The sequence below is a fragment of the gamma proteobacterium symbiont of Lampromicra miyakona genome, assembly GCF_059730895.1.
Window position 1 is genome coordinate 741,489 of the sequence record NZ_AP035932.1, and the last position, 230,686, is coordinate 972,174.

Annotated in this window: 177 protein-coding genes, 3 tRNA genes, 1 other RNA gene, 1 pseudogene and 1 other annotated feature (1 of these 183 running past the window's edge); of the genes and pseudogenes, 117 read left to right on the forward strand and 65 right to left on the reverse strand. The window is 59.5% G+C overall.

Annotated features, from left to right (window positions below; genetic code table 11):
* Positions 1 to 25 precede the first annotated feature (25 nt).
* The 3 genes and pseudogenes from AC6I8P_RS03470 to AC6I8P_RS03480 form a co-directional block, all read left to right on the forward strand.
* A pseudogene (locus AC6I8P_RS03470) lies at positions 26 to 228 on the forward strand (RHS repeat-associated core domain-containing protein); the annotation flags it as partial.
* 9 nt (positions 229 to 237) lie between these two features.
* Complete coding sequence (locus AC6I8P_RS03475; protein ID WP_338670788.1) at positions 238 to 663, forward strand: hypothetical protein; 426 nt, start codon at positions 238 to 240, stop codon at positions 661 to 663.
* 4 nt (positions 664 to 667) lie between these two features.
* Complete coding sequence (locus AC6I8P_RS03480; RefSeq protein ID WP_338670789.1) at positions 668 to 988, forward strand: hypothetical protein; 321 nt, start codon at positions 668 to 670, stop codon at positions 986 to 988.
* A gap of 156 nt (positions 989 to 1,144) precedes the next feature.
* Here the strand turns inward: AC6I8P_RS03480 and AC6I8P_RS03485 are convergent, their stop codons facing one another.
* Positions 1,145 to 1,819, reverse strand: coding sequence for a YtjB family periplasmic protein (locus AC6I8P_RS03485; RefSeq protein ID WP_498030977.1), 675 nt, complete (start codon positions 1,817 to 1,819; stop codon positions 1,145 to 1,147).
* Positions 1,820 to 1,926: 107 nt separating this feature from the next.
* On the opposite strand from AC6I8P_RS03485, the gene serB reads away from it, so the two are divergent.
* The 3 genes from serB (at position 1,927) to nadR (ending at position 5,840) form a co-directional block, all read left to right on the forward strand.
* Positions 1,927 to 2,904, forward strand: coding sequence for a phosphoserine phosphatase (gene serB, locus AC6I8P_RS03490; RefSeq protein ID WP_021506809.1), 978 nt, complete (start codon positions 1,927 to 1,929; stop codon positions 2,902 to 2,904).
* A 13-nt stretch (positions 2,905 to 2,917) separates the two neighbouring features.
* Complete coding sequence (gene radA / locus AC6I8P_RS03495; RefSeq protein WP_021506810.1) at positions 2,918 to 4,300, forward strand: DNA repair protein RadA; 1,383 nt, start codon at positions 2,918 to 2,920, stop codon at positions 4,298 to 4,300.
* Positions 4,301 to 4,613: 313 nt separating this feature from the next.
* Positions 4,614 to 5,840, forward strand: coding sequence for a multifunctional transcriptional regulator/nicotinamide-nucleotide adenylyltransferase/ribosylnicotinamide kinase NadR (nadR, locus tag AC6I8P_RS03500; RefSeq protein WP_010618490.1), 1,227 nt, complete (start codon positions 4,614 to 4,616; stop codon positions 5,838 to 5,840).
* A 49-nt stretch (positions 5,841 to 5,889) separates the two neighbouring features.
* Here the strand turns inward: nadR and ettA are convergent, their stop codons facing one another.
* The 10 genes from ettA to atzF form a co-directional block, all read right to left on the reverse strand.
* Entirely contained in the window at positions 5,890 to 7,557 is a 1,668-nt protein-coding gene (ettA, locus tag AC6I8P_RS03505; RefSeq protein WP_071813584.1) for an energy-dependent translational throttle protein EttA, read from the reverse strand.
* Positions 7,558 to 7,673: 116 nt separating this feature from the next.
* Positions 7,674 to 8,438 (reverse strand): DNA-binding transcriptional repressor DeoR, encoded by a 765-nt coding sequence (deoR, locus tag AC6I8P_RS03510; RefSeq protein ID WP_058757230.1) that lies wholly within the window; start codon positions 8,436 to 8,438, stop codon positions 7,674 to 7,676.
* Between the two features lie 112 nt (positions 8,439 to 8,550).
* On the reverse strand, positions 8,551 to 9,249 hold the full coding sequence (gene urtE / locus AC6I8P_RS03515; protein WP_058776207.1) for an urea ABC transporter ATP-binding subunit UrtE: 699 nt from the start codon (positions 9,247 to 9,249) through the stop codon (positions 8,551 to 8,553).
* A gap of 1 nt (position 9,250) precedes the next feature.
* Entirely contained in the window at positions 9,251 to 10,042 is a 792-nt protein-coding gene (gene urtD / locus AC6I8P_RS03520; RefSeq protein WP_058757139.1) for an urea ABC transporter ATP-binding protein UrtD, read from the reverse strand.
* Positions 10,035 to 11,111 carry an urea ABC transporter permease subunit UrtC gene (urtC, locus tag AC6I8P_RS03525; protein WP_058757138.1) on the reverse strand — a complete coding sequence of 359 codons (1,077 nt, stop codon included), beginning with the start codon at positions 11,109 to 11,111 and terminating at the stop codon, positions 10,035 to 10,037. Before urtC ends, urtD begins: the two co-directional genes overlap by 8 nt.
* Positions 11,111 to 12,676 carry an urea ABC transporter permease subunit UrtB gene (urtB, locus tag AC6I8P_RS03530; protein ID WP_159377898.1) on the reverse strand — a complete coding sequence of 522 codons (1,566 nt, stop codon included), beginning with the start codon at positions 12,674 to 12,676 and terminating at the stop codon, positions 11,111 to 11,113. The genes urtC and urtB overlap by 1 nt, the downstream gene beginning before the upstream one ends.
* Before the next feature lie 281 nt (positions 12,677 to 12,957).
* Positions 12,958 to 14,226, reverse strand: a complete 1,269-nt coding sequence (gene urtA, locus AC6I8P_RS03535) for an urea ABC transporter substrate-binding protein (RefSeq protein WP_498031151.1) — start codon at positions 14,224 to 14,226, stop codon at positions 12,958 to 12,960.
* A gap of 30 nt (positions 14,227 to 14,256) precedes the next feature.
* Positions 14,257 to 14,958 carry a GntR family transcriptional regulator gene (locus AC6I8P_RS03540; RefSeq protein WP_021506818.1) on the reverse strand — a complete coding sequence of 234 codons (702 nt, stop codon included), beginning with the start codon at positions 14,956 to 14,958 and terminating at the stop codon, positions 14,257 to 14,259.
* Positions 14,959 to 14,967: 9 nt separating this feature from the next.
* Positions 14,968 to 18,585, reverse strand: coding sequence for an urea carboxylase (gene uca, locus AC6I8P_RS03545; RefSeq protein WP_498030978.1), 3,618 nt, complete (start codon positions 18,583 to 18,585; stop codon positions 14,968 to 14,970).
* 2 nt (positions 18,586 to 18,587) lie between these two features.
* Positions 18,588 to 20,384 (reverse strand): allophanate hydrolase, encoded by a 1,797-nt coding sequence (atzF, locus tag AC6I8P_RS03550; protein ID WP_275028126.1) that lies wholly within the window; start codon positions 20,382 to 20,384, stop codon positions 18,588 to 18,590.
* Between the two features lie 256 nt (positions 20,385 to 20,640).
* On the opposite strand from atzF, the gene sltY reads away from it, so the two are divergent.
* Positions 20,641 to 22,560 carry a murein transglycosylase gene (gene sltY / locus AC6I8P_RS03555; protein ID WP_058771515.1) on the forward strand — a complete coding sequence of 640 codons (1,920 nt, stop codon included), beginning with the start codon at positions 20,641 to 20,643 and terminating at the stop codon, positions 22,558 to 22,560.
* Positions 22,561 to 22,603: 43 nt separating this feature from the next.
* Complete coding sequence (gene trpR / locus AC6I8P_RS03560; protein WP_021508685.1) at positions 22,604 to 22,912, forward strand: trp operon repressor; 309 nt, start codon at positions 22,604 to 22,606, stop codon at positions 22,910 to 22,912.
* Here trpR and yjjX read toward each other — a convergent pair whose 3' ends face one another.
* The gene (gene yjjX, locus AC6I8P_RS03565; RefSeq protein WP_498030979.1) at positions 22,913 to 23,431 is read right to left on the reverse strand and encodes an inosine/xanthosine triphosphatase; all 519 of its coding nucleotides are present in this window, start codon (positions 23,429 to 23,431) and stop codon (positions 22,913 to 22,915) included.
* Positions 23,432 to 23,482: 51 nt separating this feature from the next.
* Here yjjX and gpmB point away from each other — a divergent pair, with 51 nt between their 5' ends.
* Positions 23,483 to 24,130, forward strand: coding sequence for a 2,3-diphosphoglycerate-dependent phosphoglycerate mutase GpmB (gene gpmB, locus AC6I8P_RS03570; protein WP_021508687.1), 648 nt, complete (start codon positions 23,483 to 23,485; stop codon positions 24,128 to 24,130).
* Between the two features lie 382 nt (positions 24,131 to 24,512).
* Here gpmB and robA read toward each other — a convergent pair whose 3' ends face one another.
* Positions 24,513 to 25,388, reverse strand: a complete 876-nt coding sequence (gene robA, locus AC6I8P_RS03575; RefSeq protein WP_021508651.1) for an MDR efflux pump AcrAB transcriptional activator RobA — start codon at positions 25,386 to 25,388, stop codon at positions 24,513 to 24,515.
* 193 nt (positions 25,389 to 25,581) lie between these two features.
* Here robA and creA point away from each other — a divergent pair, with 193 nt between their 5' ends.
* Positions 25,582 to 26,055: a protein CreA gene (creA, locus tag AC6I8P_RS03580; RefSeq protein WP_022548913.1), complete on the forward strand. Its 474-nt coding sequence runs from the start codon at positions 25,582 to 25,584 to the stop codon at positions 26,053 to 26,055.
* A gap of 50 nt (positions 26,056 to 26,105) precedes the next feature.
* Here the strand turns inward: creA and arcA are convergent, their stop codons facing one another.
* Positions 26,106 to 26,822 carry a two-component system response regulator ArcA gene (arcA, locus tag AC6I8P_RS03585; protein ID WP_021508652.1) on the reverse strand — a complete coding sequence of 239 codons (717 nt, stop codon included), beginning with the start codon at positions 26,820 to 26,822 and terminating at the stop codon, positions 26,106 to 26,108.
* A gap of 609 nt (positions 26,823 to 27,431) precedes the next feature.
* Here arcA and AC6I8P_RS03590 point away from each other — a divergent pair.
* The 5 genes from AC6I8P_RS03590 (at position 27,432) to thrC (ending at position 33,161) form a co-directional block, all read left to right on the forward strand.
* Positions 27,432 to 28,151 carry a tRNA/rRNA methyltransferase gene (locus AC6I8P_RS03590; RefSeq protein WP_031279901.1) on the forward strand — a complete coding sequence of 240 codons (720 nt, stop codon included), beginning with the start codon at positions 27,432 to 27,434 and terminating at the stop codon, positions 28,149 to 28,151.
* A gap of 171 nt (positions 28,152 to 28,322) precedes the next feature.
* Positions 28,323 to 28,394 (forward strand): thr operon leader peptide, encoded by a 72-nt coding sequence (gene thrL / locus AC6I8P_RS03595; RefSeq protein WP_128601299.1) that lies wholly within the window; start codon positions 28,323 to 28,325, stop codon positions 28,392 to 28,394.
* Positions 28,330 to 28,453: a sequence feature (Thr leader region), on the forward strand. (Overlaps the previous gene by 65 nt.)
* 26 nt (positions 28,454 to 28,479) lie before the next feature.
* Positions 28,480 to 30,942, forward strand: coding sequence for a bifunctional aspartate kinase/homoserine dehydrogenase I (thrA, locus tag AC6I8P_RS03600; protein WP_058781607.1), 2,463 nt, complete (start codon positions 28,480 to 28,482; stop codon positions 30,940 to 30,942).
* 2 nt (positions 30,943 to 30,944) lie between these two features.
* Positions 30,945 to 31,874: a homoserine kinase gene (gene thrB, locus AC6I8P_RS03605; RefSeq protein WP_141496455.1), complete on the forward strand. Its 930-nt coding sequence runs from the start codon at positions 30,945 to 30,947 to the stop codon at positions 31,872 to 31,874.
* Between the two features lie 3 nt (positions 31,875 to 31,877).
* Positions 31,878 to 33,161, forward strand: a complete 1,284-nt coding sequence (gene thrC / locus AC6I8P_RS03610) for a threonine synthase (protein WP_021508656.1) — start codon at positions 31,878 to 31,880, stop codon at positions 33,159 to 33,161.
* Positions 33,162 to 33,280: 119 nt separating this feature from the next.
* Here the strand turns inward: thrC and yaaA are convergent, their stop codons facing one another.
* Positions 33,281 to 34,054, reverse strand: coding sequence for a peroxide stress protein YaaA (gene yaaA / locus AC6I8P_RS03615; protein ID WP_058757132.1), 774 nt, complete (start codon positions 34,052 to 34,054; stop codon positions 33,281 to 33,283).
* 212 nt (positions 34,055 to 34,266) lie between these two features.
* Here yaaA and tal point away from each other — a divergent pair, with 212 nt between their 5' ends.
* From tal to AC6I8P_RS03630, 3 genes are all read left to right on the forward strand, one after another.
* Positions 34,267 to 35,220, forward strand: a complete 954-nt coding sequence (gene tal, locus AC6I8P_RS03620; RefSeq protein ID WP_058757131.1) for a transaldolase — start codon at positions 34,267 to 34,269, stop codon at positions 35,218 to 35,220.
* A 124-nt stretch (positions 35,221 to 35,344) separates the two neighbouring features.
* Positions 35,345 to 35,932 carry a molybdopterin adenylyltransferase gene (mog, locus tag AC6I8P_RS03625; RefSeq protein WP_498030980.1) on the forward strand — a complete coding sequence of 196 codons (588 nt, stop codon included), beginning with the start codon at positions 35,345 to 35,347 and terminating at the stop codon, positions 35,930 to 35,932.
* A 113-nt stretch (positions 35,933 to 36,045) separates the two neighbouring features.
* Positions 36,046 to 37,356 (forward strand): MFS transporter, encoded by a 1,311-nt coding sequence (locus AC6I8P_RS03630; protein WP_058757129.1) that lies wholly within the window; start codon positions 36,046 to 36,048, stop codon positions 37,354 to 37,356.
* A gap of 39 nt (positions 37,357 to 37,395) precedes the next feature.
* Here the strand turns inward: AC6I8P_RS03630 and satP are convergent, their stop codons facing one another.
* Complete coding sequence (gene satP / locus AC6I8P_RS03635; protein ID WP_059011785.1) at positions 37,396 to 37,956, reverse strand: acetate uptake transporter; 561 nt, start codon at positions 37,954 to 37,956, stop codon at positions 37,396 to 37,398.
* Between the two features lie 297 nt (positions 37,957 to 38,253).
* Between satP and dnaK the strand changes: the two genes are divergently transcribed.
* The 4 genes from dnaK (at position 38,254) to AC6I8P_RS03655 (ending at position 43,219) form a co-directional block, all read left to right on the forward strand.
* A complete protein-coding gene (dnaK, locus tag AC6I8P_RS03640) occupies positions 38,254 to 40,164 on the forward strand; it encodes a molecular chaperone DnaK (protein WP_021508662.1) in 1,911 nt (636 codons plus the stop codon).
* A gap of 103 nt (positions 40,165 to 40,267) precedes the next feature.
* Positions 40,268 to 41,404 carry a molecular chaperone DnaJ gene (dnaJ, locus tag AC6I8P_RS03645; protein ID WP_021508663.1) on the forward strand — a complete coding sequence of 379 codons (1,137 nt, stop codon included), beginning with the start codon at positions 40,268 to 40,270 and terminating at the stop codon, positions 41,402 to 41,404.
* A gap of 416 nt (positions 41,405 to 41,820) precedes the next feature.
* Complete coding sequence (locus AC6I8P_RS03650) at positions 41,821 to 42,594, forward strand: siderophore-interacting protein (RefSeq protein WP_264250687.1); 774 nt, start codon at positions 41,821 to 41,823, stop codon at positions 42,592 to 42,594.
* Between the two features lie 85 nt (positions 42,595 to 42,679).
* A complete protein-coding gene (locus AC6I8P_RS03655; protein ID WP_222986196.1) occupies positions 42,680 to 43,219 on the forward strand; it encodes a PadR family transcriptional regulator in 540 nt (179 codons plus the stop codon).
* A 5-nt stretch (positions 43,220 to 43,224) separates the two neighbouring features.
* On the opposite strand, the gene AC6I8P_RS03660 is transcribed toward AC6I8P_RS03655, so the two are convergent.
* Positions 43,225 to 43,512, reverse strand: a complete 288-nt coding sequence (locus AC6I8P_RS03660) for an Rdx family protein (RefSeq protein ID WP_021506610.1) — start codon at positions 43,510 to 43,512, stop codon at positions 43,225 to 43,227.
* 342 nt (positions 43,513 to 43,854) lie between these two features.
* On the opposite strand from AC6I8P_RS03660, the gene AC6I8P_RS03665 reads away from it, so the two are divergent.
* Genes AC6I8P_RS03665 through AC6I8P_RS03685 form a run of 5 tightly spaced genes read left to right on the forward strand, consistent with a single transcriptional unit; the run spans position 43,855 to position 49,890 of the window.
* Positions 43,855 to 46,221 (forward strand): TonB-dependent receptor domain-containing protein, encoded by a 2,367-nt coding sequence (locus tag AC6I8P_RS03665; protein WP_498030981.1) that lies wholly within the window; start codon positions 43,855 to 43,857, stop codon positions 46,219 to 46,221.
* Between the two features lie 50 nt (positions 46,222 to 46,271).
* Positions 46,272 to 47,303 carry a hemin-degrading factor gene (locus AC6I8P_RS03670; protein ID WP_132464503.1) on the forward strand — a complete coding sequence of 344 codons (1,032 nt, stop codon included), beginning with the start codon at positions 46,272 to 46,274 and terminating at the stop codon, positions 47,301 to 47,303.
* Positions 47,300 to 48,124, forward strand: a complete 825-nt coding sequence (locus AC6I8P_RS03675) for a heme/hemin ABC transporter substrate-binding protein (RefSeq protein WP_498030982.1) — start codon at positions 47,300 to 47,302, stop codon at positions 48,122 to 48,124. The genes AC6I8P_RS03670 and AC6I8P_RS03675 overlap by 4 nt, the downstream gene beginning before the upstream one ends.
* The gene (locus tag AC6I8P_RS03680) at positions 48,117 to 49,118 is read left to right on the forward strand and encodes a FecCD family ABC transporter permease (protein WP_498030983.1); all 1,002 of its coding nucleotides are present in this window, start codon (positions 48,117 to 48,119) and stop codon (positions 49,116 to 49,118) included. Before AC6I8P_RS03675 ends, AC6I8P_RS03680 begins: the two co-directional genes overlap by 8 nt.
* Positions 49,111 to 49,890 (forward strand): heme ABC transporter ATP-binding protein, encoded by a 780-nt coding sequence (locus AC6I8P_RS03685; RefSeq protein ID WP_349844216.1) that lies wholly within the window; start codon positions 49,111 to 49,113, stop codon positions 49,888 to 49,890. The genes AC6I8P_RS03680 and AC6I8P_RS03685 overlap by 8 nt, the downstream gene beginning before the upstream one ends.
* 17 nt (positions 49,891 to 49,907) lie before the next feature.
* On the opposite strand, the gene acuI is transcribed toward AC6I8P_RS03685, so the two are convergent.
* Entirely contained in the window at positions 49,908 to 50,900 is a 993-nt protein-coding gene (gene acuI / locus AC6I8P_RS03690) for an acrylyl-CoA reductase (NADPH) (RefSeq protein WP_238561553.1), read from the reverse strand.
* A gap of 560 nt (positions 50,901 to 51,460) precedes the next feature.
* Here acuI and AC6I8P_RS03695 point away from each other — a divergent pair.
* On the forward strand, positions 51,461 to 53,608 hold the full coding sequence (locus AC6I8P_RS03695) for an ornithine decarboxylase (RefSeq protein ID WP_498030984.1): 2,148 nt from the start codon (positions 51,461 to 51,463) through the stop codon (positions 53,606 to 53,608).
* A gap of 67 nt (positions 53,609 to 53,675) precedes the next feature.
* Here AC6I8P_RS03695 and mltC read toward each other — a convergent pair whose 3' ends face one another.
* From mltC to mutY, 3 genes are read right to left on the reverse strand one after another with little or no spacing between them, the layout of a single operon-like run.
* Positions 53,676 to 54,755 (reverse strand): membrane-bound lytic murein transglycosylase MltC, encoded by a 1,080-nt coding sequence (gene mltC / locus AC6I8P_RS03700; RefSeq protein ID WP_021506619.1) that lies wholly within the window; start codon positions 54,753 to 54,755, stop codon positions 53,676 to 53,678.
* A 54-nt stretch (positions 54,756 to 54,809) separates the two neighbouring features.
* Positions 54,810 to 55,082 (reverse strand): oxidative damage protection protein, encoded by a 273-nt coding sequence (locus AC6I8P_RS03705; RefSeq protein WP_010617014.1) that lies wholly within the window; start codon positions 55,080 to 55,082, stop codon positions 54,810 to 54,812.
* Entirely contained in the window at positions 55,082 to 56,167 is a 1,086-nt protein-coding gene (gene mutY, locus AC6I8P_RS03710; RefSeq protein ID WP_159377883.1) for an A/G-specific adenine glycosylase, read from the reverse strand. The genes AC6I8P_RS03705 and mutY overlap by 1 nt, the downstream gene beginning before the upstream one ends.
* A 154-nt stretch (positions 56,168 to 56,321) precedes the next feature.
* On the opposite strand from mutY, the gene trmB reads away from it, so the two are divergent.
* From trmB to AC6I8P_RS03730, 4 genes are all read left to right on the forward strand, one after another.
* The gene (gene trmB / locus AC6I8P_RS03715; protein WP_021506621.1) at positions 56,322 to 57,041 is read left to right on the forward strand and encodes a tRNA (guanosine(46)-N7)-methyltransferase TrmB; all 720 of its coding nucleotides are present in this window, start codon (positions 56,322 to 56,324) and stop codon (positions 57,039 to 57,041) included.
* Positions 57,041 to 57,367, forward strand: a complete 327-nt coding sequence (locus tag AC6I8P_RS03720) for a YggL family protein (protein ID WP_021313105.1) — start codon at positions 57,041 to 57,043, stop codon at positions 57,365 to 57,367. Before trmB ends, AC6I8P_RS03720 begins: the two co-directional genes overlap by 1 nt.
* A 172-nt stretch (positions 57,368 to 57,539) precedes the next feature.
* Positions 57,540 to 58,256: a YggN family protein gene (locus AC6I8P_RS03725; RefSeq protein ID WP_264250721.1), complete on the forward strand. Its 717-nt coding sequence runs from the start codon at positions 57,540 to 57,542 to the stop codon at positions 58,254 to 58,256.
* 210 nt (positions 58,257 to 58,466) lie between these two features.
* On the forward strand, positions 58,467 to 60,722 hold the full coding sequence (locus AC6I8P_RS03730; RefSeq protein WP_498030985.1) for an Ig-like domain-containing protein: 2,256 nt from the start codon (positions 58,467 to 58,469) through the stop codon (positions 60,720 to 60,722).
* Between the two features lie 70 nt (positions 60,723 to 60,792).
* Here the strand turns inward: AC6I8P_RS03730 and hemW are convergent, their stop codons facing one another.
* The 4 genes from hemW to AC6I8P_RS03750 are packed head-to-tail and all read right to left on the reverse strand — an operon-like array spanning position 60,793 to position 63,804.
* Positions 60,793 to 61,923 carry a radical SAM family heme chaperone HemW gene (gene hemW, locus AC6I8P_RS03735; protein ID WP_104093690.1) on the reverse strand — a complete coding sequence of 377 codons (1,131 nt, stop codon included), beginning with the start codon at positions 61,921 to 61,923 and terminating at the stop codon, positions 60,793 to 60,795.
* Positions 61,916 to 62,509: an XTP/dITP diphosphatase gene (locus AC6I8P_RS03740; protein ID WP_059011651.1), complete on the reverse strand. Its 594-nt coding sequence runs from the start codon at positions 62,507 to 62,509 to the stop codon at positions 61,916 to 61,918. Before AC6I8P_RS03740 ends, hemW begins: the two co-directional genes overlap by 8 nt.
* Positions 62,510 to 62,529: 20 nt before the next feature.
* On the reverse strand, positions 62,530 to 63,084 hold the full coding sequence (locus AC6I8P_RS03745) for a YggT family protein (protein ID WP_021506626.1): 555 nt from the start codon (positions 63,082 to 63,084) through the stop codon (positions 62,530 to 62,532).
* Between the two features lie 12 nt (positions 63,085 to 63,096).
* Positions 63,097 to 63,804 (reverse strand): YggS family pyridoxal phosphate-dependent enzyme, encoded by a 708-nt coding sequence (locus AC6I8P_RS03750; protein ID WP_021506627.1) that lies wholly within the window; start codon positions 63,802 to 63,804, stop codon positions 63,097 to 63,099.
* Between the two features lie 16 nt (positions 63,805 to 63,820).
* On the opposite strand from AC6I8P_RS03750, the gene AC6I8P_RS03755 reads away from it, so the two are divergent.
* Positions 63,821 to 64,813: a type IV pilus twitching motility protein PilT gene (locus AC6I8P_RS03755; RefSeq protein ID WP_264250730.1), complete on the forward strand. Its 993-nt coding sequence runs from the start codon at positions 63,821 to 63,823 to the stop codon at positions 64,811 to 64,813.
* A gap of 66 nt (positions 64,814 to 64,879) precedes the next feature.
* Here the strand turns inward: AC6I8P_RS03755 and ruvX are convergent, their stop codons facing one another.
* From ruvX to metK, 8 genes are all read right to left on the reverse strand, one after another.
* Positions 64,880 to 65,296: a Holliday junction resolvase RuvX gene (gene ruvX, locus AC6I8P_RS03760; RefSeq protein WP_058757113.1), complete on the reverse strand. Its 417-nt coding sequence runs from the start codon at positions 65,294 to 65,296 to the stop codon at positions 64,880 to 64,882.
* Positions 65,296 to 65,859, reverse strand: a complete 564-nt coding sequence (locus AC6I8P_RS03765) for a YqgE/AlgH family protein (RefSeq protein WP_021506630.1) — start codon at positions 65,857 to 65,859, stop codon at positions 65,296 to 65,298. The genes ruvX and AC6I8P_RS03765 overlap by 1 nt, the downstream gene beginning before the upstream one ends.
* Positions 65,860 to 65,944: 85 nt before the next feature.
* Complete coding sequence (gene gshB, locus AC6I8P_RS03770) at positions 65,945 to 66,889, reverse strand: glutathione synthase (protein ID WP_021506631.1); 945 nt, start codon at positions 66,887 to 66,889, stop codon at positions 65,945 to 65,947.
* A 96-nt stretch (positions 66,890 to 66,985) separates the two neighbouring features.
* Entirely contained in the window at positions 66,986 to 67,717 is a 732-nt protein-coding gene (gene rsmE, locus AC6I8P_RS03775; protein WP_021506632.1) for a 16S rRNA (uracil(1498)-N(3))-methyltransferase, read from the reverse strand.
* 73 nt (positions 67,718 to 67,790) lie between these two features.
* Entirely contained in the window at positions 67,791 to 68,498 is a 708-nt protein-coding gene (endA, locus tag AC6I8P_RS03780) for a deoxyribonuclease I (protein ID WP_058757110.1), read from the reverse strand.
* Positions 68,499 to 68,576: 78 nt separating this feature from the next.
* Complete coding sequence (locus AC6I8P_RS03785; protein ID WP_150059340.1) at positions 68,577 to 69,089, reverse strand: SprT family zinc-dependent metalloprotease; 513 nt, start codon at positions 69,087 to 69,089, stop codon at positions 68,577 to 68,579.
* 104 nt (positions 69,090 to 69,193) lie between these two features.
* A complete protein-coding gene (locus AC6I8P_RS03790) occupies positions 69,194 to 70,588 on the reverse strand; it encodes a sugar porter family MFS transporter (RefSeq protein ID WP_031279461.1) in 1,395 nt (464 codons plus the stop codon).
* Positions 70,589 to 71,109: 521 nt separating this feature from the next.
* On the reverse strand, positions 71,110 to 72,261 hold the full coding sequence (metK, locus tag AC6I8P_RS03795; RefSeq protein ID WP_498030986.1) for a methionine adenosyltransferase: 1,152 nt from the start codon (positions 72,259 to 72,261) through the stop codon (positions 71,110 to 71,112).
* Between the two features lie 146 nt (positions 72,262 to 72,407).
* Here metK and AC6I8P_RS03800 point away from each other — a divergent pair, with 146 nt between their 5' ends.
* The 8 genes from AC6I8P_RS03800 (at position 72,408) to speB (ending at position 95,601) form a co-directional block, all read left to right on the forward strand.
* A complete protein-coding gene (locus AC6I8P_RS03800; RefSeq protein WP_498030987.1) occupies positions 72,408 to 72,803 on the forward strand; it encodes a hypothetical protein in 396 nt (131 codons plus the stop codon).
* A gap of 254 nt (positions 72,804 to 73,057) precedes the next feature.
* The gene (gene speA, locus AC6I8P_RS03805; protein ID WP_071813582.1) at positions 73,058 to 75,037 is read left to right on the forward strand and encodes a biosynthetic arginine decarboxylase; all 1,980 of its coding nucleotides are present in this window, start codon (positions 73,058 to 73,060) and stop codon (positions 75,035 to 75,037) included.
* 706 nt (positions 75,038 to 75,743) lie between these two features.
* Complete coding sequence (locus tag AC6I8P_RS03810) at positions 75,744 to 76,439, forward strand: EAL domain-containing protein (RefSeq protein ID WP_498030988.1); 696 nt, start codon at positions 75,744 to 75,746, stop codon at positions 76,437 to 76,439.
* A 201-nt stretch (positions 76,440 to 76,640) separates the two neighbouring features.
* Complete coding sequence (locus AC6I8P_RS03815; protein WP_498030989.1) at positions 76,641 to 89,621, forward strand: Ig-like domain-containing protein; 12,981 nt, start codon at positions 76,641 to 76,643, stop codon at positions 89,619 to 89,621.
* 71 nt (positions 89,622 to 89,692) lie between these two features.
* The gene (locus tag AC6I8P_RS03820; RefSeq protein WP_058771541.1) at positions 89,693 to 91,144 is read left to right on the forward strand and encodes a TolC family outer membrane protein; all 1,452 of its coding nucleotides are present in this window, start codon (positions 89,693 to 89,695) and stop codon (positions 91,142 to 91,144) included.
* On the forward strand, positions 91,141 to 93,324 hold the full coding sequence (locus AC6I8P_RS03825; RefSeq protein WP_498030990.1) for a type I secretion system permease/ATPase: 2,184 nt from the start codon (positions 91,141 to 91,143) through the stop codon (positions 93,322 to 93,324). Before AC6I8P_RS03820 ends, AC6I8P_RS03825 begins: the two co-directional genes overlap by 4 nt.
* Entirely contained in the window at positions 93,324 to 94,547 is a 1,224-nt protein-coding gene (locus AC6I8P_RS03830) for an HlyD family type I secretion periplasmic adaptor subunit (RefSeq protein ID WP_370586648.1), read from the forward strand. Before AC6I8P_RS03825 ends, AC6I8P_RS03830 begins: the two co-directional genes overlap by 1 nt.
* Before the next feature lie 133 nt (positions 94,548 to 94,680).
* Positions 94,681 to 95,601 (forward strand): agmatinase, encoded by a 921-nt coding sequence (gene speB, locus AC6I8P_RS03835; protein WP_021506644.1) that lies wholly within the window; start codon positions 94,681 to 94,683, stop codon positions 95,599 to 95,601.
* Between the two features lie 323 nt (positions 95,602 to 95,924).
* Here the strand turns inward: speB and loiP are convergent, their stop codons facing one another.
* The gene (loiP, locus tag AC6I8P_RS03840) at positions 95,925 to 96,680 is read right to left on the reverse strand and encodes a metalloprotease LoiP (RefSeq protein WP_021506645.1); all 756 of its coding nucleotides are present in this window, start codon (positions 96,678 to 96,680) and stop codon (positions 95,925 to 95,927) included.
* Positions 96,681 to 96,953: 273 nt separating this feature from the next.
* On the opposite strand from loiP, the gene tkt reads away from it, so the two are divergent.
* The 6 genes from tkt to argO all read left to right on the forward strand — a co-directional run bounded on the left by tkt (position 96,954) and on the right by argO (position 104,579).
* The gene (gene tkt / locus AC6I8P_RS03845; protein WP_058771542.1) at positions 96,954 to 98,945 is read left to right on the forward strand and encodes a transketolase; all 1,992 of its coding nucleotides are present in this window, start codon (positions 96,954 to 96,956) and stop codon (positions 98,943 to 98,945) included.
* Positions 98,946 to 99,343: 398 nt separating this feature from the next.
* Positions 99,344 to 100,363 carry an erythrose-4-phosphate dehydrogenase gene (gene epd / locus AC6I8P_RS03850; protein ID WP_021506647.1) on the forward strand — a complete coding sequence of 340 codons (1,020 nt, stop codon included), beginning with the start codon at positions 99,344 to 99,346 and terminating at the stop codon, positions 100,361 to 100,363.
* Between the two features lie 51 nt (positions 100,364 to 100,414).
* Positions 100,415 to 101,578 (forward strand): phosphoglycerate kinase, encoded by a 1,164-nt coding sequence (gene pgk / locus AC6I8P_RS03855; protein WP_021506648.1) that lies wholly within the window; start codon positions 100,415 to 100,417, stop codon positions 101,576 to 101,578.
* Between the two features lie 104 nt (positions 101,579 to 101,682).
* Positions 101,683 to 102,762: a class II fructose-bisphosphate aldolase gene (gene fbaA, locus AC6I8P_RS03860; RefSeq protein WP_058757103.1), complete on the forward strand. Its 1,080-nt coding sequence runs from the start codon at positions 101,683 to 101,685 to the stop codon at positions 102,760 to 102,762.
* 188 nt (positions 102,763 to 102,950) lie between these two features.
* Complete coding sequence (gene mscS / locus AC6I8P_RS03865) at positions 102,951 to 103,826, forward strand: small-conductance mechanosensitive channel MscS (RefSeq protein ID WP_159377875.1); 876 nt, start codon at positions 102,951 to 102,953, stop codon at positions 103,824 to 103,826.
* A gap of 129 nt (positions 103,827 to 103,955) precedes the next feature.
* The gene (gene argO, locus AC6I8P_RS03870) at positions 103,956 to 104,579 is read left to right on the forward strand and encodes an arginine exporter ArgO (protein WP_021506651.1); all 624 of its coding nucleotides are present in this window, start codon (positions 103,956 to 103,958) and stop codon (positions 104,577 to 104,579) included.
* On the opposite strand, the gene AC6I8P_RS03875 is transcribed toward argO, so the two are convergent.
* Entirely contained in the window at positions 104,558 to 106,834 is a 2,277-nt protein-coding gene (locus AC6I8P_RS03875) for an FAD-dependent oxidoreductase (RefSeq protein ID WP_498031152.1), read from the reverse strand. The genes argO and AC6I8P_RS03875 overlap by 22 nt on opposite strands.
* A gap of 61 nt (positions 106,835 to 106,895) precedes the next feature.
* On the opposite strand from AC6I8P_RS03875, the gene AC6I8P_RS03880 reads away from it, so the two are divergent.
* Positions 106,896 to 107,594, forward strand: a complete 699-nt coding sequence (locus AC6I8P_RS03880; RefSeq protein WP_021506653.1) for an IclR family transcriptional regulator — start codon at positions 106,896 to 106,898, stop codon at positions 107,592 to 107,594.
* Here AC6I8P_RS03880 and AC6I8P_RS03885 read toward each other — a convergent pair.
* On the reverse strand, positions 107,581 to 108,888 hold the full coding sequence (locus AC6I8P_RS03885) for an MFS transporter (RefSeq protein ID WP_414057164.1): 1,308 nt from the start codon (positions 108,886 to 108,888) through the stop codon (positions 107,581 to 107,583). The genes AC6I8P_RS03880 and AC6I8P_RS03885 overlap by 14 nt on opposite strands.
* A gap of 219 nt (positions 108,889 to 109,107) precedes the next feature.
* Between AC6I8P_RS03885 and AC6I8P_RS03890 the strand changes: the two genes are divergently transcribed.
* Positions 109,108 to 109,839 carry an oxidative stress defense protein gene (locus AC6I8P_RS03890; RefSeq protein WP_021506655.1) on the forward strand — a complete coding sequence of 244 codons (732 nt, stop codon included), beginning with the start codon at positions 109,108 to 109,110 and terminating at the stop codon, positions 109,837 to 109,839.
* Positions 109,840 to 109,954: 115 nt separating this feature from the next.
* Here the strand turns inward: AC6I8P_RS03890 and AC6I8P_RS03895 are convergent, their stop codons facing one another.
* Positions 109,955 to 110,860 (reverse strand): LysR family transcriptional regulator ArgP, encoded by a 906-nt coding sequence (locus AC6I8P_RS03895; RefSeq protein ID WP_021506656.1) that lies wholly within the window; start codon positions 110,858 to 110,860, stop codon positions 109,955 to 109,957.
* A 182-nt stretch (positions 110,861 to 111,042) separates the two neighbouring features.
* Between AC6I8P_RS03895 and rpiA the strand changes: the two genes are divergently transcribed.
* The gene (rpiA, locus tag AC6I8P_RS03900) at positions 111,043 to 111,702 is read left to right on the forward strand and encodes a ribose-5-phosphate isomerase RpiA (protein WP_021506657.1); all 660 of its coding nucleotides are present in this window, start codon (positions 111,043 to 111,045) and stop codon (positions 111,700 to 111,702) included.
* 279 nt (positions 111,703 to 111,981) lie between these two features.
* Positions 111,982 to 113,220 carry a phosphoglycerate dehydrogenase gene (serA, locus tag AC6I8P_RS03905; RefSeq protein WP_058757100.1) on the forward strand — a complete coding sequence of 413 codons (1,239 nt, stop codon included), beginning with the start codon at positions 111,982 to 111,984 and terminating at the stop codon, positions 113,218 to 113,220.
* Between the two features lie 30 nt (positions 113,221 to 113,250).
* Here the strand turns inward: serA and AC6I8P_RS03910 are convergent, their stop codons facing one another.
* The 3 genes from AC6I8P_RS03910 to zapA all read right to left on the reverse strand — a co-directional run bounded on the left by AC6I8P_RS03910 (position 113,251) and on the right by zapA (position 114,479).
* Positions 113,251 to 113,856 (reverse strand): 5-formyltetrahydrofolate cyclo-ligase, encoded by a 606-nt coding sequence (locus AC6I8P_RS03910; RefSeq protein ID WP_058771549.1) that lies wholly within the window; start codon positions 113,854 to 113,856, stop codon positions 113,251 to 113,253.
* A gap of 70 nt (positions 113,857 to 113,926) precedes the next feature.
* Positions 113,927 to 114,110, reverse strand: a non-coding RNA gene (gene ssrS / locus AC6I8P_RS03915) — 6S RNA.
* 39 nt (positions 114,111 to 114,149) lie between these two features.
* Positions 114,150 to 114,479, reverse strand: a complete 330-nt coding sequence (gene zapA / locus AC6I8P_RS03920; RefSeq protein WP_021506660.1) for a cell division protein ZapA — start codon at positions 114,477 to 114,479, stop codon at positions 114,150 to 114,152.
* A gap of 170 nt (positions 114,480 to 114,649) precedes the next feature.
* Here zapA and AC6I8P_RS03925 point away from each other — a divergent pair, with 170 nt between their 5' ends.
* The 8 genes from AC6I8P_RS03925 (at position 114,650) to AC6I8P_RS03960 (ending at position 124,853) form a co-directional block, all read left to right on the forward strand.
* A complete protein-coding gene (locus tag AC6I8P_RS03925; RefSeq protein WP_125309830.1) occupies positions 114,650 to 115,231 on the forward strand; it encodes a YecA/YgfB family protein in 582 nt (193 codons plus the stop codon).
* A 50-nt stretch (positions 115,232 to 115,281) separates the two neighbouring features.
* A complete protein-coding gene (gene pepP, locus AC6I8P_RS03930) occupies positions 115,282 to 116,604 on the forward strand; it encodes a Xaa-Pro aminopeptidase (protein ID WP_081049418.1) in 1,323 nt (440 codons plus the stop codon).
* Positions 116,601 to 117,779, forward strand: a complete 1,179-nt coding sequence (ubiH, locus tag AC6I8P_RS03935) for a 2-octaprenyl-6-methoxyphenyl hydroxylase (RefSeq protein WP_498030991.1) — start codon at positions 116,601 to 116,603, stop codon at positions 117,777 to 117,779. Before pepP ends, ubiH begins: the two co-directional genes overlap by 4 nt.
* Before the next feature lie 20 nt (positions 117,780 to 117,799).
* Positions 117,800 to 119,002 carry an FAD-dependent 2-octaprenylphenol hydroxylase gene (gene ubiI / locus AC6I8P_RS03940; protein WP_394517142.1) on the forward strand — a complete coding sequence of 401 codons (1,203 nt, stop codon included), beginning with the start codon at positions 117,800 to 117,802 and terminating at the stop codon, positions 119,000 to 119,002.
* A gap of 555 nt (positions 119,003 to 119,557) precedes the next feature.
* Entirely contained in the window at positions 119,558 to 120,655 is a 1,098-nt protein-coding gene (gcvT, locus tag AC6I8P_RS03945) for a glycine cleavage system aminomethyltransferase GcvT (RefSeq protein WP_498030992.1), read from the forward strand.
* A 21-nt stretch (positions 120,656 to 120,676) separates the two neighbouring features.
* Positions 120,677 to 121,063: a glycine cleavage system protein GcvH gene (gcvH, locus tag AC6I8P_RS03950; protein ID WP_159377867.1), complete on the forward strand. Its 387-nt coding sequence runs from the start codon at positions 120,677 to 120,679 to the stop codon at positions 121,061 to 121,063.
* Positions 121,064 to 121,161: 98 nt separating this feature from the next.
* Positions 121,162 to 124,035 (forward strand): aminomethyl-transferring glycine dehydrogenase, encoded by a 2,874-nt coding sequence (gcvP, locus tag AC6I8P_RS03955; RefSeq protein ID WP_021506667.1) that lies wholly within the window; start codon positions 121,162 to 121,164, stop codon positions 124,033 to 124,035.
* Between the two features lie 74 nt (positions 124,036 to 124,109).
* Complete coding sequence (locus AC6I8P_RS03960; RefSeq protein ID WP_498030993.1) at positions 124,110 to 124,853, forward strand: SDR family oxidoreductase; 744 nt, start codon at positions 124,110 to 124,112, stop codon at positions 124,851 to 124,853.
* Positions 124,854 to 124,913: 60 nt separating this feature from the next.
* Here the strand turns inward: AC6I8P_RS03960 and AC6I8P_RS03965 are convergent, their stop codons facing one another.
* Together AC6I8P_RS03965 and AC6I8P_RS03970 are read right to left on the reverse strand one after the other, a co-directional pair.
* Entirely contained in the window at positions 124,914 to 126,353 is a 1,440-nt protein-coding gene (locus tag AC6I8P_RS03965; protein WP_031279480.1) for a 6-phospho-beta-glucosidase, read from the reverse strand.
* Between the two features lie 124 nt (positions 126,354 to 126,477).
* Positions 126,478 to 127,209 (reverse strand): MurR/RpiR family transcriptional regulator, encoded by a 732-nt coding sequence (locus tag AC6I8P_RS03970; RefSeq protein WP_125309814.1) that lies wholly within the window; start codon positions 127,207 to 127,209, stop codon positions 126,478 to 126,480.
* Positions 127,210 to 127,385: 176 nt separating this feature from the next.
* On the opposite strand from AC6I8P_RS03970, the gene trhA reads away from it, so the two are divergent.
* The gene (trhA, locus tag AC6I8P_RS03975; protein ID WP_481657393.1) at positions 127,386 to 128,039 is read left to right on the forward strand and encodes a PAQR family membrane homeostasis protein TrhA; all 654 of its coding nucleotides are present in this window, start codon (positions 127,386 to 127,388) and stop codon (positions 128,037 to 128,039) included.
* Between the two features lie 52 nt (positions 128,040 to 128,091).
* On the opposite strand, the gene ygfZ is transcribed toward trhA, so the two are convergent.
* The gene (gene ygfZ, locus AC6I8P_RS03980; protein ID WP_058781312.1) at positions 128,092 to 129,075 is read right to left on the reverse strand and encodes a tRNA-modifying protein YgfZ; all 984 of its coding nucleotides are present in this window, start codon (positions 129,073 to 129,075) and stop codon (positions 128,092 to 128,094) included.
* A 228-nt stretch (positions 129,076 to 129,303) separates the two neighbouring features.
* On the opposite strand from ygfZ, the gene sdhE reads away from it, so the two are divergent.
* Both sdhE and AC6I8P_RS03990 read left to right on the forward strand, forming a co-directional pair.
* Entirely contained in the window at positions 129,304 to 129,570 is a 267-nt protein-coding gene (gene sdhE, locus AC6I8P_RS03985; protein WP_010616925.1) for an FAD assembly factor SdhE, read from the forward strand.
* On the forward strand, positions 129,545 to 129,964 hold the full coding sequence (locus tag AC6I8P_RS03990; RefSeq protein WP_058775873.1) for a protein YgfX: 420 nt from the start codon (positions 129,545 to 129,547) through the stop codon (positions 129,962 to 129,964). Before sdhE ends, AC6I8P_RS03990 begins: the two co-directional genes overlap by 26 nt.
* Here AC6I8P_RS03990 and fldB read toward each other — a convergent pair.
* On the reverse strand, positions 129,961 to 130,479 hold the full coding sequence (fldB, locus tag AC6I8P_RS03995; RefSeq protein WP_010616927.1) for a flavodoxin FldB: 519 nt from the start codon (positions 130,477 to 130,479) through the stop codon (positions 129,961 to 129,963). The two genes, AC6I8P_RS03990 and fldB, sit on opposite strands and share 4 nt — an antisense overlap.
* A 100-nt stretch (positions 130,480 to 130,579) precedes the next feature.
* Between fldB and xerD the strand changes: the two genes are divergently transcribed.
* Genes xerD through recJ form a run of 3 tightly spaced genes read left to right on the forward strand, consistent with a single transcriptional unit; the run spans position 130,580 to position 133,946 of the window.
* Positions 130,580 to 131,473: a site-specific tyrosine recombinase XerD gene (xerD, locus tag AC6I8P_RS04000; RefSeq protein WP_058757089.1), complete on the forward strand. Its 894-nt coding sequence runs from the start codon at positions 130,580 to 130,582 to the stop codon at positions 131,471 to 131,473.
* 22 nt (positions 131,474 to 131,495) lie between these two features.
* Positions 131,496 to 132,209, forward strand: coding sequence for a bifunctional protein-disulfide isomerase/oxidoreductase DsbC (gene dsbC / locus AC6I8P_RS04005; protein WP_021506677.1), 714 nt, complete (start codon positions 131,496 to 131,498; stop codon positions 132,207 to 132,209).
* Positions 132,210 to 132,218: 9 nt separating this feature from the next.
* On the forward strand, positions 132,219 to 133,946 hold the full coding sequence (recJ, locus tag AC6I8P_RS04010) for a single-stranded-DNA-specific exonuclease RecJ (protein WP_211726626.1): 1,728 nt from the start codon (positions 132,219 to 132,221) through the stop codon (positions 133,944 to 133,946).
* Between the two features lie 3 nt (positions 133,947 to 133,949).
* Here recJ and AC6I8P_RS04015 read toward each other — a convergent pair whose 3' ends face one another.
* A complete protein-coding gene (locus AC6I8P_RS04015; protein ID WP_421039769.1) occupies positions 133,950 to 136,712 on the reverse strand; it encodes an autotransporter domain-containing protein in 2,763 nt (920 codons plus the stop codon).
* A gap of 551 nt (positions 136,713 to 137,263) precedes the next feature.
* On the opposite strand from AC6I8P_RS04015, the gene prfB reads away from it, so the two are divergent.
* Both prfB and lysS read left to right on the forward strand, forming a co-directional pair.
* Positions 137,264 to 138,362 (forward strand): peptide chain release factor 2 gene (gene prfB / locus AC6I8P_RS04020; protein ID WP_104093670.1). Its coding sequence is split into 2 segments (ribosomal slippage): positions 137,264 to 137,338 and positions 137,340 to 138,362, totalling 1,098 coding nucleotides; the frame shifts between segments, so codons are not numbered across the junction.
* Between the two features lie 9 nt (positions 138,363 to 138,371).
* Positions 138,372 to 139,892 carry a lysine--tRNA ligase gene (gene lysS, locus AC6I8P_RS04025; protein WP_498030994.1) on the forward strand — a complete coding sequence of 507 codons (1,521 nt, stop codon included), beginning with the start codon at positions 138,372 to 138,374 and terminating at the stop codon, positions 139,890 to 139,892.
* Between the two features lie 177 nt (positions 139,893 to 140,069).
* Here lysS and AC6I8P_RS04030 read toward each other — a convergent pair whose 3' ends face one another.
* Positions 140,070 to 140,696: a serine protease gene (locus AC6I8P_RS04030; protein WP_498030995.1), complete on the reverse strand. Its 627-nt coding sequence runs from the start codon at positions 140,694 to 140,696 to the stop codon at positions 140,070 to 140,072.
* Between the two features lie 391 nt (positions 140,697 to 141,087).
* On the opposite strand from AC6I8P_RS04030, the gene AC6I8P_RS04035 reads away from it, so the two are divergent.
* Positions 141,088 to 142,251, forward strand: a complete 1,164-nt coding sequence (locus AC6I8P_RS04035; RefSeq protein WP_059012302.1) for an MFS transporter — start codon at positions 141,088 to 141,090, stop codon at positions 142,249 to 142,251.
* Here AC6I8P_RS04035 and AC6I8P_RS04040 read toward each other — a convergent pair.
* Positions 142,248 to 143,168 (reverse strand): LysR family transcriptional regulator, encoded by a 921-nt coding sequence (locus AC6I8P_RS04040; RefSeq protein WP_021506685.1) that lies wholly within the window; start codon positions 143,166 to 143,168, stop codon positions 142,248 to 142,250. The genes AC6I8P_RS04035 and AC6I8P_RS04040 overlap by 4 nt on opposite strands.
* Before the next feature lie 110 nt (positions 143,169 to 143,278).
* On the opposite strand from AC6I8P_RS04040, the gene lysA reads away from it, so the two are divergent.
* Both lysA and AC6I8P_RS04050 read left to right on the forward strand, forming a co-directional pair.
* Positions 143,279 to 144,532: a diaminopimelate decarboxylase gene (gene lysA / locus AC6I8P_RS04045; protein WP_498030996.1), complete on the forward strand. Its 1,254-nt coding sequence runs from the start codon at positions 143,279 to 143,281 to the stop codon at positions 144,530 to 144,532.
* Complete coding sequence (locus AC6I8P_RS04050; protein WP_021506687.1) at positions 144,532 to 144,984, forward strand: GNAT family N-acetyltransferase; 453 nt, start codon at positions 144,532 to 144,534, stop codon at positions 144,982 to 144,984. The genes lysA and AC6I8P_RS04050 overlap by 1 nt, the downstream gene beginning before the upstream one ends.
* A 126-nt stretch (positions 144,985 to 145,110) precedes the next feature.
* Here AC6I8P_RS04050 and galR read toward each other — a convergent pair whose 3' ends face one another.
* The gene (gene galR, locus AC6I8P_RS04055) at positions 145,111 to 146,112 is read right to left on the reverse strand and encodes an HTH-type transcriptional regulator GalR (RefSeq protein WP_031279486.1); all 1,002 of its coding nucleotides are present in this window, start codon (positions 146,110 to 146,112) and stop codon (positions 145,111 to 145,113) included.
* A 196-nt stretch (positions 146,113 to 146,308) separates the two neighbouring features.
* Here galR and AC6I8P_RS04060 point away from each other — a divergent pair, with 196 nt between their 5' ends.
* The 8 genes from AC6I8P_RS04060 to lplT all read left to right on the forward strand — a co-directional run bounded on the left by AC6I8P_RS04060 (position 146,309) and on the right by lplT (position 163,349).
* Positions 146,309 to 148,582: a molybdopterin-dependent oxidoreductase gene (locus AC6I8P_RS04060; protein ID WP_498030997.1), complete on the forward strand. Its 2,274-nt coding sequence runs from the start codon at positions 146,309 to 146,311 to the stop codon at positions 148,580 to 148,582.
* 311 nt (positions 148,583 to 148,893) lie between these two features.
* Positions 148,894 to 150,624, forward strand: a complete 1,731-nt coding sequence (locus tag AC6I8P_RS04065) for a penicillin-binding transpeptidase domain-containing protein (protein WP_058757072.1) — start codon at positions 148,894 to 148,896, stop codon at positions 150,622 to 150,624.
* 443 nt (positions 150,625 to 151,067) lie between these two features.
* Positions 151,068 to 152,273: an MdtA/MuxA family multidrug efflux RND transporter periplasmic adaptor subunit gene (locus AC6I8P_RS04070; protein WP_498030998.1), complete on the forward strand. Its 1,206-nt coding sequence runs from the start codon at positions 151,068 to 151,070 to the stop codon at positions 152,271 to 152,273.
* Positions 152,270 to 155,419, forward strand: coding sequence for a multidrug efflux RND transporter permease subunit (locus tag AC6I8P_RS04075; RefSeq protein ID WP_141496323.1), 3,150 nt, complete (start codon positions 152,270 to 152,272; stop codon positions 155,417 to 155,419). The genes AC6I8P_RS04070 and AC6I8P_RS04075 overlap by 4 nt, the downstream gene beginning before the upstream one ends.
* Entirely contained in the window at positions 155,416 to 158,517 is a 3,102-nt protein-coding gene (locus tag AC6I8P_RS04080) for an efflux RND transporter permease subunit (protein ID WP_058780290.1), read from the forward strand. The genes AC6I8P_RS04075 and AC6I8P_RS04080 overlap by 4 nt, the downstream gene beginning before the upstream one ends.
* A 12-nt stretch (positions 158,518 to 158,529) precedes the next feature.
* Positions 158,530 to 159,921, forward strand: coding sequence for an efflux transporter outer membrane subunit (locus AC6I8P_RS04085; protein WP_498031153.1), 1,392 nt, complete (start codon positions 158,530 to 158,532; stop codon positions 159,919 to 159,921).
* A gap of 90 nt (positions 159,922 to 160,011) precedes the next feature.
* Positions 160,012 to 162,162, forward strand: coding sequence for a bifunctional acyl-ACP--phospholipid O-acyltransferase/long-chain-fatty-acid--ACP ligase (aas, locus tag AC6I8P_RS04090; RefSeq protein WP_325924938.1), 2,151 nt, complete (start codon positions 160,012 to 160,014; stop codon positions 162,160 to 162,162).
* On the forward strand, positions 162,159 to 163,349 hold the full coding sequence (gene lplT, locus AC6I8P_RS04095; protein WP_241798523.1) for a lysophospholipid transporter LplT: 1,191 nt from the start codon (positions 162,159 to 162,161) through the stop codon (positions 163,347 to 163,349). Before aas ends, lplT begins: the two co-directional genes overlap by 4 nt.
* 188 nt (positions 163,350 to 163,537) lie before the next feature.
* Here lplT and AC6I8P_RS04100 read toward each other — a convergent pair whose 3' ends face one another.
* From AC6I8P_RS04100 to mutH, 4 genes are all read right to left on the reverse strand, one after another.
* Entirely contained in the window at positions 163,538 to 164,578 is a 1,041-nt protein-coding gene (locus AC6I8P_RS04100; RefSeq protein ID WP_021506697.1) for an NADP(H)-dependent aldo-keto reductase, read from the reverse strand.
* Positions 164,579 to 164,721: 143 nt separating this feature from the next.
* On the reverse strand, positions 164,722 to 164,940 hold the full coding sequence (locus AC6I8P_RS04105) for a YgdI/YgdR family lipoprotein (RefSeq protein WP_021506698.1): 219 nt from the start codon (positions 164,938 to 164,940) through the stop codon (positions 164,722 to 164,724).
* A 116-nt stretch (positions 164,941 to 165,056) separates the two neighbouring features.
* A complete protein-coding gene (locus AC6I8P_RS04110; RefSeq protein ID WP_021506699.1) occupies positions 165,057 to 165,767 on the reverse strand; it encodes a TerC family protein in 711 nt (236 codons plus the stop codon).
* Between the two features lie 97 nt (positions 165,768 to 165,864).
* A complete protein-coding gene (mutH, locus tag AC6I8P_RS04115) occupies positions 165,865 to 166,551 on the reverse strand; it encodes a DNA mismatch repair endonuclease MutH (protein ID WP_031279494.1) in 687 nt (228 codons plus the stop codon).
* Between the two features lie 684 nt (positions 166,552 to 167,235).
* On the opposite strand from mutH, the gene rppH reads away from it, so the two are divergent.
* The 12 genes from rppH to recD all read left to right on the forward strand — a co-directional run bounded on the left by rppH (position 167,236) and on the right by recD (position 185,558).
* A complete protein-coding gene (gene rppH / locus AC6I8P_RS04120; protein ID WP_498030999.1) occupies positions 167,236 to 167,766 on the forward strand; it encodes an RNA pyrophosphohydrolase in 531 nt (176 codons plus the stop codon).
* 12 nt (positions 167,767 to 167,778) lie between these two features.
* Entirely contained in the window at positions 167,779 to 170,025 is a 2,247-nt protein-coding gene (gene ptsP, locus AC6I8P_RS04125) for a phosphoenolpyruvate--protein phosphotransferase (protein ID WP_058757064.1), read from the forward strand.
* Between the two features lie 112 nt (positions 170,026 to 170,137).
* Positions 170,138 to 171,019, forward strand: a complete 882-nt coding sequence (lgt, locus tag AC6I8P_RS04130) for a prolipoprotein diacylglyceryl transferase (RefSeq protein ID WP_058780285.1) — start codon at positions 170,138 to 170,140, stop codon at positions 171,017 to 171,019.
* The gene (thyA, locus tag AC6I8P_RS04135; RefSeq protein WP_021506704.1) at positions 171,016 to 171,810 is read left to right on the forward strand and encodes a thymidylate synthase; all 795 of its coding nucleotides are present in this window, start codon (positions 171,016 to 171,018) and stop codon (positions 171,808 to 171,810) included. Before lgt ends, thyA begins: the two co-directional genes overlap by 4 nt.
* Positions 171,811 to 172,013: 203 nt before the next feature.
* Complete coding sequence (locus tag AC6I8P_RS04140; RefSeq protein ID WP_498031000.1) at positions 172,014 to 172,484, forward strand: prepilin-type N-terminal cleavage/methylation domain-containing protein; 471 nt, start codon at positions 172,014 to 172,016, stop codon at positions 172,482 to 172,484.
* A complete protein-coding gene (locus tag AC6I8P_RS04145) occupies positions 172,475 to 173,014 on the forward strand; it encodes a prepilin peptidase-dependent protein (RefSeq protein ID WP_498031001.1) in 540 nt (179 codons plus the stop codon). Before AC6I8P_RS04140 ends, AC6I8P_RS04145 begins: the two co-directional genes overlap by 10 nt.
* Positions 173,011 to 173,439, forward strand: coding sequence for a DUF2509 family protein (locus tag AC6I8P_RS04150; RefSeq protein ID WP_498031002.1), 429 nt, complete (start codon positions 173,011 to 173,013; stop codon positions 173,437 to 173,439). Before AC6I8P_RS04145 ends, AC6I8P_RS04150 begins: the two co-directional genes overlap by 4 nt.
* 1 nt (position 173,440) lies before the next feature.
* Positions 173,441 to 173,731, forward strand: coding sequence for a prepilin-type N-terminal cleavage/methylation domain-containing protein (locus tag AC6I8P_RS04155; RefSeq protein ID WP_230857086.1), 291 nt, complete (start codon positions 173,441 to 173,443; stop codon positions 173,729 to 173,731).
* Positions 173,732 to 173,792: 61 nt separating this feature from the next.
* Positions 173,793 to 177,173 (forward strand): exodeoxyribonuclease V subunit gamma, encoded by a 3,381-nt coding sequence (gene recC, locus AC6I8P_RS04160; protein WP_498031003.1) that lies wholly within the window; start codon positions 173,793 to 173,795, stop codon positions 177,171 to 177,173.
* A gap of 107 nt (positions 177,174 to 177,280) precedes the next feature.
* Positions 177,281 to 180,178 carry a pitrilysin gene (gene ptrA / locus AC6I8P_RS04165; protein ID WP_498031004.1) on the forward strand — a complete coding sequence of 966 codons (2,898 nt, stop codon included), beginning with the start codon at positions 177,281 to 177,283 and terminating at the stop codon, positions 180,176 to 180,178.
* Positions 180,175 to 183,714 (forward strand): exodeoxyribonuclease V subunit beta, encoded by a 3,540-nt coding sequence (recB, locus tag AC6I8P_RS04170; RefSeq protein ID WP_498031005.1) that lies wholly within the window; start codon positions 180,175 to 180,177, stop codon positions 183,712 to 183,714. Before ptrA ends, recB begins: the two co-directional genes overlap by 4 nt.
* Positions 183,711 to 185,558 carry an exodeoxyribonuclease V subunit alpha gene (gene recD, locus AC6I8P_RS04175; RefSeq protein WP_238561580.1) on the forward strand — a complete coding sequence of 616 codons (1,848 nt, stop codon included), beginning with the start codon at positions 183,711 to 183,713 and terminating at the stop codon, positions 185,556 to 185,558. Before recB ends, recD begins: the two co-directional genes overlap by 4 nt.
* 51 nt (positions 185,559 to 185,609) lie before the next feature.
* Here recD and argA read toward each other — a convergent pair whose 3' ends face one another.
* Positions 185,610 to 186,938 carry an amino-acid N-acetyltransferase gene (gene argA / locus AC6I8P_RS04180; protein WP_021506712.1) on the reverse strand — a complete coding sequence of 443 codons (1,329 nt, stop codon included), beginning with the start codon at positions 186,936 to 186,938 and terminating at the stop codon, positions 185,610 to 185,612.
* Between the two features lie 232 nt (positions 186,939 to 187,170).
* On the opposite strand from argA, the gene amiC reads away from it, so the two are divergent.
* Positions 187,171 to 188,406 (forward strand): N-acetylmuramoyl-L-alanine amidase AmiC, encoded by a 1,236-nt coding sequence (amiC, locus tag AC6I8P_RS04185; RefSeq protein ID WP_031279511.1) that lies wholly within the window; start codon positions 187,171 to 187,173, stop codon positions 188,404 to 188,406.
* 88 nt (positions 188,407 to 188,494) lie between these two features.
* Here amiC and AC6I8P_RS04190 read toward each other — a convergent pair.
* The 3 genes from AC6I8P_RS04190 to AC6I8P_RS04200 form a co-directional block, all read right to left on the reverse strand.
* A tRNA-Met gene (locus AC6I8P_RS04190) sits at positions 188,495 to 188,571 on the reverse strand.
* Between the two features lie 52 nt (positions 188,572 to 188,623).
* Positions 188,624 to 188,700 (reverse strand) — tRNA-Met (locus AC6I8P_RS04195).
* 52 nt (positions 188,701 to 188,752) lie between these two features.
* Positions 188,753 to 188,829 (reverse strand) — tRNA-Met (locus tag AC6I8P_RS04200).
* Between the two features lie 207 nt (positions 188,830 to 189,036).
* Here AC6I8P_RS04200 and mltA point away from each other — a divergent pair.
* Together mltA and tcdA are read left to right on the forward strand one after the other, a co-directional pair.
* The gene (gene mltA, locus AC6I8P_RS04205; protein WP_152390512.1) at positions 189,037 to 190,185 is read left to right on the forward strand and encodes a murein transglycosylase A; all 1,149 of its coding nucleotides are present in this window, start codon (positions 189,037 to 189,039) and stop codon (positions 190,183 to 190,185) included.
* A 60-nt stretch (positions 190,186 to 190,245) separates the two neighbouring features.
* Entirely contained in the window at positions 190,246 to 191,052 is an 807-nt protein-coding gene (gene tcdA, locus AC6I8P_RS04210; protein ID WP_021507387.1) for a tRNA cyclic N6-threonylcarbamoyladenosine(37) synthase TcdA, read from the forward strand.
* On the opposite strand, the gene csdE is transcribed toward tcdA, so the two are convergent.
* Both csdE and csdA read right to left on the reverse strand, forming a co-directional pair.
* Positions 191,040 to 191,492 carry a cysteine desulfurase sulfur acceptor subunit CsdE gene (gene csdE, locus AC6I8P_RS04215; protein WP_498031006.1) on the reverse strand — a complete coding sequence of 151 codons (453 nt, stop codon included), beginning with the start codon at positions 191,490 to 191,492 and terminating at the stop codon, positions 191,040 to 191,042. The genes tcdA and csdE overlap by 13 nt on opposite strands.
* A gap of 4 nt (positions 191,493 to 191,496) precedes the next feature.
* Positions 191,497 to 192,702, reverse strand: coding sequence for a cysteine desulfurase CsdA (gene csdA, locus AC6I8P_RS04220; RefSeq protein WP_222986233.1), 1,206 nt, complete (start codon positions 192,700 to 192,702; stop codon positions 191,497 to 191,499).
* Positions 192,703 to 192,910: 208 nt separating this feature from the next.
* Here csdA and AC6I8P_RS04225 point away from each other — a divergent pair, with 208 nt between their 5' ends.
* From AC6I8P_RS04225 to rlmM, 4 genes are all read left to right on the forward strand, one after another.
* A complete protein-coding gene (locus AC6I8P_RS04225; protein ID WP_010616412.1) occupies positions 192,911 to 193,135 on the forward strand; it encodes a YgdI/YgdR family lipoprotein in 225 nt (74 codons plus the stop codon).
* A gap of 342 nt (positions 193,136 to 193,477) precedes the next feature.
* Positions 193,478 to 194,395 (forward strand): transcriptional regulator GcvA, encoded by a 918-nt coding sequence (locus AC6I8P_RS04230; RefSeq protein WP_010616414.1) that lies wholly within the window; start codon positions 193,478 to 193,480, stop codon positions 194,393 to 194,395.
* 50 nt (positions 194,396 to 194,445) lie between these two features.
* Positions 194,446 to 194,841 (forward strand): DUF423 domain-containing protein, encoded by a 396-nt coding sequence (locus AC6I8P_RS04235; protein ID WP_021507384.1) that lies wholly within the window; start codon positions 194,446 to 194,448, stop codon positions 194,839 to 194,841.
* On the forward strand, positions 194,834 to 195,934 hold the full coding sequence (gene rlmM / locus AC6I8P_RS04240; protein WP_021507383.1) for a 23S rRNA (cytidine(2498)-2'-O)-methyltransferase RlmM: 1,101 nt from the start codon (positions 194,834 to 194,836) through the stop codon (positions 195,932 to 195,934). Before AC6I8P_RS04235 ends, rlmM begins: the two co-directional genes overlap by 8 nt.
* 577 nt (positions 195,935 to 196,511) lie before the next feature.
* Here rlmM and xni read toward each other — a convergent pair.
* The 3 genes from xni to queF all read right to left on the reverse strand — a co-directional run bounded on the left by xni (position 196,512) and on the right by queF (position 199,714).
* On the reverse strand, positions 196,512 to 197,279 hold the full coding sequence (xni, locus tag AC6I8P_RS04245) for a flap endonuclease Xni (protein WP_498031007.1): 768 nt from the start codon (positions 197,277 to 197,279) through the stop codon (positions 196,512 to 196,514).
* 38 nt (positions 197,280 to 197,317) lie between these two features.
* Positions 197,318 to 198,682: a nucleotide 5'-monophosphate nucleosidase PpnN gene (gene ppnN, locus AC6I8P_RS04250; protein WP_498031008.1), complete on the reverse strand. Its 1,365-nt coding sequence runs from the start codon at positions 198,680 to 198,682 to the stop codon at positions 197,318 to 197,320.
* 186 nt (positions 198,683 to 198,868) lie between these two features.
* Positions 198,869 to 199,714: an NADPH-dependent 7-cyano-7-deazaguanine reductase QueF gene (gene queF / locus AC6I8P_RS04255; RefSeq protein WP_498031009.1), complete on the reverse strand. Its 846-nt coding sequence runs from the start codon at positions 199,712 to 199,714 to the stop codon at positions 198,869 to 198,871.
* Positions 199,715 to 199,776: 62 nt separating this feature from the next.
* On the opposite strand from queF, the gene syd reads away from it, so the two are divergent.
* The 4 genes from syd to AC6I8P_RS04275 all read left to right on the forward strand — a co-directional run bounded on the left by syd (position 199,777) and on the right by AC6I8P_RS04275 (position 202,478).
* On the forward strand, positions 199,777 to 200,325 hold the full coding sequence (gene syd, locus AC6I8P_RS04260; protein ID WP_481657403.1) for a SecY-interacting protein: 549 nt from the start codon (positions 199,777 to 199,779) through the stop codon (positions 200,323 to 200,325).
* Between the two features lie 588 nt (positions 200,326 to 200,913).
* Positions 200,914 to 201,240, forward strand: a complete 327-nt coding sequence (locus tag AC6I8P_RS04265; RefSeq protein WP_238561585.1) for a YqcC family protein — start codon at positions 200,914 to 200,916, stop codon at positions 201,238 to 201,240.
* Positions 201,240 to 202,019: a tRNA pseudouridine(65) synthase TruC gene (gene truC / locus AC6I8P_RS04270; RefSeq protein ID WP_088516885.1), complete on the forward strand. Its 780-nt coding sequence runs from the start codon at positions 201,240 to 201,242 to the stop codon at positions 202,017 to 202,019. The genes AC6I8P_RS04265 and truC overlap by 1 nt, the downstream gene beginning before the upstream one ends.
* Positions 202,020 to 202,031: 12 nt before the next feature.
* Positions 202,032 to 202,478, forward strand: a complete 447-nt coding sequence (locus tag AC6I8P_RS04275; RefSeq protein ID WP_021507375.1) for a flavodoxin — start codon at positions 202,032 to 202,034, stop codon at positions 202,476 to 202,478.
* Positions 202,479 to 202,551: 73 nt separating this feature from the next.
* Here AC6I8P_RS04275 and garD read toward each other — a convergent pair whose 3' ends face one another.
* Positions 202,552 to 204,111 carry a galactarate dehydratase gene (garD, locus tag AC6I8P_RS04280; RefSeq protein WP_021507374.1) on the reverse strand — a complete coding sequence of 520 codons (1,560 nt, stop codon included), beginning with the start codon at positions 204,109 to 204,111 and terminating at the stop codon, positions 202,552 to 202,554.
* A 507-nt stretch (positions 204,112 to 204,618) separates the two neighbouring features.
* On the opposite strand from garD, the gene AC6I8P_RS04285 reads away from it, so the two are divergent.
* From AC6I8P_RS04285 to AC6I8P_RS04310, 6 genes are all read left to right on the forward strand, one after another.
* Complete coding sequence (locus AC6I8P_RS04285) at positions 204,619 to 205,962, forward strand: MFS transporter (RefSeq protein WP_481657405.1); 1,344 nt, start codon at positions 204,619 to 204,621, stop codon at positions 205,960 to 205,962.
* Positions 205,963 to 205,975: 13 nt separating this feature from the next.
* Positions 205,976 to 207,322, forward strand: a complete 1,347-nt coding sequence (locus AC6I8P_RS04290) for an enolase C-terminal domain-like protein (RefSeq protein WP_498031010.1) — start codon at positions 205,976 to 205,978, stop codon at positions 207,320 to 207,322.
* Positions 207,323 to 207,332: 10 nt separating this feature from the next.
* Positions 207,333 to 208,664, forward strand: a complete 1,332-nt coding sequence (gene gudD / locus AC6I8P_RS04295) for a glucarate dehydratase (protein WP_040679678.1) — start codon at positions 207,333 to 207,335, stop codon at positions 208,662 to 208,664.
* 52 nt (positions 208,665 to 208,716) lie between these two features.
* Positions 208,717 to 209,484 (forward strand): 2-dehydro-3-deoxyglucarate aldolase, encoded by a 768-nt coding sequence (gene garL / locus AC6I8P_RS04300; protein ID WP_498031011.1) that lies wholly within the window; start codon positions 208,717 to 208,719, stop codon positions 209,482 to 209,484.
* A 19-nt stretch (positions 209,485 to 209,503) separates the two neighbouring features.
* Positions 209,504 to 210,388 (forward strand): 2-hydroxy-3-oxopropionate reductase, encoded by an 885-nt coding sequence (gene garR / locus AC6I8P_RS04305; protein WP_498031012.1) that lies wholly within the window; start codon positions 209,504 to 209,506, stop codon positions 210,386 to 210,388.
* Between the two features lie 85 nt (positions 210,389 to 210,473).
* Positions 210,474 to 211,613 carry a glycerate kinase gene (locus tag AC6I8P_RS04310; RefSeq protein ID WP_058757043.1) on the forward strand — a complete coding sequence of 380 codons (1,140 nt, stop codon included), beginning with the start codon at positions 210,474 to 210,476 and terminating at the stop codon, positions 211,611 to 211,613.
* Positions 211,614 to 211,786: 173 nt separating this feature from the next.
* Here AC6I8P_RS04310 and barA read toward each other — a convergent pair whose 3' ends face one another.
* A complete protein-coding gene (gene barA / locus AC6I8P_RS04315; protein WP_498031013.1) occupies positions 211,787 to 214,516 on the reverse strand; it encodes a two-component sensor histidine kinase BarA in 2,730 nt (909 codons plus the stop codon).
* 90 nt (positions 214,517 to 214,606) lie between these two features.
* On the opposite strand from barA, the gene rlmD reads away from it, so the two are divergent.
* The 6 genes from rlmD (at position 214,607) to queE (ending at position 223,176) form a co-directional block, all read left to right on the forward strand.
* Positions 214,607 to 215,923: a 23S rRNA (uracil(1939)-C(5))-methyltransferase RlmD gene (gene rlmD / locus AC6I8P_RS04320; protein WP_498031014.1), complete on the forward strand. Its 1,317-nt coding sequence runs from the start codon at positions 214,607 to 214,609 to the stop codon at positions 215,921 to 215,923.
* 32 nt (positions 215,924 to 215,955) lie between these two features.
* On the forward strand, positions 215,956 to 218,190 hold the full coding sequence (gene relA / locus AC6I8P_RS04325) for a GTP diphosphokinase (RefSeq protein ID WP_058780268.1): 2,235 nt from the start codon (positions 215,956 to 215,958) through the stop codon (positions 218,188 to 218,190).
* A 109-nt stretch (positions 218,191 to 218,299) separates the two neighbouring features.
* Complete coding sequence (mazG, locus tag AC6I8P_RS04330; protein ID WP_125310165.1) at positions 218,300 to 219,082, forward strand: nucleoside triphosphate pyrophosphohydrolase; 783 nt, start codon at positions 218,300 to 218,302, stop codon at positions 219,080 to 219,082.
* A 259-nt stretch (positions 219,083 to 219,341) separates the two neighbouring features.
* Positions 219,342 to 220,979, forward strand: a complete 1,638-nt coding sequence (pyrG, locus tag AC6I8P_RS04335; RefSeq protein ID WP_021507363.1) for a glutamine hydrolyzing CTP synthase — start codon at positions 219,342 to 219,344, stop codon at positions 220,977 to 220,979.
* 77 nt (positions 220,980 to 221,056) lie between these two features.
* A complete protein-coding gene (gene eno / locus AC6I8P_RS04340) occupies positions 221,057 to 222,355 on the forward strand; it encodes a phosphopyruvate hydratase (RefSeq protein WP_021507362.1) in 1,299 nt (432 codons plus the stop codon).
* A gap of 149 nt (positions 222,356 to 222,504) precedes the next feature.
* Positions 222,505 to 223,176, forward strand: coding sequence for a 7-carboxy-7-deazaguanine synthase QueE (queE, locus tag AC6I8P_RS04345; protein WP_021507361.1), 672 nt, complete (start codon positions 222,505 to 222,507; stop codon positions 223,174 to 223,176).
* A 126-nt stretch (positions 223,177 to 223,302) separates the two neighbouring features.
* Here queE and queD read toward each other — a convergent pair whose 3' ends face one another.
* Complete coding sequence (gene queD / locus AC6I8P_RS04350; RefSeq protein WP_176428100.1) at positions 223,303 to 223,665, reverse strand: 6-carboxytetrahydropterin synthase QueD; 363 nt, start codon at positions 223,663 to 223,665, stop codon at positions 223,303 to 223,305.
* 293 nt (positions 223,666 to 223,958) lie between these two features.
* On the opposite strand from queD, the gene cysJ reads away from it, so the two are divergent.
* The 3 genes from cysJ to AC6I8P_RS04365 are packed head-to-tail and all read left to right on the forward strand — an operon-like array spanning position 223,959 to position 228,216.
* Positions 223,959 to 225,761, forward strand: coding sequence for an NADPH-dependent assimilatory sulfite reductase flavoprotein subunit (cysJ, locus tag AC6I8P_RS04355; protein ID WP_215481460.1), 1,803 nt, complete (start codon positions 223,959 to 223,961; stop codon positions 225,759 to 225,761).
* Positions 225,761 to 227,485 carry an assimilatory sulfite reductase (NADPH) hemoprotein subunit gene (cysI, locus tag AC6I8P_RS04360; protein ID WP_498031015.1) on the forward strand — a complete coding sequence of 575 codons (1,725 nt, stop codon included), beginning with the start codon at positions 225,761 to 225,763 and terminating at the stop codon, positions 227,483 to 227,485. The genes cysJ and cysI overlap by 1 nt, the downstream gene beginning before the upstream one ends.
* Entirely contained in the window at positions 227,482 to 228,216 is a 735-nt protein-coding gene (locus AC6I8P_RS04365; RefSeq protein ID WP_058759741.1) for a phosphoadenylyl-sulfate reductase, read from the forward strand. The genes cysI and AC6I8P_RS04365 overlap by 4 nt, the downstream gene beginning before the upstream one ends.
* 56 nt (positions 228,217 to 228,272) lie before the next feature.
* Here the strand turns inward: AC6I8P_RS04365 and AC6I8P_RS04370 are convergent, their stop codons facing one another.
* Positions 228,273 to 229,292, reverse strand: a complete 1,020-nt coding sequence (locus tag AC6I8P_RS04370; protein ID WP_498031016.1) for an aminopeptidase — start codon at positions 229,290 to 229,292, stop codon at positions 228,273 to 228,275.
* A gap of 248 nt (positions 229,293 to 229,540) precedes the next feature.
* Between AC6I8P_RS04370 and cysG the strand changes: the two genes are divergently transcribed.
* A protein-coding gene (gene cysG, locus AC6I8P_RS04375; protein ID WP_059010912.1) for a siroheme synthase CysG crosses the window boundary here: on the forward strand, positions 229,541 to 230,686 show its 5' portion. It continues 270 nt past the right edge of the window; the window shows 1,146 of its 1,416 coding nt (coding positions 1–1,146); it begins with the start codon at positions 229,541 to 229,543; the stop codon falls past the right edge of the window.

The window sequence follows — 230,686 nt, forward strand, 5'->3', positions numbered from 1 at the left end:
CTTCTCTCATCAGCAACTGCCCGCCTACGACCAGAACCTGCATATGCAGGGCCAGTACCTGGACCGTGAAACCGGACTGCACTACAATCTGTTTCGTTACTACGATCCGGACAGTGCGCGGTTTACGACCCGATAGGGCTGGCGGGTGGGCTGAACCTGTACCAGTATGCGCCGAATGCGCTGGGGTGGGTGGATCCATTAGGCCTAAGCAGGTGCAAGGGCGATTATAAATATGATATGGTTAATAACCTTGGCCCACTTGCTAAATTAAGAAATAATCCAGCTGAAAATTTTGCAGGCGGTAAATATAATAAGAATATCTTAAAAGAAGATCTTGTTTTATATCGAGCAGGAAAGGCTGGCGGTGGGAAAAATGCTTTTGGCCAGTGGTTCACGAGAGACCCTGCTGAGTCAGCAGCAAAAGTTCGTGTTGATTTAGCTGTTAAACCCCAATGGATTGATAACGAAGGAGTATTAACTGGTACTTCTCCTTTAGAATCTGTATACAAAGTTTTAATACCTAAAGGAACAACTATATACGAGGGCCCAGTGGGTTATCAGGGAGGCTCTTATTTTGGTGGTCAAAATGTTACTCAGATATTTGTTGAGCAGCCTTGGCAACTGGCAGGGGTTAAGATAATGGATAGCTGGCCTTTAAGGTAGTGATATGCATAGTAAGATATTGTCAGAAGATCTATTAAATGAATTTAAAAAGTTGAGAGACATTCTCATAAGTGAGAAGGAAATTAACTGGATTCGCGGTGTCGAGTCAATAATAGAAAAACTAGAATGGTCTAATGACAATAGATGTAATGACCCTGAATCTTTTTTTTACAGTGCTTGTGACACATGGAAAACGATGGATAAAGGAAATGGTTCTTTTTCTGAATATTATATATGGCGGGATGATTTTGATGAAAGAGTCCGGTTAAATAAAATATATCAAAAGATAAAGGATAACATATGGGATATTGTGAATAACAATTAACTCTAAGCCGGAAGCGATCTCAATGATTCTTCCGGCTTTTTTTGTTTTAGCCGCCCGCCGTCAGGATCATGCAACCGCCTCTATCCTGACTGTCATCGCCCGACCGGTGTCCAATCTCGTTTCAGCAAGCGATCAGACCGCACCTCCCATATGAACTCAACCCCCTTTCCTCTCCGTCTCCACACTCTCCGCCGCCGTCTCTTCCTCTTTATCTTCTTTCACCGTTCTGCTGGCCGTCAGCAGGAACGGTGATTGCTGCCAGCGGGTACGGCGATCGCGCAGCAGGGTACGGGTCAGGATAATGCCGATCGCCAGCGCCAGCAGCATCATCAGGCGCAGAATATTAGTGGTGTTATCCACCTGACGCGATTCCGTCACCAGCACATGGGTATCCAGCGTGATACGCAGAAAACCCTGCGGACCCTCTTTCCCTTCCAGCGGCTGGACAATCTGATGATTGAAATAGCTACCGGCACGTTTACCGTCGAGCGCCAGGCGGTCGCGCACATTAATGCTCTCGCCGCTGTGGGCCACCAGGCTGCCGTCGTCGGCATAGACCGAAGCGTCCAGCACACGGCTGTTATCCGTCATCTGATTCAGGATGGCTTCAATCTGCGTGCGGTTATCGTCGCTGTTATCCATGAGCGGTTTCAGGCTGAACGCCACCTGGCGCGTCAGCGTGTGCGCCAGCTCCTCGACCTGTTCGGAACGGGCCATCTGATGGCCAAGACTAAACCATGATGCGCCCTGCATCAGCACCACTAACAGCGCCAGCGAGATAAGAACGATCACCGTGCGATGCAGGCGAAATTTCAGTGCGGTTTTGACCATCAGAAACCCGTGTGACGTAACAGCAGAAAGGCTGGCAATTATGTTGCCAGAACCCGCGCAGACAAGGTAGCCTCTTGCGTGGTTTTGTTGTCCCTACAGGAGCTGTAATGCCAAATCGTCTTACCTGGTGCGATCTGCCCGCCGATGTCTCTCTTTGGCCGGGTTTACCCCTTTCCCTGAGCGGTGATGAAGTGATGCCGCTGGATTACCGTGCCGGTCGGACTGGCTGGTTACTGTATGGGCGCGGGCTCGATAAACAAAAACTGACCGATTATCAGCATCAGCTGGGCGCGGCGATGGTGATCGTCAGCGCGTGGAATGTCGATGAGTATCAGGTAATCCGGCTGGCGGGCTCGCTGACACCGCGTGCCAGCAAGCTGGCGCATGAGGCTGGCTTTGATGTGGCGCCGCTTGGCAAAATTCCCCATCTGAAAACGCCAGGGCTGCTGGTAATGGACATGGATTCCACCGCCATCCAGATCGAGTGCATCGATGAGATCGCCAAACTGGCGGGCTGCGGCGAGCAGGTGGCGGAAGTGACGGAGCGCGCGATGCGCGGCGAGCTGGATTTTAAAGCCAGTCTGCGCGAACGCGTGGCGAAGCTGGCTGGCGCTGACGCCAACATCCTGAAGCAGGTACGCGACACGCTGCCGCTGATGCCGGGCCTGACCACGCTGGTGCACAAGTTGCAGGCGCTGGGCTGGCAGGTGGCGATTGCCTCGGGCGGGTTCACCTTCTATGCCGATCACCTGCGGCAGACGCTGCATCTGGCCGCTGCGGTGGCCAACGAACTGGAAATGCGTGACGGTAAGCTGACCGGCGAAGTGCTGGGGCAAATCGTCGACGCGCAATTTAAAGCCGATACCCTGAACAGTCTGGCCCAGCGCTTTGACATCGCACCGGAACAAACCGTGGCGATTGGCGATGGTGCTAACGATCTGCCGATGATTAAAACGGCGGCGCTGGGTATCGCCTATCATGCTAAACCCAAAGTGAATGAGCAGACGGAAGTGATTATCCGCCACGCTGACCTGATGGGAGTGTTCTGCATTCTCACCGGCAGCCTGATTCACGAAGAGCGTTAACTGAGGATTTGATTTGGCCAAAGCGGCAAAACGCGCCTTCGTCTGTAACGAATGCGGCGCTGACTATCCGCGCTGGCAGGGGCAATGCAGCGCCTGCCACGCCTGGAATACCATTACCGAGGTGCGCATTGCCGCCTCGCCTGCGGCCGCGCGCAATGAGCGCCTGAGCGGCTATGCCGGTAGCGCCGGCACCAGCCGGGTGCAGAAGCTGTCGGAGATCAGTCTGGAAGCGCTGCCGCGTTTCTCGACCAGTTTTAAAGAGTTTGACCGCGTGCTGGGCGGCGGCGTGGTGCCGGGCAGCGCGATACTGATTGGCGGTAACCCTGGTGCCGGTAAATCGACGCTGCTGTTGCAGGTGATGTGTAAGCTGGCGGAAGGGATGAAAACCCTGTACGTCACCGGCGAAGAGTCGCTGCAGCAGGTGGCGATGCGCGCCCATCGTCTGGGATTGCCGACGGAAAACCTCAATATGCTGTCGGAAACCAGCATTGAGCAGATCTGCCTGATCGCCGAGCAGGAGCAGCCGAAGCTGATGGTGATCGACTCGATCCAGGTGATGCACATGGCGGAGATCCAGTCATCGCCGGGCAGCGTGGCGCAGGTGCGGGAAACCGCCGCTTACCTGACGCGCTTCGCCAAAACGCGCGGCGTGGCGATCATCATGGTCGGTCACGTCACCAAAGATGGCTCGCTGGCCGGGCCGAAGGTGCTGGAGCACTGCATCGACTGTTCGGTGCTGCTGGACGGCGATGCCGATTCGCGCTTCCGCACGCTGCGCAGCCACAAAAACCGCTTTGGTGCGGTGAATGAGCTGGGCGTATTTGCCATGACCGAGCAGGGCATGCGCGAAGTCAGTAACCCGTCTGCTATCTTTTTGTCACGCGGCGATGAGATCACCTCCGGCAGTTCGGTAATGGTGGTCTGGGAGGGCACGCGCCCGCTGCTGGTTGAGATTCAGGCGCTGGTGGATCATTCGATGATGGGCAACCCGCGCCGCGTGGCGGTTGGACTGGAGCAGAACCGTCTGGCGATTCTGCTGGCGGTGCTGCACCGTCACGGCGGTCTGCAGATGGCCGATCAGGATGTATTTGTGAACGTGGTCGGCGGCGTCAAAGTCACCGAGACCAGTGCAGACCTGGCGCTGCTGCTGGCGATGGTGTCGAGCCTGCGCGATCGCCCGCTGCCACAGGATCTGGTGATTTTTGGCGAAGTCGGGCTGGCCGGGGAGATTCGTCCGGTGCCGAGCGGCCAGGAGCGCATTTCCGAAGCGGCCAAGCACGGCTTTAAGCGCGCCATTGTGCCGGCAGGGAATGCGCCGAAGAAGGCGATTGACGGTATGAAGGTGTATAGCGCGAAGAAACTGGCGGACGCGCTGGCGATTCTGGACGAACTGTAAGGTGGGTTGTTGGGGAGGGGGTTTGGCTTGTGGCTCCACCTTTTCCCTCACCCTAACCCTCTCCCGCTTGCGGGAGAGGGGACCGATCGGAGAGGCGGAAAGTACGGCGTTGTTCTGCCATTTACCGCTCTGTTCAGGATTTTCCTCCTCTCCCGCTGGGCGGGAGAGGAGACCGATCGGAGCGGCGGGAAGTACGGCGTTGATCTGCCATTTATCGCTCTGTTCAGGATTTTCCCCCTCTCCCGCGGGCGGGAGAGGGCCGGGGTGAGGGCCCACGCGCACCATCCCTCTAATTCCATGCAGGAGGCACCACATGTCATCGTTTGACTATCTGAAAACCGCGATTCGCCAGCAGGGACATACATTGCAGCAGGTGGCTGATGCCAGCGGGATGACCAAAGGCTATCTGAGCCAGTTGCTGAATGCCAAAATCAAAAGCCCGAGCGCGCAGAAGCTGGAAGCGCTGCACCGTTTTCTCGGGCTGGAATTCCCGCGTCGCGACAAAACCGTGGGCGTGGTGTTCGGGAAGTTCTATCCGCTGCACACTGGCCACATCTACCTGATCCAGCGCGCCTGTAGCCAGGTCGATGAGCTGCACATCATCATGGGCCATGACGATCCGCGCGATCGTCAGCTGTTTGAGAACAGCGCCATGTCGCAGCAGCCCACCATCAGCGATCGTCTGCGCTGGCTGCTGCAGACCTTCAAGTACCAGAAAAACATCCGTATCCATTCGTTCAACGAAGAGGGAATCGAGCCCTATCCGCACGGCTGGGACGTGTGGAGCGCCGGTGTGAAAACCTTCCTCGCGGAGCAGGGCATTGAGCCCGACTGCGTCTATACCAGCGAAGAACCGGATGCGCCGATGTATCAGCAGCATCTGGGCATTCCGGCGGTGGTGATCGATCCGCATCGATCGTTTATGAACATCAGCGGCAGCCAGATTCGTCAGGATCCGTTCCGCTACTGGGAGTACATCCCGACTGAAGTGAAGCCGTTCTTCGTGCGCACCGTGGCGGTGCTCGGCGGTGAATCGAGCGGCAAATCGACGCTGGTCAACAAGCTGGCCAACATCTTCAACACCACCAGCGCGTGGGAGTATGGCCGCGATTATGTCTTCTCGCACCTCGGCGGCGACGAGATGGCGCTGCAATACTCCGACTACGACAAAATCGCGCTCGGCCAGGCGCAGTACATCGATTTTGCCGTCAAATATGCCAACAAAGTGGCGTTTATCGATACCGACTTCATCACTACCCAGGCGTTCTGCCTCAAGTATGAAGGACGCGAGCACCCGTTCGTGCAGGCGCTGATCGATGAGTACCGCTTTGACCTGGTGATTCTGCTGGAAAATAACGTACCGTGGGTGGCCGACGGCCTGCGCAGTCTCGGCAGTTCAATGGATCGCCGCGAGTTCCAGTCGATGCTGGTCACCATGCTGCGTGAAAATCACATTGAATATGTGCACGTCAAAGAGGATGACTACGACACACGCTTCCTGCGCTGCGTCGAGCTGGTGAAGCAGATGCTGGGCAGCTAGCGCAGCACAACAAAAAAGGCGCCGCGGCGCCTTTTTGTTATCACAGCGATTACTTCGCCATGCGCTTGTACTTGATACGCTTCGGCTCCAGCGCTTCGGCGCCGAGGGTGCGTTTCTTGTACTCTTCGTACTCGGTAAAGTTACCTTCGAAGAACTCCACCTTACCTTCATCCTGATAGTCGATGATGTGGGTGGCGATACGGTCGAGGAACCAGCGGTCGTGCGAGATCACCATTGCGCAGCCCGGGAACTCCAGCAGGGCGTTTTCCAGTGCGCGCAGGGTTTCGATATCCAGGTCGTTGGTTGGCTCATCGAGCAGCAGCAGGTTGCCGCCCACCTGCAGCAGTTTCGCCAGGTGCAGACGACCACGCTCACCGCCGGACAGTTCGCCGACGCGTTTGCCCTGATCGGTGCCCTTGAAGTTAAAGCGACCGACATAAGCGCGGCTTGGCATTTCGGTGTTGCCGATGCGCATAATGTCCTGACCGCCAGAAACTTCTTCCCACACGGTTTTGGAATTATCCATCGCATCGCGGAACTGATCGACCGACGCCAGCTTCACGGTTTCGCCCAGCTCGATGCTGCCGGAATCCGGCTGTTCCTGGCCTGACATCATGCGGAACAGCGTCGATTTACCGGCGCCGTTAGGACCGATGATGCCGACGATGGCGCCTTTCGGCAGCGAGAACGACAGATCGTCAATCAGCACGCGATCGCCATACGCTTTGCTCAGGTTCTTCACTTCCAGCACTTTGTCGCCGAGGCGCGCGCCAGGTGGAATGAACAGTTCGTTGGTCTCGTTACGTTTCTGATAATCGGTGTTGTTGAGCTCTTCAAAGCGCGCCAGACGGGCTTTGCCCTTAGACTGACGGCCTTTCGCGCCCTGACGCACCCACTCCAGCTCTTTCTCGATCGATTTGCGACGCGCCGCTTCCTGAGAAGCTTCCTGCGCCAGACGCTGATCTTTCTGCTCCAGCCATGAGGAGTAGTTGCCTTCCCATGGAATGCCTTCACCACGGTCCAGCTCCAGAATCCAGCCGGCAACGTTATCGAGGAAGTAACGGTCGTGGGTGATGGCTACCACGGTGCCTTCGAAATCGTGCAGGAAACGCTCCAGCCACGCGACGGATTCGGCATCCAGGTGGTTGGTCGGTTCGTCGAGCAGCAGCATGTCTGGCTTTTCCAGCAGCAGACGGCACAGCGCGACGCGGCGGCGTTCACCACCGGACAGGTTGGCGATTTTGGCATCCCACTCCGGTAGACGCATGGCATCGGCAGCACGGTTCAGCTGGGTTTCCAGGTTGTGCCCGTCGTGTGCCTGGATCACTTCTTCCAGACGACCCTGCTCAGCGGCCAGCTTGTCGAAGTCGGCATCCGGATCGGCGTACAGCGCGTACACTTCGTCGAGACGCTTCAGCGCGCCAACCACTTCCGCGACGGCTTCTTCCACCGACTCACGCACGGTGTGTTCCGGGTTCAGCTGAGGTTCCTGCGGCAGATAGCCGACTTTGATGCCCGGCTGCGGGCGGGCTTCCCCTTCGATATCTTTATCAATGCCGGCCATGATGCGCAGCAGGGTCGATTTACCCGCGCCGTTCAGGCCGAGTACGCCAATTTTGGCGCCAGGGAAAAAGCTAAGGGAGATATTCTTCAGAATGTGACGCTTCGGCGGAACCACTTTGCCGACGCGATGCATGCTATAGACGAATTGAGCCACGTTGTGATGAGCCTCTTGGTCTGTAATGGGTGGAACGTCAGATGCTGAAGTTTAGCCGTTTTCACCCGGCAATCACAGCCGCATTGCGCGCAATCTTCCGCAGCGGCGGAATAATGCTAGCCGCAGTGCAGGGTGAGCCTGGCCGCCTGCAGCACGGCGAGCAGCGCGGGCGGAGGCGGGCTGTCGCTGACCAGCATATCAAACAGCGAGAAGTCGCCAATGCGCGCCGGCAGTACCTTGCCGTACTTGCTGCTGTCGCCGACCACGATTTTGGTCTGCGCCCGCTGCAGCGCCAGATGCTTGATGGGCAGTTCATTGAGGTTATAACAGGTGGCACCCTGCGCGGCGTCCATGCCGGCGGCAGAGATGAAGGCTTTATTGGGGCAGAGCGCATCCAGCACCGTGACCTGCTCGAGCGGGGTAAACACGGCGTTATCGGCGTGGAATTCGCCGCCGCACAGAATCACCCGACAGTGCGGCTTCTCTTTTAACGCCAGAAAGGTGTTGATCGCGCTGCAGATGGCGGTGAAGGGCAGATCGTTATCGATCGCTTCTATCACCAGCGGCAATGTGGTGCCGCAGTCGAAAAACACCGTGTCGTTGGCCTGTACCAGCGCGGCAGCCCGCTGTGCCAGCAGACGTTTCTTGCTGACGTTGAGGTTTTGCTGGTCGCTGACAAAATAGTGCGCCACGTTCTGCCGCGGGTCGCGCATCACATAGCCACCCAGCAGCACCACGCCCTGCGTCGCGCCGGTTAAATCGCGGCGGATGGTCATTTCTGACACGCCCAGCAGTTGCGCGGCCTGTTTTAAGTGCAGGGTGTCGCTGTGTTTCAGCGCCTGCGCCAGCTTATTGATTCGTTCGTCGCGGCGGGTTTCCATCAGTAACAGTTCGCTCAACCTTCGCTGCGGCCGGAATGGCCGGTGGAGGGTAAACATAAGTTTTTTCTTGCAGATTAACAACCTGTCTTCTGCCTGCCCGCCCGCCGCACGGCTAAATCGCCACCAGCCCGCGCACGCCCTCGCTCTCCATATTCGCCCCTGCGCCACGCTGCACAATTTCGCCGCGCGACATCACCAGATAGCTGTCGGCCAGTTCGGCGGCGAAATCATAAAACTGCTCAACCAGCAGGATCGCCATGTCACCGCGCTGTGCCAGCTGGCGGATCACCGCACCGATCTCTTTGATCACCGACGGCTGGATCCCTTCGGTCGGCTCATCGAGGATCAACAGCTGCGGCTGGCAGGCCAGCGCCCGGCCGATCGCCAGCTGCTGCTGCTGGCCGCCTGACAGATCGCCACCGCGCCGCGTTTTCATCTCGCGCAGCACCGGAAACAGCTGGTAGATCTCCTCCGGTACCCGGCTGGCCTGGGCGCCGGAGAAGCGCGCCAGCCCCATCAGCAGGTTCTCTTCCACCGTCAGACGCGGAAAAATTTCGCGTCCCTGCGGCACATAAGCAATGCCGGCCTGCACGCGCTGGTGTGGCTTGCGCGTGTTAATCAGCTGGTTTTGCCAGCGAACCTCGCCGGATTTGACCGGAATCAGCCCCATCAGACACTTCAGCAGCGTGGTTTTGCCCACGCCGTTGCGCCCCAGCAGGCAGGTGATCTCGCCCGGGCGAGCCTCAAACGACAGACCGCGCAGGATATGGCTGCCGCCGTAATATTGATGCAGTTCTGCTACCTGTAACATCTCAGCGCCCCAGATATACGTCGATAACCCGATCGTCCGCCTGTACCTCGCGCAGCGATCCCTCAGCCAGCACCTGGCCCTGATGCAGCACCGTCACGTGGTCGGCAATGGTTTCCACAAAGCCCATGTCATGTTCCACCACCATCAGCGAGTGTTTGCCCGCCAGGCTGCGGAACAGCTCGGCGGTGTAGTCGGTTTCGGCATCGGTCATGCCAGCTGCCGGTTCGTCCAGCAGCAGCAGGTGCGGCTCCTGCACCAGCAGCATGCCGATTTCGAGAAACTGCTTCTGCCCGTGCGACAGCAGACCCGCCTGCCGCTGGCGTTCGCCGCCGAGCCGCAGCAGTTTCAGCACCTCGTCGATGCGATCGCGCTGCTCGCCGCTAAGCCGGGCGCGCAGGCTGGCCCACACCGATTTATCGTTTTTTAGCGCGATTTCGAGGTTTTCAAACACCGTCAGTGCTTCAAACACCGTGGGTTTCTGAAACTTGCGGCCAATGCCGGCGCGGGCAATTTCGACCGGCGACAGCTGGCGCAGATCGGTATCCTGGTCGTAGATCACCTGGCCGCTGTCCGGCCGGGTTTTGCCGGTGATCACGTCCATCAGCGTGGTTTTTCCCGCGCCGTTCGGGCCAATCACGCAGCGCAGTTCGCCGACGCCAATCTGCAATGACAGATCGGTCAGCGCGCGGAAGCCGTCAAACGAGACGTTGATGTTCTCCAGCTGCAGCACCGGATCGGTTTGCTGACGATGGCGATCCGCCGGGTGCGGTTGGGTAAACAGTTGCTCAGTCATGACGCCTCCGGCGCAGCAGGCCAATTACGCCACGCGGCAGAAAAAGCGTGACCAGGATGAACATCAGGCCCAGGAAAAACAGCCAGTATTCCGGGAAGGCGACGGTGAACCAGCTTTTGGCACCGTTGACGATGGCCGCACCCAGCAGCGGGCCAATCAGCGTGCCGCGTCCGCCGAGCGCCACCCAAATCGCCGCTTCAATCGAGTTGGTCGGCGACATTTCACTCGGGTTGATGATGCCGACCTGCGGCACGTACAGCGCACCAGCCAGCCCGCACAGCACGGCGGAGAGTGTCCAGACGAATAGCTTGAAGCCCTTCGGATCGTAACCAATAAACATCAGGCGGTTTTCCGCATCGCGCACCGCCGTCAGCACGCGACCAAACTTACTGCGCGCCAGGGCAAAGCCCAGCGCCAGGCTGAACAGCAGCAATAGCACGGTCGCGATAAACAGTGCGATACGCGTGCCGGTGGCGGTGACGCTGAAACCGAGCAGGGTAGTAAAACCGGTAAAGCCGTTGTTGCCGCCAAAGCCGGTTTCGTTGCGGAAAAACAGCAGCATGCCAGCGTAAGTCAGCGCCTGCGTCATGATGGAAAAGTAGACGCCTTTGATTCTGGAGCGAAAGGCGAAGAAGCCAAACAGCAGTGCCAGCAAGCCCGGCACCAGTACAATCAGGCACAGCGCCCAGAGAAAGTGCTGGCTGCCGGCCCAGAACCATGGCAGTTCATTCCACGACAGAAACGACATAAACGCCGGCAAACCGCTGCCTGCGGCCTGGCGCATCAGGTACATGCCCATGGCATAGCCGCCGAGGGCAAAAAACAGCCCGTGGCCAAGCGACAGCAGCCCGGCGTAGCCCCACACCAGATCCAGTGCCACCGCGACAATCGCATAGCAGAGGATTTTGCCCACCAGCGTCAGCGTATAGGTGGAGATCGCCAGCGGATGGCTGGCGGGCAGCAGGGCGCAGAACGGCAGCACCAGCAGCAGCGCGGTCACGATGACGCCGAGAATCAGGCTGAGGCGTGGCGCTTTGCGCACCGCGCGTAAGGTCAGTGGCTGGCTCATCAGTCAATCACCCTCCCTTTAACGGCAAACAGACCCTGGGGACGTTTCTGGATAAACAGCACAATCAGCACGAGGATCAGGATTTTGCCGAGCACCGCGCCAATCTGCGGCTCCAGCACTTTGTTGAGGATGCCGAGACCAAAAGCCGCCACCACGGTGCCGGCCAGCTGACCGACGCCGCCGAGCACCACCACGAGGAATGAGTCGATGATGTAGCCCTGACCCAGTTCCGGCCCGACATTGCCCAGCTGCGACAGCGCGACGCCGCCGAGTCCGGCAATGCCGGAACCGAGGCCAAACGCCAGCATATCGATGCGCCCGGTCGGCACACCGCAGCAGTCCGCCATGGCGCGGTTCTGCGTGACCGCCCGCACATTCAGCCCCAACCGGGTTTTATTCAGCAGCAGCCAGGTGAGCGCCAGCACCGCTATGACAAACAGGATCACCGCGATGCGGTTATACGGCAGCACCAGATTCGGCAGCAGCTGCCAGCCACCGGACAGCCAGCCCGGATTGGCCACTTCGAGGTTCTGCGCACCAAACAGCATGCGCACCAGCTGAATCAGCATCAGGCTGATGCCCCAGGTGGCGAGCAGCGTCTCCAGCGGTCGACCATACAAATGGCGGATGATGGTGCGTTCCAGCAGCATGCCCATCGCGGCGGTGACGGTGAAGGCCACCGGCAGCGCCAGCAGCGGGTACCATGCCAGCCACTGCGGGGCAAACTGCTGGAACAGATTCTGCACCAGCCAGGTGGCGTAGGCGCCGAGCATCAGCATCTCGCCGTGCGCCATGTTGATCACGCCCAGCAGGCCGTAGGTGATCGCCAGGCCGAGCGCGGCCAGCAGCAGAATGGAGCCGAGCGACAGGCCGGTAAACGCCTGGCCGAGCCAATCGCCCCACATCAGGCGCTGCCTGATGTGCTGCAGGCTGGCGGCCGCAGCGGCGCGCACCTGCGCATCGGGTTCGTTGCTGGCCTGGGTTAAGCGCGTCAGGCTGGCCTGCATCGCCGGATCGCCCGATTCACCGAGCAGCGTGACCGCTTTCAGGCGCAGCGCGGCGTCCGGGCTGGCGAGCTGCAGATTCGCGGCGGCCATCGCCAGCACCGCGCGTACTTTGCTGTCCTGCTCGGCGGCAAGGCGCTGTTCAATCAGCGGCAGCTGGTCAGGCGCGGCATCGTTTTGTAACTGCTGCGCCGCGCGCAGGCGAATCGCCGCATCATCACTCACCAGCTGGTGGGCGGCGAGGGCGCTGGCAATCAGCACGCGCAGCCGGTTGTTCATGAAGAGTTTTTTGGTTTCGCCGTCCGGCTGCCGGGCGCTGTCGAGCGGCAGAAGCTGGTCAGCCTGTTTGCTGAACGGCTGTTTGTTCTGGTCGATAACCACGCTTTCATTGCGCAGCGCCTGCAGCAGCGGCAAGCGGCTGGCCTGCGGCGCCGCAGCCCACTGCTGCAGCAATGTCGCCTGCTGCGTGCGGCTGGCAGCGGCGAAGTCAGCGCCATCACCGGCCTGCGCCAGCCACGGCAGCAGTAACAGCAGGCAGCTGAGAATACGGCGGAGTGTCATGGTGATCATCCTGTTATGGTTACGTTGGGTGCGGTGTGGCCCTCATCAGGGTTAGGGCGTTGTCTGGCCCTCACCCCGGCCCTCTCCCGGAGGGAGAGGGAGAAAAACGGGTGAGTGCGGTGCAAGGCCCTCACCCCGGCCCTCTCCCACAGGGAGAAGGAGACGCTGCTACAGGTGAGTTCGGTAGCGGCGTGCTGGCTCGATCGGTTCCCTCTCCCGCCAGCGGGAGAGGGTTAGGGTGAGGGCCAGCGGGCCATAGGGCGAGGACCATCAGCCTCCCCTTACTGCGCCGACTTCACCGGATAGTCCGGCTTCTTATCATTCCCGGCGATGTACGGGCTCCACGGCTGGGCGCGTACCGGCTGTTCGGTCTGCCACACCACGTTGAACTGGCCGTTCTCCTCCACTTCACCAATCATCACCGGCTTGTGCAGATGGTGGTTGGTTTTGTCCATGGTCAGCGTGAAGCCGTCCGGTGCTTTGAACGTCTGTCCGGCCATCGCGGCGCGCACTTTATCCACATCGGTGGTGCCGGCTTTCTCTACCGCCTGTGCCCACATGTGCAGGCCAACGTAGGTGGCTTCCATCGGATCGTTGGTCACTACGGTGCTGGCGTTCGGCAGGTTGTGCGCTTTGGCGTAAGCGCGGTAGTCGGCCACGAACTTCGCATTAGTCGGGTTATCCACTGACTCAAAGTAGTTCCACGCTGCCAGCTGACCGACCAGCGGTTTGGTGTCGATGCCGCGCAGCTCTTCTTCCCCCACCGAGAAGGCAATCACCGGAATGTCGGTTGCTTTAATGCCCTGGTTCGCCAGCTCTTTGTAGAACGGTACGTTGGAATCACCGTTGATGGTGGAGATCACCGCGGTTTTGCCACCAGCGGAGAATTTCTTGATATTGGACACGATGGTCTGGTAATCGCTGTAACCAAACGGCGTGTAAACCTCTTCGATATCCTTATCCTGCACGCCTTTGCTATGCAGGAAGGCACGCAGAATCTTGTTAGTGGTGCGCGGATAGACATAGTCAGTGCCGAGCAGGAAGAAGCGTTTGGCGCTGCCGCCATCTTCGCTCATCAGATACTGCACCGCCGGGATCGCCTGCTGGTTCGGCGCGGCGCCGGTGTAGAACACGTTCGGCGACATCTCTTCGCCTTCGTACTGCACCGGATAAAACAGCAGGCCGTTCAGCTCTTCAAACACCGGCAGCACCGATTTGCGCGAGACTGACGTCCAGCAGCCAAACACCACCGCCACTTTGTCCTGAGTCAGCAGCTGGCGCGCTTTTTCGGCGAACAGCGGCCAGTTAGAGGCCGGATCGACTACCACCGGTTCCAGCTTCTTGCCCAGCACACCGCCTTTGGCGTTGATCTCATCGATGGTCATCAGCGCCACATCTTTCAGCGGCGTTTCGGAAATCGCCATGGTGCCGGACAGCGAATGCATAATGCCGACTTTGATGGTGTCTGCCGCCTGTGCGGTAAAGGCGAAGCCCATACTGGCAACGGTAGCGGAGAGCGTGAAAGCTTTAAGCAACGAACGTCGTTTCATCATTTAAACCCCTAACTGTGTTATCTGTTGTTATTCAATGGGTTGAAGCCGAGCCTGCTGTAACATATGCAACGTAATCTTCCTGACCTCGGCCTTACTGACGGCAATGTGGTCGGTTAAAATGCGCTGTGCCTCCTCGGTGTGTTGCTGAAAAATCGCCCGTAAGATCTGAGCGTGCTCGCGGTACGTGGCATCGACCCGGTCATCCCGCGTGAAGTCGAGACGGCGAATGATGCGGATTTTTTCTGTCAGCTCGGCGTGGATGCGCGCCATCTCCTGATTGCCCGCCGCCGCCACCAGCGCCATGTGAAAGGCTTCGTCGTGCGCTGATACCGCTTTGCCATCTTCCAGCCGGGCATCGTCGATCCAGAAGGTTTTCAGCGCGGTCAGGGTTTCCGCGCAGGCCAGCGGCGGCAGCGCGCACAGGCGGCGCACCGCTTCGCGTTCCAGCACGGTGCGGAAGTCGTACAGCTCCTCGAAGTAGGCGAAATCGAACGGCCGCACCTGCCAGCCGCTGCGAAACCACACCTCGACGTAGCCTTCGCGCTCCAGCCAGAACAGTGCCTGACGCACCGGCGTGCGGCTCACCGCCAGCCGCTCGGCGATTTCGTTTTCGCTGAAGCGGTCACCCGGCATCAGACGGAATTCAAAGATGTCCTGCTTCAGCGCCTGATAAACCTTTTCGGCCAGCGCTTCGGGACGGCCTTTGCTGCGGGGCGCGCTACTGTTCATACCTGCTCCTTAAGCCAGCCACAGCAGGGTGTCGCCCGGACTTACCGGACGGCCCGCCTGGCAGGCAATGCGTTTCACCGTGCCGGCCTGCGGCGCGACAATCGCCAGCTCCATCTTCATCGCTTCCACGATGATCAGCGTCTGACCGGCCTGCACCGTATCGCCCGGCGCAACCAGCACTTTCCAGATGTTGCCGTTCATGTCAGCGCACACTGCCAGCGCATCGTCCTCTGCGTCGGCGACCACCAGCGTCTCTTCACTGGTGAGCGGCGCTTCCTGCTCTTCCTGCGCCCACAGCGTCACTTCCTGCTCAAACGCCGCGGCCTGGCGTTCACGGAAGGCACTGATTTCCGGCGCGTTGTCGGCGAGGAATTGCTGATGCGCCGCGAAATCAAACTCGCTCTGCTCGATGCGGATGCGGGCACGACCGGCGCGGAAATCGTCGCGCAGCTGCGTCAGTTCCGCTTCGCTCACCGGATAGAAACGCACCTGGTCAAAGAAGCGCAGCAGCCAGGGTTCGCCGGCGGCAAACTGATCGTTTTGCAGGAACTTATTCCAGATGGGCAGCGTGCGCCCCACCAGCTGATAGCCGCCCGGTGAATCCATGCCGTAGATGCACATGTACATGCCGCCAATGCCCACCGTGCCTTCGGCGGTAAAGGTGCGCGCCGGGCTGTATTTGGAACTCAGCAGGCGATGGCGCGGATCGATCGGTACCGCGCACGGCGCGCCGAGATAGACATCGCCGAGACCGAGAATCAGATAGCTGGCGGCAAACAGGGTGTCGCGTACCGCTTCGCGGCTCGCCAGTCCATTGATGCGCTGAATGAAGTCAACGTTGTTCGGCAGCCACGGCGCGCTGGCGCGAACCGTCTCTTTGTAACGCTCCACCGCACCGAGCGTGGCGCTGTCTTCAAACGCCATCGGCAGCCAGACGATGCGCGACGGCACTTTCAGCGCGCTGACGTCGCCCAGCCCGGCTTCCAGCTCCAGCAGCAGCGTCATCAGCTGCAGCTGACCGATCACCAGGCTGTCATAGCGCACCTGCAGCGAGCGCACGCCGGGCGACAGCTCTTCGATGCCGGGCTCTGCACGCTGGCGCAGCGCCTGCATCAGCAGGTGTACGCGCAGGCGCAGCGCCAGATCCAGCACGTTATCGCCGTACTCAATCAGCACATATTTGTCGCCCGCCTGGCGGTAGACCGCCGCAGGCGTGGTGGCGGTCGCCGGCAGCGCCGCTAACAGGGTGGCAGAACCGATGTTGCTCGCCGCCAGCGACGGCACCGCGAAGGCCGCTGCGTGCTGGCTGCGCAGCGTGGTTACGCTGTGCGCCTGGGCTTTCTCCAGCGCGACCGCTTCGTCGGCGCTGATCGGGTGGAAGCGGATGCGATCGCCCGGTTTGACCTGGCCGACTTTCCACAGCTCGGCTTTGGCGATGGTGACCGGGCAGACGAAGCCACCAAGGCTTGGGCCGTCGTGCGTCAGGATCACCGGGAAATCACCGGTAAAGTTCACCGCGCCGATGGCGTATTCGCAGTCGTGTACGTTAGACGGATGCAGCCCGGCTTCACCGCCATTGGCGCGCGTCCAGCTGGGTTTAGGCCCGACCAGACGGACGCCCAGCCGGTTGGAGTTGTAATGCACCTGCCAGTCGCTGGCAAAGAACTCATCGATGGCGGCCTGGGTGAAGAAATCCGGTGCGCCGTGCGGGCCGTACAGCACGCCAATGCGCCATTCGCTGCCGTAGTGCGGCACCAGCGCGCGATCCAGCGCTTCAGGTTCGCTGACCGGGGCTGGCGTGGTGCAGGCGGCGAGCGCCGGCTGGGAGATCGGCAGCATGTCGGCGACGCGCAGCGTGCGTCCGGCGTGGCCGCCAAACTGGCCCAGCGAGAAGGTGGCGCGGCTGCCGAGATACTCCGGCACGTCGAAACCATTACGCACCGCTAAATAGGTGCGGCAGCCGCTCTGCGCGCGGCCCAGCGTCAGGGTTTGTCCGGCTTTCACCGCCACCGGCTGCCAGTAGTTGACCGCGCTGCCGTCGAGATCGGCCGGACAGTCGGCACCGGTCAGCGCGATCAGTGCATCGCTGTGGAAGCGCAGCGTCGGGCCCTGCAGGGTGAACTCCAGCCCGGCGGCGCTGGCGTGGTTGCCGACGATACGGTTGGCCAGGCGGAAGGCGAAGTCATCCATCGGGCCGGACGGCGGCACGCCGATGTCCCAGTAGCCCAGGCGGCCGGGAAAGTCCTGAATGCTGCTGAACGTCCCCGGCTGCAGCACTTCGATGACGCTGGCCGCCGGCGTAAAGCCGTCAAGGAAGCGCGTCCAGACGTTGCCGCTGCGGAAGGCGTCGGTCGCCACGATCTGACGCAGATAATCGAGATTGGTGGCGATGCCGTGCAGTTGGGTGGCGTCGAGCGCCTGCTGCAGCTTCGCCAGCGCGGCGTCGCGCGTTTCGCCATGCACGATCAGTTTGGCTACCATCGGATCGTAAAACGCCGTCACTTCGCTGCCGGTCCCGATCCAGCCGTCGACGCGCACCCCCGGCGGGAAGCTGACGTGGGTTAACACGCCCGGGCTCGGCTGGAAGTTTTTCAGCGGATCTTCGGCGTACAGCCGCACCTCAATTGATGCGCCGTGCGGTGCCTGCTGCAGACGATCCCAGTCGATGGCATCGTCCGCCGCCACCTGCAGCATGCACTCCACCAGGTCAAGGCCGGTGACGCACTCGGTCACCGGATGCTCCACCTGCAGGCGGGTGTTCACTTCGAGGAAATAAAACGCGTCCTGCGCGGCGTCATAGATGTACTCCACGGTGCCGGCGCTGCGGTAATTAACCAGTTCGCCCAGCCGCACCGCTGAAGCCAGCAGCGCTTCACGCGTGGCCTGCGGCAGATTAGGGGCCGGCGTCTCTTCCACCACCTTCTGATTGCGGCGCTGCAGCGAACAGTCGCGTTCGCCCAGCGCAATCACCTTGCCCTTGCCGTCGCCAAAAATCTGCACTTCCACATGGCGCGCGCGGTCGATGCAGCGTTCAAGAAACACGCCGGCATCGCTGAAAAACTGCTCGCCCAGACGGCGCACGCTCTCCCACGCGTTCTCCAGGGCCGTGGCGTCGGCGCAGCGGGTCAGACCGATGCCGCCACCGCCAGCGGTGCTTTTCAGCATCACCGGATAGCCAATGTCTTCCGCCGCGCTGAGTGCGTCCTGCAGCGAACTGAGCAGCGGCGTGCCCGGCGTCATCGGCACGCCGGCGCTGGCGGCCAGCTCACGGGCGCGATGCTTGAGACCAAATTCGCCAATCTGCTGCGCGGTCGGGCCGACAAACGCGATGCCGGCCTCTTCGCAGGCGGCGGCGAACGGCAGGCTCTCGGAGAGAAAACCGTAGCCGGGCCAGATGGCCTGCGCGCCGCTTTGCTGCGCAGCGGCCAGAATTTTGTCGATGCGCAGATAGCTGTCGCTGGCTTTGTCACCGCCAAGGGCGATAGCCACATCGGCTTCGGTAACGTGACGCGCATTGCGGTCGGCATCCGAATAGACCGCCACGCTGGTTACGCCGAGGCGCTTCAGGGTGCGGATGGCACGACAGGCGATTTCGCCACGGTTAGCAATCAGAACGGTGCTGAACATGATTAGTGATTCCCCTGTGACGTCAGCCAGTTGCGCCAGCCGCCGAATTCAGTGATTTCCAGCGCCTGGGTCAGCGCTGCCGGTTCGCAGATAAAGCCTTTCACGATGCGTCCATCCGCCAGCGTCAGCGAACCGATGCCGAGCGGCGCCGGGATTTCCGCGACGAATTCGCCAAAGCGCGCCAGCGGGATGTCCCACAGTTCGACGGTGATGGCGGCACCGCTGTCGCCGCGTAGCAGGCCGGGCTTTTTGATCGGGCCATCAAGCAGGGCGAACAGGCGATAGTGGCTGGCGGTTTGCGTCTCTTCGACCCACACCGCCTGACGCGTGGTGAGCTGGAAATTCAGCGGCATGCCGGTGAGATGGGCACCGACCACCGCCACGCGCACGTGGTCAGGCGACGGCGGCAGCGCGGCGGGCTGTGGCGGCAGCGCTTTGCCGGTGGCCCCGAGCGGCAGCGCCAACTGCTGCTGCCAGCGCAGGCCAAACGTCGCCAGCGCGCGGTCGTGCCACGCCGGGGCGATCAGCGTGATGCCCGCGGGCAGCCCATCGGCGCGGAACGGGCCAGGCAGCGCCAGCGCGCTGAGGTCGGCCAGGTTCGTGAAGTTGGTATAGGTGCCGAACTGCGAGTTGTAGTGCACCGGCTCCTGCTGCATCTCTTCCAGCGTATGAATGGTGGGCGAGGTCGGCACCACCAGTGCATCGAACCGGGCCAGCGTCTGCTGGATCTGGCGCGTCAGTTCGGCACGCAGGTATTCCGCCTGATACGCCTCGACGGCGCTGTACTGGCGGCCGCTGCTGACGATGCCGTACACCACCGGATCCATCTCTTCCGGGCGGTCGAGCATCTCACCGACCGCCACGGTGCGCTCAGCCACCCACGGGCCGTAATAGAGCTGCTCCGCCAGCTGGTGGAAAGGGGCGAAGTCGATAGGGTGCAGCGTCGCACCGCTCGCCGTGAGCTGCTCCAGCGCGCTGAGCCACGCCGCTTCCGCCTGCTGGTCACCGTAAAACTGTGGCGCGGCAGGGATCGCCAGCGAGGGCTGCGGCTGGAAACTGGCCGGTGCGCTGCGTGGCGACTGGCGCGCATAGGCGTCACCGGCGTCGTAGCCGCCCGCAATGCTGGCGACGCTAAAGGCATCGGCAACCGTCAGGGCAAACACCGAGATGGTGTCATTGAGGCGGCAGGCCGGTACCACACCGCTGGCCGAGAACCAGCCTTTGGTCGGCTTCAGCCCGACGATATTGTTAAAACCTGCCGGCACGCGGCCGGAGCCGGCGGTATCAGTGCCGAGCGAGAAGCCGACCAGGCCGCGCGCCAGCACAGACGCGGAGCCGGAGCTGGAGCCGCCGCTGACGTAGGCCGGATTAAAGGTGTTGCTCACCGCGCCATACGGCGAGCGGGTGCCAACCAGACCGGTCGCGTACTGGTCGAGGTTGGTTTTACCGATGACGATAGCGCCTGCCGCTTTCAGCCTGGCCACCACGAAGGCATCGGCTGCGGCCTGATACGTCAGCGCCGGGCAGGCGGCAGTGGTCGGCCAGCCTGCCACGTCGATGTTGTCTTTGACGGCAAACGGCACGCCAAACAGCGGCAGCGTGGCCGGATTGCGCTGATACGCCGCCAGCAGCGGTTCAACCTGCGCCAGTAGCTGGGCCGGCGAAGCGAGGTACAGCCAGGCATTATCCTGGTTATCGAGTGCGTCGAGATGTGCGGCCAGCAGTGCAGGGATCTGCTGTGCATCCTGCTGTGCGCAACGTTGCCAGTCCTGAAGCGTAAAACCGAAGGTCGATGCCATGAGTGAATTCCAGCTGGTATACAAGATGGCATTCAACAGAGCAAAGCGCGTGCCAGAGTTGTAACTGAATGAAAACGCGTAGCTATTTGATGGGTAATAAGTTTTTCTGATGATTATTTGCACAATTGCGGCGCAGGCGCTGAACAATCACGGTGCGCCTGGGTAAATTTTGTGAAGAACGTGGCAAGAGCCGGTTGGCCTGGTTAGCATGAAGGGAGTCCGGCATAAGCTGGAGCGCAGCAATGAGGAGAGCGGAGTGGAGAAGTGGCGTAACTGGATGATAGGGATCTGTCTGGTCAGCACGGCCGGCAGCGTGTGGGCCGATTCGCTGGATCAGCAACGACAGCGCTATGCGCAGATCAAACAGGCCTGGGACAACAAACAGATGGACCAGGTTGAGCAGCTGATGCCAACGCTGCAGGATTATCCGCTCTATCCGTACCTGCAGTACCGCCTGCTGGCGCAGGATCTCGATCAGGAGACCGGGCTGGCGGTGAAAAACTTTATTCAGCAGTATCCGACGCTGCCGCCGGCGCGTTCGCTGCAGACGCGCTTTGTTAACGTGCTGGCGCACCGCCAGGACTGGCCGGGCGTGCTCAGCTTCAGCCCGGATGAGCCAAAGCCGGTGCAGGCGCGCTGTAACTGGTACTACGCCAAATGGGCGACCGGCCAGCAGCAGGCGGCGTTTGACGGGGCCAAAGCCATCTGGCTGCGCGGCACAGCGTTACCGAACGACTGCGACAAGCTGTTCTCGGTGTGGCAGGCGTCAGGGCAGCTGTCGCCGATCACCATCCTCGAACGCATCCGCCTGGCGATGAAAGCCGGCAACGACAGCCTGGTTAATTACCTGGCGAAAATGCTGCCGGCGGATTACCAAACTACCGCCAGCGCGCTGATTGCGCTGCAGCAGAATCCCCAGACCGTCACCACCTTTGCCAGCACCCTCGGCCCGACCGATTTTACCCGCATGGCCACCAGCTACGCCTTTGCCCGCGTGGCGCGTCAGGATATGGACAACGCGCGCATGATGATCCCGCAGCTGGTCCAGGCGCAGAAGATGAGCCCGGCAGAAGAGCAGGATCTGAAAGAGACGGTGGTGTGGCGCATGATGGGTGCCGATCTCACCTCGGAGCAGGCGCGCTGGCGCGATGCGGTGGTGATGAACAGCGAATCCACCGCGCTGATTGAGCGGCGCGTGCGGCTGGCGCTGAGTGAAAACGACCGTCGCGGCCTGAACACCTGGATTGCCCGTCTGCCGGTGGAAGCCAAAGAGAAAGATGAGTGGCAATACTGGCAGGCCGATTTACTGATGGCGCAGGGGCGCAAAGAGGAAGCGGAAGAGATTCTGCGTAAGCTGATGCAGCAGCGCGGTTTCTATCCGATGGTGGCGGCACAGCGTCTGGGCGTCGAGTATCCGCTGCAGGTGGATCAGGCCCCGGCGGCGGACAATAGCGTGGTGCAGGGGCCGGAGATGGCGCGCGTGCGCGAGCTGATGTACTGGGGGCTGGATAACCTGGCGCGCAGCGAGTGGGCCAACCTGATCAGCAGCAAAACTCATACCCAGCAGCAGATGCTGGCGCGCTACGCCAATGAACAGGACTGGTGGGATCTCAGCGTGCAGGCCACCATCACCGCGAAAATGTGGGACAGCCTGAAAGAGCGTTTCCCGCTGGCGTGGCGCAATCTGTATCAGCAATACACCAGCGATAAAGGCATCACGCCAAGCTACGCCATGGCGATCTCTCGTCAGGAGAGTGCGTGGAACCCGAAAGCGCGCTCACCGGTTGGCGCCAGTGGCCTGATGCAGGTGATGCCTGGCACCGCCAGCCATACCGTGAAGATGTACAACATTCCGGGTTACGTTAACAGCAGCCAGCTGCTCGATCCGCAGACCAATATTCAGATTGGTACGCAGTATCTGGAGTATGTCTATCAGCAGTTTGGTCAGAACCGCATCTTCTCTTCTGCCGCCTATAATGCCGGCCCGGGGCGGGTGCGCAGCTGGCTGAATACCAGCGGCGGCAAACTGGATGCGGTGGCGTTTATCGAAACCATTCCCTTCTCGGAAACCCGCGGCTACGTGAAAAACGTGCTGGCCTACGATGCCTATTACCGCTACTTCATGGGCAAGCCGGATAAGATTCTCGCCGACGGTGAGTGGAATCGCCGTTACTGACTGTGTTATGCTTCCGTACTCGTTAATGAGTACGGAAGCCTTCATGAGCCAACCCCTTTCCCCGCAGCCGGTTGAAGACAACTGGCTGCGTTTCATCGACCTGATGCACAACGCGTTTTCCGATGACGTAGCGCTGCCACTCCTGCAGCTGATGATGACGCCGGATGAGCGCGAAGCCTTAGGCACGCGCCTGCGCATTATCGAAGCGTTGATCAACGGTGATATCAGTCAGCGCGAGCTGAAAAACGAATTGGGCGTCGGGATTGCCACCATCACCCGCGGATCCAACAGCCTGAAAGAGGCGCCGCCCGAGCTTAAACGCTGGCTGGAAGCGCGCCTCGGGCGCAGCTGATCACTGCTGATATAGCGGGTGAGTCAACGGACAGAGCGCCAGAATCAGGGCCTGATGATAGACACTGGAGCGGCTCAGCAGGCCGTGGGTGAAGGCGCCAATCGCACCGCCCTTGTGTTTGATATTCTCCACGCCGGTTAAGCGCGCCATTTCGTCACCGAGCTCATGCCCGGCAGCCAGACCGGCCATCACCACCGGTGGCAGCGTAAAGCTGGCAGAGCGGGATTCGCCGCGCTGCTGCGCATTCTCCACCACCATCCAGGCAAAGGCGCAGTCGCCTTCAATGCCGGCTTCAATCGCCACCCAGTAATCCGCCTGTGGCCGCACATGCCGCGCGTTCGCCACGCGCTGGCGTGCGCCAGTTCGCGTTTCGGCATCGCTTAAGGGCTGCGCGGCGACGCCGCTCTCGACCTCGACCCCTTCAATATGGCAGGATCCTTCGCCGAAAACGTCGTTGAACGCCTGAGCAATTGCGCGGATTTTTGCCGGATTGATGGTGGCTGCGACAACATGGTACATAATTACCTGAACCCTCAAGACAAATTTGTCGCAGTATAACGGAAATTAAGCATGTTACAGGTCTATCTTGTTCGTCACGGTGAAACGGTTTGGAATGCGGCCCGACGCATTCAGGGGCAGTCCGACAGTCCGCTGACGGATAAAGGTGAGCAGCAGGCGCATCAGGTGGGCGAGCGCGTGAAATCGCTGGGCATTACTCACGTGATTGCCAGCGATTTAGGACGTACCCGGCGCACCGCGGAGATTATCGCTGATGCCTGCGGTTGTACGGTAACGCTGGATGCCCGCCTGCGCGAGCTCAATATGGGCTGTCTGGAGCAGCGTCCGCTCGACGGCCTGACGGCGGAAGAGGAGAGCTGGCGTAAAGCGCTGGTGGATGGCACCGAAGGCGGCCGGATTCCGGGCGGCGAGTCGATGGAAGAGATGGCGACGCGCATGCATGCCGCGCTCAACGCCTGTCTCGATCTGCCGGCGGGTAGCCGTCCGCTGCTGGTGAGCCACGGCATGGCGCTGGGTGTGCTGGTGAGTACCATTCTCGGGCTGCCGGCCCATGCGGAGCGCCGTTTGCGTCTGCGTAACTGCTCGATTTCGCGCGTCGATCATCAGCAAAGCGCCTGGCTCGCCGCCGGCTGGGTGGTGGAGACGGCCGGTGATGTGTCGCATCTGGATGCCCCGGCGCTGGATGAGCTGCAGCGTTAAGCGCGGTAGCGCATGGCGCAGAATGACCGCGTATCGGTGCGTATCAAATGATCGCGTATCGGTGCGTATCAAATGATCGCGTATCGGTGCGCATGAATGCGCACCCTACGGGGGCATGGGCAATGCGCATCGGCGACAAACGGTAGGGGTTGTTGCTGCGGTTGAATCGGTGCGCATGAATGCGCACCCTACGGGGTGCACGGGCAATCCGCATCGGCGACAAACGGTTAGGCATGAGGCTGCGGTTGAATCGGTGCGTATCAATGATCGCGTATCGGTGCGCATGAATGCGCACCCTACGAGGGCATGGGCAATCCGCATCGGCGACAAACGGTGAATTTTCTGTAGGGTCGCCATTCATGGCGACCATCGGCAACGCCCGTTACTGCTGCGGACGAATCGGAATCAGATATTCGCAGCGAATCTCCATTGGCGGCTCGCTGCGCTTTTTGCCACCGTGCGTATAGAAGCGCTCAATATCCTGGCCCTGACGGCGCACCAGGCCGAGGGTCGGCATACAGGTGCCGTACAGCAGCAGAATAAACTCCTGCAGCGCAGTGCGCGGTCCCTGATAGCTGAACTGCACATAATCCCCGGCTTCCAGAATCACGCTCTGGTTTGACTGCATGCTCAGCGCCTGCTGGTCGGCCGGCACCGCCGTGGTGTACAGAATTTCCTGCTCATCATCCTTCTCATGGCTGGCGCGTACCTGATGCAGGCCGTACAGCACCGGCGGCACGGTATCGGTCTCCAGCAGGAACTGCTTCCAGAAGTGGATGCGCATCTCGTCGCGGTAGCTGGAGATCTGCTCCAGCGTACAGGTATAGCTTTGTGTTTGCCCCACCAGCACCGTTTCCGGCAGCGTGACGAACTGCGCCTGCGGCATCGGGTAATCATCGAGGCGAATCGGCGGGCGAATGCCGTACGAATTCCACTCTGATGAGCGGCGATACCACGCAGGTGTCTGATTGAACTGCTTTTTAAACGCGCGGGTAAAGGTTTGCTGCGAATCGAAGCGATACTGCAGCGCAATGTCGAGGATCGGCCGGCTGGTGAGACGCAGCGCAACGGCGGCCTTGGACAGCCGGCGGGCGCGGATATACGCGCCGATGGCGTGGCCAGTAACTTCCTTGAACATTCGCTGCAGGTGCCACTTGGAATAGCCCGCTTTTAGCGCAACGTTATCGAGCGAAAGGGGTTGATCCAGATGGCTTTCCAGCCAGACAAGCAAATCGCGAATGATACCGGCTTGGTCCATAAAACATCCTCATAACTCTCTGGTGGCGCAACGATGAAGTCACCGAATAGTAGCACGAATTGCACAACGGCGCGGGGGTGGTTTGCCAGTTAACTGTGCTACATCAATGCGGGTTGTAACCCGTTAGGTTTGGTTCTCGGTTCGATTAACAGTACATTACATTCACATCTATTCCGTTTGCAATGGTAACTCAATGACAATAGCTCGCAATCTTATAGTCACGCTGGCAACATTTATGTTGAGTCAGAGCGTGCTGGCCGAGGAGATCGGCTCCGTTGACACCGTATTCAAGATGTTTGGCCCCGATCATAAGATCGTGGTGGAAGCCTTCGACGACCCCGACGTTAAAAATGTAACCTGTTATATCAGCCGGGCAAAAACCGGCGGTATTAAGGGCGGACTGGGTCTGGCGGAAGATACTTCCGACGCGGCCATCTCCTGTCAGCAGGTGGGACCGATAGAGCTTAGCGATAAAATCGCGCAGGGCAAGGCGCAGGGTGAAGTGGTGTTCCGCAAACGCACTTCGCTGGTGTTTAAAAAGCTGCAGGTGGTGCGCTTCTTTGACCAGAAACGTCATGCGCTGGTGTACCTGAGCTATTCGGATAAAGTGGTCGATGGTTCACCGAAAAATGCGCTGAGCGCGGTGCCGATTATGCCGTGGCACTGAGCCGATAAAAAAACGCCCTGACGGGCGTTTTTTTGTTTCGCGACGGACGCTTAATCCTGCAGCTCGCCGCAGAAGCGGTAGCCTTCGCCGTGGATAGTGGCGATGATTTCCGGCGTATCCGGCGTCGACTCAAAGTGTTTGCGGATGCGGCGAATGGTGACATCCACCGTGCGGTCATGCGGCTTCAGCTCGCGACCGGTCATCTTCTTCAGCAGGTCAGCTCGCGTCTGGATTTTGCCTGGGTTTTCACAGAAGTGCAGCATGGCGCGGAACTCACTGCGCGGCAGCTTGTACTGATCGCCGTTCGGGCTGATCAGCGAGCGGCTGTTAATATCCAGTTCCCAGCCGTTGAAGCGATAGCTCTCGACCTGACGGCGCTCTTCGCTCGGCATCGCCAGATTCATGGTACGCGACAGCAGGTTGCGCGCACGAATCGTCAGCTCACGTGGATTAAATGGCTTGGTGATGTAGTCGTCGGCACCGATCTCCAGACCGAGGATTTTATCCACTTCGTTATCACGGCCGGTGAGGAACATCAGGGCGACGTTAGCCTGTTCGCGCAGTTCACGCGCCAGCAGTAAACCGTTTTTGCCCGGCAGGTTGATATCCATAATCACCAGGTTGACGTCGTTATCGGTCAAAACCTGATGCATCTCGGCGCCGTCGGTGGCTTCATAGACCACGTAACCTTCGGCCTCAAAAATACTTTTGAGGGTGTTACGCGTGACCAGTTCGTCTTCAACGATAAGAATGTGCGGGGTCTGCATGTTTCGCTACCTAAAATTTGCCAACAAATCGAAAACAGGGCGTACGGCGGTTGCCATAACTGTTCCACTGAACAGTGGGCCGTTCGCAACCGGTGTACGAAATGATCTTCGGAATACACCATCCATCTACGTCAACTTCAGTGTTAGCTCAGCCAGTCAGGATGAATATTTGCGTGCCCCGTGGGTATCGGACTGGCGCTTATCCTAACCGTATTAACAGCAACCTAACAGCACCAACAACAACCGATAAGCATAAAAACAACGCTTCGTTGACTTATATCAAATGCAAGTGTAGCACGTTAACACTTTTATGAAAAACTTCTACTGGAATGCCAGCTTAGCTCACAAAAAGCAGCATTTTCGCTACATTTCAGCTGCATCAGCGCAAAAGTAAAACCTGCAGGTAATAACTTTTCAATTGCATGAAAAATAATGTTTTAATATGGGTTTAGCGCATAAATTTTGCTTATTACGCATAATTACGCCTGCCCGGCATTTTTGCCCTGTTTTAACATCCTTAACATCTTATTTTCTCAGGCCCGTGCGGTTGGTATTTTGTCGCCTGCATGCCAACATAGGTCGGGTTATTAACCGTTCGATGGAAAAATCATGCATTTCCCCCTGATCCTTGTCTCACCCGCTCGCCCGGAGAATATCGGCGCGGCCGCCCGCGCCATGAAAACCATGGGATTTAGCGAGTTGCGTATTGTCGCCAGTGACGCCTGGCAGGATCCGGCCGCGCGGCGTGTGGCCCACGGCGCCGGTGAGATTCTTGACCACGTGAAAACCTATGACACGCTGAGCGCCGCGCTGGCGGATGTCGATTTTTCCGTGGCCACTACCGCCCGCAGCCGGGCGAAGTTTCGCTATTACGCCACGCCGGCGCAGGTCGAAACCATCCTGCAGGAGAAGCGTCAGTGGCTGAATCGTATCGCGCTGGTGTTTGGCCGTGAAGACAGCGGGCTGACTAATGAGGAGCTGGAACAGGTCGATCTGCTGACCGGCATTCCGATGGCGCAGGACTATCCTTCACTGAATCTCGGCCAGGCGGTGATGGTGTACTGCTATCAGCTGTCGGCGCTGCACCAGGTAGCGGCCGCGCCGGTTGAGGCGGCTAACGCGCAGCAGCTGCAGGCGCTGCGCCAGCGTTTTCATCAGCTGCTGGTGACGCTGGAAGTCAGCAATGATGCCAAGCTGGCGGACTGGATCGATCAGCGCATCGGTCTGCTGGAGCAGCGCGATAGCGCCATGCTGCACCGTTTGCTGCACGACGTAGAAAAAAAACTTATAGATAATTGCTCGGGAAAACCGGCTCCGGACAGTGAGTGATCGGGCGTCTTTGACGCTGCCTGAACGATCGCAATCCGTTTCGGCGTCTGCGGCGCAGCACTGCGCAGCAGCACCATTCGGGTGCAAAGACAAATTCGTTGACTTAACGTGCGCTTTGCTTTACTTCTGGAAGGCAGACGGACAAGACAAAGACAGACAGAAAAAATCTCAATGCGTAACCACAGCCTGAACACCACCATTATTATTACCACCACCATTACCACAGGTAACGGTGCGGGCTGACGCATACAGGAAAAACAAAAGAAAGAAGCCCGCACCTCAACAGTGCGGGCTTTTTTTTCGGCAAAAATTCAGGAGAGCTTCAATCATGCGAGTGCTGAAATTCGGCGGAACCTCGGTAGCCAATGCGGAACGTTTTCTCCGCGTGGCAGATATTCTGGAAAGCAATGCGCAACAGGGACAGGTTGCCACCGTGCTCTCTGCGCCAGCGAAAATTACCAATCATCTGGTAGCGATGATTGAGAAAACCATCAGCGGTCAGGATGCACTGCCGAATATCAGCGATGCCGAACGCATTTTTGCCGAACTGCTGCAGGGGCTGGCCGACGCTCAGCCAGGTTTCGATTACGATGGCCTGAAAACCCGCGTTGAGCTGGAGTTTGCCCAGCTGAAACAGGTGCTGCACGGCATCAGCCTGCTGGGGCAGTGCCCGGATGCCGTCAACGCCGCCATTATCTGTCGTGGTGAGAAGTTGTCGATTGCCATCATGGAAGCGCTGCTGCAGGCGCGCGGCCACAAAGTGACGGTGATCGATCCGGTCGAAAAACTGCTGGCGGTGGGCCACTATCTTGAATCAACCGTAGATATCGCCGAATCCACCCGGCGTATCGCGGCCAGCCAGATCCCGACCGACCACATGATCCTGATGGCGGGCTTCACCGCCGGCAATGAGAAGGGCGAGCTGGTGGTGCTGGGGCGTAATGGCTCCGACTACTCGGCGGCCGTGCTGGCGGCGTGTCTGCGCGCGGACTGCTGTGAAATCTGGACCGATGTCGATGGCGTTTACACCTGCGATCCGCGTCAGGTACCGGATGCGCGTCTGCTGAAGTCGATGTCCTATCAGGAGGCGATGGAGCTCTCCTACTTTGGTGCCAAAGTGCTGCACCCGCGCACCATCGCGCCGATTGCTCAGTTCCAGATTCCGTGCTTAATCAAAAATACCGCCAATCCTCAGGCGCCGGGCACTCTGATTGGCGGCGAAGGCGAAGTGGATGAGAACCCGGTAAAAGGCATCACCAATCTGAATAACATGGCGATGTTTAACGTCTCCGGTCCGGGCATGAAAGGGATGGTGGGCATGGCGGCGCGCGTGTTTGCCGCGATGTCGCGCACCGGCATTTCTGTGGTGCTGATTACCCAATCCTCTTCCGAATACAGCATCAGCTTCTGCGTGCCGCAGAGCGAGCAGGCGCGCGCGCGTCGCGTACTGGAAGAGGAATTCTACCTCGAACTGAAAGATGGCCTGCTCGATCCGCTCGACGTGCTGGAGCAGCTGGCGGTGATTTCGGTGGTGGGCGACGGCATGCGCACGCTGCGCGGCATCTCCGCTAAATTCTTCTCGGCGCTGGCACGCGCCAACATCAATATCGTGGCGATTGCCCAGGGCTCCTCTGAGCGCTCCATTTCGGTCGTAGTCAGCAACGATGACGTCACCACCGGCGTGCGCGTGGTGCATCAGATGCTGTTCGCCACCGATCAGGTGATCGAAGTGTTTGTGGTGGGCGTCGGCGGCGTCGGCGGCGCGCTGCTTGAGCAGCTGCACCGTCAGCAGGCGTGGCTAAAGGGCAAGCATATCGATCTGCGCGTGTGCGGCATCGCCAATTCGCATGCGCTGCTGACCAACGTGCACGGCATCGACCTCAGCAACTGGAAGGCGGCGCTGGCGGAAGCCAAAGAGCCGTTTAACCTCGGCCGGCTGATTCGTCTGGTGAAAGAGTACCATCTGCTCAACCCGGTAATTGTCGACTGTACCTCCAGCCAGGCGGTGGCCGATCAGTACGCAGACTTCCTCGCCGAAGGTTTCCACGTGGTCACGCCGAATAAAAAGGCCAATACCTCGTCGTGGAATTACTACCAGCAGATGCGTGCGGCGGCGGCGAAATCGCGCCGTAAGTTCCTTTACGATACCAACGTCGGTGCCGGTCTGCCGGTGATTGAAAACCTGCAGAACCTGCTGAACGCCGGCGATGAGCTGATCAAATTCTCCGGCATCCTGTCGGGCTCGCTGTCGTTTATCTTCGGCAAGCTGGATGAGGGCGTGACGCTGTCCGAAGCCACCCGCATGGCGCGCGAGCTGGGCTTTACCGAGCCGGATCCGCGTGACGACCTGTCCGGTACTGACGTGGCGCGTAAGCTGCTGATTCTGGCGCGTGAGGCGGGTCATCAGCTGGAGCTGAGCGACATCGACATCGAACCGCTGCTGCCCGCCAGCCTGACGGAGATCGCCGATGTCGATCAGTTTATGGCGCGGCTGCCGGAGCTGGACAACGCCTTTGCCGCGCGCGTTGCCAAAGCGCGTGATGAGGGTAAAGTGTTACGCTTCGTCGGCGCGATTGAAGAGGGCGGCGCCTGCAAAGTTAAAATCGATGCGGTGGACGGCAACGATCCGCTGTACAAAGTGAAGAACGGCGAGAACGCACTGGCGTTTTACAGCCGCTATTATCAGCCGATCCCGCTGGTTCTGCGCGGATATGGCGCGGGGAATGATGTCACCGCGGCGGGTGTGTTTGCCGATTTGCTGCGCACGCTGACGTGGAAGTTGGGAGTTTAATGATGGTAAAAATTTATGCACCGGCCTCGATAGGTAACGTCAGCGTCGGCTTTGATGTGCTGGGCGCGGCGGTTTCGCCGGTGGATGGCTCTCTGCTGGGCGACTGCGTGTCGGTCGAAGCGGCAGACCAGTTTAGCCTGCAGAATAAAGGGCGCTTTGTCAGCAAACTGCCCGCCGATCCGCAGGAAAACATCGTTTACCAGTGCTGGCAGCGTTTCTGCCAGGCGATTGGTAAAGACGTTCCGGTGGCGATGACGCTGGAGAAAAACATGCCGATTGGTTCAGGCCTCGGTTCCAGCGCCTGCTCGGTGGTGGCCGGCCTGATGGCGATGAATGAGTTCTGCGGCCAGCCGCTTAACGACACCGAGCTGCTGGCGCTGATGGGCGAGCTGGAAGGGCGCATCTCCGGCAGCGTGCACTATGACAACGTCGCGCCGTGCTTCCTCGGCGGCGTACAGCTGATGATTGAAGAGAACGGAATCATCAGCCAGGAGGTGCCGTGCTTTGATGACTGGCTGTGGGTAATGGCTTATCCGGGCATCAAAGTCTCCACGGCGGAAGCACGCGCCATTCTGCCGGCGCAGTATCGCAAGCAGGATGCCATCAAACATGGTCGTCTGCTGGCCGGCTTTATTCACGCCTGCCACACCCGTCAGCCGCTGCTGGCGGCTAAACTGATGCAGGATGTGATCGCCGAGCCGTATCGCACCAAACTGCTGCCGGGCTTTGCTGAGGCGCGGCAGGCTGCCAGCGACATTGGCGCGCTGGCCTGCGGTATTTCGGGCTCTGGCCCGACACTTTTCGCCGTTTGCAACGAGATGGCAACGGCACAGCGGATGGCGGACTGGCTGAGCCAGCACTATCTGCAGAATGAGGAAGGCTTCGTCCATATCTGCCGTCTTGATACGGCTGGCGCACGTAAACTGGGATAACGCATGAAACTCTACAACCTTAAGGATCATAACGAGCAGGTTAGCTTCGCGCAGGCTGTGAAACAGGGCCTCGGCTCGCAGCAGGGGCTGTTTTTCCCGCTGGAACTGCCGGAATTCGAGCTGACCGACATTGATGCGATGCTGGAGATGGATTTCGTCAGCCGCAGCAGCAAGATTCTCTCTGCTTACATCGGCGATGAAATTGCCGCGCACCAGCTGGCCGAGCGCGTGAAGAACGCCTTTGCTTTCCCGGCACCGGTGAGCCAGGTGAGCGACGATGTGGCCTGCCTGGAACTGTTCCACGGTCCGACGCTGGCGTTTAAAGATTTCGGCGGGCGCTTTATGGCGCAGATGCTGTCGTACGTGTCTGGCGCGGATGAGCAGATCACCATTCTGACCGCGACCTCCGGCGATACCGGCGCAGCGGTGGCGCACGCGTTCTACGGCATGGAAAACGTGCGCGTGGTCATCCTGTATCCGCAGGGCAAAATCAGCCCGCTGCAGGAGAAGCTGTTCTGTACGCTGGGCGGCAACATCGAAACCATCGCTATCGACGGCGACTTCGATGCCTGTCAGGCGCTGGTGAAGCAGGCGTTTGATGACGAAGAGCTGAAGAAAGCCATCGGCCTGAATTCCGCAAACTCCATCAACATCAGCCGTCTGCTGGCACAGATTTGCTATTACTTCGAAGCGGTGGCGCAGCTGCCGCAGGAGAAACGCAATCAGCTGGTGGTGTCGGTGCCGAGCGGCAACTTCGGCGATCTCACGGCCGGTCTGCTGGCGAAATCGCTCGGTCTGCCGATCAAGCGCTTTATCGCCGCGACCAATGCTAACGATACCGTGCCGCGCTTCCTCGCCGACGGTCAGTGGCAGCCGAACGCGACCGTGGCAACGCTGTCGAACGCGATGGATGTCAGCCAGCCTAACAACTGGCCGCGCGTGGAAGAGCTGTTCCGCCGCAAAACCTGGCGCCTGACCGATCTGGCTTACGGCGCGGTGTCGGATGAGACCACCAAAGCCACCATGCGCGAGCTGGCAGAGCTGGGTTACCTGTCAGAACCGCACGCGGCGATTGCCTATCGTCTGCTGCGCGATCAGCTGCAGGAAGGGGAGTTTGGCCTGTTCCTCGGCACTGCGCATCCGGCGAAGTTTAAGGAGAGCGTGGAAGAGATTCTCGGCCAGCCGCTGCCGCTGCCGGAAGCGCTGGCCGCGCGCGCCGATTTGCCGCTGCTGTCGCATGCCATGAAGGCGGATTTCGCCGCGCTGCGGGCGTTTTTGCTGAAGTAAATACCCAACGGGCCGGTCACATCGGCCCGTTATGCATTTTTCTGGCGGCGCGATTTAACGCGCGGGTTTTTAACAGACGCGCAATGATTTGCGCCGCTACGATTCAGGTGAAGCTGGCGTTATTGCTCGCGGCGCTTAAATACCAGCTCGTTACCCTTACTCTCCGCCGCATCAAAGAAATAACCGTCAACATCAAACTTCTTCAGCTGCGTTGGTTTCGTCAGGCGCTTCTCAATCACGTAACGGCTCATCAGCCCGCGCGCCTTTTTGGCGTAGAAACTGATCACCTTGAACTTACCGTTTTTCTCATCAAGGAACACCGGCTTAACCAGCTCGGCATTCAGCTGCTTCGGCTTGATGGCTTTGAAATACTCATCGGAGGCGAGGTTGATCAGCACGTCATCGCCCTGTTCCGCCAGCGCGTCGTTGAGCTTTTGCGTCAGCAGGTCGCCCCAGAAGCTGTAGAGATCTTTGCCGGCCGGATTCGCCAGTTTGATGCCCATCTCTAAACGGTACGGCTGCATCAAATCCAGCGGGCGCAGCAGGCCGTACAGCCCCGAAAGCATGCGCAGGTGTTTTTGGGCAAAATCAAAGTCGGCTTCGCTGAAGGTCTCGGCCTGCAAACCGGTATAAACATCACCTTTGAAGGCCAGAATTGCCTGCCGCGCATTATCGGGTGAGAAGGGCGGCTGCCACTGGCTGAAACGGTCGGCGTTGAGGTGCGCCAGTTTGTCGCTGATGCCCATCAGCGAAGCGATTTGCGCCGGGGAAAGATCGCGCGCCACGTCAATCAGCTGCTGTGATTTTTCTAACAGCGCCGGTTGGGTAAACCGTGACGTTGCCAGCGGGCTTTCATAATCCAGTGTCTTGGCTGGCGAGATAACCATCAGCATTGTGTCTGTCCTCTTTGACCCGCTGTTTTCAGGGGATGGATGGGAAAAATGTCGCGACGAGTGTAGCAAAAAAGCTGCACGGATCGGCAAATCGCTCCCATTTGTTAGCGCTATCGTAAAGGGCACGCGGCGATGTTGCGCCGCTTAGCCTGCGTGATATTATCGCAACAGCCTTTTACACCCTGACAGTCAACTTAAGAGAAAAGAGAACCATGACGGACAAACTTACTTCCTTGCGTCAGCTGACTACTGTGGTCGCCGACACCGGTGATATCGCGGCAATGAAACTCTACCAACCGCAGGATGCCACCACTAACCCTTCTTTGATCCTCAACGCTGCGCAAATCCCTGAATACCGCAAACTGATTGACGAAGCCATTAGCTGGGCACGTCAGCAGAGCAGCAACAAAGAAGAGCAGCTGGCGCTGGTTTCTGACAAGCTGGCCGTCAACATTGGTCTGGAAATTCTCAAACTGATCCCGGGACGTATCTCTACTGAAGTTGACGCGCGTCTCTCTTACGACACCGAAGCGAGCATCGCGAAAGCACGCAGCCTGATCAAGCTGTACAACGATGCCGGCATCAGCAACGATCGTATTCTGATCAAACTGGCCTCAACCTGGCAGGGCATCCGCGCGGCGGAGCAGCTGGAGAAAGAAGGCATCAACTGTAACCTGACGCTGCTGTTCTCCTTCGCCCAGGCGCGTGCCTGTGCCGAAGCGGGCGTGTTCCTGATTTCGCCATTTGTTGGCCGTATCCTCGACTGGTACAAGCAGAACACCGACAAGAAAGAGTACGCAGCGCATGAAGATCCAGGCGTGGTATCCGTGTCTGAGATCTACAACTACTACAAGCAGCACGGCTATGAAACCGTGGTGATGGGCGCCAGCTTCCGTAACGTCGGCGAAATCATCGAGCTGGCCGGTTGCGACCGCCTGACTATCTCTCCGGGCCTGCTGAAAGAGCTGGCCGAGAGCGAAGGCAGCGTAGAGCGTAAACTGAGCTACAGCGGCGAAGTGAAAGCGCGTCCGGCTAAAATGACCGAAGCGGAATTCCTGTGGCAGCACAATCAGGATCCAATGGCAGTGACCAAACTGGCCGAAGGTATCCGCAACTTTGCCATCGACCAGGGCAAACTTGAGAAGATGATCGCCGAACTGCTGTAAGGTGATGTGCCGTGGCGGCTGCCGGTCGCCACGGTTTTCGCGTTTCCCTCGCTGATGCTTTGTATTATCCTTTCTGCCATTCCCCTTTTTCTCACCGCCCCGCGGTCAACACAGCGATAACTCTATGGATACTTTACGTATTGGCTTAATTTCCGTGTCCGATCGGGCCGCTAACGGCATCTATCAGGATCAGGGCATTCCGGCGCTGGAAAGCTGGCTTAGCGCTGCGCTGGCGACACCGTTTGAGATTGACACCCGCCTGGTTCCGGATGAACAGCCGATGATTGAGCAGGCGATCTGCGAGCTGGTCGACGAACGTTTTTGCCATCTGGTGCTGACCACCGGCGGTACCGGTCCGGCCCGGCGCGACGTCACGCCGGATGCGACCTTAGCGGTAGCCGACCGCGAGATGCCCGGCTTTGGCGAGCAGATGCGGCAGATCAGCCTGCAGTTTGTGCCGACCGCGATTCTGTCACGCCAGGTGGGCGTGATCCGCAAGCAGTCGCTGATCCTCAACCTGCCGGGACAGCCGAAATCGATTAAAGAGACGCTGGAAGGGTTGAAAGCGGATGACGGCACGGTGAAAGTGCCAGGGATTTTCGCGGCTGTACCCTATTGTTTACAGCTGCTGGAAGGGCCTTACGTCGAAACCTACCCGGAGGTGGTAGCAGCTTTTCGCCCGAAAAGCGCACGACGTGAGACAAACGTCTGAAAATTGCCGTTTTCAGGCATAAAATGCAGAGTGACTGGTGTGGCAAAATATTGACGGTATAGTAACCTCAGCTTTACAACTATACTGACATAGCCTCTGGATATCGCACTCTTATGGATTCGCTGACAACGCGTCGACTCAACCGCCAGGACTACAAAACTCTGGCGCTGGCTGCCCTGGGCGGGGCGCTGGAATTCTACGATTTTATCATCTTCGTCTTCTTCGCTGCGGTGATTGGCGAGCTGTTCTTTCCGCCAGACATCCCGGAATGGCTGCGTCAGGTGCAGACCTTTGCCATCTTCGCTGCCGGTTATCTGGCGCGTCCGCTGGGTGGCATCATCATGGCGCACTTTGGCGACAAAGTCGGGCGCAAGAAGATGTTCAGCCTGAGTATTCTGCTGATGGCGCTGCCGACGCTGGCGATGGGCGCGCTGCCCACCTACGCCAGCATTGGCATTGCCGCACCGTTACTGATGCTGCTGATGCGCGTATTGCAGGGCGCGGCCATTGGCGGCGAGGTGCCGGGCGCGTGGGTGTTTGTTGCGGAGCATGTGCCGGAGAAGCGTATCGGTTTTGCCTGCGGCACGCTGACTGCAGGCTTAACCGCCGGCATTCTGCTCGGGTCGCTGGTGGCGACGGTGCTGAATACTTCGCTCTCGCCGGCGGCGATACGCGATCACGGCTGGCGCATTCCTTTCTTCCTCGGCGGCCTGTTTGGCCTGCTGGCGATGTATCTGCGTCGCTGGCTGCATGAAACCCCGGTATTTCGTCAGATGCAGCAGCGCAAAGCGCTGGCGGAAAAGCTGCCGCTACAAACCATTCTTGCCAGCCATAAGCGCGGCATTGCGGTGTCGATGCTGCTTACCTGGCTATTATCAGCCTGTATTGTGGTGGTGATTCTGATGGCGCCGACGCTGATGCAGAAGCAGCATGGCGTGCCGGCGGCGCTCAGTCTGCAGGCCAACAGTTTCGCGACCGTGATGCTGCTGATCGGCTGCGTGCTGGCGGGCTGGATTGTCGATCGCTACGGTGCGGCGCGTACCTTACTGATTGGTTCGCTGCTGCTGGCTCTGTGCAGCTGGAGCTTTTTCCAGCAGCTTGGCGGCACGCCGCAGATGCTGTTCATCTGGTACGGTCTGGCGGGACTGAGCGTGGGCGTGGTCGGCGTGGTGCCGTTTGTCATGGTGCGGGCGTTTCCGGCGGCGGTGCGCTTCACCGGCATTTCCTTCTCTTACAACGTGTCGTATGCCATCTTTGGCGGCCTGACGCCGATCAGCGTGACGCTGATGATGTCGCTGACGCCGATGGCGCCGGCCTGGTACGTGCTGGCGCTGGCGCTGATCGGCATGCTGGTGGCGCTGTGGTTATGGCATGACAGCCGCCAGGCTAATGCGCAGCTGGATGTCTCGCTGCATTCATCGTAATTACAGCACGCGGAGCGGCACGGCTCCGCGCGCTGTTGATTATTCGCCAATCGGCAACACGCTGCGCTCAAACTTCTCGTTCAGCACTTCGCCCATCGCCAGATAAAAGGCGCTGGCACCACAGACGATGCCCACCCAGCCGGCGATGCGCAGCAGCGCCGCGTGATCCAGCAGATGACCGATAGCCAGCAGCGCAAACAGCAGCGTCAGGCTGGCAAACACAAACTGCAGCATTTTTGCGGCCCGCAGCGTGCCAAAGAACAGAAACAGCGTGAAGAGGCCCCACAGCGCCAGATAAGCGCCGAGGAAATGGCCATCGGCGGCCGCGGCCAGTCCCATTTTCGGCAGCAGCAGAATCGCCACCAGCGTCAGCCAGAAGCTGCCGTACGAGGTAAAGGCGGTCAGGCCGAAGGTGTTGCCTTTTTTATACTCCAGCAGCCCGGCAAGGATTTGCGCGATGCCGCCGTAAAAGAGGCCCATCGCCAGGATAATTACATCCATTTCAAACAGACCGGTGTTGTGTAAGTTGAGCAGGATGGTGGTCATACCAAAACCCATCAGGCCCAGTGGGGCGGGATTCGCCAGCGTGGTGTTGCCCATAATTCCTCAGCAGCAGCGTTATTGTTTATTGGTTTAACGCCCGCGCCAACAGCGGTGGGGCGCGGGGCGCTGCATCATAATCAGGTGGCTTTTGCCGCACTTTGATCTCACGCGGTAAGAGAATCTAAATTTTTTTTAGTTTTAACCCTTGATGCGCTTCGAAGCGGCCCCATTTAGTTGTCATCAAGCATTGTGAGGCAGCAAAAAAATCTGCCGCAGCAGTTGAAAGTGGTCAGCGTGACCGCATCTCTGCTTCACAACCCAATTTGGCAAAGAATTTAAGTGGGAGACGTTTAGATGGGTAAGATTATTGGTATTGACCTGGGTACAACCAACTCATGTGTGGCGATTATGGACGGTGGCAAAGCACGCGTGCTTGAAAACGCCGAAGGCGATCGCACCACACCGTCAATCATTGCATATACCGGGGATGGCGAAACTCTGGTCGGTCAACCGGCTAAACGTCAGGCGGTGACCAACCCGCAGAACACCCTGTTTGCAATCAAGCGCCTGATCGGCCGTCGTTTCCAGGACGAAGAAGTGCAGCGTGATATCAAAATCATGCCGTACAAAATCATCGGTTCTGACAACGGTGACGCCTGGCTGGACGTGAAAGGCCAGAAAATGGCACCGCCGCAGATCTCTGCAGAAGTGCTGAAAAAAATGAAGAAAACCGCGGAAGATTTCCTCGGTGAGCCGGTAACCGAAGCGGTTATCACCGTACCAGCCTACTTCAACGATGCGCAGCGTCAGGCGACCAAAGACGCCGGCCGTATCGCGGGTCTGGACGTAAAACGTATCATCAACGAACCGACCGCAGCGGCACTGGCTTACGGCCTGGATAAAGGTCAGGGCAACCGCACCATCGCAGTATATGACCTGGGTGGCGGTACCTTCGATATCTCTATCATTGAGATCGACGAAGTCGACGGCGAGAAAACCTTTGAAGTACTGGCGACCAACGGTGATACCCACCTGGGTGGTGAAGACTTCGACAGCCGTCTGATCAACTACCTGGTTGCCGAATTCAAGAAAGATCAGGGCATCGATCTGCACAACGATCCGCTGGCGATGCAGCGCCTGAAAGAAGCGGCAGAGAAAGCGAAAATCGAGCTCTCTTCTGCGCAGCAGACCGACGTTAACCTGCCGTACATCACGGCGGATGCGACTGGTCCTAAGCACCTGAACATTAAAGTGACCCGCGCGAAGCTGGAATCACTGGTGGAAGATCTGGTTACCCGTTCGATTGAGCCGCTGAAAGTGGCGCTGAACGACGCTGGCCTGTCGGTTTCTGACATCAACGACGTGATCCTGGTCGGTGGTCAGACGCGTATGCCAATGGTGCAGGCGAAAGTGGCGGAGTTCTTCGGTAAAGAGCCACGTAAAGACGTGAACCCGGACGAAGCGGTCGCTGTGGGTGCTGCGGTACAGGGCGGCGTGCTGGCTGGTGAAGTAAAAGACGTTCTGCTGCTGGACGTAACCCCGCTGTCGCTGGGTATCGAAACCATGGGTGGCGTGATGACGTCGCTGATCAGCAAGAACACCACGATCCCAACCAAGCACAGCCAGGTGTTCTCGACTGCTGAAGACAACCAGTCTGCCGTGACCATTCACGTGCTGCAGGGTGAGCGTAAGCGTTCAGCGGATAACAAATCGCTGGGCCAGTTCAACCTCGACGGTATTCAGCCTGCGCCGCGCGGTATGCCACAGATCGAAGTGACCTTCGACATCGATGCTGACGGTATTCTGCACGTGTCTGCGAAGGACAAAAACAGCGGTAAAGAGCAGAAGATCACCATCAAAGCGTCTTCTGGCCTGAACGAGGAAGAGATCGAAAAAATGGTTCGTGACGCGGAAGCTAACGCCGAGTCAGACCGTAAATTCGAAGAGCTGGTGCAGACGCGTAACCAGGGCGACCAGATTGCGCACAGCACGCGTAAGCAGCTGGACGAAGCCGGTGACAAACTGTCAGCGGAAGACAAAGCACCGATCGAGTCTGCCCTGAACGAGCTGAACACCGCGCTGAAAGGCGAAGATAAAGCAGAAATCGAAGCCAAAATGCAGGCGCTGATGGAAGTGTCCAGCAAGCTGATGGAACTGGCGCAGCAACAGGCTCAGGCCGGCGCAGCGGATGCCGGCGACGCTTCGGCGAAGAAAGATGACGACGTTGTCGACGCTGAATTCGAAGAAGTGAAAGATAAAAAATAATTGCCCCTGACCGGGCGCGACGGCTGGCCTGACAGCCGTTGAAACCAGCACGGGCGTCGGAGATCTCTCCACGCCCGTGCGATCATGTTAAGGGCAGAGAAAAATGGCTAAGAGTGATTTTTACGAGATCTTAGGCGTCTCAAAATCCGCCGATGAGCGCGAAATCAAAAAGGCCTATAAGCGCCTGGCGATGAAGTATCACCCGGACCGTAATCCGGGCGATAAAGAGGCCGAGACGAAATTCAAAGAGGTCAAGGAAGCCTACGAAATCCTCACCGATGCGCAGAAGCGTGCAGCTTACGATCAGTACGGTCATGCGGCGTTTGAGCAGGGCGGTGGTGGCGGCTTCGGCGGCGGCTTTGGTGGCGGCGGTGCCGACTTCAGCGATATCTTTGGCGACGTGTTCGGCGATATCTTTGGTGGTGGTCGCCGTCAGCGCGCCTCACGCGGCGCCGATTTACGCTACAACATGGAACTGACGCTGGAAGAAGCGGTACGCGGCGTGACCAAAGAGATCCGCATTCCAACGCTGGAAGAGTGTGATGTCTGCCACGGCAGCGGCGCCAAAGCGGGCACCCAGCCGCAGACCTGTCCGACCTGTCACGGTGCGGGCCAGGTACAGATGCGTCAGGGCTTCTTTACCGTGCAGCAAGCCTGTCCGACCTGTCACGGTCGCGGCTCGGTGATTAAAGATCCGTGCAACGCCTGTCACGGCCATGGCCGCGTTGAGCGCCAGAAAACGCTGTCGGTGAAAATCCCGGCAGGCGTCGATACCGGCGACCGTATCCGCCTCAGCGGAGAAGGTGAAGCGGGCGAACACGGCGCACCGGCTGGCGATCTGTACGTGCAGGTTTCGGTGAAGAAACACCCGATCTTCGAGCGTGAAGATAACAACCTGTACTGCGAAGTGCCGATCAACTTTGCCATGGCAGCGCTGGGCGGCGAGATTGAAGTGCCGACGCTTGACGGTCGCGTGAAGCTGAAAGTGCCGGCAGAAACCCAGACCGGCAAGCTGTTCCGCATGCGCGGCAAAGGCGTGAAGTCGGTGCGCGGCGGTGCGGTCGGCGATCTGCTGTGTCGCGTGGTGGTGGAAACCCCGGTCAGCCTCAACGACAAGCAAAAAGCGCTGCTGCGCGAGCTGGAAGAGAGCTTCGGCGGTCCGACCGGCGAGAAAAACAGCCCGCGTTCGAAAAGCTTCTTCGACGGCGTAAAGAAGTTCTTTGACGATTTGACCCGCTAATCGGGTGCGCAGACAGTAACAAGCGGAGAGGCAACTCTCCGCTTTTTTTATGCGCAGTTCTGCCGTGCAAATATTCAACGGCATTGTTTTTAGTCATTCAACGCTTTAACAGCTCACCTCCTGTCAAAACGGCAGCATTTTCGCTAGTGACGCAATTTATTGCGCGATAAATCGCGCCGCTACAAATATCGTGCGGCTTGCGACTACCTCAAGCCGTGAAAATCCCCGCCAACAAACGCCCCCTCACCTTGCAAAAACTGGTTCCGTTTTCGCCAATAGCATTTTTCGGCATTGCGTCGAAAATATATCATAGGTATCTTGCAAGGCGTTTAATGAGAATGATTTTCGATAACATGCACCATTAGCGGTGTGCGGCAGCGCAGTAGCGCGGGACCGTCGCTGCAGGGAGAGAAACGTTGCCAAACCCGACTCACCACCGCGCTCCACAACGCGTGCGCAATGAATTACGCTTCCGTCACATCACCGTCGCCAGCAAAACGCGGGTGGCCGATGCCTTCTGGCGCATCGTCTTTAGCGGCAGCGATCTGGCGGGGTTCCACTCGCCCTCTTTTGACGACCACATCAAAGTGTTTTTCCCGGATACGCCGGGCGGTGCGCTGGCGCTGCCACACATGACCGACGAAGGCATCGTCTGGCCTGACGGCGTACGTCCGGCGGCGCGCGACTATACGCCGCTGGCTTTTAATGGCAGCGATTCGCTGACGCTGGATTTTTACATCCACGACGGCGGCGTCGCCAGCAGCTGGGCGAGTGCCGCTCAGCCGGGCGATCGCATTGCGATGGGCGGCCCGCGCGGCTCATGCGTCGTGCCGGTGGATTATGCCTGTCAGATTTATGTCTGTGATGAGACCGGTCTGCCGGCATTTAAGCGCCGCTATCAGGAAATGCAGGCACAACAGATTCATCTGCTGGCCTGTGTTGATGAGCCAGTCGGCCGCGCGTATCTTGGCGACCTGCCGGACGTCACGGTGAGCTGGCTTGGCAGCGGCAACATGCAGGCTGAGGCGCTGACGCCGCTGCTGGACCCGATTGTGCTGCCTGCTGATGACTACTTTATCTGGCTGACCGGCGAAGGCGCGGCGGTGAAACAGCTGAGCGATTACTTTACTCAGCAGCGCGCGGCGCACAGCGACCTGGTGCGCGCCGTCGCTTACTGGCATCAGAAATAACCGGCGCCCGCCCGCTGCCGCCTGTGTTGAATTTTACCAGGCACCAGACTACTATCAACCTCCCTCAACTGACCCCGGGAAGGCGATGAAACAGCAGCGGGATGTTCCAGAGCACGCCGATGCGGCACAGCGTGCCAGCTGTGCCGGCGCACGCAGAAAGCGGCGCGAAAGGATGCTGGATGCCAGTGATATTCGCCTGCTGATGCTGCACTTTCTGGCCAGCGGCGCGGCGCACGGTTATGAGCTGATCAAATCGGTGGAAGAGTTGTCGAAAGGCGAATATTCCCCCAGCCCCGGCATTATTTATCCCAACCTGACGCTGCTGGAAGAGATGGACGCCATTCGCGTGGTGGATGCCCAGGCCACGCGCAAAGCCTACGCGCTCAACGATGCGGGCCGCGCGCTGCTGGCGGAAAATGGCGAAAACGTGGCGGTGATTATCGGGCGGCTCACTTCGCTGGCGATCCTGGTCAACAACCGCAGCATTCCGCAGGTGGAGCAGGCGATCCATACGCTTCGCTATACGCTCAATCACCGGTTATCGCAGGAGCAGATTTCACCGGCCACGGTGGACATTGTCGTGGCGGCGCTGCAGGACGCGGCAGAGAAGATCGCCAACAGCTAAGCGCGTTACGGTTTCTTCTTGTCCACGTGCCCCAGTTCGCGATCCGGCCAGCAGACATCGCGCACCCGCTGCTTCAGTGCTGCCGCATCGGGAAAGCCGCCTTCCTGTTTGCGTTCCCAAATTACCTGACCATCAATGCTAATCTCGAACACGCCGCCGCTGCCGGGCTGGAGCGTGACTGCGCTAAGATCGCCGGCAAAGGTATGCAGCAGCTCCTGCGCCATCCACGCCGAACGCAGCAGCCAGTTACATTGGGTACAGTAGTGAATGGTTACTGCCGGTTTATCTGCCATCCTATCCCTCCTGTTAGTGCTTGATTAATCATGGGTTAACAAATTGTGCGCACAAAGATACATCTTGATGCAAATGATATTGATAATGATTACCAATTGCATTAAATTGTTTTCGCCATCATTTTACTCTCTATAAATCCCGCAGGCATTCCTGCGGCGCCGCGGCCAGTTATACACGGCAGCTGTGCACTGAAGCGCGCATGACACTGTGCCACAGGTGCCGGGATCGATAACATTATCTGGCCAGCGTGACGCGCTGTTTCACGGTTTTTAGCATAAAGCCGTGGTTTTCTGGCAGCAAATAAGTGAGCGAATACTAACAATTAACCAGGTATTTCGCGCATGTCTTTACACCTTCAGGGAAATTTCCGGCAGCGTCTGTTTAACGTCGCTGTCCTTGCTTCAGCCATTCACGCAGCCTGCAGCTATGCCGCCAGCGACAGCAGTACGCTGGCGCGTTCCGCAGAGAACAACAGCAGTAATGAACCGGTAATGACCGTTACCGCACCTAAGCAGCAGGCCGGCAGCAAAACCACGCTCACCGCCAGCGATCTGCAAAAACGCGGCGCCAATGACTTCGGTTCGATCATGCGTTATGAGCCGCTGGTCAGCGCCACTGGCGCGGCGGGCGGTTCGTCAGCCGGTAAAAGCGGCTTTGACCGTGCAGGCTATACCGGCTACAACATTCGCGGGCTGGAAAGTAACCGTGTCGGTCTGGATATTGATGGCATTCCGGTACCGGACGCCACCGGTCGTCCGTACGTCAGTCGCGCCGGTAACAATACCTTCGGTATCGGTCGCGACTACATCGACCCGTATATGTTTGGCAGCGTCGAAATTGAGAAGGGCGCTACATCGGTGGAACAACCTAACACCGCAATCGGCGGTAACGTATCGTTTCATAACAAGTCGCCGGACGACTACCTCAGCAGCGATAAAACCCACTATTTCGGTTATCAGAGCGACTACAGTTCGGCAGATCGCAGCTGGCACAACGGCATCACTGCGGCGGCAGGGGATGATGAACTGCGCGGCCTGTTTGTCTACAGCCGCCGCGACGGCCAGCAGACGCGCAACAACAGCGGCGTAAAAGACGCCTACCCGGCCAACTGGCACTCGGATGCCTTTATGACGTCGGGCATCTGGCAGCCAAACGATCAGCACAAGCTGAGCGCCACCTTCGACTACTACCACAAAACCAATCACACCCACTACGATACCTGGGACAGCAGCAGCGGCAACACTATTTGGGGCACTGCGCAACAGCAGAGCGATTCGCGCCGCTGGGGCATTAACCTTGCCGATGAGTGGACGCCGTACAACGAGGTGATCGATACGCTGACCACGCGGGTTTACTGGCAGCAAACCCAGGCGCACGACACCACCTGGTTACCGACCAGCGCCAGTCAGTACGGCTTCGTCTACTCTGACTACAACGTCGATACCTTAGGGTTTGACACGCGCGCCAGCAAAACCCTCGGCCGCCACGAACTGAGCGGCGGCGTCAACGCGCGCGTGGAGAACAGCGAGCGTCCGTTCCGCCAGGAGCCGAACCCGGGCACCTTCGGCACCATCACCCAGCCACAGTCGGACAGCCGTTCCTGGACCGTGGCCGGTTATCTGCAGGATAAAATCAATTTCGATCTCGATAGCCACAATTTCGCGGTGATTCCCGGCGTGCGCGTTATTCATCAAAGCACCAAACCGAAGAACCTCGGCGATCTGACCAACGGCAGCACGGTGCTGACCGAAGAGCAGGTGGAAAAACTGTACGGCAAGACCAATTCAGACACCGAAGTGCTGCCGTCACTGACCTTCCAGTACGATATCAATCCGGCGCTAACCACCTGGCTGCAATATAAGCGCGGCGTGGAGTTTCCGACCACCAGCCAGCTGTACGGCTCGTGGAACCTTGGTTCAAGCTACGCCGGCAGCGCGCAGTATGCGCTGATTGGTAATGCCGATCTGAAAACCGAGACCAGCAACAATTTTGAGTGGGGTCTGAAAGGACAGCCGACCGACGGCATCACCCTCAATACCTCGGTGTTCTACAACACCTACAAAAACTTTATTGCCTACACCCGCTATCGCCGCGCCACCAATCCGGCGATGTTCGTCAATGTTCCGGCCAACATCTACACCAGCTATCAGGCTGAGAACCGCGACAAAGCCTACATTTATGGGGCGGAGATCAGCACCCGCTTCAACTACGGCAGCTGGTTCCCGACCGTGGATGGCCTGAGCAGCACGTTTGCGCTCGGCTACAGCGAGGGTAAAGCGAAATCCCGCTATCTGGGCGACAAATACATCGATCTCGACAGTGTCGCGCCGCTAAAAGCGATTGTCGGCATCGCGTGGGACGACAAAGCGCGCGGTTACGGCGCGGCGCTCACCGCCACCTTTGTCAAAGGCAAACAGGCCAGCGCCACCAACCGAGAGAGCTACAGCAACAGCGGGGCGGCCATCAGCGACGCCAGCAGCGAATACATGCGCGTGCCGGGCTACGGCCTGATCGATGCCACCGCGTACTGGCAGCTGACGAAAAATGTCAGGCTGAGCGGCGGTGTCTACAACATTACCGATCGTAAATACTGGGATTACCTCAGCAGCCGCACGCTGACCAGCGCCAGCGCGCAGGAGCGCAACGACATCAATCTGGCCGTGATGCCGGGACGCACCTGGCAACTGGGCGTGAACGTCGACTTCTAATCACTTTTCGCCCTGCGGTGGCGCAGGGCATTTTCACGGGAGCAAGCGCAATGCATCAACGCTATCAACACTATCTGGCGCTGAAAGGCCAGCAGCCAAAAATGTACGCGCGTGATTTAGCCGCGCTGATGGGCATAGGGGAAGCACAGCTGTGCGAAGCGCGCGTGGGCCACGACGCGCAGCCGCTGCGCGCCGATTTTCCGGCGCTGCTGACGGCGCTGGCGGCAGTGGGTGAGACCAAAAGTATTACGCGCAATGCCTGGGCGGTGCACGAACAGGTGGGAACCTACAGCAATCTGCATCTCGGCGAACATGGCGGGCTGGTGCTTAATCCGCGTGCGCTCGACCAGCGTCTGTTTCCCGCGCAGTGGCACAGTGCTTTCTTCCTGCGCGAGCAGACCGCGCACGGCGAACGACAGAGCATACAGATTTTCGATCGTCACGCTGATGCGGTGCTGAAAATCTACACCACCGCGCAAACGGAGATGCCGGCGTGGCAGGCATTGATTGAGCGCTTCCGGCTGGCGCACGCGCCTCAGCTGCAGCCGCAGCCGGTCAGCGCCACGCCGTTCAGCGACAGGGTGGATGCCGGCACTGTCGAAGCGGAGTGGCGTGCCATGACCGATGTGCATCAGTTCTTTGGCCTGCTGAAGCGTCACCATCTCTCGCGGCCGCAGGCGTTTCGCGCGGTGCCGGATGATTTAGCGCGTCAGGTGAGCAACACCGCGCTGGCAACGCTGCTGGCCCAGGTACAGCAGGATGGCAATGAAATCATGATCTTCGTCGGCAATCGCGGCTGTACCCAGATCTTTACCGGCACTATCGGGAAAGTGGTGCCGCTGGATAACTGGATTAACGTTTTTAACCCCACATTCACGCTGCATCTGATGGCGGATCGCATTCACGAGAGCTGGGTGACGCGCAAGCCGGGCGGCGATGGCTTCGTCACCAGTCTGGAGCTGTTCGCTGCCGATGGCACGCAGATTGCCCAGCTGTACGGCCAGCGCAGCGAGGGCACGCCGGAACAGGCACGCTGGCGCGAGCAGGTGATGGCGCTGACGCCGACAGGAGCCGCCGCATGAAAGCGCTGATCCTGACACTGCTTGCTCTGCTGACGCTGCCGGCGTGGGCGGCGCAGCGCATCATTACTATCGGGGGCGATGTAACGCAGATCGTCTATGCGCTGGATGCGCAGGCGCAGCTGGTGGCACGCGACAGCACCAGCCAGCATCCGGCGGCGGCCACCAGGCTGCCGGATATCGGCTATATGCGCCAGCTCAACGCGGAAGGCATTCTGGCACTGAAACCGACGCTGGTACTGGCCAGCGCGCTGGCTAAACCATCGCTGGTGTTGCAGCAGGTGGCGGACGCCGGGGTAACGGTGGTGGAGGTCAGTGGGGATAACCGCCTCGATGCCATCACGGACAAAATCGCCACTATTGGCAAAGCGCTGCAGCGTGAACAGGCGGCCCGCGCGTTGATCGACAAGGTCAACAAACAGCGTGCGCAGCTACCGCAGCAGCCGCTGCCGGTGAAAGTGCTGTTTATCATGGCGCACGGCGGTTTACGCACCCAGGCGGCTGGTGCGCAGACCGGCGCTGACGGCGCAATTCGCGCTGCCGGCCTGGTTAATGCCATGGGCGCGGTGCCGCATTATCAGCAGCTGTCGCAGGAGGGCGTCGTGGCGGCAGCACCGGATTTGGTGGTGGTCGGCGAAGAAGGGCTGCGCACGCTGGGAGGCGAACAGGCGGTGTGGGCGCTGCCGGGCCTGCAGCTCACGCCGGCCGGCCAGCATCACGCGCTGCTGGTGATTGATGAGATGGCGCTGCTGAGTTTCGGCCTCGATACGCCGGACGCGATTTTGCGCCTGCGCCATGCGGCGGAAGCCGTGCAGCATGATTAACCGCCTGATGATGCGCTGGCTGATGTTAATGAGTATCAGCATGCTGGTGTGCATGCTGCTGGCGGCCAACCTCGGCGCGATGCCGCTGTCGCTGCGCACGCTGTGGCAGGCGCCGCTTAGCGATCTGGCCTGGCAAATCTGGCTCACAATTCGCCTGCCGCGCGTATTGCTGGCGGTGCTGACTGGCATGGCGCTGGCGGTGTCCGGCGCGGTGATGCAGGGGCTGTTTCGTAATCCGCTGGCCGATCCCGGACTGCTGGGTATCAGCAGCGGTGCCGGGCTGGCGGTGGCGCTCTCAGTGGTGTTGCCGCTCAGCCTGCCGCCGCTGCTGGCGCTGTGGCTGCCCTCGCTGGCAGCGTTTGCCGGCAGCCTGGTAGTAACGCTGCTGATCTTCAGCTTTAGCCGGCTGGCGCAGGGCCAGCTGGCGCGCCTGCTGCTGGTGGGCATTGCGATTAATGCGCTATGCGGCGCGGCGGTTGGCGTGCTGTCGTGGCTGAGCAACGACCAGCAGCTGCGTCAGCTGTCGCTGTGGGGCATGGGCAGCCTGACGGGTGCCCAGTGGCCGAGCCTGCTGGTGTGCGCGCTGATGATTGTTCCGGCGCTGCTGCTGGTACAGACGCGCGCGCGTCGCCTCAATCTGCTGCAGCTGGGCGAAGAGGACGCGCACTATATGGGCGTCGATGTTAAACGCACGCAGCGCCAGCTGTTGGTGCTGAGTGCGCTGCTGGTGGGCACGGCGGTGGCGGTCAGCGGCATTATCGGTTTTGTCGGGCTGGTGGTGCCGCACGTGATGCGTTTTTGTCTCGGCAGTGACCACCGCTGGCTGCTGCCGGGCGCAGCGCTGGCGGGAGCGATTCTGCTGTTGCTGGCGGATACGCTGGCGCGCACCGTGGTGATTCCGGCCGAAATGCCGGTCGGGCTGCTAACCAGTCTGCTGGGCGGGCCGTGGTTCCTGTGGCAGATTCTGCGCCAGCAAAGGGGGCTGAATGAGTGAGCAGTTGCAGGCGCGCGGACTGCGGTTTTGCCAGGGAACGCGTACCTTAATCGATGATGTTTCCCTGACGCTGCCGCCAGGCGAGATGGTTGCCCTGATCGGTCCTAACGGTGCCGGTAAGTCGACGCTGCTGCGGCTGCTGACCGGCTTTCTGCACGCGGACGCTGGCGAATGCTGGCTGGGCGATCGTCCACTGGCGGCCTGGCCACGCGAACCGCTGGCGCAGCGCCGCGCGGTGATGCGCCAGCAAAACAGCGTCACCTTTCCGCTGCCGGCTGCCGACGTGGTGGCGATGGGGCGCGCACCCTGGCCGACCGGTAACTGCCAGGCGGTGGTGCAGGAGGTGATGCAGTTAACCGGCAGCGCGCCGCTGGCGCAGCGCGACTATCGCTCGCTGTCGGGCGGGGAACAGCAGCGCGTGCAGCTGGCCCGGGTGCTGGCGCAGCTGTGGCATGACGACGGCCCGCGCGGCTGGCTGCTGCTGGATGAACCCACCTCCGCGCTCGATCTCTACTGGCAGCAGTCCACTCTGCGCCTGCTGCACCGGCTGACGCGCAATGGCCATTTTAGCGTCTGCGCGGTGCTGCACGATTTGAATCTGGCCTCACTGTGGTCGGATCGGGTGTTATTGTTACACCACGGCCAGCTGGTGGCGCAGGGCGCACCGCACGCGGTGATGACCGAACCGATCCTGACGCGCTGGTATCAGGCCGACCTGCAGGTGGTTACGCCGCCAGCGCAGGATCGGCCGCAGATACAGCTGCGGCCATAACTGCACCCTGCACCGGGTCAGGGCGCCTGGCGGCAATCGACAATCAGCCGCCCACGCACCTGGCCCGCCAGCAGCTGTTCTGCGCCTGTGCGCGCCTCGCTCAGTGGAATCACTTTGGTCATCTGCTCCAGCAGCGCGCCGTCAACCAGCTCCGCCAGACGCTGCCACGCCTGCTGACGCAGCGGTTTGGCGCACATCACGCTGTCCACGCCGGCCAGCGTAACGCCGCGCAGAATAAACGGCGCGACGCTGGTGGGCAGATCGAGGCCCTGCGCCATGCCGCAGGCGGCGACCACGCCGTCGCGCTGGATCCCGGCTAACACATTGGCCAGCGTGTGGCTGCCGACGCTATCGATCGCGGCTGCCCAGCGCTCTTTCGCCAGCGGTTTGCCGGGCGCGCTCAGTTCGTTACGGTCGATAATCGCGGAGGCGCCGAGCGTATCGAGCAGGTAGGCGCTGTCGCTGGCGCGGCCGCTGGATGCCACGACCTCATAGCCGAGACGTGCCAGCAGGCTCACGCTGAAGCTGCCCACGCCGCCGCTGGCACCGGTAACCAGTACCGGACCGTGCTGCGGTGTGATGCCCTGTTTTTCCAGCGCCAGCACGCACAGCATCGCGGTAAAGCCGGCGGTGCCAATCGCCATGGTTTGCAGCGGGCTGAGCGCCGCCGGAACCTTGACCAGCCAGTCGCCGGAGACGCTGGCTTTCTGCGCCAGCCCGCCCCAGTGTTTTTCACCCACGCCCCAGCCGGTGAGCAGCGCAACATCGTCCTGCTGCCACTCCGGATGACGGCTGTGGATCACCCGGCCAACAAAATCGATGCCCGGCACCATGGGAAACTGGCGCACAATCGGCCCTTTATTGCAGATGGCCAGCGCGTCTTTGTAGTTGAGGGTGGAGTAGCTTACTTCGAGGGTAACATCCTGATCGGGCAATTGTTGCTCTGACAGATCCTGCAGGGATGTGCGGTATCCCTGTTCATCATTTTCAATGACCAGTGCCTTGAACATGCAGCCTCCGGCTGGTTGGGAGAAGTGCGCTCCATAGTACGCTTCTGCCGCAGGGAGTGCCAGGCGGATGGGCGCGGCAGGCGGTCGCTATCGCACCGGTGTTACATTCTGCATAACTTTGCGTAATCTTCGACTATTCAGGCAGTTAAAAATAGACGCCTTAACTATTATTCATGTAAATCAATGAAGTAGCGCATTGGCGTTCTGCATCAAAATTCCGCCCTGATTGGTTGTTCGCGGGAAAAAAAGATGCCATCATGTCGCCCGAATTTATTCCCCATCTTCATCGCTGAGGACGCCGCCATGTCCGGTACAATGCACATCTGCACTTGTCGCCGTGCGCTTCATGACAAGCGCGCCTCTGTCATCTGTTGTTCGCATTTCCCGCTCACCATGCGGTGAGGCTACGCCCCGTTCGCTGTTGGATATGAGTAAAGACAGACGCGATCTGGCTTTACTGATGTCTATCGGTTGCGGCCGCCGGACGTTATTCGCCGGGGAAATTTCCTCATTGCTGTGCCACTGGCACCCACTCATCCTTCATTACGGGGATTTGTGTTATGAACCCATTGAAAATTGCTGCCAGCGTAGCGGTAGCGCCAAGCCTGAGTCTCAACACCGCGCGCGACGTGGTGACGCTGGATAATACCGATTTCACCGACGTAGCCGCGGTAGTGGTCTCTCTGGCCGATACACGCAGCGGCGTGCTGACTTTGCTGCGCCAGACTGGCTTCAATCTGCCGGTGTTTGTCGCGAACGCCTTTGATGACGCGGTGCTGACGCTGCCGGGCGTGACCGGAGAGATCAACGGCGCAGCGGAAGAGTGGCAGGCGCTGGAGCAGGCGGCGCAGGCGTACGAGGCGGAACTGCTGCCGCCGTTTTTCGACACCCTGACGCGCTATGTCGATATGCAGAACAGCACCTTTGCCTGTCCGGGCCATCAGGGCGGGGCGTTTTTCCGCCGCCATCCGGCCGGACGTCAGTTTTATGAGTTCTACGGCGAGAACGTCTTTCGCTCCGATATGTGTAACGCGGACGTCAAGCTGGGCGATTTACTGATCCACGAAGGCTCGGCCAAGGATGCGCAGAAATATGCCGCGCGCGTGTTCAACGCCGATAAAACCTACTTCGTGCTGAACGGCACCTCCAGCGCCAACAAAGTGGTGACCAATGCGCTGCTGACGCGCGGCGATCTGGTGCTGTTTGACCGCAATAACCATAAATCTAACCACCACGGTGCGCTGATCCAGGCAGGCGCCACGCCGGTTTATCTGGAAGCGGCGCGTAACCCGTTTGGCTTTATTGGCGGCATCGATGCGCACTGTTTCGACGAGACGTATCTGCGCGAGCAGGTGCGCCAGGTCACGCCACAGCGCGCGGATCAGCCGCGTCCGTTCCGGCTGGCGATCATCCAGCTTGGTACCTACGATGGCACGGTATACAACGCGCGCCAGGTGGTGGATCGCATCGGGCATCTGTGTGACTACATTCTGTTTGATTCGGCATGGCTGGGTTATGAGCAGTTTATTCCGCTAATGGCCGGCTGCTCGCCGCTGACGCTGGAGCTCAATGAGAACGATCCGGGGATTTTTGTCACCCAGTCGGTGCATAAGCAGCTGGCGGGCTTCTCGCAGACTTCGCAGATTCACAAGAAAGATAACCATATTCGCGGCCAGAAACGTTTCTGCCCACACAAGCGGCTGAACAACGCGTTTATGCTGCACGCCTCAACCAGCCCGTTCTATCCGCTGTTCGCTGCGCTGGATATCAACGCCAGAATGCATCAGGGCGAAGCGGGGCGCAGCATGTGGCACGACTGCGTCACGCTGGGCATTGAGGCACGCAAAGCGATCCTTGAGCGCTGCAGCCTGATTCAGCCCTTCCTGCCGGAGCAGGTGTACGGCAAGCCATGGCAGGCGGCAGAAACCGCCACCATCGCCGCCGATCCGGCGTATTTCAGCTTCGAACCGGGCGCGAAGTGGCACGGTTTTGCCGGTTACGATGCCGGACAGTATCTGGTGGACCCGTGCAAACTGCTGCTCACCACGCCAGGCATCGATGCCACCAGCGGCGAATACACCCGCTTTGGCATTCCGGCCACCATTCTCGCCAACTATCTGCGCGAGAACGGTATCGTACCGGAGAAGTGCGATCTTAACTCAATCCTGTTCCTGCTGACCCCAGCGGAAACGCCGGAAAAAATGGCACACCTGGTGGCGATGCTGGAGCAGTTTGAACAGCACGTGCGGGAAGATGCGCTGCTGGCCGAAGTGCTGCCGAGCGTGTATCGCAGGCACGTCGAGCGCTATCAGGGCTACACGCTGCGTCGCCTGTGCCAGGAGATGCACGATTTGTACGTCAGCTACGACGTTAAGGATCTGCAGCGCGACATGTTCCGCCAGGCGTGTTTCCCGAAAGTCGAGGTCAATCCGCAGGATGCGCATCAGGCGTATATTCGCGGTGACGTTGAGCTGGTGCCGATCGCCAGCGCCGAAGGGCGCATTGCCGCCGAGGGGGCGCTGCCGTATCCGCCGGGTGTGCTGTGCGTGGTGCCAGGCGAAACCTGGGGCGGGGCAGTGCAACGCTATTTCCTCGCGCTGGAAGCGGGTATCAATCTGCTGCCGGGCTTTTCACCGGAGTTGCAGGGGGTTTACACCGAGGAGGATGACAGCGGGCACAAGCGGTTAGTGGCGAATATGATGTTGTAGGAGGGGGCTGTTCCCTACCGCACGGCACCTTCTCCCGCAGGCGGGAGAAGGTGGCGATGAGCGCGAATCAATAACGGTGGTAGCTGCGCTGTGCCTGGCTCACTTTGTACAGATAGCGGCGCGACTCGGCCGACGGATGGTTGGTGGTCAGCGTCTGATACACCTGGCTCGGTGACATGCCGTTGATGGTGGCGAAGGCGCGGTCTTTATCGCTGGAGAACACGCGCAGCACGCTGCCCGCCCCGCCGTTATAAGCGGTGATCACTGCGTAACGGCGCGACAGCGGATCCTGAATCCCGCCGAGATAGCTCTTCTGCAGCAGCGACAGATATGCGGTACCGGCATCAATGTTATTGGCCGGATCGAGCAGATAGCTGCGGCTCGGTTTACCCCATTTGCCCTTCATGCGGAACACATCGACCCCGGCAGTATGCTGCACCACCTGCATCAGACCCAGCGCATCGGCGTTGCTTACCGCATAAGGGTTGAAGCTCGATTCGGTCTGCATGATCGCCAGAATCAGCGAGGCATCAACGCCATACTGTTCGGCGGCTTTGCGCACCAGCGGCAGATATTTATGCGCACGTTTGTCGAGGTGGTTAGGCACCATCGGAATGGTCACCGACCAGATAACGTGCAGCCCGGAGGTGCGTTTCTGCAGTTTGTTCTGGATCAGGTAATCAGCAAAGTTACCGGCGCGTCCCTGCCAGCGGATCGGCTGACCGGTGTTATCCAGCACCTGGCCGTACAGCAGCGGCTCTTTACTGATCTGAATATCGTTGGCGTCGGAGTAGAGATCGACGTTGCCCGGATCGTCACCAATCAACAGCGTGGTGATGATGGCCTGACGCAGGCTGGCCATCGGATCGGTGCCGGAAATGGTCTCAATGGTGATGCTACCGCTGTCGAAGTTGATGTGACTGCGGGTGTAATAGTTATCGCTGTATTTGACGTAGTCCTTGGGTCCGGCGATCAGAACCTCATTGATTCCCCAGATATTCTCGATGTTGGCGGCAAATTGCCCCATCAGAATGTCAAAACCGTTGGTGTCCTTAACCCACTCTTCATGGTACTGCGATTTTTTTTGTCCGGAGCAGGAGACTAACAGGGGTGCGATGACCAGCAGTGCTATCAGTTTTTTATTCATTGTGAATGCGTGCCTGACTCGAAAAAGAGGGCCTCAAAGGGAGGCCCTGAACGTTTATTTTTCTGGCGGGGTGTAACCTTCAATGTGCACATCTTTGCCTTCGAACAGGAAATTCACCATCTCCTTCTCCAGCACTTTGCGATCTTCCGGGTTCATCATGTTGAGCTTCTTCTCGTTGATCAACATGGTCTGCTTAGACATCCACTGCTGCCAGGCTTCTTTGGAAATCTCATTGTAGATGCGCTTACCCAGTTCGCCAGGATAGAGCTGAAAGTCCTGGCCTTCAGCGTCGCGTTGCAGATAAGTACAAAAAATGGTGCGGCTCATTACTCTTCCTCTTCGGTCAAACTGGTTCGCAGTTGAAGCTGCCGGGGATGGCGCAGCTCATGCAGCAGGCGCTCTACCGGCGCGGCCAGCCCCACTGACGGTGGTTGCGCTAAGTTATACCAGAGACCGCCGGCTTCATCCATCAGCGACCCGGAGGAAGGCCACGCCAGCCACATAGGCACAATATCTAAGTGGAAATGGCTGAAGGTGTGGCGGAACGCGGTAAGCTGCTGCGGTTTCGCGTGGATGCCGCGCGCCGCCAGCCAGTCAGTCAGCGCTTGCTCACTGGTGAACTGCGGGAAGCAGAACAGGCCGCCCCACAAACCCACCGGCGGACGCTGTTCCAGAAACACCTCGTCGCCGTGCTGCAGCATCAGGAACCAGCCGCTGCGCTCTGGCAGCGTGACTTTCGGTTTCTTACCGGGATAATCAGCCCAGTTGCCTTGTGCATAAGCCGCGCAGCCGCTATTCAGCGGGCAGATGTCGCATTTCGGGCGGGAGCGAGTACACACTAACGCGCCGAGATCCATCATCGCCTGATTGAACTGGCTGACGCCTTCCGCTGGCGTGACGTCTTCACTGATCTGCCACAGCCGCTTCTCCACCTCTTTTTTGCCCGGCCAGCCGCTCACTGCATAGCAGCGCGCCAGAACGCGTTTTACGTTGCCGTCGAGGATCGGGAAATGCAGGCCGAGCGACAGCGACAGAATCGCGCCCGCCGTGGAGCGGCCGACGCCCGGCAGCGCCGCGACGTCATCGAAATGAGGCGGGAATACGCCGCCGTGCAGCTCAACCACCTGTTTAGCCGCCTTGTGCAGGTTACGCGCCCGTGCGTAATAGCCGAGGCCGGTCCACAGATGCAGCACTTCATCAAGCGGCGCGGCGGCCAGGTCAGCAACCGTGGGGAAGCGCGCCATAAAGCGTTCGAAATAGGGAATAACGGTGGCAACCTGCGTCTGCTGCAGCATCACTTCGGAGAGCCACACCTTATAGGGCGTTTTCTCCAACTGCCACGGCAGAGTTTTACGGCCAAAGCGTTGATACCACTCCAGCACCTGTTGCGCGAACTGCGGCGCCTGCATCATAAGAAGGAAATTTTCCGTGTTTACTCTACAATCAGGCAGGAATTCCAGCACAGAGACATCAGGGTGTAAACCGGAAGATTGCAAAGGCTTGCTTCTGTTACTTAACTTTGCATAATGCCCGTTTCCCTGAACAGGCTAACCAGCAGGTTTCAACATGATTAATGACGTCATCACCCCGGAATTTGATGAGAACGGGCGGCCTTTACGCCGTATCCGCAGTTTTGTGCGCCGCCAGGGGCGCTTAACGAAAGGACAGCAGCTCGCGCTCGACAATTACTGGCCGGAGATGGGCGTCGAGTATCAGCCGCAGCCGCTGGACATGGTTGCGCTGTTTGGCCGCGAAGCGCCGCTGGTGCTGGAGATTGGTTTTGGCATGGGCGCCTCGCTGGTGACCATGGCGCAGAACAATCCGCATCAGAACTTCCTCGGCATTGAAGTGCATGCGCCGGGTGTCGGTGCCTGTCTGGCCTCGGCCAAAGAGGCAGGCGTGCAGAATCTGCGCGTGATGTGTCACGACGCGGTGGAAGTGCTGGAAAACATGGTGCCGGACAATTCGCTGCGCATGGTGCAGCTGTTTTTCCCGGATCCATGGCATAAGGCGCGCCACAACAAGCGCCGCATCGTCCAGGTACCGTTTGCCGAGCTGGTGCTGCGCAAGCTGAAGCTGGGCGGCGTGTTCCACATGGCGACCGACTGGGAAGAGTACGCCACGCACATGCTGGAAGTGATGAGCAGCATCGATGGCTACAGCAATCAGTCGGAGAGCCAGAATTACGTGCCGCGTCCGGAAACGCGTCCGTTAACCAAATTTGAGCAGCGCGGGCAGCGACTGGGCCATGGCGTATGGGATCTGATGTTTGAGAGGGTGAAATAATGGCTGTAAAACGTAGCCGCCGTTTACGTAAAAAGTTGCATGTTGATGAGTTTCAGGAGCTGGGCTTCTCTGTTGCCTGGCGTTTTGCCGAAGGCACCAGTGAGGAAGAGGTGGATGCCACGCTCGATCAGTTCATCAATGAGGTGATCGATCCGAATGGTCTGGCCTATGACGGCAGCGGCTATCTGGTGTGGGAAGGGCTGGTGTGTCTGCAGCAGACCGGCAAATGCACCGACGCGCACCGCGAGCTGGTGCGTAACTGGCTGGAAAAGAAAAATCTCGCCGATATTCAGGTCACTGAACTCTTCGACGTTTGGTGGGACTAAGTATCACCACTGGCGATAACTTCGCGCGATGAATCGCGCCGCTACACATTCAGTGCGTGTTGGTTGATTCGCTTGTCCAATGCACCTTTCGTAGCGGCGCAATTTATTGCGCATCGCCAGACGCAGCACAATGCCACCGCTTATCAGACTATTCACATCTGCAGGAGATTTCATGGTTCGTAAGGCTCTTCTCGCCGCGCTGCTGCTGGCGGCAGCTCAGGCGCATGCTGACTATCAGTGCAGCGTCAATCCAAAGGATGATGTGATCATCAAACCCCAGAGCGTGCAGGTGGTGGGCAGCAACGGCAACCTTGAAATCACGCCGCAGGGCGATGTGCAGTTCAACGGCAAGGCGGTGAGCGTCGATAACGCCACGCGCCAGCAGGCGATTGACTACCAGAACGCGCTGCGTCGCGATCTGCCGTGGGTCGACAGCGGCGCAACCACCCGTCTGGAGCGGGGCCGCGTGGCGCTGGATAAAGTGATCGTCGAAAAACTCGGGGCGGACAGCAATGTGCGCAATCGCCTGACCACGCTGAACGGCCAGCTCAGGCAGCAGATGAACCGCATCATCGAGCATCGCCCGGATGGCCTGACCTTCCACCATCAGGCCATTGAGCAGGTGCGCGCCGACGGCGAGAAGCTGGTGCAGAGCACGCTGGGCGGGGTGTTGCAGGATAGCCTGAACGAGATGGGTACCAAACAGGCCGCCAGCGGCAGCAATCCGCTACAGGCGCTGATGGGCAACCTCGGCGGGCTACAGCAGTCGATTCAGACTGAATGGAACAATCAGGAGCAGGATTTCCAGAACTTCGGTCATGAAGTGTGTAACCGGGTGACCGCACTGGAGAGCCAGCGCAAGACGCTGATGCAGAACGTAAAGGGCTAAGCCAGCCGCGTTGCCGCTGAATGCACGGAACATCACGGCGTCATTGTTCTTCTGAACAGTGGCGCCTTTTTTATCCCCGCAACTTTTAAGCCATGATTTAACGGGTTGTCTTATATTCGGGACGAATCTGATAACGACAAAATTTCCGCATTAATAACTATATCAACGGGCATTCAGCCTATTTAACTTATTAATTTTTAAGGAAATTTTATGTTATTTTCTGACACCTCTGCTTCCAGTTCACACCCGGTTTTATCACCCCCTGTGGTTATCGTTGCCGAACGCGGCTGGTACAACGATCCGCAAAAACGCTGGCAGGGAACGGTACAAACGCCGGACGCCGTTGAAGTCATCGTGACGGTTAACGGTGGCAATCCGCTACACGTGCCGGTGATCAATGGCCACTTCGAGTGGATGCCGCCGCAGCCGATGGCCGATGGTGAATACCAGCTCACCTTCACCGCCGTGGATGCCGCCGGCAATCACAGCGCACCCACGCGCGTGGATTACAATATCGATACCCATCCGCCCGCCAGACCGATCATTGAAGCGATTGAAGACCACGTTGCCGGCGGCGTGGAGGACGGTAACAGCATCCGCCGTAACGGCTATACCAACGATGATCAGCCGGTGGTACGCGGGCAGGCCGAAGCCAACGCGCTGGTTTATCTCTATAATGGCAACCAACTTCTCGCCTCTGTCCGTGCCGATGCGCAGGGCAACTGGCAGGCACAACTCGATCTGCCGCAGGACGGAACCTATAACCTGACGGCGCAGGCCGAGGACCGCGCCGACAACCGCAGTCAGCCGTCGCCGAAGTGGACCTTTCATCTCGATACGCTTACCCCGGAAACGCCGACGTTCAGCTATTACGACGACAATCGCGGGCTGTATCAGGGCCAGTTTGGCCGCGGCAAACCCACCGATGATGTCCGGCCGGAACTGCACGGCGAAGCCGAGCCCGGCAGCGTGGTGCGCATTCAGTATGCCGCACCGGGCGGAAAGTGGATTGTCGGCGGTACGGCCACCGTCGACAGCAGCGGCCACTGGCACTGGACACCGCCGCAGGATCTGCTGCCGGACGGCGACTGGCGTTTTCGCAGCCGCAGCAGCGATAAAGCCGGCAACGTCAGTCAATGGAGCGACAGCTGGACGCTGACCATCGACACCCGTATCAACACGCCCACCATCCTGCAGGCTATCGATGACGTCGGCACCATCCAGCCGGTGCTGCCGGGCCAGACCACCGACGATAAGCGGCTCGATTTTTCCGGACAGGCCGAGCCTTACAGTCAGGTGACGCTGTACCAGAACGGCGTGGCAGCCGGCAGCGCGACGGTGGGGGCCGATGGGCGCTGGCAGATTACCCCGGACCGCGACATGCAGCCGGGCAGCAACAACTTTACGGTAAAAGCGGTCGATGTGGCGGGTAACGTCAGTGACTATGCGCCCAACTGGGCGATTAACTATGACTCTGGCGTAAAGCACAGTTCTGGCGAAGAGAACTGGAACTGTCGCGCCAATACCAGCTGGCAAACCGGCCGTGTGTATCAGTACGGCGGGTTGAAAGTCACCGAACTGAAACATGGCACCACCAACAACTGTTTCTATACCGGCATCATGAACCGGCCGGATGGCTATGAAAGCAAAGCGATTGAGATGCTGGATCATTCGGTCGTGCAGTTTGATTTTGGCGCCACCAATTACGTGGAGTTCAATTATGGCTATCTCCACAATTGCGATACCTACGTGGATATCTTTTCACCCAGCGGTGAGCTGCTGGGGCGCGAATACCTGCAGCCCGGCGGCGCCAGCCGGTCTGAGCAGGGCCTGAACTCCTTTAGCTGGCAGGCTCCGGCGGGCCAGCAGATTGGCTATATTGACGTCCATTCGGGCGAAGATCCGGATACCTATAAAAAAGTGCTGTGCTGGAACGTGCTGGTGAAGCGCGATGTCGGCTGGATTATTGATACTGTGCGCTGGGGCAAAGACGAGAGCCTGGTACAGCACCATACGCTGCCGGAAACGCAGGAACAGGAGGGCGCGCAGCTGCATCTGAATGATGTGCAGCAGTGGCTGGCGGCGCACAGTGGACAACCGCTGCAGGGCTTCTCTGCGCTGGTGCTGGAAGGAGAACATCAGCAACTTGATTATCAGCAGCTGACGCAGCATATCAGCGGCCTGCAGCATATCGATCTCACCGGCTCCGGAGACAATCTGCTGCAGCTGGATGCGCAGCAGCTGTTGCAGCAGGCGCATCAGGATGTGTTGCTGCCAGAGCGCACGCGCAGCTGGCTGATTGATGGTGATGCCGGTGACGTGGTGCAGCTCAGCGATAGCACGCAATTTTATCAGCAGTGGCAGCAGCAGGGGGCGCAGCAGAGCGGTGGCAAAGTGTGGCAGGTGTTTGAGAGTCCCGACCACAGCGCAACGCTGTTAATCAATAATGAGGTGATGGTCGCCTGAGCGTAACAGATGCAGCCGTGCCGCACAGCACGGCTGCCAGCGGAAAAGGTGCGCGCCTTCTCCGCTGAATTTACATGAACAGCTCCAGCAGCGAATTGAGGAACAGTTTGCCTTTTTCGGTGATCTGCCAGTGCTCTGGCTGCTCCTGCACATAACCGGCGGCGATGGCTGCGTCGATCTGCGGGCGAATCACTGCCTCTTCCAGCCCGGTGTAGCGCTGAAAGTCGGCGCGCGGCGCGGCTTCCAGCAGGCGGAAACGGTTCATAAAGAACTCGAACGGCTTGTCCTCGTCCGGCACGTCATGCTGCTTATCCAGATAGTTGCCCTTCATAAAACCGCGCGGGTGACGGGTTTTCACCGTGCGCACGATGCGCCCGTCCGGCTGCGTCAGCTTGCCGTGCGCGCCACAGCCGATGCCGAGGTAATCACCGAAGCGCCAGTAGTTCAGGTTATGCTCGCAGCGATAGCCCGGTTTGGCGTAGGCCGAGGTTTCATACTGCTGATAGCCTGCGGCGCTCAGCAGCTGATGACCCTGCTCAAAGATATCCCACAGCGCATCGTCATCCGGCAAAACCGGCGGGCGTGAACCAAACAGCGTGTTGGGCTCAATGGTCAGCTGATACCACGACAGATGCGGCGGGTTGAGGGCAATCGCCTGGCGCAAATCGTCCAGCGCCTCTTCCAGCGACTGATCCGGCAGGCCGTGCATCAGGTCGAGGTTAAAGCTGCGCAGGCCGAGACCGGCCGCCAGCTGTGCCGCGCGGACCGCCTCGTCCGGACCGTGGATGCGGCCCAGGCGCGTCAGCTTTTGCGGACTGAAACTCTGCACGCCAATCGAAATCCGGTTAATGCCCGCCCGCTGATAGCCGCTGAAGCGATCGGCTTCCACCGTGCCCGGATTGGCTTCCATGGTGATTTCGGCGTCCGCCGCCAGCGGCAGGCGCGCACGCACGCCGTCCATCAGCTGCTGCATCGCCTCGCTGCTCAGCAGGCTGGGCGTGCCGCCGCCGATAAAGATGGTGCGCACTTCGCGCCCGGCGGTCAGCGGCAGATCCTGGTCAAGATCCTTGAGCAGATGCTGTACATACTCGCTATGCGGCACTTCGCCTTTGAGCGCGTGCGAGTTGAAGTCGCAGTACGGACATTTCTGCACGCACCACGGGATGTGGATATAAAGGCTTAACGGTGGTAACTCAGGCATTGCGCATCGCTTCCAGCAGCAGCGTCAATGCTTTACCCCGGTGCGACACGGCACGCTTTTCATCCTTGCTTAGCTCGGCGGCGGTTTTACCCAGCGCCGGCACGTAGAAGATCGGATCATAACCGAAACCGCCTTCACCGGCGGCCGCGCGGGTAATCTCCCCGGCCCAGCTGCCGTGGAACACCAGCGGCGTCGGGTCGGCGGCGTGACGCACGTACACCAGTACGCAGTGGAACTGTGCCTGGCGCTCGCCGTCCGGCACCTGCTCCAGCGCCTGCAGCAGTTTGTCGAGATTCTGCTGGTCGCTGGCATCAACGCCGGCATAGCGCGCCGAGTAAATGCCCGGCGCGCCGCCCAGCGCATCGACCGCCAGCCCGGAGTCATCAGCAATCGCCGGCAGGCCGGTGATCTGCGCCGCGTGACGCGCTTTCAGGATGGCGTTTTCGATAAAGGTCAGCCCGGTCTCTTCGGCAGACTCTACGCCCAGCTCGGTTTGCGCCACGATATCCAGGCCGAAGGCCGCTAACAGATCGGCCAGTTCACGTACTTTGCCCGGATTACCGGTGGCGAGCACAACTTTTTGCATAACAGTTCCAGATTAACGAATTACAGCAGGTACCAGAGACCCGGGAACAGGTCCATACCGAGGAAGTTCAGCGCATACAGCACCAGAATCACGATCATCGCCGAGAAATCGATGCCGCCCATCGCCGGCAAAATACGGCGAATCGGTGCCATCAGCGGTTCGGTCAGCTGGATTAGCACATAATCCATCGCACCGCGTCCCTGACTGATCCAGCTCATCAGCGAGCGAATGATGATCACCCAGAACACCAGATAACCGGCGGATTTGACCAGTGACAGCAGGCCCACCAGCAGGTTGGTCGGATCGACGGAGAACACCCCGACCTGAATCAGCAGCAGAATCGGATATTTCAGCGTGGTCAGCACGAATGCCAGCAGCAGCGACGCGGTGTCAATCGGTCCCAGCGCCGGCAAAATGCGACGCAGCGGTTTGACAATCGGCTGGGTGATCTTCACGACAAACTGCGCCAGCGGATTGTAAAAGTCACAGCGTGACCACTGCATCCAGATGCGCAGCAGCAGCACCATCACGTACAGATCAATCAGCGTTTTGACTAAAAACGTCAGTGTTAACATGAGGTTCCTCAATTATTGTTGTGAAGGGCGTGCATAATCCCGCGCGCCAAATACCGCGGTGCCGATGCGCACCATCGTACTGCCTGCGGCAATCGCCGCATCCATATCGTCGCTCATTCCCAGAGAAAGCGTATCGACACCTGGATAGTCCTGTTGCAAGGCGCGAAACGCGCTGGCCATCTGCTGGCACACCGCCAGCTGGCGCGCGTAATCCTGCTCGGGCGCCGGAATCGCCATCAGTCCACGCAGGCGCAAACGCGGCAGGGCGGCAATCTGTTGCGCCAGCCCGGCGACGGCCTCCAGCATGATGCCAGATTTGCTGTGCTCGTCACTGATATTTACCTGAATTAACACGTTAAGCGGCGGCAGCGCGGCCGGACGCTGATCGTTCAGCCGCTGCGCGATACGCAGACGGTCAACGGTATGGCACCAGGCAAAGTTTTCCGCCACCAGACGGCTTTTATTGGATTGTAACGGCCCGATAAAGTGCCATTGCAGATCAGGATGTGCGGCCAGTTCGGCAACTTTTTCAACCCCTTCCTGCACGTAATTTTCACCGAAGGCGCGCTGTCCGGCGGCAATGGCTTCTGCGATAGCGCTCGCAGGTTTGGTTTTGCTCACTGCAAGCAGCGTAATTTCTTCTGGCGCGCGGCCGCAACGTGCGGCGGCAGCAGCGATCCGCTCGCGCACTTGCTGTAAGTTGTGCTCAATGGAAGTCATAGTCAGGAGAAGTTAAATGGATTTGGATGACGTTGTGGCGCTTAGTGTAAAGCATAATGCGGCCGATCTGCACCTTTGCAGCGGACATTTACCGCACTGGCGCCGGCAGGGCGTGCTGGAGCCAATACCGCAACAGCACAGCTTGCCTGAGCGCTGGCTGCAGGCCTTTAGCGAGCAGTGGCTTAGCGCCGCGCAGCGCAGCGAGTTAGCCAGCAGCGGTCACGTCGATTTCGCCATCACGCTCGGCAACGGCAGCCGGCTGCGCGCCAATCTGTTCCGCCAGCGTCACGGACTGGCGCTGGCGCTGCGGCTGATTGCCAGTCAGCCACCGGATATAGCGCGCCTGCAGCTGCCGGACGTGGTGCGCTCGCTGCTGCAGCTGGAGGAAGGGCTTATCCTCATCACCGGCGCGACCGGCAGCGGCAAATCCACCACGCTGGCGGCGCTGGTGGATAGCCTCAATCGTCAGCAGGCGCGCCACATTATCACGCTGGAAGATCCGATCGAGTTCGTCCACCACAGCCAGCGTTCGCTGATTCAGCAGCGCGAAATCGGCGCGCACTGCGCTTCGTTTCAGCTCGGATTAAAAGCGGCGCTGCGTGAAGATCCGGATGTGATCCTGCTGGGTGAGCTGCGCGACAGCGAAACCATCCGGCTGGCGCTGACCGCTGCCGAGACCGGCCATCTGGTGCTGGCCACGCTGCATACGCGCGGCGCGACGCAGGCGGTGGACCGGCTGGTGGATGTGTTTCCGGCCGAGGAGAAAAACCTCGTGCGCACGCAGCTGGCTGGCAGCCTGAAAGCGGTGCTGGCGCAGCGTTTAGTCGCCGCCAAAGCCGGTGGCCGCATTGGCCTGTTTGAAGTGCTGGTGGCGACGCCGGCGGTCGCTAACCTGATCCGCGAAGGCAAAATGCATCAGCTGCCCGGTGTGTTGCAGACCGGCGCGCAGGCAGGGATGCAGACTTTCGCTCAGAGCGAGCAGGCCCGGCGCGAGGCGGGATTAATTTGAGCGGGGACGTGCCCTGAGAAGCGCCGACACGGCGGCGCGAAACCGCGCGGCCGCGTCCGGGCTGATTTAATGCGTCTCGAACCAGTCCTGCAGGATAATCACCGCGGACTGCGAATCGATATGGCCTTTTTGCAGCGCGCGATAGCCGCCGCGTTCGAACAGGTCGGCACGCGCTTCAACGGTGCTCAGGCGCTCATCCTGCAGCTCCACACGCACGCCGAAGCGGCCGTGCAGCCGGTTAGCAAACTTACGCGCGCGCGCCGTCAGCGGCTGTTCGCTGCCGTCCATGTTGAGTGGCAGGCCAACCACCACGTAATCCGGCTGCCACTCTTTCAGCAGCTTACCAATGAGTTCCCAGTCCGGCGTGCCGTCCTGCGCTTTCAGCGCGGTGAGCGGGCGCGCAGTGCCGGTCAGCTGTTGCCCGATGGCAACGCCGATGCTTTTGGTACCGAAGTCGAAACCGAGCAGCGTTTCACTGGCCATCAGGCGTGCCCTGCATCGCTGGTCATGTTATGGATGTCCACACCCATGCTGCGCGCGGCTTCACGCCAGCGTTCGGCAATCGGCGTCTGGAAGAGGATCTGCGTATTGGCCGGCGTGGTCAGCCAGGCATTCTCCAGCAGCTCATTTTCCAGCTGATCCTTCTCCCATGCGCAATAACCCAGCGCTACCAGCACGTTCTCTGGCTGTTCACGCGTGCCGATCGCTTCCAGCACATCGCGTGAAGTGGTGATCACGGTATTGTCAGAAATGCGAATACTGGAGGAGAACACGCGCTGGGCCGAGTGCAGAATAAAGCCACGATCTTCCGCCAGCGGACCACCGGCAAACACCGGTTTGTCCAGTTTGATGGCAGGATCGCGTTCTGATGGGCTGATCTTAAGTTTTTTCAGGATGCCTTCGACCGTCAGGTTGTCCATCGGCTTGTTAACGATCAAACCCATGGCACCCTCTTCGTTATGCTCGCAGATATACACCACCGAGCGTTTGAAGAAAGGGTCCTGCAGCGACGGCATCGCAATCAAGAAATGGTGCTGTAAATTCATTCTCACTCGTTTACCAAAAATAGCCGGTGCTGAACGGCTGCACCGGCTTTGGGTGGTTCACGGAGCTCTCACTCCTGCGGCATCCTCAGCCCAAACGTTTTTCAATCGCGTCCATCAGCATGCCGGTGATGGAGACCGGGAACGCCGCCTCGATTTCGCGGATGCAGGTTGGGCTGGTGACGTTAACTTCTGTCAGTTTATCACCGATAATATCGAGGCCGACAAAAATCAGCCCTTTGGCTTTCAATGTCGGACCTACGCGGCGGGCAATTTCCCAGTCGCTGTCGCTCAGCGGACGGGCTTCGCCGCGGCCACCGGCGGCGAGGTTGCCACGGGTTTCGCCGCCCTGCGGAATGCGTGCCAGGCAGTATGGCACCGGTTCACCATCGACCACCAGCACGCGTTTATCACCGTCTTTGATCGCCGGCAGATAATTTTGCGCCATGCAGAAGAACTGACCGTGGTTGGTCAGCGTTTCAGTGATCACGCCGAAGTTGGCATCATCTTTTTTGATGCGGAAAATCGACGCGCCGCCCATGCCGTCGAGCGGCTTGAAGATCACATCGCCATGCTCCTGCCAGAACGCGCGCAGCTGCTCTTTGTTGCGCGTCACCAGCGTGTCTGGCGTCAGGTCGGCAAACCAGGCGGTGTAGAGTTTTTCGTTGCAGTCACGCAGGCTCTGCGGTTTGTTAACGATCAGCGTGCCTTGCTCTTCCGCGCGCTCCAGCAGATAGGTTGCGTAGATAAACTCGGTATCAAACGGCGGGTCTTTACGCATCAGCACCACGTTAAGATCGGCCAGCGGGATAGTCTGCTCGCTGCCAAACGTGTACCACTGATCGTAGTTCTGCTCGACGCTCAGCAGCCGGGTGCGCGCGTAAGTCACGCCACCGCGCAGCGACAGATCGCCCATCTCCATGTAGTGAATTTCATAACCGCGGCGCTGTGCTTCCAGCAACATGGCGAAGCTGGAGTCTTTTTTAATGTTGATGGACGAAATCGGGTCCATAACGATGCCAAGCTTAATCATTATTCTCTCCTCAAAGGGGAATTCAGCCACCCCGTTCCGTGCGAAAGCGTTGTGCTGGTCAGTTATCTGCGTGTGTCTTCGGGCTGAAAGTATCCCTTAACCGAGGTCACCAAACCTCACCTGAAGTGCCGTGATGGCGGTGAGCGCCGTGGTTTCGGTGCGCAAAACGCGCGGACCGAGCAGGATATCGGTAAAGCCGTGCTGCGCCGTCATGGCAATTTCCTCTGCCGACAGGCCGCCTTCCGGGCCAATCAGCAGCCGTACGCGCTCAACCGGCTGCGGCAGCGTATTGATGCTGTGACTGGCGCGCGGATGCAGATTGAGCTTCAGGCCGTCATCCGCTTCGGCGCACCAGGCTTCGAGCGTCATCGCGGCGCGGATTTCCGGCACGCGATTACGACCGCACTGCTCGCAGGCGGCGATGGCAATTTTCTGCCACTGCTGAATCTTTTTCGCCAGGCGTTCGGCATCCAGCTTTACGCCACAGCGTTCAGAAAACAAGGGCGTAATCACATTCACGCCCAGTTCGATCGATTTCTGGATAGTGAATTCCATTTTTTCACCGCGCGACATCACCTGACCGAGGTGTAAGTGCAGCGGGGATTCGCGATCGTCAGGCTGGCTGGCAAGGACCTTTACTTTTACACGCTTTTTGTCGGCCTGGGTGATTTCGGCGCTAAAAGTCAGATTACTGCCATCAAACAGCTCGATCTGCTGTCCGGCGCTCATGCGCAGCACGCGGCCGACGTGGTTGGCGGCATCCTCATCAAGCAGAACTTCACTGTTAACGGTTAGAGCTTCGGGGTGATAAATGCGGGGTATGCGCATGCGGTTCCTGCCGGCGTTATGCCGCATCGCGCGATGCGGCCCAATCGAAAAAAGCTAGTGTAGGGTAGCGCTTTCAGCGCTGGCAAGCCTGCTGTACCCAGGAATTGTGATTTCCCTGCACTGCGGCGATGCGCTGGTCGCGTTCGCACTCCCACGGCGTGACCGGATACTGCTTGTTCCACGCGGTGAACAGCTGGGTTTGCTGGCGTGACAGGCGCAGATGATACTGGTCGCGCATATAGAAGTAGGTGCGGGCGATGGCGCCGCGCGCGCGCTCGGGAGGCTCGGCGCGCTTCTGCTTAAAATCGATCTTCATGCTGCACTGACCGTACTGCTGCTCGCCACCGTTCCACTGGCTGTACTGGAAGTTGTTGCGGTCACCGTTCACTTCACCGATGGCTGGCTGCAGGTTGTGCAGATCGCTTTCGATGCGGCGGTAATCTGCGTCTTTGCTGCAGTTTTTGCGTCCGCCGTTTTGCCAGCACTGACGCTGATGACCAAACTCCCACGCCGGCATGACGTGTTCCCACTCGATGCGTTCCGCGCGGTTGGCGTTCTTGCGCACGCTATAGCCGCAGCTGCTCAGATCCGGCACGCCTTTTTTACCGTGCCAGCTGATTTTGCAGCCGCAGTAAAAATCCGCTGGCGCATCCGCGTTGATCTTTGCCGCGACCACTTTCGCCTGCTGAAAATTGTTCTGGTTGTAATGGGTGAGACTGAGGCTGTACGCGCTGAGCGGCGCGACCAGCAGAGAGAGTAATAACAGCGTTTTGCGAGACATATTCCAAAAAGTAACCTGGTACCGAAAAAGGGCGGCAGGGTAACAGAATGGTCGGGCGCGGGGAATGAGAATCGCGGACTAATCCGCTGCGTATTCACCGGGTTGCAGCAGGGTACCGCAATGCACGCAGCGATATTCGCTCTCACCACGCAACACGCGGTTGTGGCGGCGTACCGTCAGCTGATGTTGCTGGCAGCGACAGCGATAGGGGAAGGTATTGCTGCGCACCGAAGTGATGGCGAACTGGTGGGTGCGGCGGGCGGGCACGCCCAGCACGTCCTCCATCATCCACTTCCACTCTTTGCCGTGCGGCGGTACGCGGCCGAAGGTTTTCCACACCAGCAGATGCGCCAGCTCATGCGGCACCACTTCATCAATAAAAGCCTGCTGGTTTTCCAGCAGCAGCACCGGGTTGAGGCGAATTTGCCACTGCTCCAGCCACGCGGTGCCTGCGGCCGTGCCGCGCTGCTGATAAACCAGCGTAGGCTCTTCGAAATGACGTTCGAGTTTTTGCTGAGCCAGCTGCAAAAAATGGCGCAGCGAGCGCATGACGGCTTGTTGCAGGGCGATGGGCAGACGTGGCGTTTTCATGTGCGGCAGCATAAGGCGTTGCAGCAAGTGACGCAACTGCATGCGCACAGGCGGCAGATAAAAAAAGGGCCGCCCTGCGGCAGCCCCGGTTAACGCATCTGGCCTTACTGCTGGCCGATGTCGCGCAGTTTTTTGCCCGACATCAGGTTGCGCTCGATGTGCTCCAGCGAGACGTTTTTGGTCTCCGGAATCAGCGCGACTGTCAGCAGAATAAAGAACACGTTCAGCGCGGCGTAGACCCAGAAAGTCGGCGCGTTGCCCAGCGAGTTCAGCATGGTCAGGAAGGTGGCACCAACGATCATGTTGGCAATCCAGTTGGTCGCGGTAGAGACGGTGATACCAAAATCACGCCCTTTCAGCGGCTGAATTTCAGAACACAGTACCCAAATCAGCGGACCGGCTGACATCGCGAAGCCAACAATGAACATCAGCAGCATGGCGATGGCAAAGTACTGCTCACCGGCAGAGTTAATGCCAATGTGCAGCATGGTACCGAGGATACCCATACCGGCTGCCATCACCAGGAAGCCCAGCACCAGCGTTGGTTTACGGCCCCAGCGATCCACCAGACCGATAGCAATAAAGGTGGCCAGCACGTTCACCAGACCTACGATCACGGTGCCCCACATTTGCTGCGTGGTATTGGCGAAGCCGGCGATTTCGAAGATTTTCGGTGCGTAGTACATGATGACGTTCATGCCGGTGAACTGCTGCATCACCTGCAACAGCACGCCGAGGAACACCGCGCGGCGGAAGTTGCTGTTGCTCTGGAACAGCTGCCAGCCGGACTGTTTGATCTTCAGGCTTTCGCGGATCTCATCCAGCTCGCGTTTCGCCTGCTCGCTGGTGTCACGCAGGCGGTCCAGCACGCGCTGTGCATCGCGGAAGTCACCTTTCGCCGCCAGCCAGCGCGGGCTGTTTGGCAGGAACACCACGCCAACCAGCAGCAGCACCGCCGGAATAGTGATGATGCCCAGCATCCAGCGCCAGTCGCCCGAGGCACTGAACGCGGTGTCAGACAGGTAAGCGCCGAGAATACCGATGGTGATCATCAGCTGATACAGGGAAATCATACTGCCGCGGATCTTCTCCGGTGCGATTTCCGAGAGATACAGCGGGGCGGTATAAGAGGCAACGCCGACGGCAAGGCCGAGCACCACGCGTGCGGCAATCAGCATTTCCGGGTTTGGCGCCATCGCCGACCACAGTGAACCGATAACGAACAGGATGGCACCGGCCATCAGGCTCTTTTTACGGCCGAGACGCGAAGACATCCAGCCGCTGCCCACGGCACCAACCGCAGCACCGAACATCATTGAGCTGACGATCCACTCCTGCTGATGTGCGGTAACGTTGAAATCTTTCGCGATGAAGGGCAGGGCACCGGCGATAACGCCGATATCCAGACCGAACAGCAGGCCCGCCAGAGCGGCCAGAAAGCAGACAAACAGGGTCATCGCCTTGTTTGAGGTTCTGCTTTTGTGAGTATTACCAGGCATATTGCCTCCGAAGTTTATCCATCTTTGTTTTTATCAATGTTAAGTAAGCTGCCTGCGGGAAAAAGTGAGTGCGATCACATCGATGTAATCGGTTACACACGCTGAAACCCTGTAATCCAGCATTTTTTGCCCGAATCAGTCACATAACCAGTAAGGTATAGCACCCTTTAAGTTTCTGACATCACTATAAATATTGGCTATCAGATGACGCTGAAAATAACGCATTTTCATCACCGTTACTACGCTGAAAAATCTCTAAATTGAAGATATTAAAAGGATTTCAAAATGTAATCGTTAACACTTTGTTGTAAGCGCAGTGCTAACAGTGTAGACAGCGCTGAAAAATGCGCCTGCGGTGGTATAGACAAAAAGTGTGATGGTGCAGAGGCGGGATAGGGGAAGCGGTCAGGGACGAAAGCGTGGAAATTTCGCCAGTAAAAAAGCCCGCTTGCGCGGGCTCGATTTTACCTTCTCCGCTAAGAGAAGATCGGGGTGAGAGCCGTTGCCCGCACCCGCGGAGATTACAGGCCTGCGGCCTCGCGCAGCTGGGCGGCTTTGTCGGTCTGTTCCCACGGGAAGTGTTCACGACCAAAGTGACCGTAGGCAGCGGTTTCTTTGTAGATTGGCTTCAGCAGATTCATCATCTGAATCAGACCGTATGGACGCAGGTCGAAGAACTCACGCACCAGCAGCGTCAGCTGTTCGGTTGAAACTTTCTCAGTACCGAAGGTTTCCACCATAATTGAGGTCGGTTCTGCCACACCAATCGCGTAAGAAACCTGGATTTCGCAGCGATCGGCCAGGCCAGCGGCAACGATGTTTTTTGCCACGTAGCGTGCAGCGTAAGCCGCTGAACGGTCAACCTTCGATGGATCTTTACCGGAGAACGCGCCGCCGCCGTGACGAGCCATGCCGCCGTAGGTATCGACGATGATTTTACGACCGGTCAGGCCGCAGTCGCCCATCGGGCCGCCGATCACGAAACGACCGGTTGGGTTGATGTGGTATTTGGTGCTGGCGTTGATCCACTCGGTCGGCAGTACCGGCTTGATGATCTCTTCCATCACCGCTTCACGCAGATCGGCCTGAGAAATCTCTTCTGAATGCTGAGTTGACAGCACTACCGCATCGATACCGACAATCCTGCCGCCGTCGTACTGGAAGGTAATCTGGCTTTTGGCATCAGGGCGCAGCCATGGCAGCGTGCCGTTTTTACGCACTTCAGCCTGACGCTGCACCAGACGGTGCGCGTAGGTCACCGGTGCCGGCATCAGCACGTCGGTTTCATTGGTGGCGTAACCAAACATCAGGCCCTGGTCGCCCGCGCCCTGTTCCAGCGGATCGGTACGGTCTACGCCCTGGTTGATGTCCGGCGACTGTTTACCAATCGCGCTCAGCACCGCACAGGAGTTAGCATCAAAGCCCATATCGGAATGAACATAGCCGATTTCACGTACGGTATTACGGGTGATCTCTTCGATATCGACCCAGGCGCTGGTGGTGATCTCACCGCCAACCAGCACCATCCCGGTTTTTACGTAGGTTTCGCAGGCGACGCGTGCTTTGGGATCCTGTTCAAGGATGGCGTCCAGCACGGCATCGGAAATCTGATCGGCGATTTTATCAGGATGTCCTTCTGATACGGACTCGGATGTAAAAAGGTGTTTAGCCATTCTGTTCTTTACCTTGCAAATGGTTTGAATTCGACTGCATAGCGTAAGCGGGATGATGCCAGCTCGACGCCCCTTCAGGCAAAGCCGCAAGCAGTAGGAAGTGTCAGCGTACCAGGCTCACACCGCCTGGATGTTAATCAGTTTAGATGGAAAACCATCTGGACGGCTATTTTAGGTCACTCAGTGCGCGTTTTTCCAGTGCTTTTTCGCCATCCGCATTTATCGCTACAGATCAACTGGAATATTTTCCTGACACCCGCCGCAGCGCGCCGACAAAGATTTTGCATTTTGCCGCGTCAGACTGTATAAAACGCCGCTGTTGTCCCATGGATGACGCCCCCGTGCGTCGCGCTGTCAGAGGCTGTTGCTCTGATTTTCATCCACTCCGTTTCCGCATGCTGTTAGCAGGCGCTGGAGGTGATAAAAACAATGAACCACATTTTCGCTCTCTTCGGTTCACGGCGCCGTTCTGGCGCGCTGGCACGCCTTTCCATTTCCAGTTCTGCTCTTTTCTCTCGTCGAAGTTTTCTGCGCTGCGGTAATTATCCCGACACGAGCGCCGGCTAAGCTATTCCCCCAGTTTCTCTGCTGTGTTTCACTCGCCTGTGGTGAGGTGATGCGGGACGATTTTGCCCCGTTGTTCACCGCTTCCGGCACGGTGTTTTACACTTAACCTCAGTAAGGCGCACGGTAACCTGCTGAGGCAAGATAAGCAGAATGAGGAAATTTCCATCCGGCGCAGTAGCAGCAAAATCCGGCAACTTTTTCATATTTCAACGGAAAATTGAGGTTCGTGATGTCTGACGACATGAAGAATATCAAGGGTTCGTCAGCTGGCGAACAGGGTGTACTCCGCTCGATGCAGGAGGTGGCGATGAACGATCAGGACGCAAGCAGAATGCTGCGCACCTACAACATTGCCTGGTGGGGAAACAACTATTACGACGTCAACGAACTCGGCCACATCAGCGTCTGCCCGGATCCGGATCAGCCGGAAGTGCGCGTTGACCTGGCGAAGCTGGTTAAAGAGCGCGAGGCCGACGGCCAGCGCCTGCCTGCGCTGTTCTGCTTCCCGCAAATTCTGCAGCACCGTCTGCGTTCGATTAATGCCGCCTTTAAACGCGCGCGTGAATCCTACGGCTATAAGGGCGACTACTTCCTGGTTTACCCGATCAAAGTTAACCAGCATAAGCGCGTGATTGAATCACTGGTCAACTCCGGCGAGCCGCTGGGGCTGGAGGCGGGTTCCAAAGCTGAGCTGATGGCGGTGCTGGCGCACGCCGGGAAAACCCGCTCGGTGATTGTGTGTAACGGCTACAAAGACCGCGAATATATCCGTCTGGCGCTGATTGGTGAAAAGCTCGGCCATAAAGTCTATCTGGTGATTGAGAAGATGACCGAAGTGCGCCTGGTGCTGGAAGAAGCCGAGCGGCTGAACGTGGTGCCGCGTCTCGGCATTCGCGCCCGTCTGGCATCGCAGGGTTCCGGCAAGTGGCAGTCGAGCGGCGGCGAGAAATCCAAATTTGGTCTGGCGGCATCGCAGGTGCTGCAGCTGGTCGATATCATGCGCAAAGCGGGTCGTCTCGACAGCCTGCAGCTGCTGCATTTCCACCTCGGCTCGCAGATGTCCAATATTCGCGATATCGCCACCGGCGTGCGTGAATCGGCGCGCTTCTATGTTGAGCTGGCGAAGCTGGGCGTCAACATCAAGTGCTTTGACGTCGGCGGCGGGCTTGGGGTTGACTACGAAGGCACGCGTTCGCAGTCAGACTGCTCAGTCAACTACGGCCTGAACGAATACGCCAATAACGTGATCTGGGCCATCGGCGACGCCTGTGAAGAGCACGGTCTGGAGCATCCGACCGTGATTACGGAATCGGGGCGTGCGGTGACTGCGCACCATACCGTGCTGGTCTCCAACATCATCGGCGTTGAGCGCAATGAATTCAGTACGCCGGTCGCACCGGATGCCGACTCACCGCGCCCGATTCAGAGCCTGTGGGATACCTGGCAGGAGATGCACGAGCCAAGCGTACGCCGTTCGCTGCGTGAATGGCTGCATGACAGCCAGATGGACCTGTTCGACATCCATACCGGCTATTCGTCAGGCACCTACGATCTCGGTCAGCGCGCCTGGGCAGAGCAGCTGTATCTCAGCATCTGCCACTATATTCAGCAGCACCTTGACCCGAGCAACCGCGCCCATCGGCCGATCATCGATGAACTGCAGGAGCGTATGGCGGACAAGATTTACGTCAACTTCTCGCTGTTCCAGTCGATGCCGGATGCGTGGGGCATCGATCAGCTGTTCCCGGTGCTGCCGCTGGAAGGGCTGAACAAAACTCCGCAGCGTCGTGCGGTACTGCTGGATATCACCTGTGATTCCGATGGCACCATCGATCACTATGTTGACGGCGACGGTATTGCCACCACCATGCCAATGCCGGAGTACGATGTGGATAATCCACCGATGCTGGGCTTCTTCATGGTCGGGGCGTATCAGGAAATCCTCGGCAATATGCATAACCTGTTTGGCGATACCGAAGCGGTTGACGTCTTCGCCTTCCCGGATGGCAGCGTAGAAGTGCAGCTGTCTGATGAAGGGGATACCGTGGCGGATATGCTGCAATACGTGCAGCTCAACCCTAACGATCTGATGACGTTATTCCGCGATCAGGTAAAACAGCAGCAGGATATTGACGAAGAGCTGCGGGCGCAGTTCCTTGAAGAGTTTGAGAGTGGACTTTACGGCTACACCTATCTCGAAGACGAGTAAGTGTATTTCCCGCAACGGGCTCCGGCTGGAGCCCGTTATTATCACCTTCCCTGACAATCCTTCCCGCCATTTATTCAATTCGTGATCGCTATCACTCTGAAATTATCCCGGCCGAAACAGCAAATTCAAACCGTTTATTAACAAAAGCTATCTGCTTAATTCAGCAGCGAAAGCGCATCGGCAGCGAAAAAAACGTTTTTTAAATCTGGGGCTTAGTGTTGCACCTGCCCGCAAATGACCAATCTTTCTTTTATGAGTTTCTGGCTATCTATAATAAAAATTTAAGCATAAGGCGTTTGGTGAGCGCTGTGCGGGCTGTCGGTTTTTTGACGCTTTCTGGAATCCCGCTTTAAGCAGTGCAATATCCCATCTTAAGCACAAAGCCAGAATTTATACCAACGCTGTATAATTTATTGCTTATTAATCAATTGAGTGTTGATTTTATTTTTTGTCAAGGCCGATAAGCAAAAATCCAGATTCTAAGAATTATCTGATCTTTATGTGAAGCATACAGTGAAAATGTAGCTTTATTGATTGGTTTAAACGATTAAAGTTCACGCTGTTGTTCACTGAAATCTATTTTTCAAAATGTAAGTTGTAAGTTAATCTTCAGTTAAGGTGTTAAGTTTTATCGATGTTTCCCTTACGAATCACATGAGAAAAGCTGACGGTTTAACGCGCTATCAGCCAGTGTAAGGATCGTAAAATGCGCTGCAAATCCGACTACATTCTGATGCTGGAGCCGGTTCACGCTATTTCCGGTGAAGTGGTGGCATGGGAATTGTTGACGCGTTTCGCAGATGATGCAGATACCAATAATAAGCGTAACCCTGACAGGGATGCAGGGTTCTTCAGTCGGCTTTCTGCTGACGAAAAATGGCAGTTATTCCTCCACCAGGTCGAAAAACTTATTCAGCTTTACCATGCGGGGTTTGAGCAGGTCATCAGCGTTAATGTAGACAGAGATATTGTTTCAGGCATTTTTAAAGATGCTGAAATACAAAGAAAACTGGCCGCGCTGACGCGATTACGGCTGGAAATCTCTGCCTTCTTCACCGCACGTTTTAATAGTGCCGACCTGCTGATCCTGAAAGGCGTAGCCAAAATCACGCCGGCCCCGTTATGGCTCGATGACTTTGGTCCGGGTTATTCCAACCTGACCATGCTCGATAGCGGAATATTCAACATCGTCAAGATTGATAAAAAATTTTTTTGGCAATTTGGCGAAGATCGCACTTTCGACATTCTGCTCGACCACCTCAATCAATTATGTCGCGGCGTGATTATTGAGGGCGTTGAACATCAACGTCAGGTTGATTTGCTGTCGCAAAAATCAATTTACGGCATGCAAGGCTACCACTGGAAGAGCGTCTATCTCACTGATTTGTTGGCGCAAGTCTGAAAAGAGTTCGGCATAGCTGTTTTTTCGGGCGGGCGGCAAATAACGACTCAGCGCGTTTTCACTGTGCCTCTGGCAGATGAAACCGGCCTGGAGAGGATGTGAGTAATTCATTGAATTATTCGCGAAGAATACCGGTGTCTGGCGATACCGGGCGTTTTTATGGATGCCATTAAGCTTATAACTGCGCGGGATATCGATAAAATGAACAATATCTCTGTAACGCCTAAAGGCGGAACGATTGCTACTGAAGTGAGCGGTAATCAGGTTAATTTGACTGCTCCCAGTGTGGTTAAGCTCAACCTTAATCAGGCTGATATTAAGTCTTTCACACGCAATGGTAGTGATTTAGTGGTCACCACTAAATCCGGTGAAGTCGTTGTTATTCATAAATTCTACGATGCTAACGGCGACAGCGATCTGGTGCTGCAGGACGACAAAGGCGCGCTGTGGTGGGTGGAAGATCCCGGCACAGAAGGCTTCCAGTTTGTCTCTATCGACAGCACGGAAGGGCTGTTAGCGGAAAACGTCACGGGTGACGGAACACTGACCGCCTTTGGTATCGCCGGCGCCGCACTGGCCGGTATCGGTGCGCTGATCGCCGGTAACAACGGCGGTGGCGGCGGTGGTGGGGATAACGGCGGCGGCGACAATGGCGGCGGCGGTGATACCACGGCACCGGCGGCAGTCAGCGATCTGCTGATCACGGATAACGCGGGCAGCGTGCAGGGCGCTATCACGGGCGGCACCAGCACTGATGACAACACGCCTACGCTGAGCGGCACGGCCGAAGCGGGGACCATTGTCAGTATTTACGACGGCACCACGCTGCTGGGTACGGTCACCGTCGGTGCCGATGGCCGCTGGAGCTTCACGACACCCGCCCTGGGTGAAGGGCAGCACAGCCTGACGGTTACCGTCACCGATGCTGCCGGCAACACCAGTCCGGCCACCAGCCCGGTTGATTTCACTGTCGATACGCAGCCACCGGCAGTTGCCACGGACGTGTCCCTGACCAACAACAACGGCGGCAGCACCACGCCGGTACCAAACGGATCGAGCAGCGATGATAACACGCCGACCCTGAGCGGCCGCGGTGAAGCGGGCGCTGTCGTCAGCGTTTACGATGGTCAGACGCTGCTCGGCACCGCGCTGGTGGGCGCGAACGGCAACTGGAGTTTTACCACGCCAGCGCTGAGCAATGGCAGCCACAGCCTGACCGTGACGCTGACGGACGCTGCCGGCAATGTCAGCGCTGCGTCCTCGCCGTTTGTGGTGACGATTCAGGCGGGCCTGCCCTCAACCAGCAGTTCGCTGCAAATTACCGACGATAGCGATGCCACGCTGCGCACGCTGAGCGATGGCGCCAGCACCAAAGACAGCACGCCGGTGCTGAGCGGCCTGGCGAGCGCTAACGCCGTCATCACGCTGTACAACGGCACCACGCTGCTGGGCAGTACTATTGCCGACGGCAGCGGTCAGTGGCGCTTCACTCCCGCCACGCTGGCAGATGGTACTTACGCGTTCCGCGCGGTTGCCACCGACGCTGCCGGTAACGTCACCACCTCCGTCACCCTGACGGTCACCATTGATACCGTGGCGCCCGGCGCGGCAGGCGATCTGCTGCTGACCGGCGACAGCAATGGCACCGTGACGCCGATTGCCGCTGGCGGCAGCAGCAATGACAACACGCTGGTGCTGAGCGGCACAGCTGAGGCCGGCAGCACCGTTACGGTACGCGATGGCAACGTCGTGCTCGGCACGGCTATCGTCGGCAGTAACGGCAGCTGGAGCTTCACCACGCCAGCGCTCAGCGACGGCAATCACAGCCTGACTACCACGGTAACCGACAGCGCCGGCAACACCGGTCCGGCGTCAGCGGCTATCGTGGTCACCGTCGATACCACCGCACCGGCGGCGATCGGCGATCTGCAGGTGATCGACAGCGTGGGTGCCAGCCAGGGCCCGCTGACGTCGGGCGCTACCACCGATGACAATACACCTACCCTGAGCGGTAGCGGCGAAGCCGGTGCGCTGATCAGCATTTACGACGGCAGCACGCTCCTGGGCAATACCCTTGTCGGGGCCAACGGCAGCTGGAGCTTTACCACGCCAGCGCTCAGCAACGGCAGCCACAGCCTGACCGTTACGCAAACCGATGCGGCGGGCAACGTCAGCAGCGCGACCGCGGAATTTGTGGTCAATGTGGACGCTGCGCTGCCACCCGCCAGCGCCAGCATTGAGCTGGTGGGCGACAGCGGCAATACCCTCGTCTCACTGCAAAACGGCGCCGTCACCAATGACGACAGCCCGACCCTCGCCGGCCTGACCCGGGCGGGCAGCCTCGTCCGCATCTTTGACGGCGGCAATCTGCTCGGCAGCACCACCGCCGACGGCAATGGGCAGTGGAGCTTTGCCCTGAGCAATCTGAGTGAGGGCGGCCACGCGTTCAGCGCCACCATTACCGACGTTGACGGCAATGTGATTGACACCGTCACCCTGAACATTACGGTTGATACCACGCCACCGGCGGCAGCCAGCGATCTGGCACTGCTGAACGATGCCGGCAGTACCGCACAGCCGGTGACGGGCGGCAGCGCGATTAACGATGCGACACCGCTGCTGAGCGGCACGGCGGAAGCCGGCAGTATTGTCACGATTCGCGATGGCAACACCGTTCTCGGCAGCGTCAGCGTGGCCAGTAACGGCAGCTGGAGCTTCACCACGCCAGCGCTGGGCGAGGGCAATCACAGCCTGAGCACCACGGTGACCGATGCCGCCGGCAACGTCAGCCCGGCATCAACGCCGATCGCCTTTAGCGTTGACACCACCGCGCCTGCCGCCGTCAGCGGCCTGCAGGTGACGGATAACGCGGGCAGCGCCACCGGCGCGCTGGATTCCGGCCAGACCACCGACGATCGCACGCCAACCCTGAGCGGTTCGGCAGAAGCGGGCGCGGTGGTGCGTATCTATGACGGCACCACGCTGCTCGGTAGCGTTACCGCCGGCAGCAACGGCAGCTGGAGCTTTACGCCAGATGCGCTCACCAACGGGCAGCACAGCCTGACCACCACGGTGACTGACGCGGCCGGCAACGTCAGCCCGGCATCGCCGGTGTTCACGGTCAACATTGAGGCGGGCGTGCCGGCCACCAGCAGCCTGCTGATTGTCACCGATGATAACGGCAGCACGCTGGTCGAACTGGCCAATAACGACAGCACCACCGACAGCACGCCGATTCTCAGCGGCCAGGCCGGGGCGGGCGATCTCGTCACCCTGTACAACGGCAGCACGGTTTTGGGCAGCGTGGTCGCGGGCAGCAACGGACAGTGGAGCTTCACGCCAGCGGCGCTGGCCGACGGCACCTACGCATTCCGCGCCAGCGCCGATAACGGCAGCGGCACGGTGACGGATTCGCCGGTAATCACCATCACCATCGACACCGTCGCGCCCGCGGCACCGACAGGCATCCAGCTGACCAACGATGACGGCGATCCGCTGGGCACAGGCAGCACTAACGTCGCTGCGCCAACCCTGAGCGGCAGCGGCGAAGCTGGCGGTGTGGTGATTATCTCCGATGGCGGCACGGTGATTGGCAGCACCACGGTGGGCAACGATGGCAACTGGAGCTTCACCACGCCGCCCCTCAGCGATGGCAGCCACAGCCTGACCAGCACCGTGACCGATGCGGCTGGCAACACCGGACCGGCGTCAACACCGGTAACCGTCACCGTCGATACGCAGGCACCGGCGGCGGCAGGCAATCTGCAGCTCAGCAATGGCGACGGCACACCGGTTGCCGCGGGCGGCAGCACCAATGACACCACGCCAACCCTGAGCGGTACCGCTGAACCCGGTAGCACGGTGACCGTCAGCGACGGCGATACGGTGCTGGGCACAGCGACGGCAGGCAGCGACGGCAGCTGGAGCTTCACCCCGACCGATCCGCTGAGCGAAGGGCAACATAACCTGACGTCCACCGTTACCGACACGGCGGGCAATACCGGGCCGGGCAGTACGGCGGTGATTGTCATCGTCGATACCAGCGCACCCGCTGTGGCCAGCGAGCTGCTGCTCAGCAATGACCAGAGCGGCACACCGGTGCCGGTCAGCAATGGCCTCACCAATGACACCACGCCGGTGCTCAGTGGCCGCGCGGAACCGGGCAGCACCGTGACCATTTCCGATGGCGATACGGTACTGGGCACCGCCACCGTCGGCAACGACGGCAGCTGGAGCTTCACCGCACCGGTGCTGGCAGCGGGCGACCATAGCCTGACGACGACGGTGACCGATACCGCTGGCAATACCAGCGAACCCTCGGCCGCCCTCAGCTTTACCATCGATACCACCACGCCAGCCGCGCCGGGCAATGTGCAGCTCAGTGATGATCAGAGCGGCACGCCGGTGCTGATCACCAGCGGTGCTACTAACGACACCACCCCAGTCCTGAGCGGCAGCGGCACCGCCGGCAGCACCATCACCGTCTCGGATGGCAATACCGTGCTGGGCACCACCACAGTCAACGACGACGGCAGCTGGAGCTTCACGCCAGCCACCGCGCTGGGCGAGGGGCAGCACAGCCTGACGGCGACCGAAACCAGTCCGGCTGGCAATACCAGCGCACCTTCTGCTCCGCTGGAGGTGAACATCGATCTCACCGATCCGGCGCCCGCCGCAGACTTGCTGCTGATTAACGATCAGGGCGCAACGCCGCTGCCGATCGCGGCGGACGGCGTCACTAATGACACCACGCCGCTGTTCAGCGGAAGCGCGGAGCCGGGCAGTCTCGTCGCGATTTACGACAATGGCAGCGTGATTGGCTCGGCGCAGGCCGATGCAAACGGCAACTGGAGCTTCACGCCGGATCCGGCACTGGAGGCGGGCACGCATAGCCTGACCACCATTGTCACCGACACGGCGGGCAACAGCGGGCCGGCGTCTGATGCGTTTGCTTTCACTATCGATCTCACCACGCCGACTGCCGCCGCTGATGTCGTGCTGAACAACGATAACGGCGAGACGCTGCAGCCGATTAACAGCGGCACCGCGACCAACGACACCACGCCGCAGCTGAGCGGCACCGCCGATGCCGGCAGTACCGTCACCATCCTCGATGGCAACACGGTGCTGGGCAGCGTGCTGGTGGGTGCCGGTGGCACATGGAGCTATGCGGTACCGGCGCTGAGCCAGGGCGAACATAGCCTGACCACCACGGTTACCAGCCCGGCGGGCAACGTTAGCGCACCGTCCGCGGCGATTGATTTTACCGTGGATACCACGGCACCGGCCGAGCCGACCGGCCTGCTGCTGGTGAACGATGAGGTTGATCCGGCCGTACCGGTGGCCTCTGGCGGGGCGACCAACGACACCACACCAGTGTTGAGCGGTAGCGCCGAGCCTGACAGCGTGGTGATCGTGCGCGATAACGGCGTGATCATCGGCTCGGCTACCGCCGGCAATGACGGCAGCTGGCGCTTCACGCCTGATACCGCCCTGGAAGCGGGCAGTCACAGCCTGACGGCCAGCGTCACCGATCCGGCAGGCAATGTCGGGCCGGAGTCCGCGCCGTACACCTTCACCGTCGATCTCACGCCACCGGCAGCGCCAGTGGACGTGGTGCTGAGCAATAACGACGGCAGCACGCTGGTGGCGATTGCCGCCAATGGCGCGACCAACGACACCACGCCGCAGCTCTCCGGCAGCGCCACGGCGGGCAGTATCATCACGGTCTACGATGGCGACAGCACGACGCCGATCGGTTCGGTGACCGTGGGCGCCGATGGCAGCTGGCAGTTTGTTACCGGTACGCTGGACGAGGGCGATCACAGCCTGACGGTAACGGTGACTGATGCGGCGGGTAACGTCAGCGATCCTTCCGCGCCGATTAGCTTTACCGTGGATACCACGGCGCCGGACGCGGTCGTCGATCTGCTGCTGGTGAACAACAATGTCGATCCGGCCACGCCGATCACCTCAGGCAGCAATACCAATGACAGCACGCCGCTGCTCAGCGGAACGGCGGAGCCGAACAGCACCATCATCGTCTATGACGGACAGACGCCTATCGGCACGGCGACGGCAGATAACGACGGCGCATGGACCTTCTCACCTGAACTGACCGATGGCTCGCACAGCCTCAGCGTGACGGTTACCGACGTCGCTGGCAATGTCAGCGCACCGAGCGCCAGCGTGGCGATCACCGTCGATACCGTAGCACCGTCGGCGGTCACCCAGTTGAGCGTCGCCAGCGACAATGGCAACGGCGATCCGGTCACCATCCCGAACGGCGGCTTAACCAGTGACAACACGCCGGTGCTGAGCGGCAGCGGCGATCCGGGCAGCCTGATTGTGATTACCTCGCAGAACGGTCCGGTGGGCAGCGTCACTGTCGGCAGCAGCGGCAGCTGGAGCTTCACACCGGCCAGTGCGCTGAGTGACGGCAGCTACACCTTAACCGTTGTGGCGCGCGACGCGGCGGGCAACGTCAGCGCGCCGGTCACGGCACAGCTGGTGATTGATGCCACCGCCCCGGATCAGGTGACGGAAATCAGTCTCTCCAATGACAACGGCAGTGCGCTGGTAGATATTCCGTCGGGATCGACCACCAGCGATACCACGCCGTTGCTGGCGGGCGTTGCTGAGCCGGGCAGCACGGTGAACATTCTGGATAATGGCGCGCTGATTGGTACGGCGATTGCGGGCAGTGACGGCGCGTGGAGTTTCAACGTGCCAACCCTCACCAACGCGGCGCACAGCCTGACGGTGACGGTCACCGATGCGGCCGGTAACACCGGACCGGCGTCGACACCGATTACCTTTACCGTGGATAGCCAGGCTCCGGCCCAGGCCACGCTGGAAGTGAATAACGACAACGGTACCGATCTGGTACTGGTGCCCGATGGCACCTATACCAATGACAACACGCCACGCCTGAGCGGTACGGCGGAGGCTGGCAGCCTGGTGACCATTTACGATGGCAATGTGGTGCTGGGTTCGACCACCGCCAATGCGGACGGCGAATGGGTGTTCCTGTCGCCCGTGCTCACCGATGGTCAGCACACCCTTACGGCCACGGTGACGGACAGCCTCGGCAACGTCAGTGCGCCGTCTTCCAGCTTCACCGTTCAGGTTGATGCTACGCCGCCGCAGCCGGTCGGCGCCGTGCTGCTGCAGAATGACAACGATCCGGATAATCCAGTCACCATCGCCAACGGTGGCGCCACCAACGACAACACGCCGCTGCTGAGCGGCAGCGGTGAGCCGGGTGCTCTCGTCAACGTGTACAACGGCAACGTGCTGGTGGGGTCGGCGACGGTGGACAGCGAAGGCAACTGGAGCCTGAACACCTTGCCGCTGGATAACGGCAACTACACGCTGACGGTCGTCGTCAGTGACAACGCGGGTAATGTCAGCGACCCGGTAAGCATTGGCGTAACGGTTAACACCGTCGGGCCGGATCCGGTGCTGTCGTTTGAGGTCAACGCCAATAACGGTCCGACCGCTCTGCCGCTGGTGGATGGCAGCTTTACCAACGACACCACGCCGGTACTGAGCGGAACGGCGCAGGCTGGTGCCATCATCAATCTGCTGCAGGACGATACGGTGATTGGCTCGGTGGTCGCCGATGCCAATGGCGTATGGCGCTTTGAAACCAGCGCGCTGCAGGATGGCAGCTACGCCTTCTCGGTGCAGGTGGTGGATGCCGCTGGCAACGTCAGCGAGCCGGTGGGTCCGGTGAATGTCACCATCGATACGCTGGTGCCAGACGCGGTTCCTGACCTGGTGGTCGCCGATAACGTGGGCGGCACGACGGGCCCGCTGGATGACGGCGCGTCGACCGATGACAACACGCCAACCCTGAGCGGCACGGCAGAAGCCGGCAGCACGGTGAGCATCTACGATGGCACCACGCTGCTGGGCACTGCGCTGGCCGGCTCGGGCGGGGCCTGGAGCTTTACACCGAGTATATTGAGTAACGGTGAGCACAATTTTACCGTCACCGTGTCAGACCCTGCGGGCAACGTCAGTGCGGCTACTCCAGTGTTCAACCTGAACATACAGGCTGATTTGCCGCCAGCCACCTCGACGCTGCAAATCACCGATGACAGCGGGCCTATGCCTGTTACGCTGGCAGACAACGCGGTAACCCGCGACACCACGCCAACGCTCAGCGGCTCTGCCGAACCCGGTCAGCTGATTCGTATTTATAACGCTAATACGGATGCGGTAATCACCAGCGTTACGGCGAATGCTAACGGCCAGTGGAGCTATACGCCGACGCTGGCTGAAGGCAGCTACGCATACTACATCACCGCGCAAAACCCTGGCGGTGATGAGGGGACGCCCTCGGCTACCCTCGGCTTCACCGTGGATATCACCGCGCCGGCGGTGGCCGCTGATGTGGTGATCAGCAACGATCGCAGCGGCACGGCGGTGCCGATTAGCGACGGCAGCGTCATCAATGACAACACGCCGGTACTCAGCGGCAGCGCCGAAGTGGGCAGCCTGGTCACAGTGTACGATGGCAACACCGCTATCGCGTCGGTGGTGGTGGGCGCAGGGGGAAGCTGGACGCTGACCACGCCTGCATTGAGCGAAGGGGCGCACGCGCTGAGCGTGGGCGTCAGCGATGCAGCAGGTAACAGCAGTGCTCTCACCCCGGCGCTTAGCTTCACTGTGGACAGCATCGCACCGAATGCTTCGACGCTGGTCATCACCAACGATGATACCGCGCAGCCGGTGCTTAACGGCGGCTACAGCAGCGATGCCACGCCAACCCTGAGCGGCGTAGCGGAAGCGGGCAGCACGGTCACCATCCTCAACAATGGTGATGTGCTGACCACGCTGACCGTGCCGTCCAGCGGCAACTGGAGCTACACGCCAGCGACAGCGCTGATTGAAGGATCGCACACCCTGAGCGTTTCGGTGACCGATGCGGCGGGCAACGTCAGCACCAGCACCAGCGCGACGGTGATCGTTGATACCCTGGCGCCGGACGATCTGACGCTGACGGCCAGCAACAACAACGGCAGCACGCCGGTGACGATTGCTGACGGCGGTACCACTAATGACAACACGCCGCTGTTACGCGGTGTGGCAGAAGCGGGCAGCGTGGTGACCATTCGCCTCGATGGCGATGTGGTAGCCTCGCTGACGGTCGGCAGCAGCGGTAACTGGAGTTACACCTCTGCGGCACTGAGCGACGGCAGCCATACCTTCAGCGTCACGGAAACGGACGCGGCGGGTAACACCGGCGAGGCGCTCAGCGTGACGCTGATCGTTGATGCGACGCCACCGCTGGTGGCCACCAACCTGACCATCACTAACGATGTTACCGGCGTCAGCATACCGGCTGGCGGCGCGACTAACGACACCACGCCAACGCTGAGCGGCAGCGCCGAGGTCAACGCCACGGTTAGCGTGTATGACGGCAACACGCTGCTCGGCACAGCGCTCGTGAACGGCAGCGGCGCATGGAGCTTTGTCTCACCGACACTGGGTAACGGCGCGCATGCGCTGAGCGTGGCGGTCACCGATGCGGCGGGCAATACCGGCCCGCGCACCACGCCGGTGACCATCACCGTCGATACCGTTGCGCCGGGCGCGGCCACGCTGGTGGTCACCAACGACGTCAGCGGCAGCGTCATCCCGAATGGCGGCGTCACCAGCGATACCACGCCGGTGCTGAGCGGTCGGGCGGAGGCGGGCAGCATCGTCACCGTGCTGGATGGCACCACGCTGGTCGGTTCCGCGCTGGTGGGCAGTGATGGTAACTGGACGCTGACGCCAGCCACGGCGCTGAGCGAAACGCTCCATACGCTCAACGTCACGGTCACCGATGCGGCCGGTAACGTCAGTGCCACCACCAGCGCCACGCTGGTGATCGACACCACGCCGCCGGTGGCTATCACCGGGCTGGCAGCGGTAAACAACAACGGCAGCACGCCGGTGGCGATTGCGGCGGGTGGCGTCACTAATGACAGCACGCCACGCCTGAGCGGCACGGCGGAAGCCAACAGCATTGTGACCATCCGCGATGGTGATACGGTGCTGGGTTCGGTAACCGCCGCCAGCAACGGCAGCTGGAGCTTCGTCACTGGCACCTTGTCTGACGGTTTACACTCCTTCAGCGTGACGGCCACCGATGCGGCCGGCAATACCGGTCCCGCAGCGTCCCTTGCGCTGACCGTCGACACCGCGCCGCCGCTGGCGGCAACCGGGCTGACGCTGACCAACGACGTCACCGGTGTGGCTATCGTCAATAACGGAGTCACCAACGACAGCACGCCGACGCTGCAGGGCACGGCGGAAGCGAACGTGATTGTCACGGTTTACGATGGCAACACGCTGCTCGGAACGGTGCAGGCTAACGCCAGCGGCAGCTGGAGCTTTGTCTCGCCGACGCTGAGCAATGCCGCCCACGCGCTGAGCGTGACGGTGACCGATAGCGCGGGCAACGTCAGTCCCCGTTCCGAGGTGATTAACCTCACCGTGGATACGGTGGCGCCAGCGAACACCAGTCTCACCATTATTAATGATGCGACCGGTGCCACCATCGTCAACGGTGGTGCGACCAACGACACCACGCCAACGCTGCGCGGCAGCGTCAGCGCGGCGGAGGCCGGGGCACGCGTCACCATTCTGGACAACGGTCTGGCACTGGGCACGGCGATCGTGCAGGGGGACGGCAGCTGGAGCTTCACGCCACTGGCGGCGCTGAGCGCCGGGCCGCACCCGATCACGGTGACGGTAACGGATGCCGCAGGTAACGTCAGCGGCACCACCGCGGCCACGGTGATCATCGATACCACGGCACCGGCGGCCATCACCAATCTGCTGGCGCTCAACAACAACGGCAGCACGGCGGTGACCATTCCGAATAATGGCGTCACCAACGACAGCACGCCGCTGCTAAGCGGCAACGGCGAGGCGGGCGCGCGCATCACGGTGTACGACGGCACCACATTGCTGGGCACCACCACGGTGGGCAGCAACGGCAGCTGGAGCTTCGTGGTGGGCAACGCGCTGAGCAACGGCAGCCACACGCTGAACGTGACGCAGACCGACCCGGCGGGCAACGTCAGCCCGCAGGTGTCGACCACGCTGATCGTCGATACCGTGGTGCCGGTCGCCAGTACGCTGACCATCATTGATGACATCAGCGGTACGCCGGTGACGCTGGCGAACGGCGCCTTTACGCGCGATACCACGCCAACGCTGCGCGGCACCACGGAAGCGGGTGCTGTGGTCACCATCTACGACGGTGCCAGCGCCATTGGTTCTGTGACCGCGGGGAGTGATGGCAGCTGGAGCTTCACCACTGCCACGCTGGCGAACGGCGCGCACACGCTGAGCACCACGGTGACCGATGCGGCAGGTAACGTCAGCACCGGCAACATCACGGCGACGGTGAACGTCGATACCCTGCCTCCGGCGGCGGTAAGCGGGCTGGCGATCAACAGCGCCGGTACCCTTGTCACCGGTAGCGGTGAAGTGGGGGCCACGGTGACGGTGCGCGATGCCAGCGGCAACGCGCTCGGCACCACCACGGTCGGCAGCGGCGGCAACTGGTCGGTGACGCTCACCACCGCGCAGATCACCGGTGCGCCGCTCTCGGTGATCCAGACGGATCGCGCAGGCAACGTCTCGCCGGGGGCCTCGCTGACCGGTGCGATTCGCATCGTGGCGACTAACGACAGCAACGAGGTGGATTACACCAGCACGCAGGCAACGGTGAACAACGGTACGGTCAACTCGTCGCACACCGCGCTGCTGACCGTGGGGCTGGGTACGGTGCTCAATGCCAGCGTACTGAACAACGGTAATGCTTACCTGTTCAGCGTGGGTAACGATGACAGCCGTACCGTGACGCTCAACGGTTCGGTGACCAGTCTCGGCGTGGCCGCCAACTATTCGTTAAACCTGTACGAACAGCAGGCGAACGGCTCGTGGCAGTTGATCAGTATCAAGACCAACTACATTAACGCGCTGCTGACGATCGGTACGCTGAAAGGGGCAAACGTCACCTACACCGGACTGGGGACCGGCAACTATGCGGTGGTGGTTGCAGCCACCACCAACATTAGCGTGTTGCCAACCACCACGGTAAGTACGGTGTCGGATTTCACCACGCTGGCGGTCACCACCGCCGCGACGGTCACCGGTAACCTGCTGACCAACGACACCAGCTCCATCGCCGGGACGATTCCGTCCGGCACGGCGGTGGCGTCGGTGGGCAGCAGCACGGTGGCGTCCAGCGGCAATACGGTGATCAACACCACCTACGGTACGCTGACCATTGATGCGAAGGGTAACTACACCTACACGCTGAAGGCCGGGCTGGATATCGATACCCTGCCATCCGCAGACACCTTCACCTACTCGGTGCGGGATGCCAGCGGTGCAGTGACCTCGGCGACGCTGACGGTGACGCTGCATAACGGTGCGGCCACCGCGCTGTTCGCCACCACCAGTCTGGCGGCGGAAACCACCACCAGCAGCGAGCATGATGCCAGCGGCAGCATCTGGGGAGACAGCAATGTCAGCCACAGCGGCACGCTGAGCATCCTCAATGAGCACGGCGATCTCACCACCGTGAGCAGCGTGGGCAGCACGGCGGTGGCCGGGGACTTTGGTGTGCTGACCATCGCCGCCAACGGTAGCTATACCTATACCCTGAACGCGGATGTGAATATCCAGAACATCACGCATAAGGAGGTGTTTACCTACACCCTGGCGTCGTCCGACGGCACCATCACCAGCAACACCTTTACCATTGAGCTTCACCCGACCATCACGGGCAGCGCCGCGGCTGACAGCCTCACCAGCAGCGCCTACGACGACACCATTACCAGCGGTGCCGGCGCAGATACGCTGGTTTACCACCTGCTGAGCAGCGCAGATGCCACCGGCGGCAACGGTCACGACACCTGGACCGACTTCAGCGTCGCGCAGGGTGACAAGATCGACGTCAGCAGTCTGCTGATCGGCTGGAATGATTCCACCAGTAATATCAATGACTTTGTGAAAGTGGATCATACCGCGGACGGCAATACGGTGTTGTCGATTGACCGTGACGGCAGCGGCACGGGGTACAGCAGTACGCAGCTGATTACCCTGGAAGGCGTAAACGTCTCACTGGAGGAGTTGCTGCAGCAACCGCATCAAAACCACACGGCTTAGTGGGTGTAACGCAGGGAAGCATAACGGGCACAGGGAGGTGCCCCTTTCTCTCTTTTACTGGTGAACAATCGATGGATCTGATGCAATCAGGCGCAACAACTCGCCGTACCTGTAAGCTCAGCGCCCTGTGTGCTGGCATTGTGTTTTTTCACAGTTCTCATCTTATGGCTGCCAGTGATGCCGTGACGCAGGCGGGGCGCATAACCTCAGCCGGTCTGGCGCAGCAGCAGGATCTTCCCTCCTTAACCGGTCAGGTGGCCGAACCCGCGCTGGCTAACGTGCCGGATACCTTAACCCTTAACCAGGCAGTGCAGCGTGCCATCCAGTGGCATCCGGACATCGCACAGGCGATTGGCAAAATGCTGGAGCAGGCCAGCCAGGTCGATGTGGCGCAGGCCAAATACTATCCGCAAATCAGTGCCGGCATGAACAACGGCTACAGCAACGCCTACAGCGAAAAAGGCTTCAGCCCGTCATTTGTGCTGTCGGTATCACAGATGCTGTATGACTTCGGCAAAGTCAGCAGTTCGGTGCGCTCCGCCGAAGCCGGGGTGGCGCAGGAGCAGGCCAGCGTGCTGGTGAGTATCGATACCGTCGCGCACGACACCGCCGCCGCGCTGGTGCAGGTGCAGGGCTATCAGCAGCTGGTGAAGATCGCCCAGGATCAGCTGACGGCGCTGAGTAAGATTGGCGATCTGGCGCGTCAGCGCAATGAAGAGGGGGCAGCATCGCTCTCGGACGCCACGCAGACCGACGCGCGTATCGAAGGGGCGCGCACCACGCTGACCCAGTATCAGGCCAGCCTCAACCGCTGGCGTGCCACGCTGGCCAGCTATCTCGGCTGGCCAATGGTGAAAAAGGTCAGCGATGCGTTTCCGCCCAGCCTGACGCGCGCCTGCGAGGTGGGCAAAGCCGACGACAAATCCAATCCGGCGGTGCTGGCGGCGTGGGCGCAGGCGCGGCAGGCGCAGGCTAAACTGGATAACGCCAACGCGCAGAATTTACCCACCATTTCGCTGGAACCTCAGGTCACGCATTACCTCAACAATCACTACTCCGGCAGCGAAACGCTCGACCGCACCCAGTATTCCGCGTTCGTCAAAGTTGAGATGCCGCTGTATCAGGGCGGCGGCATTACCGCGGCGCGCGATGCGGCGGCCAGCGCGCTGCAGGCGGCCAATGCGGCGGTGAACTCGGCGCGCCTCAAAGCGCAGCAGCAGCTCAGCGAATCGCAAACCGAAGCGCTGAGCCTGTCGCAGAGCCTGGCGATCATGTCGCGTCAGCAGACGCTGGGCGAGAAGACGCAGCAGCTTTATCAGGACCAGTATCTGCAGCTCGGCACCCGTCCGCTGCTGGACGTGCTCAATGCCGAACAGGAAGTGTTTCAGACGCGCTTCGCCATGCAGCAAACCATCAGTCAGTTACGTTCACTGCAGCTCGACTGCTTATACAGCACCGGGCAGATGCGGTCAGCGTTTGCGCTGAATAACCAGCGCATCCAGTCCGTGGAGATCCAGCCATGACGCAATTACAGATTCCGGACGCCCCCAATGGCAATCCCGCCAGCGCCGCCGGTGGCGAGGTGCCGCTACACGGCTGGGCCACCGCCATTATTCTCATCGCGACCCATTATCGCCTGCCGTGCTCGCCGGGCATGATCATGGCTGCCAGCGAATGGCAGGGCAAACAGTCACGTGATAAAGCGCTGCGCCATCTGGCGCGTCAGGCCGGGCTGTCGCTGCAGCTGTATGAAGAGCATCAGTGGGAGATTAGCAGCTGGCGCTTGCCGCTGGCGGTGGAACTGAGCGACGGCCAGGTCGGCGTCATCACCAGCTTTGATGGTGATGACACGGTGCGCGTGCACCTGGCTGGCGATGAACAACCGGCGCCGATCGCGCTGAACACGCTGCTGCCGCAGATCTGCTACGCCGCGGCGCTGCGTCCGGTGACGGCCGCCAAAGATAGCCGTGTCGATCGCTATCTCGCCACGGTCCGGCCGGACTGGCTGCGCCGCCTGGTGCTGCACGACATGCGTCCTTACGGCTACGTGATGCTGGGATCGTTTCTGATCAACCTGCTGGCGCTGGTCGGCATCATCTTCTCGATGCAGGTGTACGATCGGGTGATCCCGGCGCAGTCGTACCCCACGCTGTACGTGCTGTATATCGGGGTGATCCTCTCGGTGGTGTTCACCTATATTCTGCGCGTCGGTCGCGATCACGTCACCGATCTGCTCGGCAAGCGCGCCGATATGCGCGTCTCCGACCGCGTGTTCGGCCACGCGCTGCGGCTGCGTAACAGCGCGGTACCGCGATCGACCGGTACCTTTATCTCGCAGCTGCGCGAGCTGGAAGCGGTGCGCGAAATGGTGACGTCGACCACGGTGACTGCGATCGTCGATATGCCGTTCTTCCTGCTGTTTATGCTGGTGATGGCGATCATCGCACCGCAGCTGGCGTGGATCGCGCCGGTGGCGGTGCTGCTGATGATTCTGCCCGGCGTGCTGAGCCAGAAAAAACTGGCGAAGCTGGCGCAGCAAAACCTGAAAGAGTCGACGCTGCGCAACGCGGTGCTGGTGGAGAGCGTGCAGGGGCTGGAAGATATCAAGCTAATGCAGGCGGAGGATCGTTTTCTGCAGCAGTGGAACAGCTATATCCGCATCACCGCGCAGTCGGGCGTCGAGATGCGCAAAGTGATGCATGCGCTGATTAGCTGGGGCGTCACCATTCAGGGGCTGGTGTACGCCAGCGTGATCGTGGTCGGGGCGCCGATGGTGATCAACGGCGATATCACCACCGGGGCGATTGTCGCCGCGTCGCTGCTGTCTTCGCGCATGATTGCGCCGATGGCGACGCTGTGTGGCGTGCTGGCGCGCTGGCAGCAGGTAAAAGCGGCGAAGAGCAGCCTCGATGCGCTGATGAATCTGCCGGTGGAGAACAGTAAAGACGAAACGCGCATTCACTGTCCGGTGCTGTTTGGCCACTATCAGTTCACCGATGCCATGTTCCGCTACTACAGCGATTCGCTGACGGTGGCGCTGCGCATCAAGACGCTGACCATCAAGCCGGGTGAGCGCATCGCCGTGCTGGGGCGCAACGGCTCCGGCAAATCCACGCTGCTGCAGGCGATGGCCGGCGGCATGGATCTGGTGGGCGGCGAGCTGCGGCTGGACAACCTCAGCCTGCCGCATATTGATGTCGCGGACGTGCGGCGCAACGTCGGGCTACTGACGCAGAACGCGCGGCTGTTCCACGGTACGCTGCGGGAAAACCTCACCATGGGCGCGGCGCACGCCACCGACGAAGCGATTTTTGCCGCGCTGACGGTCAGTGGCGGGGCCGATTTTATTCGCCGTCTGCCGCTCGGGCTTGATCATCCGGTCATGGAGGGCGGCGTTGGGCTGTCCGGCGGCCAGCGCCAGTCGCTGCTGCTGGCGCGCATGCTACTGCGCGATCCTAATATCGTGTTGCTGGATGAGCCGACCGCTTCGCTCGACGATCATACCGAGAAGGATTTTATTGAGCGGCTGGGCGCCTGGCTGAATGGCCGCACGCTGATCGTGGCGACGCACCGCGCGGCGATTCTGTCGCTGGTCGATCGCATACTGGTGCTGAAAGAGGGGCAGCTGGTAATGGATAGCCCGAAAGAGAACGCGCTGCCGGCACCGCGCGCCAGCGGAGCGGCGGGGGAGGGACAGGCATGATGAAACAATTGCCGGCAAAACTGCGGCTGGTGACCGCCGCGGAAGTGGATTCGTCCGACGATCTGCTCGGCGAACTGAAATCGGAAAGCCACTACACCGGCGCAGTGCGGCTGATCGTCATCAGCACGGCGCTGATCGTGGTGGCGCTGGTGTGGGCGTGGTTTGGCATGCTGGATGAGGTCTCAACCGGCACCGGGAAGGTGATCCCCAGTTCGCGCGAGCAGGTGCTGCAGTCGCTGGAGGGCGGCATTCTCACGGAACTGTACGTGCATGAGGGCGATCGCGTGCAGGCCGGGCAGATCGTGGCGAAACTGGATGCCACGCGCTCGCAGTCCAGCGTCGGCGAGAGCGCGGCGCGCTACCGGGCCGCACTGGCAGCGGCCTCGCGCCTGCGTGCGGAAGTGAACGATGATCCGCTTACGTTTCCCGCCGAGCTGAAGGGCTACCCGGATCTTATCGCGGCGGAAACCCGGCTGTATAACACCAAACGCGCCCAGCTCAATGATGCAACCCGGCAGTTTAAGGAGTCGCTGGCGCTGGCTAATCGCGAACTGGCTATTACTCAGCGACTGGCGAAAACCGGTGCCGCCAGCAGCGTGGAAGTGCTGCGCTTACAGCGCGATAAGTCCGACCTCGAGCTGAAACTTACCGATATGCGCTCGCAGTATTATGTGCAGGCGCGCGAAGAGCTGGCGAAGGCCAGCGCCGAAGCCGACAGCCTGGCGCAGGTGATTAAAGGACGCGAAGATACCGTAACGCGTCTGACCATCCGCGCGCCGATGCGCGGCATCGTGAAAAACATCAAAGTCTCGACGGTGGGCGGGGTGATTCCGCCCAACGGTGAGTTGATGAACATCGTACCGATGAACGATCGGCTGCTGATTGAAGCACGCCTGTCGCCGCGCGATATTGCTTTTATCCATCCCGGCCAGCGCGCGGTGGTAAAAATCTCCGCTTACGATTACGCCATCTACGGCGGCCTGAACGGCGTGGTGGAAAGCATTTCGCCGGATACCATCCAGGACGAAGTCAAACCGGAGATTTACTACTACCGCGTGTTTATTCGTACTGATAACGACTATGTGCAGAACAAGGCTGGCCGGCGCTTTTCCATCAGCCCTGGCATGGTATCCACCGTGGATATCAAAACCGGCGAGAAGAGCATCATGGATTATCTGGTCAAACCGTTTAACAAGGCCAAAGAGGCGATGCGAGAGCGCTAATTGCGATGCGCGGCAATCTCGGCGATAATCACGCCCATCAATCCCTTCCTCGTCGGGCCTAACGACGCGGAGGGGATTTTTTTCATCTATACCTTAACTGGCTAACCGATTTAAGGATTTAAGAGGACTCGTTATGTACAACACGCTGGGCAATCAGTACGACAACTCCCTGGTTTCTAACGCCTTCGGTTTCATGCGCTTTCCGCTGAACTTCCAGCCTTACGATAGCGACGCCGAGTGGGTGATTACCGGTGTGCCGTTTGATGCCGCAACGTCAGGCCGGCCGGGCAGCCGTTTAGGGCCGGGCGCGATCCGTCAGATCTCCACTAACCTGGCGTGGGAAGGCTGCCGCTGGCCGTGGGATTTCGATCTGCGTCAACGCCTCAACGTGGTGGACTGCGGCGATCTGGTGTACGCCTTCGGCGATTCACAGGATCTGTCCGACAAGCTGCAGGCGCACGCGGAAAAGCTGCTGGCAAATGGCAAACGCATGCTGACTTTTGGCGGTGATCACTATGTCACGCTGCCGCTGCTGCGCGCGCACGCCAAACACTTCGGCAAGATGGCGCTGGTGCACTTCGATGCGCATACCGATACTTACTCCAACGGCCCGACTTTTGACCACGGCACCATGTTCTACACTGCGCCGCAGGAAGGGCTGATCGATCCGCAGCATTCGGTGCAGATTGGTATCCGTACTGAGTTCGATAAGAGCCTGGGCTTCAACGTACTGGACGCCGCGCAGGTTAATGACCGCAGCGTGGACGACATTCTGGCCGAAGTGAAGCGCACCGTGGGCGATTTGCCGGTGTACCTGACGTTTGATATCGACTGCCTCGATCCGGCCCATGCGCCAGGCACCGGTACGCCAGTGATTGGCGGCCTGACCAGCGATAAAGCCACCAAGCTGATTCGCGGCCTGCAGGGCATGAACATTGTGGGGATGGATCTGGTGGAAGTGGCACCGGGCTACGATCACGCCGACCTGACCTCACTGGCTGCTGCCACGCTGGCGCTGGATATGCTGCACGTGCAGGCGGCGAATAAAGGTTAAGCGGCGGTGCGGACGGCTGCCCTCACCCTGACCCTCTCCCCCAGGAGAGGGAACCGATCGAGCGGGCGGTGAAAACAGCACGGACTGCTCCCTCTCCCGCGTGCGGGAGAGGGAACCGATCGAGCGGGCGGTGAGAACAGCACGGACCGCTTCCTCTCCCGCATGCGGGAGAGGGAACCGATCGAGCGGGAGGTGAGAACAGCACGGACCGCTTCCTCTCCCGCATGCGGGAGAGGGAACCGATCGAGCGGGAGGTGAGAACAGCACGGACTGCTCCCTCTCCCGCGAGCGGGAGAGGGCTGGGGTGAGGGGAAGAGCGGCGACTACTTACCATCCGCCGCGATGCGGTCGCGAATATGCTGCGCGCGCGACTCAGAATCCGGATGCGAGTCAAACATTGAGCTCTGGCGGCCCTGATCCAGCTTCGCCAGCTTCTCGAAGCTGGTCGCCAGACCAAGCGGATTAATGCCGCGCTTCTTCAGCAGATCGTACGAATAGTCATCCGCCTGCGACTCCTGGGTCTGTGAGAACTGCGCGTTAACCAGTTTCTCGCCCATCTCGCCCAGTTGTGACTGCGATAGCGAACCAATCACGCCGCCCACCGACGCCGCAGCGTTGCGTGCCGCCGTGGTCGCGAAAGCCACCTGCATTGCTTTGCGCGTGTGGCCGAGCGCGACGTGGCCCATTTCATGGCCGAGCACGCCTTCCACTTCGTTGTCGCTCATCATATCCATCAGACCGCTATAAACGCGGATACAGCCATTGGCCATCGCCCAGGCGTTGACGTCTTTGGTCAGATACACCTTGTAGTTGGCCGGTACACCGTTGATGTTATCGCCCAGCGCGGCGGCGATTTTGTTCAGCCGCTGCTGATAGCTGCTGTTGGCCGGTGCCAGCTGGTTCTCTTTATCCATCTGGGCACATGACTGATCGCTCAGCTCTTTAACCTGGGCATCATTCAGCGAGTAAGCCTGAAACGCCTGCGCGCCAGACTGCAACAGTGCGTTATTATCCATTCCTTCGCAGCCGCTCAGCAGCGAAACCATTCCCAGCGCGACAACCATGGCGCGAATTTTCATATCAGCATCCTTTGAGTAACAAGTAGAGAAAACAAACACCTGAAAAACCACGCAGGTGTTTAAATGCATTGGTTATAGCGTGCCAGGGGCGGATTGGCTAGCAGACAGGCCCCGAAATGCAACCCTGAACCGCAGATTTAGCATCCTGATACATGTACTTTTGCCCCGATTTTCATGTACATTGATGTGCGACTTTTTTCTCGCTTCGCCTTATAACTCATTAATTACAATCAGTTAAGCGTGGCGGAGCATTAATCCGACCTGGAGTAGAAGATGCCCTCTCGTAAAGAGCTTGCCAACGCCATTCGCGCGTTAAGTATGGATGCAGTACAGAAAGCGAAATCGGGACATCCGGGTGCCCCAATGGGCATGGCCGATATCGCTGAAGTGCTGTGGCGTGATTTCCTGAACCACAATCCAACTAACCCGCTGTGGGCAGATCGCGACCGTTTCGTGCTGTCCAACGGCCACGGCTCGATGCTGATTTACAGCCTGCTGCACCTCACCGGCTATGACCTGCCGATGAGCGAGCTGCAGAACTTCCGTCAGCTGCACTCTAAAACCCCAGGTCACCCGGAATACGGTTACACCGCAGGCGTGGAAACCACCACCGGCCCACTGGGTCAGGGCATCGCGAACGCCGTGGGCTTCGCCATTGCTGAGCGCACGCTGGCGGCGCAGTTCAACCGTCCGGGCCATGACATCGTAGACCATCACACTTACGTGTTCATGGGCGACGGCTGCATGATGGAAGGCATCTCACACGAAGTGTGCTCCATCGCCGGTACCCTGAAGCTCGGCAAGCTGGTGGCGTTCTATGACGACAACGGCATCTCTATCGACGGTCACGTGGATGGCTGGTTCACCGACGACACCGCCAAACGCTTCGAAGCCTACGGCTGGCACGTGGTGCGTGGCGTGGACGGTCACGACGCCGACGCGATCAAAAAAGCGGTGGAAGAAGCCAAAGCAGTCACCGACAAGCCATCGCTGCTGATGTGCAAAACCATCATCGGTTTCGGTTCCCCGAACAAAGCCGGTACGCACGATTCGCACGGTGCCCCGCTGGGTGACGACGAAATCGCGCTGACCCGTAAACAGCTGGGCTGGAACTACGCGCCATTTGAAATTCCTTCTGATATCTACGCACAGTGGGATGCCAAAGAAGCCGGCCAGGCGAAAGAGAAAGCCTGGGACGAGAAGTTTGCTGCTTACGCCGCTGCGCATCCGGAACTGGCCACAGAGTTCAAACGCCGCGTGAACAACGAGCTGCCCGCTAACTGGCAGGCGGAATCGCAGAAGTTCATCGAGCAGCTGCAGGCTAATCCGGCAAAAATCGCCAGCCGTAAAGCGTCGCAGAATGCCATCGAAGCCTTCGGTAAGCTGCTGCCGGAATATCTGGGCGGCTCGGCTGACCTGGCGCCAAGCAACCTGACCATGTGGTCCGGCTCGAAGCCGATCAATGAAGATGCCGCAGGCAACTACATTCATTACGGCGTGCGTGAGTTTGGTATGACTGCCATCGCCAACGGTATTGCGCTGCACGGTGGCTTCCTGCCGTACACCGCAACCTTCCTGATGTTCGTCGAGTATGCGCGTAACGCGGCACGTATGGCGGCGCTGATGAAAATCCGTCAGGTGATGGTTTATACCCACGACTCTATCGGCCTGGGTGAAGATGGCCCGACGCACCAGCCGGTTGAGCAGATGGCCAGCCTGCGCACCACCCCGAACATGAGCCTGTGGCGTCCGTGTGACCAGGTCGAATCTGCGGTGGCGTGGAAATATGCTATCGAGCGCGTTGACGGCCCATCAGCCCTGATCTTCTCGCGTCAGAACCTGGCGCAGCAGGATCGTAGCGCTGAGCAGCTGGCTAACGTGGCGCGCGGTGGTTACGTGCTGAAAGATTGCGACGGCACGCCGGAGCTGATTCTGATTGCGACCGGTTCTGAAGTTGAGCTGGCGGTCGGCGCTTACGAGCAGCTGAGCGCGGAAGGTCGTAAGGTGCGCGTGGTGTCCATGCCGTCTACCGATGCGTTTGATAAGCAGGATGCGGCGTATCGTGAGTCGGTGCTGCCGAAAGCAGTTGGCGCACGCGTTGCTATCGAAGCCGGTATTGCGGATTACTGGTTCAAATACACCGGCCTGCACGGTGCCATCGTTGGCATGACCACCTTCGGTGAGTCAGCGCCAGCTGAGAAGCTGTTCGAAGAGTTCGGCTTCACCGTGGCCAACGTGGTGAAAACCGCGAAATCGATTCTGTAATTTCGCGTAATCCGTCGCGCCGCTGCGCGTTGTAGCGGCGCGATTCATCGCGCATTTCTGTTGCCATCCTCATGCTAAACCACGCGCAATAAATTGCGCTGCGACACTGATGTGCAGATCGCCGGCCCTGTTATCGCCTGAACCTGAAACGGTTCAATTATTCCTGCAGTAATAATTATCATCGCCTGAATTTGTGACGCAGATCCAATAATCAGCAGCACAGTTGATCGCAATCATTCCTGTTATTCCTTCCATGCTTTATTCTCGCTGAACCGTTTCAGTTGCAGCCGTGTGCTCTCCGTCAGCAACCGTAACCGGGCAAGAATTCCCTGTACAAAACGCAGCGAAACGCTCAAGGTATTTGGCACGTTTTTTCAGGTGTGGCTGCAGGAAGTGAGATGACCATTCGTATCGCAATAAATGGTTTTGGTCGTATCGGGCGCAACGTGTTGCGTGCGCTGTATGAAACCGGTCGCCGGGCGGAAATCACCGTAGTGGCGATTAACGAACTGGCGGAAGCGGCTGGCATGGCGCATCTGCTGAAGTACGACACCAGCCACGGCCGCTTTGCCTTTGACGTACGCCAGGAGCGCGATCAGCTGTGGGTTGGCGAAGATACCATCCGTATCCTGCATCAGGCTGAGATTGCCGCGCTGCCGTGGCGCGAGCTGAATGTCGATATCGTGCTGGACTGCACCGGCGTGTACGGCAGCCGCGACGATGGTGAAGCGCATCTGCAGGCTGGCGCGAAGAAAGTGTTGTTCTCGCATCCCGGCGGCAACGATTTGGATGCCACCGTAGTGTTCGGCGTTAACGAACAGGCTCTTAAACAAACTGACCGCATTGTCTCCAACGCATCCTGCACCACCAACTGCATTATTCCGGTGATCAAGCTGCTGGATGACGCCTTTGGCATTGAGTCGGGCACCGTGACCACCATTCACTCGGCGATGCACGATCAGCAGGTGATTGACGCGTATCACAGCGACCTGCGCCGTACCCGTGCCGCCAGTCAGTCGATCATTCCGGTCGATACGCGTCTTGCCGCTGGCATTACCCGTATTTTTCCGAAATTTAACGATCGCTTCGAGGCTATCGCGGTGCGCGTGCCGACGATCAACGTGACCGCCATTGATCTGAGCGTTTCGGTGCGCCAGGCGGTGAAGGCGTGTGAGGTCAACGCGTTGCTGCAAAACGCGTCAGAGGGGGCATTTCGTGGTATAGTTGACTATACGGAATTACCGTTAGTCTCAGTAGATTTTAACCACGATCCGCACAGTGCCATAGTGGACGGCACGCAAACGCGGGTCAGCGGTCACCACCTGATCAAAACCCTGGTCTGGTGTGACAACGAATGGGGCTTTGCTAACCGCATGATCGACACCACGTTAGCAATGGCCGCAAGCGGTTTCAGGTAAGACGCGGACTGCGTCTGGCAAAACTTATGAGAATCAACGAGAGGGTTCACCATGTCTGTAATTAAGATGACCGATCTGGATCTTGCTGGTAAACGCGTTCTGATCCGTGCCGATCTCAACGTACCAGTGAAAGAAGGGAAAGTGACGTCAGATGCACGTATTCGTGCTTCTCTGCCTACCATCGAAGCGGCGTTGAAACAGGGCGCGAAAGTGATGGTTACCTCTCACCTGGGTCGCCCGACCGAAGGTGAATACAACGAAGAGTTCTCCCTCCTGCCGGTTGTTAACTACCTGAAAGAAAAACTGAACGGCACTAACGTGACCCTGGCGAAAGACTACCTCGACGGCGTTGAAGTGGGCGCGGGTGAACTGGTGGTGCTGGAAAACGTTCGCTTCAACAAAGGCGAGAAAAAAGACGACGAAACCCTGTCGAAGAAATATGCCGCGCTGTGTGACGTGTTCGTCATGGATGCATTCGGCACCGCGCACCGCGCGCAGGCGTCCACTCACGGCGTGGGCAAATTCGCCCCTATCGCCTGTGCCGGTCCGCTGCTGTCTGCCGAACTGGAAGCGCTGGGCAAAGTGATGAGCAATCCACAGCGTCCGCTGGTCGCCGTGGTGGGTGGTTCTAAAGTGTCGACCAAATTCGACGTGCTGCAGTCGCTGGTGAAAATCGCTGACACCGTGATTGTCGGTGGCGGTATCGCTAACACCTTCGTGGCGATCGACAACAACGTCGGCAAATCGCTGTACGAGCCAGACTTCGTTGAGGCCGCTAAAGGCCTGCGCGACCAGTACGGCATTCCGGTACCGACCGATTCACGCGTCGGCACGGAATTCTCCGAAACTGCCCCGGCAACCGTGAAAAAGGTTTCCGAAGTAGCGGATAACGAAGAAATTATGGACTTCGGTGACGAAACCGCACAGAACATGGCGAAACTGCTGAAAGACGCAAAAACCATTCTGTGGAACGGTCCGGTTGGCGTGTTTGAGTTCCCGAACTTCCGTAAGGGCACCGAAATCGTTGCCAACGCTATCGCAGACAGCGACGCGTTCTCTGTTGCCGGCGGCGGTGATACCCTGGCGGCTATCGACCTGTTCGGTATCGAGGACAAAATCTCCTACATCTCTACCGGTGGCGGTGCGTTCCTCGAGTTCGTGGAAGGCAAAAAACTGCCGGCAGTTGCCATGCTGGAAGAGCGCGCGAAGCAGTAATTTTTGGGGGCAGCGCTTCGGCGCTGTCTGAAGGCTTGCCCGCTGTGGGCGAACAGATCGCATTCCCATTGGGGAGTGGACGATAAACGAAACAGGACACAACCATGTCTAAAATTTTTGATTTCGTAAAACCCGGCGTTGTCACTGGTGATGACGTTCAGAAAATCTTCAAAGTAGCGAAAGAAAACAAATTCGCTCTGCCAGCCGTTAACTGCGTCGGCACGGATTCCATCAACGCGGTACTGGAAGCTGCGGCTAAAGTTAAAGCGCCGGTCATCGTTCAGTTCTCCAACGGTGGTGCTGCCTTCATCGCCGGTAAAGGTTTCAAAACCGACAAACCACAGGGCGCTGCGATTTTCGGCGCAATCGCTGGTGCACACCATGTGCATCTGATGGCTGAACAGTACGGCGTGCCAGTAATCCTGCACACCGACCACTGTGCGAAGAAACTGCTGCCGTGGATCGACGGCCTGCTGGATGCTGGCGAAGAGCACTTCAAGAAAACCGGTAAACCTCTGTTCTCTTCACACATGATCGACCTGTCTGAAGAGTCACTGGAAGAGAACATCGAGATTTCTTCTAAATATCTGGCGCGCATGGCAAAACTGGATATGACGCTGGAAATCGAACTGGGCTGCACCGGTGGTGAAGAAGATGGTGTGGACAACAGCCACATGGACGCTTCTGCACTGTACACTCAGCCAGAAGACGTGGATTACGCTTACACCGAGCTGAGCAAAATCAGCCCGCGTTTCACCATCGCTGCGTCCTTCGGTAACGTGCACGGCGTGTACAAGCCAGGCAACGTGAAACTGACCCCAACCATTCTGCGTGATTCGCAGAAATACGTTTCAGAGAAACACGGCCTGCCGCACAACGCGCTGGACTTCGTGTTCCACGGCGGTTCCGGTTCTTCTGCTGCAGAAATCGAAGAGTCTATCAGCTACGGCGTGATCAAGATGAACATCGATACCGATACCCAGTGGGCAACCTGGGACGGCATCCTGCAGTACTACAAAACCAACGAAGCGTACCTGCAGGGTCAGCTTGGCAACCCGAACGGCGCTGACAGCCCGAACAAAAAATACTACGACCCACGCGTCTGGCTGCGTGCGGCACAATCTTCCATGGTTGTGCGCTTAGAGCAGGCTTTCAAAGAGCTGAACGCTGTCGACGTACTGTAATTTTTGCTTACCGTACAAAAAAGGCCCGAAAGGGCCTTTTTTTATGCGTCCCGTCTGGAAATCCCGGTTTATACAGCACATTTTTGGCGCTTCGCCCCATTATTGTTTACCCTTGTACTCGGGAGTGTCGGATTAAATCTGGCAGTTTTTGTACTTTCCTGCGGGAAACTCAACAACAGGGCTAACAAATGGAAGATCTTAACGTCGTTGACGGCATTAACAATGCAGGTGGCTGGCTGGTGCGCAACCAGGCGCTGATCCTCAGCTATGCGGTGAACATCGTGGCGGCTATCGCCATCATTATTGTCGGGATGATTATTGCGCGCGTGGTATCGAACGGCGTCAATCGCCTGCTGGTCGCGCGTCATATTGATGCCACCGTGGCTGATTTCCTCTCGGCGCTGGTGCGCTACGGTATCATTGCCTTCACGATTATTGCCGCGCTGGGCCGTGTCGGCGTGCAGACTGCCTCGGTGATCGCCGTGCTCGGTGCTGCCGGTCTGGCCGTCGGTCTGGCACTGCAGGGGTCGCTCTCCAACCTGGCGGCAGGCGTACTGCTGGTGACCTTCCGTCCATTCCGCACCGGTGAGTTCGTCGATCTCGGTGGCGTGATGGGTACCGTACAGAATGTACAGATCTTCTCGACCACGCTGAAAACCGCTGACGGCAAAATTGTGGTGGTGCCAAACGGCAAAATCATCGCCGGCAACATCGTCAACTTTTCGCGCGAACCTATCCGCCGCAACGAGTTCATTATTGGCGTCGCCTACGATGCGGATGTCGATCAGGTGATCGCACTGCTGCGTGACGTGGTGGAAGCGGACGAGCGCGTACTGAAAGATCTGGGTATTCAGATTGGCCTGAACGAACTGGCGGCATCGTCGCTGAACTTTGTGGTGCGCTGCTGGAGCAAAAGCGGAGATCTGCAGAACGTCTACTGGGATCTGATGAAGAACTTCAAGCGCACGCTGGATGCGCACGGTATCGGTATTCCTTATCCGCAGATGGACGTGCACCTGCATCAGGTGCAGAGCGAGGCGCAGCAGCCTGCGCGCAGCGAGTAAGTTATCAGGGCACCGGCGGGTGCCCTTGTTTTATCAGCTACGCTAATGACCGATTAATTCTTTCCATTTCCGCTAATATCCCCGCCTCACTATACTGCACAGCAACACCACTTTTTCAGGAACTCCTCTGTGTTATCTGTTTACTTACAAGGGCTTGCCCTTGGTGCTGCGCTGATCCTGCCGTTAGGCCCGCAGAACGCCTTCGTCCTGAACCAGGGCATTAAGCGCCACTACCATTTGATGACCGCATCGTTGTGCACACTGAGCGATATTGCGCTGATCTGCGGCGGAATATTTGGCGGCAGCGCGCTGTTGCAGCAGTCGCCGGTTCTGCTGATGCTGATCACCTGGGCTGGCGTGGCGTTTCTGCTATGGTACGGCTGGGGCGCGCTGCGCAGTGCCTGGCAGGGCGATGTCACGCTGGCGTCAGAGGCGGCGCTGAAACAGGGGCGCTGGCGCATTGTCGCCACTATGCTGGCGGTGACCTGGCTCAATCCGCATGTCTATCTCGACACCTTCGTGGTGCTCGGCAGCCTCGGCAGTCAGCTGCCGTCGGCGGAGGCGCGCCGCTGGTTTGCTTTCGGCACCGCCAGCGCCTCGCTGCTGTGGTTTTTCGGTCTGGCGCTGCTGGCCGCCTGGCTGTCGCCGCGCCTGCGCACCGTGCGCGCGCAGCGCATCATTAATCTGCTGGTGGGCGGCGTGATGTGGTTTATCGCCCTGCAGCTGGCGCGTCAGGGCATCGCCGGCTGGTGATGCACATGCAGGCCGTAAAGCGCGGGCAGGGCGCCTGCGCTGGCCAGCAGCTCCAGCCGAATCTGGCGGAACGTGGTATCCGGGGGCAGCGCATGATGGCACAGCGAGTGATGATTATCGCTGACCTCCGCCAGCAGCCTGTCATCCAGCCACAGGCGATAATGGGTAGTGCAGTGCGGCGTCACCGCCTGCGCATGGCCCATCTGCACCGTTTCCATCGCATGATCGAAATCGTTATCGAACAGCAACGTAATCTGGCTGGCGCGCTGCGCGTCCGGCCACTGCCAGCACACCCACGGCTGGCGATCGTCCGCCGCCGGTAGCCAGCCGTTGGTGTGGCTTTCCGGCCGCAGTTTACCGTTGAGCAAATAGTCGCAATGCCACAGCCGCAGCGGCGTCGCCAGACTAAACGCGATCAGGATCTGATGGGGGGCGCGCCGCGGTAGCCAGAAATCAAACTCATCCACGCCGTAATCGCCGTCGTTTACTTGCCGGGTGCGTTTCGCGACGCGCGGATTGAGGCTGTTGAATACCATCATGATGCCCGGCAGGCGCTGGCGGGTGAGCGCCACTTCAATCGCCGGATTTTCTTCAAAGGCGATAAACAGGTAGCGATCGCACTCCGCACGGTAGTCAAACGGCAGCGAATACGCCTCTTCACCGTCAATCTGCAGGCTGTGCGTGGCCAGCAGCCGATCGCCGCAGGTATTGGCCGGATTGTCGCTGGTCAGCAGTGAAACCTGCAGCGTCTGCGCGGATGACGCCCGCAGCCGCACCGTCAGCGCCGGCAGGCGTTCTCCGGCTTTAAGCGGCAGCAGCAGGGCGCAGCGTGAGGTAAGGGCGTGCCAGCCGCCATCCGCGGGCAGAGCGTGCAGCGCGAAGGTGCTGCTGGCGCTAACCTGAGCGGCACCGGCCGGATGCGCCAGCTGCTGACGCGGAATGAACGCGCCGTGGCGCAGCAGCTGTTGCTGCAGCTGACCAATATGCTCCGGCTGCGCCAGCTGACGCGGTGTCTGGTTATGCTGCTGACACAGCGCCGCCGCGCGGCCCACCACTTCGCCCAGCACGCCACAGGTGCACATCACGCGCGCGCTGCCAAAGGCAACGTGCGTGGCAGAGATGAGCCGGCCGGTCAGCAGCAGATTATCCAGCGACTGGCTGTACAGCGCCCGAAACGGAATGGTGTAAGTGCCTTTGCTGTGGAACTGGCGGCAGCCGTCGTGAGCGCTGTACACGCCTTCGGCCGGATGCAGGTCAATCGACCAGCCGCCGTAGGCCACCGCATCGTAGTGGTCGCGCTGCGCGATGATATCCTGCTGACACAGCAGAGTATCGCCGAGAAAGCGTCGGCTCTCGCGCTTGCCGGGAATCAGCCCAACCCATTCAATGGTCAGCGTGTCGGCATCGGCAAACTCGCCGGAGTTTTTGATGTAATCCCACACGCCCCAGACAATCTTCCACAGCTCCCACTTGATGGTTTCGCTTTCATGCACGGTATCCAGCCGGCCGCCCCACTCAAGCCACCACAGATCGCAGCCGTTGAGATCGGAGCTCAGGCGTTTATAGCGCGGAATGGCGGTGATCTCTTTCAGCGCGAAGGATGGCGGTACAAAGCGCACCGGCTGCGCGCTGCGTTTGGTATAAAAATAAATCGAGTGGCCGAGCTTGTGGCCAAACTGCTCGCCCGGCGCCATTTTTTCGCCAAACTCCTGCGGTGATTCTGCGCCGACACGGTGCGCTGCCCCGGCCAGATAGCCGAGCACGCCGTCGCCGCTGGCATCGATAAACTGGTCGGCCGTCACGCGATAGCGGGTCTGATTGATGGCGTTGAAAGCCTGAACCGCCTGCAGGCGCTGCGCGGATTTTTCGATGTCGCTGACCACGGTATTGAGCAGCAGCGTCAGGCGCGGCTGCGCCTGCACGATGTCCAGCAGCACCATGTCAAACAGCACCGGGTTGCCCTCTTTGTTGCGCCACAGGTTCTCCTCCATGATCTCGCCCATGATGCCGCCTTCACGCGCCCAGCGGTTGTTATTACCCATATGCGACGTCGCGCCGTTGGCCCACAGCCGCACTTCGCTGGAGGCGTTGCCGCCGGGGACCGGGCGATCCTGAATCAGCACCACCTGCTGGCCCGCGCGTGCCGCAGCCAGCGCGGCGCACACGCCCGCCAGACCGCCACCGGCGACCAGCACATCGGCGTGTAACGACTGCAACGGAAAGGCACGCGCGGCCTGAGAAGAGAAAGTTTGCATCATGAGGTTACTCCCGCCTGAAGGCTGCTAAGATTGAATTTTTACCGTCACAAGGTGATTTATGTCTTCGCAACCCAACCAGAGCCTGATTGACGGAATTCGCTGCCTGCAATATCTGGTCTCCAGTGACAAAGCGGTCGGCGGCCGTGAACTGGCGCGTCAGATGGGGATGAACAGCACGCGGGTAAACCGTCTGCTGATGACCATGGCGTCCATCGGCCTGACGATTCAGGATGAACACCGGCGCTATCTGCCGGGCCCGGGCATTCATGCGCTGGCGGCGCAGGCCATTCGTGGATCGTCGCTGTTTGCTTCGGCACTGCCGCAGCTGGAGGCGCACGCGCCGCGCGATATCGTGGTGGCGCTTGGCGTGCTGTGGGAGGACCAGGTCATCTACATCTGGCACTCGGAGCCCGGCGAGCGTACCAGTACCAGCCAGGCGCTGGCCGGATTCCGCATGCTGCCAGCGTGGCAGTCGGTGATTGGCGTCGCGCTGCTGGCGGCGGAAAGTGACGAGGTGCTGCGGCCACGCTTCAGTGACGAACAGTGGGCGCAAATTGCGCCGCTGCTGGCGCGCAAACGCACCGGGGATTATCTGGTGTGGCATCGCGAGGACGGCGAAATCAGTATGGCGCAGCCTATCAATAACAACCGCGCGGCGCTGGCCTTCGCCAAAATATGGCAGGCCGATGAAGCCCAGCTGGCGCAGCGTCTGCAACAGCTGCACGCGCTGGCGAAACGACTCATCAGCGCGCGCTGACATGGTCAATTTTTCCTACCACAAACAGATAGCTGCAGATGCCAATAGCGGCCAGCACGGCGATAAAGGCCAGCGCCGGCGCGAAGTTGCTGCCGTCAATCAGGGCGCCGATGGCGATGGGCACCACGATCGATGACAGCGCGCCGGTAAAGTTAAATACGCCGCCGGCCAGACCGATCAGATGGCGCGGCGCCAGCGCGGTAACAAACACCCAGGTGATGGTCGCCAGGCCATTACCAAAAAACGCCAGCGACATAAACAGGATGATCAGCCGCGAATCTTCGGTGTAGTTAGCACCCAGAATGAACAGCGTGAGAAACAGACCGAGGATCACCGGCAGCTTGCGCGCCACGCTTGCTGACATGCCGCGCCGGATCATGCGGTCTGAGGCAAAGCCAGCCAGCAGCACGCCACAAAACGCCGCGAAGTAGGGCAGCGACGCCACGTAGCCGCTCTTAATGAAGTCCATGTGGCGATATTCCACCAGATAGGTGGGAAACCAGGTGAGGAAAAACCAGAAGGTGGCCGAGATGGTGAACTGGCCAATATAGATGCCGACCAGCTTGCGGCTGCGAAACATCTGCGCCAGATCGGCCCAGCGCGCGCGCGGCGGCTGGCAGCCGTGACGCTTTTCCAGCAGTGCGCCGTTGTCACGCAGATAGTTAAGTTCAGCCTCTGATACACCTTTGTGCTGGTGCGGCTCGCGATACAGCAGATACCACACCAGCGCCCAAATCATGCCCGCCACGCCGGTAATCAGAAACAGCCCGCGCCAGCCAAACGCAGCCTGCACGTGAAACAGCAGCGGCGTCATACAGGCGAGGCCAACAAACTGTGCGGACGAGTAGATGCCAATTGCACTGGCACGCTCCTGCTCGGGGAACCAGCTGGAAATCACCCGATTGTTAGCCGGCATCACCGGCGCTTCGAAGGCGCCGACGCCGAGGCGCAGACCGAACAGCGCGCCGAAGCTGCTGGCAAAAGCGTGCAGCGCGGTGATTAGCGACCAGGCAAACAGCCCCGCGCCGTATACCAGCCGCGCGCCGAGACGATCGATCAGAAATCCGCCGGGAATCTGCAGCGCCGCATAGATCCAGCCGAACGCCGAGAAGATCAGGCCCATCTCCAGCGGCGTGAAGCGCAGTTCACCGGCCATCTGCGTGGCGGCCACCGACAGGTTGGTGCGATCCATGTAGTTAATGATGATGTTGATAAACACCAGTGCCAGCATCATAAAGCGAGTGCGTCCGGCTCGCACGCTGACCGCGCTTTGGCTAAGTGGCTGTTCTGTCATAATACAACTCTCCCGAGGGGCAGAAGTGTTTCTTTAATAGAAACGCAGGCGGCGCTTTTCAGCGAATCTGTAGCGATAAATTTGCGATCGCGGATACGTTAAACCTGAGCAAAGCCGAACTTTTTGCTAATTTCAAACTCAGACCATCACGCATAGTAATGTGTTTTGGGTTTCGCCATAGTGGCGACCTGCAAATTGAACCCTTCAAGGAGGACTTTCGTGAAACTGAAAGCACTGGCGCTGGCCGCCGTAATGAGCACGGGCGCACTGTCCGGTCTGGTCCAGGCGGGAGAAGTGCCGAACGGACCGCACGTGGTGACATCAGGACAGGCCAGCGTGGATGCCCGTCCGGATATGGCTACGCTCTCCATCGTGGTGAATGTTTCGTCGAAAGACGCGGCGGATGCAAAAAAACAGGCTGACGACCGCGTGGCGCAATATTTTGATTTCCTGCAAAAGAACGGCATCGAGAAGAAAGATATTGATGCGGCTAATCTCAGCACCCAGCCGGAGTATGACTACACCAAAGAGGGTAAATCGGTGCTGAAAGGCTACCGTGCGGTGCGTCAGGTGGAAGTGACGCTGCGCCAGCTGGATAAGCTGAATGAGCTGCTGGACGGCGCGCTGAAGTCGGGCCTGAATGAGATTCGTTCTGTTGAGCTGGGCGTGGCTAACGCAGACAGCTACAAAGATCAGGCGCGTAAAGCGGCGATTGCCAATGCCACACAGCAAGCGAGCGCCCTGGCGGAAGGCTTCAATGCCAAACTGGGCTCGGTGTACAGCATTCGCTATCACGTGGCTAACTACCAGCCGATGCCGATGGCGCGCATGTACAAAGCGGCCGGTGCCGCAGCGGACACCACCGCGCAGCAGACCTACGAGCAGCAGAGCATCCATTTTGACGATCAGGTGGATGTGGTGTTCGAAATCAAACCGAATACGGCGCAGTAAGTTAGCCTGTAAAATTGTAGCGGCGCGATTCATCGCGCTCTCCAGCAGCAGAACCGCTGTCAAATCGCGCGATGAATCGCGCCGCTACGACTATTGTGCGCTAATCTGAAGGGCGCTAAGCCGCAACTTCATCCTGGCGCAATACGCGGTGGCCGTGGGCAATCAGCGCATCGGTCACGCTGCGCATCAGGCGGCTTTCCGGCGCGAAACGGTGCCAGTACAGCATCCGGCGCTGATACAGACCCGGCGTCAAATCGACCAGCTCTCCCTGCGCCAGCTCGCGCTCAATCTGCAGGTGCGGAATCATACAGCACACCGATCCCTGACGCGCCAGCTGCACAAAAGCCTCTGACGAGTTCACGATGTGGCACGGCACGCTGCCCGGCGATAAATCAAAGTTCTGCTGCAAAAAGGCCTGATGCATATCGTCGAGGTGATCAAACGCCACCGCCGGGGCTTTTAGCAGCGCCGAGCGTGTCACGCCATTGGGGAAATAGCGCGCGGCAAACTCCGGCGAGGCGCAGAACAGATAGTCCAGCGCACCCAGCTGATCCACCAGGCAACTTGGCAACGGCTGCGGCTGGATACTCACCGCGCCGACCACTTCACCGCGCCGTAAACGCTCCTGCGTGCGGGTTTCATCTTCCACCTGCAGATTCAGGCGCACCGGCGAGTCGGCCAGCACATCTTTCAGCGCCGGCAGCAGCCAGGTAGCAAGACTGTCGGCGTTCACCGCCAGCGACAGCAGCAGCGGCGTGGTGCCACCGTTATCATCGCCCAGCCACTCCTCTTCCAGCAGCTCCACCTGATGCAGCAGCGCCAGCAATTTTTGTCCCTGCTCGGTCGGTCGCGGCGGCACGGTACGCACCAGCAGTGGCTGACCGAATAAATTTTCCAGCTGTTTAATGCGCTGCGACACCGCAGACTGCGTGATGCACAGCTTCTGGGCGGCACGCTCAAAGCCGCGTTCGCGAATCACAGCATCCAGCGCCTGAAGCGTTCGATAATCCGGGCGTTTCATTATTGTTCTCTCTCGTTCAGGGTGGAAACTACTATGCCATAAAACGGCGAAGCTGTGCGGCCGACGCGTTTTTGCGGGCTGGCTTCCAAAGGCTTACATCCAACGTCGGTCAGCCGCGCTTTTTGACAGCGCCTTGTTTTATACTACGCGCACTTCGATGTCGCACAGGTTTTAAACATACCATGACCCAGGATGAACTGAAAAAAGCGGTAGGTTGGGCAGCGCTGCAGTACGTGCAGCCAGGCACCATTGTTGGCGTAGGCACCGGTTCAACGGCGGCGCACTTTATTGACGCGCTTGGTACCATCAGGGATCAGATCGAGGGCGCGGTTTCCAGTTCGGAAGCCTCAACCGAAAAGCTCAAATCGCTGGGCATTCCGGTGTTCGATCTCAACAACGTGGATGCGCTGTCGGTGTATGTCGACGGGGCTGATGAGATCAATCCACAGATGCAGATGATTAAGGGCGGCGGCGCAGCGCTGACGCGTGAGAAAATTGTCGCGGCGGTGGCGCAGAAATTTATCTGCATCGCTGATGCGTCCAAGCAGGTCGATGTGCTGGGCAACTTCCCGCTTCCGGTGGAGGTGATTCCGATGGCGCGCGCTTATGTGGCGCGGGAGCTGGTGAAGCTGGGCGGCCTGCCGGAGTATCGTCAGCACGTGGTTACGGATAACGGCAACATTATTCTCGACGTACATAATCTGCGCATCCTTGACCCGATTGCGCTGGAAAAAACTATCAATGCGTTGCCGGGCGTCGTCACCGTGGGGCTGTTTGCCGCGCGCGGAGCGGATATCGCGCTGATTGGCACGCCGGACGGCGTGAAAACCATCACCAATTGATCTCACCGGCGCGCCGCCAGCGCCGGTTATTTCCATCCGCAAAACATCTTTTCTTGCTGCAGTGAAATTTGGTGACTTATGTCACAAATGATTCATCAACAGCAGGTTCGTACTTTGCGCTCTCGTCATCTCACGATTTTGTGTGGATTTGTGTTGTCTGCACGTGGGCGCGTGCTGGCGTGCAGGCAATCGTTTGTATTGCCGCGCCGGAAAATTTTGATATTTTGACAGAAGGCTACCTTATGGTAGTCCTCGTTGAATTCTGAATAGGGTCGGGAAATGGCAAAGGTATCACTGGAAAAAGACAAGATTAAGTTCCTGCTGGTGGAAGGCGTTCACCAGAGTGCGCTGGATAATCTGCGCGCCGCAGGTTACACCAACATCGAGTTCCACAAAGGCGCACTGGATGCTGAGACGCTGAAGTCCTCCATCCGCGATGCCCACTTCATTGGTATCCGTTCCCGTACCCAACTGACTGAAGAGATCTTCGCGGCGGCTGAAAAGCTGGTGGCGGTGGGCTGCTTCTGTATCGGTACTAACCAGGTTGATCTCAGCGCGGCAGCGAAACGCGGCGTGCCGGTGTTCAACGCCCCGTTCTCCAATACCCGTTCAGTCGCGGAACTGGTGATCGGCGAAATGCTGCTGATGCTGCGCGGCATTCCGGAAGCCAACGCCAAAGCACACCGCGGCATCTGGAATAAAATCGCCACCGGTTCGTACGAAGCGCGTGGTAAGAAGCTGGGGATCATTGGCTACGGCCATATCGGGATGCAGCTCGGCGTGCTGGCGGAAAGCCTCGGCATGCACGTATTTTTCTACGATATCGAAAACAAGCTGCCGCTGGGCAATGCCACCCAGGTGCGCCATCTCTCTGACCTGCTGAACATGAGTGATGTGGTCAGCCTGCACGTGCCGGAAACGCCGTCCACGCAGAACATGATTGGCAGCGAAGAGCTGGCGCTGATGAAGCCCGGCGCGCTGCTGATCAACGCCGCGCGCGGCACCGTGATCGACATCCCGGCGCTGTGTAATGCGCTGGCCAGCAAGCACCTCGCCGGTGCCGCCATCGACGTCTTCCCGGTTGAACCTGCAACCAACAGCGATCCGTTCAACTCGCCGCTGTGCGAATTCGACAACGTGATCCTGACGCCGCACATCGGTGGATCAACGCAGGAAGCGCAGGAGAACATCGGTCTGGAAGTGTCTGGCAAGCTGGCCAAGTACTCTGACAACGGCTCGACGCTCTCCGCAGTAAACTTCCCGGAAGTCTCGCTGCCGATGCACGCTGCCAGCGCCAGCCGCCTGCTGCACATCCATGAAAACCGCCCGGGCGTGCTGACCGCCATCAACCAGATCTTTGCCGAGCAGGGCATCAACATTGCCGCTCAGTATCTGCAAACCTCGCCAGTGATGGGCTATGTGGTTATCGATATTGATGCCGAAGAAGATGTAGCGGAGAAAGCGCTGCAGCTGATGAAGGCGATTCCGGGCACTATTCGCGCCCGTCTGCTGTACTGACAGTGCAGGGCGCCGCTGGGCGCCCTGTCTTTATCCCGCCAGCGTTTCCCACTGCCACAGCTTTGACGGCGTCAGAATTGCCGGCAATGGCACATCCCAGGCCGCCACCGGCAGCGCATCCACGCGCTGGCAGTCGTGCGCAATACCCAGCGGTAAAAAGCCATGCTGTTGCCAGTGCTGTAGCGTGCGATCGTAAAAACCCCCGCCCATGCCTAAGCGTTGTCCCTGCGCGTCAAACGCCACCAGCGGTACCAGCATCACATCCAGCTGATCGAGTGTGGCCAGCTGCGTGATATCCAGCGGCGGCTCAGGGATGCGCAGCTTGTTAGGTCGCAGCGGGGTTTCTGGCGTATAGCGCAAAAAAAGCAGGTGACCGGGCGCAAATGGGTGCAGCACCGGCAGAAAGACCTGCTTCTTTTGCTGCCACAGTTTGGCAATCAGCGGTCGGGTATTGATTTCGCCATCGACGGAGAGAAACAGCGCGATGCGTTGTGCGCTGGCCAGCGGGGCAAAATTGATGGCATGTTCAGCCAGCAGATCGGCGGCCTCAACCTGTTGCTCAGGCGTAAGATTGCGGCGCAGATGGCGCACATGCTGACGAATATCCTGACGGTCGAGAAGAGAAGGTGCTGGCATGATGTCCCCGGCTGATAAGGCTGTTGATAGCCACATTATCACACCGGGAATAACAGGGTGGAACTAAGAGGAGATCTCCGAGATGCCGCCGCAGGCTGTAACCCTTGAACCCTTGGTTCAAGGTGAGTATGCCGTCGTAACCATCAGGCTTCTCGGACGGACCGAGCATGCTCACAGGTTACAGAGCGTCACACTCTGTTGGTATGAAATATCGGCTCAGGGGACTGGCCCGCTTGCAAACATCTCAGAGAAAATTGACTTCACCGTTACTCTAACACGAGTACCATGAAGTGTTATTCGAATTTAGGGCCCTGACGTTCAGTTATGCGACCTTGCTCAACTAATGCCTGCTCAATGGTCTGCTGCAGCATACGGATGCGTTGTTCCATATTGGCTGCGTAATCGCGCGTTTTACCTTTCTCTTGTGCCAGCTCGTGGCAAATGTTTAACGCGGCGATGAACACCAGCTGCTCTGTATTTGTGACTCTAGTGCGAACTTTTAAATCTTGCAACCGTTGATTGAGATCCTCTGCGGCCAGATTCAGCGCATCTTGCTGTTCAGGCGGACAATTCACTCTCAATGAACGACCAAAAATCTGAATATCTACCGGTTGTGCAGACATGCCACCATCCTGACTGATTACTTCGTTCGCATCTCCCTTACCTGTCAATGGGTTGGGAGGTGCGCAACTATATAGACCCGCGTGATAAGTTACAACCCCTTTTCTGGAAACCCTGAGGCACCTGGTGGTAGCATAACACGAACTTATTCTGCCAACGACGACCAAAGCTTATGTCTTTACAGAACGCAACACCCACTTACAACGCGCTGGCCGCGGCACTTTCCCAGCAGGGCGTAGGCATGACGCCCGCCGAGATGCACGGACTGCTGTGTGGCATTCTGTGCGGCGGCAATCAGGACAGCAGCTGGAAAACCCTGGTGCACGACCTGACTAACGAGGGCATGGCGTTCTCGCAAAGCCTGTCGCAGCCGCTGCAGGCGCTGCATGAAAACCTGGCCAACACGCTGGATGAAGAGGGTTTCCTGTTCCAGCTGATGCTGCCGGATGAGGATGACATCACGGTGTTCGATCGTGCTGACGCGCTGGCCGGCTGGGTCAATCACTTCCTGCTGGGCCTGGGCGTGACGCAGCCGAAGCTGGACAAAGTGACCGGTGAGACCGGCGAAGCGATTGACGATCTGCGCACCATTGCGCAACTTGGCTACGATGAAGATGAAGATCAGGAAGAGCTCGAACAGTCGCTGGAAGAGGTGATTGAGTACGTGCGCGTTGCCGCGCTGCTGTGCCATGACACCTTCACCCGGCCACGCACGCCGACCGCACCGGAAGTGCAAAAACCTACGCTACACTAAGCGCGTCATCGTGGGCAGGTCGCTGCCCGTTTTCTACAGGGAGTGCAAATATGATTACACTGGAATCCTTCCGGCAACGTCGTCAGGCGCTGATCGCCCGCATGGCACCCGGCAGCGCGGCTTTGATTTTTGCTGCACCTGAAGTGACGCGCAGCAACGACACCGAATATCCCTTTCGCCAGAACAGCGACTTCTGGTACTTCACCGGCTTCAACGAGCCGCAGGCGCTGCTGGTATTAATCAAGAGCGATGACAATCATAACCACAGCGTGCTGTTTAACCGCGTACGCGACCTGACGGCAGAGATCTGGTTCGGGCGTCGGCTTGGTCAGGAAGCCGCACCGGCGAAGCTGGGCGTTGACCGCGCGCTCCCGTGGGATGCGATTGACGAGCAGCTGCACCAGCTGCTCAACGGACTCGATGTGGTCTATCACGCACAGGGTGAATACGCGGAAGCGGATACGCTGGTGTTCAGCGCGCTGGAGAAACTGCGCCGCGGTTTCCGGCAAAACCTCAGCGCGCCGGCGACGCTGACCGACTGGCGTCCCTGGGTGCATGAGATGCGCCTGTTTAAAAGCGAAGACGAGATCGCCATTCTGCGCCGCGCAGGAAAAATCAGCGCGCTGGCACATACCCGTGCGATGCAGGCGTGCCGTCCCGGCATGTTTGAATATCAACTGGAAGGCGAAATCCATCACGAATTCACCCGCCACGGCGCGCGCTTTCCGTCTTACAACACCATCGTGGGCTCCGGTGAGAACGGCTGCATTCTGCACTACACCGAAAACGAAAGCGAAATGCGCGACGGCGATCTGGTGCTGATTGATGCCGGTTGCGAATTCCATGGCTACGCCGGCGATATCACCCGCACCTTCCCGGTTAACGGTAAATTCAGCCAGCCGCAGCGCGAGATCTACGACATCGTGCTCGCCTCGCTGTATAAGGCGCTGTCGATGTTCCGCCCGGGCATCAGCATCCATGAAGTCAACGACGAAGTGGTGCGTATCATGATCACCGGTCTGGTCGATCTGGGCATTCTGGAAGGCAATATCGATACGCTGTTTGAAGAGCAGGCGCACCGTCCGTTCTTTATGCACGGCCTTGGTCACTGGCTGGGGCTGGACGTGCATGACGTCGGCCACTACGGCACGCCCAGCCGCGACCGCCTGCTTGAGCCCGGCATGGTGCTCACCGTTGAACCGGGCCTGTATATCGCGCCGGATGCCAAAGTGCCGGCACAATATCGCGGCATCGGTATCCGTATCGAAGACGACATCGTTATCACCGCCGACGGTAATGAAAACCTGACCGACAGCGTGGTAAAAGACGCTGAGGCGATCGAAGCACTGATGGCGGCGGCGCGCAGCGTATGAGTATCCTGATTGCAGGCGGCGGCATGACCGGCGCCACGCTGGCACTGGCGATTTCGCATCTGACGCAGGGCCAGTTGCCGGTGACGCTGATTGAACGTCATCAGCCGGACAGCCGCGCGCACCCGGGCTTTGACGGGCGCGCCATCGCGCTGGCGGCGGGCACCTGTCAGCAGCTGGCGGAGATTGACCTGTGGCGGTCGCTGGCGGATTGCGCCACGCCCATTACCCACATCCACGTTTCCGATCGCGGGCACAGCGGGTTTGTTCAGCTGCAGGCTGAGGATTATCAGCTGTCGGCGTTGGGCAACGTGGTCGAGCTGTATGACGTGGGACAGCGCCTGTTTAAACGTCTGCGTGAGGCACCCGGCGTGACGCTGTGCTGCCCGGATCACGTTACCTCAGTAACCCGCAGCGCCGATAGCGTGCAGGCGACGCTCAGCAGCGGCGCAACGTTACAGGGCGCGCTGCTGGTGGCCGCTGACGGCGCACGCTCGCCGCTGGCAGCATCCTGCGGCATGCGCTGGCAGCGCGACGACTACCAGCAGCTGGCGGTGATTGCCAACGTCGCGACGCAGGTGCCGCATCAGGGCCGCGCGTTTGAGCGCTTCACGCAGCATGGCCCGCTGGCGCTGTTACCGATGTCCGGCAACCGTCTATCGCTGGTGTGGTGTCATCCGGCGGCGGCCGAAGCCACGGTTAAGCAGTGGGACGATGCCACCTTCCTGCATGAATTACAGCGCGCCTTTGGCTGGCGGCTGGGGCGCTTTACTCACGCCGGCCAGCGCGAAATCTATCCGCTGGCGCTGCAGACCGCAGAGCGTCAGGTGACGCACCGGCTGGCGCTGGTCGGCAATGCGGCCCAGACGCTGCATCCGATCGCCGGGCAGGGCTTTAACCTCGGACTGCGCGATGTGATGTCGCTGGCGGAAACCCTTGCGGCGGCGCATCGTCACCAGCAGGATCCGGGCAGCCACGCGGTATTGCACCATTTTGCTGCGCGCCGCCAGCCGGATCGTGCGGCGACCATTGGCGTCACCGACGGTCTGGTGCGGCTGTTCGCCAACCGTTATGCCCCGCTGGTGGCAGGACGAAATCTTGGGCTGGTGGCAATGGACCACCTGCCATGGCTGCGAAACCCACTTGCCGTGCGCACGCTCGGCTGGGTTAAGCGTTAAGCATGAATTAAGGGGCAGCAATGCAAACATTTGATGTGGCGATTGCCGGTGGCGGCATGGTCGGTCTGGCGGTGGCCTGTGGCTTACAGGGCAGCGGCCTGCGCGTTGCGGTGCTGGAAAAAGCGCCTGAGCCACAATTTGATGCGGCGGCGCCAGCGTCGGTTCGCGTCTCGGCCATCAACGCCGCCAGCGAGCGTCTGCTGCAAAAACTTGATGTCTGGTCGACCATTCTCGCGCTGCGCGCCAGCGCGTATCACGGCATGGAAGTGTGGGATCAGGACAGCTTTGGCTCGATCAGCTTTGATGACGAGCAGCAGGGGCTATCGCACCTCGGACATATCATTGAAAACGAGGTGATTCACAGTGCGCTGTGGCAGCGCGCCAGCCAGTGCAACGAGGTGACGCTGATTGCACCGGCTCAGCTGCAGCAGGTGGCGTTTGGCGATAACGAAGCCTTTATTACCCTGCAGGACGGCAGCATGATGAGCGCGCGCCTGCTGATTGCTGCGGACGGGGCAAACTCGTGGCTGCGTGACAAAGCGGATATCCCGATTACTTTCTGGGATTACGAACATCACGCGCTGGTGGCCAATGTACGCACCGATATGCCGCACGATGCCATCGCGCGTCAGGTGTTCCACGGCGACGGCATTCTGGCCTTCCTGCCGATGCAGGATCCGCACCTGTGTTCCATCGTCTGGTCGCTGTCACCGCAGGAAGCGGCGCGACTGCAATCCATGCCGGAAGCGCTGTTTAACCAGCAGCTGTCGGTAGCATTCGATATGCGCCTTGGTCTGTGCCAGGTGGAAAGCGAACGTAAAACCTTCCCGCTGACGGCGCGTTACGCCCGCAACTTTGCTGCGCACCGGCTGGCGCTGGTGGGCGATGCGGCGCATACCATCCATCCGCTGGCCGGGCAGGGGGTTAACCTCGGCTTCATGGATGCCGCCGAGCTGATTGGCGAAATCCGCCGTCTGCATCAGCAGGGCAAAGATATCGGCCAGCATCTCTATTTGCGTCGTTATGAACGCAGCCGCAAGCACAGCGCAGCGCTGATGCTGGCCGGCATGCAGGGTTTCCGTGAGCTGTTTGCCGGCCACCATCCGGCAAAAAAACTGCTGCGCGACGTCGGGCTGAAGCTGGCCGACACGCTGCCTGGCGTAAAGCCGTTACTGCTGAAGCAGGCCATGGGCCTCAACGACCTGCCCGGCTGGATCCGCTAACCCTCCTTATTACGGCACCGTTTCAGGTGCCGTTTTTCCTGCACTGACGTTACGCGATCGCCCTCAAGGGTGGGTGTGGCAGTCGGCTGCCGCTCATGAATCACCGAACTGCACAGCGTTGTCGCCATCCATCGCGACCCTGTGCGCACCCGGTAATGTCACTGCAAAACCCGCCCCGGCACCATTATTGTGCATCGCTGCACCCAAATTGCCCTTCATTTGATTTATTCTAATTTCAGGTCTCAATTCGCATTACTTTAACTAATCCAAAATGCTTTTTGCTCCCGAACCATTTCCCTTGTCTGCGGCACAGGTTCCATTATTCGGCTGAATTACTGCGCAACAGGTGAATTATATGCGCGGTAAATCACATAAATGCAGTGAGATGTGCTGGCGTGGCTGCCGGGGCAGCACAAAGGATGATAAGGTTTCACCCTCGTTTTGCTTATGGTTAATTGCCGTATTCGGTGGTAACTTCAGCTTAAAGAGAACGTTTGCGTCGCTCAAAACTGACGGCGCAGGCGCGTCACACTCACTTGTCTTCACAGGATGGTTATGACTCAGCAAACGCCTCTATTCGAACAGCATCAGGCCTGCGGTGCCCGCATGGTGGATTTCCACGGCTGGATGATGCCGCTGCACTACGGCTCGCAAATGGATGAGCACCATGCGGTGCGTAACGATGCCGGAATGTTTGACGTTTCCCACATGACCATTGTCGATCTGCACGGCGCGCGCACCCGTGAATTTCTGCGTTACCTGCTGGCCAACGACGTCGCCAAACTGACCCAGCCCGGCAAAGCCCTCTATACCGGCATGCTGAATGCTTCAGCTGGCGTCATTGATGATTTAATTGTTTACTTTATGAGCGAAGATTTCTTCCGCCTGGTGGTCAACTCCGCCACGCGCGAGAAGGATCTGGCGTGGATCGCTGAGCATGCGCAGCCGTTTGGGGTTGCGCTCACCGAGCGTGACGATCTGGCGCTAATCGCCGTACAGGGGCCGAACGCGCAGCAAAAAGCACAGAGCCTGTTAAGCGCGGCACAGCGTGACGCGGTGGCAGGCATGAAGCCGTTCTTTGGCGTACAGGCCGGCGATCTGTTTATCGCCACGACCGGTTATACCGGTGAAGCCGGTTATGAAATCGCCCTGCCTGCCGCTCAGGCCGCAGATTTCTGGCAGCAGCTGCTGGCCGCCGGCGTGAAACCAGCCGGGCTGGGCGCACGCGATACGCTGCGTCTCGAAGCTGGCATGAATCTGTATGGTCATGAGATGGATGAAGGCGTTTCGCCGCTGGCCGCCAACATGGGCTGGACCATCAGCTGGGAGCCCGCCGACCGTGATTTCATTGGCCGTGAAGCGCTGGAAGCGCAGCGCGAGAACGGCACGGAAAAACTGGTCGGGCTGGTGATGACCGAAAAAGGCGTGCTGCGTAACGGTCTGACGGTGCGCTTTACCGATGCGCAGGGACAGCCGCAGCAGGGCATCATTACCAGCGGCTCCTTCTCGCCAACGCTGGGCTACAGCATTGCGCTGGCGCGCGTGTCGGCCAGTATCGGTGAGCAGGCGATTGTTGAAATCCGCAATCGTGAAATGCCGGTGAAAGTGACTAAACCTATTTTTGTTCGCGCCGGCAAGCCGGTCGCTCAGTAATTTTTTTCAGGAGAAATGGCGATGAGCAATGTGCCAAATGAATTGAAGTACCGTGATAGCCACGAGTGGGTGCGTAAAGAAGCTGACGGTACGTTTACCGTGGGCATCACCGAACACGCGCAGGAACTGCTGGGCGACATGGTGTTTGTCGACCTGCCAGACGTGGGCGCCAGTTTTGCCGCCGGTGACGACTGTGCGGTAGCCGAATCCGTGAAAGCGGCATCGGATATCTATGCCCCGCTGAGCGGTGAAATCGTGGCGGTCAACGAAGAGCTGGGCGATGCCCCGGAGCTGGTGAACAGCGAACCGTACGCCGCCGGCTGGCTGTTCCGCATCAAAGCCAGCGACGAGTCCGAGCTCGACGCGATGCTTGATGCTGCCGCCTACAAAGCGTCCATCGATGAGTAACCGGTAGTCTCTGAAGGTGCTGCACTGCGGCGCCTTCTTTTTTATCTGCCTGATTTAATGCCATTTTGTCACCCAGCCCGATTCAGGATGTACTGTAAATGACTCAGACTCTCAGCCAGCTCGAACATAACGGTGCTTTTATTGAGCGCCATATCGGTCCTGATGCCGCGCAGCAGGCCACCATGCTGGAAGCGATTGGTGCCAGCTCGCTGGCTTCGCTGATCGCTTCAATTGTGCCTGCTGATATCCAGCTGCCAGGCCCGCCGGCGGTAGGCGATGCCGCGACTGAACAGCAGGCGCTGGCAGAGCTGAAAGCCATTGCCAGCCAGAATCAGCGTTACAAATCCTGGATTGGAATGGGTTACAGCGCCGTGATCACCCCGCCGGTGATTCTGCGCAACATGCTGGAAAACCCGGGCTGGTACACGGCCTACACGCCGTATCAGCCGGAAGTGTCGCAGGGCCGTCTGGAAGCGCTGCTTAATTTCCAGACCCTGACGCTCGATCTCACCGGGCTGGATATCGCTTCAGCTTCGCTGCTGGATGAAGCCACCGCGGCCGCCGAAGCGATGGCGATGGCTAAACGCGTCAGCAAGCTGAAAAACGCGACCAAATTCTTTATCGCCGATGACATCCATCCGCAAACGCTGGATGTGGTGCGCACCCGCGCCGAAACCTTTGGCTTTGAGCTGATTATCGATCGCGCCGAAAAAGCCCGCGAGCACGACGATCTGTTTGGCGTGCTGCTGCAGCAGGTCGGTACCAGCGGAGAAGTGCACGACTACCGTGAACTGATTGCTGAGCTGAAAAGCCGCAAAGTGGTAGTGAGCGTGGCGGCGGATTTCATGGCGCTGGTGCAGCTGGAAGCGCCGGGCAAACAGGGTGCTGATATTGTCTTTGGTTCCGCCCAGCGCTTTGGCGTACCGATGGGCTACGGCGGTCCGCACGCGGCCTTCTTTGCCAGCCGTGATGAGCACAAGCGCTCCATGCCGGGCCGTATCATCGGTGTGTCACGCGATGCCGCAGGTAACACTGCACTGCGCATGGCGATGCAGACGCGCGAACAGCACATCCGCCGTGAGAAAGCCAACTCCAACATCTGTACTTCACAGGTGCTGCTGGCGAATATCGCCGGCCTGTACGCGGTTTACCATGGCCCGGCCGGACTGAAGCGCATCGCCTCGCGCATTCACCGTCTGACCTCGATTCTGGCAGCAGGCCTGCAAAACGGCGGCCTGAAGCTGCGCCATCACAGCTGGTTCGATACGCTGACCGTTGAAGTTGCCGATAAAGCGGCGGTGCTGAACCGTGCGCTGAGCTTCGGCGTCAACCTGCGCAGCGATATCCTCAATGCGGTCGGTATCACGCTGGATGAAACCACCACGCGTGAAGACGTGCTGGCGCTGTTTGCCATTCTGCTGGGCGATGCGCACGGCCAGGATATCGAGGCGCTGGACGCCGCGGTGGCGGCGGAAAATAGCGCCATTCCGGCAGGCCAGCAGCGTACCAGCGAATTCCTTACCCATCCGGTGTTCAACCGTCATCACAGCGAAACTGAGATGATGCGCTATATGCACAGCCTGGAGAAAAAGGATCTGGCGCTGAATCAGGCAATGATCCCGCTCGGCTCATGCACCATGAAACTGAATGCCGCCGCCGAAATGATTCCGATCACCTGGCCGGAATTCGCTGAACTGCACCCGTTCTGCCCGGCAGAGCAGGCGAGCGGTTATCTGCAGATGATCGGCCAGCTGTCCCAGTGGCTGGTTCAGCTCACCGGGTACGATGCGCTGTGCATGCAGCCGAACTCTGGTGCGCAGGGCGAATACGCCGGTCTGCTGGCCATCCGTCGCTATCATGAGAGCCGTAATGAAGCGGGCCGCACGATCTGTCTGATCCCGAGTTCGGCACATGGCACCAACCCGGCGTCCGCGCAGATGGCGGGCATGGCGGTCGTGGTGGTGGCCTGTGATAAGCAGGGCAACATCGATCTCGGCGATCTGCGTGAAAAAGCAGCGCAGGCCGGTGATGCGCTGTCGTGCATCATGGTGACCTATCCGTCGACGCACGGCGTCTACGAAGAGACCATTCGCGAAGTGTGCCAGATCGTGCATCAGTACGGCGGCCAGGTGTACCTCGACGGCGCAAACATGAACGCGCAGGTCGGGATCACCACGCCTGGCTACATTGGCGCTGACGTGTCGCATCTCAACCTGCACAAAACCTTCTGCATTCCGCACGGCGGTGGCGGTCCGGGCATGGGGCCCATCGGGGTAAAAGCGCATCTGGCACCATTCGTACCGGGCCATAGCGTGGTGCAGATTGACGGCGTGCTGACCCAGCAGGGCGCGGTTTCTGCGGCGCCGTTCGGCAGCGCATCTATTCTGCCCATCAGCTGGATGTACATTCGCATGATGGGCGCAGAAGGGCTGAAGCAGGCCAGCTCGGTGGCGATTCTCAACGCCAACTACATCGCCAGCCGGCTGCAGTCAGCGTACCCGATTCTGTACGCCGGCCGCGACGGCCGCGTGGCGCATGAGTGCATTCTCGACATTCGTCCGCTGAAAGAGCAGACCGGCATCAGCGAGCTGGATATCGCGAAACGCCTGATCGACTACGGCTTCCATGCGCCGACAATGTCGTTCCCGGTCGCCGGCACGCTGATGGTCGAGCCGACCGAATCCGAGAGCAAAATCGAGCTGGACCGCTTTATTGACGCGATGCTGGCGATCCGCATGGAAATCGATCGCGTGGCCGACGGTGAATGGCCGGCTGACGACAACCCGCTGGTGAATGCACCGCATACCCAGATGGAAATCGTCGGCGACTGGACTCATCCGTACAGCCGCGAGCTGGCGGTCTTCCCGGCCGGCAGCGCCAACAAATACTGGCCGACCGTTAAGCGTCTCGACGATGTGTTTGGCGATCGCAATGTGTTCTGTTCATGCGTTCCGATGAGCGAATACCAGTAATCTGCAGGCGTAATCCAAACCCTTCAGTAATACTAAAGGCCGATTTGTCGGCCTTTTTTTTATGGGAGAAGCATATGGATCTGGCACTGGTCACCGGCGGTAGCCGCGGAATTGGACGGGCAACATCGCTGCTGCTGGCGCAGGCGGGTTATCGCGTGGCAATCAATTTCCGGCAGCGCGCAGCAGAAGCGTTGCAGGTGTTAGCAGATATCGAAGCGCAGGGCGGCAGCGCGTTTGCCTTACAGGCGGATATTGCCGATGAAGCGCAGGTGGTGCGCATGTTCCGCCAGCTGGATCAGCAGCCGGGCGCGCTGCGCGTGCTGGTGAATAACGCCGGTATTCTCTTCTCCCAGTGCCGGGTTGAGGATCTGGATGCTGCGCGCATTCAGCGCGTGCTGGCAACCAATGTCACCGGCACGTTTATCTGCTGCCGCGAAGCGGTAAAACGGATGAGCACCGCACACGGCGGTCAGGGCGGCGCTATTGTTAACGTCTCGTCAGCGGCCGCTCGTACCGGCTCGCCCAATGAGTATGTCGATTACGCGGCGTCGAAAGGCGCGATGGATACGCTGACCAGAGGATTGTCACTGGAAGTGGCAGCGCAGGGGATTCGCGTCAATAGCGTGCGGCCAGGGCTGATCTACACCGATATGCATGCCGACGGCGGTGAGCCGGGGCGCGTTGATCGTCTCGCGGCATCGCTGCCGATGCAGCGCGGCGGCCAGGCGGAAGAGATCGCTGCCGCCATCATCTGGCTGGCCAGTGACGCCGCTTCCTACGTCACCGGCAGCTTTATTGATGCATCAGGCGGCCGTTGAGCCGCACGCCACAGCCTGTCTGCGCGCGGCGTACATTTTTACGTCGCGCGCTATAAGCGGTTACAGCACTTCACCATTGCTGGCAATCACCTGCTGATACCAGGCGAAACTCTTCTTCTTCGAACGGGCAAAGCTGCCGCTGCCGTCATCGTTTTTATCAACGTGGATAAAGCCGTAGCGCTTGCTGTACTGGCCGGTAGTAAAGGAGACGCAGTCGATGCAGCCCCACGGCGTATAGCCCAGCAGATCGACACCATCCAGCGCCACCGCTTTTTTCATCTCTTCAATGTGCGCGCGCAGATAATCAATGCGGTAGTCATCTTCGATTACGCCCTCAGCATTGGCTTTATCAATGGCACCAAAGCCGTTCTCAACAATAAACAGCGGCTTCTGGTAGCGCTCATACAGCGCGTTAAGCACGTAGCGCAGGCCGACCGGATCAATCTGCCAGCCCCAGTCGGACGCTTTCACATGTGGGTTAGGCACTACGCCGTCGAAGCCGGTGATCGGGTCGTCGACGCCGCTGGCTTTGGTGTCCACCGCATTGCTCATGTAGTAGCTGAAACCGATGTAATCGCAGCAGCCCTGACGCAGCGTTTCGGCGTCATCGGCTTCCATCTCAATGTGATAGCCCTTGCGCGCCCACTCTTTCAGCGTATAAGCCGGGTACGCGCCGCGCATCTGCACGTCGCTGAACACGTAGCGCTGATGCATCGACTCCTGCGCGCGCATCACGTCGTCTGGATGGCAGGAGAACGGATAGACCGGTACCATGGCGATCATGCAGCCAATCTGGAAATCCGGGTTGATTTCGTGGCCGCGCTTCACCACTTTGGCACTGGCAACGAACTGATGATGCATCACCTGATACATCGTCTGCTCCGGCTTTTCATGCTCTGTGAATACGACGCCGGAGCAGCAGTAGCCGAACAGCGGATACTGCCAGTTGCGCTGGTTATTGATTTCATTGAAGGTCATCCAGTACTTCACCTTGTGGCGATAGCGCGTCATCACCACGTCACTGAAGCGCACAAAGAAATCGACCACTTTGCGATTGGCCCAGCCGCCATACTCTTTAACCAGATGATAAGGCATCTCAAAGTGCGACAGGGTAATCACCGGTTCGATGCCATATTTCAGCAGTTCATCAAACAGGTCGTCGTAAAATTGCAGGCCGGCTTCATTGGGTTGCAGTTCATCGCCGTTGGGGAAAATGCGCGTCCAGGCAATCGAGGTGCGGAAGCATTTGAAACCCATCTCAGCAAACAGCGCCACGTCCTGTTTGTAGTGTGAATAGAATTCCACCGCCTGATGGTTGGGATAGTGCTGGCCGGGCTGGACGCCGGGCGTGATGACGCGATCAACGCCGTGTGCGCCGCCGGTGAGAACATCGGCGATACTGACGCCTTTGCCGCCCTGATCCCAGCCGCCCTCAACCTGATGGGCTGCCACCGCGCCGCCCCAGAGAAATCCGCTGGGTAACTGCAATCCTTCACTCATTTCAATACCTCGTCACGCTGTTGGCGAAAATAATACTGCCCGCAGTGTAACAACTGAAATAGCAAAGTCACGCTATAACACCGGCGCGGAAATGTGACTTGTTACCGCCGAAAAACAGGCTGTTTTATACCTGCGTGAGGCGGGCAATATAACGGCCCAGCGTCTCCAGAATATAAATGACCGGTACCTGAGTGGTAATATCGTAGCGGTCAGGCAGTTTCTCCTGCGGCACATGATAGGAGAGATTGAAATCCGCCATTTTCGCCAGCGAGCAGTTGTCGTGATTGGTGATGGAGATGATTTTACAGTGATGCAGACTGAACTGGCTGGCAAAGCGCAGGATCTCTTCGGTTTCGCCAGAAACGGATAAAATAATCGCCAGCGCATTTTCCCAGGCGCTCTTACTCACCGGGTAATAAGGATCATCGATGTGATGGCTGAATTTGCCAATATTAGAAAAATAGCGCGCACCATATTTGCCAAGGCTGCCTGAAGTACCAGCACCAATAAAGAAAATGTGCTCAGCCTCAATAATCATTTGCGCCGCGGTGGCAATCTGCTGATCAAATTCTGCGTTATTGATGCTTTTAAAAAAGCTCAGCATTTCACCGACACCGGAGGGCAGCAGCACCGGCGCGCTTTCCTCCTGCGCCAGGCGAAAACGGATACGGAATTCTGACCAGCCGTCACAGTGCATTTTGCGGCAGAAGCGCAGCACCGTGGTGGTCGAGACGCCCGCCTGCGCCGCCAGTTCGCGGATGGTCATATAACTGACACTTTCCCGGTGTTTGATGATGAAGTGATAAACCTGCATCTCAAGGTCATTCAAACGGGACAGGTCGCTGTGTGAAAACATTCGGGCGGCGCTCACGGCAAAAAGAAGCCTCAGTGTAACAGATTGGTTTGCCGCTGGGTTGTCACACCTCTTCACAGAATAATTTTAGCGTACATGTGTACTCTGAAATTGTTCTTCGCTACTCTGGTGCACAGAAAAAGCACAACTTTCGTTACGATGTTCAGGAATCCGACGCCATGGTACAGAACCGACTTATTGCCCAGGGCTATTCACTGGCCGAAGAGATCGCCAACAGCATCAGCCACGGCCTGGGCTGTGTGTTTGGCATCGTGGGGCTGGTGTTGCTGTTGACCCAGGCCGTTGAAATGCAGGCGAATATCACTGCCATTACCAGCTATAGCCTGTACGGTGGCAGCATGATTCTGCTGTTCCTCGCCTCGACGCTGTATCACGCCATTCCGCATCAGCGTGCCAAATACTGGCTGAAGAAATTTGACCACTGCGCCATCTATTTGCTGATCGCCGGGACTTACACGCCGTTTCTGCTGGTCGGGCTGCAATCGCCGCTGGCGCAGGGATTGATGGTGGTGATCTGGAGTCTGGCGCTGGCGGGCATCATCTTTAAGCTGACCATTGCGCATCGCTTTAAAGTGCTGTCGCTGGTGACCTATCTCAGCATGGGCTGGCTGTCGCTGGTAGTGATTTATCAGCTGGCAACCAAACTGTCGGCCGGCGGCGTCTGGCTGTTGGCGGCGGGCGGGATTGTCTATTCACTCGGGGTAATTTTCTATGTGTCGCGCCGTATCCCGTACAATCATGCCATCTGGCACGGTTTCGTGCTGGGCGGCAGCGTGCTGCACTTTTGCGCCATCTATTTTTACGTGATTTAACAAGGCCAGGGTCGCCACTGATGGCGACCCTGCGGCATACCAGCCGTAACCGTTACTCTTCCAGCGAATAGGGCAGCGGCTGAATGGTCAGCTTACCGTTTTCATCGCCTTCAACGCGCAGCACGCTATCCGGCTCCAGATCGTTGTTCAGCACCGCCTGCACCCACACGCTGCCATCATCCAGCTGTACGCCGCTCAGCACCGTGCCGGTGCGACGCCATTTGTCGCCCATCTGCAACTCCAGCGAACTGGCTGCGTCCGGTACTTTGCTGGCGCTGCCCGCCAGCCAGTAGAGCGCACGTTTATTGGCGCCGCGGAATTTGGCGCGCGCCACCATCTCCTGGCCGGTATAACAGCCTTTTTTAAAGCTGATGGCATCCAGCGCCTGCAGGTTGGTGGCTTGCGGAATCAGCTGCGCCGTGGTGGCGCTGTCGATCACCGGCACGCCCGCCGCAATATCCAGCGCCAGCCACTGCGTGCTGTCATTCAGCTGCGCTTCCCCGGCCAGCTTCTGCTGCAGCGCTTCGGCCTGCGCCGGCGTGGTGATCAGCAGAAAACGCTCGGCTGGCTCGGCGAACCACAGCAGGGTGGTGTCATCCTGCTGTACCACTGGGGTTGTGGCATCCGGCAGCGTGGCGAAAACGTTAGCCAGCGCGGCGCGCGCCTGAAAACCGGCAACGCCGAGCAGGACTGCGTCATCATCGGCCGCAATGGTCACTTTGGCGAACACCGCATACTTCTTCAGTTCGGTCACCTGCTGCTCGCGCAGATTGCGCCGCACAACATAGGCATAACCTTCTCCACGATGGAACAGACGCAGATTGCTCCACATTTTGCCTTTGGCATCACAGTGCGCTGCCGGGCGATGCTGCGCTGCGTCCAGCGCCGCCACGTCCAGCGTCAGCTGACCCTGCAGATAAGAGGTGCTATCTTTGCCCTGCACCGATACCAGCGCCCACTCGTCGAGCGACATTAGCGTTAAAGGCAGGCGCGACGCCGCAGCGGGCTGGCGAGGCGGAAGGGTGAAAATCGGCATGAGTCCGTCCTGATCAATAAGGTTTATCCAGTAATATGCTTACCAATGTTAAAAGAGCAGTGCGCCATTGCAACCTGTTTGCGGAATCTGGCGCACAAATCGCGTGATAACCCTGTAACCGGTGGCATTGCTGTGCGTCACCGCGCGCAGCGTCTGGTTGCACGCCTGCAGCGCGGCGAAAAAGCAGGTACACTGAGCGCCACTGTTATCAGCTGTGGAAGAAGACACATGGATATTCATGACAAAGCGCGCGTCCAGTGGGCATGCCGTCGCGGCATGCTGGAGCTGGATGTCTCGATCATGCCGTTCTTTAAATATGAGTATGATTCGCTGAGCGACAGCGACAAGCAGGTGTTTGTCGCGCTGCTGAAGAGCGACGATCCGGACCTGTTTAACTGGATGATGAACCACGGCGAACCGGCCGATCCCGAGTTCAAACGCATGGTGAAACTGATTCAGCAGCGCAACCGTGAACGCGGGCCGGTGGCAATGTGATCTGCGCGCGTCACGCAGCGCGCGGGTGCTGAATGTGACGCTGTTCGGGCTGGGTGGCGCGCTGTTGCTGAGCTGTCGCTGGCCGGCGGGCTGGGCCTGGGTTCAGATCGCGGTAGTGATTCTGCTGACACTGCAGTACTGGCGTAACGCGCGTCGCCTGCAGCAGCGCTGCGGAGCGCTCATGCTGGATGACAAGGGTGACTGGTACTGGCGCGGTGAGCGCTGGCAGGCGCAACGGACGCCGGACTGGCTACCGTGGGGCGTGTTGCTGGTGCTGCGTAACCGGCGCGGGCAGCGCTGGCGGCTGTGGCTGCTGCACGACAGCATGCCGCCCGACGCGTGGCGCGCGTTACGCGCCCGCTGTTTTTTGCTGGATGGCGCGACGCCGCATTAAAGCAGCGCGGCGGTTTCGGTCAGAATCTGTTCGCACCACTGCTCGACGCGCTCTTCGCTCAGCTCAAACTGATTAACGTCGTCGAGCGCCAGACCGACAAACTGCTGACCATCGGCGGTCAGTGGTTTTTTACTGGTGAACTGGTAGCCGTCGAGCGGCCAGTAACCGACAAACTGCACGCCCATCGGCAGCAGCAGTTCGTGCAGCATACCCAGCGCATCAAGGAACCATTCGCTGTACTCGACCTGGTCGCCCATGCCGTACAGCGCCACAATTTTGCCCTGCAGGTTGAGTGCTGGCAGCTGTTGCCACACCGCTTCCCAGTCCTCCTGCAGTTCGCCGAAATCCCAGGTCGGAATACCGAGAATCAGTAAATCGTACTGCTCCATCAGCGACGGATCGTCATCTTTCAGGTTATGCAGTGTGACTAATTCTTCACCGATAAAGTCGCGGATTTTCTCCGCCGTCATCTCGGTGTAACAGGTACTGGAACCGTAAAACAGACCGATATTCATGCAATTAATGCTCTGACTGAAACTCACTCTGGCGCAATTGTACCAGAAGCAGGCCAGTTTCAGGCATAATGAGCACGATTTCACACGGCGAGGGGCAACAGTGCAGGACAGCGATCTGATAGAACAGTTTCTCGACGCGCTCTGGATTGAGCGCAACCTGGCGCAGAACACGCTGGCGTCCTATCGTCAGGATTTGCAGACGCTCACTGCCTGGCTGCACCACCATGAGCGCACGCTGCTGACGCTGGAAGCCGCTGATTTACAGCAGTTTCTGGCTGAGCGGATTGAGGGCGGTTACAAAGCCACCAGCTCAGCGCGTACCCTGAGCGCGATGCGCCGTCTGTTTCAGTATCTGTACCGCGAAAAGCTGCGCAGTGACGATCCCAGCGCGCTGTTATCAGCGCCGAAATTGCCGCAGCGCCTGCCAAAAGACCTGTCAGAAAATCAGGTCGAGCGCCTGTTACAGGCTCCAGCGACGGACATACCGCTTGAACTGCGTGACAAAGCGATGCTGGAGCTGCTGTACGCTACCGGGCTGCGCGTCTCTGAGCTGGTCGGTCTGACGTTGAGTGATGTCAGCCTGCGTCAGGGCGTGGTGCGCGTCATCGGTAAAGGCAATAAAGAGCGGCTGGTGCCATTAGGTGAAGAAGCAATTTACTGGCTGGAGCACTATATGGAACACGGGCGGCCGTGGCTGCTAAACGGGCAGACCATTGACGTGCTGTTCCCCAGCAACCGCGCGCAGCAGATGACACGCCAGACCTTCTGGCATCGCATCAAACACTATGCCACCCTTGCCGGCATCGACAGCGAAAAGCTGTCACCGCACGTGCTGCGCCACGCATTTGCCACACATTTACTGAACCATGGTGCCGATTTACGCGTCGTACAGATGTTGCTGGGGCACAGCGACCTGTCGACCACCCAGATTTACACGCACGTGGCGACCGAGCGCCTGCGTCAGTTACATCAACAGCATCATCCGCGCGCCTGAGCAGCGGCAACAAGGATTTGAGATGAAAAAAACCGTTACGACGCTGGCTCTGCTGGTCAGCGCCTTTTCTGCGCTGGCCCATGCCGATGACAGCGCGATTCAGCAATCACTGAAAAAACTGGGTATGCAGCAGGCGGAAATCCAGCCGTCGCCGCTGCCGGGTATCAAAACGGTGATGACCGAAAGCGGCGTGCTGTACGTCACCGAAGACGGCAAACACATGATTCAGGGCCCGCTGTACGATGTCAGCGGCGCGCAGCCGGTGAATGTCACCAATCAGCTGCTGGAGAAAAAAGTCGCCGCGCTGGCACCGGAAATGATTGTCTACAAAGCGCCGAAAGAGCAGCACGTGATCACCGTGTTCACCGACATCACCTGCGGTTACTGCCGCAAGCTGCACGAGCAGATGGCTGACTACAACGCGCTGGGCATCACCGTGCGCTATCTGGCGTTCCCGCGTGAAGGCCTGCACGGCCAGGTGGAGAAAGCCATGACCGCCATCTGGTGCAGCGCCGATCGCAACAAGGCGTTTGATGCCGCAATGAAAGGCGACGCACCGCAAATGGATGCGCCGGCAAGCTGCAAAATCAATCTCGACCAGCACTACAAGCTGGGCATTCTGTTTGGTATTCAGGGCACGCCCGCCATCCTCACCGACAGCGGCATGATGATTCCTGGCTACCAGGGACCGCAGGAGCTGAAGCAGGTGCTGGACGGCCAGAAGCGTGGTGGTTAAGACACAGTGATGCACTCTGTAGAATTGCGTCGGCGTGAAGCCCAGGCCGACGCGCAGTTACCCGATGATTTACCGCCGCTGCTGCGTCGTCTCTACCTGCAGCGCGGTGTCAAAGACGCCGCCGAACTGGAACGCGGCGCGAAATTCCTGCTGCCGTGGCAAAGCCTTGGCGGCATTGAGCGCGCCGTGACGCTGCTGCACCAGATGCTGCAGCAGCAACGCCGCATCGTGGTGGTGGGCGATTTCGATGCCGATGGTGCCACCAGCACTGCGCTCACCGTGCTGGCGCTGCGCAGCATGGGCGGCAACGTCGATTATCTGGTGCCGAACCGCTTTGAGGACGGCTATGGCCTGAGCCCGGAAGTGGTGGAGCAGGCGCGCGCGCGTGGCGCCGAGCTGATCCTCACCGTGGATAACGGCATTTCGTCGCACGCGGGCGTCGACACCGCGCACCAGCACGGGATTCCGGTGCTGATCACCGATCACCATCTGCCGGGCGAAACGCTGCCGGCGGCCGAGGCCATCGTTAACCCTAACCTGAGCGACAGCGCATTTCCGTCACGTTCGCTGGCGGGCGTCGGCGTGGCGTTTTATCTGATGCTGGCGCTGCGTGCCCATCTGCGTCAGCAGAGCTGGTTCAGCGACGGGCGCAGTGAACCCAATCTGGCCGAACTGCTGGATCTGGTGGCGCTCGGTACCGTGGCCGACGTGGTGCCGCTGGATGCCAACAACCGCATTCTGGTGTGGCAGGGGCTGAGCCGCATCCGCGCCGGCAAATGCCGTGCCGGCATCCGCGCGCTGCTGGAGATTGCTAACCGCGATGCGCGTCAGCTGGCGGCCAGCGACCTCGGTTTTGCCGTCGGGCCACGCCTCAATGCTGCCGGCCGGCTGGACGACATGTCGGTTGGCGTTGCGCTGCTGCTGACGGAAGATATTGCCCAGGCGCGCATGCTGGCCAGCGAACTTGATGCGCTCAATCAGACGCGCAAAGAGATTGAGCAGGGCATGAAGAGCGAGGCGCTGGCGCTGTGCGATGAGCTGGAGCGCCAGCATCGCGATCTGCCGCTCGGGCTGGCGTTTTATCACCCGGAGTGGCATCAGGGCGTAGTTGGCATCCTCGCGTCACGCCTGAAAGAGCGCTTCCACCGCCCGGTGATCGCCTTCGCACCCGCCGGTGACGGCACGCTGAAGGGCTCTGGCCGTTCGATTGCCGGGCTGCACCTGCGCGACGCGCTGGAACGTATCGACACACTCTATCCTGGCCTGATCATCAAATTTGGCGGACACGCCATGGCGGCGGGGCTGTCGCTGGAAGAGGCGAAGTACGATGAGTTCCGCCAGCGCTTTGCCGCGCTGATCGACGAATGGCTGGAAGGCGAGGCGCTGCAGGGCGTGATGTGGTCCGATGGCGAACTGCATGCGCAGGAGTTCACCCTGCACACCGCGGAAATGCTGCGGGAAGCCGGCCCCTGGGGCCAGGCGTTTCCGGAGCCGGTGTTCGACGGTCAGTTTAAGCTGTTGCAGCAGCGTCTGGTGGGCGAGCGTCACCTTAAGGTGATGGTCGAGCCGCTGGGCGGCGGCCCGTTACTGGATGGTATCGCTTTTAACGTCGACACCAGCCTGTGGCCAGACAGCAGCGTGCGTCAGGTGCAGCTGGCCTACAAGCTGGATATCAACGAATACCGCGGCAATCGCTCGGTACAGCTGATCATCGACCATATCTGGCCGCAGTCGTAACCTTTAGAACGTGACGTCGACACCGCCGCGCAGCACCTTCTCATCGCCGCGATCGGCCACGTGGCGGTCGGCACGCAGAAACAGCCGCGCGCGTGCCGACTGCACCAGATCAACCCGCGCACCAAACCACTGCGAGCGGCGATCGAGCTGCATACCTGGGATGGTAAAGCTCTGCTGACCGCTGCCGAAGCCGCTCCAGCGCGCGCTGACGTCCATCGACGGATTGCTGAACGCGTACTGGTATTCGCCATACAGGCTCAGCATGCTCCACCAGCCCGCCGACCAGTCCTGGCGCGCGCTGAGATTCAGGCCGCCGTAACCGACGCTGCGGCGATAGCTGTCGCCGTCGCCCTGCAGACCAAACGCGCTGCCGCTGTCGCTGAAGCTGCCGGTTTGCAGGCCGGTTTCACGCCAGCCGAGATAGGGCTCAATGCGATAATCCTCCTGCAGCGTCCAGCGATAGCCGCTCTGTAACGCTGCCTGCCAGCTGTCAGTGCGGGCGGAAGAGGAGACCGGTGCAGCTTCATCCAGCAGCACCAGGCGCTGCAGTTTGTCGCGTCCATGCTGATAGCTGAGATTGCCCTGCCAGTACCAGGCTGGCGTCACCGCATAGCGCCCATACAGCATTACGCCCTGCAGGCTGTTCTGGCTGTTGCCGCCGGTGTCGTCATAGGTGGCATCAAGCTGAGTGTGCGTCCAGGCGATGCCGAGGCGCAGGCCGGGCAGGCCAAAATCGCTGTCGGCACCCAGCGCGGTCAGGGTATTGCGATAGCGGTTGCCGAGATAGCCATCCTGATCGAGCGAACCGCGCAGCTGACCGCTCTCCAGCCAGAAGCCGAAGCGCCCCTGTTCGCTGGCATCATCGATGCGGTTGTTGAGCAGGCGCGTCTGATAATCAAGCGCGTTGAACAGCACCGCATTGCCGGAGGCATGCGCCTGGCCGGACAGGGAGTTGATCGCCGCCTGTGCGCTGCGGGTGTCCGCCAGCGTCTGGAAGGCGCCTGCGGCCGCCAGCGCTGACTGCTGCGCACTGCTCAGCGTCGCCTTACCCTGCCAGCGGTCCGCCAGCTCAAACGCCTGCTCCAGGTTGCGGCTGGTTTGCTGCGCGCTGGTGCTATCGATTCCCATCGCCTGTGCCGCCGCGGCGGTGTTTTTACGCGTTAGCTGGCCGGTAACGCTGTGGGCGTCATAGCTGACGGAACCGTCGAGAAATACGCCGGTATTGACCTGGCTAAACTGACCGCTCACGCCGCCGCCGCTGGTCAGCAACGTTTCCTGCTGTTTCACCACGTAGCTGGCGGAGGGCGGCGCCAGGTTTAGCGTGCCGTCAAGCGCCGCGTTGCCGGTCACGCGCAGCGGATTGTTCAGCGTGACGTTGAGCGTACCGTCGGCGCTCTGCTGATAATTGCCCGCTACCTGCAGGCCGCCGTTAACCGATCCCTGGTTGACCAGATTGCCGCCGATGCGTCCGCTGCCACCCAGTTTGCCGCTGCCGTTTACCAGCGCATTGCCGGCAATCGTACCGTCAATCAGCAGGCTATTGGCGGAGACCTGCGTCAGGCCCTGATAGCTGTTGTTGCCGGTCAGCTGCAGCGTACCGCCGCGTTCGCTGCCGTCCAGCACCAGCCCGCGATCGCCGCTGATGTCATTGCTGAACACATACTGGCCGCCGTCGAGGCGCGCACTGAAGTCCTCTGCCCAGAATTGTCCCGGCCCGTTTAAGGCTTTGGCGGCGTTAAGATCGCCCCAGCCGAACGTCTCATTGTATGGCCGCCCGTTGGCGCTGTCGGCGACGTTATCGTGCGCATCACTGCGGTAGGTGGCGGTGGTCAGCAGGGTTTGCTGCAGGTTATGGCCGCTCATCCACGGGAAACGCTGCAGCAGCTGCGAGGCCGCAGCCGTCACGCGCGGTGCGGCAAACGAGGTGCCGTAGCTGCGCGCCTGCACCCAGCTGCCGTCGGAGTTTTGATACAGGTAATCGGTATAGCCCGGCGCGGTCAGGCACCACGCGGCGGCCGCGCCGCAGGCGTCAAACGGTCCGGTGCCGGCTGCGCGGCCTGGCAGGTCATAACCGGTATGACTCAGGATACCGGTCACCGCCAGCAGATTACGTGCCAGCTGCGGGTCGTTATACATCAGCGGTGTCAGCACGTCCGGTGCCGGCGTGGCGCCGCTGTTGTTGCCGGTGATCATCACCGCCAGCCCATCTGCCGCAGCCACCGCGTTGAGCCCCTGATACAGTGACTGATAGCGCTGGCGCGCATCGGTTAACGCCTGCTGGCTGGTGAGGCGCTCCTGCGAACCGTAGGACATATTGAAGATGCGTACGCCCTGTGCCACTAAGCCCTGCACGGCGCGCGCAGTATTGTCGTAGCTGAAAATATTATTTTGTGACGCCTGCGCCACATACAGCGCGCTGTCAGGCGACAGCCCCAGCAGCGTCATCGCCACCAGCGTGCCGTGCCCGTTGATCCCCATGTTGTCATTCAGCGCGGTGTTGCTGTTGACATAACTGGAGAAATTCACGTTGGCGTAATTAATTTCGCTGCGGCCCGGGGCCAGACCAGAGTCAATGATGCCTACTTTATTGCTGGCGGCCGTGGCCGGCACCGCAGGTTCAACGACCGGCGTGACCGGGGTCAGGGTGCTGCCGCCGCCGCTACTACCGCCGCCGCCACCACCGCCACCACAGGCGCTGAGCAGAAACGGGATGAGGAGCGCCAGCAGGCGCGGTGAGGGTCGAAAAGTAACAACAGGATAATGCATGGCAACTCCTCATGCCTCTCAGGGCATGTTGTCGCCCGTTCACGTTAACGGGCCTGAATGCAGTCTTTCCCTGTCACGAATACTCCTGAGCAACGTGGCTGACAGACAGAACGCAATAGATGAAGCACGAACCCCTGGGATTCCGCCAGGGTGCAGAAAGGATAAGGTGCGCACTGGCCGGTTGATGGCCAGGACAGCGCAGCATTGCGCAGGCTAATCGCGCTATATCACGCTTCGAACCAGACATTTCTGATGGTGGAGTTTTAACGATTTTGTTTGAGAAATCATGGTGTTTAATGACGCCAGCTGGCGTTTATTGCCGTGATTATGTAGGAAAATTCTGAAGGCGCACCGCGTAGGTGGCGAGTGACAGCGGGATTTCTGGCAACCACGCTACCTGCCGGTTTCCAGAACTGACGCAATTATTTTCTGCCGGTTCATACGCGGTATAGCCATTGATGTGCAAAGCTACAAACCAGGCGCGCTTTCGGGTAAACTAGCGCGTTACTTTTATCTCCTCTCACCGAATCGTCAAAAAAGACTGAAAAGCCATGTTTGAAATTAATCCGGTCAAAAATCGTATCCAGGACCTCAGCGAGCGCAGCAGCGTTCTTAGGGGGTATCTTTGACTACGATGCCAAGAAAGAACGCCTCGAAGAAGTAAACGCCGAGCTGGAACAGCCGGACGTCTGGAACGAACCTGAACGCGCGCAGGCGCTGGGCAAAGAGCGCGCCTCGCTGGAAGCGGTAGTTGAAACGCTCGACCAGATGCAGCAGGGGCTGGAAGATGTGCAGGGTCTGCTGGAGCTGGCGGTTGAAGCCGACGACGAAGAGACCTTCAACGAAGCCGTGGTCGAGCTGGACGCGCTGGACGTGAAGCTGGGTGAACTGGAGTTCCGCCGCATGTTCTCCGGCGAATACGACAGCGCCGACTGCTACATGGATATTCAGGCCGGCTCCGGCGGCACCGAAGCGCAGGACTGGGCCAGCATGCTGCTGCGTATGTATCTGCGCTGGGCGGAAGCCAAAGGCTTCAAAACCGAGATCATCGAAGAGTCCGAAGGCGAAGTGGCCGGTACCAAATCAGCCACCATCAAAATCATCGGTGATTACGCTTACGGCTGGCTGCGTACCGAAACCGGCGTTCATCGTCTGGTGCGTAAGAGCCCGTTCGACTCCGGCGGTCGTCGTCACACCTCATTCAGTTCGGTATTTATTTACCCGGAAGTGGATGACAACATCGACATCGAAATCAACCCGGCCGACCTGCGTATCGACGTCTATCGCGCCTCGGGTGCCGGTGGTCAGCACGTTAACAAAACCGAGTCAGCGGTGCGTATTACCCACCTGCCGACCAACATTGTGGTGCAGTGCCAGAACGACCGCTCGCAGCATAAGAACAAAGATCAGGCCTTCAAACAGCTGCGTGCCAAGCTGTATGAATACGAAATGCAGAAGAAGAATGCCGACAAGCAGGCGGCGGAAGAGAACAAGTCGGACATCGGCTGGGGCAGCCAGATCCGTTCATACGTTCTTGACGATTCGCGCATCAAGGATCTGCGTACCAGCGTAGAAACGCGTAACACCCAGGCCGTACTGGATGGCGATCTTGACCGTTTTATTGAAGCAAGTTTAAAAGCAGGGCTATAAGGAACCGACATGTCTGAACAACAACCGCAGAGCGCTGATGCCGCCCTTGAGTTAAACAACGAACTGAAAGCGCGTCGCGAAAAACTCAGCGCGCTGCGTGAAAAGGGCGTGGCGTTTCCTAACGATTTCCGCCGTGACACCACCTCCGATCGTCTGCATGCCGACTATGACAGCAAAGAGAACGACGAGCTGGAAGCGCTCGGCGTTGAGGTGAGCGTAGCCGGTCGTATGATGACCCGCCGCATCATGGGTAAGGCGTCGTTCGCCACCCTGCAGGATGTGGGCGGTCAGATCCAGATCTACGTTTCCCGTGACGATCTGCCGGAAGGCGTCTACAACGAGCAGTTCAAAAAATGGGATCTCGGCGATATCCTCGGCGCGCGCGGTAAGCTGTTCAAAACCAAAACCGGCGAGCTGTCGATCCATATCTCTGAGCTGCGCCTGCTGACCAAAGCGCTGCGTCCGCTGCCGGACAAATTCCACGGCCTCGCCGATCAGGAAACCCGTTACCGTCAGCGTTACCTTGACCTGATCTCCAACGACGATTCGCGTAAGACCTTCAAAATTCGCTCACAAATCATGGCCGGCATTCGTCAGTTCATGGTTAACCGCGACTTTATGGAAGTAGAAACGCCGATGATGCAGGTGATTCCTGGCGGCGCATCCGCGCGTCCGTTCATCACTCATCACAACGCGCTCGACATCGACATGTACCTGCGTATTGCGCCGGAGCTGTATCTGAAGCGTCTGGTGATTGGCGGTTTCGATCGCGTGTTTGAGATCAACCGTAACTTCCGTAATGAAGGGATTTCGCCGCGCCACAATCCAGAGTTCACCATGATGGAACTCTATATGGCGTATGCGGATTACAAAGATCTGATCGAACTGACCGAGAGTCTGTTCCGTACCCTGGCGCAGGACGTGCTGGGCACGACGGAAGTGCCTTACGGTGACCACACCTTCGATTTCGGCAAGCCGTTTGAGAAGCTCACCATGCGTGAAGCGATCAAGAAATACCGTCCGGAAACGGACCTCGCCGATCTGGATGACTTTGATAAAGCCGTGGCGATTGCCAATACGCTGCACATCAAAGTGGAGAAGAGCTGGGGTCTGGGCCGCGTGGTGACCGAGATCTTCGAAGAGACCGCAGAAGCGCACCTGATTCAGCCAACCTTCATCACCGAGTATCCGGCAGAAGTGTCACCGCTGGCGCGTCGTAATGACGAGAACCCGGAAATCACCGACCGCTTTGAGTTCTTCATCGGCGGCCGTGAAATCGGTAACGGCTTCTCCGAGCTGAACGATGCGGAAGATCAGGCCGAGCGTTTCCTGCAGCAAGTTAACGCGAAGGACGCCGGTGATGACGAAGCGATGTTCTACGACGAAGACTACGTCACCGCGCTGGAGCACGGTCTGCCACCGACTGCGGGTCTGGGCATTGGTATTGACCGTCTGGTCATGCTGTTCACCAACAGCCACACCATTCGTGACGTGATCCTGTTCCCGGCTCTGCGCCCGACCGGTAAGTAATCAGGTTGCCTTCACCCTCACCCTAACCCTCTCCCATGGGGAGAGGGGACTTGCCCGTACCCCGGTGGGAGAGGGCCGCTGTGGTTTTCTCCCTCTCCCCGAGGCAGAAGGCCGCTCTGGTTTTCTCCCTCTCCCTGTGGGAGAGGGCCGGGGTGAGGGCATCAGCGCGCACCCAACCTAAGACTTCACCACGCCCTCCAGCCACGACTGGAACCGCGCATAAGGCACATACAGCGCCACATCTTTAAACAGCGTTTTGCCGCTTTTATTATCATCAATCCGACTACTATAGCCGACAATCACCCCGGCCAGCGTGTCGTCGCTGGCGTTATACACCGCGCCGCCGGACATGCCTTTCACCACGCCGGCATTGGCCGCCACCACCACGCAGCTGGCCTTATTCCAGTCATTGCTCAGCGTCGTATTGATCAGGTTTTTGCCGCTTGATGCCACCGGCAGCGCGGAGATAAAGCTATACCCATACAGATTAACGTTGTCGCCGATATGGCTGTTGCGGAACTGCGGGGGCAGGTTGGCTTCTTTATTCGCATGGTAAACCACGGCGATATCGCACTCCGGATGCCACGCCTTCACCCGATACAGCGAATATTTGGCCACGTGCGCCGCCGTCAGGCTGTATTCGCGCGTCAGGGGGATAGTGGTGCCCAGCGCACCCATGCCGAGCACGGTGGGGATGCCGGTGACGGTCATATCGACGCGCCTGGCCGCTTCTGAGCTGTATTCATAGTGCCCGACCGAGCAGCCGCTTAAGCCGCCGATCGTCAGCGCGATGATCCATCGCATAACTCTGTCCCCCTGTTGTGTTGACGCCGCATTACCGGGCAATCCATTGGGGTATCGGCAATGTGCGACCATCCTTTACTGCCTGATTTAACGCCAGAAAGCGCCGTCGCTGTGACAGCGATCACAACCTATTATCAAGCGTAGTCTGTTATCGCCGTCCTGTCTCAGTGATGCATAAGCGACACTTTTTAGCGCCGGCATTATTGCCGCGCAGGCAAAATAGCCTTGCTGCCGCCCGGGTGGTTGAGAGTCAGAGGCTGTGCTTTAATAGCAGACTGTGACGCAGTTCAAAAATAAACATCTCCGCACTGTCGGAGGGATACGCGTCTGTCTTAACCGTACGGCGTTCGTCGTGCGGCCCGCCTGCAAAATTATTTTGGGAGAGTGTGTTATGCCTGTTGCATTACTGGCGCTGGCGCTGAGTGCGTTCGCCATCGGCACCACGGAGTTCGTCATCATGGGGTTACTGCCGGAAGTGGCGGGTGACCTGCAGGTGTCGATTCCTTCTGCGGGCTGGCTGATCAGCGGCTATGCGCTGGGCGTGGCTATCGGCGCGCCAATCATGGCGCTGCTGACCGCGAAACTGCCGCGTAAACGTACCCTGATTCTGCTGATGATCATCTTCATCATCGGCAACGTACTCTGTGCGCTGGCTTATACCTATAACCTGCTGATGCTGGCGCGCGTCATTACCGCGTTGTGTCACGGTGCGTTCTTCGGCATCGGTTCAGTGGTCGCGGCCAGCCTGGTGGCGCCGAGCCGTCAGGCGTCGGCGGTGGCGCTGATGTTTACCGGTCTGACGCTGGCCAACGTGCTGGGCGTGCCGCTCGGCACCTGGTTTGGTCAGCTGTTTGGCTGGCGCGCCACCTTCTGGGGCGTGGCGATTATCGGCATCCTCGCGTTCATCGCGCTGATTGTCAGCCTGCCGACTAACAAAGATGAAAAACCGGTGCACCTGGCGAGCGAAATCAGCGCGCTGGCCAACGGCAAACTGTGGCTGTCACTGCTTATGACAGTGTGTTTTGCCGCCGCGATGTTTGCGCTGTTCAGCTACATTGCGCCGCTGCTGCTGCAGGTGACCGGCATCAGCGATCGCGGTGTCAGCTGGACGCTGTTCCTGATTGGCGCCGGCCTGACGGTGGGTAACATTGTTGGCGGGAAACTGGCGGACTGGAAAGTGTCGTTCAGCCTGATCCTCAGCTTCTCGCTGATCGCCGTGTTTTCGCTGCTGTTCAGCTGGACCAGCCATGCGCTGTGGCTGGCAGAGGTAACCCTGTTCCTGTGGGCGATGGCGACCTTCGCCACCGTGCCGGGCCTGCAAATCAACGTGGTGCGCCACGGTAAAGAGGCGCCAAATCTGGTGTCGACGCTCAACATCTCGGCCTTTAACGTCGGTAACGCACTCGGTGCGTGGGTGGGCGGCGCAGTGATCGACAAAGGCTATGGCCTGACGGCGGTGCCGGTCGCGGCAGCAGCGCTGGCGGCAGCGGGATTAGTGGTTTGTCTGCTGACCTTCCGCAAATCGGGCGGTCAGCGCGAGACGGTGCGCGCTTAAGCCAGCCGCTGGGCGATGCGCTGCGGAAAGGTGGCCACCTGCTGCTGCAGGTGGTCGCAGAAGTGATCGACCAGCGCCGATGCCGGCCGATGCTGTGGCCGCACCAGGCTCACCGTGAACGGCACGGCAATACTGAAGCGGCGCATCACCACACCGCTGTCGGCGTAATCCAGCGCCGTCAGCGGATTAACAATCGAAATACCCACTCCGGCGCGCACCATCGCGCACACCGATGCGGCGCTGTGCGTCTCCAGCACCAGCCGCCGCTCCACCTGCTGCTCATGGAACAGCGCATCCAGCAACTGACGATAGCTATCGCTGCGCGACAGGCTGACATAGTTTTCACCGTGAAAATCCTGCGGCGTCAGCACCGCCCGCTGACACAGCGGATGCTGCGGTGGCAGCACGCACACTTCATCACAGGTCAACAATGCCAGGCGTTCAGTCCCGGCGGGTGCATGCTGGGTTTCGGTCAGACCGAGATCGTAGCGTTGCGCCGACAACCACTCCTCCAGCAGCGGCGACTCCTGCGGAATAATATTCAGGCTCACCTGCGGATAGCGCTGTAAAAACGGCTGCAGCAGCGGCGGTAACAGCGACTGGGAAAAAACCGGCAGGCAGGCGATGGACAGCTCGCCCTGGCGGAAATTGCGCAGCCCTTCGGCGGCATCCATGATGCGATCCAGACCGTACCACGAGCGCTGCACCTCTTCGTACAGCCGCAGCCCCTGCACGGTGGGCTGCAGGCGGCCGCGCACCCGCTCAAACAGCTGTAAGCCCAGCTGCTGCTCCAGCCGCGCCAGTTCGCGGCTCACCGTTGGCTGCGAGGTGTGCAGCAGCGTGGCAGCCTGGGTCAGATTGCCGCTGGTCATCACCGCGTGAAAGATTTCGATATGCCGCCAGTTAATTTTTGCCATCGTCGCCTCCATGTCATCCATATCATATTTGCATAGCTGATGCTTAAACAGATATTTTTCTGCATCACTGTGCTGTGGCTAAATGACAGCAACGACTCAGGAGAATGCTCATGCCACGTCCACTTAATGATTCCCAGACGGCGCTTAACGCCACAAATCTGCTGCCGCTGGCGCAGCGCTACAGCGGCCCGTTCTGGGCTTACGATGCCGAAATCATTCAGCAGCGTATTGCGCAGCTCAGCGCGTTTGACGTGGTGCGCTTTGCGCAAAAGGCCTGCTCGAATATTCATATTCTGCGCCTGATGCGCGCTGCCGGCGTCAAGGTCGATTCGGTCTCGCTCGGCGAGATCGAACGTGCGCTGGCCGCCGGTTTTCAGCCGGGCGGCGAGGATATTGTGTTCACCGCCGATGTGCTGGACTCACCGACGCTGGCGCGCATCGCCGAGCTGAAGGTGCCGGTGAATGCCGGCTCCGTGGATATGCTGCATCAGCTCGGCGCGGTTTCGCCGGGTCACAGCGTCTGGCTGCGCATTAATCCGGGCTTTGGCCACGGTCACAGCCAGAAAACCAATACCGGCGGCGAAAACAGTAAGCACGGCATCTGGCACAGCGATCTGCCGCTGGCGCTGGCGGCGATCCAGCAGCATGGCCTGCAGCTGGTAGGTTTACATATGCACATTGGTTCCGGCGTCGATTACGGCCATCTGCAGCAGGTGTGCGACGCGATGGTCGATCAGGTAGTGGCCTTTGGCCAGGACCTGCAGGCCATCTCGGCGGGCGGCGGGCTGTCGATTCCTTACCGCTTTGGTGAGGAGGCGATTGATACGCAGCACTATTACGGGCTGTGGAACGGCGCGCGCGAGCGTATCGCTGCGCACCTCGGCCATGCGGTGAAGCTGGAGATCGAGCCGGGCCGCTTCCTGGTGGCGGAATCGGGCGTGCTGGTGTCGCAGGTGCGGGCGGTGAAGCAGATGGGCAGCCGTCACTTTGTGCTGGTGGATGCCGGTTTCAGCGATCTGATGCGTCCGTCGATGTACGGCAGCTATCACCATATTTCGCTGCTGCCTGCCGATGGCAGCGCGCCGGGTGACGCGCATGTGGAGAGCGTGGTGGCCGGGCCGCTGTGTGAGTCGGGAGATGTGTTTACCCAGCTGGAAGGCGGCAAAGTGGAAACCCGCGCGCTGCCAGCGGCACAGGTCGGCGATTATCTGGTGTTCCATGATACCGGCGCTTACGGCGCATCAATGTCCTCCAACTACAACAGCCGTCCGCTGATCCCGGAAGTGCTGTTTGAGCAGGGCGTGCCGCGTGAGATTCGCCGTGCGCAGACCATTCAGGAACTGCTGGCGCTGGAGCTGAACTGATGCGCATCGTGCCGCTCAGCAGCGTGCCGCATCACGCCAGCCAGATCACCGACTGGCTGTGGCAGGCGTTTGGTGATGGCACCTCGCGCGCGTTTTACGACAGCATTGTTCGCAGTAGCCTGAACGGTGCCGCGTTTCCGGTGACCTTTGTTGCGCTGGACGAGGATGATGTGCCGCACGGCACGGTAGGGTTCTGGCGCTGTGATTTAATTAGCCGTCAGGATCTCTATCCGTGGGTTGCCGCGCTGTATGTGGATGAAGCGGCGCGCGGGCAGGGACTGAGTGCCGCCCTGCAGCAGCACGTGCTGGATTATGCCCGCCAGCGCGGCTATGCAACGGTGTGGCTGTGGTCGACGTTTGGCGGCTACTACGAGCGATTCGGCTGGCAGTATCAGTGTGATGCGCTGGAGTTTCCTGAGGTGCAGGTGAAGGTGTATTCGCAGGATTTATAGTGGGTTGGGTGCACGCTGGCCCTCACCCCAACCCTCTCCCGCAAGCGGGCGAGGGGGCTGACCGCGCTCTGGAACGTTCCCTCTCCCTCAGGGAGAGGGTTAGGGTGAGGGAAAGCCCGCACCCGTTTAACCTGGTCCACCCACCGAATGCCGCCTGACCAGCGTCGGGCTAAACATATTGGTTACCTCCGGCAGCGCGGTGCCGTTGGCCAGCGCCAGCGCCAGCTGCGCGGCCTGCTGCGCCATGGTCACAATCGGATAGCGCACCGTGGTCAGGCGCGGACGCACGTAGCGCGACACCAGCACATCATCAAAGCCAATCAGCGACATCTCTTCGGGCACGCGAATGCCGTTGTCGCTCAGCACCGCCAGCGCACCGGCGGCCATCGAATCGTTGTAGCACGCCACCGCGCTCACCTGCTTGCCGCGTCCGAGCAGTTCCGTCATTGCCTGCTCGCCACCGACCTCATCCGGTTCTCCCCACGCCACCAGCCGGTCGTTGCACGGCAGACCGTGCTCCTTCAGCGCATCGTAGTAGCCCTGCAGCCGATCTTCGGCGTCAGAGATGGTGTGCGTCGAGCAGATAAAGGCGATCTGCGTATGACCCTGCTGAATCAGGTGGCGCGTGGCCAGCCAGGCGCCGTAGCGGTCATCCAGCGCAATGCAGCGCGACTCAAACCCCTGCAGCAGCCGGTTCAGCAGCACCATACCTGGCACCTGCTTCATCAGCAGCTCTAAATCGTCATCGGGAATTTTCTTGGCGTGCACCACCAGGGCGGCACAGCGATGGCGCATCAGCTGTTCAATAGCCTGACGCTCTTTCTGCTCATTATGGTAACCGTTACCAATCAGCAGAAAGTTGCCGGTTTGCCCGGCGACTTCATCGACCGCTTTCACCATCGCGCCAAAAAACGGGTCTGACACATCGCCTACCACCAGCCCGAGCGTTTCGGTGGATTGCTGCGCCAGCGCGCGGGCATTGGCGTTCGGGTGATACTGCAGCTGTTCCATGGCCTGGGTAACGGCGAGGCGCGAACTCTCGCTGGCTTTGGGCGAATTATTGATGACGCGGGACACGGTCGCGACCGACACCCCCGCCATGCGGGCAACATCCTTAATAGTAGCCATGCAATGGTCGACATCCGGGAAAACGTTTACACATGCTCTCAGTGTTACGGAAAAGCCCGGCAGCCGCAACCCGCCAGAATGTCAGCGCTGTCGCAAAAGTGCGGAAAATCAGACGCTCACGGTGAGGCTTTAGCCCGGTAACGGCACCGTGCTATGCTGCCAGCCTGAATCACACCTGCCTGCCGGACCCATAACCATGAAAACTCGTGTGCCGCACCTTGCGCACTGGGGCGCGTTTACCGCCGTCACCGAAAATCAGCGCCTGATTGCCTGCGAACCTTTCTTCGCCGATGCCGATCCTTCCCCGATGATCCACACTCTCCCTGAACTGGTGTACTCGGATAAACGCATCCGTCAGCCGATGGTGCGCCGTTCGTGGCTGAAGTCGCGTGAAAACAGCGATCGCACGCTGCGCGGCCGGGAAGATTTTGTCGCCGTGGACTGGGACACCGCGCTCGATCTGGTGGCGGAAGAGAACCGCCGGGTGCGCGACCGCTACGGCGCTTCCGGCATTTTCAACGGTTCGTACGGCTGGTCATCAGCCGGTCGCGTTAACCACGCGCGCACCCTGATTCGTCGCTTCTATTTCCAGGGCGGCGGTGGCGTTGATCAGCAGGGTAACTACAGCTGGGGCGCGGCACAATTCTTTCTGCCGTACGTGATTGGCACTTATATGCCACTCACCGGCCGCGTCACCGACTGGCCGCAGGTGGTGGATCATGCAGAAATTTTCGTCGCCTTTGGCGGCCTGGCGCTGAAAAATGCGCAGGTGGCCTCCGGCGGCGCTGGCGAGCACAGCCTGAAACCGGCGCTGCAGCAGCTGAGCGCCAAAGGCACGCCGATCATTAATATCAGCCCGATGCGCGATGACTGCCCGGCGTTCGTTAACGCCGAGTGGATTCCGATTCGCCCGAACACCGACGTGGCGCTGATGCTGGCGCTCGGCTATGAAATTACCCGGCGGAACGCGATCGATGAGGCTTTCCTCGCCAGCCACTGCACCGGCTGGCCGCAGCTGCGTGCCTATCTGCTGGGCGAAAGCGACGGCGTGGCGAAAACGCCCGCGTGGGCCAGTGCGATAACCGGCATCCCGGCAGCGCGTATCGCGCTGCTGGCGCAGCAGCTGGCGGGCAAACGCAGCTTCATCACCTGTGCTTATGCGGTGCAGCGCGCCCATCGCGGCGAGCAGCCGTACTGGATGATGATTGCGCTCTCGTCGATGCTGGGCCAGCCGGGACTGCCGGGCGGCGGCTTCTCTTTTGGCCATGGTTCAATGAACAGCGTCGGCAATCCGCGCCAGGAAGGCCCGGCGCCGCTGATGAGCACCGGCCCGAATCCGGCGAACCTGTCGATCCCGGTGGCGCGCATCAGCGACATGCTGCTCAATCCCGGCCAGCCGTATGCGTTTCAGGGCGAGACGCTGCACTATCCCGACATTCACCTGGTGCACTGGGCAGGCGGCAATCCGTTCCACCATCACCAGCAGCTCAACCGGCTGGTCGAGGGCTGGCAGCGCCCGGATACGGTCATCGTGCAGGATATCGTCTGGACGCCCGCGGCGCAGATGGCGGACATCGTGCTGCCGGCCACCACCACGCTGGAGCGCAACGACATTGGCGGCTCGTCGCGTGACCGCTTCGTGCTGGCGATGCACCAGGCGATTAAACCGCAGCATCAGGCGCGTAACGACTTTGATATTTTTGCCGATCTGGCCGATCGCCTTGGCTACCGTGATCGCTTTACCGAAGGACGCAACGAGATGCAGTGGATTGAGCATCTTTACCAGCAGTGCGCGCAGGCGCATGCGCAGCTGGACATCGCGTTCCCGGAGTTTGAGGCATTCTGGCAGCGCGGCTTTGTTGAGATTCCGCAGGGCGGCAAGCCGTACGTGTTTATGGATGATTTCCGCGCCGACCCGCAGGCGCATCCGATTCACACCGCCAGCGGCAAAATTGAGCTGTTTTGCCAGACCATCGCCGATTACCAGCTGGCGGATTTCGCCGGGCATCCGGAGTGGCGCGCGCCGCAGGAGTGGCTTGGCGCAGCGCTCAGCGCGCAGTTCCCGCTGCACATGATTTCGGTGCAGCCTGCGGATCGCCTGCACAGTCAGCTGGATGCCACCGCCACGGTGCAGGCCGGCAAAACTGCCGGTCACGAAACGCTGTATATGCACGTTGACGATGCCGCCGCGCGCGGTATCAGTGACGGCGATGAGATTGAAGTGAGCAACGCGCGTGGCCGTATGCTGGCTGGCGTTCGCCTGACGGACGGCCTGACGCCCGGCGTGGTGATCATCGCCACCGGTGCCTGGTTCGATCCCGGTTTTGGCAAAGCGTGGCAGCCGTGGGACCGCGCCGGCAACCCTAACGTGCTGACGCTCGACATCGGAACCTCGTCGTTAACTCAGGGCCCGAACGCCATGAGCTGCCTGGTGGAAATCAAAAAACACGCCAGTTGCACAATCGGCTAACAATCTCACCGCTGGTTACATTTTGCCGGTAACTGTTGCGTTTGAGTGATAGTTTCTGCGCTGAGCAACTTGCTACAGTCAGGGTCCCAGAGGTATTGATGGGTGAACATCAACAGTTTTCTTGATTACACCGACCTGCGCAGATGCGCAGGTTTTTTTTGCCTGCGATCTGCCGGTGTGATGCGTCCCGTTGCGGTGACCTCACTCGGGCATAAACGAACTGATACATTGTTTTCCTGTCAACTCGCTTTACCTTTCTTTATAACTGCAGCTAACCCCTTTGGATTCATCTTTTATCGCAGCGGATCGCCATGCCCCCGATTAAAAAATTTCTGGGAAAAGACCAGATTAAAGCCCCGTTTAACCCGTTTCGTTTTCGTCTGATTTGTCTGGGCGTATTAGGCTGCATGGGCCTGCTGCTGGCGCGCGTCGGGGATCTGCAGCTGATCAATCATCCGATGCTGGAGCACGAGGCCGACCAGCGCTCGCTGCGTACCGTGACGCTGCCGACCAACCGTGGCACGCTGCTCGACCGCGACGGCCAGGCGCTGGCGCTCAGCGTGCCATCGCGCGATATCATCGCCGATCCGCTGCGCGTGCTGGAGGCCAATCCCGATTTCACCAGCGCCAAATGGAGCTATCTGGCGGCGGCGCTGAATCTGCGACCGGACGAGCTGCGCACGCAGATCACCGCCAATCCGAAAAAGCGCTTCCTCTATCTCGGGCGCAAAATCGAGCTGGGCATTGCCAAAGATATTGCTGAGCTGCATCTGAAAGGCATCAGCTCGGTGTATGACGACAGCCGTTTTTATCCGATGAGTGAAGCCGCGGCGCCGCTGATTGGCATCGTCGGGGCGGACAATAACGGGCTTAACGGGCTGGAGAAGGGCTTTGACCGGGTACTGCAGGGCGAGCCGGGTAAAGAGGTGTATCGCCAGGATGGGGACGGCAACATTATTGCGATGATCGATTACGAGCCGCCGAAGCAGCCGCCGACGGTGCAGCTCAGCATCGATAAGTTTGACCAGTTTACGCTGTACAGCAAGCTGCGCGACGGCGTGCTGCTCAACAAGGCCGATTCAGGCGCGGCGGTGCTGGTGAAGATCGACACCGGCGAAATCCTCGCTATGGCGTCTTATCCGTCGTTCAACCCCAACAATTATGACAACGCCACGCCGGCGCAAATGCGCAATACCGCCATCAATGACAGCTACGAGCCCGGTTCGACGGTGAAGCCGCTGGTGGTGATGGAAGGGCTGCAGCGTCATCTGGTGCGTCCCGATTCGGTGATCGACACCACGCCCTACAGCGTCAACGGCCACCTGATTCGCGATGTCGGCCACTGGCCGCGGCTGACCATGACCGGCATTTTGCAGAAATCCAGCGACATCGGCGTGTCGCACATCGCGCTGGCGATGCCGGCGGAAGCGCTGGTGAACACCTATCAGGCGTTTGGTCTTGGCAAGCCGACCGGGCTGGGACTGACCGGTGAGAGTGTGGGCTACTTCCCGCTGCATCGCCAGCGCTGGGCGGACATTGAGCGCGCCACCTTCTCGTTCGGCTACGGTCTGCGCGTAACGCCGCTGCAGATTGCGCGTGAGTACGCCACGCTCGGTTCGTATGGCGTCTATCGCCCGCTGTCGATCACCAAAGTGACGCCACCGGTACTGGGCAGGCAGGTGGCGGATCCGCAGATCGTGCAAACCGTGGTGCACATGCTGGAGAGTGACGTGCTGCCGGGCGGTACCGGGGTGAAAGCGGCGGTACCGGGCTACCGGCTGGCGACCAAAACCGGCACCGCGGAGAAGATGGGCAGCAGCGGCAAATATGATGGCGGCTATGTCAACTACACCGCCGGCATCGCGCCGGCCAGCCATCCGGAAGTGGCGCTGGTGGTGATGATTAACCATCCTACCGCTGGCGATCACTTTGGCGGCTCGGTGGCCGCGCCGGTATTTGGCAACATCATGGGGCCGGTGCTGAAACACATGAACGTGGCACCCGACGCGATTTACAGTAAACCGGCATCAGATAAATCTTAACGAAATCAGGATGTAAACGCGCAGTCGAGCTTTTCACACCTCGTTGCATTTCGCCGAACTCCGTTGCGATTTGCGGCTGTTATCCGCGCCGCCATTGCGCGACGATAAAGGTCCCAGAGGTATTGATTGGTGTGAAGATCGGCTGCTGTGGCAGCGATACCCTTGTGGTATTCACCCTGTTCGGTTGCACCGACCCACGCGGATGCGTGGGTTTTTTTTGCCTGTAAGTTGTCCTCCTCTCCCGTTTATTGCGCCTGCGCGCGCTATCACCGGCCGTTGCCGGGCGCGGTTTAAATCCTGCATCTCTTAACGAAACGCTTACGGTTTGCGTATAGAAAACGTTCTGGCGATCCGCCGATAATGCGCGTCGTGATGATTTTCGCTGAAATAATCCCCTGCTTACCGGGGTTTTTACCCACACTTTTGCTGATCTGAAGACGCTGATGACTATCCATGCTCCCCGTTCTGGTTTCTCCCGCTGGCTGAAATGGCTGCTTGTGTTGCTGGTGCTGCTGATCGCGGCAGGCGTGATCTGGCGTGTGGCAGGCGGCAAGCGGGGCGCAGTACCCGGCGACCTGCCGCCAGGCGGTCATCGCGGCGCGGCGCAGATGAGCGGCCCGGCAACGCTGGTGCACAGCGGCATTGCCGCGACGGCCGACGTGCCGGTGTACCTGAATGCGCTCGGCACGGTGATCCCCAACGCCAGCGTCACCGTCACCAGCCGCGTGGCCGGGCAGCTGCAGCAGGTGTTCTTTACTGAAGGGCAGAAAGTCAGCGCCGGTCAGCTGCTGGCGCAGATCGATCCGCGCAGTTATCAGGCGACGCTGGCGCAGTATCAGGGCGATCTCAGCCAGAACCAGGCGCTGCTGCACAGTGCGCAACTGACGCTGGCACGCTACAAAAAGCTGGCAGCGCAGGACTCGCTGTCGCGCCAGGATCTGGATAGCCAGATTGCTACCGTCGGCCAGTATCAGGGCGCGGTGGCGGCGGATCAGGCGCAAATCGCCAGCGCAAAACTGGATATTGAGTATGCCCGCATCACCTCGCCGATCAGCGGCCGCGTAGGTCTGCGGCTGGTCGATCCCGGCAATATGGTGCAGACCAGCGACACCACCGGCATTGTGGTGGTGACGCAAATGCAGCCTGCCGCCGTGACGTTCAGCGTGCCGCAAAGTTACATCGCGCAGCTGACGCGCGCACTGCGCAACGGCCAGAGCCTGCCCGCGACGGCCTTCGATCAGGACAACAGCACCATACTGGCGCAGGGTGATGTGAAGTACATCAGCAATCAGATCGATACCAGCACCGGCACCATCGAACTGAAAGCCAGCTTTCCTAACCAGGACGAAGCGCTGTTTGCCAACCAGTTCGTTAATCTGCGTTTGCAAACTGGCACGCTGAAAAACGCGACGGTGATTCCGGCGCAGGCGCTGCAGCTGAGCAGCGACGGGAGCTTTGTGTTTATTATCAACAAAGACAATAGCGTGACGCGCAAAGCGGTCACCACCGGACCGGCACTGGGGGAAGATCGTCAGGCGATCCTGCAGGGTGTTGCGCCAGGCGATCGTCTGGTGACCGAGGGGATCGATCGTCTGACTAACGGCAGCAAAGTCCAGCTGGCTGACGACAGCAAAAGTACCCAGCCATGAATCCGTCTCGTCTGTTTATCCTGCGCCCGGTGGCGACGATTCTGCTGATGATCGGCGTGCTGATCGCCGGCCTGTTCGCTTATCGCTTTCTCTCCACCTCGGCGCTGCCGCAGGTGGATTATCCGACCATTCAGGTTACCACCCTTTATCCTGGCGCCAGCCCGGACGTGATGGCCTCGTCCGTGACCTCGCCGCTGGAGCGTCAGCTCGGTCAGATGGCCGGTCTTAGCCAGATGACGTCTGCCAGCTCGGGCGGATCATCGATTATCACCCTGAAGTTCAGCCTCGATCTGTCGCTCGACGTCGCCGAACAGGAAGTCCAGGCGGCAATCAACGCGGCGAATAATCTGCTACCGGACGATCTGCCCAATCCGCCGACGTATAAAAAGGTCAATCCGGCCGACAGTGCGGTGATCACGCTGGCCGCCAGTTCCGACACGCTGCCGCTGACTGAGGTGCAGGATCTGGTGAACACGCGCGTGGCGCTGAAGCTGTCGCAAATCAACGGTGTGGGGATGGTGACCCTGGCGGGCGGCAATCAGCCGGCGATTCGCGTGCAGATGGATCCAAAAGCGCTGGCGGCGCACAAGCTGTCGCTGGAAGACGTCAATACGCTGATCGCCAACAGCAACGTCAACGGTTCGAAAGGCGGTTTCGACGGCAAATATCACTCTGTGACCATCGACGCCAACGACCAGCTGCGCACCGCGGCCGAATACGGCAATCTGATTCTCACCTGGCAGAACGGTGCGGCGCTGCGGCTGAAAGATATCGCCCATATCGAGCAGGGGCCGGAGAATCGCTTTCAGTCGGCGTGGGCCAATAACCGTCCGGCGATTGTCATCAGCGTGCAGCGCCAGCCTGGCGCCAACGTCATTCAGGTGGTGGATAGCATTAAAAAACAGCTGCCCGTTTTGCAGGCGGCGCTGCCGGATGGCGTGAAAATGCGTGTGCTCGCCGATCGCACGCAGACCATCCGCGCCTCGATCAGCGACGTACAGTTTGAACTGATGCTGTCGATCGCACTGGTGGTGATGGTGACCTTCCTGTTTCTGCGCAACGTGGCGGCGACGCTGATTCCCAGCGTGGCAGTACCGCTGTCGCTGATTGGCACCTTTGGCGTGATGTATCTCGCCGATTTCAGCCTCAACAACCTGTCGCTAATGGCGCTGACCATCGCCACCGGGTTTGTCATTGATGACGCGATTGTGGTGGTGGAGAACATTTCACGCCGGCTGGAGCAGGGGGAAACGCCGATGCAGGCCGCGCTGAAAGGCTCGCAGCAGATTGGCTTCACCATTATTTCCCTGACGTTTTCCCTGATTGCGGTCCTGATTCCGCTGCTGTTTATGGGCGATGTGGTCGGCCGGCTGTTCCGCGAATTCGCCATCACCCTAGCCGTCTCGATTCTGGTGTCGATGGTGGTGTCGCTGACGCTGACGCCGATGCTGTGTGCCTGGCTGTTAAGGCATATTCCGGAGTCGCAACAGTCACGCTTTGCGCGCAAAGGCGGCGAGCTGTTTGACAAACTGGTCCGCGGCTATGACCGCCTGCTCAGCGTAGTGCTCAACCATCAGAAGCTGACGCTGCTGGTGGCACTGGCAACCTTTGCACTCACCGCGCTGCTGTATCTGGCCATCCCGAAAGGGTTCTTTCCCACCCAGGATACCGGGCTGATTCAGGGGGTGACCGTGGCGTCGCAGGATGTCTCCTTCACGGCGATGGCGCAGCGTCAGCAGGCGCTGGCAACGGTGATCCTGCAAAATCCGGCGGTCGAGAGTGTGTCCTCAACCATTGGTATCGACGGTAATAACACCAGCCTCAATAGCGGGCGCCTGCAGATCAACCTGAAAGCGTTTGACCAGCGCGACGTCAAAGCCGATGAGGTGATTGCGCAGCTACAGCAGGCGGCGCGCCAGGTCGCCGGCATTCAGCTTTATCTGCAGCCAGCACAGGACCTGACGGTCAACGATCAGGTGACGCCGAGCCAGTACCAGTTCACCCTTGATGATGCCGACAGCGAAAACCTGGTGCGCTGGACGCCGCAGCTGATAGCTGCGCTGCAGCAGCGCCCGGAGTTTAATGGCGTGGTCAGCAACCTGCAGGATCAGGGGCGCGTGGCCTATGTGGAGCTGAATCGCGATAAAGCGGCGCGCTACGGTATCACGGCAGCTGACGTCGATACCGCGCTGTACAACAGCTTTGGGCAGCGGCTGGTTTCCACCATTTTTACCCAGGCGAATCAGTATCGCGTGGTGCTGGAAGTGGCGCCGCAGTATCAGCAGTCGCCGGCGTCTTTTGATGACGTTTATCTGCCGGTGAGCAGCAGTGCATCAACCAGCAGCGACAGCGACAGTGAGACCACCACCACCGGCATGGTGAAACTCACCGCCATCGCCAGCGTGCATGCGCGGACCGGGGCGCTGATGCACATGCGTCTGAATCAGTTCCCGGCGGTGATGGTGTCGTTCAATCTTAACCCCGGTTATTCGCTGGAGGAGGGGCAGCGGGCGATTGCGCAGGTCACGCAGCAGCTTAAACTGCCCGCCAGCATAACGCTGCGCTATCAGGGTGAAACCGCGGCGTTTCAGAGTGCCACCGGCAACACGCTGTGGCTGATTCTGGCGGCGCTGATCACCATGTACGTGGTGCTGGGCATTCTGTATGAAAGCTTTATTCATCCGGTGACCATTCTTTCCACGCTGCCGTCGGCGGCGGTCGGGGCGCTGCTGACGCTGATGCTGGCGGGCAGCGAATTCAGCCTGATCGCGCTGATTGGCGTCATTCTGCTGATTGGCATCGTTAAAAAGAACGCCATTATGATGATCGACTTCGCGCTGGAGGCGCAGCATAAGCAGCATATGACGCCGCGCGAAGCGATTCACCAAGCCTGCCTGCTGCGCTTCCGGCCGATTCTGATGACCACCATGGCGGCGCTGCTTGGGGCGCTGCCGCTGATGCTGGCCTCCGGTTCGGGTGCTGAACTGCGTCAGCCGCTCGGGCTGGTGATTGTTGGTGGCCTGCTGGTGAGCCAGGTGCTGACGCTGTTCTCCACCCCGGTGATCTATCTGTGGTTTGATGGGCTGGCGCAGCGCGGTAAGCGCTACGTGCAGCGCCGGCAGCAGCAGGCGCGGGGCGAGCCATGAACATCACCCGGCTGTTCATCTTTCGCCCGGTTGCCACGCTGCTGCTGACGCTGGCGATCCTGCTGCTCGGGGCGCTGGGCTACCGGCTGCTGCCCGTCGCGCCGCTGCCGCAGGTGGATTTTCCTACCATCATGGTCAGCGCCAGCCTGGCCGGTGCCAGCCCGGAAACCATGGCGGCCACGGTGGCGACGCCGCTGGAGCGTTCGCTCGGCCAGATTGCCGGTGTGACGGAGATGACGTCGACCAGCTCGCAGGGCTCGACCAGCGTGATACTGCAGTTTGAACTTGACCGCGATATCAATGGCGCGGCGCGCGACGTGCAGGCAGCGATAAACGCGGCGCGCAGCCTGTTACCGAGTGCTATGGAGTCGCTGCCGACCTATCGCAAAGCGAATCCCTCGGACGCGCCGATTGTGATGCTGGCGCTTACCTCCGCCACGCGCACGCCGGGTGAACTGTATGACCTCGCCGAAAGCAAAATTGAACAGGCGATGGGCCAGGTCAGGGGCGTGGGCGAGGTGTCGCTGATGGGCAGCGCGCTGCCGGCGGTCCGCATCGATCTGCAGCCGCAACAGCTGACGCACTATGGCATTGCGCTGGATACGGTGCGTAGCGCCGTCGCCAGCAGCACCACCAATCTGCCGAAAGGCATGCTGCAGGGCAGCAGCCAGTCCTGGATGGTGGACGGCAACGGCCAGCTGGACAAAGCGGCACAGTACCGCGACCTGATAGTCAGCTACCACGCGGGTAAGGCGGTGCGACTGCATGACGTCGCCACGGTGTATGACTCGGTGGAGGATCAGTATCAGGCCGGCTTTCTCAATTCACAGCCGTCGGTGATGATCGCCATCAAGCGTCAGGCCGGCGCTAACATGCTCGACACCATTGACGCCATCAAAGCGCAGCTGCCACAGCTGGAGAAAGATCTGCCTGCCGATACCCAGCTCAAAGTGGTGGTAGACCGTTCGCCAACGGTGCGCGCCTCCCTGTATGACACCGAAGAGACGCTGCTGGTGGCGATGCTGCTGGTGATTGCCGTGGTATTTGTCTTCCTGCGTAATTTGCAGGCGGTGGTGATTCCGGCGCTGGCGCTGCCGGTGTCGTTAATCGGCACCTGCGCGGTGATGTATCTGCTCGGCTACAGTCTCGATAACCTGTCGCTGATGGCGCTGATCATCGCCACGGGTTTTGTCGTTGATGACGCCATCGTGGTGCTGGAAAATATCACCCGGCACATCGAAGCCGGTCTGAGTCCGCTGCGTGCCGCCCTGCGCGGTGCCCATGAGGTGAGCTTTACTGTGCTGTCGATGACGGTGTCGCTGGTGGCGGTGTTTATCCCGATTCTGCTGATGGGTAGTATTGTTGGCCGCCTGTTCCGGGAATTTGCGGTGACGCTGACGGTCTCGCTGCTGATCTCCATGTTTGTCTCGCTCAGCCTGACCCCGATGCTGTGCGCCCGACTGCTGCGGCCGAAGCCGCAGGTCACCCGGCGGCCGCATCCGCTCTATCAGCTAATCGAAAATGCGCTCAACGCGCTGCTGGCCGCCTACGCGCGTGGCCTGGCGTGGGTGATGGCGCACCAGAAGATTACCCTGCTGAGTTTGCTGCTCACCGTGCTGCTCAATCTGTTTCTGTTTAGCGTGGTGCAAAAGGGCTTTTTCCCCAATCAGGACACCGGCCTGCTGATGGGCGCCCTGCGCGCTGACCAGAACATCTCCTTCCAGGCGATGAAGCCAAAGATGCTGGCGTTCACCAAAATCATTGAGGCCGATCCGGCGGTAGACAGCGTGATGTCGTCAATGGGCAGCGGCATGTTTGGCTCGCGCAATAGCGCCAACTTTTTTGTCCGGCTGAAAGATTTTGACCAGCGCAGCGCCAGTGCCACCGAAGTGGCTAACCGGCTGAGCCAGAAAACCCGCCATATTGCCGGGGCGCAGCTGTTCCTGATGGCCGCGCAGGATCTGCACATCGGCGGGCGCAGCGCCAACGCCACTTATCAGTACAGCCTGCAGGCTGACGATCTCGATCTGCTGCGCCGCTGGACGCCGAAAGTCCAGGCGGCGCTGGCCGCGATACCGCAACTCAACAGCGTGGATTCCGATGCGCAAACCGGCGGACAGGAGGTGGTGATCAATATCGATCGCGACCGCGCCACGCGGCTGGGCGTTAACGTGCAGATGCTGGACACGCTGCTGAACAATGCCTTTAGCCAGCGACAGATTGCCACGCTCTATCACACGCTCAATCAGTACCATGTGGTGATGGCCCTGCAGGACAGCGACACGCGCGATCCGGCCATGCTGCAACAACTGTATGTGATTAACGACAGCGGCGATCGCGTGCCGCTGGCGGCCTTTGCCCGCTTCAGCGGCGGCAACGCGCCGCTGTCGGTTGCGCATCAGGGCCAGTCAGCGACCAGCACCATCGCCTTCAACCTCAACGACGGCGTGTCGCTGGAGCAGGCGCAGACGCTGATTAAGCAAGCGATGGCACAGCTGGGGTTGCCCTCCAGCATTCAGGCGGGCTTTGCCGGCACCGCCGCAGCGTTCTCTCAGCTCACCGCCACCATGCCGTGGCTGATTATTGCGGCGCTGGCGGCGGTGTATATCGTCCTGGGCGTACTGTATGAGAGTTACATTCACCCGCTGACCATTCTCTCCACGCTGCCGTCGGCAGGCGTCGGGGCGCTGCTGCTGTTGCTGCTGACCAATACGCAGCTGACGGTGATTGCGCTGATCGGCATCATTTTGCTGATCGGTATCGTCAAGAAAAACGCCATCATGATGATCGATTTTGCCCTGCATGCCGAGCGCAGCCAGGGGCTGTCGCCGCAGCAGGCGATTACGCAGGCGTGCCTGATGCGCTTTCGGCCGATCATGATGACCACGCTGGCCGCCTTCTTCGGCGCTCTGCCGCTGGCGCTGGGCAGCGGTGGCGACGCTGATTTACGCAGTCCGCTGGGGATTGCGATTGCCGGCGGTCTGGCCCTGAGCCAGCTGCTGACCCTGTTTACCACGCCAGTAGTCTATCTCTGGCTGGATCGTCTCAGCCGCGCCACCCAGCGTCAGTGGCGGCGCGTGCGTCATGTGGAATCCTGATTGATGAAAATGATGAACATCGGCGCGCTGACGGCGGCGCTACTGGTTGCTGGCTGTAGCGTTGGCCCCGATTATCAGCGTCCGGCGATGGCGCTGCCGACGCACTATAAAGAGGCCAAAGGCTGGACGCAGGCTACGCCGCAGGACGCCAGTCGCAAAGGGGAGTGGTGGACGGTGTATCACGATGCCACCTTGTCCAGCCTGCTGCGCCAGGTGAGCATCTCCAACCAGAACGTCGCCAGTTATGCGGCGCAGTATCGCGAAGCCCAGGCGCTGAGCGCGCAGTCGCGCGCGGCGCTGTTTCCCTCACTCGACTACGATGCCAGCAGCACGCGCAGCGGCAGCCGTGCCAGCACCAGCGGTCAGCGCAGCGTCAGCAACAGCCACAGCGCTACGCTGAGTGCCAGCTGGGAGCTGGATCTGTGGGGCAAACTGCGCCGCACCCAGGAAGAGGATAAGGCCAGTGCGCAGGCCAGCCAGGCTGAACTGGCCAATGTCACGCTGAGCGCCCAGTCAGAGCTGGCGCAGGACTATTTTCAGCTGCGCATCATCGACGAAAAGATCGCGCTCTATCAGCGCAGCATTGAAGCTTATCAGCGCTATCTCAGCGTGATTAACAACAAGTACCGCGCCGGTAGCGAATCCCGCGCCACTCTGGCGCAGGCGCAGATGCAGCTGGAGAGCGCCCGCGCTTCGGCGCAGGATTATCAGTGGCAGCGCGCGCAACTGGAGCACGCGGTGGCGCTGCTGCTGGGGCGTGCGCCAGCCGACTTTACGTTGCCGGTGGCGAAGCTGGATGCCACGCTGCCGTCCATTCCGCAGAGCCTGCCTTCGGCGCTGCTGCAGCGCCGTCCGGACATCGCCTATGCCGAACGTAACGTGGCGGCCGCCAACGCGGCGGTCGGAGTGGCGATTGCCGGTTATTATCCCGACCTGACGCTCAGCGCCAGCGGTGGCGTGACCGCCTCAGCGATCCACAGTTTATTGTCGCTGCCGAATCGCGCCTGGTCGCTGGGGCCGGAGCTCAGCGGTACGCTGCTCGACTTTGGCGCGACCTCGGCGAAAGTGGCGCAGGCGCGTGCCGCCTATGATGCCAGCGTGGCCACCTATCGCCAGACGGTGCTGAGCGCGCTGGGAGAAGTGGAAGATAACCTGGTGGAACTGAATACCCTACAGGGGGAAATCGCCGCGCAGCAGCGCGCCGCCGTGGCGGCACAGGCGTCAGCACGCGTAACGCGCAACCAGTATGACGCCGGCATGATTGATTACCTTGATGTCGCTACCACGGAAAACAGCAGCCTGAGCGAGCAGCAGAGCCTGCTGTCGCTGCAGAGCAGCCAGTGGGTGAGTAGCGTGGCGCTGATCGCCGCACTGGGCGGCGGCTGGCAGGGCGAATCACCCTGAATTCATCACGATAAATCACTGCGCTACTTGTCGAACATCCCCGGATCCTGCAAGGTAAGAACCATTTTTTACCGCTGCTAAGGAGCTGGCATGCTATTTACCGTTCTGCGTTTCCTCTGTCGCCTGTTATGGCGCGTTGAGCTGCGTGGCGATCTGACTGCCCTGCACAAAGAAAAAGTGCTGATCACGCCAAACCATATGTCGTTTCTCGATGGCGTGCTGCTGGCGCTGTTTCTGCCCATCAAACCGGTGTTCGCCGTCTATTCTTCGATCAGCGAACAGTGGTATATGCGCCTGCTCAGGCCGGTCATCGACTTCGTGCCGCTCGACCCCACCAAACCGATGTCGATCAAACATCTGGTGCGCATGATCAACGAAGGGCGTCCGGTGGTGATCTTTCCGGAAGGGCGCATTACCGTCACCGGCTCATTGATGAAAATCTACAGCGGCGCTGGCTTCGTCGCGGCGAAATCCGCCGCCACCGTGGTGCCGATGCGTATTGAAGGCGCAGAGTACACGCCGTTTGGCCGCCTGGCCGGGGTATTTAAACGTCGCCTGTTCCCGCGCATTACCCTGACGGTGCTGCCGGCCACGGTAATTCCTATGCCGGAAGCGAAACGCGCGCGCGACCGCCGCGTGCTGGCCGGTGAGCATTTACATCATGTGATGATGGAAGCGCGCATGGCGGTGCGCCCGCGCGAAACGCTGTTCGACGCTTTTCTCAATGCGCGCACCCGTTACGGGCTGAGCAAACCCTGCATCGAAGACATCAACTTTAAGCCGGACAGCTACACCGGGCTGCTGAAAAAAGCGCTCGGTGTCGGACGCATTCTGGAGCGCTACAGCCAGCAGGGCGAATTCGTAGGTCTGCTGCTGCCGAATGCCACGGTGACCGCGGCGGCGATTCTGGGGGCTTCACTGCGCGGGCGCGTGCCGGCGATGCTCAACTACACCGCCGGCATCAACGGCATGCGCGCGGCGCTGACCGCCTCGCAGGTGAAAACCGTGTTTACCTCGCGCCAGTTCCTCGAGAAGGGCAACCTGTGGCACCTGCCGCAGGGGCTGACGGAGGTGCAGTGGATCTATCTGGAGGATCTGAAGGATACCGTCACGCTGCAGGACAAACTGTGGATCCTCGCGCACCTGCTGCTGCCACGCCGGGCACAGGTTGCGCAGCAGCCAGAAGACGCGGCAATGGTGCTGTTTACCTCCGGCTCGGAAGGCAATCCCAAAGGTGTGGTGCACTCGCATAAAAGCCTGCTGGCGAACGTGGAGCAGATTCGCACCGTGGCGGATTTCACCCCGCGCGACCGCTTTATGTCGGCGCTGCCGCTGTTCCACGCCTTCGGCCTCACCGTCGGGCTGTTCACGCCGCTGCTGACCGGCGCGCAGGTGTTCCTCTATCCCAGCCCGCTGCACTATCGCATCGTGCCGGAGCTGGTATACGACCGTAACTGCACCGTGCTGTTTGGCACCTCCACCTTCCTCGGCAACTATGCGCGCTTTGCCAGCCCGTACGATTTCGCCCGGCTGCGCTACGTGGTGGCCGGTGCCGAGAAGCTGCAGGAAGGCACGCGCCAGATCTACATGGAGAAGTACGGCATCCGCATCCTCGAAGGTTACGGCGTGACCGAGTGTGCGCCAGTGGTGGCAATCAACGTGCCGATGGCCGCCAAATCGCATACCGTCGGGCGTATTCTGCCGGGCATGGATTCACGTCTGATTGCGGTGCCCGGCATTGAGCAGGGCGGACGGCTGCAGCTGCGCGGTCCGAACGTCATGAACGGCTACCTGCGGGTGGAAAATCCCGGCGTGCTGGAGCCACCGGTGGCGGATAACGGCGAAGGCGAACAGGAAGCGGGCTGGTACGATACCGGGGATATTGTCAGCTTTGACGAGGGCGGTTTCTGTCAGATTCAGGGGCGCGCTAAACGCTTCGCCAAAATCGCCGGAGAGATGGTGTCGCTGGAGAGCGTGGAGCAGATTGCCCTGAAAGCCTCGGCGGAGAAACAGCACGCGGCGTCGCTGCGGCCCGATGGCCAGCGTGGCGAAGCGCTGGTGCTGTTTACCACTGACAGTGAACTCAGCCGCGAGCGGCTGCAGCAGGCTGCGCGTGAGATGGGTGCGCCAGAGCTGGCCGTGCCGCGCGACATTCGCTTCATGAAACAGCTGCCGATGCTGGGCAGCGGTAAACCAGACTACGTCAGCCTGAAACAGCTGGCAGAAGAGGAGCGGGCATGAGTCAGTCGGTGAATCCGGACGCCCCGTTGCTGTCGCGCAGTATGCTGGCGGTGATCGTGGCACAGTTTTTCTCTGCCTTTGGCGACAACGCGCTGCTGTTCGCCACGCTGGCGCTGCTGAAAAGTCAGTTCTATCCGGACTGGAGCCAGCCGATCCTGCAGATGCTGTTTGTGGCCACTTACATTCTGCTCGCGCCGTTTGTCGGGCAGATGGCCGACAGCTTTGCCAAAGGGCGGGTGATGATGTTTGCCAACAGCCTTAAGCTGCTCGGTGCGCTGGTGATCTGCTTCGGCTTTAATCCGTTTCTCGGCTACACGCTGGTAGGCGTCGGCGCAGCGGCGTATTCGCCGGCGAAATACGGCATCCTGACGGAGATCACCAGCGGCGCGCGGCTGGTGAAAGCCAACGGGCTGATGGAGTCGTCGACTATCGCGGCGATTCTGCTCGGCTCGGTGGCAGGCGGCGTGCTCGCCGACTGGCATCTGCTGGCAGCACTGGTGGTGTGTGCACTCACTTACGCACTGGCGGTGGTGGCGAACCTGTTCATTCCGCGTCTGCAGGCAGCGCGCCCCGGCCAGAGCTGGCACGCTGGCGCGATGCTGCGCAGCTTTATCGCCTCGGCACAGCTGCTGTGGCGTAACGGTGAAACCCGCTTCTCGCTACTCGGCACCAGCCTGTTCTGGGGCGCCGGCGTCACGCTGCGCTTCCTGCTGGTGCTGTGGGTGCCGGTAGCGCTCGGCATCACGGACAACAAAACGCCGACCACGCTAAATGCCATGGTGGCGATCGGTATCGTTATCGGCGCGGCCGCGGCGGCAAAACTGGTCACGCTGCAAACGGTGCGGCGCTGCATGCCAGCCGGCGTGCTGATTGGCGTGATGGTGGTGCTGTTCTCGCTGCAGCATAGCCTGCTGAATGCGTATCTGCTGCTGATGCTGATTGGTGCGCTCGGCGGCTTCTTTGTGGTGCCGCTCAACGCGCTGTTGCAGGAGCGCGGCAAAGATACCGTGGGTTCTGGTAATGCGATTGCGGTGCAAAACCTGGGTGAAAACAGCGCGATGCTGCTGATGCTGGGGCTGTATACCGTGGCGATTAAGCTGGGGGCGCCGGCGGTCGCGACGGGCGTAGGCTTCGGCGCGCTGTTCGCCATGTCGATTGCCGTGCTGTGGTGGAGAACGCGTCGCTGAGCGGCGCAGAAAGGGACCAGGTCGCCATGAATGGCGACCCTACCCTGGACTGGCGCGTACGCTAAAACCACAGCAGGTACGCGAAGGTCACAAACCCTGTAGGGTGCGCGTTAAGGCGCACCAAAACCACAGCAGGTACGCCAGGCTAACAAACCCTGTAGGGTGCGCATTAACGCGCACCAGGGAGATTACGGTGCCGGATACGTATACTGACGGTGAATTGCTTCCAGCGCCTCTAACACCTCGCCGCTCAGCGTCAGATTGAAACTCTCCACGTTAACCTTCAGCTGTTCCATGGTGGTGGCACCGAGCAGGGTGCTGGCCACAAACGGCTGCTGCCGCACATAGGCCAGCGCCATCTGTGACGGATCAAGGTTGTGCTGTTTCGCCAGCGCCACGTAAGCAGCAATCGCCTGCTGTGACTGCTCGCCGCTGTAGCGGGTAAAGCGGCTGAACAGCGTATTGCGCGCGCCGGCCGGTTTCGCCCCGTTGAGGTATTTACCGCTCAGCGTACCAAAGGCCAGGCTGGAATAAGCCAGCAGTTCCACGCCCTCATGCTGGCTAATCTCTGCCAGACCCACTTCAAAACTGCGGTTCAGCAGGCTGTACGGATTCTGAATGGTGACGATACGCGGCAGCTCGTGCTTCTCCGCCAGTTGCAGGTAGCGCATCACGCCCCAGGCCGTTTCGTTCGAGACGCCAATGTAACGGATCTTGCCCGCGCGCACCTGTTCGGTCAGCGCTTCCAGCGTCTCCAGCAGCGTAACGGTGGCGGTGTTATCACTGTACTGATAACCGAGCTTGCCAAAGTAGTTGGTCTGGCGCTGCGGCCAGTGCAGCTGGTAGAGGTCGAGGTAATCGGTATTGAGGCGCTTCAGGCTGGCGTCCAGCGCTTCGCGGATGTTCTTGCGGTCCAGCGCCTGGTTGGGGCGAATCAGCGCATCGCTGCCGCGCACCGGGCCGGCGACTTTACTCGCCAGAATGATTTTGTCGCGGCTGCCGCGCTTTTGCAGCCAGCTGCCAATGTATTTTTCGGTCAGGCCCTGGGTTTCCGGACGCGGTGGCACCGGATACATCTCGGCGGTATCAATCAGGTTAATACCCTGGCTAACGGCGTAATCAAGCTGCTGGTGGGCGTCGGCTTCGCTATTCTGCTCACCAAACGTCATCGTGCCTAACCCCAGCTGACTGACTTCCAGCGTGCTATGGGGGATACGGTGATAATGCATTGCCGGCTTCCTTTTTTCATTATGAAATGGAATGTTGTGTTCTCTGGGACTATAGCCTGTGAAGTGGCGCAGAAGGAAGGGGGGAAAGTTCGGGAAATCGCCTGCACAGGGGGAAAACGCGTACAGGCGAGGCAATTTGGCACTTAACGCTCAATGATGGTGGAAACCTCGTCACCATTAATTTGCATAACATGGCCCTGTTCGTCGGTGTACTGCACCAGACCGGTTTCTTTATCAATCGACGGCTTACCTTCGGTCATAATCATGCGGCCATCTTTGGTGGCCATAACGTAATCACTGCTGCAACCGCTTAATGCCAGCGCCGCCAGCAGCAGGCCCACTGCACTTACCAACCCTTTCATTCTCAGCTCCCTCAAGCCACTTCAACAGCAAAAGTGTAGTAATAAATGCTTTTGCCAGCTGGAGTAATCGCATCATTCCTAAAATAACAGGGCGAGATGCGCTCGCCCTTGACAGGTTACGCTTTGTTTTTCCTGCTGCGCATCAGGTTCAGACACTCTACCGCCATGGAGAAGAACATCGCAAAATAAATGTAACCTTTTGGTACATGCATACCAAAACTCTCGAGGATCAGGGTAAAGCCGACCAGAATCAGAAACGCCAGCGCCAGCATTTTGACCGACGGATGCCGCTCAACAAACTCACCAATCGCGCGCGCGGCTACCATCATCATCAGCACTGCGATGACCACCGCCGCCATCATAATGAACAGGTGATCGGACAGACCGACGGCAGTGATCACTGAATCCAGGCTGAAGATGATGTCGAGCAGCATGATCTGCACGATGGCGCCGAAGAAAGAGTGCACATTGGTTTTGTGCTCTTCTTCGCCGCCTTCGATGGTTTCATGGATCTCCATGCTCGACTTCCACAGCAGGAACAGGCCGCCGAACAGCAGAATCAGATCGCGCGCGGAGAAGGCGTGGTCCATGATAGAAAACAACGGCTGCGTCAGTCTCACCACCCAGGCGATGGAGGCCAGCAGCCCGAGGCGCATCAACATCGCCCCCATCAGACCCAGCCGGCGCGCCCGGTTTTGCTGGTGCTGCGGCAGTTTTGCGACCACCAGAGACAGGAAAATAATGTTATCGATACCCAGCACCACTTCCAGAATGGTTAATGTTCCCAGCGCCAGCCAGGCGTTGGGATCAGCAATCCAGTCAAACATGAATCCTTCATTCCTAAACGAAAAGTAAACGGGAATTATACACGGCGCAGGCGGCGCTGCCTAAAGCGATCCTGCAAGGGCGAGGTTGTACCGGGAATTACAGCAGAAAATGCCGCGCCAGCAGCGGTCCGGTAAAGCTCTTCTTGAGATAAAAACCGCGCGGCAGCGTCATGATCGGCTCGCCGTGTTCGCCGATGGCTTCGGTCAGCGCTTTGCTGTTGGCCGCTTTTGGCCGGATTTGCAGCCACGCACCGTGGCGGGCGCTGATGCGCTCCACCTGGCCGAGCACGATCATGTCCATCAGCTCTTCCCAGTCCTCACGTAACTGCTGCTCTTCCTGCGCATTCGGCTGCCACAGCAGCGGCGAACCCACGCGGCGCTCGGCCAGTGGAATGGCGCGATCGCCCTCCACCGGGATCCACAGTACCCGCGCCAGCTTGTGGCGCACGTGGCTGGTTTGCCAGGTAACGCCGCTGTTGCCGGTGAGCGGTGCCACGCAGACAAAGGTGGTTTCCAGCGGCTTACCCAGCGCGTCGACCGGAATGGTTTTGAGTTCAATACCCAGATGCGCAAAATCCTGCTCGGCTTTACTGCCGGCACTGGCGCCAAGCAGCAGCTCCAGCAGCATGCCAACCCAGCCTTTGTCACGGCGTAAATCGGCAGGCATCGGCAGGCCAAGCTGCGCGGCCAGCGCGGCAAAGCTCTGACCAGCCAGCTGTTGGGCACGCTGGAGCAGTTCGGCTTCGTTACGGGGCGCAGCAGGCAAGGCGGCAGGGCAATTCATGATAAAACTCGCATTGGTCAAAATATGGTCAGTAAAGGTCAGCACGTGTTGTCCACACCGTGCCGGACAATGTAAACGTGATAATAGCATGATTCAGCATGCTTTTTTAGCGCGATTGACCTGGCGCTCACCAGGGTAAGAGGCGGTTATCCCGGTTTGTTATCGACAATGAACAGGATCTTAAACCCAGTTATCCACAGAAAAGTGGGATAACCCCACGTTTTGCCCACCCCTGTTTCCATTTACAGCCTTGACTTTGCCGAACTGCGCGCTTTTTTTCCATTCTCTGCCCAGGTTTAGGACATTCTCTGTGGATAAAATCAACGGTGATGGATCTTTGAGCAGCGGTAACCGCGTGGGGAAGAATAACCGGCTTTCACGCTGTGTATCTGAACGGGTTAATAGGCTATCGCTATGATAAATGGTGGTTTTAGTGCTATTCTCCCCGCCGTGCATGAGAATTTTCCGAAGCGGTTATTCAACTCATTCCCGTGTTCTGCACAAAGCTATCCACAGAAAAGGTGAATAAGATCGCCGTTAAATGCCCTTGTCTGTTTATAACATGGCTATTATCTGTGAGTTATCCCATTGTTATCCGGTCAGCGGCGCGGATATCCAGTGGTTTACCGCCTGTAAGGAGTATGAAACAATCAGGCTATTCAAATTTAGCTTTGAGGTAGTCCAGTGATCGATGATGATGGCTACCGCCCGAATGTTGGTATCGTAATCTGTAACAGGCAAGGACAAGTGTTATGGGCCAGGCGCTTTGGACAGCACTCCTGGCAGTTTCCTCAGGGAGGCATCAATCCGGGTGAAACCGCTGAACAGGCGATGTATCGCGAACTGTTCGAAGAAGTGGGTTTACACCGCAAAGATGTTCGAATACTTGCTTCAACCCGTAACTGGTTACGTTACAAGTTGCCAAAACGTTTGGTGCGTTGGGACACAAAGCCGGTGTGTATCGGCCAGAAACAAAAGTGGTTTCTTCTGCAGTTGATTTGTAGTGACGCGGATATCAATGTGCAACACAGCAGCACGCCGGAGTTCGATGGCTGGCGCTGGGTCAGCTTCTGGTATCCGGTACGTCAGGTTGTCTCTTTCAAGCGCGATGTGTATCGCCGCGTCATGAAGGAATTCGCTGGCGTGGTGATGTCTATGCAGGAGAGTGCGGGGCAGCGCAATAACAACGCCGCCCATCGACGTAAAAGAGGATAGGCCACGCCCTTTATGCTCACTCAGTTGCGCGAAATTGTAGAAAAAGTGGCGAGTGCACCGCGTCTGAATGAAGCACTCGACATTCTGGTCAACGAAATATGCCTGGCGATGGAGACCGAGGTCTGCTCGGTTTACCTCGCCGATCACGATCGGCGTTGCTACTACCTGATGGCAACGCGCGGCCTGAAAAAGCCGCGCGGCCGCACGGTTACGCTGGCGTTCGACGAAGGTATCGTCGGTCTGGTGGGCCGCCTGGCCGAACCTATCAACCTCGCCGATGCGCAAAGTCATCCCAGCTTCAAATACATTCCCTCCGTCAAAGAAGAGCGCTACCGCTCGTTTCTGGGTGTGCCAATCATCAGCCGGCGTCAACTGCTCGGCGTGCTGGTGGTGCAACAGCGAGAGCATCGTCAGTTCGACGAAAGCGAAGAGTCATTTCTGGTTACGCTGGCCACGCAGATGGCCGCGCTGCTGTCGCAGTCGCAGCTTGGCCAGCTGTTCGGTCAGTTCCGCCAGACGCGCGTCAAAGCGATTGCCGCCGCGCCGGGCGTCGCCGTTGCACCTGGCTGGGTTGATGAAACGCAGCCGCTGCTCGACCAGGTGTCCGCCGCCTCTACGCTCGATCCACAGCGTGAACGCGAGCGCCTGATTGTCGCCATGGGCGAGGCGGGCAACGAGTTTCGCCGCTTCAGCAAGCGTTTCGCGGCCAGCGTGCAGAAAGAGAGCGCGGCGATCTTCGATCTCTACTCGCACCTGCTCACCGATGCGCGACTGAAAAAAGATCTGTTTGCCGAGATCGAGCGCGGATCGGTAGCCGAGTGGGCGGTTAAAACGGTGATCGAGAAGTTTGCCGCACAGTTTGCCAGCCTGCAGGATCACTATTTACGCGAGCGCGCCGGGGATTTGCGCGTGCTCGGCCAGCGCCTGCTGTTCCACCTTGACGACACGCTGGTGGGCACCAATGCCTGGCCGGAACGCTTTGTGCTGGTGGCCGATGAACTCACCGCCACCACGCTGGCGGAGCTGCCGCAGGAGCGGCTGGCGGGCGTAGTGGTGCGCGATGGCGCAGCCAACTCGCACGCGGCGATCCTCACGCGCGCCATGGGTATTCCAACCGTGATGGGCGCGGATATCCTGCCGTCGCAGCTCAACAAGCGGCTGCTGATCGTGGACGGCTATCGCGGCGAAGTGCTGATCGATCCAGAGCCGGTGCTGGTGCAGGAGTATCAGCGGCTGATCAGCGAAGAGAACGCGCTGAGCAAAATGGCCGAAGACGTGGTGGAGCAGCCCGGCGAGCTGAAAAGCGGCGAGCGCGTGCAGGTAATGCTCAACGCCGGTCTCAGCCCGGAACACGAACAGGCGCTCGACAACTGGGTTGACGGCATCGGCCTGTATCGCACCGAAATTCCGTTCATGCTGCAAAGCGGCTTCCCGTCGGAAGAGGAGCAGGTGGCGCAATATCAGGGCATGCTGCAACTGTTTTACGACAAACCGGTGACGCTGCGTACGCTGGATGTCGGCGCTGACAAACAGCTGCCTTACATGCCGATTAGTGAAGAGAACCCCTGTCTCGGCTGGCGTGGCATTCGTCTGACGCTCGACCAGCCGGAGATCTTCCTGGTGCAGGTGCGCGCCATGCTGCGCGCCAACGTCGCTTCGGGCAACCTGAGCATTCTGCTGCCGATGATCAGTCATATTGACGAGATCGAAGAGGCGCGGCGCCTGATCGATCGCGCCGGTCGCGAAGTGGAAGAGATGCTCGGTTATGCCATTCCAAAACCGCGTATTGGCGTGATGATTGAAGTGCCGTCGATGCTGTTCCTGATCCCGCATCTGGCGCAACGCGTGGACTTTATCTCCGTCGGCACCAACGATCTTACCCAGTATCTGCTGGCGGTCGATCGCAACAATACCCGCGTTGCCAACCTTTATGATTCGCTGCATCCGGCGATGCTGCGGGCGTTGCAAACCATCGCCAGTGAAGCCCGCCAGGCCAAACTGGAGCTATGCCTGTGTGGTGAAATGGCGGGCGATCCGATGTGCGTCGCGCTGCTGGTGGGTCTGGGTTATCACCATCTCAGCATGAACGGCAAGAACATTCCGCGCGTCAAATACCTGCTGCGCCACCTCGATTATGAAGAGGCGCAGAAACTGAGCCAGCAGGGCGTGATGGCGCACACCGCAACGGAAGTGCGCCATCTGGTGTCGGCCTTCATGGAGCGGCGCGGCCTGGGCGGACTGATTCGCGGCGGACGTTAACTGTTTACATTTCTGCGGAAATTGTGAAAAGCGGCTGTGCTATGATGCGCAGCCTTTTATTGTATGGCCCTTTAGCCACGCCCTTTTGCGGGCAGAAAAAACATGGTGAAAGATGACTAACGGCTACATTTCATTTCCCCAATTCGATCCGGTGATCTTCTCCATCGGACCGGTTTCGCTGCACTGGTACGGCCTGATGTATCTGGTAGGCTTTGTGTTTGCTATGTGGCTGGCAGTGCGCCGCGCCAACAAACCCGGTAGCGGCTGGAAAAAAGAAGAAGTTGAAAACCTGCTGTACGCGGGCTTCCTCGGCGTGTTCCTCGGCGGCCGCATCGGCTACGTGCTGTTCTATAACCTGCCGCTGTTCCTCGACAACCCACTCTATCTGTTCAAAGTGTGGGACGGGGGCATGTCATTCCACGGTGGTCTGATTGGGGTGATCGTGGTGATGCTGATCTTCGCCCGCCGTACCAAACGCACCTTCTTCCAGGTCTCTGATTTCATTGCGCCGCTGATCCCGTTTGGCCTCGGTGCTGGCCGTCTCGGCAACTTCATCAACGGCGAACTGTGGGGCCGCGTGGCGCCTGAGTTTAAATTCGCCATGCTGTTCCCGGGTTCGCGCAGCGAAGACCTCGCGCTGGCGGCCAATAACCCGCAATATCAGGAACTGCTGAACACGTACGGCGTGCTGCCGCGCCATCCGTCACAGCTGTACGAGCTGTGCCTGGAAGGCATCGTGCTGTTTATCATTCTCAACCTGTTTATTCGCAAGCCGCGCCCGATGGGCAGCGTCTCCGGCCTGTTCCTGATTGGCTACGGCGCATTCCGCATTATCGTGGAGTTTTTCCGCCAGCCGGATGCCCAGCTTGGCCTGTTCGAAGGCGGTATCAGTATGGGCCAGATTCTGTCGATCCCGATGATTCTGGCCGGAGTGATTATGATGGTCTGGGCGTATCGTCGTCGCCCGCAGCAACAAACGCGTGAGGTAAAATGAAACAGTATCTGGATTTGATGCAACATGTGCTGAATGAAGGCGCAGAAAAGGCCGACCGTACCGGTACCGGCACGCTCTCCATCTTTGGCCACCAGATGCGTTTCAATTTGCAGGACGGTTTTCCGCTGGTCACCACCAAGAAGGTGCATCTGCGCTCAATCATTCATGAGCTGCTGTGGTTCCTAAAAGGCGACACCAACATCGGCTACCTGAAAGAGAACAAGGTCACCATCTGGGACGAATGGGCGGATGAAAACGGCGATCTGGGACCGGTCTACGGCAAGCAGTGGCGCAGCTGGGGCAAGGCTTCCGGCGAAGAGATCGATCAAATCAGCAAGGTGATTGAGCAGCTGAAACGCGATCCGGATTCGCGCCGCATTATCGTTTCGGCATGGAACGTCGGTGAGCTGGATCAGATGGCGCTGGCGCCGTGCCACGCGTTTTTCCAGTTCTACGTGGCGAATGGCAAGCTGTCGTGCCAGCTGTACCAGCGTTCGTGCGATATCTTCCTCGGCCTGCCGTTCAATATCGCCAGCTATGCGCTGCTGGTGCATATGGTGGCACAGCAGTGCGATCTTGAGGTGGGCGATTTCGTCTGGACCGGCGGCGATACGCACCTGTACAGCAACCATCTCGAACAGGCGCGACTGCAGCTGACGCGTGAACCGCGACCGCTGCCGAAACTGGTGATTAAGCGTAAGCCCGCGTCGATTTTTGATTACCAGTTCGATGATTTTGAGATCGAAGGCTACGATCCGCATCCGGCGATCAAAGCGCCGGTCGCCGTGTAATCTGCCGCTCTTCAGCATCAGGCCCTGCCATCGCGCAGGGCTTTTTTTTTGCCTGGCCTCCGCCCGCTTCTGCGGGGATTTTCTGAATCCGACGCGCAAAAAAAGGGTGTTGTCTGCACCGGGCATAACTTTCCTGCGGCACGCTTTCCATCTTCTCTGTTTGCCACTGTTGCTTTTCGTCCGGCAGGCGCAGAGTGCCGGTTATGAACAGAACCCAAAACGCCGGCTTTACGCTGCCGGAACTACTACTGGTTATGGTGATTGCCGGCATCCTCAGCATCGCAGCCTTACAGGGCTGGCAGCGCTGGCAACAGTATCAGCAACTGCGTGAGAGCGTACTGCAACTGCAGAGCTTTTTGCTGCGGCTGCGCGCGCACGCCAGCTGGCATAACCGCGACCTCAGCCTGTGGCTGCAACCGGGCGAAAACGGCTGCCTCGGCACCGGGCCGCAGCCCGCAGAAGGGTGTCAGCTGCCGTCCCGCTGGCTATTCCGGCCGCCTTATCGCGAAGTGCGCATCACCGCGCTGGTCGGCGAGCCAGGCTTTTACGGCCGACGCGATGTGGCCCGGCCCGGCAGTGTCGAACTGGAGAGCGCAGCTGGCCGCTGGCGCGTCATCCTCTCCGCCCGGGCGCGCATCCGGGTCTGCCAGCCGGGAGAGAAGGGATGCGAATAACGCAGGGGGGCTTCAGTCTGCTGGAGATGCTGATCGCCATGGCGATTGGCGCGGTGCTGATGGTCAGCGTCGGCCGCTTTCTGCCGCTGCTGCTGGAACAGAACCTGCGCCTGCAGCAGCGGGTCCAGCTGCAACAGGAGCTGCAGCAGATTGCCGGCTCGCTGGCCAAAGCGCTGCGCCGTGCCGGTTACTGTCACGGTCAGTGCGGCGGTGCGGCGCTCACGCTGGTGAGCGGCGGCAGCTGTGTACTGCTGCGCTGGGACGAAAACAGTAACGGACGCTGGGAAGGCGTCGATCACAGTGAAAGCGATTATTACGGCTATCGTCTGCGCAACGGACAGCTGGAGATGCAGCGCGGCGTGGACGAGTGCAACAGCAACGGCTGGGAGCGCATCACCGATCCGGCATTCCTCACCCTCAGCACCTTCCGGGTTGAGCGCCAGGGCACGCGGCTGCTGTTGCAGCTGGCCGCCACGGCGGGCCGCCAGCAGGCAGAGCTGACGATAATAGCGGAGGGGCTGAATCTGTGAAGCAGCGCGGCAACAGCACGCTTGGCATGGTGGTGATGTTACTGCTGATGGGCGGGCTCACGCTGCACGCCGCGCGCACGCAGCTGGCGCAGGGCATGGCGCTGGTCGCCGACGAGCAGCAGCATCAGCAGGATTTCTGGCAGGCGCAGGCCGCTTTAACGTGGGGCCGACAGCAAAACTGGCCGCAGGCCGCGGGCTGGCAGTGTCAGACCGCTCTGGCCGGCGCGTGGCAAAGCTGTCTGCTGCGGCAGGAGGAGAATCATGGCTTATTATCGGCGCGCGGCACCGGACGCGCGCTCGTGCTCTATCAGTGGGTGTCGCTGCACAACGGTCAGCTGCAGCCACAGCCGCATGGCTGGATCGACTACTGCCCGCTGGCAAAGGCGGAGCAGTGTCAGTTGCCAGAGGCGACAGCAGGGTTTTAGCCTGGCGGAAACGCTGGTCGCGATGCTGCTGCTGGCGATGACCATCAGCACGCTGCTGCAGTATCATCGCGCACTGGCGCTGGGATTTAGCCAGCAGTGGCAGCAGCGCCAGGCGTGGCAGGTAGCCGGGCAGGCGCTGCTAGGGCGTGATACCGCCGGCTGGCACATTGTGCACCAGCCGCAGAGTTTACCTGGTGGCTGCGTGCTGGATCGCGTTACCGTCACCGGACCCCATCAGCGCACGGCGTCGCTGGCGCGGCTCAATTGCCGCGAAGGTGATGCCGGCGGGTAGGCAGGCCAGACGATTAAGGGTAGAGTGACCGGGCTGCGCTTTCCCTTCTTTAAGGAGTTTTATGTTCCGGGTTTACCACTCCAATCGGTTAGATTTATTGAAAGACTTAGCGGTAGAGCTGATAAAACTCCAGCCGCTGGCCGATCCGCTCGCGGCTGAGCAGGTGCTGGTACAGAGCCCGGGCATGGCGCAGTGGCTGCAGATGGAGCTGGCTAACCGCTTTAACATTGCCGCCAACATTGATTTTCCGCTGCCCGCCAGCTTTATCTGGAGCATGTTCGTTAAAGTGCTGCCGGATATCCCGGAAGAGAGCGCTTTCACCAAAGCCAGCATGAGCTGGAAGCTGATGCACCGGCTGCCGGTGCTGCTGGAGCAGGAGGCGTTTCAGCCGCTGCGCAGCTATCTGCATGACGACGACGATCAGCGCAAACTCTACCAGCTCAGCGCGCGTGTGGCGGATCTGTTCGACCAGTATCTGGTCTACCGCTCCGACTGGCTGAACCGCTGGGAGCGCGGCGAACAGGTGGACGGGCTGAGCGATGCTCAGCAGTGGCAGGCGGCGCTGTGGCGCGATCTGGTCGAATTCACGCGCAGCCTCGGTCAGCCGATGTGGCATCGTGCCAACCTCTATGCACGGTTTATTCAGGCGCTGGAGCAGGCGTCAACGCCGCCGCCGGGGCTGCCGCAGCGCGTCTTCATCTGCGGTATCTCTGCGCTGCCGCCGGTTTATCTGCAGGCGCTGGAAGCGCTGGGCCGCCACATTGATATTCACCTGCTGTTTACCAATCCCTGTCGTCACTACTGGGGCGACATTCAGGATTACGCCTTCCTCGCGAAGCTGCAGAGCCGCCAGCGGCTGCGCCTGCATTCGCAGGAGACGCAGCCGCTGTTCCGCGATCCGGATGCCGCGCCAGCGCTGTTTAACGAACTGGGCGAGCAGCAGCTGACCAATCCACTGCTGGCCTCGTGGGGCAAGCTGGGCCGTGACAACCTGTTTCTGCTGAGCCAGATGGAGTCAGCCGCCAACGACATCGATGCGTTTGTGGAGATGTCACCGGATAATCTGCTGCACTGCCTGCAGGCCGATCTGCTCAATCTTGACGATCGCGCGGTGATTGGGCTCAGCGCTGGCGAGCTGGCCGACAGCATGGACAAGCGCCGGCTCGATCCGCACGATCGCTCCATCACGCTCCAGGTGTGTCACAGCGCCCAGCGTGAAGTGGAAGTGCTGCAGGATCACCTGCTGGCGCTGATGGAAGCCGACCCGGAGCTGAAGCCGCGCGATATCATCGTCATGGTGGCAGACATCGACAGCTACGCGCCTTTTATTCAGGCGGCTTTTGCCAGTGCGCCGCCTGAGCGCTATCTGCCGTTCGCCATTTCTGACCGGCGCGCCAGTCAGGCGCATCCGGCCATCCTCGCGCTGCTCAGCCTGCTGGCACTGCCGGACAGTCGCTTTGCCTCAGAAGAGGTGCTGGCGCTGCTGGAGGTGCCGGCGCTGGCACAGCGTTTCTCCGTCGAGGAGAGCGGCCTGCGCCTGCTGCGCCGCTGGGTGATGGAATCCGGCATCCGCTGGGGACTGGATGATGCCAGCGTGGAAGCGCTGGCGCTGCCGGTCACCGGCCAGCACACCTGGCGCTTCGGCCTGCAGCGTATGCTGCTGGGCTACGCGCTGGAAAGCCGCAACGGCGACTGGCAGGGCATTCTGCCGTATGACGAATCCAGCGGCCTGATCGCCGAGCTGGCGGGCCATCTGGCCGAGCTGCTGGCGCGGCTCGACAACTGGCGCACGCGCCTTGCGCAGACACGCACCCTGGCCGAATGGCTGCCGCTGTGCCGCGAGCTGATCGACAGCTTCTTCAGCGGCGATGCCGACAGCGAGGCGGCGCTGCTGCTGGTCGAAACGCAGTGGCAGGAGATCATTGAACAGGGGATGCAGGCCGCTTATCAGCAGCCGATTCCGGTCACGCTGCTGCGCGATGAGCTGCGTGCGCGCCTCGATCAGCAGCGCATCAGCCAGCGTTTCCTGGCCGGGCCGATCAACTTCTGTACGCTGATGCCGATGCGCTCCATCCCGTTTAAAGTGGTGTGCCTGCTGGGCATGAACGACGGTGTATATCCGCGCACCCTGGCGCCGCTCGGTTTTGACCTGATGCAGCAGCAGACGCGGAAAGGCGATCGCAGCCGGCGTGATGATGACCGCTATCTGTTCCTTGAAGCGCTGATCTCGGCGCAGCAGCAGCTGTACATCAGCTACATTGGCCGGGCGATTCAGGACAACACCGAGCGCTATCCCTCGGTGCTGGTGACTGAACTGGTGGATTATCTGGCGCAAAGCTTCTGTCTGCCGGGCGATGAAGCCTGTGAGCCGGACGTCAGTGAGCAGCGGGTGCGGGCACATTTGCAACGCCTGCACAGCCGCATGCCGTTTGCAGCGGAAAATTTCCAGCCGGGAAGCCACGTGCAGAGCTTCGCCGCAGAATGGTTGCCGGCGGCGACCGGCAGCGGCGTGGCGCAGCCCGGGTTTGTCCAGCCGCTGCCGGTTCAGCCGCTGACCACGCTGTCGCTGGAGCAGCTGCTGCGCTTCTGGCGTCATCCGGTGCGGGCGTGGTTTCAGCAGCGGCTCGGCGTGGCTTTCTGGATGGAGGAGAGCGAGCTGCCGGACAGCGAACCGTTCGCACCGGACAGCCTGGAGCGCTATCAGATCAACGCTGAACTGCTCAATACGCTGGTCAACGGTGACGATCCGGCCCAGCTGTATGCGCACCATCGCGCCGCCGGTAATCTGCCTTACGGCGCCTTCGGGGAACTTTTCTGGCAAAGCCAGACCGAAGAGATGCAGGAAGTGGCGGCGGAAGTGAGCGCGCAGCGGCTGCCGGCGGAGAGCTGGGAAGTCAACCTGACGCTGGGCGCAACGCAGTTGACCGGCTGGCTGACTCAGGTGCAAGCTGATGGGCTGTTACGCTGGCGTCCGGGCGTGCTCAACATCAACGATGGCCTGCTGCTGTGGCTGGAACATCTGGTGTATTGTGCGCTGGGCGGCAACGGCACCAGCCGCATGTATGGTCGCAAACAGAGCCGCTGGCGCTTCGCGGCCGTGGCACCTGCCCAGGCGCAGGCGCAGCTGGCTGAATATGTGGCCGCCTGTGAGGCGGGTCTGGCGCAGCCGCTGCTGCTGCTGAATAAATCCGGCGGCGCGTGGCTGGACGCCAGCTTTGACAGCAAATCCGGCCAGCTTCAGGAAGATGACGCCACGCAGAAAAAGGCGCTCAACAAGCTGTTGCAGGCGTGGCAGGGTGGCTACCAGGTTGAAGGCGAGGGCAGCGATCCCTATCTGCAGCGCCTGTGCCGCACGCTGGACGAGCCGACGCAGCAGCAGATCATCGCTGCGGCGCGTCAGTGGTATTTGCCGGTGCGCCTCGCGCATCAGGATGATGAATAGCAACGGAAGTGCGGCCTGTACCTTGGCAGCCACCGTCTTATAAGAAAGTGTTTGAGTATCCCGACCGGCGCAACGCCGGCGGATAAGGGTAACGTTAAGGGGTTGAAATGCGGATTTACGCACGCTGGATAGGAGCGCTGCTGCTGAGCATGCTGGCGCTGAATGCCTTTGCCGACGACGGGCGCGGCTGGCAGCCGATTGATGAAACCATCCGCAAGAGCGATCACGATCCGCGCAGTTATCAGGCCATTACCCTGAGCAACGGCATGACGGTGCTGCTGGTGTCAGATGCTGCCGCGCCGAAATCGCTGGCAGCGCTGACGTTACCGATCGGTTCTCTGGACGATCCCGACAGTCAGCTGGGCCTGGCACACTATCTGGAACACATGGTGCTGATGGGATCAAAAAATTATCCGCAGCCGGATAACCTGGCGGAGTTTCTCAAGAAGCACGGTGGCAGCCACAATGCCAGCACAGCCTCGTACCGCACCGCGTTTTATCTGGAAGTCGAAAACGATGCGCTGCAACCGGCGGTGGATCGTCTGGCGGATGCAATTGCGCAACCCCTGCTCGACCCAACCAATGCGGACCGCGAGCGGCATGCGGTTAACGCTGAGCTGACGATGGCACGCTCGCGCGATGGGCTGCGTATGGCGCAGGTTGGCGCGGAAACCCTCAATCCGGCGCACCCCGGTTCGCGTTATTCGGGCGGTAACCTTGATACTCTGAGTGACAAACCCGACAGCAACCTGCATCAGGCGCTGCTCGATTTCTATCACCGCCACTACTCGGCGAATCTGATGAAAGCGGTGATTTACAGTAACAAACCGCTGCCGGAGATGGCGACGATCGCTGCACAGACCTTTGGTCGCGTGGCCAATCATCAGGCCAGCGTGCCGGACATTACCGTGCCGGTGGTCACCGATGCGCAGAAAGGCATCATCATTCATTACGTGCCAGCACAGCCGCGCAAGCAGCTGAAAATTGAGTTTCGCATCGCCAACGACAGCGACCAGTTCCGCAGCAAAACCGACACCTTAATCAGTTATCTGCTGGGCAACCGCAGCAAAAATACCCTGAACGACTGGCTGCAGCAGCAGGGACTGGCGGATGGCGTCAATGCCGGCGCGGATCCGATGACCGAGCGCAACAGCGGCGTGTTTGCCATCTCGGTTTCGCTGACCGACAAAGGCCTGGCGCAGCGCGATCGCGTGGTGGCTGCGGTATTCAGCTACCTTGATATGCTGCGCAAGCAAGGCATCGACAAGCGCTATTTCGATGAAGTTGCGCACGTGCTGGCGCTGGATTTCCGCTATCCATCAATTACCCGCGATATGGATTACATTGAGTGGCTGGTGGATACCATGCTGCGCGTGCCGGTGACGCACACGCTGGATGCGCCTTATCTGGCCGACCGCTATGATGCGGCCGCGATCAACGCTCGTCTGGCTGAGATGACGCCGCAGAACGCCCGCATCTGGTACATCAGTCCCGCTGAGCCGCACAACAAACAGGCTTACTTTGTGAATGCGCCTTATCAGGTGGATAAAATCAGCGCCGCGCAGTTCAGCGACTGGCAGCAGCAGGCGCAGCTGATTCCGCTGTCGCTGCCGACCCTGAATCCCTACATTCCGTCAGATTTCTCCCTCATCCCGTCTGACGATAAGCATTACGATCATCCGGTGGCGCTGACCAATGGCGACAGCATGCGCATCTACTGGATGCCGAGCCAGTTCTACGCCAGCGAGCCGAAGGCCGCTATTACGCTCGCGCTGCGTAACAAATCCGCGATCAGCGATGCGCGCCAGCAGGTGTTGTTTGGTCTCAACGACTACCTCTCCAGCCTGGCGCTGGATGAGCTGAATTCGCAGGCTTCGGTGGGCGGCATCAGCTTCTCCACCGGTGAGGACGACGGGCTGGTATTCAATGCCAGCGGCTTCACCCAGCGCCTGCCGGAGCTGCTGAAAAAGCTGGTTGAAGGCTACGCCAGCTTCCAGCCGGATGCGCAGCAGCTGGAGCAGGCGAAATCCTGGTATCTGGATCGGCTGGAAGCAGCGGAAAAGGGCAAAGCGTTTGAACAGGCGATTCAGCCGATGCAAATGCTGTCCCAGCTGCCTTATACCCAGCGTGAGGCGCGACGCCAGCTGGTGAAACAGATCACGCTGCAGGAGGTGATGGATTACCGCGATGCGCTGATCCAGCACGCCACGCCGGAAATGATGGTGGTCGGCAACCTGTCGGCCGATCGCGTCAGGCAGCTGGGCGAAGAGCTTAAACAGCAGCTGCACAGCACGGGGCACGGTTACTGGCACAGCAATTATGTGGTGGTGGATAAGCCGATCAAAGCCAACCTGCAGAAAACCGGCAGCAGCACCGACTCAGCGCTGGCGACGCTGTATGTGCCGCTCGGCTACAGCGAGTATCAAAGTATGGCTAACAGCACCATGCTGAGCCAGATTGTGCAGCCGTGGTTCTACAATCAGCTGCGCACCGAGGAGCAGCTGGGCTATGCGGTGTTCGCTTATCAGATGCCGATTGGTCGCCAGTGGGGCATTGGCTTCCTGCTGCAAAGCAACAGTAAAGCGCCCGCTTATCTGCTGCAGCGTTTCCAGGCGTTCTATCCGCAGGCGGAACAGCGTCTGCGCAGCATGAAAGCGGAAGATTTCGCCCAGTATCAGCAGGCACTGATCAACGATCTGAAACAGCGTCCGCAAACGCTGGATGAAGAAGCCAACCGTTACAGCCGTGATTTCAATCGCCAGAACTTCGCGTTTGATACGCGCGAAAAAGCCATTGCGCAAATTCAGCAGCTGACACCGGCCAGCCTGGCTGACTTTTTCCATCAGGCCGTGCTGGCGCAGCAGGGCATGGCGATGATCTCGCAGATTGGCGGCAGTCACGATGGCACCCACGATGCGGATTACGCGCCGCTGCCGGGCTTTACCACCTGGGATGAAGTCGCCCGGCTGCAGCAGTCGCTCTCCGTGAAGAGTGATGCGCCATGAGTCAGCGCCCTGAATCGCTCAATCCCCTGACGCTGCCGCTGCAGGGTGAGCGTCTGATCGAGGCCTCCGCCGGCACCGGTAAGACCTTTACCATTGGTCTGCTCTACCTGCGTTTGCTATTGGGACTTGGCGGACCGAATGCCTATGCGCGCCCGCTGTCGGTGGAAGAGATTCTGGTGGTGACCTTTACCGAAGCCGCCACCGCCGAACTGCGCGGCCGTATCCGGGAAAATATTCATGAGCTGCGGCTGGCGTGTCTGCGCGGCGTCAGCGCAAATCCGATGCTGATGCAGCTGCTGGCCGACATTGCCCAGCCCGCTGAGGCGGCCTCGCTGTTGCTGGCGGCGGAACGTCAGATGGACGAGGCGGCGATTTTCACCATTCACGGCTTCTGCCAGCGCATGCTCAATCTCAACGCGTTTGAGTCCGGTATGCTGTTCGAGCAGCAGCTGATTGAAGATGAACAGCAGCTGTTGCGTCAGGCGACGGCGGATTTCTGGCGGCGCCACTGCTATCCGCTGACGCTGGATATTGCGCGCGTCATCGTTGCGGAATGGAGCGGGCCGGAACAGCTGTTATCGACGCTGCGCCCGTGGCTGCAGGGCGAGTCGCCCAGCCTGCGCCTGGCGCCGCACGACAGTGAAACCCTGACATCGCGCCACAGCAGCAACCTGGCACGCATTGCCGAAATGAAAGCGCAGTGGCGGGCGCTGGGCGAAGAGGTGCTGACGCTGGTCGGGCAGTCTGATGTTGATAAGCGCAGCTACAGCAGTAAAAACCTGCCGCTGTGGGTCAGCAAAGTCAGCGCCTGGGCGCAGAGCGAGACCGCGGATTACCAGATTCCCACCGAGCTGGCGCGTTTCGGTCAGCAGGTGCTCAATGAAAAAACCAAAAAGGGCGCGCCACCGCAGCACCCGTTGTTTGCCGCCATTGATACATTCCTGGCGCAGCCGCTGTCGCTGCGCGATTTGGTGATTGCACGCGCGCTGGTGGAGGTGCGTCACGCGGTGCGTAAAGAGAAACGCCTGCAGGCGCTGCTGGGGTTTGACGATCTGCTGAGCCGGCTGGACGAGGCGCTGCAACAGCCCGGCGGCGAGCAGCTGGCGCAGGCGATTCGCCAGCGCTTTCCGGTGGCGCTGATTGACGAATTCCAGGATACCGACCCGCTGCAGTACCGTATATTCCGCACGCTCTATTTACAGCAGCCGCAGCATGCGCTGCTGCTGATTGGCGACCCGAAACAGGCTATCTACGCCTTCCGCGGTGCGGACATCTTTACCTATATCCGCGCGCGCAGTGAAGTTCAGGCGCATTACACGCTGGATACCAACTGGCGCTCGTCACCGGCGATGGTGGAGAGCGTCAATCAGCTGTTTATGCGCCAGCCCGCCCCGTTTCTGTTTGCGGACATCCCGTTTCTGCCGGTCAATGCCGCGCCGCCCAATCAGCGTTTGTCGCTGAGTATCGACGGCGAGGAGCAGGCTGCGCTGCGCTTCTGGCTACAGCCGGGCGCAGGCTGCAGCGTCAGCGAATACCAGCAGCTGATGGCGCAGCAGTGCGCCGCTGATATCAGCCGCTGGCTGCAGGCGGGTCAGCAACAGCGCGCGCTGCTGGGCAAACCCCCCGATCAGCGGCCGGTGCAGGCCTCGGACATCACGGTACTGGTGCGCAGCCGGAACGAAGCCAATCTGATTCGCGCCGCGCTCAATCAGCTCGGCATCCCTTCGGTGTACCTCTCCAACCGCGACAGCGTGTATACCACGCCCGAGGCGCGAGAACTGCTGTGGCTGCTGCAGGCGATCCTCGCGCCCGAGCAGGAGCGGATGCTGCGCACCGCGCTGGCCACGTCGCTGTTTGCCTTTGATGCCGCGCAGCTGGACGCGCTGGATCAGGATGCGCGCGGCTGGGATGCGCTGGTGGATACCTTTGCCCGCTGGCAGCAATTGTGGCACCAGCGTGGCGTACTGCCGATGCTGCGTCAGCTGATGCTGGAGCGCCAGCTGGCAGAAAACCTGCTGGCCTCAGAGAATGGCGAGCGTCGCCTGACCGATCTGCTGCACCTCGGCGAACTGCTGCAGGAGGCGGCGGCCCAGCTCGACAGTCCGCACGCGCTGGTGCGTTATCTGGCGCAGCAGATCGCCCGACCAGACAGCCAGTCGGCCAGCCAGCAGCTGCGGCTGGAGAGCGACCGCCACCTGGTGCAGATTGTCACTATCCATAAATCCAAGGGGTTACAGTATCCGCTGGTGTGGCTGCCGTTTGCCGCCGGTTTCCGCGAGGCCGATATCGCGCTCTATCACGACCGCGAGCATTACAACGCGGTGCTGGATTTGCAGAATGATGAGCAAAGTCTGGCGCTGGCAGAGCAGGAGCGGCTGGCAGAGGATTTGCGTCTGCTGTACGTGGCGCTGACGCGTTCGGTGCATCACTGCAGTGTAGGTGTCGCCCCGCTGTTTCGCGGTACGCGTAAGAAAGAGGGCGAAAGCGATGTGCACAAAAGCGCGCTGGGTTTTCTGCTGCAGCGCGGCGAGCCGGCTACGGCAGAACAGCTGGCGACCCTGCTGCACGACATCGACGTGACGGGCACCGAAGTGGTGCTGGCGCAGCCGCAGGGCCACGAACGCTGGCAGACGCCGGACGAGATTGACGATACGCTGGATGCGCGCAGTATCACGCGTGCGCTGGCCGATCCGTGGCGGGTTACCAGCTACTCCGGGCTGCAGCAGCACGGCAGTCACCGTCTGCTGGATGTGATGCCGGGCTTCGATGCGGAAGCGGTCGGGGAAGATCGCGAGGCGGAAGTGCTGGAAGCCGCGCTGACGCCGCACCATTTCCCGCGCGGCGCAGCGCCCGGGACTTTCCTGCATACGCTGTTTGAATCGCTCGACTTCACCCAGCCGCCTTCAGCGCCGCAGCTGGAACAGCAGTTGCAGCAGAGCGGCTATCCGCTGCACTGGCAGCCGATGCTGAGCGAGTGGATTACCCGCGTGGTGAACACGCCGCTCAACACTGAAGGGATCCGGCTGAGCGACATCACACCGGGCAATCGCCTGATCGAGATGGAGTTCTATCTGCCGATTGATGGACTGCTGACGGCACCGGCGCTGGACGCGTTGATGCGACAGGATCCGCTGTCGCGTCAGGCGCCGCCGCTCGACTTCCGTCAGGTGCAGGGCATGCTGAAAGGCTTCATCGACCTGGTATTTCGCTGGCAGGGCAAATACTATCTGCTGGATTACAAATCTAACTGGCTGGGCGAGAGCCATCAGGCATACACACCGCAGGCGATGGCGCAGGCGATGATCGACCACCGTTACGATTTGCAGTATCAGCTGTATACGCTGGCGCTGCATCGCTATTTGCAGCACCGCCTGACGGATTACGATTATGAACAGCATTTTGGCGGCGTATTCTATCTGTTTTTACGCGGCATGGATGGCAGCTCGCCGGATAACGGGGTGTTCCATACCCGACCGACGTCAGATTTCGTTTCACAACTGGATAGCCTGTTTCGCGGGCCGGGAGCAGCAGCATGAGTAGCATGAGTACGCTATTGGCACAGGCGGCAGAACTGCGCCTGCTGCGGGCGCTGGATATTCAGTTTGCCCGGCTGCTGGCCGACGACGATCGGCCCGCGCATCTGCTGGCGGCTGCCTGTCTCAGCGCGGAAGCCGGTGACGGTCACGTCTGCCTGCCGTTGTCGCAGCTTACCCGCGAAGGGCTGTTCAGCGGTCGTCATCCGGAGCTGGCGCACGCCATCTGGCAGGCCGCCGGCGAGCCGCAGGACTGGCCAACGCTGCTGGCGGACTGGCAGGCGCTCAGCGCCAGCGATCGCCCGGCACCGGTGGTGCTGCGTGATAACCGGCTCTATCTGCACCGGCTCTGGCATCACGAAGGGGAAGTGGCGCGCTTCTTCCAGCCACAGGCGGCGCCGCAGCTGTTTGCGCCCGAACAGGTGCGCAGCGTGCTGGATACCTTTTTCGGCTGCCAGCCTGAGGACTGGCAGAAAATTGCGGCGGCGGTGGCGCTGACGCAAAAAACCGCGGTGATCTCCGGCGGGCCTGGCACCGGCAAAACCACCACGGTGGCGAAGCTGCTGGCGGCGCTGATTCGCCTCAGTGAGGGAACGCTGCGCATTCAGCTGGCCGCCCCTACCGGCAAGGCGGCGGCGCGGCTCACCGAGTCGCTGGGTAAGGCGCTGCGCAGTCTCGACGTCAGCGATGCGGAGCGCCAGCGTTTTCCGGCAGAAGCCACCACGCTGCACCGTTTACTCGGCGCTCAGCCGGAGACGCAGCGCCTGCGCTACCACGCCGGTAATCCGCTGCATCTCGACGTGCTGGTGGTCGATGAGGCCTCAATGGTCGATCTCGGCATGATGGCAAACCTGATCGCCGCGCTGCCCGCTCATGCGCGGGTGATTTTTCTCGGCGATCGCGACCAGCTGGCCTCGGTTGAAGCCGGTGCGGTACTCGGGGATATCTGCCGCTGTGCCGAGGCGGGCTACAGTCCGGTGCGCGCGTTGCAGCTCACCACGCTGACCGGCTGCGAGGTTGCCGGCACCGATGATGCGGTGGCCCCGGCGGTGCGCGATGCCATCTGCCTGCTGCGCAAAAGCTACCGTTTCGCGGCGCACTCCGGCATCGGTCAGCTGGCTGCGGCGGTCAACGCCGGCGAAGCGCAGGCGGTCGAGGCGGCCTTTCAGGCGGGCTTCAGTGATATCGTGCGCCAGCCGCTCAACGATGCCGAAGCGTATCAGGCGATGCTGACGCAGATTGCCGAAGGCTATCGGCCATTTCTCCAGCTGATTAACCAGCGTGCCGCACCGGCCGAGGTGATTGCTGCGTTTGGCCGTTATCAGCTGCTGTGCGCGCTGCGCGAAGGGCCATTTGGCGTGCAGGGGCTCAATCAGCGTATTGAGCACAAGCTGATGCAGCTGCAGCTGATTCGTCGTCCGGCAGGGGGCAGCCGCTGGTATCAGGGGCGTCCGGTGATGGTGACGCGTAACGACAGCGCGCTCGGCCTGTTCAATGGTGACATCGGCATTACGCTGTTCGATGAGGAAGGGCTGCTCAAGGTGTTTTTCCCGCTGCCTGATGGCAGCATCAAAGCGGTACAGCCAAGTCGCCTGCCGGCCCATGACACGGCATGGGCGATGACGGTGCACAAATCACAGGGTTCGGAGTTTGACCACACCGCGCTGGTGATGCCGGCTCAGTTCCTGCCGGTACTGACGCGCGAGCTGATATACACGGCTATTACCCGGGCGCGCAGCCAGCTGACGCTTTTCAGTGATGAAGCGGTGTTCCGGCGCGCGGTGCAGTTGCGCACGCAGCGGCGCAGCGGGTTGCTGGATCGCTTAGGGGGAGAAGAGGGCAGATGATTGCGCCGCCGCGGGGAATAGCCCTCAGCGGCGCGTAAGGTGCGCTGGCGCTTAGCGTAAGTCTGCCATCAGCACTTTGGAACGACGCTGATAGTTGTACATCTGCTTTTTGCTTTCAGGCAGCGACTCAATATCCACCGGCGTGAAGCCGCGCTCCTGGAACCAGTGGATACTGCGCGTGGTCAGCACGAACAGCTTCTTCAGCCCCATCTGCCGCGCCTGCAGCGCCACGCGCTCCAGCAGCAGCTCGCCGCGCGAAGAGCTGCGATAGTCGGGGTGCACCGCCACGCAGGCCATCTCGCCGATTTGCTCGTCCGGGAACGGATAGAGCGCCGCGCAGGCGATGGTCATATTGTCGCGCTGAATAATGGTGAATTTGTCGATCTCCATCTCCAGCTGCTCGCGCGAACGGCGCACCAGAATGCCCTGCTGCTCCAGCGGACGAATCAGTTCGAGAATCCCGCCGATGTCGTTGATGTTGGCGCGGCGAATCTGCTCGGCCGACTCCATGACAATTTGCGTACCGATACCGTCACGCGAGAACAGCTCCTGCAGCAGTGCGCCATCTTCCTGATAGCTAATCAGATGGCTGCGGCGCACGCCGCTGCGGCAGGCTTTGACCGCGCCACGCAGGAAGCGCACGGTACCGGAGAGAAAATCACCGTCGCTCTCCATTTCATCAATACGCGTCTGCGCCTCGTTCGGGAACAGCTCGGAAATGATGGTGCCTTCGCGGTCGGTTACGCCCTGTTCGGAGCAGAAACCGATCATCTTCTCGGCTTTCAGCTTAATCGCCAGCTGCGTCGCTACCTCTTCCGAGGTCAGGTTAAAGCTCTCGCCGGTCACCGAGACCGCCACCGGCCCCAGCAGCACAATGGCATTGTTATCCAGCTGACGATGGATCGCCTCTTCGTCAATCCGGCGGATGCGGCCGCTGTGGCAGTAATCGACGCCGTCATCCACGCCCAGCGGCTGAGCGATGATAAAATTACCGCTCACCACATTAATATGCGCGCCCTGTAGCGGCGTATTATTCAGGCTCATCGACAGACGCGCCGTAATATCGAGCTGTAAACGCCCGGCCGCCTGCTTCACCAGCTCCAGCGATTGGGCATCGGTCACGCGGGTGTGTTTGTGATAAATCGGTTCCAGCTGCTGCTGCGCGAGGCTGGCATCGATCTGCGGCCGCGCGCCATAAACCACCACCAGGCGAATGCCGAGACTATGCAACAGGCCGATATCGTTAACGATGCTGGAGAAGTTCTCATGCTCGATGGCCTCGCCACCCAGCATGATGACAAACGTCTTGTCACGGTGGGCATTAATATAGGGAACGGTATGGCGAAAACCCTGAACCAGTTCGGTACTGCGTTCCTTCACGGCAAACCCTCTGTGAATGGTTATTCGAAATTTATGTATTTTTATGCTCTTTCGCCGCTTTTTGCAAGCATCGGACCTGACGTTACTTTACGATTTTCCTGATGCAAGCCACGCTAACAGACTGCATTATCTGGTTTTTCCGGCAAGACAAGACATTCCTCATTGAATAAAGTTTTCGCCTTCTGCTCGTCAACTGACGATTTTTTAGACATAACACAGTAGCTGGAGCGGCATGTCCGAAGCTTTTACCCGAAGACGACTTTTACAGGGCGCAGGTGCGCTGTGGTTGCTGAGCGTGACGCGCAGCGGTTTTGCGGCCAGTCAGCACATTGTGGCCGTGCGCATCTGGCCATCCTCGACTTACTCGCGCGTGACGCTGGAATCCAACGTCGCGCTGCACTATAAGCAGTTCACGCTGAGCAATCCCGAACGGCTGGTGATCGATATCCAGAACCTGCATATCAACAGCGCGCTGAAAGGCATTGATAAGCTGGTGCGGGTGGACGATCCCTACATTAAAACCGCGCGCGTCGGTCAGTTCGATCCCACCACGGTGCGCGTGGTGCTGGAGCTGAAGCGCAGCGTGGCACCAAAAACCTTCACCCTCGATCCGGTCGCGGGTATTCGCCACCGGCTGGTGGTCGATCTCTATCCCAGCCAGTCGTCACAGGAAGAGGATCCGCTGCTGGCGTTACTGAAGGATTACAACCAGGGTGAACTGGAGCGCGATCAACCGGCGCAGGCGCCGCTACCGGGTAAAGCCGGGCGCGATCGACCGATTATTATCATGATCGATCCCGGTCACGGCGGGGAAGATCCCGGCGCGCACGGCAAGTACAAAACGCGCGAGAAAGATATCGTGCTGAAGATTGGACGCTATCTGAAAGCGCTGATCGACAAAGAACGTAATATGAAGGCTTACATGACGCGCAACGAAGATGTGTTTATACCGCTGCGCGTGCGGGTCGCGAAAGCGCGCAAGCAGCGCGCCGATCTGTTTGTCTCAATTCACGCCGACGCCTTTACCAGCCGGGCGGCGCGCGGCTCTTCGGTCTTCGCGCTCTCCACCAGCGGCGCAACCTCGGCCGCCGCGCGCTTTCTCGCCCAGACGCAGAACGAAGCGGATTTGATCGGCGGGGTCAGCATGAGCGGCGATCGCTATCTCGACCACACCATGTTCGATATGGTGCAGCGGCAGACCATCAGCGACAGTCTGAAGTTTGGCAAAGAAGTGCTGACGCGCATGGGCCACATTAACCACCTGCATAAACGCACGGTGGATCAGGCCGGCTTTGCGGTGCTGAAAGCGCCGGATATCCCGTCGATTCTGGTGGAAACGGCGTTTATCAGTAACGTTGAAGAGGAGCGGAAGCTGCGTACGCCGCGTTATCAGCATCAGGTGGCGGAAGCCATTCTGCACGGCATCAAGGCATATTTTGACAAAGGCGGCGTGCTGGCACGGCGTTAGGGCAGGGCGGCAGCGATGCCGCTTTTTACCGGGCGCAGAAACAAAAAAACACCCGTCAGGGTGTTGTGATGTTCTTACGCAGAAGAAGTGGTTGCGGGGGCCGGATTCGAACCGACGACCTTCGGGTTATGAGCCCGACGAGCTACCAGGCTGCTCCACCCCGCGTCCGTCTGTCGCACTGAGCGACCTTGCACATTGTATTCTTCGTTAAGACAATTGGTTGCGGGGGCCGGATTCGAACCGACGACCTTCGGGTTATGAGCCCGACGAGCTACCAGGCTGCTCCACCCCGCGTCCGTCTGTCGCGCTAAGCGACTTGCCACATTGTCTCTTCATCACGAAGAATTGGTTGCGGGGGCCGGATTTGAACCGACGACCTTCGGGTTATGAGCCCGACGAGCTACCAGGCTGCTCCACCCCGCGTCCGTGGATGCGCACTATACACCGGGCGTATGATGATGCAACCCCTTTTTTGCGTTAAAGCGCTAAATAGACAAACAGTTGCTGAATTATTTGGCCATTGGGCGATTTATTATACAGATGTGAGCGCGCTAGCCTGTGGCAGATTTCATTCTGTCTGCCCCTTTGCTATCGTCGCCGTGCAAACAACCAGCTTAAAAAGAGAAGGTAATGAAAGGACATTGGGCGAAGTATGCACTTACTGGCGCATTTCTGGCGCTGTTAGCCGGTTGTAGCTCTAAGCCGACCGATCGCGGTCAGCAATATATTGATGGCAAGCTGGAGCAACCGCTCGGGCTGGTGAATGAGCCGAACGCCAAAGGGCGTCCGGTCAATGGCCGTGATTTCGGCCTGCAGGTGCAGCAGATCCAGTCGGCGTCGTCCGGTCTGTATGGCCGCAACCTCGGCACTTACAGTGCGATTCAGAACTGGCTGCTCTCCGGCGCTGATACGCGTCAGCTACGCCAGTTCGGCCTGAACGCCTATCAGATGGAAGGCACCGACAGCTACGGCAACGTACAGTTTACCGGTTACTACACGCCGGTGGTGGAAGCGCGTTATACCCGTCAGGGTGAATTCCAGTATCCGATTTATCGCATGCCGCCGCGTCCACGCGGACAGAAGCTGCCAAGCCGCGCTTCTATCTATAGTGGCGCACTGGATGAGCGTTATGTGATTGCCTGGAGCAATTCGCTGATCGACAACTTTATGATGGACGTGCAGGGCAGCGGCTATGTCGATTTCGGCGATGGCCGTCCGCTGCGCTTCTTCGGCTACGGCGGCAAGAACGGCTGGGCTTACCACAGTATTGGTAAAGAGCTGATCGATCGCGGTGAAGTGAAGCGCGAAGATATGTCGATGCAGGCGATTCGGCAGTGGGCGCAGGAGCACTCGCCGCAGGAAGTGCGCAACGTACTGGAAACCAACCAGTCGTTCGTGTTCTTTAAGCCGGAAGAGTATGTGCCGGTGCGCGGTGCCAGCGCGGTACCGCTGATTGCCAAAGCCTCGGTGGCGTCCGATCGTTCACTGATTCCCGCCGGCACGGCGCTGCTGGCTGAAGTGCCGCAGCTGAATGATAAGGGCAAATTCAACGGCAAATATGAGATGCGCCTGATGGTCGCGCTGGACGTGGGCGGCGCGATCAAAGGCCAGCACTTCGATATCTACCAGGGCGTCGGCCCGGATGCGGCGCATCTGGCGGGCTTCTACAACCATTATGGCCGCGTCTGGGTGCTGAAAGCCGCACCGGGAACCGGCCAGCCGCTGTTCAGCAATCCGCAAAACGGCAATAATGGTTCATTGATTATCGGCGCAAATTGATAGGCTGCGCACCCTGGGTTTGTCGGGTGCGCGTCCGCGCATCGTACTAAAAGGTTAGCTATGAAAGTTGTCAGCGACGCCTGGCGCCAGCGATTTGGCGGCACGGCGCGTCTCTACGGGCAGGAAGCACTGCAGCGTTTTGCCGACGCGCATTTCTGCGTCATCGGCATTGGCGGCGTCGGTTCCTGGGCGGCCGAAGCGCTGGCGCGCACCGGCATCGGTAAAATTACCCTGATTGACATGGACGATGTGTGTATTACCAATACCAACCGTCAGATTCATGCGTTGCAGGGGCATGTCGGTCAGGCGAAAACCGAGGTGATGGCGCAGCGTATTCACGCCATCAATCCGGAGTGTGAGGTGATCTGCATCGATGACTTTATCACGCCGGACAATACCGCGGAGCTGATGGCGGCGGGGTTCGACTATGTGATTGACGCGATTGATAGCGTGCGCCCCAAGGCTGCGCTGATCGCCTGGTGCCGGCGTAATAAGATCCCGCTGATCACCACCGGTGGCGCCGGCGGACAGATTGATCCGACGCAGATTCAGGTCAGTGACTTAGCCAAAACCATTCAGGATCCGCTGGCTGCCAAACTGCGCGAGCGGCTGAAAAGTGATTTTGGCGTAGTGAAAAACAGCAAGGGTAAACTGGGGATCGACTGCGTGTTCTCTACCGAAGCCCTGGTATATCCGCAGCCGGACGGCAGCGTATGCGCTTCGCGCAGCACGGCGGAAGGGCCAAAGCGCATGGACTGTGCCGCCGGCTTTGGTGCGGCCACCATGGTGACCGCCACCTTTGGTTTTGTTGCAGTGTCGCACGCGCTGAAAAAATTTCTCGCGCGCGCGGCGCGTCAGTCTGCCTGATGCGCGCGGGCAGCACGCTGTACCGCCTCAGCCAGCGCCTGTAAACCACTGCTGCGCGAGGCGCTCAGCTGCGCGCGCAGCCCTAAGGTATCAAACAGCGCCAGCTGGTCTGTGGCTAACAGCGCCGCGGGCGTTTTTCCTTCCACCGCTGTCAGTAGCACCGCCAGCAATCCGCGCACAATGCGCCCCTCACTGTCGCCGTAAAAATGCAGCGTGCCGTCGGCCCGCTGCTGGCTGCTGAGCCAGACGCGGTTTTCGCAGCCGGAGAGCTCAATTTCCGCCGTTTTCAGCGCTTCCGGCAGCGCCGGCAGCTGGCGGCTGAGCTGAATCAGCTGGCGATAGCGATCTTCCCACTGATGAAAATGGGCAAACTTCTCCGTCAGGCTGGCTTCGGTAATCAGATCACCAAACGGATGGGGGGCAAGCAGGGCTGATGTCATTACGTTACTCACTCAGTAAATCCACGGCATGGTGCATGGCGCGCACCAGCGCGTCCACGTCCTGCAGATTATTATAGGGGGCAAATGAGACGCGCAGCGTGCCGCTGACGCCAAGCGCCGCCATCAGCGGCTGGGCACAGTGCTGGCCGGCGCGCAGCGCGATGCCCTGTTCCGCCAGCAGCGTCACGATATCGCTGTGGTGAATACCGGCGATATCAAACGCCAGCAGGCTGGCGCTGCCGCAGCGGAAACTGCGGAAGCCGGGAATAGCGCTGAGTTGTTCTTCGGCAAGGCTGGCCAGCTGCTGGCTCCAGCGTTCGGCTTTTTCCGCATCGTACTGCCCCAGCCAGTCCAGCGCCGCACTCAGCCCGACCACGCCCGCCACGTTCGGCGTGCCTGCTTCAAAGCGCCACGGCACCGGCTGCGGCGTGAAGCCGCTGAAATCGACCTGCGTCAGCATTTTGCCGCCGCCCTGCCACGGCGGCATCGCGTCCAGCAGCTCCGCTTTACCGTACAGCACGCCAGTGCCCATCGGACCATACAGCTTGTGCGCGGAAAAGGCGTAGAAGTCGATATCCAGCGCCTGCACATCCGGCGGGCAGTGCACCACGCCCTGCGCGCCATCCACCATCACTTTCGCCCCGACGCCGTGCGCCAGCGTAATCGCCTGCGCCAGATCCGGACAGCCGCCGGTCACATTAGACATCTGACCTATCGCCAGCAGCCGGGTGCGTGCGTTAAGTAACTGCGGCAGCAGGGCGATATCAGGCCGCCGGTCTGCGCCAATCGGCCACTTTATCACTTTCGCACCGCTGGCCTGGGCCACCATCAGCCACGGCACCAGATTGGCGTGGTGCTCGGCTTCGCTCACCACAATCTCGTCGCCCGGCTGCAGGCGCGGCGCCAGCCAGCTGTGCGCCACCAGGTTGATGGCCTCCGTGGTGCCACGCGTCCAGACGATTTGCCGATCGTCCGCCGCCTGCAGCCAGTGCGCCACGCGCGCGCGCGCCTGTTCATATTGTGCCGTCAGCGCGCGGGCAGCGGCGAACTGGCTGCGGTGGACGGTGCCGCCGCTCAGCGAATAAAACTGCGCGGTCGCGTCAATCACCGCCTGCGGCTTCAGCGCGGTGGCAGCGCTGTCGAGATAGACACCCGCATCGCTCAGCGCGGGAAACTGCTGACGAAACTCGCCAGGAGAGAAATGGGTCATACTCAGCTCACTTACTTGGATGTTAGGACCAGGCTGAAAGCCACGCCGTGGCCTGGCAAAGCTGGAAAAGCGCGTTATGCTAATTATTGCAAGGTTTGAACCGAAACCCGCATAACGAATCGGTCTGTTCCAGTCGATCGCTCTGTTTGCTGCCACTGGTCAGCGCACGCGGGTGGTTTAATGCAATCAATCTGCAAGGAGATAGAAGATGAATAAACTCGCCGCAGTGCTGGCCGTGTGCACCATGGCCTTTACCCTGGCCGCCTGTTCCAGCAACTACGTCATGCATACCAATGATGGTCGCACCATTGTTGCGGATGGCAAACCAAAAGTTGACGATGAAACCGGTATGATCAGCTATAAAGATGCCAATGGCAACGAGCAGCAGATTAACCGCTCAGATGTGAAAGAGATGGTGGAAATGGGCCAGTAAGCCCGGTAAGCAGGTAAAAAAAAGCACCGCAATTTGCGGTGCTATTTAAAATCACTATGGACAGACAGGGTAAATCTACAGGAATTAAAAGTTTGATCTGCAATCGTCAGATCAAAATGCAAACACAACATCACGACCACAAGCCAAAAGCTCTCTAAAAGTCTGCGATCTCTCGCACGTTTCCAGAAATCTTTTCGTTCCGGCTCAGGAAGTGCGGCAACTATAGGTATTTGCTGGAGCTTCCTCAACGGACAAATTATAATGTCTCGGATTAAAAAATCTAATACGTAACGACTTTGTATAAGTTGCAGTGTTACGCTGTCAATCCGGGTACGGAAAACCATGTCAAAACGCCTTCCGCCGCTTAATGCTCTTCGCGTCTTCGACGCTGCGGCCCGTCATTTGAGCTTCACCAAAGCCGCTGAGGAGCTGTTTGTGACCCAGGCGGCTGTCAGCCATCAGATTAAATCGCTGGAAGATTTTCTCGGTCTCAAGCTGTTTCGCCGGCGCAATCGTTCGCTGTTACTGACCGAAGAGGGTCAAAGCTACTATCTCGATATCAAAGAAATTTTTTCGGCACTGAACGATGCCACGCGTAAGCTGCAGGCGCGCAGTGCCAAAGGCGCGCTGACCGTCAGCCTGCTGCCGAGTTTCGCCATTCAGTGGCTGGTTCCGCGCCTCTCCAGCTTTAATCTGGCTTATCCGGGCATTGATGTGCGTATCCAGGCGGTGGACCGTGATGAGGAGAAGCTGGCCGACGATGTCGACGTGGCGATTTTTTACGGCCGCGGCAACTGGCCCGGTTTGCGGGTAGAAAAATTGTATGCCGAATATCTGCTGCCGGTGTGCTCGCCGCTGCTGCTGACCGGCGACAACCCGCTCAAATCACCGGCCGATCTGGCGCATTTCACGCTGCTGCATGACGCTTCGCGCCGTGACTGGCAATCCTATATTCGTCAGCTGGGCTTGCAGCACATCAATGTTCAGCAGGGGCCGATCTTCAGCCACAGCGCCATGGTGCTGCAGGCGGCGATCCACGGCCAGGGCGTGGCGCTGGCCAATAATGTGATGGCGCAGAGTGAAATTGAGGCCGGACGTCTGGTCTGTCCTTTCAACGATGTCTTAGTGAGTAAAAATGCTTTTTATCTGGTTTGTCATGACAGCCAGGCAGAACTGGGTAAAATAGCCGCCTTTCGGCAGTGGATTCTGGAAAAAGCCGCAACTGAACAAGAAAAATTCCGCTTCCGCTACGATCACTAACGCGTTGCCTGCCGCACAGTGATGTGCGGTTTCACCTTGAGGATAAATGAATGTCCAGTCGTGCCATGTTTATATTTGCCGCCATCAGCGGCTTTCTGCTGGTGGCGTTTGGTGCTTTTGGGGCGCACGTGCTGAGCAAAGCGCTCGGCGCGGCCGAGATGGCGTGGATCCATACCGGCCTTGAATATCAGGCGTATCATACGCTGGCGATTATCGGTATTGGCGCAGCAATGCTGCGTCGCGCCAATATCTGGTTTTACTGGAGTAGCGCCGCGATGGCGCTGGGTATCGTCCTGTTCAGCGGTAGCCTGTATTGTCTGGCGCTGTCGCACCTGAAGTTTTGGGTGTTTGTTACGCCGGTTGGAGGCCTGTGCTTCCTGATTGGCTGGTTTTTGATGTTGATTGGCGCGCTGCGTCTGAAACGAAAGGCAGATCGCCATGAATAAAGTTTTACTCTATTGCCGCCCGGGATTTGAGAAAGAGTGTGCGGCAGAAATCAGTGCCAAAGCAGCGGAACGCGAAATCTACGGTTTTCCGCGTGTTAAAGATGACGCCGGTTACGTGCTATTTGAGTGCTATCAGCCGGAAGAGGCGGAAAAACTGATCGCCACGCTGCCGTTCGCAGAGCTGATTTTTGCCCGGCAAATGCTGGTGGTGGGCGAGCTGCTGCGCGATCTCCCGCCGGAAGATCGTATTACCCCGATCGTCGGCATGCTGAGCGGCGTAGTGGAGAAGGGCGGCGAGCTGCGCGTTGAAGTGCCCGACACCAATGAAGCCAAAGAGCTGACCAAATTTTGCCGCAAGCTGACGGTACCGCTGCGCGCCAGCCTGCGCGACAGCAAAATCCTGCTGAATTATGAGAGCAATAAACGTCCGGTAGTGCATGTGTTCTTTATCGCGCCGGGCACCTGCTACGTTGGTTATTCGCTGCCGCACAACAACTCGCCGTTTTACATGGGCATTCCGCGCCTGAAGTTCCCGGCCGATGCGCCAAGCCGCTCTACGCTGAAGCTGGAAGAAGCATTCCATGTGTTCGTGCCGGCCGATGAGTGGGATGAACGGTTGGGCAGCGGCATGTATGCGGTCGATCTTGGTGCCTGCCCCGGCGGCTGGACCTATCAGCTGGTGAAGCGCAGCATGTGGGTCTACGCGGTGGATAACGGCCCGATGGCGCCGAGCCTGATGGATACCGGACAGGTTACGCACTGCCGCGAAGACGGCTTCAAATTCCGCCCGCCGCGCAGCAACATCAGCTGGCTGGTGTGCGACATGGTGGAAAAACCGGTGCGCGTCGCCAGCCTGATGACCGAATGGCTGGTTAACGGCTGGTGCCGTGAGGCGATCTTCAACCTCAAGCTGCCAATGAAAAAGCGCTATGAAGAAGTCACGCAGAACCTGGCAATGATGGACGCGGCGCTGAAGGAGAAGGGCGTAAACGCGCAGATCCAGGCGCGCCAGCTGTATCACGACCGCGAAGAAGTGACCGTGCATGTGCGCCGGATTTGGGCGGCAGTCGGCGGACGGCGCGACGAACGCTAGTTCTGCTTCATACTTTGCGCTATCGCGGCGTTGGCTGCGCCTGCTTCATACTTTGCACTACCGCAGCGTTGGCTGCGCCTGCTCGCCCCGGTCACATACTAATGTATGCTCCTGGGGACTCTCAGGCTTGCCGCCTTGCGCTAGCACAAATTATTTCGCAGATTGGCTGCTTCGTATTAATGCAGGTAACTGCAGGCCGCATAACATTTGTAGCGGCGCGATTCATCGCGCAATAAATTGCGCCGCTACCAAAACCGCAACCGGTGTGGAATGGGGCTGAAACCTGCCTGACCAGCTCGGGCTTGCCGTCCTGCGGTGGCACAAATTATTTCGCAGAACTTCTGCTTCATTCTTTGCACTATCGCGGCGTTGGCAGCGCCTGCTCGCCCCGGTCACATACTAATGTATGCTCCCGGGGACTCTCAGGCTTGCCGCCTTGCGCTAGCACAAATTATTTCGCAGAAATTAGCTGCACTAGCCCGTAGCGGCGCGATTCATCGCGCAATGAGTAGGGTTGAAACTTCCCGGACCAGCTCAGGCTTGCCGTGCTGCTGTAGGGGCGCCATTCATGGCGACCTCAATGACGCGCCGGACCCTGATACCGCAACGTATTTAAATTCCCCTGCAACACCAAATCCCGCTTCAGCGTTGACACCTGTCGGCACACTTCCGCGGTCGCGCGGTGATCGCGTAACTTCTTTTGCCACTTCTCAGGTGCCTGATCCAGCTGCTGATACAGCGCCTCGAGCGAACCAAACTGCAGCAGCAGTTCCCGTGCGCTTTTCGGCCCGATGCCGGGCACGCCTGGAATTTTGCTGCTGCTGATACCGCATAAGCCCCAGTAATCCGCCAGCTGGGCCGGCGCGACGCCGAACTCCTGTTCGATAAACGGCACGTCCAGCCAGCGCTTCTGAAAATAATCGCGGATGCGAATGCTCGGCGCCAGCAGCTGGCAGTAACCTTTATCGGTGGAAACGATGGTGGCCTGATGACCGGCGTCGGCCATCTTCACTGCCAGCGTCGCGGCCAGATCGTCCGCTTCATCATGTTCGGCAACCCAGCAACTGACACCGCTGGCCTCAAAGGCCGCCTGCAGCGAGGCCATCTCCTGCTGTAAATCGTCCGGCATCGGCGGGCGACCCGCTTTGTAGTCCGGCAATAACTGATGACGCCAGCCAGGCTGTCGGTCATGGCTGTCAAACACCGCCACCACGTGCGTTGGCCGCGTGTGACCCAGCAGCTGATGCAGCGCCGCCACGCAGGCCTCACGACAGGGCGAACCCTGCACCGCGTGCAGGCGGCGGATCAGATTGAGCGCGTCGATAATAAGCAGATGAAGCGACATAGTGATACCGGCAGCCCGCAGGCTGCCTTCCTGATGGGTTATTTGATGATTTCGTAGCAGGGGATGTAAGCGCTGCCGGGCAGTTTCATGCGCTGCTGCGCGACGAAGCCCTGCAGCAGTTCGTCCATGCGGTGCATCAGATCGGCATCGCCTTGCAGCTGATACGGACCTTTTTCCCGGATTTCGCGGATCCCCATCTCTTTGACGTTACCGGCCACGATGCCCGAGAAGGCACGCCGCAGATCCGCCGCCAGTTTTTCCGCTGGCTGATTCGGGAACAGCTTGAGGTTGGCCATATTTTCGTGGGTTGGCAGGAACGGCACCTGCAGATCCGGCGCAATGCGAATCGACCAGTTGAAGCTGTAGGCATCGCCGGTTTCGCGGCGGTACTCTTTCACCTGCGGCATGGCTTTCTTCATCAGACGCGCCACTTCCGCAGCATCATCAATGATGATTTTGTAATGCCGGCGTGCGGCTTCACCCAGCGTATTAACGATGAAATCATCCAGCACGCGGAAGTAATCGGCGCTCTCTTTCGGCCCGGTGAGGATCAGCGGCAGCACCTGATCGCTGTTCTGCGGATTCATCAGAATGCCCAGCAGATACAACAGCTCTTCTGCCGTACCCACGCCGCCCGGGAAGATCAAGATGCCGTGCGCGATGCGCACAAAGGCTTCCAGACGCTTTTCAATATCCGGCATGATGATCAGTTCATTCACCAGCGGGTTAGGTGGCTCCGCAGCGATGATCGACGGTTCGGTCAGGCCGATAAACCGGCTGTCGTGATAGCGCTGCTGCGCATGGCCTACCGCTGCCCCTTTCATCGGCGCTTCCATCACGCCCGGACCACAGCCGGTACAGATGTTCAGTTCGCGCAGGCCCATCTGCGTCCCGACATTGCGGCAATATTGATATTCGACCGCGTTGATGGAGTGACCGCCCCAGCACACCACGGTGTTGGGATATTCGCCCACGTGCAGCGCGCGCGCGTTGCGCAGAATAGAGAACACCTGATTGGTGATGTGCGCGGAGTCGGTGACGTCCTGATTTTGCAAACGATCCGCCGCTGAGAGCTGGCCGTTAACAAACAGTATGTCGCGCAGTACGGCAAACAGGTTCGCCTGCAGCGAACGGATAATCCGGCCGTCAACAAACGCCTCTTCCGGCGGGTTGATCAGCTCCAGTTTCACGCCGCGCTCGCGGCGCAGCACGTTGATGTCAAAGTTTTCAAAGCGGGAAAGCAGTTCGTGGCTACTGTCGGTCTGGCTGCCGGAGTTGAGTACCGCCAGCGAGCAGTTGCGAAACAGCTGGTAGAGATCGCTACTGGCAGTACGCTTCAGCATGTCGACTTCCAGCTGGGAGAGCAGATCCATTGAGCCAAGCGGGCTGATATGTGTAATCAAGAGAACTCCTTTACACGCAAATGCGTGACTGATGACGCTGCGCTTAACCCGTTGAGCGCAGTGACGAAAATCCTTCGGTAAGCACGCTGTCGCCCTCGCGCCTGTACCAGAGTACCGTTGTCGGCCGCGAATGCTCAAGTGGAACCGCGCATCCGTGCGGCGGCCTGCGAGACATCTCGCAATCTGTTACTGGCGCACCAGGCGGGAGTAGCCCGGCGTGAAGGGGACATTGCTGCGCCACGGATTGATATCCAGCCCGCCGCGCCGCGTGTAGCGCGCGTAAACGGTCAACGCCGTCGGCTGACAAAAACGCTGAATGTCGTTGAAGATACGCTCGACGCACTGCTCGTGAAACTCATTGTGCTGGCGGAACGAAATCAGATAGCGCAGCAGCGCTTCGCGATCGATACGCGGGCCCTGATAGCGGATCATCACTGAACCCCAGTCCGGCTGATTGGTGATCAGACAGTTCGATTTCAGCAGATGGCTGACCAGCGTCTCTTCAACCACTTCGCTGCCCGTTGCGCTGGCGAGGTAATCGGCGTTAAAACCGTAATCGCTGATGGTGATATCCTGCTCGTCGATGACATCGCCAGCGAAGTGCCCGATCGGCTGACCTTCCACTTCGCTCAGGCGAAACAGCGCCACGCTGACCTGGCCGTTAGCGCAGGCGCTGAGATCGCGCTCCAGCGTTTGCCGCACGGCGCCCCAGTCGGCGAAAATCGTCTGGTTAAAGCTGTTAAGATAGAGTTTGAAGCTTTTGGACTCGATCAGATTCACGCTGTCGGCGCTTAGCACTACTTCGCCGACCGCGACCTGCGGCACGCCTTTGCTGTTTAGCCAGGAGAGTTCATACAGCGTCCAGATATCTGCGCCGTGGAACGGCAGGTTATCGGGATAAAGCCCGAGCGGCTCGCGATTCAGGCTGCGCGGCACCGCCTGCAGCAGCGTGTTATCGTAGCGATCAACATACGCGGTGGGCTTACCCAAAGTCAGGCCGCTCAGCGCCGTATCCCGGTTTTCAGAAGACATAACGGTTACCACTAAAATCCATCAAAGGGAGTCAGTGTAACCGATCACCAGCGAGAAGATGAATGATGCAGCAAACCGCAGAGGCCCTGCGCGATTTTACCGCCCGTTATGTAGCGCACTGGCAGCAGCAGCACGGCCATTTTCCCGCCAGCGAAGAGCTGTACGGCGTGCCGTCGCCCTGCATCATCAGTGAACTGGATCAGCGCGTCCTGTGGCAGCCGCAGGACTTTACCCTGCCAGCCTCGCTGGCAGCCGTTGAGCGCGCACTGGATATTCAGCTGCAGCCGGACCTCACCATGTTCTATACCACGCAATTTGCCGGCGACATGCACGCGCAGTTTGCACAGCAGCCGCTGACGCTGCTGCAGGTGTGGAGCGAGGACGATTTTACCCGCCTGCAGGAGAACCTGATTGGTCATCTGGTGATGAAGCGCCGTCTGAAACAGAGCCCGACGCTGTTTATCGCCACGACAGATTCGGAGCAGGATGTTATCGCGGTGTGTAATCTGACCGGCGAAGTGATCCTGGAGCAGCCGGGTACGAAGAAGCGGCAGAAACTGGCGGTGGATATTCAGACATTTCTTAATGCTTTACAACCGGTTAGTTCGTGAGTTGCAGACTTTTCTCGCAGCTCTTGTAAGAGATCTCTCACAACTGTTGTGCGAGATCGCCAGAACATTGCGCAGACTTCCGGAAGTCCGCAATGTAAAAATATTGTGAATCATGCAGTTATGGCATCAATCTGAAAATTAAGACATGGTTTAATCGTTTAACGGCGCTTACTGACTTGTTATTGCGATGGTTTCTGCCAGAATAGTCACCACTGGCAGGAAGCCACGGATTGAGAGACGTTCAGGAGAATGTCAGCCAGGCGGCAGGAACGTAACGGAGTTTACGTCACAGGGAAGGCTTCAGGATGAAGCAGGACACTCCGGAGTGAGTAAAGGACACCTCCAGGATGGAGAATGAGAGCCACGCGGGATGTGGCGGGCCAGGATGCTAAGGACCAATGTCACGATGACAGGCGACGGAAAGCGCAGGAACAGTTGTCATGGATGAGCAGGGAGCACAGCGGTGGCGGGAATGCTGCAAACGAACCGGGAGCACTGTAATCACAGTGCTCCCTTTTTTTATGCCGTTTTTGCGCGCGCACCCACTAATGATATGCTTGCCGCCCCTTTTTGACGCGGAGGTAGCGTATGTCGACGCACCTGATTATTCAGCGGCTGCAGCAGGTCGAAGCGGTAATGCGCGAACACGGCCACTGGCAGACGCACGCCCCGGCGGCTGAAGCCTTTAATAGCACGCAACCTTTCTGTCTCGATACCCTGCAGCCGCTCGAATGGCTGCAGTGGGTCCTGGTGCCGCGCATGCAGGCGCTGCTTAACGCCGGCGCCGCGCTGCCGCAAAACTTCGCCGTTACGCCTTATTATGAGATGGCCCTGCCGCCCACCACGCCGGGCCATGCAGCGCTGCTGCTGACGCTCAGCCAGCTTGATGCGCTGTTTGCGCCGCCGGACGCCTGATGCTGGAGATCATTTATCAGGATGCATGGCTGGTTGCGGTAAATAAACCGGCGGGCTGGCTGGTGCACCGCAGCTGGCTCGATCGCAAAGAGAAAGTGGTGGTGATGCAGACGGTGCGCGATCAGATTGGTCAGCACGTATTTACCGCGCATCGCCTCGATCGTCCCACGTCTGGCGTGCTGCTAATGGGGCTCTCCAGCGAAATCGGGCGGCTGCTGGCGCAGCAGTTTGAGCAGCATCAGATTCAGAAAACCTATCACGCAGTGGTGCGCGGCTGGCTGGACGGTAGCGCAACGCTGGATTATCCGCTGGTGGAAGAGCTGGATAAAATTGCGGACAAGTTTGTCACGGAACCGCGCGCGCCACAGCCGGCGGTCACCGATTATCGCGCGCTGGCGCAGGCAGAACTGCCGGTGGCCATCGGCAAGTACCTCAGCGCACGTTATACGCTGGTTGAGCTGTCGCCGCACACCGGGCGCAAGCATCAGCTGCGGCGCCATATGGCACACCTGCGTCATCCGATTATTGGTGACAGCTCGCACGGCGATCTGCGGCAGAACCGCGGTGCCGCAGCCCACTTTGGCATGGATCGCCTGATGCTGCACGCCAGTGCGCTGACGCTAACGCATCCGGTGACTGGCGAACCGCTGGTGATTCGCGCCGGGCTGGATCGCGTCTGGCAGCAGATGCTGCAATCGTTTGGCTGGCAGCAGCAACTGCCCGATGTGCCGAGGGTTGAGTTTGCCGCTGAGGCAGTCCAGGATAAGCCGACAGAATAAAGGAGCGGCAAAATGGCAAAGATTGGCATTTTTACAGGTACGGTGTACGGCAACGCGCTGCTGGTTGCCGAAGAGGCGCAGCCGGTGCTGGAAGCGCAGGGGCATGAGGTGAAGGTGTTTGAAGATCCGTCACTGGCCGACTGGCAGGCTTACAGCAAAGAGGTCGCGTTAATTGTTACCTCGACCACCGGGCAGGGCGATTTTCCGGACAATATCGCGCGGCTGTATGTGCAGGTGCGTGATGAGCTGGGCTATCAGCCTGAGCTGCGCTATGGCGTGATCGCTTTAGGCGACAGCAGTTACGACCATTTCTGTGGGGCCGGTAAGACTTTTGATGCCACGCTGCAGGAGCAGCAGGCGCAGCGTATTGGCGAGGTGCTGCTGGTGGATGCGACGGAAAATCCGGAGCCCGAGTCAGTGACCACGCCGTGGGTGGAGAGCTGGGGTAAGTTGTTGTAAATCAGGCCCTCATCCTAACCCTCTCCCGCAGGCGGGAGAGGGAACCGATCGCGCCGAAAGTTAATTTTGCACATCACGTCACCGGTGCCGGATTGAATACCGCCAGCTGATTACGGATTCCCCAGCGATCTGACCACGTCTGTTTACGTCCGCTGGCGATATCCAGAATCAGCTCAAACAGCCGCCAGCCGACCTGTTCAATACTCTCTTCGCCCGTCGCGATGGTGCCGGCATTGATGTCCATCAGGTCATGCCAGCGGTTCGCCAGCGCGCTGCGCGTCGCCATTTTGATCACCGGAATTGCCGCCAGGCCGTAGGGCGTACCGCGCCCGGTGGTGAACACCTGCAGCGTAATGCCGGAAGCCATCTGCTGGGTGCCACAGACAAAATCGCTGGCCGGCGTGGCGGCGTAAATCAACCCGCGCTGCGTCGGGCGCTGTCCGGGTGACAGCACTTCGACAATCGGGCTGCGGCCGGATTTGGCAATTGAGCCCAGCGCTTTTTCTACCACATTGGCCAGGCCGCCTTTTTTATTGCCCGGCGACGGATTCGCGCTGCGGTCGGTTTGCCCCTGGCTCAGATAATCGTCGTACCACGCCATCTCCTCCAGCAGCCGTTTGCCCACCGCTTCGTTTACCACACGCGGCGTCAGCAGATGGATCGCATCGCGTACCTCGGTCACTTCTGAGAACATCACCGTCGCACCACAGCGCACCAGCAGATCCGAGGCAAAGCCAACCGCCGGATTGGCCGTCACGCCGGAAAACGCATCGCTGCCGCCGCACTGGGTGCCGACCACCAGCGCTGACGCCGGGCAGGTTTCGCGCTGACGCTGGTTGAGTTTTTTCAGATGGCGCTCGGCCACCTGCAGAATTTCATCGACCATCGCGCCAAAGCCCACGTGACGCTCATCCTGCAGGCGCACGATATCGCGCTCATCCAGCGAAATGGCCTGCACGTCCGGTGTACCGGTGAGCAGGCGCTCCGGCTGTAATTTCTCGCAGCCGAGGCTCACCACCATCACTTCGCCGCCAAAATTAGGATTCAGTGCAAGGTTGTGAATGGTGCGAATGGGCACCACCGCCGCCGGTGCGTTGATCGCCACGCCGCAGCCATATAAATGGTTGAGCGCCACCACGCCGTCGACGTTGCTGTAGCGCGGCAGCAGATCGCGCTCAATCAGCTGCACCACGTAATCCACCACGCCCGCCACGCAGTGCACGCTGGTGGTGATGCCGAGCAGATTGCGCGTGCCGACGCTGCCGTCGGCGTTGCGATAGCCTTCAAAGGTGTATCCTTCCAGCGGCGGCAGGGGCGGCGGCACGTTGGTTGCCAGCGGCAGGCTGGCCAGCGGCGGGGCGGCGGGCAGCGCCACCAGTGACTCCTCAATCCAGCTGCCGCGCGCAATCGGGCGCAGCGCTGTGCCAATCACTTCACCGTAACGCACGATGTCGCCATGCAGGGCGATATCGCTCAGCGCCACTTTGTGCCCCTGCGGCACATGCTCAGTCAGTTGCAGACCGTCATCAAAGCGGCTGCCTGCGGGCAATCCCTGATCGTTGACCACTATCGCCACGTTATCGGCGTCGTGCACTTTAATGTAGCGCGGTTTGTCTGTCAGAGGTCGGTTCATTGCTCACCTTCCGGTTCGTCGCACCGGTCATAGCGGTGCGGTTGAAATCACGTCCGTCACATCATCGTTATTTGCCAGCCTCAGTATAAGCAGGGGTATTGGCCCACGCATTGTGCAACTGACTGGCTTTGTGCCGCGATCGGCGCGCAGTTTGGTTCGTTTTACCAAACGCAAGTGAAGAGCCTCACAAAGCGTACGCTTGCTGTTCACTTTTGCAGCAATCTGGCGGCTGGATGGCGGGTTCCGTGAGCCACGCCGCAGCGTTATGGGCAAATGCCACAAAATTGTGCCGGATTGGGGATTATCCTCGGGCGTTCCTCCAGTGTTTCGCGGCGATGCTGTTCATATACTGATTGCCGTTCTTCAACGTTTGGTTATTCGTCACGACGCATCATCGTTTTGCCATAACAACAATCGCCGTGTTTAACCCAACATCATTCTGATACCCAACGCGATGTGTATGCAGTCAGAGTGAATGTAGCGTTCGCTATATTTCAGGAGTGCATCATGAATAGTTACAGCCAGACAGCGGCAGCGGTGCAGAAGCGCACCAACGCCCGTTACTGGATTGTGGTGATGTTATTTATCGTCACCTCGTTCAACTACGGTGACCGGGCCACCATTTCGATTGCCGGTTCGGCGATGTCGAAGGAGATCGGTCTCGATTCCGTCGGCCTCGGCTACATCTTCTCCGCCTTCTCGTGGGCGTACGTTATTGGTCAGATTCCTGGCGGCTGGCTGCTGGACCGCTTCGGCTCCAAACGCGTCTATTTCTGGAGCATCTTCCTGTGGTCGCTGTTTACCCTGCTACAGGGCTTTGTCGACATCTTTAGCGGCTTCGGCATTGTGGTGTCGCTGTTCCTGCTGCGCTTCATGGTGGGACTGGCGGAAGCGCCGTCTTTCCCGGGTAACAGCCGTATTGTTGCTGCCTGGTTCCCGGCGCAGGAGCGCGGTACCGCCGTCGCCATCTTTAACTCCGCCCAATACTTCGCCACGGTGATTTTCGCACCGATCATGGGCTGGCTGGTGGCCGAGGTGGGCTGGGCGCACGTGTTCTGGTTCATGGGCGGGCTGGGCATCATTCTCAGCTTTATCTGGCTGAAAGTGATTCATGACCCGAACGATCACCCTGGCGTGAACAAAGCCGAGCTGGAGTACATGGAGCAGGGCGGTGCGTTGATCAACATGGATGCGAAGAAAGCCGAGCGTAAAGTGAGCTGGGATGAGAAGTGGTTTCAAATCAAGCAACTGCTCTCCACCCGCATGATGTGGGGGATCTATCTCGGTCAGTACTGCGTTAACGCCCTGACCTACTTCTTTATTACCTGGTTCCCGGTGTATCTGGTGCAGGCGCGCGGCATGTCGATTCTTAAAGCCGGCATGATCGCCTCGATTCCCGCCATCTGCGGCTTCCTCGGCGGCGTGCTGGGCGGCGTGATTTCAGATTATCTGATGCGTAAAACCGGCTCGCTGAACATCGCGCGTAAAACCCCGATTGTCATCGGTATGCTGCTCTCCATCAGCATGGTGATGTGTAACTACACCGAAACCGAATGGGTAGTGGTGCTGTTTATGGCGCTGGCGTTCTTTGGTAAAGGCATTGGTGCGCTGGGCTGGGCGGTGATGGCCGATACTGCACCCAAAGAGATCAGCGGCCTGAGCGGCGGTCTGTTCAATATGTTCGGTAACTTCTCTGGCATCGTCACGCCGATTGCCATTGGTTACATCATCGCCACCAGCGGTTCGTTTGAAGGGGCGCTGATTTACGTCGGCATCCATGCGTTTGTGGCGGCGTTCAGCTTCCTGGTGATAACCGGCGATATCAAACGTGTCGAACTCAAACCCCGGTAATAAGGAACCGAATATGAATACGCAAAGTTCCCCGGTGATTACCGACATGCAGGTGGTTCCGGTGGCGGGTTACGACAGCATGCTGCTCAACATCGGCGGCGCGCACAGCGCCTGCTTCACCCGCAATATCGTGGTGCTGACCGACAGCGCCGGCCACACCGGCGTCGGCGAAGCGCCGGGCGGTGAAACCATTTATCAGACGCTGGTCGCGGCAATACCGCAGGTGAAAGGGCAGCAGGTGGCGCGCATGAACCGGCTGGTGCAGCAGGTGCACAAAGGTAACCAGTCGGCGGATTTCGATACCTTCGGCAACGGCGCCTGGACGTTTGAGCTGCGGGTCAATGCGGTGGCGGCGCTGGAAGCGGCGCTGCTCGACCTGCTCGGCCAGTGCCTCGGCGTGCCAGTGGCCGAGTTGCTGGGGCCGGGTCAGCAGCGCGATGAGGTCACGGTGCTGGGCTACCTGTTTTACATTGGCGATCGGCGTAAGACTGATTTGCCGTATCAGAGCGGCGACGCGGCCGGTCACGACTGGTATCACCTGCGCCATCAGGAGGCGCTGACGCCGGACGCGGTGGTGCGCTTAGCCGAAGCGGCGCAGGACAGGTACGGCTTCAAAGATTTCAAACTGAAAGGCGGCGTGCTGCCGGGCGAGCAGGAGATTGCCTCGGCGGTAGCGCTGAAGCAGCGTTTCCCCGACGCGCGCATCACCGTCGATCCCAACGGCGCCTGGCATCTGGATGAAGCCATCGCGCTGTGCAAAGGCATGGATAAGGTGCTGACCTATGCCGAAGATCCGTGCGGTGCCGAGCAGGGATATTCCGGGCGCGAAGTGATGGCGGAGTTCCGCCGCGCCACCGGTCTGCCGGTCGCCACCAATATGATCGCCACCAACTGGCGGGAGATGAACCACGCGGTGATGCTCAACGCGGTCGATATTCCGCTGGCCGACCCGCACTTCTGGACGCTGAGCGGCGCGGTACGCGTGGCGCAGCTGTGTGATGAGTGGGGGCTGACCTGGGGCTGCCACTCCAATAATCACTTCGACATTTCGCTGGCGATGTTTACCCACGTCGGCGCGGCGGCACCGGGTAAACCGACCGCCATCGATACCCACTGGATTTGGCAGGAGGGCGACCAGCGCCTGACCAAAGAGCCGCTGCAGATCCGCAACGGCAAAATTGCCGTGCCGGACAAACCCGGCCTCGGCGTTGAACTGGACTGGGATCGCCTGCGCGAGGCTAACGCCCTGTATCAGTCGCTGCCGGCAGGCGCCCGTAATGACGCCACGGCAATGCAATATCTGGTTCCCGGATGGTCGTTCGACCGCAAGCGTCCGGCTTTTGGACGCCGCCATGCATAAGGAGCAGGAAATGAGTCACACCCCGAAAATTACAGCAATGCAGGTCATTCCGGTGGCCGGTTACGACAGCATGCTGCTGAATCTGAGCGGTGCCCACGCGCCGTTTTTTACCCGCAATATCGTGATTGTGAAAGATAACGCCGGCCACACGGGCGTGGGCGAGATCCCCGGCGGCGAGAAAATTCGTCAGACGCTGGAAGACGCGGCGGCGCTGGTAACCGGAAAAACCGTCGGCGAGTACAAAAATATCCTCACCCTGGTGCGCACTACCTTTGCCGATCGCGATGCCAGCGGGCGCGGCAATCAGACCTTTGACCTGCGCACCACCATTCACGTGGTGACCGGCATCGAAGCGGCGCTGCTGGATCTGCTCGGCCAGCATCTGGGCGTCAACGTGGCGTCGCTGCTGGGCGAAGGACAGCAGCGTGACCGCGTCGAGATGCTCGGCTACCTGTTTTACGTCGGCGATCGCCGCAAAACGTCACTGCCGTATCAGAGCCAGACCGATGATCCGTGCGACTGGTATCGTCTGCGGCATGAGGAAGCGCTGACGCCGGACGCGGTGGTGCGCCTGGCAGAAGCCGCCTATGAAAAATATGGCTTTAACGATTTCAAACTGAAAGGTGGCGTACTGCGCGGCGGTGAAGAGGCCGAAGCGGTGACCGCACTGGCGAAGCGTTTCCCGCAGGCGCGCGTGACGCTCGATCCCAACGGGGCCTGGTCGCTGAATGAGGCCATCCTGCTCGGCAAACAGCTGAAAGGCGTGCTGGCTTATGCAGAAGATCCGTGCGGCGCTGAACAGGGTTACTCCGGACGTGAAGTGATGGCCGAGTTCCGGCGCGCCACCGGTCTGCCTACCGCCACCAATATGATCGCCACCGACTGGCGCCAGATGGGCCACACGCTGTCGCTGCAGTCGGTCGATATTCCGCTGGCCGATCCGCACTTCTGGACCATGCAGGGCTCGGTGCGCGTGGCGCAGATGTGTCATGACTTCGGCCTGACCTGGGGTTCGCACTCCAACAACCATTTCGATGTTTCGCTGGCGATGTTCACCCATGTGGCCGCCGCCGCACCGGGCGCCATTACCGCCATCGACACCCACTGGATCTGGCAGGAGGGCAACCAGCGCCTGACCAAAGAGCCGTTGCAGATCAAGGGTGGCATGGTGCAGGTGCCGCAGAAGCCGGGCCTTGGCGTCGAACTGGACATGGATCAGGTGATGCAGGCCCATGCGCTGTATCAGCAGCATGGACTGGGCGCGCGCGACGATGCGCAGGCGATGCAGTTCCTCGTGCCGAACTGGACATTTGATAACAAGCGTCCGTGCCTGGTGCGCTGATTTTATTCCGCGCGCCCGCGGGCGGCGGTGCTAAATAACAGGAGTAGAGATCATGAGCAATGTCTGGCCCAACCCTTTTCGTCGTCGTTTGCTGGCAGGGGAAACCCTGATTGGCAGCTGGTGCGCCCTTGCCAATCCTCTCACCACGGAAGTGCTGGGGCTGGCGGGCTTTGACTGGCTGGTGCTGGACGGCGAACACGCGCCGAACGACATCACCACCTTTATTCCGCAGCTGATGGCGCTGAAAGGCAGCCCGAGCGCGCCGGTGGTGCGACCGCCGTGCAATGAGCCGATCATCATCAAGCGTCTGCTGGATATTGGCTTCTATAACTTCCTGATTCCTTTTGTGGAAACCGCAGAAGAGGCGGCGCGCGCGGTGGCATCGACCCGCTATCCGCCAGCCGGTATACGCGGCGTGTCGGTTTCGCATCGCAGCAACATGTACGGCACGCTGGCGGACTACAACGCCACCATCAATGACAACATCACCGTGCTGGTGCAAATCGAAACCCAGCAGGCGGTGGACAACATTGACGCCATTGCGGCGGTGGATGGCGTAGACGGCATCTTTGTCGGCCCGGGCGATCTGTCAGCGGCGCTGGGCTATCTCGGCCAGCCGGCGCATCCGGAAGTGCTGAAAGTGATCCGTTACATCCTTGAGCGCGCCAAAGCTGCCGGTAAGCCGAGCGGGATTCTGGCGCCGGTAGAGGCTGACGCACGCCGTTATCTCGAATGGGGTGCCAGCTTTGTTGCCGTCGGCAGCGACCTGGGTGTTTTCCGCCACGCCACGCAGGCGCTGTGCGACAAATTTAAGCAGTAACTGACGAAGGGGAAAGGCAATGAAAATTGGATTTATCGGCCTCGGCATCATGGGCAAACCGATGAGTAAAAACCTGGTGAAAGCCGGTTACACCCTGGTGGTGCGCGACCACAACGCCAGCAACGAAGCCGAACTGGTGGAGCTGGGTGCCACCGTGGCGAAAACGCCGAAAGAGCTGGCCGCGCAGGTTGACGTGGTGATTACCATGGTGCCGAACTCACCGCAGGTGAAAGAGGTATGTCTGGGCGAGAACGGCATCATCGAAGGGGCGAAGCCGGGGGTGGTAGTGATCGACATGAGCTCTATCGCGCCGCTGGCCAGCCGCGAAGTGCATGATGCGCTGGCAGAAAAAGGCATCAGAATGCTGGATGCGCCGGTGAGCGGCGGTGAGCCAAAAGCGATTGAAGGCACGCTGTCGGTAATGGTCGGCGGTGATAAAGCGCTGTTTGATCAGTGCTACGATGTTCTTAAGGCGATGGCCGGTTCGGTGGTGCACACCGGCGATATCGGCGCGGGCAACGTCACTAAACTGGCCAACCAGGTGATTGTGGCGCTCAACATTGCCGCGATGTCAGAAGCGCTGTCGCTGGCCACCAAAGCCGGCGTCAATCCGGAACTGGTTTACCAGGCGATTCGCGGCGGTCTGGCGGGCAGCACCGTGCTGGATGCCAAAGCGCCCATGGTGCTGGATCGCAACTTTAAGCCTGGCTTCCGTATCGATTTGCATATCAAGGATTTAGCCAATGCGCTTGATACCTCACACGACATTGGCGCACATCTGCCGCTGACCGCAGCGGTGATGGAGATGATGCAGGCGCTAAAAGTCGACGGGCAGGGTACGTCCGATCATAGCGCGCTGGCTTGCTATTATGAAAAATTAGCCAAAGTTGAGATCACCCGGTAGTGCCCGCGTCCGGTGTCTGCGGATGCCGGACGCTGTACTGCCTTAGCCAGACGGATTTCCGTCACCTACCGCGCTCGGATTGCCTATGAAAATTGTCATCGCACCGGATTCATACAAAGAGAGTTTGTCCGCCCTGGAAGTGGCTACCGCGATAGAAGCGGGATTTCGCGAAATTTTCCCCGCCGCTGACTATGTCAAAATACCGGTCGCCGACGGCGGAGAAGGCACGGTTGAAGCAATGGTGGCGGCAACCCAGGGCAACATCGTCAGACTGACGGTGACCGGGCCGCTCGGCGAGCCGGTCGACGCGTTTTACGGATTATCCGGTGATGCGCGTACCGCCTTTATTGAGATGGCGGCGGCCAGCGGGCTGGAGCTGGTGCCTGCGGCACAGCGCGATCCGCTGATCACCACCTCCTACGGTACCGGTGAACTGATCAAAAACGCGCTGGATCGCGGCGTCGATCACATCATCATCGGCATCGGCGGCAGCGCCACCAACGACGGCGGCGCCGGCATGGTACAGGCGCTCGGTGCCCGGCTGCTGGACAGCGACGGCAGCGGGATTGGCTACGGCGGCGGGGCACTGCCGCAGCTGGCGAAGATTGAGATCGCCGATCTGGATCCGCGCCTGCTGCAGTGCCGCATTGAAGTGGCGTGCGACGTGACCAATCCGCTGATTGGCGAAGAGGGGGCGTCGGCGATTTTTGGTCCGCAGAAAGGTGCCACGCCGCAGCTGGTGCAGCAGCTGGATGCGGCGCTCGGCCATTACGCCGCGATTATTCAGCGCGATCTGGATATTGATGTGCTGCACATCGCCGGCGGCGGTGCAGCCGGTGGCATGGGCGCGGCGCTGCATGCGTTCTGCCACGCGGAACTGCGGCGCGGTATTGAGATCGTCACCGAAGCGCTGGGCCTGGCGCAGCAGGTGCAGGATGCCGATCTGGTGATCACCGGCGAAGGGCGCATCGACAGTCAGTCAGTCAACGGCAAAGTGCCGGTTGGCGTGGCACAGGTGGCGAAGCAGTTTAACAAGCCGGTGATCGGCATTGCCGGCAGTCTGACGGCGGATGTCGGTGTGGTGCATCAGCACGGGATCGACGCAGTGTACAGCGTGCTGTCGGGTATCTGTTCGCTGGAAGAGGCGCTGGCCAATGCCGCGCAGAATGTCCGCCTGACGGCAAGGAACGTCGCTGCCACGATCAAGGTGGGGCAGGGGTTATAGGGGGGAGGCGGTGCGGTTTTCCCCTCACCCCAGCCCTCTCCCGCAGGCGGGAGAGGGGGCTGATGGTGCACGGATTTGGATTTCGCGCTGTTCCTCTGGATCGCACCGGACGGTTCCCTCTCCCGCCGGGAGAGGGTTAGGGTGAGGGCCCAGCACACAACCCATAACCCTCACTACACCACGCCCAGCACCTGACGCGCTTCGCGCGCCACATTCGCCATCTCGTCGCTCAGCTCCAGCAGCTCTGGTTCCAGCGCTGCGATATCGCTCTCCTGATGCAGACTCTTCTCCAGCTGCTGACACAGCTGTTTCAGCCGTGGCACGCCGCTGTAGCTGGCGCTGCCGTGCAGCTTATGAATAATCTCGCGCAGCCCATCGACGTCATTCTGCGCCATACACTGCGCCACGCGCTGCTCCACTTCCGGCAGAAAATCCAGCAGCATCTGCAGCAGATCGCGCGCCAGCTCGGCTTTATTCGCCGCCTGACGCAATGCCAGCGCCCAGTCAAGTGAGGGTGCGATCGCCGGTTGTCGCACCGCGCTCGCCACGCTGCCCGGCGCATAGCGCTGCAGCAGCTGCTTCAGCTTGTCCTCATCAATCGGCTTGGCGAGATAGTCATTCATGCCGGCGGCGATCAGCTGCTCACGTTCGCCATCCAGCGCATGCGCCGTGACCGCGACAATCGGCGTGCTGGCGTGCTGTGGCAGGCTGCGGATGATCTCGCTGGCGCGGATGCCGTCGATGTCTGGCATCTGAATATCCATCAGAATCACGTCCAGCCGCTGCTGTCGCGCCTGGTGAATCGCCTGACTGGCGTTGTCGCACAGAATGATGTTCTGGACCTGCTCCTCCAGCAATGCGCCGATCAGCTTCAGGTTGGCCGGATTATCATCCACCGCCATCACCGTCAGCGGCTGTCTTACGCCGCGCGGGGCGGCGTCGCTGTGACGCATGTTGAGATCGAGCAGCATCGGCAGCAATCGCGTCAGCGACACCGGTTTGGCAATGCAACCGGCGATACCGCGCGCGCGCAAATCATCGGCGAACAGCATCATTTCGCTCGGCAGCGCCAGCAGCACCGAGTCGGCGTGTGCGCGCAGGCGGGCAATCAGCGCATCGGACAGCGTAGCCGGATGCGGATCGCTGACCGGCAGCCCCATCAGCAGCAGCGGGAAATGGGCGTCGGGCAGATCGTCAAGGCTGGCAAAGTGCTGCACCTGCAGAGGCGTAATGCTCAGCATCTCCTGAACCGCTTTCGCCACCGCCGGATGGGGTTCGATATAAGCCAGCGGCGTGGCGTGCAGATCGTCCAGCATGCGTGGAATCGCCGGTGCGTTAGGATTGAGATCCAGATGTACCTGTACCCAGAAGGTGGAGCCCTGATTCTGCCGGCTGTGGAAGGCGATCTCACCGCCCATTTCGTGTACCAGTTTCTGCGTAATCACCAGGCCAAGACCGGTACCGCCGTGACGGCGCGAAATACTGGCATCCGCCTGACGAAAGGCCTGGAACAGTTGCGACTGCTGCTGCTCAGAGATACCGATGCCGGTATCGTGCACCTGAATCTCCAGTTCCGCCCGCGTGATGCTGAGATGACGCAGCTCGACGCGCAGATCAATGTGGCCGCGCTCGGTGAATTTGATGGCGTTGCCAATCAGGTTGATCAGAATTTGCTGCAGACGCAGCGGATCGCCAATCACATTATCCGGCACCTGTTTCTCGAGGCACACGGTGATCTCGAGCCCTTTCTCATGCGCGGATGGCGCCAGCAGCACCAGCGTTTCATCCAGCGTGGCGCGCAGCGGGAACGGGATCGACTCCAGCACCAGCTTACCGGCTTCCAGTTTGGAGAAATCGAGCACGTCGTTAATGATGCTCAGCAGGTTATTGGCCGAACGCTCAATGGTGCTCATGTAATCACGCTGGTTGGTGCTCAGACCGGTTTTCAGCATCTGGCGGGTAAAGCCAATCACGCCATTGAGCGGCGTGCGCAGCTCGTGCGACATATTGGCGAGAAACTCCGACTTGATGCGTGCCGCTTCCTGGGCGCGCTTTTTCGCCAGGTCCAGCTCGACGTTCTGAATCTCCAGCTGCTCCAGCGTTTCGCGCAGATCGTAGGTTGCCTGGTCGATGTTCTGCTGCATCTCTTCATGGTAGGCAGTAAGCGACATCGCCATGGCGTTGATGCCGTTTTTCAGGATGCTCAGCTCGCCCAGCATATAGCCATCCACGCGGCTGTCGAGCTGGCCGCGCCGGATGCGGTCCACGGTGGTAACCATGTTGCGAATCGGGCCGGTGACGTCGCGCATCAGTCGATAGGCAAACAGCATGGCGATGCACAGGCAAAACAGCAGCAGCAGAGTGGCGACAAACACCTCTTTGTACTGCTCCAGCCGCACCGACTGCAGATCCAGCTCAATCGCCACATAACCCAGCGGATTGCCTGCCGGCTTGGCGTCTTCACCCGGCAGTTCGTCCACCGAATAGCGTTCAGAGATGATTGGCGTGCGCAGCACCATCAGGTTGCCGTGTCGCTCCACCGACACGCCATCCGACAGCGTGGAAATATCGGCTTTTTGCAGCAGCGCGAGGTTCTGGTTGTTATTGGAGCTGACGTAGATGTGATTGTTGTTGTCGAAAACCGTAATGGCACGGACAATATCGGAATGACGGCGATGCAGCAGGCTGACCAGCTCGCGAATCGCATCACGATTATGCCACGTCATGCCGTACTCGCTCGACACCGCCAGCGGTTCGATAATGTTAGCGCCGGCATCGCGCACCTGGTGCTGCAGTTCGTTGTAGCGGTGCACCACGAAGAAGGTACTGAGCAGCAGGCCAATCATCAGCGTCGGCGCCAGTATCAGAATCATCATTCGCGCCCGCAGGCTGTATTTGGTCATAATTGTGGCCTGGCGACTCCTGGCATTTTATCCCTGTGCAAAAACCGCATACGGCTGCACACCTAATGAAAACTGAGAATTCACAATACTATGGCGCAATTTTACTCCGCAAAACAGCGCGTGACGACGAAGCAACGTCTCAGCGTCACCATTGACGAGCTTGATCCCTTTGGTCAGGGCGTGGCGCGCCATAACGGTAAAACGCTGTTTGTCAGCGGCGCGCTGCCCGGCGAACAGGCCGAGGTGATCCTGACCGAAGATAAGCGTCAGTTTGCGCGCGGCAAAGCCAAAAAGATTACACAACCGAGCCCGCAGCGCCAGCAACCGCGCTGCATCCATTTCGGCGTGTGCGGCGGCTGCCAGCAGCAGCACGTGTCCGTGGCGCTGCAGCAGGAGAGCAAAGCGCGGGCGCTGGGCCGCATGCTGAGCCAGGAAGCGGCGCTGCCGGTGCAGGTGGATGAGATCATCAGCGCAGCACCCTGGGGCTATCGCCGGCGCGCGCGTCTCGGTTTGCAGTGGCTGCCGAAGCAGCAGCGCCTGCAGATGGGCTTCCGTCAGGCGGGCAGTAACGATCTGATTGATGTGACGCAATGCCCCGTTTTGGTGCCCGAGCTTGAGGCGCTGCTGCAGCCGCTGCTCCACTGTCTCAGCAGCCTGCACGCAGTGAAACGGCTGGGGCATGTGGAACTGGTGCTGGCGGATAACGGTCCGCTAATGGTGCTGCGCCATCTTGATGCGCTCTCCGCTGCGGACCGGACAAAACTGGAACGTTTTTCGCATGAGCACCGGCTGATGATCTGGCTGGCGGACGGCAGTGACGCGCTGCAGGCGCTCGGTGCCGAGCAGCCTTACTACCGCTCGTTTGATTTGCAGCTAACCTTTAGCCCGCAGGATTTCATACAGGTCAACGATGGCGTGAATCAGCAGATGGTGGCACAGGCGATTGCCTGGCTGGATCTGCAGCCGGACGATCGGGTGCTCGATCTGTTCTGCGGCATGGGCAACTTCACATTGCCGCTAGGAAAGTTCGTACAAAATGCGGTGGGTGTGGAGGGCGTTGCAGCATTAGTGCGCCAGGCAGAGTATAATGCTCAGCTTAACAATCTCAGAAATGTCTGCTTCTTCCAGCATAATTTAGAGGAAGATGTCTCGCGCCAGCCCTGGGCGGCGCAGGGATTTAATAAGGTGTTACTGGATCCGGCACGAGCCGGGGCCGCGGGCGTGATGTCGCATATCGTTAAACTTGCGCCGCAACGCGTGGTCTATGTTTCCTGTAACCCGACAACACTTGCCCGCGACAGTCAGACATTACTGTCGGCGGGCTACCATCTGGAAAGGGTCGCGATGCTGGATATGTTCCCTCATACCAGCCATCTCGAATCCATGGTGCTGTTTAGCAAAACATAAGCGATGTTTAAGTCGCTGTGGCAGGAGAGGATATGGTTGCGGTTAGAAGTGCGCATTTAAATACGGCCGGGGAATTTGCCCTTGACCAGTGGATCGCCAGCTTGAGTATCAGTAATCCGCAATCCTGCGAACGACTGGCGGAAACATGGCGCTACTGTGAAGCCGAAACGCACGACCATCCAGATCAGGCTCTGCTGCTGTGGCGCGGTATTGAGATGGTGGAAATTCTCACCATGCTCAGTATGGACATCGACAGTCTGCGCGCCGCGCTGCTGTTCCCGCTGGCCAATGCGGGCGTGGTGAGCGAAGAGGATCTGGAAAAGGCCTTTGGCAAAAACATCGTCTCGCTGGTGCACGGCGTGCGCGATATGGATGCCATCCGTCAGCTGAAAGCCATTCACAACGACTCGATGGCCTCGGAGCAGGTGGATAACGTGCGCCGCATGCTGCTGGCGATGGTGGAAGATTTCCGCTGCGTGGTCATCAAGCTGGCAGAACGTATTGCCCACCTGCGCGAGATGAAAGATGCGCCGGAAGATGAGCGCGTGCTGGCGGCGAAAGAGAGCACCAACATTTATGCGCCGCTGGCCAACCGTCTCGGGATCGGCCAGCTCAAATGGGAGCTGGAAGATTACTGCTTCCGCTATCTCCATCCTGACGAATACAAACGCATCGCCAAACTGCTGCACGAACGCCGCATCGATCGTGAACAGTACATTGATAACTTCGTCGATAACCTGCGTAAAGAGATGCAAAAAGAGGGCGTGCGTGCGGAAGTTTACGGCCGTCCCAAGCATATCTACAGCATCTGGCGCAAAATGCAGAAGAAGTCGCTGGCGTTTGATGAGCTGTTCGACGTGCGCGCAGTGCGCATCGTCGCTGAACGCCTGCAGGACTGCTACGGCGCGCTCGGCACCGTCCACACGCTGTATCGTCATCTGCCTAGCGAGTTCGACGATTACGTTGCCAATCCCAAGCCAAACGGTTATCAGTCGATTCATACCGTGGTGCTGGGCCCGCAGGGCAAAACGGTCGAGATTCAGATCCGTACCCGCCAGATGCACGAGGACGCTGAACTGGGCGTCGCGGCACACTGGAAGTACAAAGAAGGACCGACGGCCAGCAACGCGCGCGGTGCCGCAGGGCACGAAGAGCGCATTGCCTGGCTGCGTAAACTGATTACCTGGCAGGAAGAGATGGCGGATTCCGGCGAGATGCTGGAAGAGGTGCGCAGCCAGGTATTTGATGACCGCGTTTACGTGTTTACGCCGAAGGGCGACGTGGTCGATTTGCCGGCCGGTTCCACGCCGCTCGACTTTGCCTACCACATTCACAGTGATATTGGTCATCGCTGCATCGGTGCCAAAATCGGCGGCCGTATCGTGCCCTTTACCTATCAGCTGCAGATGGGCGATCAGATTGAGGTGATCACTCAGAAGCAGCCGAACCCGAGCCGCGACTGGCTGAACCCCAACCTCGGCTATATCACCACCAGCCGCGGGCGCTCGAAGATTCATGCCTGGTTCCGTAAACAGGATCGCGACAAAAATATCGCGGCCGGCCGGCAAATCCTGGATAGCGAGCTGGGCCAGCTGGATATCAGCATGCGCGAAGCCGAGAAGCTGCTGCTGCCGCGTTATAACGTCAGCTCGCAGGATGAGCTGCTGGCGATGATTGGCGGCGGGGATATCCGTCTTAACCAGATGGTTAACTTCCTGCAGGCGAAGCTCAACAAGCCGAGCGCCGAAGAGGAAGATCGCGAGGCGCTGCGTCAGCTGACGCAGAAATCACATCAGCCGTCGTCGGCGCGCAAAGAGAGTGGCCGCGTGGTGGTGGAGGGCGTCGGCAATCTGCTGCACCACATTGCGCGCTGCTGCCAGCCGATTCCGGGCGATGATATTGTCGGGTTTATTACCCAGGGGCGCGGCATTTCGATTCACCGCGCCGACTGCGATCAGCTCAGCGAACTGATTTCGCATGCACCGGAACGGATTGTCGATGCGGTGTGGGGCGAAAGTTACTCCAGCGGTTATTCGCTGGTGGTACGCGTGACGGCCAACGATCGCAGCGGGCTGCTGCGCGACATCACCACCATCCTGGCCAATGAAAAGGTCAACGTGCTGGGCGTGTCCAGCCGCAGCGACACCAAAAAGCAGCTCGCCACCATCGATATGGATATCGAGATTTATAACCAGCAGGTGCTGGGTCGCGTGCTGGCGCGCCTTAATCAGGTGCCGGATATTATCGATGCGCGCCGCTTACATTAAGCCCTGCTGAGACCGGTGCGCAGCAATGCGCACCCGGGCAAAACCGCGTAATTACCCTGCAGGGTCGCCATTAATGGCGGCTTTTTATCTTGTTGTTCCGGGGACTTTCATGACTGCTTTAAACCGCCTGCTCACCATCATGCAAACCCTGCGCGATCCGGTGCGCGGCTGCCCGTGGGATCGCCAGCAGACCTTTGCCTCAATCGCGCCGTATACGCTGGAAGAGACCTATGAAGTTATCGACGCCATCCAGCGCGAAGACTTTGACGATCTGCGCGGCGAACTGGGCGATCTGCTGTTTCAGGTGGTGTTCTACGCCCGCATGGCCGAGGAGCAGCAGCGTTTCAACTTCGATGACATCTGTAACGCCATCAGTGACAAACTGGAGCGTCGCCATCCGCACATCTTCGGCGAAGTCCAGGTCGATTCCACGGCCGAGGTGCTGAAAAACTGGGAGGCGATCAAGCAGCGCGAGCGTGCGGAGAAGTCGCAGCACTCGGTGCTGGACGATATCCCTAAAGCGCTGCCGGCGCTGATGCGCGCCTATAAAATCCAGAAGCGCTGTCACAGCGTAGGCTTCGACTGGGACAGCCTCGGGCCGGTGCTGGATAAAGTGCATGAAGAGATCGACGAAGTGATGCATGAAGCGCAGCAGGCCGTGGTGGACAGCGACAAGCTGGAAGAGGAGATTGGCGATCTGCTGTTCGCCACCGTCAATCTGTCACGCCATCTCGGCAGCAAAGCGGAAACCGCGTTGCAGAAGGCCAATGACAAGTTTGAGCGCCGCTTCCGTCAGGTAGAGAATATTATTCAGGCCCAGGGGCTGAGCATGGAACAGGCTACGCTGGCGCAGATGGAAGCCGCCTGGCAGCAGGTTAAAGCCGGCGAATAACCTTCTTCAGCCTCACCGCGCAGCGCAGGTGATTATTCCAGCGCTGCGCATAAAATCACCGGCCGAGCTTACTCGATTCAGCCAGTCGGCAACTTTGTGACGTACGTCAACATTTCACCCGGCACTCTCCGCTATGTTACAGGCTGTAATGCGAGGAGGATGGTGTGATTCATCAATTGTGGCTGCGGACGACTTCGGGTATACTGTTTTCCCGTCCTGGTTATTCCACCGTCTTTAAACCTAAACTCTCAGGTTCAGCATGACAACGAATTATATTTTTGTGACCGGCGGGGTCGTTTCCTCTCTGGGCAAAGGCATTGCCGCAGCCTCCCTCGCAGCCATCCTTGAAGCACGTGGTCTGAATGTGACCATCATGAAACTCGATCCGTATATCAACGTCGATCCGGGTACCATGAGCCCTACGCAGCACGGTGAAGTGTTCGTCACCGATGACGGGGCCGAGACCGATCTGGATTTAGGTCACTACGAGCGCTTCATCCGTACCAAAATGTCGCGCCGCAACAACTTTACTACCGGCCGTATCTACTCAGAAGTGCTGCGCAAAGAGCGTCGCGGCGACTATCTGGGCGCGACCATTCAGGTCATCCCACACATCACTAACGCCATCAAAGAGCGCATCATTGAAGGTGGCGAAGGTCATGACGTCGTGCTGGTGGAAATCGGCGGAACCGTGGGCGATATCGAATCCCTGCCGTTCCTGGAAGCGATTCGCCAGATGGCGGTCGATGTTGGCCGTGAACACACCATGTATATGCACCTGACGCTGGTGCCTTACATGGCGGCGGCGGGTGAAGTGAAAACCAAGCCAACCCAGCACTCGGTTAAAGAGCTGCTGTCGATTGGTATTCAGCCTGACGTGCTGATTTGCCGTTCAGACCGCGCGGTGCCCGCTAACGAGCGCGCGAAGATCGCCCTGTTCTGTAACGTGCCGGAAAAAGCGGTTATCTCGCTGAAAGACGTTGATTCGATCTACAAGATCCCGGGCCTGCTGAAATCGCAGGGTCTGGATGATTACATCTGCAAGCGTTTCAACCTGAGCGCGCCGGAAGCCAATCTGGCCGAGTGGGAGCAGGTGATTTACGAAGAAGCCAATCCGGGCGGCGAAGTCACCATCGGTATGGTCGGCAAATATGTCGAACTGCCGGATGCCTATAAATCCGTGATTGAAGCGCTGAAGCACGGCGGCCTGAAAAATCGCGTCACCGTTAACATCAAGCTGATCGATTCGCAGGACGTGGAAACGCGCGGCGTCGAAATTCTGAAAGATCTTGATGCTATCCTGATTCCTGGTGGCTTCGGTTACCGCGGTGTGGAAGGAAAATTGCTGACCGCGCAATACGCGCGTGAAAACAACATTCCGTACCTCGGCATTTGCCTTGGCATGCAGATTGCGCTGATGGAATTCGCGCGCAATGTGGCCGGGATGGAAGGCGCCAACTCCACTGAATTTGTGCCAGACTGTAAGTACCCGGTGGTTGCGTTAATCACCGAATGGCGCGATGAAAACGGTAACGTTGAACAGCGTACCGAGCAGAGCGATCTGGGCGGCACCATGCGTCTGGGAAGCCAACAGTGCCAGCTGACGCCGGAAAGCAAAGTGCGCCAGCTGTACGGCTCTGACGTCATTACTGAGCGTCACCGCCACCGTTACGAAGTAAACAATCTGCTGCTGAAGCAGATTGAAGCGGCGGGTCTGCACATTGCAGGCCGTTCCGGCGACGATCAACTGGTGGAGATCATTGAGATCCCGAATCATCCATGGTTTGTAGCCTGCCAGTTCCACCCGGAATTCACGTCGACCCCGCGTGATGGTCATCCGCTGTTCGCTGGCTTTGTGAAAGCCGCGCAGGAGCACCAGAAGCGTTTAGCGAAGTAAGAGTTTAACGAACAGCGCGCGAACTTTTCGCGCGTTGTTTGTCTTAGGATTGACTAACTTGTACTGAGGAAAATCGAATGTCCAAAATCGTTAAAGTCATCGGTCGCGAAATCATCGACTCCCGTGGCAACCCGACTGTAGAAGCAGAAGTGCATCTGGAAGGCGGTTTCGTTGGTCTGGCTGCTGCGCCATCAGGTGCATCAACCGGTTCACGCGAAGCACTGGAGCTGCGTGACGGTGATAAGTCTCGTTTCCTGGGCAAAGGCGTAACCAAAGCGGTTGCTGCGGTTAACGGCCCAATCGCTGACGCGGTAAAAGGCAAAGATGCCAAAGACCAGGCGAACATCGATAAGATCATGATCGAGCTGGACGGTACTGACAACAAATCCAACTTCGGTGCAAACGCCATTCTGGCGGTTTCTCTGGCAGCAGCGAAAGCAGCAGCAGCCTCTAAAGGTCTGCCACTGTACGCACACATTGCAGAACTGAACGGCACCCCGGGCAAATACTCTATGCCACTGCCAATGATGAACATCATCAACGGTGGTGAGCACGCGGATAACAACGTTGATATCCAGGAGTTCATGATTCAGCCGGTTGGCGCGAAAACCGTGAAAGAAGCCATCCGTATGGGTTCTGAAGTGTTCCATCACCTGGCTAAAGTTCTGAAAGCCAAAGGCATGAACACCGCGGTGGGTGACGAAGGTGGCTACGCGCCAAACCTGGGTTCAAACGCCGAAGCGCTGGCCGTTATCGCCGAAGCTGTTAAAGCAGCAGGCTACGAGCTGGGCAAAGACATCACCCTGGCGATGGACTGCGCAGCATCTGAATTCTACAAAGACGGCAAATATGTGCTGGCTGGTGAAGGCAACAAAGCCTTCACTTCTGAAGAGTTCACCCACTTCCTGGAAGACCTGACCAAACAGTACCCAATCGTTTCTATCGAAGACGGTCTGGATGAGTCTGACTGGAACGGCTTCGCTTACCAGACCAAAGTGCTGGGCGACAAAATTCAGCTGGTGGGCGACGACCTGTTCGTGACCAACACCAAAATCCTGAAAGAAGGCATCGAGAAAGGCATCGCTAACTCTATCCTGATCAAATTCAACCAGATCGGTTCTCTGACCGAAACCCTGGCTGCGATCAAGATGGCGAAAGACGCTGGCTACACTGCGGTCATCTCTCACCGCTCTGGCGAAACTGAAGATGCGACCATCGCTGACCTGGCGGTCGGTACTGCCGCTGGCCAGATCAAAACCGGTTCTATGAGCCGTTCTGACCGCGTTGCTAAGTACAACCAGCTGATTCGTATCGAAGAAGCGCTGGGTGACAAAGCGCCGTTCAACGGTCTGAAAGAAGTTAAAGGCCAGGCGTAATCGCCTGCGGATGTGGCTAAACGGCCACATCGCCTGACATCAAGCCCTGCCTCGTGCGGGGCTTTTGCTTTTTATGGCACGAAGCAGCTGTGAAGCGACGCACAAAATCTGCCATAATCTGCGCCTCGAATTTCTGACGTGAGTAAAAAATGTTCTACCCGATTAACGAAATGTTCCAGACGCTGCAGGGCGAAGGTTTTTACACCGGCGTGCCGGCCATCTTTATCCGCTTACAAGGATGTCCGGTGGGCTGTAGCTGGTGTGATACCAAACATACCTGGGAAACGCGGGCGGATCGGGAGACGTCGCTGGGGGACATTCTGGTCAAAACCGTGGAGAGCGATGCCTGGGGTAGCGCCGATGCGGCCACGCTGATTGAGAGCATTCAGCGTCAGGGCTGGACCGCCCGCCATGTGGTAATCACCGGCGGTGAGCCGGCAATTTTTGACTTACGTCCACTGACCGAAGCGCTGGAAGCGGCCGGTTTTCAGTGTCAGATTGAAACCAGCGGCACGCATGAAGTGCACTGTTCCGCTGCCACCTGGGTGACGGTGTCGCCGAAGGTGAACATGCGGGGTGGCTACGATGTGCTGCCGCAGGCGCTGCAGCGTGCCGATGAGATCAAACATCCGGTGGCGCGCGAGCGGGACGTGGAAGCGCTGGATGCGCTGCTGGCTGGCCTGCAGGATGAGAAAAAACGCATTGTGGCGCTGCAGCCCATCAGCCGTGGCGAGGCAGCGACCAGACTGTGTATTGAAACCTGCATTGCCCGCAACTGGCGGCTTTCGATGCAGACGCACAAATACCTGAACATCGCCTGATTCACCCGATGCGCACCCGGCAAAATCAACGCAATTGTGGCTGGTGCGCATCAATGCGCACCCTGTAAAACTCATTACACCGTAGGGTCGCCATTGATGGCGACCTTCTGACCTTTACCGCGGCTGTCAGCCGCGATAGACGCAACCTGCGGTGCAGGTCTCTTTGATCATCACTGCACTCAGCTCAGGCAGAATCGGCTTCATCTCATCCCAGATCCATTTCGCCAGCACTTCGCTGGTCGGGTTCTCCAGACCGGGAATATCGTTGAGATAATGGTGATCGAGGCGATCGTAGATCGGCCTGAACGCCGCCTTCAGTTCGGCAAAATCCATTACCCAACCGGTATGCGCATCCACTTCACCGGTAATTTCCAGTCGCACCAGAAATGAATGGCCGTGCAGACGACCGCATTTATGCCCTTCCGGCACGTGAGGTAAGCGGTGGGCCGCTTCAAACTGGAACTCTTTAAACAGCGTGGTAGACATAATGGCTCTCAGACGTAAAAACCGCTGAAGTCTACCTGAAAAGCAGATTTTTCGCACCCGCCAGCGCTGAAAAGGGCATTTCTGCCGATCTGCCGGTTACGCCGTTGATTAACTGATTGAATTACTACAACTTTATTTACCACTTTTACTGGTTAGGTTGACCCAAAAAACCACTTAGTCATTTTGGTTATTTATTATGTCGAAGCCTTATTTAATCGTTAATATACAGGCCGGTAACCTACCCACTCTTCCGCCGCTTCCCGGTACGGATTTCTGACACTGGAATTTTTAACGCGATGACGACTCAGGCACCCCCAGCGATGCTTCCGCTATCCCCGGAGCAAATTGCGCGCTTACAGGCCGCGACCACCGATTTCAATCCAACGCAGCTGGCATGGCTCTCTGGCTACTTCTGGGGCATGGTTAATCAGGCACCGGGCACCGTTGCCGCGCCTGCGCCAGTCGCCGCTGAGGTGCCGGGCATTACGCTGATCTCCGCCTCCCAAACCGGCAATGCGCGCCGGCTGGCCGAGCAGCTGCGTGACGATTTGCTGGCGGCGAAACTGAGCGTCAACCTGGTGAATGCCGGCGACTATAAATTCAAACAGATCGGTCAGGAAAAACTGCTGGTCATCGTGACCTCAACGCAGGGCGAGGGCGAACCGCCGGAAGAGGCGGTAGCGCTGCATAAATTCCTGCTGTCGAAGAAAGCGCCGAAGCTGAGCGATACCGCCTTTGCCGTGTTCGGTCTTGGCGATACCTCCTATGAATTTTTCAGTCAGGCCGGTAAAGACTTCGACCAGCGTCTGGCCGAACTGGGCGGCGAACGCCTGCTGGATCGCGTGGATGCCGATGTTGAATACAGCGAGCTGGCCAGCGCCTGGCGTCTGCAGCTCACCGATATTCTCAAAGCGCGCGTGCCGGCGGAACCGGCAGCGCAGCTGGCAGCCAGCGCGGCTGGCAGCGTCAACCTGGTGGACAGCAGTCCTTACACCAAAGAAGCGCCGCTCACCGCCAGCTTTGCTCTGAACCAGAAAATTACCGGTCGCAACTCAGATAAAGACGTGCGCCATATTGAAATCGATCTGGGAGGTTCCGGTCTGCGTTACCAGCCAGGCGATGCGCTCGGCGTATGGTATGAAAACGATGCGGAACTGGTGCAGGAGCTGCTGCAGCTGGTATGGCTGAAAGGCGATGAGCAGGTCGAGGTGCGCGGAGAAACCCTGCCGCTGGCCGAGGCACTGCAGAAACATTTTGAGCTGACGGTCAACACGCCGCAGATCGTCGAGCAGTATGCAGCCCTGTCGCGCAATGAGGCGCTGCTGGCGCTGGCGGGCGACAAGCCGAAGCTGCAAAGCTTCGCGCAGAGTTTCCCGATTGTCGACATGGTGCGCCAGGCGCCCACCGAACTGAACGCCGGCCAGCTGACTGGCCTGCTGCGTCCGCTGACGCCGCGGCTTTACTCCATCGCCTCGTCGCAGGCGGAGAGCGAAACCGAAGTGCATATCACCGTCGGCGCGGTGCGTTATGAAATTGACGGCCGTCAGCGCGGCGGCGGCGCTTCCACCTGGCTGGCCGATCGGCTGGAAGAAGATGGCGAAATCCGCGTGTTCATCGAGCATAACGATAATTTCCGCCTGCCGGCCAATCCGGATGCGCCAGTGATCATGATCGGCCCGGGCACCGGCATTGCCCCGTTCCGCGCCTTCATGCAGCAGCGTGAAAACGACGGTGCCAGTGGTAAAAACTGGCTGTTCTTTGGTAATCCGCACTTCACCGAAGATTTCCTCTATCAGGTAGAGTGGCAGAAATACGTTAAAGACGGTCTGCTGACCCATATCGATCTGGCGTGGTCACGCGATCAGGCCGAAAAGATTTACGTACAGGATAAAATCCGCGCCAGAGGGGCGGAAGTGTGGCGCTGGATTGAAGAGGGCGCGCACCTGTACGTCTGCGGCGACGCCAATCGCATGGCGAAAGACGTTGAACAGGCATTACTGGATGTGGTGGTCGAACACGGCGGCATGGATCGTGAAACCGCTGACGAATTTTTAAGTGAGCTGCGCATTGAGCGCCGTTATCAGCGAGACGTTTACTAATGAGCGAAAAACATCCTGGACCGCTGGTGGTTGAAGGCAAACTTTCCGACGCCGAGCGTCTGAAAAAGCAGAGCAACTACCTGCGCGGCACCATTTTAGAAGATCTCGACAATGGCCTGACCGGCGGCTTTACCGGCGATAACTTCCTGCTGATCCGTTTTCACGGCATGTACCAGCAGGATGACCGCGACATCCGCGCCGAGCGCGCCGCGCAGAAGCTGGAACCGCGACATGCGATGATGCTGCGCTGCCGTCTGCCGGGCGGCATCATCACGCCAACGCAGTGGCTGGCGATTGATAAATTTGCCACCGACAAAACGCTGTACGGCAGCATTCGCCTGACTAACCGTCAGACATTCCAGTTTCACGGCATTCTGAAGAAGAACGTTAAGCCGACTCACCAGATGCTGCATGAAGTCGGACTGGACGCGCTGGCCACCGCTAACGACGTCAACCGTAACGTGCTGTGTACCTCGAACCCGGTGGAGTCAGAGCTGCATCAGGAAGCGTACGAGTGGGCGAAGAAGCTTTCCGAGCACCTGCTGCCGCAGACGCGCGCCTACGCCGAGATCTGGTGGGATCAGGAGAAGGTCGCCACCACCGATCAGGAGCCGATCCTCGGTGAGACCTATCTGCCACGTAAGTTTAAAACCACCGTGGTGGTGCCGCCGCATAACGATGTCGATCTGCATGCGAACGATCTGAACTTCATCGCCATTGCGGAGAATGGCAAGCTGATTGGCTTTAACCTGCTGGTCGGCGGCGGCTTGTCGATTGAGCACGGCAACAAAGCCACCTATGCGCGCACCGCCAGCGAGTTTGGCTACCTGCCGGTGGAGAAGATCCTTGATGTGGCTGCGGCGGTGGTCACCACGCAGCGCGACTGGGGTAACCGTACCGATCGTAAAAATGCCAAAACCAAATACACGCTGGAGCGCGTCGGCGTCGAGACCTTTAAAGCCGAAGTCGAGAAGCGTGCCGGCCTGACCTTCGAGCCGATTCGCCCGTACGAATTTACCACCCGTGGCGATCGCATCGGCTGGGTGAAGGGCATCGACAAAAAATGGCACCTGACGCTGTTTATCGAAAACGGTCGCCTGCTGGATTATCCGGGCCGTCCGCTGAAGCGCGGTATCGCGGAGATTGCCAAAGTGCATCAGGGCGATTTCCGCCTGACCGCCAATCAGAACCTGATTGTGGCCGGCGTACCGGAGACGCAGAAAGCGCAGATTGAAGCCATTGCGCGTGAGCACGGCCTGATGGAAGCGGTTACGCCACAGCGTGAAAACTCCATGGCCTGCGTGGCCTTCCCGACCTGTCCGCTGGCGATGGCTGAAGCCGAACGCTTCCTGCCGTCCTTCGTCAGCAAAGTGGAGGAGATCATGCACCGCCACGGCGTCGGCGAAGAGCACATAGTGTTACGCGTTACCGGTTGTCCGAACGGTTGTGGCCGTGCCATGCTGGCCGAACTGGGCCTGGTGGGCAAAGCGCCGGGCCGTTACAACCTGCATATTGGTGGTAATCGCATCGGCACGCGTATCCCGCGCATGTACCGCGAAAACATCACGGAAAACGAAATCCTCGCCAGCATCGATGAGCTGGTGGCGCGCTGGGCCAGCGAGCGCACGGCGGATGAAGGGTTTGGTGACTTCGTGATTCGCGCGGGCATTGTGCAGCCGGTGGTCGATCCCGCCCGTGATTTCTGGGACCCGGAGGCAGTATGACACTACCCGATCTCGCCAGCCTGAACAGCGGCAGCAAAGTCGATCGCATCATGGCGCTGGCGGAAAGCAACGTCCAGCTGGAAAAGCTCTCTGCCGAACAGCGCGTCAGCTGGGCGCTGGAGCAGCTGCCGGGCGCCTTTGTGCTGTCGTCGAGTTTTGGTATTCAGGCGGCGGTGTTGTTGCACATGGTCACGCAGCAGCGCCCGGATATTCCGGTGATCCTCACCGATACCGGTTATCTGTTCCCTGAGACCTACCGCTTCATTGATGAGCTGACGCAGCAGCTGAACCTGAATCTGCAGATCTTCCGCGCCGAAACCTCACCGGCGTGGCAGGAAGCGCGCTACGGCAAGCTGTGGGAGCAGGGCGTTGAAGGGATCGAGCAGTACAACCAGCTTAACAAAGTCGAGCCGATGAACCGCGCGCTGCAAACGCTGGGTGCGCAGACCTGGTTTGCCGGCCTGCGCCGCGATCAGTCCGGCAGCCGTGCCAGCCTGCCGGTACTGGCCGTGCAGCGTGGCGTGTTCAAAATCCTGCCGATCATCGACTGGGATAACCGTCAGGTGCACCAGTATCTGAAGCAGCATGGGCTGAAGTACCATCCGCTGTGGGACGAAGGTTACCTCTCCGTGGGCGACACGCACACCACGCGCAAGTGGGAGCCGGGGATGGCTGAGGAAGAGACACGCTTTTTCGGCCTCAAACGCGAATGCGGGTTACACGAAGGCTGACGGGCGCAATTGCTGCGGGTGCGCAGCGGTGCGCACCCGTAAAAACCGGCAAGATCTTACAACGTCGGATTAGCCAGCTCCGTCAGCAGCGGCTGCAAAATGCGTACGCTGTCGCGCGTGCGCTGATGGATGCGCCCCGGCAGCCAGTGGTCGATGTAATTCAGATTATCGCGCCCGGTCTGGTGGCGCACCGTACCCTCCGGAAAATGCGGTGAACGGGCGCGCTGCTGCTCACCGGCTTTATTGCCCAGCGCCCAGTTGGCTGCGGTAACGTCCAGCAGCGGAATCCCGGCTTTATCAAACGGATTAACGCCTGGGTAGTCGCGTGCGGTCAGCGCGTGACTGGCGGCCGTGATGCCGTAACGGTGCGCAATCTGCAGGGCGCGCGCGCTGGTCTGCTTGCGTACCGCCGCTGGCGTATTCATGCCGTTATTAAAGTAGAGGCGATCGCCAACGATCAGGCTATTCAGATCGATCACCAGCAGCGTATCTTTCTTCTCCTGCACGCTCATGCGCGCCAGATAATCATCCATACCGTGTAAACCGGCTTCGCCTGCGCTCAGTGCCACAAAGCGCACGCCATAGTGCAGCGGCGTTTGACTCAGCGCCTGCGCCAGCTCCAGCATCACGCCCAGCCCGGAAGCGTTATCGTCCACGCCCTGCAAACGCAGGCCGCCGAGATTATTGTCTGCCTCGTGCTGGCTGAGCGGCGTCCAGGTATCCAGATGGGTGACGATCAGAATCTCCTGCGGCACGCTGCCGGCGCGTGCGGCGATCACCGAGGTCGCCGTCACTTTATGGCGGCGCGTGATGCCCTGTTTCTCCAGCCAGTTATAGCTGGTATTAAACTGCCGGGTATTGCTCTGATAACCGAGCTGGGTGAACTGCTGCTGCAGATAATCTGCCGTCATCAGCTCGGCGGGGCTGCCGCTCATGCGGCCCGGGAAATAGGTGGCAATGTGGCGCAGCTGCTGTTCGGCAAAGTGGCCAGGGGCGATCGCTGCAGCCTGCGCCAAAAGAGGCAAACCGCCGGCAATCAGTGCTGCCAGCACGCTGCGGCGGAGAGTGGCAAACATAGTGGTTGTCCTTTTCTGACATCCCGTCAGGGTAAAAAAATTCTAAGTTAGTATGAAACTGTGACGCCGCCTGCACAATTTGTATCGCTCCGAAACACCAGCAATATCATTTGTTAAGCACAAATTGTTATCAGCAATCCCGGTGCGTTATTCCATTTGGTAACTACTCATGCTAATTCGTAATTTCATCTGCCAGAAGGCGGGGACGTATAGTCGCGTTAACTTATTGTAAAACTAACAAGGTTAACGTGGATTACTTGCCTCTCTTTGCCGATCTCAAAAGCCGTCCGGTGCTGGTGGTCGGCGGTGGCGAAATCGCTGCGCGTAAAATTGAGCTGCTGCGGCGTGCCGGTGCGCACGTGCGGGTAGCCGCGCGCGAGCTCGGCCATGAACTGCAGGCGCTGCGCGACATTAACGCCATCGAGTGGATTGCTCAGCACTTCGACGCGGCGCAGCTGGACGATGTTTTCCTCGTGATTGCCGCCACCGACGATAACGCCCTCAACGCGCAGGTATTTGATGCCGCTAATGCGCGCCACAAGCTGGTGAATGTGGTCGACGACCAGCCAAAATGCAGCTTTATCTTCCCGTCGATTGTTGACCGCTCACCGCTGGTAGTGGCGATCTCCTCGAGCGGCACCGCGCCGGTGCTGGCGCGTCTGCTGCGTGAAAAAATCGAAGCGCTGCTGCCCGCCAATCTCGGGCAGATGGCCGAAGTGGCCGGTCAGTGGCGCGACAAAGTCAAACAGCGTTACCACAAAATGTCTGACCGTCGTCGCTTCTGGGAGCGGGCTTTTAATGGCCTGTTTGCCAGCCAGATGGCGGCGGGTAACGTCAACGAGGCGCGCCGCACGCTCGATCGCGAACTGGAAAACACTTCCGATAATCAGGGTGAAATCACGCTGGTCGGTGCCGGCCCGGGCGACAGCGGTCTGCTGACGCTGCGCGGGCTGCAGGTGATGCAGCTGGCCGATGTGGTGCTGTATGACCATCTGGTCAGCGACGAGGTGCTGGAGCTGGTAAGACGCGATGCCGATCGTATCTGCGTCGGCAAACGCGCCGGCGCCCATTCGGTGCCGCAGGAAGAGACCAATCAGCTGCTGGTGACGCTGGCGCAGCAGGGCAAGCGCGTGGTGCGCCTGAAAGGCGGCGATCCGTTTATTTTTGGCCGCGGCGGCGAAGAGCTGCAGGCGGCGCAGGCGGCGGGCATTCCGTTCCAGGTGGTGCCGGGCATCACCGCGGCCGCGGGTGCTACCGCGTATGCCGGTATTCCGTTAACCCATCGCGATTATGCCCAGAGCGTGCTGTTTATTACCGGTCACTGCCGCGCCGACGGCGACGGTATCGACTGGCCGTCGCTGGCGCGCGCGCGTCAGACGCTGGCAATTTACATG

Coding starts and splice junctions, on each gene's coding strand:
- AC6I8P_RS03475 (WP_338670788.1), top strand. CDS start 238: ATGGTTAATAACCTTGGCCCACTTGCTAAATTAAGAAATAATCCAGCT.
- AC6I8P_RS03480 (WP_338670789.1), top strand. CDS start 668: ATGCATAGTAAGATATTGTCAGAAGATCTATTAAATGAATTTAAAAAG.
- AC6I8P_RS03485 (WP_498030977.1), bottom strand. CDS start 1,819: ATGGTCAAAACCGCACTGAAATTTCGCCTGCATCGCACGGTGATCGTT.
- serB (WP_021506809.1), top strand. CDS start 1,927: ATGCCAAATCGTCTTACCTGGTGCGATCTGCCCGCCGATGTCTCTCTT.
- nadR (WP_010618490.1), top strand. CDS start 4,614: ATGTCATCGTTTGACTATCTGAAAACCGCGATTCGCCAGCAGGGACAT.
- deoR (WP_058757230.1), bottom strand. CDS start 8,438: ATGGAAACCCGCCGCGACGAACGAATCAATAAGCTGGCGCAGGCGCTG.
- urtE (WP_058776207.1), bottom strand. CDS start 9,249: ATGTTACAGGTAGCAGAACTGCATCAATATTACGGCGGCAGCCATATC.
- urtD (WP_058757139.1), bottom strand. CDS start 10,042: ATGACTGAGCAACTGTTTACCCAACCGCACCCGGCGGATCGCCATCGT.
- urtC (WP_058757138.1), bottom strand. CDS start 11,111: ATGAGCCAGCCACTGACCTTACGCGCGGTGCGCAAAGCGCCACGCCTC.
- urtB (WP_159377898.1), bottom strand. CDS start 12,676: ATGACACTCCGCCGTATTCTCAGCTGCCTGCTGTTACTGCTGCCGTGG.
- urtA (WP_498031151.1), bottom strand. CDS start 14,226: ATGAAACGACGTTCGTTGCTTAAAGCTTTCACGCTCTCCGCTACCGTT.
- AC6I8P_RS03540 (WP_021506818.1), bottom strand. CDS start 14,958: ATGAACAGTAGCGCGCCCCGCAGCAAAGGCCGTCCCGAAGCGCTGGCC.
- uca (WP_498030978.1), bottom strand. CDS start 18,585: ATGTTCAGCACCGTTCTGATTGCTAACCGTGGCGAAATCGCCTGTCGT.
- atzF (WP_275028126.1), bottom strand. CDS start 20,384: ATGGCATCGACCTTCGGTTTTACGCTTCAGGACTGGCAACGTTGCGCA.
- trpR (WP_021508685.1), top strand. CDS start 22,604: ATGAGCCAACCCCTTTCCCCGCAGCCGGTTGAAGACAACTGGCTGCGT.
- yjjX (WP_498030979.1), bottom strand. CDS start 23,431: ATGTACCATGTTGTCGCAGCCACCATCAATCCGGCAAAAATCCGCGCA.
- gpmB (WP_021508687.1), top strand. CDS start 23,483: ATGTTACAGGTCTATCTTGTTCGTCACGGTGAAACGGTTTGGAATGCG.
- robA (WP_021508651.1), bottom strand. CDS start 25,388: ATGGACCAAGCCGGTATCATTCGCGATTTGCTTGTCTGGCTGGAAAGC.
- creA (WP_022548913.1), top strand. CDS start 25,582: ATGACAATAGCTCGCAATCTTATAGTCACGCTGGCAACATTTATGTTG.
- arcA (WP_021508652.1), bottom strand. CDS start 26,822: ATGCAGACCCCGCACATTCTTATCGTTGAAGACGAACTGGTCACGCGT.
- AC6I8P_RS03590 (WP_031279901.1), top strand. CDS start 27,432: ATGCATTTCCCCCTGATCCTTGTCTCACCCGCTCGCCCGGAGAATATC.
- thrA (WP_058781607.1), top strand. CDS start 28,480: ATGCGAGTGCTGAAATTCGGCGGAACCTCGGTAGCCAATGCGGAACGT.
- thrB (WP_141496455.1), top strand. CDS start 30,945: ATGGTAAAAATTTATGCACCGGCCTCGATAGGTAACGTCAGCGTCGGC.
- thrC (WP_021508656.1), top strand. CDS start 31,878: ATGAAACTCTACAACCTTAAGGATCATAACGAGCAGGTTAGCTTCGCG.
- yaaA (WP_058757132.1), bottom strand. CDS start 34,054: ATGCTGATGGTTATCTCGCCAGCCAAGACACTGGATTATGAAAGCCCG.
- tal (WP_058757131.1), top strand. CDS start 34,267: ATGACGGACAAACTTACTTCCTTGCGTCAGCTGACTACTGTGGTCGCC.
- mog (WP_498030980.1), top strand. CDS start 35,345: ATGGATACTTTACGTATTGGCTTAATTTCCGTGTCCGATCGGGCCGCT.
- AC6I8P_RS03630 (WP_058757129.1), top strand. CDS start 36,046: ATGGATTCGCTGACAACGCGTCGACTCAACCGCCAGGACTACAAAACT.
- satP (WP_059011785.1), bottom strand. CDS start 37,956: ATGGGCAACACCACGCTGGCGAATCCCGCCCCACTGGGCCTGATGGGT.
- dnaK (WP_021508662.1), top strand. CDS start 38,254: ATGGGTAAGATTATTGGTATTGACCTGGGTACAACCAACTCATGTGTG.
- dnaJ (WP_021508663.1), top strand. CDS start 40,268: ATGGCTAAGAGTGATTTTTACGAGATCTTAGGCGTCTCAAAATCCGCC.
- AC6I8P_RS03655 (WP_222986196.1), top strand. CDS start 42,680: ATGAAACAGCAGCGGGATGTTCCAGAGCACGCCGATGCGGCACAGCGT.
- AC6I8P_RS03660 (WP_021506610.1), bottom strand. CDS start 43,512: ATGGCAGATAAACCGGCAGTAACCATTCACTACTGTACCCAATGTAAC.
- AC6I8P_RS03665 (WP_498030981.1), top strand. CDS start 43,855: ATGTCTTTACACCTTCAGGGAAATTTCCGGCAGCGTCTGTTTAACGTC.
- AC6I8P_RS03670 (WP_132464503.1), top strand. CDS start 46,272: ATGCATCAACGCTATCAACACTATCTGGCGCTGAAAGGCCAGCAGCCA.
- AC6I8P_RS03675 (WP_498030982.1), top strand. CDS start 47,300: ATGAAAGCGCTGATCCTGACACTGCTTGCTCTGCTGACGCTGCCGGCG.
- AC6I8P_RS03680 (WP_498030983.1), top strand. CDS start 48,117: ATGATTAACCGCCTGATGATGCGCTGGCTGATGTTAATGAGTATCAGC.
- AC6I8P_RS03685 (WP_349844216.1), top strand. CDS start 49,111: ATGAGTGAGCAGTTGCAGGCGCGCGGACTGCGGTTTTGCCAGGGAACG.
- acuI (WP_238561553.1), bottom strand. CDS start 50,900: ATGTTCAAGGCACTGGTCATTGAAAATGATGAACAGGGATACCGCACA.
- AC6I8P_RS03695 (WP_498030984.1), top strand. CDS start 51,461: ATGAACCCATTGAAAATTGCTGCCAGCGTAGCGGTAGCGCCAAGCCTG.
- mltC (WP_021506619.1), bottom strand. CDS start 54,755: ATGAATAAAAAACTGATAGCACTGCTGGTCATCGCACCCCTGTTAGTC.
- AC6I8P_RS03705 (WP_010617014.1), bottom strand. CDS start 55,082: ATGAGCCGCACCATTTTTTGTACTTATCTGCAACGCGACGCTGAAGGC.
- mutY (WP_159377883.1), bottom strand. CDS start 56,167: ATGATGCAGGCGCCGCAGTTCGCGCAACAGGTGCTGGAGTGGTATCAA.
- trmB (WP_021506621.1), top strand. CDS start 56,322: ATGATTAATGACGTCATCACCCCGGAATTTGATGAGAACGGGCGGCCT.
- AC6I8P_RS03720 (WP_021313105.1), top strand. CDS start 57,041: ATGGCTGTAAAACGTAGCCGCCGTTTACGTAAAAAGTTGCATGTTGAT.
- AC6I8P_RS03725 (WP_264250721.1), top strand. CDS start 57,540: ATGGTTCGTAAGGCTCTTCTCGCCGCGCTGCTGCTGGCGGCAGCTCAG.
- AC6I8P_RS03730 (WP_498030985.1), top strand. CDS start 58,467: ATGTTATTTTCTGACACCTCTGCTTCCAGTTCACACCCGGTTTTATCA.
- hemW (WP_104093690.1), bottom strand. CDS start 61,923: ATGCCTGAGTTACCACCGTTAAGCCTTTATATCCACATCCCGTGGTGC.
- AC6I8P_RS03740 (WP_059011651.1), bottom strand. CDS start 62,509: ATGCAAAAAGTTGTGCTCGCCACCGGTAATCCGGGCAAAGTACGTGAA.
- AC6I8P_RS03745 (WP_021506626.1), bottom strand. CDS start 63,084: ATGTTAACACTGACGTTTTTAGTCAAAACGCTGATTGATCTGTACGTG.
- AC6I8P_RS03750 (WP_021506627.1), bottom strand. CDS start 63,804: ATGACTTCCATTGAGCACAACTTACAGCAAGTGCGCGAGCGGATCGCT.
- AC6I8P_RS03755 (WP_264250730.1), top strand. CDS start 63,821: ATGGATTTGGATGACGTTGTGGCGCTTAGTGTAAAGCATAATGCGGCC.
- ruvX (WP_058757113.1), bottom strand. CDS start 65,296: ATGGCCAGTGAAACGCTGCTCGGTTTCGACTTCGGTACCAAAAGCATC.
- AC6I8P_RS03765 (WP_021506630.1), bottom strand. CDS start 65,859: ATGAATTTACAGCACCATTTCTTGATTGCGATGCCGTCGCTGCAGGAC.
- gshB (WP_021506631.1), bottom strand. CDS start 66,889: ATGATTAAGCTTGGCATCGTTATGGACCCGATTTCGTCCATCAACATT.
- rsmE (WP_021506632.1), bottom strand. CDS start 67,717: ATGCGCATACCCCGCATTTATCACCCCGAAGCTCTAACCGTTAACAGT.
- endA (WP_058757110.1), bottom strand. CDS start 68,498: ATGTCTCGCAAAACGCTGTTATTACTCTCTCTGCTGGTCGCGCCGCTC.
- AC6I8P_RS03785 (WP_150059340.1), bottom strand. CDS start 69,089: ATGAAAACGCCACGTCTGCCCATCGCCCTGCAACAAGCCGTCATGCGC.
- AC6I8P_RS03790 (WP_031279461.1), bottom strand. CDS start 70,588: ATGCCTGGTAATACTCACAAAAGCAGAACCTCAAACAAGGCGATGACC.
- metK (WP_498030986.1), bottom strand. CDS start 72,261: ATGGCTAAACACCTTTTTACATCCGAGTCCGTATCAGAAGGACATCCT.
- AC6I8P_RS03800 (WP_498030987.1), top strand. CDS start 72,408: ATGGAAAACCATCTGGACGGCTATTTTAGGTCACTCAGTGCGCGTTTT.
- speA (WP_071813582.1), top strand. CDS start 73,058: ATGTCTGACGACATGAAGAATATCAAGGGTTCGTCAGCTGGCGAACAG.
- AC6I8P_RS03810 (WP_498030988.1), top strand. CDS start 75,744: ATGCGCTGCAAATCCGACTACATTCTGATGCTGGAGCCGGTTCACGCT.
- AC6I8P_RS03815 (WP_498030989.1), top strand. CDS start 76,641: ATGAACAATATCTCTGTAACGCCTAAAGGCGGAACGATTGCTACTGAA.
- AC6I8P_RS03820 (WP_058771541.1), top strand. CDS start 89,693: ATGGATCTGATGCAATCAGGCGCAACAACTCGCCGTACCTGTAAGCTC.
- AC6I8P_RS03825 (WP_498030990.1), top strand. CDS start 91,141: ATGACGCAATTACAGATTCCGGACGCCCCCAATGGCAATCCCGCCAGC.
- AC6I8P_RS03830 (WP_370586648.1), top strand. CDS start 93,324: ATGAAACAATTGCCGGCAAAACTGCGGCTGGTGACCGCCGCGGAAGTG.
- speB (WP_021506644.1), top strand. CDS start 94,681: ATGTACAACACGCTGGGCAATCAGTACGACAACTCCCTGGTTTCTAAC.
- loiP (WP_021506645.1), bottom strand. CDS start 96,680: ATGAAAATTCGCGCCATGGTTGTCGCGCTGGGAATGGTTTCGCTGCTG.
- tkt (WP_058771542.1), top strand. CDS start 96,954: ATGCCCTCTCGTAAAGAGCTTGCCAACGCCATTCGCGCGTTAAGTATG.
- epd (WP_021506647.1), top strand. CDS start 99,344: ATGACCATTCGTATCGCAATAAATGGTTTTGGTCGTATCGGGCGCAAC.
- pgk (WP_021506648.1), top strand. CDS start 100,415: ATGTCTGTAATTAAGATGACCGATCTGGATCTTGCTGGTAAACGCGTT.
- fbaA (WP_058757103.1), top strand. CDS start 101,683: ATGTCTAAAATTTTTGATTTCGTAAAACCCGGCGTTGTCACTGGTGAT.
- mscS (WP_159377875.1), top strand. CDS start 102,951: ATGGAAGATCTTAACGTCGTTGACGGCATTAACAATGCAGGTGGCTGG.
- AC6I8P_RS03875 (WP_498031152.1), bottom strand. CDS start 106,834: ATGCAAACTTTCTCTTCTCAGGCCGCGCGTGCCTTTCCGTTGCAGTCG.
- AC6I8P_RS03880 (WP_021506653.1), top strand. CDS start 106,896: ATGTCTTCGCAACCCAACCAGAGCCTGATTGACGGAATTCGCTGCCTG.
- AC6I8P_RS03885 (WP_414057164.1), bottom strand. CDS start 108,888: ATGACAGAACAGCCACTTAGCCAAAGCGCGGTCAGCGTGCGAGCCGGA.
- AC6I8P_RS03895 (WP_021506656.1), bottom strand. CDS start 110,860: ATGAAACGCCCGGATTATCGAACGCTTCAGGCGCTGGATGCTGTGATT.
- rpiA (WP_021506657.1), top strand. CDS start 111,043: ATGACCCAGGATGAACTGAAAAAAGCGGTAGGTTGGGCAGCGCTGCAG.
- serA (WP_058757100.1), top strand. CDS start 111,982: ATGGCAAAGGTATCACTGGAAAAAGACAAGATTAAGTTCCTGCTGGTG.
- AC6I8P_RS03910 (WP_058771549.1), bottom strand. CDS start 113,856: ATGCCAGCACCTTCTCTTCTCGACCGTCAGGATATTCGTCAGCATGTG.
- zapA (WP_021506660.1), bottom strand. CDS start 114,479: ATGTCTGCACAACCGGTAGATATTCAGATTTTTGGTCGTTCATTGAGA.
- AC6I8P_RS03925 (WP_125309830.1), top strand. CDS start 114,650: ATGTCTTTACAGAACGCAACACCCACTTACAACGCGCTGGCCGCGGCA.
- pepP (WP_081049418.1), top strand. CDS start 115,282: ATGATTACACTGGAATCCTTCCGGCAACGTCGTCAGGCGCTGATCGCC.
- ubiH (WP_498030991.1), top strand. CDS start 116,601: ATGAGTATCCTGATTGCAGGCGGCGGCATGACCGGCGCCACGCTGGCA.
- ubiI (WP_394517142.1), top strand. CDS start 117,800: ATGCAAACATTTGATGTGGCGATTGCCGGTGGCGGCATGGTCGGTCTG.
- gcvT (WP_498030992.1), top strand. CDS start 119,558: ATGACTCAGCAAACGCCTCTATTCGAACAGCATCAGGCCTGCGGTGCC.
- gcvH (WP_159377867.1), top strand. CDS start 120,677: ATGAGCAATGTGCCAAATGAATTGAAGTACCGTGATAGCCACGAGTGG.
- gcvP (WP_021506667.1), top strand. CDS start 121,162: ATGACTCAGACTCTCAGCCAGCTCGAACATAACGGTGCTTTTATTGAG.
- AC6I8P_RS03960 (WP_498030993.1), top strand. CDS start 124,110: ATGGATCTGGCACTGGTCACCGGCGGTAGCCGCGGAATTGGACGGGCA.
- AC6I8P_RS03965 (WP_031279480.1), bottom strand. CDS start 126,353: ATGAGTGAAGGATTGCAGTTACCCAGCGGATTTCTCTGGGGCGGCGCG.
- AC6I8P_RS03970 (WP_125309814.1), bottom strand. CDS start 127,209: ATGTTTTCACACAGCGACCTGTCCCGTTTGAATGACCTTGAGATGCAG.
- trhA (WP_481657393.1), top strand. CDS start 127,386: ATGGTACAGAACCGACTTATTGCCCAGGGCTATTCACTGGCCGAAGAG.
- ygfZ (WP_058781312.1), bottom strand. CDS start 129,075: ATGCCGATTTTCACCCTTCCGCCTCGCCAGCCCGCTGCGGCGTCGCGC.
- sdhE (WP_010616925.1), top strand. CDS start 129,304: ATGGATATTCATGACAAAGCGCGCGTCCAGTGGGCATGCCGTCGCGGC.
- fldB (WP_010616927.1), bottom strand. CDS start 130,479: ATGAATATCGGTCTGTTTTACGGTTCCAGTACCTGTTACACCGAGATG.
- dsbC (WP_021506677.1), top strand. CDS start 131,496: ATGAAAAAAACCGTTACGACGCTGGCTCTGCTGGTCAGCGCCTTTTCT.
- recJ (WP_211726626.1), top strand. CDS start 132,219: ATGCACTCTGTAGAATTGCGTCGGCGTGAAGCCCAGGCCGACGCGCAG.
- AC6I8P_RS04015 (WP_421039769.1), bottom strand. CDS start 136,712: ATGCATTATCCTGTTGTTACTTTTCGACCCTCACCGCGCCTGCTGGCG.
- lysS (WP_498030994.1), top strand. CDS start 138,372: ATGTCTGAACAACAACCGCAGAGCGCTGATGCCGCCCTTGAGTTAAAC.
- AC6I8P_RS04030 (WP_498030995.1), bottom strand. CDS start 140,696: ATGCGATGGATCATCGCGCTGACGATCGGCGGCTTAAGCGGCTGCTCG.
- AC6I8P_RS04035 (WP_059012302.1), top strand. CDS start 141,088: ATGCCTGTTGCATTACTGGCGCTGGCGCTGAGTGCGTTCGCCATCGGC.
- AC6I8P_RS04040 (WP_021506685.1), bottom strand. CDS start 143,168: ATGGCAAAAATTAACTGGCGGCATATCGAAATCTTTCACGCGGTGATG.
- lysA (WP_498030996.1), top strand. CDS start 143,279: ATGCCACGTCCACTTAATGATTCCCAGACGGCGCTTAACGCCACAAAT.
- AC6I8P_RS04050 (WP_021506687.1), top strand. CDS start 144,532: ATGCGCATCGTGCCGCTCAGCAGCGTGCCGCATCACGCCAGCCAGATC.
- galR (WP_031279486.1), bottom strand. CDS start 146,112: ATGGCTACTATTAAGGATGTTGCCCGCATGGCGGGGGTGTCGGTCGCG.
- AC6I8P_RS04060 (WP_498030997.1), top strand. CDS start 146,309: ATGAAAACTCGTGTGCCGCACCTTGCGCACTGGGGCGCGTTTACCGCC.
- AC6I8P_RS04065 (WP_058757072.1), top strand. CDS start 148,894: ATGCCCCCGATTAAAAAATTTCTGGGAAAAGACCAGATTAAAGCCCCG.
- AC6I8P_RS04070 (WP_498030998.1), top strand. CDS start 151,068: ATGACTATCCATGCTCCCCGTTCTGGTTTCTCCCGCTGGCTGAAATGG.
- AC6I8P_RS04075 (WP_141496323.1), top strand. CDS start 152,270: ATGAATCCGTCTCGTCTGTTTATCCTGCGCCCGGTGGCGACGATTCTG.
- AC6I8P_RS04080 (WP_058780290.1), top strand. CDS start 155,416: ATGAACATCACCCGGCTGTTCATCTTTCGCCCGGTTGCCACGCTGCTG.
- AC6I8P_RS04085 (WP_498031153.1), top strand. CDS start 158,530: ATGAACATCGGCGCGCTGACGGCGGCGCTACTGGTTGCTGGCTGTAGC.
- aas (WP_325924938.1), top strand. CDS start 160,012: ATGCTATTTACCGTTCTGCGTTTCCTCTGTCGCCTGTTATGGCGCGTT.
- lplT (WP_241798523.1), top strand. CDS start 162,159: ATGAGTCAGTCGGTGAATCCGGACGCCCCGTTGCTGTCGCGCAGTATG.
- AC6I8P_RS04100 (WP_021506697.1), bottom strand. CDS start 164,578: ATGCATTATCACCGTATCCCCCATAGCACGCTGGAAGTCAGTCAGCTG.
- AC6I8P_RS04105 (WP_021506698.1), bottom strand. CDS start 164,940: ATGAAAGGGTTGGTAAGTGCAGTGGGCCTGCTGCTGGCGGCGCTGGCA.
- AC6I8P_RS04110 (WP_021506699.1), bottom strand. CDS start 165,767: ATGTTTGACTGGATTGCTGATCCCAACGCCTGGCTGGCGCTGGGAACA.
- mutH (WP_031279494.1), bottom strand. CDS start 166,551: ATGAATTGCCCTGCCGCCTTGCCTGCTGCGCCCCGTAACGAAGCCGAA.
- ptsP (WP_058757064.1), top strand. CDS start 167,779: ATGCTCACTCAGTTGCGCGAAATTGTAGAAAAAGTGGCGAGTGCACCG.
- lgt (WP_058780285.1), top strand. CDS start 170,138: ATGACTAACGGCTACATTTCATTTCCCCAATTCGATCCGGTGATCTTC.
- thyA (WP_021506704.1), top strand. CDS start 171,016: ATGAAACAGTATCTGGATTTGATGCAACATGTGCTGAATGAAGGCGCA.
- AC6I8P_RS04140 (WP_498031000.1), top strand. CDS start 172,014: ATGAACAGAACCCAAAACGCCGGCTTTACGCTGCCGGAACTACTACTG.
- AC6I8P_RS04145 (WP_498031001.1), top strand. CDS start 172,475: ATGCGAATAACGCAGGGGGGCTTCAGTCTGCTGGAGATGCTGATCGCC.
- recC (WP_498031003.1), top strand. CDS start 173,793: ATGTTCCGGGTTTACCACTCCAATCGGTTAGATTTATTGAAAGACTTA.
- ptrA (WP_498031004.1), top strand. CDS start 177,281: ATGCGGATTTACGCACGCTGGATAGGAGCGCTGCTGCTGAGCATGCTG.
- recB (WP_498031005.1), top strand. CDS start 180,175: ATGAGTCAGCGCCCTGAATCGCTCAATCCCCTGACGCTGCCGCTGCAG.
- recD (WP_238561580.1), top strand. CDS start 183,711: ATGAGTAGCATGAGTACGCTATTGGCACAGGCGGCAGAACTGCGCCTG.
- amiC (WP_031279511.1), top strand. CDS start 187,171: ATGTCCGAAGCTTTTACCCGAAGACGACTTTTACAGGGCGCAGGTGCG.
- mltA (WP_152390512.1), top strand. CDS start 189,037: ATGAAAGGACATTGGGCGAAGTATGCACTTACTGGCGCATTTCTGGCG.
- tcdA (WP_021507387.1), top strand. CDS start 190,246: ATGAAAGTTGTCAGCGACGCCTGGCGCCAGCGATTTGGCGGCACGGCG.
- csdE (WP_498031006.1), bottom strand. CDS start 191,492: ATGACATCAGCCCTGCTTGCCCCCCATCCGTTTGGTGATCTGATTACC.
- csdA (WP_222986233.1), bottom strand. CDS start 192,702: ATGACCCATTTCTCTCCTGGCGAGTTTCGTCAGCAGTTTCCCGCGCTG.
- AC6I8P_RS04225 (WP_010616412.1), top strand. CDS start 192,911: ATGAATAAACTCGCCGCAGTGCTGGCCGTGTGCACCATGGCCTTTACC.
- AC6I8P_RS04230 (WP_010616414.1), top strand. CDS start 193,478: ATGTCAAAACGCCTTCCGCCGCTTAATGCTCTTCGCGTCTTCGACGCT.
- AC6I8P_RS04235 (WP_021507384.1), top strand. CDS start 194,446: ATGTCCAGTCGTGCCATGTTTATATTTGCCGCCATCAGCGGCTTTCTG.
- rlmM (WP_021507383.1), top strand. CDS start 194,834: ATGAATAAAGTTTTACTCTATTGCCGCCCGGGATTTGAGAAAGAGTGT.
- xni (WP_498031007.1), bottom strand. CDS start 197,279: ATGTCGCTTCATCTGCTTATTATCGACGCGCTCAATCTGATCCGCCGC.
- queF (WP_498031009.1), bottom strand. CDS start 199,714: ATGTCTTCTGAAAACCGGGATACGGCGCTGAGCGGCCTGACTTTGGGT.
- syd (WP_481657403.1), top strand. CDS start 199,777: ATGATGCAGCAAACCGCAGAGGCCCTGCGCGATTTTACCGCCCGTTAT.
- AC6I8P_RS04265 (WP_238561585.1), top strand. CDS start 200,914: ATGTCGACGCACCTGATTATTCAGCGGCTGCAGCAGGTCGAAGCGGTA.
- truC (WP_088516885.1), top strand. CDS start 201,240: ATGCTGGAGATCATTTATCAGGATGCATGGCTGGTTGCGGTAAATAAA.
- AC6I8P_RS04275 (WP_021507375.1), top strand. CDS start 202,032: ATGGCAAAGATTGGCATTTTTACAGGTACGGTGTACGGCAACGCGCTG.
- garD (WP_021507374.1), bottom strand. CDS start 204,111: ATGAACCGACCTCTGACAGACAAACCGCGCTACATTAAAGTGCACGAC.
- AC6I8P_RS04285 (WP_481657405.1), top strand. CDS start 204,619: ATGAATAGTTACAGCCAGACAGCGGCAGCGGTGCAGAAGCGCACCAAC.
- AC6I8P_RS04290 (WP_498031010.1), top strand. CDS start 205,976: ATGAATACGCAAAGTTCCCCGGTGATTACCGACATGCAGGTGGTTCCG.
- gudD (WP_040679678.1), top strand. CDS start 207,333: ATGAGTCACACCCCGAAAATTACAGCAATGCAGGTCATTCCGGTGGCC.
- garL (WP_498031011.1), top strand. CDS start 208,717: ATGAGCAATGTCTGGCCCAACCCTTTTCGTCGTCGTTTGCTGGCAGGG.
- garR (WP_498031012.1), top strand. CDS start 209,504: ATGAAAATTGGATTTATCGGCCTCGGCATCATGGGCAAACCGATGAGT.
- AC6I8P_RS04310 (WP_058757043.1), top strand. CDS start 210,474: ATGAAAATTGTCATCGCACCGGATTCATACAAAGAGAGTTTGTCCGCC.
- barA (WP_498031013.1), bottom strand. CDS start 214,516: ATGACCAAATACAGCCTGCGGGCGCGAATGATGATTCTGATACTGGCG.
- rlmD (WP_498031014.1), top strand. CDS start 214,607: ATGGCGCAATTTTACTCCGCAAAACAGCGCGTGACGACGAAGCAACGT.
- relA (WP_058780268.1), top strand. CDS start 215,956: ATGGTTGCGGTTAGAAGTGCGCATTTAAATACGGCCGGGGAATTTGCC.
- mazG (WP_125310165.1), top strand. CDS start 218,300: ATGACTGCTTTAAACCGCCTGCTCACCATCATGCAAACCCTGCGCGAT.
- pyrG (WP_021507363.1), top strand. CDS start 219,342: ATGACAACGAATTATATTTTTGTGACCGGCGGGGTCGTTTCCTCTCTG.
- eno (WP_021507362.1), top strand. CDS start 221,057: ATGTCCAAAATCGTTAAAGTCATCGGTCGCGAAATCATCGACTCCCGT.
- queE (WP_021507361.1), top strand. CDS start 222,505: ATGTTCTACCCGATTAACGAAATGTTCCAGACGCTGCAGGGCGAAGGT.
- cysJ (WP_215481460.1), top strand. CDS start 223,959: ATGACGACTCAGGCACCCCCAGCGATGCTTCCGCTATCCCCGGAGCAA.
- cysI (WP_498031015.1), top strand. CDS start 225,761: ATGAGCGAAAAACATCCTGGACCGCTGGTGGTTGAAGGCAAACTTTCC.
- AC6I8P_RS04365 (WP_058759741.1), top strand. CDS start 227,482: ATGACACTACCCGATCTCGCCAGCCTGAACAGCGGCAGCAAAGTCGAT.
- AC6I8P_RS04370 (WP_498031016.1), bottom strand. CDS start 229,292: ATGTTTGCCACTCTCCGCCGCAGCGTGCTGGCAGCACTGATTGCCGGC.